At 67.8% G+C, this 225,144-nt stretch carries 218 protein-coding genes and 8 pseudogenes (2 of these 226 running past the window's edge); 105 read left to right on the forward strand and 121 right to left on the reverse strand.

From position 1 onward, the window contains the following. Positions 1–459, reverse strand: the beginning of a protein-coding gene (locus WS92_RS08770; protein WP_059934809.1) for an N-acyl-D-amino-acid deacylase family protein. It extends 1,296 nt beyond the left edge of the window; only the first 459 of its 1,755 coding nucleotides appear in the window; the start codon lies at positions 457–459; its stop codon lies beyond the left edge, outside the window. A gap of 438 nt (positions 460–897) precedes the next feature. Between WS92_RS08770 and WS92_RS08780 the strand changes: the two genes are divergently transcribed. Next, positions 898–1,374 (forward strand): hypothetical protein, encoded by a 477-nt coding sequence (locus WS92_RS08780; protein ID WP_059934808.1) that lies wholly within the window; start codon positions 898–900, stop codon positions 1,372–1,374. A 22-nt stretch (positions 1,375–1,396) separates the two neighbouring features. Here WS92_RS08780 and WS92_RS08785 read toward each other — a convergent pair whose 3' ends face one another. After that, entirely contained in the window at positions 1,397–1,723 is a 327-nt protein-coding gene (locus tag WS92_RS08785; RefSeq protein WP_242425344.1) for a hypothetical protein, read from the reverse strand. 484 nt (positions 1,724–2,207) lie between these two features. Between WS92_RS08785 and WS92_RS08790 the strand changes: the two genes are divergently transcribed. Further along, on the forward strand, positions 2,208–2,720 hold the full coding sequence (locus tag WS92_RS08790; protein ID WP_059934813.1) for a BCAM0308 family protein: 513 nt from the start codon (positions 2,208–2,210) through the stop codon (positions 2,718–2,720). Positions 2,721–2,774: 54 nt separating this feature from the next. Beyond that, positions 2,775–4,757: an ATP-dependent zinc metalloprotease FtsH gene (ftsH, locus tag WS92_RS08795; RefSeq protein WP_059934807.1), complete on the forward strand. Its 1,983-nt coding sequence runs from the start codon at positions 2,775–2,777 to the stop codon at positions 4,755–4,757. Between the two features lie 78 nt (positions 4,758–4,835). On the opposite strand, the gene WS92_RS08800 is transcribed toward ftsH, so the two are convergent. The 3 genes from WS92_RS08800 to WS92_RS34535 form a co-directional block, all read right to left on the reverse strand. Continuing rightward, on the reverse strand, positions 4,836–5,441 hold the full coding sequence (locus WS92_RS08800) for a rhomboid family intramembrane serine protease (RefSeq protein ID WP_006027213.1): 606 nt from the start codon (positions 5,439–5,441) through the stop codon (positions 4,836–4,838). Positions 5,442–5,626: 185 nt separating this feature from the next. Next, positions 5,627–7,117 (reverse strand): arginine-ornithine antiporter, encoded by a 1,491-nt coding sequence (gene arcD, locus WS92_RS08805; RefSeq protein ID WP_059934806.1) that lies wholly within the window; start codon positions 7,115–7,117, stop codon positions 5,627–5,629. A gap of 31 nt (positions 7,118–7,148) precedes the next feature. Further along, positions 7,149–7,493, reverse strand: coding sequence for a hypothetical protein (locus WS92_RS34535; RefSeq protein WP_138110275.1), 345 nt, complete (start codon positions 7,491–7,493; stop codon positions 7,149–7,151). Between the two features lie 410 nt (positions 7,494–7,903). On the opposite strand from WS92_RS34535, the gene WS92_RS08810 reads away from it, so the two are divergent. The 8 genes from WS92_RS08810 to bcmE all read left to right on the forward strand — a co-directional run bounded on the left by WS92_RS08810 (position 7,904) and on the right by bcmE (position 16,541). Then, positions 7,904–9,715 carry an NAD(P)-binding domain-containing protein gene (locus WS92_RS08810; RefSeq protein ID WP_082744160.1) on the forward strand — a complete coding sequence of 604 codons (1,812 nt, stop codon included), beginning with the start codon at positions 7,904–7,906 and terminating at the stop codon, positions 9,713–9,715. A 245-nt stretch (positions 9,716–9,960) separates the two neighbouring features. Next, positions 9,961–10,599, forward strand: coding sequence for a LysE family translocator (locus WS92_RS08815; protein ID WP_015603122.1), 639 nt, complete (start codon positions 9,961–9,963; stop codon positions 10,597–10,599). Positions 10,600–11,339: 740 nt separating this feature from the next. Further along, a complete protein-coding gene (locus WS92_RS08820; RefSeq protein WP_059934804.1) occupies positions 11,340–11,831 on the forward strand; it encodes an NUDIX hydrolase in 492 nt (163 codons plus the stop codon). Next, positions 11,828–12,283 (forward strand): nucleoside 2-deoxyribosyltransferase, encoded by a 456-nt coding sequence (locus WS92_RS08825; protein ID WP_059934803.1) that lies wholly within the window; start codon positions 11,828–11,830, stop codon positions 12,281–12,283. The genes WS92_RS08820 and WS92_RS08825 overlap by 4 nt, the downstream gene beginning before the upstream one ends. Position 12,284: 1 nt before the next feature. Next, positions 12,285–13,274, forward strand: coding sequence for a thymidylate synthase (locus WS92_RS08830; protein ID WP_059934802.1), 990 nt, complete (start codon positions 12,285–12,287; stop codon positions 13,272–13,274). Positions 13,275–13,289: 15 nt separating this feature from the next. Further along, positions 13,290–14,030, forward strand: coding sequence for a class I SAM-dependent methyltransferase (locus WS92_RS08835; protein WP_059934801.1), 741 nt, complete (start codon positions 13,290–13,292; stop codon positions 14,028–14,030). 202 nt (positions 14,031–14,232) lie between these two features. Further along, positions 14,233–15,033, forward strand: a complete 801-nt coding sequence (gene thiD / locus WS92_RS08840; RefSeq protein ID WP_059934800.1) for a bifunctional hydroxymethylpyrimidine kinase/phosphomethylpyrimidine kinase — start codon at positions 14,233–14,235, stop codon at positions 15,031–15,033. Between the two features lie 65 nt (positions 15,034–15,098). Continuing rightward, positions 15,099–16,541, forward strand: coding sequence for a thiamine pyridinylase (bcmE, locus tag WS92_RS08845; RefSeq protein ID WP_059934812.1), 1,443 nt, complete (start codon positions 15,099–15,101; stop codon positions 16,539–16,541). Positions 16,542–16,609: 68 nt separating this feature from the next. On the opposite strand, the gene WS92_RS08850 is transcribed toward bcmE, so the two are convergent. Continuing rightward, positions 16,610–17,455, reverse strand: a complete 846-nt coding sequence (locus WS92_RS08850; protein ID WP_041861909.1) for an SAM-dependent methyltransferase — start codon at positions 17,453–17,455, stop codon at positions 16,610–16,612. A 609-nt stretch (positions 17,456–18,064) separates the two neighbouring features. Here WS92_RS08850 and WS92_RS08855 point away from each other — a divergent pair. The 5 genes and pseudogenes from WS92_RS08855 to WS92_RS08880 all read left to right on the forward strand — a co-directional run bounded on the left by WS92_RS08855 (position 18,065) and on the right by WS92_RS08880 (position 24,906). Next, positions 18,065–18,544, forward strand: a complete 480-nt coding sequence (locus tag WS92_RS08855) for a carboxypeptidase-like regulatory domain-containing protein (protein WP_059934799.1) — start codon at positions 18,065–18,067, stop codon at positions 18,542–18,544. Positions 18,545–18,602: 58 nt separating this feature from the next. After that, the gene (locus WS92_RS08860; RefSeq protein WP_059934798.1) at positions 18,603–21,116 is read left to right on the forward strand and encodes a cation-translocating P-type ATPase; all 2,514 of its coding nucleotides are present in this window, start codon (positions 18,603–18,605) and stop codon (positions 21,114–21,116) included. Positions 21,117–21,957: 841 nt separating this feature from the next. Then, positions 21,958–22,982: pseudogene (locus WS92_RS08870) on the forward strand (IS110 family transposase). A 291-nt stretch (positions 22,983–23,273) separates the two neighbouring features. Then, the gene (locus tag WS92_RS08875) at positions 23,274–23,534 is read left to right on the forward strand and encodes a hypothetical protein (protein WP_075645094.1); all 261 of its coding nucleotides are present in this window, start codon (positions 23,274–23,276) and stop codon (positions 23,532–23,534) included. Between the two features lie 142 nt (positions 23,535–23,676). Then, positions 23,677–24,906, forward strand: coding sequence for a CapA family protein (locus tag WS92_RS08880; protein ID WP_171845199.1), 1,230 nt, complete (start codon positions 23,677–23,679; stop codon positions 24,904–24,906). A gap of 149 nt (positions 24,907–25,055) precedes the next feature. Here the strand turns inward: WS92_RS08880 and WS92_RS08885 are convergent, their stop codons facing one another. The 4 genes from WS92_RS08885 to WS92_RS08900 all read right to left on the reverse strand — a co-directional run bounded on the left by WS92_RS08885 (position 25,056) and on the right by WS92_RS08900 (position 31,410). Next, a complete protein-coding gene (locus tag WS92_RS08885) occupies positions 25,056–27,881 on the reverse strand; it encodes an Hsp70 family protein (RefSeq protein ID WP_059934559.1) in 2,826 nt (941 codons plus the stop codon). A 3-nt stretch (positions 27,882–27,884) separates the two neighbouring features. Beyond that, positions 27,885–29,732 carry an Hsp70 family protein gene (locus WS92_RS08890; RefSeq protein ID WP_059934558.1) on the reverse strand — a complete coding sequence of 616 codons (1,848 nt, stop codon included), beginning with the start codon at positions 29,730–29,732 and terminating at the stop codon, positions 27,885–27,887. Continuing rightward, entirely contained in the window at positions 29,729–30,301 is a 573-nt protein-coding gene (locus tag WS92_RS08895) for a DUF2760 domain-containing protein (RefSeq protein ID WP_059934557.1), read from the reverse strand. The genes WS92_RS08890 and WS92_RS08895 overlap by 4 nt, the downstream gene beginning before the upstream one ends. A gap of 344 nt (positions 30,302–30,645) precedes the next feature. Next, on the reverse strand, positions 30,646–31,410 hold the full coding sequence (locus WS92_RS08900) for a 2-keto-4-pentenoate hydratase (RefSeq protein WP_059934556.1): 765 nt from the start codon (positions 31,408–31,410) through the stop codon (positions 30,646–30,648). Between the two features lie 20 nt (positions 31,411–31,430). Here WS92_RS08900 and WS92_RS08905 point away from each other — a divergent pair, with 20 nt between their 5' ends. The 6 genes from WS92_RS08905 (at position 31,431) to WS92_RS08930 (ending at position 35,042) form a co-directional block, all read left to right on the forward strand. Next, positions 31,431–31,703: a hypothetical protein gene (locus WS92_RS08905; protein ID WP_059934555.1), complete on the forward strand. Its 273-nt coding sequence runs from the start codon at positions 31,431–31,433 to the stop codon at positions 31,701–31,703. A 10-nt stretch (positions 31,704–31,713) separates the two neighbouring features. Beyond that, complete coding sequence (locus WS92_RS08910; protein WP_059934554.1) at positions 31,714–32,229, forward strand: ProQ/FinO family protein; 516 nt, start codon at positions 31,714–31,716, stop codon at positions 32,227–32,229. A 13-nt stretch (positions 32,230–32,242) separates the two neighbouring features. Beyond that, positions 32,243–32,572, forward strand: coding sequence for an H-NS histone family protein (locus tag WS92_RS08915; protein ID WP_015602801.1), 330 nt, complete (start codon positions 32,243–32,245; stop codon positions 32,570–32,572). Between the two features lie 1,128 nt (positions 32,573–33,700). Continuing rightward, positions 33,701–34,237: an IS21 family transposase gene (locus WS92_RS35675; protein ID WP_171845200.1), complete on the forward strand. Its 537-nt coding sequence runs from the start codon at positions 33,701–33,703 to the stop codon at positions 34,235–34,237. Positions 34,238–34,422: 185 nt separating this feature from the next. Further along, a complete protein-coding gene (locus WS92_RS08925) occupies positions 34,423–34,743 on the forward strand; it encodes a hypothetical protein (protein WP_009909378.1) in 321 nt (106 codons plus the stop codon). Beyond that, complete coding sequence (locus WS92_RS08930) at positions 34,740–35,042, forward strand: hypothetical protein (protein ID WP_015602328.1); 303 nt, start codon at positions 34,740–34,742, stop codon at positions 35,040–35,042. The genes WS92_RS08925 and WS92_RS08930 overlap by 4 nt, the downstream gene beginning before the upstream one ends. 72 nt (positions 35,043–35,114) lie before the next feature. On the opposite strand, the gene WS92_RS08935 is transcribed toward WS92_RS08930, so the two are convergent. The 14 genes and pseudogenes from WS92_RS08935 to WS92_RS31585 all read right to left on the reverse strand — a co-directional run. Further along, entirely contained in the window at positions 35,115–36,215 is a 1,101-nt protein-coding gene (locus tag WS92_RS08935) for a phage late control D family protein (RefSeq protein WP_059934553.1), read from the reverse strand. Continuing rightward, a complete protein-coding gene (locus WS92_RS08940; protein WP_059934552.1) occupies positions 36,215–36,640 on the reverse strand; it encodes a phage tail protein in 426 nt (141 codons plus the stop codon). The genes WS92_RS08935 and WS92_RS08940 overlap by 1 nt, the downstream gene beginning before the upstream one ends. Positions 36,641–36,657: 17 nt before the next feature. After that, entirely contained in the window at positions 36,658–39,618 is a 2,961-nt protein-coding gene (locus tag WS92_RS08945; RefSeq protein WP_059934551.1) for a phage tail tape measure protein, read from the reverse strand. Positions 39,619–39,620: 2 nt separating this feature from the next. Next, positions 39,621–39,737 (reverse strand): GpE family phage tail protein, encoded by a 117-nt coding sequence (locus WS92_RS08950; protein ID WP_009914998.1) that lies wholly within the window; start codon positions 39,735–39,737, stop codon positions 39,621–39,623. An 8-nt stretch (positions 39,738–39,745) separates the two neighbouring features. Continuing rightward, positions 39,746–40,090, reverse strand: a complete 345-nt coding sequence (locus WS92_RS08955) for a phage tail assembly protein (RefSeq protein ID WP_059934550.1) — start codon at positions 40,088–40,090, stop codon at positions 39,746–39,748. Between the two features lie 58 nt (positions 40,091–40,148). Beyond that, positions 40,149–40,658 carry a phage major tail tube protein gene (locus WS92_RS08960; RefSeq protein ID WP_014696837.1) on the reverse strand — a complete coding sequence of 170 codons (510 nt, stop codon included), beginning with the start codon at positions 40,656–40,658 and terminating at the stop codon, positions 40,149–40,151. A gap of 15 nt (positions 40,659–40,673) precedes the next feature. Further along, positions 40,674–41,846: a phage tail sheath protein gene (locus WS92_RS08965; RefSeq protein ID WP_059934549.1), complete on the reverse strand. Its 1,173-nt coding sequence runs from the start codon at positions 41,844–41,846 to the stop codon at positions 40,674–40,676. A 56-nt stretch (positions 41,847–41,902) separates the two neighbouring features. Beyond that, positions 41,903–42,574 (reverse strand): tail fiber assembly protein, encoded by a 672-nt coding sequence (locus WS92_RS08970; RefSeq protein ID WP_059934548.1) that lies wholly within the window; start codon positions 42,572–42,574, stop codon positions 41,903–41,905. A 16-nt stretch (positions 42,575–42,590) separates the two neighbouring features. Continuing rightward, positions 42,591–44,954 carry a phage tail protein gene (locus tag WS92_RS08975; protein ID WP_061083850.1) on the reverse strand — a complete coding sequence of 788 codons (2,364 nt, stop codon included), beginning with the start codon at positions 44,952–44,954 and terminating at the stop codon, positions 42,591–42,593. A gap of 10 nt (positions 44,955–44,964) precedes the next feature. Beyond that, positions 44,965–45,519 carry a phage tail protein I gene (locus WS92_RS08980; protein ID WP_061083829.1) on the reverse strand — a complete coding sequence of 185 codons (555 nt, stop codon included), beginning with the start codon at positions 45,517–45,519 and terminating at the stop codon, positions 44,965–44,967. Further along, the gene (locus WS92_RS08985) at positions 45,512–46,417 is read right to left on the reverse strand and encodes a baseplate assembly protein (protein WP_061083830.1); all 906 of its coding nucleotides are present in this window, start codon (positions 46,415–46,417) and stop codon (positions 45,512–45,514) included. Before WS92_RS08985 ends, WS92_RS08980 begins: the two co-directional genes overlap by 8 nt. Next, entirely contained in the window at positions 46,414–46,776 is a 363-nt protein-coding gene (locus WS92_RS08990; RefSeq protein ID WP_059929861.1) for a GPW/gp25 family protein, read from the reverse strand. The genes WS92_RS08985 and WS92_RS08990 overlap by 4 nt, the downstream gene beginning before the upstream one ends. Further along, complete coding sequence (locus WS92_RS08995; protein WP_059929858.1) at positions 46,773–47,453, reverse strand: phage baseplate assembly protein V; 681 nt, start codon at positions 47,451–47,453, stop codon at positions 46,773–46,775. Before WS92_RS08995 ends, WS92_RS08990 begins: the two co-directional genes overlap by 4 nt. After that, a pseudogene (locus tag WS92_RS31585) lies at positions 47,375–47,608 on the reverse strand (hypothetical protein); the annotation flags it as partial. The pseudogene WS92_RS31585 and the gene WS92_RS08995, both read right to left, overlap by 79 nt. 18 nt (positions 47,609–47,626) lie before the next feature. Between WS92_RS31585 and WS92_RS09000 the strand changes: the two are divergent. After that, positions 47,627–48,397: a DNA-methyltransferase gene (locus tag WS92_RS09000; RefSeq protein WP_061083851.1), complete on the forward strand. Its 771-nt coding sequence runs from the start codon at positions 47,627–47,629 to the stop codon at positions 48,395–48,397. Positions 48,398–48,531: 134 nt separating this feature from the next. Here WS92_RS09000 and WS92_RS34545 read toward each other — a convergent pair whose 3' ends face one another. The 14 genes and pseudogenes from WS92_RS34545 to WS92_RS09070 all read right to left on the reverse strand — a co-directional run bounded on the left by WS92_RS34545 (position 48,532) and on the right by WS92_RS09070 (position 55,852). Then, positions 48,532–49,131 carry a fascin domain-containing protein gene (locus WS92_RS34545; protein ID WP_141667999.1) on the reverse strand — a complete coding sequence of 200 codons (600 nt, stop codon included), beginning with the start codon at positions 49,129–49,131 and terminating at the stop codon, positions 48,532–48,534. Positions 49,132–49,404: 273 nt separating this feature from the next. Beyond that, positions 49,405–49,872, reverse strand: a complete 468-nt coding sequence (locus WS92_RS09010) for a phage virion morphogenesis protein (RefSeq protein WP_082743754.1) — start codon at positions 49,870–49,872, stop codon at positions 49,405–49,407. Continuing rightward, positions 49,869–50,285 carry a phage tail protein gene (locus tag WS92_RS09015; protein ID WP_059932453.1) on the reverse strand — a complete coding sequence of 139 codons (417 nt, stop codon included), beginning with the start codon at positions 50,283–50,285 and terminating at the stop codon, positions 49,869–49,871. Before WS92_RS09015 ends, WS92_RS09010 begins: the two co-directional genes overlap by 4 nt. After that, positions 50,278–50,553 (reverse strand): Rz1-like lysis system protein LysC, encoded by a 276-nt coding sequence (lysC, locus tag WS92_RS36470; RefSeq protein ID WP_242425345.1) that lies wholly within the window; start codon positions 50,551–50,553, stop codon positions 50,278–50,280. The genes WS92_RS09015 and lysC overlap by 8 nt, the downstream gene beginning before the upstream one ends. Next, positions 50,474–50,830: pseudogene (lysB, locus tag WS92_RS09025) on the reverse strand (Rz-like lysis system protein LysB); the annotation flags it as partial. The gene lysC and the pseudogene lysB, both read right to left, overlap by 80 nt. Further along, positions 50,827–51,639: an N-acetylmuramidase domain-containing protein gene (locus WS92_RS09030; RefSeq protein ID WP_061083832.1), complete on the reverse strand. Its 813-nt coding sequence runs from the start codon at positions 51,637–51,639 to the stop codon at positions 50,827–50,829. The gene WS92_RS09030 and the pseudogene lysB, both read right to left, overlap by 4 nt. Continuing rightward, complete coding sequence (locus WS92_RS09035; protein WP_004524440.1) at positions 51,636–51,908, reverse strand: phage holin family protein; 273 nt, start codon at positions 51,906–51,908, stop codon at positions 51,636–51,638. Before WS92_RS09035 ends, WS92_RS09030 begins: the two co-directional genes overlap by 4 nt. 1 nt (position 51,909) lies before the next feature. After that, entirely contained in the window at positions 51,910–52,254 is a 345-nt protein-coding gene (locus WS92_RS09040) for a putative holin (protein WP_004553021.1), read from the reverse strand. A gap of 14 nt (positions 52,255–52,268) precedes the next feature. Beyond that, the gene (locus WS92_RS09045; protein ID WP_059929153.1) at positions 52,269–52,475 is read right to left on the reverse strand and encodes a tail protein X; all 207 of its coding nucleotides are present in this window, start codon (positions 52,473–52,475) and stop codon (positions 52,269–52,271) included. Further along, positions 52,472–52,723, reverse strand: a complete 252-nt coding sequence (locus tag WS92_RS09050) for a hypothetical protein (protein WP_038771930.1) — start codon at positions 52,721–52,723, stop codon at positions 52,472–52,474. Before WS92_RS09050 ends, WS92_RS09045 begins: the two co-directional genes overlap by 4 nt. Next, positions 52,723–53,202: a head completion/stabilization protein gene (locus WS92_RS09055; protein ID WP_059929156.1), complete on the reverse strand. Its 480-nt coding sequence runs from the start codon at positions 53,200–53,202 to the stop codon at positions 52,723–52,725. Before WS92_RS09055 ends, WS92_RS09050 begins: the two co-directional genes overlap by 1 nt. Before the next feature lie 99 nt (positions 53,203–53,301). Continuing rightward, the gene (locus tag WS92_RS09060; RefSeq protein ID WP_061083833.1) at positions 53,302–53,991 is read right to left on the reverse strand and encodes a phage terminase small subunit; all 690 of its coding nucleotides are present in this window, start codon (positions 53,989–53,991) and stop codon (positions 53,302–53,304) included. Then, complete coding sequence (locus WS92_RS09065) at positions 53,988–54,998, reverse strand: phage major capsid protein, P2 family (protein ID WP_061083834.1); 1,011 nt, start codon at positions 54,996–54,998, stop codon at positions 53,988–53,990. Before WS92_RS09065 ends, WS92_RS09060 begins: the two co-directional genes overlap by 4 nt. Before the next feature lie 44 nt (positions 54,999–55,042). After that, entirely contained in the window at positions 55,043–55,852 is an 810-nt protein-coding gene (locus tag WS92_RS09070) for a GPO family capsid scaffolding protein (protein ID WP_061083835.1), read from the reverse strand. Positions 55,853–55,995: 143 nt separating this feature from the next. Between WS92_RS09070 and WS92_RS09075 the strand changes: the two genes are divergently transcribed. Both WS92_RS09075 and WS92_RS09080 read left to right on the forward strand, forming a co-directional pair. Further along, positions 55,996–57,765: a terminase ATPase subunit family protein gene (locus tag WS92_RS09075; RefSeq protein ID WP_061083852.1), complete on the forward strand. Its 1,770-nt coding sequence runs from the start codon at positions 55,996–55,998 to the stop codon at positions 57,763–57,765. Beyond that, positions 57,762–58,817 carry a phage portal protein gene (locus WS92_RS09080; protein ID WP_061083836.1) on the forward strand — a complete coding sequence of 352 codons (1,056 nt, stop codon included), beginning with the start codon at positions 57,762–57,764 and terminating at the stop codon, positions 58,815–58,817. The genes WS92_RS09075 and WS92_RS09080 overlap by 4 nt, the downstream gene beginning before the upstream one ends. A 43-nt stretch (positions 58,818–58,860) precedes the next feature. Here WS92_RS09080 and WS92_RS09085 read toward each other — a convergent pair whose 3' ends face one another. From WS92_RS09085 to WS92_RS09195, 18 genes are all read right to left on the reverse strand, one after another. After that, a complete protein-coding gene (locus WS92_RS09085; protein ID WP_004202809.1) occupies positions 58,861–59,217 on the reverse strand; it encodes an addiction module antidote protein in 357 nt (118 codons plus the stop codon). A 2-nt stretch (positions 59,218–59,219) separates the two neighbouring features. Continuing rightward, complete coding sequence (locus tag WS92_RS09090) at positions 59,220–59,516, reverse strand: type II toxin-antitoxin system RelE/ParE family toxin (protein WP_006027262.1); 297 nt, start codon at positions 59,514–59,516, stop codon at positions 59,220–59,222. 644 nt (positions 59,517–60,160) lie between these two features. Next, the gene (locus WS92_RS09095) at positions 60,161–61,276 is read right to left on the reverse strand and encodes a DUF3396 domain-containing protein (RefSeq protein WP_041861678.1); all 1,116 of its coding nucleotides are present in this window, start codon (positions 61,274–61,276) and stop codon (positions 60,161–60,163) included. Between the two features lie 14 nt (positions 61,277–61,290). Then, entirely contained in the window at positions 61,291–62,028 is a 738-nt protein-coding gene (locus tag WS92_RS09100; RefSeq protein ID WP_059929866.1) for a VRR-NUC domain-containing protein, read from the reverse strand. Continuing rightward, positions 62,025–62,558, reverse strand: a complete 534-nt coding sequence (locus tag WS92_RS09105; protein ID WP_006027265.1) for a PAAR domain-containing protein — start codon at positions 62,556–62,558, stop codon at positions 62,025–62,027. The genes WS92_RS09100 and WS92_RS09105 overlap by 4 nt, the downstream gene beginning before the upstream one ends. Positions 62,559–62,661: 103 nt before the next feature. Beyond that, positions 62,662–62,943, reverse strand: coding sequence for a BrnA antitoxin family protein (locus WS92_RS36475; RefSeq protein ID WP_230479229.1), 282 nt, complete (start codon positions 62,941–62,943; stop codon positions 62,662–62,664). A gap of 74 nt (positions 62,944–63,017) precedes the next feature. Further along, complete coding sequence (locus tag WS92_RS09115; protein ID WP_059929868.1) at positions 63,018–63,671, reverse strand: AAA family ATPase; 654 nt, start codon at positions 63,669–63,671, stop codon at positions 63,018–63,020. A gap of 89 nt (positions 63,672–63,760) precedes the next feature. Continuing rightward, positions 63,761–63,967: an Ogr/Delta-like zinc finger protein gene (locus WS92_RS09120; RefSeq protein WP_004532731.1), complete on the reverse strand. Its 207-nt coding sequence runs from the start codon at positions 63,965–63,967 to the stop codon at positions 63,761–63,763. Continuing rightward, positions 63,964–64,230 (reverse strand): Ogr/Delta-like zinc finger protein, encoded by a 267-nt coding sequence (locus WS92_RS09125; protein WP_015600468.1) that lies wholly within the window; start codon positions 64,228–64,230, stop codon positions 63,964–63,966. The genes WS92_RS09120 and WS92_RS09125 overlap by 4 nt, the downstream gene beginning before the upstream one ends. Positions 64,231–64,245: 15 nt before the next feature. After that, complete coding sequence (locus WS92_RS09130; RefSeq protein ID WP_015600741.1) at positions 64,246–66,039, reverse strand: replication endonuclease; 1,794 nt, start codon at positions 66,037–66,039, stop codon at positions 64,246–64,248. A 205-nt stretch (positions 66,040–66,244) separates the two neighbouring features. After that, positions 66,245–68,260 (reverse strand): DUF551 domain-containing protein, encoded by a 2,016-nt coding sequence (locus tag WS92_RS36480; RefSeq protein WP_231755892.1) that lies wholly within the window; start codon positions 68,258–68,260, stop codon positions 66,245–66,247. 10 nt (positions 68,261–68,270) lie between these two features. Continuing rightward, a complete protein-coding gene (locus WS92_RS31590) occupies positions 68,271–69,680 on the reverse strand; it encodes a DNA cytosine methyltransferase (protein WP_171845201.1) in 1,410 nt (469 codons plus the stop codon). Between the two features lie 252 nt (positions 69,681–69,932). Continuing rightward, positions 69,933–70,151, reverse strand: a complete 219-nt coding sequence (locus tag WS92_RS09165) for a hypothetical protein (protein ID WP_006027273.1) — start codon at positions 70,149–70,151, stop codon at positions 69,933–69,935. Between the two features lie 156 nt (positions 70,152–70,307). Further along, entirely contained in the window at positions 70,308–70,445 is a 138-nt protein-coding gene (locus WS92_RS09170) for a hypothetical protein (protein WP_061083837.1), read from the reverse strand. 8 nt (positions 70,446–70,453) lie between these two features. Further along, positions 70,454–70,669, reverse strand: a complete 216-nt coding sequence (locus WS92_RS37140) for a hypothetical protein (protein ID WP_061083838.1) — start codon at positions 70,667–70,669, stop codon at positions 70,454–70,456. Positions 70,670–70,672: 3 nt separating this feature from the next. Next, entirely contained in the window at positions 70,673–70,894 is a 222-nt protein-coding gene (locus WS92_RS09180; RefSeq protein ID WP_009897093.1) for a hypothetical protein, read from the reverse strand. Between the two features lie 212 nt (positions 70,895–71,106). Next, positions 71,107–71,607, reverse strand: a complete 501-nt coding sequence (locus tag WS92_RS09190) for a hypothetical protein (protein ID WP_015601415.1) — start codon at positions 71,605–71,607, stop codon at positions 71,107–71,109. Continuing rightward, positions 71,604–72,473 (reverse strand): dATP/dGTP pyrophosphohydrolase domain-containing protein, encoded by an 870-nt coding sequence (locus WS92_RS09195; RefSeq protein ID WP_059929877.1) that lies wholly within the window; start codon positions 72,471–72,473, stop codon positions 71,604–71,606. The genes WS92_RS09190 and WS92_RS09195 overlap by 4 nt, the downstream gene beginning before the upstream one ends. Positions 72,474–72,852: 379 nt before the next feature. Here WS92_RS09195 and WS92_RS09205 point away from each other — a divergent pair, with 379 nt between their 5' ends. Then, entirely contained in the window at positions 72,853–73,191 is a 339-nt protein-coding gene (locus WS92_RS09205; protein WP_059641215.1) for a helix-turn-helix domain-containing protein, read from the forward strand. A gap of 123 nt (positions 73,192–73,314) precedes the next feature. On the opposite strand, the gene WS92_RS09210 is transcribed toward WS92_RS09205, so the two are convergent. Then, entirely contained in the window at positions 73,315–73,800 is a 486-nt protein-coding gene (locus WS92_RS09210; RefSeq protein ID WP_059929880.1) for an aminoacyl-tRNA deacylase, read from the reverse strand. 99 nt (positions 73,801–73,899) lie between these two features. Next, positions 73,900–74,874, reverse strand: a complete 975-nt coding sequence (locus WS92_RS09215) for a cysteine synthase A (protein ID WP_015602849.1) — start codon at positions 74,872–74,874, stop codon at positions 73,900–73,902. Between the two features lie 212 nt (positions 74,875–75,086). On the opposite strand from WS92_RS09215, the gene WS92_RS09220 reads away from it, so the two are divergent. After that, positions 75,087–75,575, forward strand: a complete 489-nt coding sequence (locus tag WS92_RS09220; protein WP_015603292.1) for an adenosine-specific kinase — start codon at positions 75,087–75,089, stop codon at positions 75,573–75,575. 60 nt (positions 75,576–75,635) lie between these two features. Here WS92_RS09220 and lepB read toward each other — a convergent pair whose 3' ends face one another. Beyond that, positions 75,636–76,322 (reverse strand): signal peptidase I, encoded by a 687-nt coding sequence (gene lepB / locus WS92_RS09225; protein ID WP_006027282.1) that lies wholly within the window; start codon positions 76,320–76,322, stop codon positions 75,636–75,638. A gap of 280 nt (positions 76,323–76,602) precedes the next feature. Between lepB and WS92_RS09230 the strand changes: the two genes are divergently transcribed. From WS92_RS09230 to irlS, 7 genes are all read left to right on the forward strand, one after another. Next, a complete protein-coding gene (locus tag WS92_RS09230) occupies positions 76,603–76,743 on the forward strand; it encodes a hypothetical protein (protein WP_009914975.1) in 141 nt (46 codons plus the stop codon). Positions 76,744–76,953: 210 nt separating this feature from the next. Beyond that, complete coding sequence (locus tag WS92_RS09235) at positions 76,954–77,199, forward strand: hypothetical protein (RefSeq protein WP_059929882.1); 246 nt, start codon at positions 76,954–76,956, stop codon at positions 77,197–77,199. A gap of 80 nt (positions 77,200–77,279) precedes the next feature. Beyond that, the gene (locus WS92_RS09240; protein WP_059929883.1) at positions 77,280–78,662 is read left to right on the forward strand and encodes a TolC family protein; all 1,383 of its coding nucleotides are present in this window, start codon (positions 77,280–77,282) and stop codon (positions 78,660–78,662) included. Between the two features lie 10 nt (positions 78,663–78,672). After that, on the forward strand, positions 78,673–80,142 hold the full coding sequence (locus WS92_RS09245) for an efflux RND transporter periplasmic adaptor subunit (protein WP_059929886.1): 1,470 nt from the start codon (positions 78,673–78,675) through the stop codon (positions 80,140–80,142). Positions 80,143–80,226: 84 nt separating this feature from the next. Next, positions 80,227–83,460: an efflux RND transporter permease subunit gene (locus WS92_RS09250; protein ID WP_059930295.1), complete on the forward strand. Its 3,234-nt coding sequence runs from the start codon at positions 80,227–80,229 to the stop codon at positions 83,458–83,460. Between the two features lie 6 nt (positions 83,461–83,466). Continuing rightward, entirely contained in the window at positions 83,467–84,156 is a 690-nt protein-coding gene (irlR, locus tag WS92_RS09255; RefSeq protein ID WP_006027288.1) for a heavy metal response regulator transcription factor IrlR, read from the forward strand. Beyond that, positions 84,153–85,508: a heavy metal sensor histidine kinase IrlS gene (gene irlS, locus WS92_RS09260; protein ID WP_059929887.1), complete on the forward strand. Its 1,356-nt coding sequence runs from the start codon at positions 84,153–84,155 to the stop codon at positions 85,506–85,508. Before irlR ends, irlS begins: the two co-directional genes overlap by 4 nt. A gap of 37 nt (positions 85,509–85,545) precedes the next feature. On the opposite strand, the gene WS92_RS09265 is transcribed toward irlS, so the two are convergent. Continuing rightward, on the reverse strand, positions 85,546–85,818 hold the full coding sequence (locus WS92_RS09265) for a DUF4148 domain-containing protein (protein ID WP_006027290.1): 273 nt from the start codon (positions 85,816–85,818) through the stop codon (positions 85,546–85,548). 512 nt (positions 85,819–86,330) lie between these two features. Between WS92_RS09265 and WS92_RS09270 the strand changes: the two genes are divergently transcribed. From WS92_RS09270 to WS92_RS09280, 3 genes and pseudogenes are all read left to right on the forward strand, one after another. Next, complete coding sequence (locus WS92_RS09270) at positions 86,331–86,576, forward strand: hypothetical protein (protein ID WP_059929890.1); 246 nt, start codon at positions 86,331–86,333, stop codon at positions 86,574–86,576. A 304-nt stretch (positions 86,577–86,880) separates the two neighbouring features. Continuing rightward, positions 86,881–87,369 (forward strand): annotated as a pseudogene (locus tag WS92_RS09275) (MFS transporter); the annotation flags it as partial. 130 nt (positions 87,370–87,499) lie between these two features. Beyond that, complete coding sequence (locus tag WS92_RS09280; RefSeq protein WP_059929891.1) at positions 87,500–88,759, forward strand: acyl-CoA dehydrogenase family protein; 1,260 nt, start codon at positions 87,500–87,502, stop codon at positions 88,757–88,759. Between the two features lie 93 nt (positions 88,760–88,852). Here the strand turns inward: WS92_RS09280 and WS92_RS31605 are convergent, their stop codons facing one another. The 3 genes from WS92_RS31605 to WS92_RS36980 all read right to left on the reverse strand — a co-directional run bounded on the left by WS92_RS31605 (position 88,853) and on the right by WS92_RS36980 (position 90,278). Beyond that, the gene (locus tag WS92_RS31605) at positions 88,853–89,176 is read right to left on the reverse strand and encodes a hypothetical protein (protein ID WP_015602490.1); all 324 of its coding nucleotides are present in this window, start codon (positions 89,174–89,176) and stop codon (positions 88,853–88,855) included. A 173-nt stretch (positions 89,177–89,349) separates the two neighbouring features. Next, positions 89,350–90,042, reverse strand: coding sequence for a methyltransferase family protein (locus WS92_RS09290; RefSeq protein ID WP_059929893.1), 693 nt, complete (start codon positions 90,040–90,042; stop codon positions 89,350–89,352). 110 nt (positions 90,043–90,152) lie between these two features. Then, entirely contained in the window at positions 90,153–90,278 is a 126-nt protein-coding gene (locus WS92_RS36980; RefSeq protein ID WP_277914749.1) for a hypothetical protein, read from the reverse strand. 411 nt (positions 90,279–90,689) lie between these two features. Between WS92_RS36980 and WS92_RS09295 the strand changes: the two genes are divergently transcribed. The 4 genes from WS92_RS09295 to WS92_RS09310 are packed head-to-tail and all read left to right on the forward strand — an operon-like array spanning position 90,690 to position 95,581. After that, positions 90,690–91,730 (forward strand): sugar ABC transporter substrate-binding protein, encoded by a 1,041-nt coding sequence (locus WS92_RS09295; protein ID WP_059929895.1) that lies wholly within the window; start codon positions 90,690–90,692, stop codon positions 91,728–91,730. After that, the gene (locus tag WS92_RS09300; RefSeq protein ID WP_059929897.1) at positions 91,727–93,511 is read left to right on the forward strand and encodes a sugar ABC transporter ATP-binding protein; all 1,785 of its coding nucleotides are present in this window, start codon (positions 91,727–91,729) and stop codon (positions 93,509–93,511) included. Before WS92_RS09295 ends, WS92_RS09300 begins: the two co-directional genes overlap by 4 nt. Further along, positions 93,508–94,617: an ABC transporter permease gene (locus WS92_RS09305; protein WP_059929899.1), complete on the forward strand. Its 1,110-nt coding sequence runs from the start codon at positions 93,508–93,510 to the stop codon at positions 94,615–94,617. Before WS92_RS09300 ends, WS92_RS09305 begins: the two co-directional genes overlap by 4 nt. After that, complete coding sequence (locus tag WS92_RS09310; RefSeq protein WP_059929901.1) at positions 94,610–95,581, forward strand: ABC transporter permease; 972 nt, start codon at positions 94,610–94,612, stop codon at positions 95,579–95,581. The genes WS92_RS09305 and WS92_RS09310 overlap by 8 nt, the downstream gene beginning before the upstream one ends. Before the next feature lie 63 nt (positions 95,582–95,644). Here the strand turns inward: WS92_RS09310 and WS92_RS09315 are convergent, their stop codons facing one another. The 4 genes from WS92_RS09315 to WS92_RS09330 all read right to left on the reverse strand — a co-directional run bounded on the left by WS92_RS09315 (position 95,645) and on the right by WS92_RS09330 (position 100,778). Next, positions 95,645–96,445, reverse strand: a complete 801-nt coding sequence (locus WS92_RS09315) for a hypothetical protein (RefSeq protein WP_059930297.1) — start codon at positions 96,443–96,445, stop codon at positions 95,645–95,647. 95 nt (positions 96,446–96,540) lie between these two features. Continuing rightward, positions 96,541–99,135 (reverse strand): TonB-dependent siderophore receptor, encoded by a 2,595-nt coding sequence (locus tag WS92_RS09320; protein ID WP_059929903.1) that lies wholly within the window; start codon positions 99,133–99,135, stop codon positions 96,541–96,543. A gap of 132 nt (positions 99,136–99,267) precedes the next feature. Next, entirely contained in the window at positions 99,268–100,272 is a 1,005-nt protein-coding gene (locus WS92_RS09325) for a FecR domain-containing protein (RefSeq protein ID WP_059929905.1), read from the reverse strand. Next, entirely contained in the window at positions 100,269–100,778 is a 510-nt protein-coding gene (locus tag WS92_RS09330) for a sigma-70 family RNA polymerase sigma factor (RefSeq protein ID WP_006027303.1), read from the reverse strand. Before WS92_RS09330 ends, WS92_RS09325 begins: the two co-directional genes overlap by 4 nt. A gap of 218 nt (positions 100,779–100,996) precedes the next feature. Between WS92_RS09330 and WS92_RS36485 the strand changes: the two are divergent. After that, positions 100,997–101,184, forward strand: a pseudogene (locus tag WS92_RS36485) (pyridine nucleotide-disulfide oxidoreductase); the annotation flags it as partial. Positions 101,185–101,337: 153 nt separating this feature from the next. Here WS92_RS36485 and dapF read toward each other — a convergent pair. The 6 genes from dapF to WS92_RS36985 form a co-directional block, all read right to left on the reverse strand. Continuing rightward, positions 101,338–102,171, reverse strand: coding sequence for a diaminopimelate epimerase (dapF, locus tag WS92_RS09340; RefSeq protein WP_197420753.1), 834 nt, complete (start codon positions 102,169–102,171; stop codon positions 101,338–101,340). Positions 102,172–102,519: 348 nt separating this feature from the next. After that, positions 102,520–102,879, reverse strand: a complete 360-nt coding sequence (locus WS92_RS09345; protein WP_082743578.1) for a COG4315 family predicted lipoprotein — start codon at positions 102,877–102,879, stop codon at positions 102,520–102,522. A gap of 52 nt (positions 102,880–102,931) precedes the next feature. After that, on the reverse strand, positions 102,932–103,972 hold the full coding sequence (locus WS92_RS09350) for a YceI family protein (protein ID WP_059929913.1): 1,041 nt from the start codon (positions 103,970–103,972) through the stop codon (positions 102,932–102,934). Positions 103,973–104,015: 43 nt separating this feature from the next. After that, a complete protein-coding gene (locus WS92_RS09355; RefSeq protein WP_059929915.1) occupies positions 104,016–104,816 on the reverse strand; it encodes an anti-sigma factor family protein in 801 nt (266 codons plus the stop codon). After that, a complete protein-coding gene (locus WS92_RS09360; protein WP_006027310.1) occupies positions 104,813–105,334 on the reverse strand; it encodes a sigma-70 family RNA polymerase sigma factor in 522 nt (173 codons plus the stop codon). The genes WS92_RS09355 and WS92_RS09360 overlap by 4 nt, the downstream gene beginning before the upstream one ends. Positions 105,335–105,349: 15 nt before the next feature. Further along, positions 105,350–105,484, reverse strand: coding sequence for a hypothetical protein (locus WS92_RS36985; RefSeq protein WP_041862085.1), 135 nt, complete (start codon positions 105,482–105,484; stop codon positions 105,350–105,352). 428 nt (positions 105,485–105,912) lie between these two features. Between WS92_RS36985 and WS92_RS09370 the strand changes: the two are divergent. Next, positions 105,913–106,779: pseudogene (locus WS92_RS09370) on the forward strand (helix-turn-helix transcriptional regulator); the annotation flags it as partial. Positions 106,780–107,012: 233 nt separating this feature from the next. Continuing rightward, entirely contained in the window at positions 107,013–107,717 is a 705-nt protein-coding gene (locus WS92_RS09375) for a fumarylacetoacetate hydrolase family protein (protein WP_059929917.1), read from the forward strand. 141 nt (positions 107,718–107,858) lie between these two features. Here WS92_RS09375 and WS92_RS36490 read toward each other — a convergent pair whose 3' ends face one another. The 5 genes from WS92_RS36490 to WS92_RS09400 are packed head-to-tail and all read right to left on the reverse strand — an operon-like array spanning position 107,859 to position 110,670. Beyond that, on the reverse strand, positions 107,859–108,083 hold the full coding sequence (locus WS92_RS36490) for a GDCCVxC domain-containing (seleno)protein (RefSeq protein WP_015603709.1): 225 nt from the start codon (positions 108,081–108,083) through the stop codon (positions 107,859–107,861). A gap of 57 nt (positions 108,084–108,140) precedes the next feature. Further along, entirely contained in the window at positions 108,141–108,632 is a 492-nt protein-coding gene (locus tag WS92_RS09385) for a DoxX family protein (protein ID WP_015603178.1), read from the reverse strand. Beyond that, the gene (locus WS92_RS09390) at positions 108,629–109,459 is read right to left on the reverse strand and encodes an HvfC/BufC family peptide modification chaperone (RefSeq protein WP_015602786.1); all 831 of its coding nucleotides are present in this window, start codon (positions 109,457–109,459) and stop codon (positions 108,629–108,631) included. Before WS92_RS09390 ends, WS92_RS09385 begins: the two co-directional genes overlap by 4 nt. Continuing rightward, positions 109,431–110,315 (reverse strand): MNIO family bufferin maturase, encoded by an 885-nt coding sequence (locus tag WS92_RS09395; RefSeq protein ID WP_006027318.1) that lies wholly within the window; start codon positions 110,313–110,315, stop codon positions 109,431–109,433. Before WS92_RS09395 ends, WS92_RS09390 begins: the two co-directional genes overlap by 29 nt. Positions 110,316–110,349: 34 nt before the next feature. Beyond that, on the reverse strand, positions 110,350–110,670 hold the full coding sequence (locus WS92_RS09400) for a BufA1 family periplasmic bufferin-type metallophore (protein WP_041862084.1): 321 nt from the start codon (positions 110,668–110,670) through the stop codon (positions 110,350–110,352). A gap of 135 nt (positions 110,671–110,805) precedes the next feature. Here WS92_RS09400 and WS92_RS09405 point away from each other — a divergent pair, with 135 nt between their 5' ends. The 3 genes from WS92_RS09405 to WS92_RS09415 all read left to right on the forward strand — a co-directional run bounded on the left by WS92_RS09405 (position 110,806) and on the right by WS92_RS09415 (position 113,072). Continuing rightward, a complete protein-coding gene (locus WS92_RS09405) occupies positions 110,806–111,468 on the forward strand; it encodes a sigma-70 family RNA polymerase sigma factor (RefSeq protein ID WP_059929921.1) in 663 nt (220 codons plus the stop codon). Next, positions 111,465–112,115: an NrsF family protein gene (locus WS92_RS09410; RefSeq protein ID WP_006027321.1), complete on the forward strand. Its 651-nt coding sequence runs from the start codon at positions 111,465–111,467 to the stop codon at positions 112,113–112,115. The genes WS92_RS09405 and WS92_RS09410 overlap by 4 nt, the downstream gene beginning before the upstream one ends. Before the next feature lie 84 nt (positions 112,116–112,199). Then, positions 112,200–113,072 (forward strand): CPBP family intramembrane glutamic endopeptidase, encoded by an 873-nt coding sequence (locus tag WS92_RS09415; protein WP_059929923.1) that lies wholly within the window; start codon positions 112,200–112,202, stop codon positions 113,070–113,072. Positions 113,073–113,104: 32 nt separating this feature from the next. On the opposite strand, the gene WS92_RS09420 is transcribed toward WS92_RS09415, so the two are convergent. The 3 genes and pseudogenes from WS92_RS09420 to WS92_RS34580 form a co-directional block, all read right to left on the reverse strand. Continuing rightward, on the reverse strand, positions 113,105–113,776 hold the full coding sequence (locus WS92_RS09420; RefSeq protein WP_059929925.1) for a MarC family protein: 672 nt from the start codon (positions 113,774–113,776) through the stop codon (positions 113,105–113,107). Between the two features lie 119 nt (positions 113,777–113,895). Next, on the reverse strand, positions 113,896–114,291 hold the full coding sequence (locus WS92_RS09425) for an NUDIX domain-containing protein (protein WP_231755894.1): 396 nt from the start codon (positions 114,289–114,291) through the stop codon (positions 113,896–113,898). 275 nt (positions 114,292–114,566) lie between these two features. Next, positions 114,567–114,716 (reverse strand): annotated as a pseudogene (locus WS92_RS34580) (phenylacetate--CoA ligase); the annotation flags it as partial. Between the two features lie 110 nt (positions 114,717–114,826). On the opposite strand from WS92_RS34580, the gene WS92_RS09430 reads away from it, so the two are divergent. Beyond that, positions 114,827–115,912, forward strand: coding sequence for a calcium:cation antiporter (locus tag WS92_RS09430; RefSeq protein ID WP_009914918.1), 1,086 nt, complete (start codon positions 114,827–114,829; stop codon positions 115,910–115,912). An 87-nt stretch (positions 115,913–115,999) separates the two neighbouring features. Here WS92_RS09430 and WS92_RS09435 read toward each other — a convergent pair whose 3' ends face one another. Beyond that, complete coding sequence (locus WS92_RS09435) at positions 116,000–116,968, reverse strand: LysR family transcriptional regulator (RefSeq protein ID WP_059929928.1); 969 nt, start codon at positions 116,966–116,968, stop codon at positions 116,000–116,002. Between the two features lie 20 nt (positions 116,969–116,988). On the opposite strand from WS92_RS09435, the pseudogene WS92_RS37145 reads away from it, so the two are divergent. The 5 genes and pseudogenes from WS92_RS37145 to WS92_RS09460 all read left to right on the forward strand — a co-directional run bounded on the left by WS92_RS37145 (position 116,989) and on the right by WS92_RS09460 (position 122,559). Continuing rightward, positions 116,989–117,252 (forward strand): annotated as a pseudogene (locus WS92_RS37145) (hypothetical protein). Positions 117,253–117,313: 61 nt separating this feature from the next. Next, a complete protein-coding gene (locus WS92_RS09445) occupies positions 117,314–118,492 on the forward strand; it encodes an HPP family protein (protein ID WP_059929930.1) in 1,179 nt (392 codons plus the stop codon). Positions 118,493–118,634: 142 nt separating this feature from the next. Further along, positions 118,635–119,048: a MarR family winged helix-turn-helix transcriptional regulator gene (locus tag WS92_RS09450; protein ID WP_059929933.1), complete on the forward strand. Its 414-nt coding sequence runs from the start codon at positions 118,635–118,637 to the stop codon at positions 119,046–119,048. A gap of 34 nt (positions 119,049–119,082) precedes the next feature. Then, complete coding sequence (locus tag WS92_RS09455; RefSeq protein WP_059929935.1) at positions 119,083–120,954, forward strand: chloride channel protein; 1,872 nt, start codon at positions 119,083–119,085, stop codon at positions 120,952–120,954. A 180-nt stretch (positions 120,955–121,134) separates the two neighbouring features. Further along, positions 121,135–122,559, forward strand: coding sequence for a class I SAM-dependent methyltransferase (locus tag WS92_RS09460; protein ID WP_231755895.1), 1,425 nt, complete (start codon positions 121,135–121,137; stop codon positions 122,557–122,559). 152 nt (positions 122,560–122,711) lie between these two features. Here WS92_RS09460 and WS92_RS09465 read toward each other — a convergent pair whose 3' ends face one another. Further along, positions 122,712–123,443: a LytR/AlgR family response regulator transcription factor gene (locus tag WS92_RS09465; RefSeq protein WP_059929939.1), complete on the reverse strand. Its 732-nt coding sequence runs from the start codon at positions 123,441–123,443 to the stop codon at positions 122,712–122,714. 1 nt (position 123,444) lies between these two features. Continuing rightward, positions 123,445–124,464, reverse strand: a complete 1,020-nt coding sequence (locus WS92_RS09470) for a sensor histidine kinase (protein WP_015602742.1) — start codon at positions 124,462–124,464, stop codon at positions 123,445–123,447. Positions 124,465–125,150: 686 nt separating this feature from the next. Here WS92_RS09470 and WS92_RS09475 point away from each other — a divergent pair. Beyond that, positions 125,151–125,693, forward strand: a complete 543-nt coding sequence (locus WS92_RS09475; RefSeq protein WP_006027336.1) for a DUF6622 family protein — start codon at positions 125,151–125,153, stop codon at positions 125,691–125,693. Between the two features lie 101 nt (positions 125,694–125,794). Here WS92_RS09475 and WS92_RS09480 read toward each other — a convergent pair whose 3' ends face one another. Genes WS92_RS09480 through WS92_RS09490 form a run of 3 tightly spaced genes read right to left on the reverse strand, consistent with a single transcriptional unit; the run spans position 125,795 to position 128,516 of the window. Then, positions 125,795–126,856 (reverse strand): hypothetical protein, encoded by a 1,062-nt coding sequence (locus WS92_RS09480; RefSeq protein WP_059929941.1) that lies wholly within the window; start codon positions 126,854–126,856, stop codon positions 125,795–125,797. Next, positions 126,853–127,233 (reverse strand): ABC transporter permease, encoded by a 381-nt coding sequence (locus tag WS92_RS09485; protein WP_059929943.1) that lies wholly within the window; start codon positions 127,231–127,233, stop codon positions 126,853–126,855. Before WS92_RS09485 ends, WS92_RS09480 begins: the two co-directional genes overlap by 4 nt. 35 nt (positions 127,234–127,268) lie before the next feature. Continuing rightward, the gene (locus WS92_RS09490; protein WP_059929945.1) at positions 127,269–128,516 is read right to left on the reverse strand and encodes an MFS transporter; all 1,248 of its coding nucleotides are present in this window, start codon (positions 128,514–128,516) and stop codon (positions 127,269–127,271) included. Between the two features lie 719 nt (positions 128,517–129,235). Here WS92_RS09490 and WS92_RS09495 point away from each other — a divergent pair. Beyond that, entirely contained in the window at positions 129,236–129,514 is a 279-nt protein-coding gene (locus tag WS92_RS09495; RefSeq protein ID WP_231755900.1) for a hypothetical protein, read from the forward strand. A gap of 81 nt (positions 129,515–129,595) precedes the next feature. Here WS92_RS09495 and WS92_RS09500 read toward each other — a convergent pair whose 3' ends face one another. Continuing rightward, positions 129,596–130,090, reverse strand: a complete 495-nt coding sequence (locus tag WS92_RS09500) for a GFA family protein (protein WP_059929948.1) — start codon at positions 130,088–130,090, stop codon at positions 129,596–129,598. A 213-nt stretch (positions 130,091–130,303) separates the two neighbouring features. On the opposite strand from WS92_RS09500, the gene WS92_RS09505 reads away from it, so the two are divergent. Beyond that, the gene (locus WS92_RS09505; protein ID WP_059929951.1) at positions 130,304–131,605 is read left to right on the forward strand and encodes a UDP-N-acetylglucosamine 1-carboxyvinyltransferase; all 1,302 of its coding nucleotides are present in this window, start codon (positions 130,304–130,306) and stop codon (positions 131,603–131,605) included. Positions 131,606–131,638: 33 nt separating this feature from the next. Here WS92_RS09505 and WS92_RS09510 read toward each other — a convergent pair whose 3' ends face one another. From WS92_RS09510 to WS92_RS31640, 9 genes are all read right to left on the reverse strand, one after another. After that, positions 131,639–132,406, reverse strand: a complete 768-nt coding sequence (locus WS92_RS09510; RefSeq protein ID WP_009914904.1) for an ABC transporter ATP-binding protein — start codon at positions 132,404–132,406, stop codon at positions 131,639–131,641. A gap of 74 nt (positions 132,407–132,480) precedes the next feature. Beyond that, positions 132,481–133,194 (reverse strand): ABC transporter permease, encoded by a 714-nt coding sequence (locus WS92_RS09515; protein ID WP_015603311.1) that lies wholly within the window; start codon positions 133,192–133,194, stop codon positions 132,481–132,483. Further along, entirely contained in the window at positions 133,191–133,880 is a 690-nt protein-coding gene (gene hisQ, locus WS92_RS09520; RefSeq protein ID WP_059929952.1) for an ABC transporter permease, read from the reverse strand. Before hisQ ends, WS92_RS09515 begins: the two co-directional genes overlap by 4 nt. 316 nt (positions 133,881–134,196) lie before the next feature. Next, positions 134,197–135,312: a porin gene (locus WS92_RS09525; RefSeq protein ID WP_059929954.1), complete on the reverse strand. Its 1,116-nt coding sequence runs from the start codon at positions 135,310–135,312 to the stop codon at positions 134,197–134,199. A gap of 52 nt (positions 135,313–135,364) precedes the next feature. Beyond that, positions 135,365–135,778, reverse strand: a complete 414-nt coding sequence (locus tag WS92_RS09530) for a DoxX family protein (protein WP_059929956.1) — start codon at positions 135,776–135,778, stop codon at positions 135,365–135,367. Between the two features lie 176 nt (positions 135,779–135,954). After that, positions 135,955–137,247, reverse strand: a complete 1,293-nt coding sequence (locus WS92_RS09535) for a cytochrome c (protein ID WP_059929957.1) — start codon at positions 137,245–137,247, stop codon at positions 135,955–135,957. Beyond that, a complete protein-coding gene (locus WS92_RS09540; RefSeq protein ID WP_059929959.1) occupies positions 137,247–138,860 on the reverse strand; it encodes a GMC family oxidoreductase in 1,614 nt (537 codons plus the stop codon). The genes WS92_RS09535 and WS92_RS09540 overlap by 1 nt, the downstream gene beginning before the upstream one ends. After that, a complete protein-coding gene (locus WS92_RS09545) occupies positions 138,860–139,375 on the reverse strand; it encodes a sugar dehydrogenase complex small subunit (protein WP_009914898.1) in 516 nt (171 codons plus the stop codon). The genes WS92_RS09540 and WS92_RS09545 overlap by 1 nt, the downstream gene beginning before the upstream one ends. 105 nt (positions 139,376–139,480) lie before the next feature. Beyond that, positions 139,481–139,756 carry a hypothetical protein gene (locus WS92_RS31640; protein WP_141668002.1) on the reverse strand — a complete coding sequence of 92 codons (276 nt, stop codon included), beginning with the start codon at positions 139,754–139,756 and terminating at the stop codon, positions 139,481–139,483. Between WS92_RS31640 and WS92_RS31645 the strand changes: the two genes are divergently transcribed. The 4 genes from WS92_RS31645 to mgtA all read left to right on the forward strand — a co-directional run bounded on the left by WS92_RS31645 (position 139,643) and on the right by mgtA (position 145,400). After that, positions 139,643–140,107 (forward strand): hypothetical protein, encoded by a 465-nt coding sequence (locus tag WS92_RS31645; RefSeq protein ID WP_331457916.1) that lies wholly within the window; start codon positions 139,643–139,645, stop codon positions 140,105–140,107. The two genes, WS92_RS31640 and WS92_RS31645, sit on opposite strands and share 114 nt — an antisense overlap. Before the next feature lie 158 nt (positions 140,108–140,265). Continuing rightward, positions 140,266–141,876 (forward strand): S8 family peptidase, encoded by a 1,611-nt coding sequence (locus WS92_RS09550; RefSeq protein WP_082743580.1) that lies wholly within the window; start codon positions 140,266–140,268, stop codon positions 141,874–141,876. Between the two features lie 525 nt (positions 141,877–142,401). After that, positions 142,402–142,566, forward strand: coding sequence for a hypothetical protein (locus WS92_RS35690; protein ID WP_015604123.1), 165 nt, complete (start codon positions 142,402–142,404; stop codon positions 142,564–142,566). 44 nt (positions 142,567–142,610) lie between these two features. Next, complete coding sequence (mgtA, locus tag WS92_RS09555; protein ID WP_059929963.1) at positions 142,611–145,400, forward strand: magnesium-translocating P-type ATPase; 2,790 nt, start codon at positions 142,611–142,613, stop codon at positions 145,398–145,400. A 414-nt stretch (positions 145,401–145,814) separates the two neighbouring features. Here mgtA and WS92_RS09560 read toward each other — a convergent pair whose 3' ends face one another. Beyond that, entirely contained in the window at positions 145,815–147,233 is a 1,419-nt protein-coding gene (locus WS92_RS09560; RefSeq protein ID WP_015604151.1) for an aminotransferase-like domain-containing protein, read from the reverse strand. Positions 147,234–147,410: 177 nt separating this feature from the next. On the opposite strand from WS92_RS09560, the gene WS92_RS09565 reads away from it, so the two are divergent. The 3 genes from WS92_RS09565 to WS92_RS09575 all read left to right on the forward strand — a co-directional run bounded on the left by WS92_RS09565 (position 147,411) and on the right by WS92_RS09575 (position 150,996). Beyond that, positions 147,411–149,735, forward strand: coding sequence for an FdhF/YdeP family oxidoreductase (locus WS92_RS09565; protein WP_059929964.1), 2,325 nt, complete (start codon positions 147,411–147,413; stop codon positions 149,733–149,735). Positions 149,736–149,747: 12 nt separating this feature from the next. Beyond that, a complete protein-coding gene (locus WS92_RS09570) occupies positions 149,748–150,656 on the forward strand; it encodes a bestrophin family protein (RefSeq protein ID WP_059929966.1) in 909 nt (302 codons plus the stop codon). A gap of 94 nt (positions 150,657–150,750) precedes the next feature. Beyond that, on the forward strand, positions 150,751–150,996 hold the full coding sequence (locus WS92_RS09575; protein ID WP_171845202.1) for a YiaA/YiaB family inner membrane protein: 246 nt from the start codon (positions 150,751–150,753) through the stop codon (positions 150,994–150,996). An 87-nt stretch (positions 150,997–151,083) separates the two neighbouring features. On the opposite strand, the gene WS92_RS09580 is transcribed toward WS92_RS09575, so the two are convergent. Both WS92_RS09580 and WS92_RS09585 read right to left on the reverse strand, forming a co-directional pair. Further along, positions 151,084–152,397: an Nramp family divalent metal transporter gene (locus tag WS92_RS09580; protein WP_059929970.1), complete on the reverse strand. Its 1,314-nt coding sequence runs from the start codon at positions 152,395–152,397 to the stop codon at positions 151,084–151,086. A 120-nt stretch (positions 152,398–152,517) separates the two neighbouring features. Next, complete coding sequence (locus WS92_RS09585) at positions 152,518–153,774, reverse strand: oxalate decarboxylase family bicupin (protein ID WP_059929972.1); 1,257 nt, start codon at positions 153,772–153,774, stop codon at positions 152,518–152,520. Positions 153,775–154,070: 296 nt separating this feature from the next. Here WS92_RS09585 and WS92_RS09590 point away from each other — a divergent pair, with 296 nt between their 5' ends. The 12 genes from WS92_RS09590 to WS92_RS09640 all read left to right on the forward strand — a co-directional run bounded on the left by WS92_RS09590 (position 154,071) and on the right by WS92_RS09640 (position 168,892). Beyond that, positions 154,071–155,672: an ABC transporter substrate-binding protein gene (locus tag WS92_RS09590; RefSeq protein WP_059929974.1), complete on the forward strand. Its 1,602-nt coding sequence runs from the start codon at positions 154,071–154,073 to the stop codon at positions 155,670–155,672. A 1,207-nt stretch (positions 155,673–156,879) separates the two neighbouring features. Beyond that, complete coding sequence (locus WS92_RS09595; RefSeq protein WP_015603455.1) at positions 156,880–157,233, forward strand: hypothetical protein; 354 nt, start codon at positions 156,880–156,882, stop codon at positions 157,231–157,233. 118 nt (positions 157,234–157,351) lie between these two features. Continuing rightward, on the forward strand, positions 157,352–157,942 hold the full coding sequence (locus tag WS92_RS31665) for a hypothetical protein (protein WP_075645090.1): 591 nt from the start codon (positions 157,352–157,354) through the stop codon (positions 157,940–157,942). Between the two features lie 74 nt (positions 157,943–158,016). Then, the gene (locus WS92_RS31670) at positions 158,017–158,280 is read left to right on the forward strand and encodes a hypothetical protein (protein ID WP_015604020.1); all 264 of its coding nucleotides are present in this window, start codon (positions 158,017–158,019) and stop codon (positions 158,278–158,280) included. A 66-nt stretch (positions 158,281–158,346) separates the two neighbouring features. After that, positions 158,347–159,762: a chemotaxis protein CheA gene (locus WS92_RS36100; protein ID WP_197420754.1), complete on the forward strand. Its 1,416-nt coding sequence runs from the start codon at positions 158,347–158,349 to the stop codon at positions 159,760–159,762. 255 nt (positions 159,763–160,017) lie between these two features. Next, positions 160,018–160,497: a hypothetical protein gene (locus WS92_RS34595; protein WP_141668003.1), complete on the forward strand. Its 480-nt coding sequence runs from the start codon at positions 160,018–160,020 to the stop codon at positions 160,495–160,497. 573 nt (positions 160,498–161,070) lie between these two features. Continuing rightward, positions 161,071–162,534 (forward strand): carbohydrate porin, encoded by a 1,464-nt coding sequence (locus tag WS92_RS09615; protein ID WP_141668004.1) that lies wholly within the window; start codon positions 161,071–161,073, stop codon positions 162,532–162,534. Positions 162,535–162,610: 76 nt separating this feature from the next. Next, the gene (locus WS92_RS09620; protein ID WP_059929981.1) at positions 162,611–163,756 is read left to right on the forward strand and encodes an NHL repeat-containing protein; all 1,146 of its coding nucleotides are present in this window, start codon (positions 162,611–162,613) and stop codon (positions 163,754–163,756) included. A 4-nt stretch (positions 163,757–163,760) separates the two neighbouring features. Beyond that, complete coding sequence (gene efeB / locus WS92_RS09625; RefSeq protein WP_043282760.1) at positions 163,761–165,083, forward strand: iron uptake transporter deferrochelatase/peroxidase subunit; 1,323 nt, start codon at positions 163,761–163,763, stop codon at positions 165,081–165,083. A 45-nt stretch (positions 165,084–165,128) separates the two neighbouring features. Next, positions 165,129–166,166, forward strand: coding sequence for an iron ABC transporter substrate-binding protein (locus WS92_RS09630; protein WP_059929982.1), 1,038 nt, complete (start codon positions 165,129–165,131; stop codon positions 166,164–166,166). A 10-nt stretch (positions 166,167–166,176) separates the two neighbouring features. Beyond that, positions 166,177–167,793, forward strand: a complete 1,617-nt coding sequence (locus WS92_RS09635) for an ABC transporter permease (RefSeq protein WP_059929984.1) — start codon at positions 166,177–166,179, stop codon at positions 167,791–167,793. A gap of 22 nt (positions 167,794–167,815) precedes the next feature. Further along, positions 167,816–168,892, forward strand: a complete 1,077-nt coding sequence (locus WS92_RS09640) for an ABC transporter ATP-binding protein (protein WP_015602834.1) — start codon at positions 167,816–167,818, stop codon at positions 168,890–168,892. Between the two features lie 197 nt (positions 168,893–169,089). Here WS92_RS09640 and WS92_RS09645 read toward each other — a convergent pair whose 3' ends face one another. Continuing rightward, a complete protein-coding gene (locus WS92_RS09645; protein WP_015604098.1) occupies positions 169,090–169,683 on the reverse strand; it encodes a hypothetical protein in 594 nt (197 codons plus the stop codon). A 9-nt stretch (positions 169,684–169,692) separates the two neighbouring features. Further along, positions 169,693–173,925 (reverse strand): RHS repeat-associated core domain-containing protein, encoded by a 4,233-nt coding sequence (locus WS92_RS09650; protein ID WP_242425354.1) that lies wholly within the window; start codon positions 173,923–173,925, stop codon positions 169,693–169,695. Between WS92_RS09650 and WS92_RS36495 the strand changes: the two genes are divergently transcribed. Beyond that, a complete protein-coding gene (locus WS92_RS36495; protein ID WP_242425355.1) occupies positions 173,806–174,378 on the forward strand; it encodes a hypothetical protein in 573 nt (190 codons plus the stop codon). The genes WS92_RS09650 and WS92_RS36495 overlap by 120 nt on opposite strands. A gap of 27 nt (positions 174,379–174,405) precedes the next feature. Here the strand turns inward: WS92_RS36495 and WS92_RS09655 are convergent, their stop codons facing one another. Beyond that, entirely contained in the window at positions 174,406–174,846 is a 441-nt protein-coding gene (locus tag WS92_RS09655) for a DUF1795 domain-containing protein (RefSeq protein WP_015602546.1), read from the reverse strand. An 84-nt stretch (positions 174,847–174,930) separates the two neighbouring features. Continuing rightward, positions 174,931–176,916 (reverse strand): type VI secretion system Vgr family protein, encoded by a 1,986-nt coding sequence (gene tssI, locus WS92_RS09660; RefSeq protein ID WP_059929988.1) that lies wholly within the window; start codon positions 176,914–176,916, stop codon positions 174,931–174,933. Between the two features lie 338 nt (positions 176,917–177,254). Here tssI and WS92_RS09665 point away from each other — a divergent pair, with 338 nt between their 5' ends. The 8 genes from WS92_RS09665 to WS92_RS09700 all read left to right on the forward strand — a co-directional run bounded on the left by WS92_RS09665 (position 177,255) and on the right by WS92_RS09700 (position 185,515). Continuing rightward, entirely contained in the window at positions 177,255–178,430 is a 1,176-nt protein-coding gene (locus WS92_RS09665) for a hypothetical protein (protein WP_059929990.1), read from the forward strand. 180 nt (positions 178,431–178,610) lie between these two features. Further along, complete coding sequence (locus tag WS92_RS09670; RefSeq protein WP_015604110.1) at positions 178,611–179,510, forward strand: sap1 transcriptional regulator SapR; 900 nt, start codon at positions 178,611–178,613, stop codon at positions 179,508–179,510. A gap of 20 nt (positions 179,511–179,530) precedes the next feature. After that, the gene (gene ddpX, locus WS92_RS09675; protein WP_082743559.1) at positions 179,531–180,100 is read left to right on the forward strand and encodes a D-alanyl-D-alanine dipeptidase; all 570 of its coding nucleotides are present in this window, start codon (positions 179,531–179,533) and stop codon (positions 180,098–180,100) included. Positions 180,101–180,191: 91 nt separating this feature from the next. Further along, complete coding sequence (locus WS92_RS09680) at positions 180,192–181,793, forward strand: ABC transporter substrate-binding protein (protein WP_059929991.1); 1,602 nt, start codon at positions 180,192–180,194, stop codon at positions 181,791–181,793. Between the two features lie 20 nt (positions 181,794–181,813). Then, entirely contained in the window at positions 181,814–182,884 is a 1,071-nt protein-coding gene (locus WS92_RS09685; RefSeq protein ID WP_009914885.1) for an ABC transporter permease, read from the forward strand. 42 nt (positions 182,885–182,926) lie between these two features. Further along, on the forward strand, positions 182,927–183,868 hold the full coding sequence (gene nikC, locus WS92_RS09690) for a nickel transporter permease (RefSeq protein ID WP_059930303.1): 942 nt from the start codon (positions 182,927–182,929) through the stop codon (positions 183,866–183,868). Then, positions 183,858–184,751: an ABC transporter ATP-binding protein gene (locus tag WS92_RS09695; protein WP_059929993.1), complete on the forward strand. Its 894-nt coding sequence runs from the start codon at positions 183,858–183,860 to the stop codon at positions 184,749–184,751. The genes nikC and WS92_RS09695 overlap by 11 nt, the downstream gene beginning before the upstream one ends. Beyond that, positions 184,748–185,515, forward strand: a complete 768-nt coding sequence (locus WS92_RS09700) for an ABC transporter ATP-binding protein (protein WP_171845203.1) — start codon at positions 184,748–184,750, stop codon at positions 185,513–185,515. The genes WS92_RS09695 and WS92_RS09700 overlap by 4 nt, the downstream gene beginning before the upstream one ends. A gap of 44 nt (positions 185,516–185,559) precedes the next feature. Here the strand turns inward: WS92_RS09700 and WS92_RS09705 are convergent, their stop codons facing one another. The 3 genes from WS92_RS09705 to WS92_RS09715 all read right to left on the reverse strand — a co-directional run bounded on the left by WS92_RS09705 (position 185,560) and on the right by WS92_RS09715 (position 188,935). Further along, positions 185,560–186,432: a LysR substrate-binding domain-containing protein gene (locus WS92_RS09705; protein WP_059929995.1), complete on the reverse strand. Its 873-nt coding sequence runs from the start codon at positions 186,430–186,432 to the stop codon at positions 185,560–185,562. Positions 186,433–186,966: 534 nt separating this feature from the next. Beyond that, positions 186,967–187,851 carry a PEN family class A beta-lactamase, Bpc-type gene (gene blaPEN-bpc, locus WS92_RS09710; RefSeq protein ID WP_015603058.1) on the reverse strand — a complete coding sequence of 295 codons (885 nt, stop codon included), beginning with the start codon at positions 187,849–187,851 and terminating at the stop codon, positions 186,967–186,969. Between the two features lie 169 nt (positions 187,852–188,020). Then, the gene (locus WS92_RS09715) at positions 188,021–188,935 is read right to left on the reverse strand and encodes a peptidoglycan DD-metalloendopeptidase family protein (RefSeq protein ID WP_059930307.1); all 915 of its coding nucleotides are present in this window, start codon (positions 188,933–188,935) and stop codon (positions 188,021–188,023) included. A 162-nt stretch (positions 188,936–189,097) separates the two neighbouring features. On the opposite strand from WS92_RS09715, the gene WS92_RS35695 reads away from it, so the two are divergent. After that, a complete protein-coding gene (locus WS92_RS35695; RefSeq protein ID WP_043282763.1) occupies positions 189,098–189,322 on the forward strand; it encodes a hypothetical protein in 225 nt (74 codons plus the stop codon). Positions 189,323–189,446: 124 nt separating this feature from the next. Continuing rightward, positions 189,447–190,358 (forward strand): LysR substrate-binding domain-containing protein, encoded by a 912-nt coding sequence (locus WS92_RS09725; protein ID WP_006027383.1) that lies wholly within the window; start codon positions 189,447–189,449, stop codon positions 190,356–190,358. A 116-nt stretch (positions 190,359–190,474) separates the two neighbouring features. Here WS92_RS09725 and WS92_RS09730 read toward each other — a convergent pair whose 3' ends face one another. Beyond that, on the reverse strand, positions 190,475–191,629 hold the full coding sequence (locus WS92_RS09730; protein WP_015604066.1) for a porin: 1,155 nt from the start codon (positions 191,627–191,629) through the stop codon (positions 190,475–190,477). A gap of 18 nt (positions 191,630–191,647) precedes the next feature. Here WS92_RS09730 and WS92_RS36500 point away from each other — a divergent pair, with 18 nt between their 5' ends. The 3 genes from WS92_RS36500 to WS92_RS09740 all read left to right on the forward strand — a co-directional run bounded on the left by WS92_RS36500 (position 191,648) and on the right by WS92_RS09740 (position 194,120). Then, positions 191,648–191,881, forward strand: a complete 234-nt coding sequence (locus tag WS92_RS36500; RefSeq protein ID WP_082743563.1) for a hypothetical protein — start codon at positions 191,648–191,650, stop codon at positions 191,879–191,881. Positions 191,882–192,052: 171 nt separating this feature from the next. Then, entirely contained in the window at positions 192,053–193,210 is a 1,158-nt protein-coding gene (locus WS92_RS09735) for an OpgC domain-containing protein (RefSeq protein ID WP_009914871.1), read from the forward strand. 64 nt (positions 193,211–193,274) lie between these two features. Beyond that, on the forward strand, positions 193,275–194,120 hold the full coding sequence (locus tag WS92_RS09740; protein WP_006027386.1) for an alpha/beta hydrolase: 846 nt from the start codon (positions 193,275–193,277) through the stop codon (positions 194,118–194,120). Here the strand turns inward: WS92_RS09740 and WS92_RS09745 are convergent. Both WS92_RS09745 and WS92_RS09750 read right to left on the reverse strand, forming a co-directional pair. Next, entirely contained in the window at positions 194,113–195,078 is a 966-nt protein-coding gene (locus tag WS92_RS09745; RefSeq protein ID WP_059929997.1) for a delta(1)-pyrroline-2-carboxylate reductase family protein, read from the reverse strand. The two genes, WS92_RS09740 and WS92_RS09745, sit on opposite strands and share 8 nt — an antisense overlap. Before the next feature lie 235 nt (positions 195,079–195,313). Next, a complete protein-coding gene (locus WS92_RS09750; protein WP_059929999.1) occupies positions 195,314–195,712 on the reverse strand; it encodes a carboxymuconolactone decarboxylase family protein in 399 nt (132 codons plus the stop codon). Between the two features lie 310 nt (positions 195,713–196,022). Between WS92_RS09750 and WS92_RS09755 the strand changes: the two genes are divergently transcribed. After that, positions 196,023–196,913, forward strand: coding sequence for an alpha/beta fold hydrolase (locus WS92_RS09755; RefSeq protein WP_015603544.1), 891 nt, complete (start codon positions 196,023–196,025; stop codon positions 196,911–196,913). Positions 196,914–196,951: 38 nt separating this feature from the next. Here WS92_RS09755 and WS92_RS09760 read toward each other — a convergent pair whose 3' ends face one another. Next, complete coding sequence (locus tag WS92_RS09760; protein WP_006027391.1) at positions 196,952–198,061, reverse strand: potassium channel family protein; 1,110 nt, start codon at positions 198,059–198,061, stop codon at positions 196,952–196,954. A gap of 110 nt (positions 198,062–198,171) precedes the next feature. Beyond that, complete coding sequence (locus WS92_RS09765; protein WP_059930001.1) at positions 198,172–199,500, reverse strand: NAD(P)/FAD-dependent oxidoreductase; 1,329 nt, start codon at positions 199,498–199,500, stop codon at positions 198,172–198,174. Between the two features lie 232 nt (positions 199,501–199,732). On the opposite strand from WS92_RS09765, the gene WS92_RS09770 reads away from it, so the two are divergent. After that, positions 199,733–200,587: a helix-turn-helix domain-containing protein gene (locus WS92_RS09770; protein WP_006027393.1), complete on the forward strand. Its 855-nt coding sequence runs from the start codon at positions 199,733–199,735 to the stop codon at positions 200,585–200,587. Between the two features lie 134 nt (positions 200,588–200,721). Further along, positions 200,722–202,386, forward strand: coding sequence for an ATP-binding domain-containing protein (locus WS92_RS09775; protein ID WP_059930003.1), 1,665 nt, complete (start codon positions 200,722–200,724; stop codon positions 202,384–202,386). Between the two features lie 85 nt (positions 202,387–202,471). Here WS92_RS09775 and WS92_RS09780 read toward each other — a convergent pair whose 3' ends face one another. Further along, positions 202,472–204,025 carry a methyl-accepting chemotaxis protein gene (locus tag WS92_RS09780; RefSeq protein WP_006027395.1) on the reverse strand — a complete coding sequence of 518 codons (1,554 nt, stop codon included), beginning with the start codon at positions 204,023–204,025 and terminating at the stop codon, positions 202,472–202,474. A 239-nt stretch (positions 204,026–204,264) separates the two neighbouring features. Here WS92_RS09780 and WS92_RS09785 point away from each other — a divergent pair, with 239 nt between their 5' ends. From WS92_RS09785 to WS92_RS09820, 8 genes are all read left to right on the forward strand, one after another. Further along, complete coding sequence (locus WS92_RS09785; protein WP_059930005.1) at positions 204,265–205,779, forward strand: MDR family MFS transporter; 1,515 nt, start codon at positions 204,265–204,267, stop codon at positions 205,777–205,779. 388 nt (positions 205,780–206,167) lie between these two features. Further along, positions 206,168–206,737, forward strand: coding sequence for a GNAT family N-acetyltransferase (locus tag WS92_RS09790; protein ID WP_059930007.1), 570 nt, complete (start codon positions 206,168–206,170; stop codon positions 206,735–206,737). 27 nt (positions 206,738–206,764) lie between these two features. Continuing rightward, positions 206,765–207,622 (forward strand): MerR family transcriptional regulator, encoded by an 858-nt coding sequence (locus WS92_RS09795; protein WP_006027398.1) that lies wholly within the window; start codon positions 206,765–206,767, stop codon positions 207,620–207,622. 123 nt (positions 207,623–207,745) lie between these two features. Continuing rightward, a complete protein-coding gene (locus WS92_RS09800) occupies positions 207,746–208,732 on the forward strand; it encodes a sulfonate ABC transporter substrate-binding protein (RefSeq protein WP_059930008.1) in 987 nt (328 codons plus the stop codon). 151 nt (positions 208,733–208,883) lie between these two features. Next, on the forward strand, positions 208,884–209,540 hold the full coding sequence (locus WS92_RS09805) for a lysoplasmalogenase (RefSeq protein ID WP_059930010.1): 657 nt from the start codon (positions 208,884–208,886) through the stop codon (positions 209,538–209,540). A 237-nt stretch (positions 209,541–209,777) separates the two neighbouring features. After that, positions 209,778–211,367 (forward strand): flavin-containing monooxygenase, encoded by a 1,590-nt coding sequence (locus tag WS92_RS09810; protein ID WP_059930012.1) that lies wholly within the window; start codon positions 209,778–209,780, stop codon positions 211,365–211,367. 27 nt (positions 211,368–211,394) lie between these two features. Continuing rightward, positions 211,395–212,339: an SDR family NAD(P)-dependent oxidoreductase gene (locus WS92_RS09815; RefSeq protein WP_059930014.1), complete on the forward strand. Its 945-nt coding sequence runs from the start codon at positions 211,395–211,397 to the stop codon at positions 212,337–212,339. Then, positions 212,336–213,250 (forward strand): metal-dependent hydrolase, encoded by a 915-nt coding sequence (locus WS92_RS09820; RefSeq protein WP_009914849.1) that lies wholly within the window; start codon positions 212,336–212,338, stop codon positions 213,248–213,250. The genes WS92_RS09815 and WS92_RS09820 overlap by 4 nt, the downstream gene beginning before the upstream one ends. 240 nt (positions 213,251–213,490) lie before the next feature. Here WS92_RS09820 and WS92_RS09825 read toward each other — a convergent pair whose 3' ends face one another. After that, positions 213,491–214,408: a LysR family transcriptional regulator gene (locus WS92_RS09825; protein ID WP_059930016.1), complete on the reverse strand. Its 918-nt coding sequence runs from the start codon at positions 214,406–214,408 to the stop codon at positions 213,491–213,493. Between the two features lie 151 nt (positions 214,409–214,559). Here WS92_RS09825 and WS92_RS09830 point away from each other — a divergent pair, with 151 nt between their 5' ends. Continuing rightward, the gene (locus tag WS92_RS09830; RefSeq protein ID WP_059930309.1) at positions 214,560–216,017 is read left to right on the forward strand and encodes an amidase; all 1,458 of its coding nucleotides are present in this window, start codon (positions 214,560–214,562) and stop codon (positions 216,015–216,017) included. A gap of 116 nt (positions 216,018–216,133) precedes the next feature. Here WS92_RS09830 and WS92_RS09835 read toward each other — a convergent pair whose 3' ends face one another. The 3 genes from WS92_RS09835 to WS92_RS09845 all read right to left on the reverse strand — a co-directional run bounded on the left by WS92_RS09835 (position 216,134) and on the right by WS92_RS09845 (position 218,514). Then, complete coding sequence (locus WS92_RS09835) at positions 216,134–216,691, reverse strand: putative glycolipid-binding domain-containing protein (RefSeq protein WP_059930018.1); 558 nt, start codon at positions 216,689–216,691, stop codon at positions 216,134–216,136. Between the two features lie 137 nt (positions 216,692–216,828). Continuing rightward, a complete protein-coding gene (locus tag WS92_RS09840; protein WP_015603046.1) occupies positions 216,829–217,698 on the reverse strand; it encodes an arylamine N-acetyltransferase family protein in 870 nt (289 codons plus the stop codon). Between the two features lie 114 nt (positions 217,699–217,812). Further along, positions 217,813–218,514 carry a hypothetical protein gene (locus WS92_RS09845; protein ID WP_059930020.1) on the reverse strand — a complete coding sequence of 234 codons (702 nt, stop codon included), beginning with the start codon at positions 218,512–218,514 and terminating at the stop codon, positions 217,813–217,815. 303 nt (positions 218,515–218,817) lie between these two features. Between WS92_RS09845 and WS92_RS09850 the strand changes: the two genes are divergently transcribed. Beyond that, a complete protein-coding gene (locus WS92_RS09850; RefSeq protein ID WP_009914845.1) occupies positions 218,818–219,042 on the forward strand; it encodes a hypothetical protein in 225 nt (74 codons plus the stop codon). 156 nt (positions 219,043–219,198) lie between these two features. On the opposite strand, the gene WS92_RS09855 is transcribed toward WS92_RS09850, so the two are convergent. Further along, the gene (locus WS92_RS09855) at positions 219,199–220,500 is read right to left on the reverse strand and encodes a cystathionine gamma-synthase family protein (protein ID WP_015603766.1); all 1,302 of its coding nucleotides are present in this window, start codon (positions 220,498–220,500) and stop codon (positions 219,199–219,201) included. On the opposite strand from WS92_RS09855, the gene WS92_RS37150 reads away from it, so the two are divergent. Further along, positions 220,480–220,674, forward strand: coding sequence for a hypothetical protein (locus WS92_RS37150; RefSeq protein ID WP_082743564.1), 195 nt, complete (start codon positions 220,480–220,482; stop codon positions 220,672–220,674). The two genes, WS92_RS09855 and WS92_RS37150, sit on opposite strands and share 21 nt — an antisense overlap. A 13-nt stretch (positions 220,675–220,687) precedes the next feature. Then, positions 220,688–221,167: an Lrp/AsnC family transcriptional regulator gene (locus WS92_RS09860; protein ID WP_006027410.1), complete on the forward strand. Its 480-nt coding sequence runs from the start codon at positions 220,688–220,690 to the stop codon at positions 221,165–221,167. Positions 221,168–221,265: 98 nt separating this feature from the next. Here WS92_RS09860 and WS92_RS09865 read toward each other — a convergent pair whose 3' ends face one another. Further along, positions 221,266–222,759 carry an amidase gene (locus WS92_RS09865; RefSeq protein ID WP_082743565.1) on the reverse strand — a complete coding sequence of 498 codons (1,494 nt, stop codon included), beginning with the start codon at positions 222,757–222,759 and terminating at the stop codon, positions 221,266–221,268. Positions 222,760–223,266: 507 nt separating this feature from the next. Between WS92_RS09865 and WS92_RS09870 the strand changes: the two genes are divergently transcribed. Further along, entirely contained in the window at positions 223,267–223,701 is a 435-nt protein-coding gene (locus WS92_RS09870; RefSeq protein ID WP_009914843.1) for a universal stress protein, read from the forward strand. A gap of 187 nt (positions 223,702–223,888) precedes the next feature. Here the strand turns inward: WS92_RS09870 and WS92_RS09875 are convergent, their stop codons facing one another. Both WS92_RS09875 and WS92_RS09880 read right to left on the reverse strand, forming a co-directional pair. Then, positions 223,889–224,719 (reverse strand): OmpA family protein, encoded by an 831-nt coding sequence (locus WS92_RS09875; RefSeq protein ID WP_015604134.1) that lies wholly within the window; start codon positions 224,717–224,719, stop codon positions 223,889–223,891. A 68-nt stretch (positions 224,720–224,787) separates the two neighbouring features. Continuing rightward, positions 224,788–225,144, reverse strand: the 3' end of a protein-coding gene (locus tag WS92_RS09880; protein ID WP_051139229.1) for a YadA family autotransporter adhesin. The gene runs 2,097 nt beyond the window's last position; the window shows 357 of its 2,454 coding nt (coding positions 2,098–2,454); its start codon lies off the right edge, out of view — the gene reads right to left on this strand; it ends in the stop codon at positions 224,788–224,790.

Here is a 225,144-nt window from a genome sequence, read left to right on the forward strand (position 1 = left end):
GAGGAACGCGGCGACGTTCGGGCCGAGCGGCAGCGATTCGAGATGGCGGACGTACGAAGCCGCAGTGTCCCAGGTCTTCACGCGCGACAGCACGGCGAGCATCTGCTCGCGCGGCAGCGCCTCGACGCGGCTGAAGAGGTCGGTGCAGTCGAGCGCGTTCGCGTGGACCGTCGACAGCGAGCACGAGCCGAGGAAGACGCTCGTCACGCCGTGCCGCACCGATTCGGGCAGCCCCGGCGACACGAGAATCTCGGCGTCGTAATGCGTGTGAATGTCGACGAAGCCGGGCATCACCCATTTGCCGGTCGCGTCGATTATGCTCGCGCCGTCCGCGGCGAGCGGCGCGTCCGACACGGTCGCGACGCGGCCGTCGCGTATGCCGAGGTCGCGCGTGCCCGGCTCGGCCAGCGTGCCGTCGAACCATAGGCCGTTGCGGATGATCGTGTCGTAGCGCGCCATCTTGGGGTGTCTCCGTATCGTTCTATGGACGGCCGGGCGGCGGCGAGCCGCAACGCGACGGCCGTCGTGCCCCGCTCAAACGTTACATTGATCGATGTCAAGATGAATTGCAAGCGAGCATTGCTTCGAATCGACGCATCGATTCGGCCCGGCTTCCGGGCGTCGGCGCGCGGCTCACGCCGCTGACGATCGCGCGGAACAGGGGCGCGGCACGATGGAGCCGTTGATCTCGACGCCCGTCGCGCCGCTCGATCCGATGCTCGGCAAGGTGATCTCGCATTTTCGCGATCGGCTCCGTCGATGTGGCGCGGGAAATCGCTCGATTGGCGCGGTCGCGCGCACCTCGTGCACGCATCGTACGCCATTGACGCACGTCAAGCAGCGACGCAACGGGCGCGCTACGTTGTGACGTATCGTGCGTGCGCTGCGGGGGACGGGATGAATGCTTCGACGATACGAGCGGCGGCGCGCGCGGCCGGCGCCGCGCTCGCGTGCGCGATCGCGGCGAGCGCTTCGGCACAGATCCATGTCGGCCACGGCGGCGGGTTTCACGGCAGCCCGCCGGGGCACGGCCATCCCGACTTCCACGGCCGCGACTTCGGCCACTTCGCGCCGCAAGAGAACCTCCGCTGGCGCGGCGGCCACTGGTCGCGCGGCTGGCACGGCAGGCGCTACGCGTGGTGGTGGGTGGTCGGCGGCGTCTGGTACATCTATCCGGCGCCCATCTATCCTTACCCCACCTACGTCCCGCCCGCGGTGGTCGAGCAGGAGCCGCCGCCCGCGCCGAGCGGGCTGCCGCCCGCATCCGCGTGGTACTACTGCGCCGATCCGCAGGGCTATTTCCCGTACGTCGCGTCGTGCAACGTGCCGTGGCAGGCCATCCCGGTGCAGGCCGACGAGCCGGTGCGGCCGTGAGCGGCCGGCCGCGCGCGTGCGCTCAGCACTCGCCTTGCTTGAATGCGTCCAGCGACGATTTCATCTGCGCCTTGCCGGCTGTGCCGTCCGGCAGGGCGTCGACCTTTTGTTCGACGGCGGGCACGATGTTGCATCGCGGTCCGCTCTTGTTGACCAGATTGTCATGGTTGCCGCTCTTTTCGGTGTACGTGTAGAAATCCTTCCCGCAATGAAAATGCGGTCGGGCCGAGCTCGTGACGTAGTCGCTGTTGCTGCAATACGCCTTCTTGAAGTTGGTGGACTTGGCGAATCCGGCGAGCGGAACGACGGCGAGGACGGTGCAGATCAGCATGCGAGTGCGTGGCAGCATCGGGGGGTTCTCCGGGGAAGGAACGTTCGACGGGCGGCCGTTCGCCTGCGGCGACGGGCCGGCGGCGCGGCAACCGGAAGGCGAGGCGGGTTGTGCGCAGCGCGCCTACGGTACGACGAATCGCGGATACCGCGCACCTCCGCAATGCCGGCGGTGCCGACGGATCGAATGGCGCCGGCGATCGTTGCGGCTGGCGAAAGGACGCGCGAGGGCCAGCCGCGCGGGCCGATCGCGCAGGTTCCACTCGATTGACTACGGATTTGCACCAATCGGTGTGCGCGATCCGGCGCGATGTGGCCGACCGTTGATCGGCGTCAATCGCGTGCGCGGGCGATCGCCGATGCTCGGTGATGTACGTCGCGCGCCGCGTGCCGATGTGCGTTGTCGGCATTGCGGCGAATCCACGATTCCGGCGATGCCCGCGCATGCCGCCGGCCGCCCGGCGCCGCCCGCGAAACGTACGACCTATCGACAAGGAAAGACGATGATCCACGGATCGAACGAACTCTATGCGGCGATGCGGCAGCGCCGCGATCGCACGCCGCGCGCGCATCCCGCGGACAGCTACGGCGCGCCGGTGCGCCTGAAGAGCGGCATGGGCTGCACCGAATGCGGCGCGCTGTACGACGACGGCCGCTGGAGCTGGCACGCGACGGCGGGCGCGCTGCTGCAGATCGTGTGCCCCGCGTGCCGCCGGATCCGCGAGCGCGCGAGCGCGGGCGAGCTGGTGCTCGCAGGCGGCTACTTCGCGCGCCGCCGCGACGACATCGTCGCGCTGCTGCGCCGTCACGCGGGCGACGACCTCGGCGCCCGCCCGCTCGAGCGCCTCCTGTCGATCGACGCGCTGCCCGCGCGCATGGTCGTGCGCACGACGGGCTCGCATCTCGTCCACCGGCTGAGCGAGGCGCTCGTGCGCGCGCACTGCGGCGATCTCGAAATCGACTATCGTGAAGGAGAGGACGTGCTGCGCGCGCGCTGGATGCGCGAGACCGCATAGCGTCCGCAGCTTTCGATTCCCCCCGTATCGCACAACGCACGCCGAGGCATCCCGATGAAGAGCGAAACCGGATACTTGGGATTCGTCGTCGTGCTCGTGTTCATGGTGCTGCTCGCGCTGCAACTCGCGACGCTCAGCGCACCGGCGACGCAGATCGCGTACAGCGATTTCCGCAAGCTCGCGACGGCCGCGCAGGTCGACGATCTCGAAGTCAGCCAGACGCGGATCACGGGCGTGCTGCGCAACGCGGCCGCGGCGGCGGCGCTGCCCGCGTCCGACGCGGACGCGATCAAGCGCGCGGGCGCACCGTGGCGCTTCTCGACGAAGCGCGTGACCGACGAGCGCCTGATCGACACGCTCGCTGCAACGGGCACCCGCTATCGCGGCGCCGACGACGACACGTGGATCGGCACGCTCGCGTCGTGGATCGTGCCGGTCGCGGTGTTCGCGCTCGTCTGGAACCTGATGCTGCGACGCCCGCGCGGCGGCCTGCAGGACTGGTCGGGTGTCGGCAAGAGCAAGCCGCGCGTCTACATGGAGGCGAAGACCGGCATCGATTTCGACGACATCGCCGGCATCGACGAGGCGAAGGCCGAGCTCCAGCAGATCGTCGCGTTCCTGCGCGCGCCCGCGCGCTACCAGCGGCTCGGCGGCAAGATCCCGAAGGGCGTGCTGATCGTCGGCGCGCCCGGCACCGGCAAGACGCTGCTCGCGAAGGCGGTCGCGGGCGAGGCGGGCGTGCCGTTCTTCTCGACGAGCGGCTCGTCGTTCGTCGAGATGTTCGTCGGCGTCGGCGCGGCGCGCGTGCGCGATCTGTTCGAGCAGGCGCAACAGAAGGCGCCGTGCATCATCTTCATCGACGAGCTCGACGCGCTCGGCAAGGTGCGCGGCGCGGGCCTCGCATCGGGCAACGACGAGCGCGAGCAGACGCTCAACCAGTTGCTCGTCGAGATGGACGGCTTCCAGGCGAACTCGGGCGTGATCATCATGGCGGCGACCAATCGTCCGGAGATTCTCGACCCCGCGCTGCTGCGCCCGGGCCGCTTCGACCGGCACATCGCGATCGACCGGCCGGATTTGACGGGGCGCCGGCAGATCCTGTCCGTCCATGTGAAGCACGTGAAGCTCGCGCCGGACGTCGATCTCGGCGAGCTCGCGTCGCGCACGCCCGGCTTCGTCGGCGCGGACCTCGCGAACATCGTCAACGAGGCGGCGCTGCACGCGGCCGAGCTCGACAAGCCGGCCATCGACATGTCCGATTTCGACGAGGCGATCGACCGCGCGATGACCGGCATGGAGCGCAAGAGCCGCGTGATGAGCGAGCGCGAGAAGATCACGATCGCGCATCACGAGGCGGGGCACGCGCTGATCGCGCAGACCCGCGCGCACAGCGATCCGGTGAAGAAGGTGTCGATCATCCCGCGCGGCATCGCGGCGCTCGGCTACACGCAGCAGGTGCCGACCGAGGATCGCTACGTGCTGCGCAAGAGCGAGCTGCTCGACCGGCTCGACGTGCTGCTCGGCGGGCGCGTCGCCGAGGAGATCGTGTTCGGCGACGTGTCGACGGGCGCGGAGAACGATCTCGAGCGCGCGACCGAAATGGCGCGGCACATGGTTGCCCGCTACGGGATGAGCGAGCGGATCGGCCTCGCGACGTTCGGCGACGGAGAAGGGCCGGGGCTGCCGCCCGTCGTCTGGCAGCGCGGCGGCGAGCGCTGCAGCGAGAGCACCGCGACGCGGATCGACGACGAGATTCAGCGGCTCCTCGCCGAAGCGCACGATCGCGTGTCGCGAACGCTGAAGGAGCGGCGCGGCGCGCTCGATCGGATTGCGCAGTATCTGCTGAAGCACGAGGTCGTCGATCACGAGAAGCTCGTGAGGCTCGTCAACGACGAGCCGGTGCCGGAGGGCGATGCGGGCGGCGGCGCAGCGAAGCGCAGCGGCGAGAATCCCGAGCCGGCGAAGCCGCTGGCGGACGTCGGAAAAATCGGCGTCACCGACAAGGCCGACAAGGCCCATCAATCCGTGCCGCAGTGACGTCGCGGCGCTCGCGTCGTGCCGACGCGTCCGGCCGCGCGCCGGAAAACCGACGTCGCGCCGGCCGCCGGCGCCCGCTCATTCGAGCGGCCATGCCTTTCGCGGCCGCGCCCAGAACAGCATCAGCGCGATCGCGCCGAACATCCCGCCCAGATGCGCGAAATGCGCGATGCCGCTCGCCGCGCCCGCGACGCCGAGCAGCAGTTCGACGCCCGCGTAGAGCAGCGCGAACACCCACGCGCGCATCGGAATCGGCGGAATCAGCAGCACGATGCGGCGCGACGGGTACAGCAGCGCGTACGCGGCGAGCACGCCGAACACGCCCGCCGACGCGCCGATCGTCGGCGCGGCGCCCGCCGCCGTGTAGCGCGCGACCGCGAGCTGCGTGAGCGCACCGCAGACGACGCTCGCGAGATAAAGCGTGCCGAAGCGCGCGCGGCCGAGCGCGCGCTCGACATCGCGGCCGAACATCACGAGCCCGAGCATGTTGAACAACAGGTGCGACAGCCCCGCGTGCAGCGCGCTGTACGTGACGATCTGCCAGACATGGAACGCGGGCGCGGCGGATGGGGCGCCCGTGCGGGGAAGCGGCGGCCATAGCGCAAACAGCGACAGCACGCGGTCGGGATCGGCGAGCTCGACGAAGAAGCCGATCAGGTTCAGGACGACGATGGCGAGCGTCATGGCGGCCGCGGGCGAGAGAGTGAGGCGTCGACGCTCATTATGCCGGCATCGTGCTATCCGCGCCGACGCCGCGCGGCATCGCGCGCAGGGCCGCGGCGCAACCGTTGGCGCTACCGCCACTGCGGCCGCCGCACGGCGCGCGGCCGCCACGCGGCGGCCGCTCGTGCGGCGACCCGCCGAGTACGCTACAGGCTGATCCGGCCGGCCGCGACAAGCCAGCCCGCGAGCAAGGCAAACGCGACGAGCGCGATCAGGATCGCCGCTTCGAACGCCTTGAAGGGCCGCTCGCCGCGCTCGCGCTTCGCCCACGCGTACAGCAGCGCGCCCGGCGCGTAGAGCAGGGCGCTCAGCAGCAGATACTTCGGGCCTGCCGCATACAGCAGCCAGCAGCAGTAGACGGTCGCGACTCCGCCGATCGCCGCGTCGCGCATGCGCATCGTCTCGCCGGGCGCATAGCCTTCGCCCTTGATCGCGATGAGGAGCGCATACACCGCGGAGAACAGATACGGCACGAGGATCATCGACGTCGCGAGCGAGATCAGCGCCTGATAGGTCGCGTTCGATACGAGCGTGACGAGCAGGAACACCTGCACGAGGCCGTTCGTCGCCCACAGCGCGTTGGCGGGCACGCCGTGCGCGTTCTCGCGCGACAGGAACGCCGGCATCACGCCGTCCTTCGCCGGCGTGAACATCGCCTCGGCGGCGAGCAGCGTCCATGCGAGCAGCGCGCCGCCCACCGACACCAGCAGCCCGACGCCCGCGATCGCGACGCCCGTGCGGCCGATCGCCTTTTCGAGGACGCCCGCCATCGACGGATTCTTCATCGCGGCGAGCTCCGGCTGCGACACGATCCCGAGCGACAGCAGCGACACGGCCATCAGCAACAGCAGCACGACGACGAAGCCGGCGATGGTCGCGCGGCCGACGTCGTCGCGGTTCTTCGCGCGCGCCGAATAGACGCTCGCGCCCTCGATGCCGATGAACACCCAGACCGTGATCAGCATCGTGCTCTTCACCTGGTCGAGCACGCCTGGCAGGTGGACGTTGCCCCAGAAGTCGGTCGTGAAGCGGTGCGGCTGGAACGCGAGCGCGGCGAGCGCGACGAACAGCACGAGCGGCATGATCTTCGCGATCGTCGTCAGCGCGTTGAGGATTGCCGCGCCGCGCACGCCGCGCAGGATCACCGCATGCATGATCCACAGCACGATCGACGCGCCGATCACCGCGGCGCGCGTGTTGCCGTCGCCGAATGCGGGAAACGCGTAGCCGAGCGTGCCGAACACGATCACCAGATAGCCGACGTTGCCGATCCACGCGCTGACCCAGTAGCCCCACGCGGAATTGAAGCCGACGAAGTCGCCGGCGCTCGCGTGCGCATACGCGTAGACGCCGTTGTCGAGCTCGGGCTTGCGGTGCGCGAGCGTCTGGTAGACGAGCGCGAGCATCAGCATGCCGATGCCCGTGATCGCCCAGCCGATCACGATCGCGCCGGCGCCCGCGCCCGACGCCATGTTCTGCGGCAGCGAGAAGATGCCGCTGCCGATCATTGAGCCGATCACGAGCGCCGTCAGCAGCGTGAACGGCAACTGGCGCGGCGCGGCCGCCTGCTGCGGCGCGGGAGCGGCCGCCGGAAGCGGTGTCGACGGGTGGAACGGATGCCTGACGGAATGCTTCATGATGAAACCTCCTCGACGATTATTGAATGTATTAAGGCACCGGCTCCGGCGGACCGGATTGACCTGGATCAGCGGCGCGCGCGGTGCGGGTTTCGGCGTCGATCCGTCGCAAGGGGCGAGACGAAAAAGCAATCGTTTGCGGGTCGAAAGAGTGCGCGCATGACGGAGGAAATCGCTTGTTCGCGGACGGCTGCATCAGGCGGGCACACGGACGGGCGGTTTTCGCTGCGCCGTTCGCGAGATACGAGAGGAAAAAATCTGAGCGTGTACCGAATCGGTCGTTCTTGCGCGGCCCGACTTTGATGTTCGAATCATCTATGGCGTCGCGAAGCCAGCCGTATTCATTTTCGCCGCGCTGGTGGCTGCTCGAATGCACGATTCACGCGCTGAAATGCTGAAATCCGCGGCTGTCAGGGTGATCGAAAGCGCTGCGATGCAAATACTGGTTCCCACCGATGCGCGCTATCATTTAAATTGATATGATGAATGTTCCTGCTTTTCTCGGCAAACCGCTTTCAACTCGAGTTGATCCGAGTGTCGTGGCGGCTCTTGGCGGGTCGGTGAATAGACCGCAGATTCACGCCTTCATGGGGTCCCATTCGTGACGCGGATGACGCGACACTTCCGAAAGCTATCCGTCACAAGCGTATCTGCAGCCAGACCGCTGACATCACTCGAGGTCCGATCCCGAGATATGCGAGTCGCGCGGCGAGGGCATGTAGACGCCGACAGCCGTCGATCTCGTGAATCGAATTCCCGCAACGATGAAAACGAGGAGAGTGCAACATGGAACATCATTCCAATGTCATCATCGGCGGTGGCCCCGCGGGCATCAACATGGCTCTCGAATTCGGGAAGCGAGGAATCGAGTATCTGTTGCTCGAAGCAAATGAGACTGTCGGTGGGCAATGGGACCGATTTCCGGTATGCGGACAGCTTATTTCGTTAAACAAGAGATATGTCCCCGGCGATAGCCACACTTATCGAATGCGATACGACTGGCACACGCTGAGCACCATTAGCGCCGATGATGTGGCAAATGATCCGCTGCTACGATTCACGGAATGGACGTCGGAACATTGGCCGTCTTCAAGAATTTACAAGGAGTATTTGAAATACGTGGCGGAAAGGAAAGGGGTCTCGCCGCACGTTCGAACGCATGCTCGCGTGCAGCGCATCGCGCGCGAAAGCGGGCGCTTCGTCCTCGGCATATCGAATGCGCAAGGCATCAGTGCTGATCGCGTCTTTTGCGCCACCGGCAAGTCGGAGCCGATAGTTCCGGACATCAAGGGGCTCGATTCCGAAACCTGCACATTCTACGGAGATTTCGAGCCCGATACCGCAGCGGAGCGTTACCGGAACAAGGTTGTCATTGTTTTGGGGCGTGGCAATTCAGCGTTCGAAATCGCGCACCATCTCGTCGACATCACGGCGGAGACGCGCGTCGTTACACGATCTCTACCGATGTTCGCCCGGCAGACGCACAACGTACATGACTTGCGGGCACAGGTCTCGGACGTGTTCGATCTGATGCAACTCAAATCCAACAACAATATTGTGAGCGACCGCATCGTCGAAGTCAGGCGAATCACAGGCGGCAGGCACGAAGGCCGCTTGCTGGTCCGCTACGAGACACCTTGCCCTCATTGGTCTCCGCCAAGATGGATGAAGCGAACCGGCATTGTCGACGATGTGATCGTATGCTGCGGCTTCAACTACACGCTGTCCGGAATCTTCGACATGGAAACCGTACGGCCGGCCATTGACGAAAAGGGAAAATATTGTCTGCTGACGTCGACTTGGGAGTCGGCCAGCGTACCAGGTCTCTATTTCCTCGGCGCGCCGATGCGCATCAACGACCCGGACGCCGCTTCCGGGTTCGTTCATGGTTTCCGATGCAATATTCAGGCGCTCGGCTCCATCGTCGCGGAAAAATATCACGGCATGGCGGTTGAACCGGTATTCGAATGCGACGTTCCGATGGCACATCCGTCCGATCAGCTCATTCATCTTTCAGCATTCCTTGTCGATCTCGTCAGCACGAGCATGCCGTTGTTCGAGCTATTCGGCTACTTCGGAAGCACGGTGACGTTCACGCCAGGCGGCGATAAAGGCGTGGTCCGCGCGCGCGTGTGGCCCGCATTTCCACGAGCATATAACCTCGAGCGCTGGGGCAAGGAACCAACGAGGCTCGAAATCGTTTTCGAATATGGATTCAGCCGATATGGCAACGGCGAGTTGCCGACTCACTATTTCACGCTGCCCGCGGATCACTTCGATACTTCCCGGAGCGCGTATGTTCATCCGGTTTTTCACGTCTATCAGGAGGGCGTCGAAGTGGATTCCTTCCATATGCAGGAAAGCCTCATCGGCCGCTGGGATCTCGACGATTACGTCGACGAGGAAACCAATCTCGACCAGTACAAGAACGTCGCGTTCAATGCATGCGCAAGTGCGTTGGGGCTGGATGAGCGCCGCAGCATGTTGCCGGTGCGCGACGAGTTCGTGGACGCATGCTATCCGTTGATGAGTGACGACGAGGTAGTCGAGGCGCTTCGAATCCAGCCAACGCTGGCTTTGCTGACGAACCGTTCTTGATTACGCACTGGATCTGCAACGAGATAAATTCCAATATTTCCCGTCGATCTGCCTTGTCAATCGTCGCTGGATCATGATCGATCGACTGAAATCGGCATGAATCCGTGTTCGTCGCCGATCGATTGGCTCAAACCAGATGTCAGCCTTCGGTTTGAACCAATCGATATTCCAGACGACGAACGGCATCAAAAAGTGACGGTACTGACTGGTCAGCGACGGTTCAAGCTGGAAACGAGGACTGCTCCATGTCTGGAAACATCACTGCGCTCGATGGACTGCTCGGGCTCATATTTACCTCTGCGGTGCTGATCGCCGTTCCCGGGCCGAGCATCATGTTTCTTGTCGGCCAAGCCATGACGACGGGACGGCGCAGTGCGATGCGCGGCGTCATCGGCAACGCGATAGGCACCTACTGCGTCGCGGTGATTGTTGCGCTGGGAATCGGTACCTTGCTGATGCGCGCCGACAACGTCCTGACGGGTATTCGATTACTCGGCGCCGTCGTTCTGCTGGCCATCGGAGTCCAATATCTGTTTTCCAGACCGTTGCCAGCGGCGGAAGTCCGGGCACCCGGCAAACGCAAACAGACATTGATCGCCGGCGTCATAGTCGGCATCACCAATCCGAAAGCCCTGATCATGTTCGGTACGATCGTGCCGAGTTTCCTGCGCCGAGGGGTCGAAAGTCCGGTGGAATCGCTGCTTTTCTTTTCGCTCGTGCCTATCGGCTTGGGTTTATTGATCGACTCGGCGTGGGTCGCGACCGCTCATGCCGTGAGTTCACGCGCATTTTTCAACGAGAAGGGCCTCAAGCTGATCAATATCGCGGGCGGAGGCTTGATGATCGCAATGGCGGTGCTCTTGGCCATGGAGACGCTGCGTTGATGGCGAGCCTGCACATCCATCGCCGTATCGCGTATGGATGCAGATCGCATCGTCCCGGCAATGCGCGCCTCGACCCACGATATGCGCGGCTGAACGGCGTCGGACCATCAAGGCCGATGCCATCAAAGAGCGTCTTCGCCGGGTTGTCAATCAGCCAATCAACGGAGCCGTCCGGCCGCACGGACAATCCGCGTTCGATACGTGTCACGCTTGCGCTCGGTCAGCCGGTAGACGGTTCGAAGTGCCGGCGAGCATCGTCCTGAATCGTTCGACGCCATCAGGACTTCAAATATCGCCGCCGCAAATAATTTCAAATATGGAAATATTTATTCCGTTTGAATGGAAGTGTGCATCTTATTTCGAAAAATTCCAGTCGCGATCAATTCCGCCAAACATCAGCTTTTTTATTTCAAAGTTGACGTTTTATTTGACGATCAACCAGCGCAACAGATGACGAGCGCGAATGAAAAAATCGAGACTGGAGATTTGGTTAAAAAATTGCAATCGGTCGAATCGACACGGTTGTGTTAGGCTAAGCGCTCCGCGAAATTTCCGAAAATGGAATGCTCGCTGAATCGCGAATTGAAAATATTTGTTCGCAAAATCCCGGCGAGTTTCGCATGGATTGTTTCATTCATTAACCACAGAGGCGGCCAATGACCGTCGATTTGCGTGTCGGGGCCAAGTCGGGGCCAAATGAACGGCGCGCGAAAAGAGGGCGCAGATGCGGAGCATCGACGATGATTGATCCGAAAGGCACGGGGGCCGCGCCGCGCGACGCGGCGGCGCTCGCGACACCGCGCGTCGCGGTGATCGCCGTGACGTTTCGCGCCGACGAAGTGATTCTCGTGCAGCGCAGCAAGGAGCCGCAGAAAGGTACGTGGGGCTTTCCTGGCGGCTCGGTCGAGCCCGGCGAGTGCCTGCGCGATGCGGCTGCGCGCGAGCTGTTCGAGGAAACCGGCGTGCGCGCGGAGATCGGCGAGCCGTTCGACGTCGTCGAGGTGATCGGCTTCGACCCGCACGGCCGGCATCACCACTACGTGCTGGTCGCGATGCTGTGCCGCCATGTCGAAGGCACGCTGCGGCCGGGCGACGACGCGGCGGACTGCCGCTGGGTTCGCGTGCCGGATGGCCTGTCCCGATTCCCGGGCGTGCTCGCGGATCACGTCACGCGGGTGGCGCAGCGCGCGCACGCCCTCTGTCATTCCAATCGAAAGGAAAACAGCCGATGAAGCGTATGTTCCTGGGCGGACCGTTCAAATCCCTGGTCGACAAGCACACCGGCGTGATGCCGGAAGACAGCATCGACCTGTTTCGTCGCGTGATCGATCATTTCGAGGCGCGCGGCTGGGACGTGCATTGCGCGCACCGGCGCGAGCATTGGGGGCGCGAATTCATGACGCCCGCCGTCTGCACGAAGACCGACTACGAGCAGATCAGCCTGTGCGACTACTTCGTCGCGTTTCCGGGCGCGCCGGCATCGCCCGGCACGCACATCGAGCTCGGCTGGGCATCCGCGCTCGGCAAGCCGATCGTGCTGCTGCTCGAAACCGACAAGGAGTACGCGTATCTCGTGCGCGGCCTCGACGAGATCACGCGCATCGAGCGCGTCGAATTCGGCGGCGACCGGATCGACCCGGCCGCGATCGAAGCCGCGATCGGCCGTTTCGAAGCGCGAGGCTGACATGCGGCGCTATCCGGGTCTCAGCGAGCTCTACCTCTCGGCGCTCAGGGACGTCTGCGGCGCGTACGAATACCGGAGCGCGCCGCGCGGGCACGCGGAGCGCGAAATCATCGGCTACGGCGCACGGATCGACGATCCGCGCGCGCGCTTCTGCCGGCACGCGGCGCGCAGGCAGAACGTCGTCTTCAACTACGCCGAGGCGCTGTGGTATCTGTCCGGCCGCAACGATCTCGAATTCATCGAGCACTACGCGCCGTCGATGGCGCGCTACAGTCCGGACGGCAAGCATCTGCCCGGCACCGGCTATGGCGCGCGGCTCATGCATTACGGCGAGCGCGCGCTCGATCAGATCGAGCGCGCGCTCGACATCCTGTCGCGCGACGACGCCGAGAGCAAGCGCGTCGTGCTGCAGATCTTCAGCGCCGACGAGGATCTGTACCGGCGCAACATCGACGTCTCGTGCACGCTCGGCCTGCAACTGTTGCTGCGCGAGGGGCGGCTGCACCTGGTCGCGTTCATGCGCGCGAACGACGCATACGTCGGGCTCCTGAACGACGTGTTCTCGTTCACGTTCCTGCAGGAGTATGTCGCGTCGCGGCTCGGCTGCGAGATCGGCACGTATTCGCATCACGTCGGCTCGATCCACGTGTACGACGACAATCTGCCGCGCGTGCGGGCACTCCTCGACGACGGCGATGCGGCGATCGTCACCGCCCACGCGCCGCCGCGAATGCCCGCGGGCACGAACCCCGCGACGATCGGGCGCGTGCTCGAACACGAAGGAAGGATTCGTGCGGGACGGATGTCGCTCGCCGCGCTCCAGGACCTCGATCTCGATCCATATTGGCGCGACGTGCTCGGCCTCTTCTGGATCTACCGCGAGATCAAGGCGGGCAGCCCGCCGCCCGACGATGCGCTCGCGTTCGTCGGCCCGTTCCATCGCGCCTATCTGCTGAACCGGTGGAACATCGCGTCCGCCTCGCTTCAATAACGCACAGGGATTCCGATGAAGACCGACTGGACCGAACACGAGGTTTCGCAGCGCTTTCACGCATACGACGACCGGATCGAGGAGCGCTTCGGCTACCGGCCGCTGATCGCCGAGCTGACGGGCTCGCTCGGCACCGAGATCCGCGTGCTCGACTACGGCTGCGGCGGCGGCAAGGTCGCGCGGCGGCTGCGTGCTGCGGGCGTCGCCCGCGTGACAGGCGTCGACATCGCGCCGACGATGATCGACCAGGCGATCGCGGCGGGCGTCGACGGCGGGCTGGACTACGCGCATATCGACGGGCCGCCGCTGCCGTTCGCCGACGCGAGCTTCGACGCGGCGATCAGTTGCTTCCTGTTCATCAACATCGCCGAGCGCGCGGAGCTCGCGCGCATCGCGGCGGAGGTGCTGCGCGTGCTGAAGCCGGGCGGCGCGTACTACGTGCTGGACACGAACCCGCGCACGACGGGCGTGCAGTTTCCGACGTTCCGCAACGGCGAGCCGGGCATCGTCTACCGCGACGGCGACCCGCGCCCGGTCCATCTGAACGTGCCGGGCGTGGGCGTGTTCGACGTCGTCGACACGCACTGGGACATGCCGACGTATCGCCACGCGTTCGAGGCGGCGGGCTTCGAGCTCGCGGCGGCGATGGAGCTGGGCTTTCGCGCGGCGGAGGCGGGCGGCGCGCCGGGCGCGCACGCGGATGCCGACGGCCGCACGCCGTTCGTGCTGTTCAAGGCGACGAAGCCGCTGCGCTGACGCGCGCCGCGTAAGGCACGATGCTTCGCGGCGCATGCGTCGCGGAACGGCGGGGCGGGCGGATTCGGACGTCCCCGCGCCGCCCGCGCACCGGCCGACGCCGCTCGCCCGGCAAGACGGCGAACGCGAGGGCGTCGCCCTGGCGGCTATCGGCTATGCAACGACGGCGCAACGATAAAACACGGATGAAACACGAGGGAACATGATCGCGAACGTACTGACGATCGCCGGCACCGACCCGACGGGCGGAGCGGGCATTCAGGCCGACCTCAAGGCATTTTCGGCGATGCGCGCATACGGGATGGCCGCGATCACCGCGGTCGTCGCGCAGAACACGACCGGCGTGCGCAGCTTCCGCGCGCTCGATCCGGCGTTCGTCGCCGATCAGATCGACGCGGTGTTCGACGACGTTGGCGTGCACGCGGTCAAGATCGGCATGATCGCGACCGCGGCGATCGCGGAGGCGGTCGCCGCGGCGCTCGTCAGGCACCGCGCGGCGCCCGTCGTGCTCGACCCGGTGATGGTCGCGAAAAGCGGCGACCGGCTGCTCGATCCGGACGCGGTCGACGCGATCCGCGACAAGCTCGTGCCGATCTCCACGCTGATCACGCCGAACCTGCCCGAAGCGGGCGTGCTGCTCGGCCGGGGCGCGCCGCGCACGCTCGCCGAGATGCACGCGGCGGCGGCCGAGCTGCACGCGCTCGGGTCGCGCTGGGTGCTGCTCAAGGGCGGCCATCTGCCGGGCGAGCGCAGCGTCGACGTGCTGCGCGGCCCGGCCGCGGCGACGGTCGAGCTGTCCGCGCCGCGCGTCCCGACGAAGAACGACCACGGCACCGGCTGCACGCTGTCGGCCGCGATCGCCGCGCTGCTGCCGAGCCATTCGGTCGAGGACAGCGTCTGCCGCGCGAAGGCGTATCTGGGCGACGCGCTCGCCGCGTCGGGCAAGCTCGACGTCGGCCACGGGCACGGCCCCGTCCATCACTTCCACTCGCTATGGAACTGACGCTTGCGCCGCGCGCCGGCGCGCACACGCATCGATCCGCACGCCTCTTTCGACAAGAAATCATCATGCGCCGCCTCTTGTGCTGTTTCACGATCGTTCTGGGCTTTCTGTGCGCCGCGCCGTCGCATGCGGGCGACGCGGCCGCCGTCGGGCAACTGACGGTCGCGCTGTATCCGTGGGTGCCGCGCGTCGACCAGTTCAGGAGCGCGATCGAGACCGAATGGAAGAAGGTGCAGCCGGCCGTCGCGCTGCAGTTCGTGTCCGCGGACGCGTGGGACGGCGGCTACCGGAACGATCCGCCAGCGAACGCCGACGTCTACGTGTACGACGCGATCTTCTTCGATTACTTCCGCAGCCAGCGCTGGCTCGAGCCGCTTGCGGCGAGCGAGATCCAGAACCTCGACGATTTCCTGCCGTACGCGATCCAGGGCGTGAAGGCGGGCGACCGGTACTACAGCATCCCGCAGCTCGGCTGCGCGAACGTGCTGTTCTACCGGAAGGACGACGCGGCGCTCGCGGCCGCGACGACGCTCACGCAAGTGCGCAGCACGCTCGGGCAATGCACGTTCACGAGCGAGATTCCGCCGGACAGGCGCGGGCTGATGATCGACATGTCCGGCCGGACAACGAACGCCGCGCTCTATCTGGACGCCGCGCACAGCCGCACGGGCGCGTATCCGCTGCCGCTGCCGTGGAGCGCGAACGACCTGAACGGCGACGCGCTCGGCAGCCTGCGCGCGCTGATGGCGATGTCGAGCTGGCCGAACGCGACGGCCGAGCTGCCCGGCCAGTACGATCGCTCGGCGTGGTTCGGCGACGGCGACGGGCGCGCGGTGATCGGCTACTCGGAATCGATGTCGGCGATGAGCGAAGCGGCGCGGCGCAATCTCGATTTCAAGTTCCTGCCGCTGTCGGACGAGCCGCAGCCGCCGCTCTTCTATGCGGACGTGATCGGCGTGAACACGACGACGAACGCCCGCGGCACGCGCGCGCTCGCGGTACAGCTCGCGAACGTGATCGCCGCGTCGTCGACGATGGTGCAAAGCGTCGGGCCGGACGGCAGCGGCGTGCCGCAGTATCTGTTCTCCGCGCGGCGCAGCGTGCTGCACACGCTGGCGCAGCGCTATCCGCTCTATCGGAAGATGGTCGCGCTGCTCGACGCGCGCGAGCCGGTGATGTTCAAGATCGATGCGCAATCGCGCAACTGGCTCGCGTCGATGAGCGGCCCGATCGCGCAGCGCGCACGCGCCGATTATCCGTGCGGCTGCGACATTGACACCGCGTTGCCGATCGCCGACTATCGCGGCGCGCAGGCCGTGTGTCCGACCGTCTGCAAGGCGCAGGGCGGCTGGAACGGCCAGTGGACCAACCAGTCGCCCGCGGCGCCCGCCGGGCAGTCGGCGTGCGGCTGCAACGCGTGCCCGACTTCAGCCGCCGAGAAGCTGCCGCGCGCATTCGCCACCCCGCTCGTCACCCGTGCCGTGCCCGCGGACCGCGCGAAGCCGTGACGGGGAGCGCCCGGCCGGGCCGACGCGGCACGGCCGGGCACCCGATGCGCGCGACACCCGCGCGCGCGCTAGAGCTGCACCCAAGCGCACATCTGGCCGAAGAACTCGACCTGCGCGCGCGATTCGTATATTTCACATTGCAGATCGCCGCTCAGCCGCGCGAATTCGAGCCGCTTGCCGCTGCCGAGCACCGTCGAGTCGGGATCGCTCGACAGCGCCCGCAACATCTCCGCGAGCCATGAGCTGAGCTGCGTGGCCGTCCCGCCGTCGACCGGCACCTCGTATGACATCTTCGGCAGCGGCAGCCCCGCGGCCGCGAACAGCTTGACCATCCGGTGCGCAACGTCGAACGACGGAAACGACCGCTTGCAGCGCTCGATGATCTCGGCCGCCACCGAATCCCAGAGCGGGATGAGCGGCGTCGACATCGGCTTGCGCACGAAGTCGGGCTCGTGCAGCGCGAGATATCCGCCGGGCTTCACGAAACGCGCCGCGTGGCGGACGAACTCGGCCGCATGCAACTGATGGATCAATACATAGCGGGCGACGACGACGTCGAAGCCGTGCGCGCCTTCGACCTGATCGAGGCCGCTCGCGCGAAAGCGGATGTTGTGCAGACTCGCGCGCTCGGCGTTGGCGCTCGCCGCTTCGATCGCGACGTCGCTCGGATCGATCGCGACGACGGTGCCGGTCGGGCCGGCCATCTCGGCCGCCAGCATGCTGACGCCGCCCGTTCCGCAGCCGATGTCGAGCACGCGCATCGAGGGCCGGAGCCGCGCGGATTCGAGCAGGCGCCGGGTGACGGGCTTCAGCATCTCCGACTGGAAGTCGAGCCGGCGGAGTTCTATCGGCGAATGGCCCAACGTGTATCTGAACATGGTTCGTTCGATCTCCTCTTGTGGTTGTGGATTCATGGGCGGTGCGCAAAGGCGTCGGCCGTGCAACGCGCGTTTCGTTCGCGCGGCGCCGCTTTTCGCCACGCCGCGGCTGCCGCGCGAAGCCTGCGCCTGCTCGCGGCCGTTGCAAGTGGACGGCGCGAGACGGCGAGACGGGATACGAAGCGCGAACGCGACAGGGCGCGTGCGCACGCATCGGTTCCCGGGCAGCAAATCGACGGCATTGCGCGAAACGGCGTGCGCAATGGTTCGACGTCCGGCGACGCAGCATGCCGTCGATGCCGTCGGAACGACTTGCGATCCGATGCGGCGATGCGTTTCCAATACCGTGCGGATTCGCGGCGAATCCCGCCTTGATAGCACGCGCATGCGCAGGCGGAAAGCACGAAGCTTCGGAGGTCGATCGACATCCGGGCGACGAACGGCGATTCGTGCAAGCCGGGCAAACAACGGCAGGCCGTTCGCCAATCGGCCTCTCGCTGCGCTGCAAGTCGCTGCGATCTCGCTTCCGGGCCGCTTGACCTGCGTCAAGCGGGCCGTCACCAATGGCCCGCATTCTCTGAACGAGCGAAACAGTGCGCGCCGGCGTGACGCGCGCGTCTTCGCCGTCCGAACGGGGGAAGCGCCATGCGAAATACTGTTCATCGATGGATGCGCGTCGTCGCGACCGTCGCCGCCGTCGCGGCGCTCGGCTCGACGGCCGCCGCGAACGAGACGCTCGAACCCGCCACGCAAAACGGCATTGCGTACGTGACGGGCGGCGTCGGCCAGGACGAAGTCGACGCACTCCGCGCGGCCGCGTCGAAATACAACCTGCGCATGACGTTCGCGTCGCGCAGCGGCGAATATCTGTCCGACGTCGACGTCACGATTCGTTCGGCCGCGGCGCAGCCGGTGCTGACCGTTCGCACCAACGGCCCGTTCCTGTACGCGCGGCTGCCGGCGGGGCAGTACCGGATCGATGCGCGCTACGGCGGCGCCGAGCAGCGGCGCAGCGTGCGCGTGCCCGCGCGCGGCGGCGTCCACGTCGATTTCCGCTGGGCCGAGCCCGATCGGCGCGGCGCGGCGCAGACCTGCGATCCGCGCCCATGTCCCCGTCAACGTTGACCGTCGCGCCTTCGACCGCGCCGCGCGAGCGGGCGAGCGGGCGCGCCGCAATCGTCGCATGAGCGCTCGCTCGGCCGCGCGGCATCGGCGAGGCGGCACGGCCGACGCCACGGCGCCCGCCGACGACGCGTGGCGCCGCACGCCCGCAAGCGGCCTGTCGAACGCGCAGGCAGCCGGGCTGCGCCGGCGCTTCGGCCCGAACGCGATCGACACGGGCGGCGGGCGCGGCGGGTGGCGCACGTCGCTCGACGTGCTGCGCGAGCCGATGCTGCTCCTGCTGCTCGGCGCGGGCGCCGTCTACCTGGCGCTCGGCGAATTGCCGGATGCGCTGACGCTGCTCGCGTTCGTCGCCGCGATCGCCGCGCTGACGATCGTGCAGAGCCAGCGCACGGCGGGCGTGCTCGCGGCGCTGCGCGCGCTGTCCGCGCCGCGCGCCGACGTGATGCGCGACGGCGAGCGCCGGCTCGTCTCGGCGACCGAACTCGTGCCGGGCGATCTGCTGTGGATCGCCGAGGGCGCCCGCGTGCCGGCCGACGGCTGGCTCGTCGACGCGCACGAGCTGAGCGTCGACGAATCGCTGCTGACGGGAGAGTCGGCGCCGATCGACAAGGCCGCCGAGCGGCCCGACGCGCCGACGCCCGACGAAGCCGCCTGCCGCGTCTATTTCGGCTCGATGGTGGTGCGCGGGCAGGGGCGGATGATCGTCACCGACACCGGGCCGCGCACTGCGCTCGGCCGGATCGGCAAGTCGCTGACCGGCATCGCGGGCGCGCCGTCGCCGCTGCAGCGCGACGCGCGCGCGCTCGCGAACCGGATCGCGCTCGTCGCGCTTGCGCTGTGCGCGGCGCTCGTCGCCGTCTACCGCTGGCGCTCGGGCGAATGGCTGCCGGGCGTGCTCGCGGGGATCACGCTCGCGATGGGCATCTTTCCCGAGGAAATCCCGGTCGTGATGACCGTGTTCATGGCGCTCGGCGCGCGCCGCATCGCCGACGAGGGCATGCTCACGCGCCGCATGAGCGCGATCGAGGCGCTCGGGCAGACGTCGGTGCTGTGCGTCGACAAGACGGGCACGCTGACGCAGAACCGGATGACGGTGCGCGCGCTGTTCGCGAACGGCCGGCGCTGGACGCTCGGCGACAAAGAGGCCGACATCGACGAGTCGTTCCACGAGCTGCTCGAATATCTGGTGCTCGCGAGCGAGATCGAGCCCGTCGATCCGATGGAGCGCGCGTTCCGGCGCGCGGGCCGCCGATGTCTCGCCGGCACCGGGCATCTGCACGACGACTGGTCGCTCGTTCAGGAATACGCGCTGACGCCCGAGCTGCCGGCGATGTCGCACGTGTGGCGCGCGCCGCGGCTCGATCATTGCCCGGTCGCATGCAAGGGCGCGCCCGAGGCGATCTTCTCGCTGTGCCACCTCGGCGATGCGACGGCGCGCGCGCTGCTCGGCGAGGCCGAGCGCATGGCCGCGCGCGGGCTGCGCGTGCTGGGCGTCGCGCGGGCCGCGCATGCGCGGGGCGAATGGCCCGCGCGGCAGCACGACTTCGATTTCCGGTTCGTCGGCCTGGTCGGCCTGATCGACCCGGTGCGCGCCGAGGTGGCCGACGCGATCGCGACCTGCCGCGCGGCCGGCATCCGCGTCGTGATGATCACGGGCGACTATCCGTCGACCGCGCGCGCGGTGGCGGGCGAGGTCGGCATCGCCGCGCACGCGGTCGTCACGGGCGACGAGGTCGCGGCGATGAGCGACGCGGCGCTCGACGAAGCGGCCGGACGCGCCGACGTGTTCGCGCGCGTGCGGCCGGACCAGAAGCTGCGCCTCGTCGCCGCGCTCGAGCGCGGCGGGCGCATCGTCGCGATGACGGGCGACGGCGTCAACGACGCGCCCGCGCTGAAGGCCGCGCACGTCGGCATCGCAATGGGGCTGCACGGCGCCGAGGTCGCGCGCGAGGTCGCCGCGCTCGTGCTGCTGCGCGACGATTTCACGCCGATCGTGTCGGCGATCCGCCAGGGCCGGCGCATCCATGCGAACCTGATGCAGGCGCTCGGCTATACGGTCGCCGTCCATCTGCCGATGATCGCCGCGGTGATGGTGCCCGCGCTCGTCGGCTGGCCCGCGATGCTCGCGCCGCTGCACATCGTGTCGCTGCAGCTCGTGATCGATCCGGCGTGCTCGCTTGTGTTCGAGAACGAGCCCGCGCGCGCCGACGCGATGCGCATGCCGCCGCGGCCGCCGCACGAGCGGCTGTGGGCGTCGCCGCTCGTCGCGCGGGGCGCGGCGGCGGGCGCGCTCGCGGCGGTCGGCGTGATCGGCCTGTACGCGCTGCTGCTCGCGCGCGGCGGCGACCCGGCGTTCGCGCGCACCGCCGCGTTCGTCGCGCTCGTCGCGGTCAACGTCGCGCTGATTTTCGTCGTCCGGGCGCTCGCGGGCGGCGCGCGCACGAAGCAGCCGTTCGCGGACAACCGGTATCTTTGGATCGTGCCCGCGTTCGCCGCATGCGGGCTGCTGGCGCTGCTCGCGATCCCGCCGCTCGCGTCGCTGTTCGGGCTCGTCCCGCTGCTCACGCGCTGAGCGCTGCGCGGAGCCGAAGCCGCGAAACCGCGCAGCCGCCCGAGGACCGATTCCGATGCCGACTCTCGCCGCGTTGTTCGTCACGCTCGGGAGGGACGCGCGGGACGCCGCGCGCCCCATCCATCCGGGCGCCGCCGCCTTCAGCGGCTCGAGCACGATCGCAAAGCGCGGTCGCGAGCGCGACGTCGGCGAGCGACGAGCCGACGAGCCGACGAGCAGCGCTCCCGGCCGCGTCCGCCGCCCGCGCCGGCGGTCGCGGATCACGTAGACGACGGCCTGGCTGTCGAACACGAGCGTGGCGAACGCGAGGCTGCGCAGCGCGTCGACAGGCAGCGCGTAACGAAAATGCGCGACCGCGATCACGGCGATGCCGAAGCGACTCGAAACGAACGCATAATGAACGTATCGGCAACGCATAGACGGCGCATTGCATGAGCCCGTTTCGCGACTGTACGGCTGCAAGGCTGCACGGCGCGGCCAGTCGCTCGTCGACGAACTCGCGGCCTGCGGCATCGCGATCCGCAGCCCACGAGCCGCTTGCCGCCGAAGTCACGCCGCCCGCCCGCAATGCAACATGGGCTGTCCGCGCAGCCGGCGTGCGGCGACCGCCGGGCTCGTGCACCCGGGACCGCGCGGCGCGTGCCGCTCGTCTGTATCGGGGGTGTGCATCGCGTCGACGCGATGTGAAGCCATCGACCTCAACCGGATCGGGAGAATTGAAATGAACGCGTCCCACCCGAAACCGTGAGAGCAGAGGAAGTGGGTGGATCCTCACGGGCCAACGGCATCGAAGTGCCCAAGTGGAAAATGCACGCATTTCCCGGCAACCGGAGGATCCACGATGAACAGTATGGCAGTGGGCGTAGATATCGCCAAGAACGTGTTCCAGGTGCATTACGTCGCTCAGGGCAGCGGAGAGATCGTCAACAAGCCGATCAAGCGGGCGAAGTTTCTGGAGCACTTCGCGAACCGTGCGCGGTGCCTGATTGGGATGGAGGCGTGCGGCGGCGCACACCACTGGGCGCGGGAACTGACGCGGCTGGGTCATGAGGTCAGGCTGATGCCAGCGGAGTTCGTGAAGGCATTCAACATCCGCAACAAGAATGATGCGGCGGACGCGCGGGCGATCTGGCTGGCGGTGCAGCAGCCGGGCAAGCCGGTGGCGATGAAGACGGAAATGCAGCAGGCGATGCTGGCGCTGCACCGGATGCGCGAGCAGTTGGTGAAGTTCCGCACGATGCAGAGCAACGGACTGCGCGGGTTACTGACGGAATACGGCGAGGTGATGAGCCGGGGGCGAGCGAAACTGGACAAGGCCATCCCGGCGGCACTTGACCGGCTCGCGGAGCGCCTGCCGGCGGCGCTGATCGATACGTTGCGGGAGCAGTGGAGCGGGTTGGCGAGGCTGGACGGGCAGATCGCCGAGATCGAACGCCGGATGCGTGAATGGAAGAAGGAGGATGAAGCGGTTGCGGCGATCAGCGAGATTCCCGGCGTGGGGCTGCTGACGGCAACAGCGGCGGTGGCGATGATGGGCGATCCGAAGGCATTCAGTTCGGGGCGCGAGTTTGCGGCGTGGGCCGGCCTGGTACCGAAGCAGACCGGCTCGGGCGGCAAGGTGAACCTGCACGGGATCAGCCGGCGCGGCGACACCTATCTTATCTACGAACACTGCTGATTCACGGCGCGCGAAGCGTGTTGAGTCATGCGAAGGAGCCTGGCCCGTGGGTCGAGCAGATGAAGAAACGGCGGCCAGCGAATGTGGTGATCGTGGCGCTGGCCAACAAGATGGCGCGGACGATCTGGGCGGTGCTCGCTCATGACCGGCCGTACCGGAAGGACTACGTGAGCGTGAAGCCAGCTTGAGTGGCTCACGCAAGAGTAGAAAGATCAACGCTTAACACAGGGTGAACGTCGAAAGGTTGCGCAGCAATCGAGTGTGATGACAAATCAGGTAGGACCGGGACTCGCTAAACCTGAATGGCTTGAAGAGCTCCGAAAGCTCGCCAGGAGAATGAGGTGCGAGTCAGCGTATTTCATAGGGGCCCGCAGCGGCAGGACCGGCTGCAACAAGGCCGGATATAGAGCTGCAGCCCATCCTGTCCGTTAAAACACACGAAAACTGTTGCAAACGGGACGCGTTCATATAGACAAGCCATGTCCATGAAGCTCAATTCCGCATCGCACCCCGCCACCGCGACCGAGATCCGTGACATCGTCGGGCCGATCGAGGACGACGTCATCGCGAAAATCCTCGAAATCGAGCCGACGAGCGCCGAAGTGCTCGACGCCTACACGTGGTTCAGGTCTGACGAACGCCTGCTGTTCCGGCTCGATCGCGAACCGCACGGGCGGGCCGCGCGCGTGTTCGAGATTCTGGAGCGCGAGGAGGAGAGCGGCGACGACTTGCGCCCGTGAATCCGCCTGCGCGCAAGCGCCGAGGGCGGGGCGCGGCAACGCGTGACGTCCGTGCCGCCCGCGCGCACGGCGGGCGGACACGTCCGAAACTGATCGTGATCAACGATTGCCCGATTCGGTGCATCATGCTTGAAACGTGTCGATGCGCGCGCAGGGCGGCGGCCTGCGCTGCCGGACGCCGCGCACAGGACAGCTTCATGGGAGGCGCGCGCGCCTGACGGGCGCGCGCGGCGATGCAATGGACGAAACCGATGATGCGCCGCGCGATACCAGCGTGCGCCTGTTTCTCTGCGGCGACGTGATGACCGGCCGCGGAATCGACCAGATCCTGCCTCATCCAGGCGCCCCCCGGCTGTACGAGCGCTATTGCCGTTCGGCCCGCGACTACGTGCGCCTCGCCGAGCTCGCGAACGGCGAGCTGCCCGAGCGCGTCGACTGCGCGTACCCGTGGGGCGACGCGCTCGCGGAACTCAATCGCGTGCGGCCGCACGTGCGGATCGTCAATCTGGAGACCGCAATCACGACGAGCGACGATCACTGGCCGGACAAGCCTGTCCTGTACCGGATGCATCCGCGCAACATCGGCTGCGTGTCGTGCGCGCGGATCGATTGCTGCGTGCTCGCGAACAACCATTCGCTCGACTGGGGGCGCGCGGGTCTCGCCGATACGCTCGACACGCTGCATCAGGCCGGCATCCGGACCGCCGGCGCGGGCGACAACGACGCGCACGCGGCGCAGCCCGCCACGCTCGGCGTCGCGCGCGGGCATCGCGTTTGCGTGTATGCGTATGCGGCCGAGACGAGCGGCGTGCCGCCGTCATGGGCGGCGACGGCGCAGCGCAGCGGCCTCAACTATCTGGCGAATCTGTCGTCGGAGCGGGCGACGCAGATCGGCGAGCGGATCGCCGCGCAGCGGCGCGAAGGCGATCTCGTCGTCGTTTCGCTCCATTGGGGCGGCAACTGGGGATTCGAGATCAGCGACGACGAGCACACGTTCGCGCATCGGCTCATCGACACCGGTGCGGCCGACATCGTCCACGGCCATTCGTCGCACCACATCAAAGGCATCGAGATCTACCGGGAGCGGCTGATCCTGTACGGCTGCGGCGACTGCCTGAACGACTACGAAGGCATCCACGGCCATCAGCCGTTCCGGCCGGATCTCGCGCTGATGTATTTTCCGGTGCTCGATGCGGACAGCGGCGCGCTCGTCGAGCTTTCGGCGGCGCCGATGCAGATCCGGAACCTGCGGCTGCGCCGCGCGCCCGCCGACGGCAAAGCCTGGCTGCACGCGGTGCTGGAACGCGAAAGCCGGCGCTTCGGCACGCACGTGTCGGCGTGCGATGTCGAAGGGCTGCGGCTGCATTGGTGAGTAACGCGGCCGGGGGCGTCAGCCGCGTCGCGATTCGCGGCCGGACATGCGCGCCGCGTGCCGGCACGGGAATACGCTTTCACATGCTGCCGCCGGCCGAGGCGAGGCGCTCGTCGTCGCTTGGCGGGCGCCGATCCGCGCCGCCGCGGTCAGCCGGCGACCAGCTTCAGCCCGGCCGGCAGCGATTCGCCGAACGCGCGGCCGGTGTCCGCGTCGTCGAGCGCGACGACCTCGCTCACCATCCGGGTCCACGCCTGCGGCGCGTTCGTCGCCGCGAGCCGGCGCACGACCTTCTCGCGCACGTCGGCCGCCACGTCGCTCGACCGGTCGCCCGTCATCCGTGCAATCTGCGCGGCCGCAAACGCGGCCGGCTCGACCTTCTTCCAGTCGACGGCGAGAATCGCATCCAGCCAGCGTCCCGCGACGTCGGGCGGCACGACGCCGTGCGCGCTGCCGTACAGCGGCCGCCGCGCGCCGATGCGCCCGATCGCCCACCAGCCCTGGTGATTCTCCGTCGGCTTGTGCAGCCGCGCGAGCAGCCGTTCCCCGAGCTCGATCTTGCGCTCGGCGGACACGCGCTCGAGCGACGCGGACAGGCGCACCATGTCCATGTCGCCGATCTTCGCGGCGTCGAACGGCAGCTTCGGCCGCTTCGCGCTCGCGGCTTCCTGCAGCCACGTCATCGCGTCGAGCGCCTGCTGCTGCGCGCCGTCGTCGAGCCCGCCCGCCGCCCGCCGCCACAGCGTCCACCATTCGGACCACACCCGCGCGTCGCTCACGTACTGGATGCCGTCGTCGAACAGCGTCCAGAGTTGCGCGACGCGCCAGTCGTCGAGCGGATAGCCGAAGCCGGGCCGCACGCAATAGCCGGCCAGGTTCAGCCAGACGCGCTCGTGATCCGCCGAGCGCCGCCGCCGGCCGGCGCGCTCCCACAACGCGCCGAACAGCTCGCGCAGCAGGGCGATGTCCCATGCGTCACGCGGGCCGAGCAGTTGCTCGAGCTGCGTGCGCAGACGCCGGACCTCCTTCGGGTCGACGTTCGCGAGCCGCGCGCCGAATGAGCGCTCGATCAGCTCGATCGCCTTGTCGAGCGACGGATGGCGCGACGCGCCGGCCGCGTCGCCGTCGCCTTGCGCGTGCTCGCGGCGCAACTGGAATTCGAGCTGCCAGCGCTGCGACGGGTCGTCCGTCGCGATGCAGCGCATATCGAGCGTGCCGACCTCGGTGAGCGACGTCGTCAGCTTGACGAGCCGCTCGCGCGCGCCGCCCGCGTCCTGCTGCCGGACGACCGTCGCGACGGGCGGCAGCCGGACGAAGCCGCCCGCGCCAAGATCCGCGAGCTCGCCCGCGCGCCACACATGGTCGGCGACGGTCGACGCCAGATGGAAGCGCACCGGATGCCCGAGCCGCAGCGCGAACACGCGATCGTCGAGATGCACGTCTAGCCCCTCGGCCGTGCCGCGCGGCAGCACGCAGACGCCGCGCGACGCATGCGCGCCGTCGTCGACGACGAGAAAATAGCTGCGCGGCGAGCCGCCGCCGATCCTCGGCGCCCGTCCGGCGCGCGCGAGCCCATACGCGACCGCGCCGCGCGCGACCGCGACGTCCGGATGATCGTTGCGCAGCACGTGCAGCGGCTGCCCGCGCCAGTCGCCGAGCACGCCCGCGACGCGCTCGGCGAGCGCCTGCGAGCGAAACACGCCGCCGTTGAGCAACAGCGTGTCGGGCACCGGCAACGCCTGATCCGCCGCGAGCGCCGCGCCGAGCGCGTCGCGCGACTGCGCGGCGAGCCGGTGCAGGAACGCCGCGACGTGCCGCGTGACGGCCGGATCGGCGGCGTAGGGCAGGCCGAACTCGACGAGCGCCGAGCGCGAGCGGCGCGGCAGCTCGTCCGGGCCGCCCGCCGGAAAGAAACCGTCGACGACGATTTGCTCGACCTCCGCGCGGCTCAGCTCGGTCTTGCGCGCGCCGCCGACGAGCCGCGCGCCGGAGCCGAGCAGCGTGACGCCCACCGCATCGGGCGGGTTCGCGTCGAGCAAACGCTCCTTCGCGCCGCGGCACCGCTCGACGAGCTGCGACAGGCTCGCCGCCGACAGACGCGCACCGCCTTCCTGCGCGAGCCGCGCCTCGGCGACGCGCGCGAGCGCGAGATCCATGTTGTCGCCGCCGAGCATCAGGTGGTCGCCCACGCCGATGCGCGTCAACTGCGGCTCGCCGTCTCCGACGCTCCCGACGTCCTCGCCGTGCACCTTGATCAGCGTGAGGTCGGTCGTGCCGCCGCCGACGTCGCACACGAGCACGAGCCGCGTGTGCGCCAGCTCTTCGCGCAGCGTGCCGCGATGATGGAACAGCCAGTCGTAGAACGCGGCCTGCGGCTCCTCGAGCAGGCGCAGCGCGGGCAGCTTCGCGAGCCGCGCGGCTTCGAGCGTGAGCGAACGCGCGCCGTCGTCGAACGACGCGGGCACGGTCAGCACGACGTCCTGCTGCTCGAGCGGCGCGTCCGGGAAGCGGCGGTTCCACGCGGCGCGCACGTGCGCGAGATAGCTCGCGCTCGCCGCGACGGGCGACACCTTGCCGCCATCGTCGGCCGCGCCCCACGGCAGGATCGGCGCGAGGCGATCGACCGACGCGTGCGACAGCCAGCTTTTCGCGCTCGTCACGAGCCGGCCCGGCACCTGCGCGCCGAGCGCGCGCGCGAGCGTGCCGATCACCGCCGGCGGCGCGGCGCCGGCGCCCGCCGCTTCGGCTGCTTCGCCCGCTTCGGCGTCGCGCCACGGCAGTTGCAGCTCGCCGGGCGCGAATTCACCCGGCGCCGGGTGATAGCGCGCCGACGGCAGCAGCGGCCGCGCGCCTACTTCGCCCGGCGCGACGAGCTGATCGACGTCGAACACGCGGATCGCGTCGCCGCCCGCCTCGACGTATGCAACGACGGTATTGCTCGTCCCGAGATCGATGCCGACGATGAATCGTTTCATCGGTTACGCATTCGCGCCGCCGCGCACGTCGAACTCCACCTTCCAGCGCTCGTTCGTGCCGCCTTGCACAGCTTCGAGCTCGAGCGTGCCGGCCTCCGTCACGCGCGCATGCAGCTTCACGGGCACGATCTCGCCCGGCGTGCGCCCTTCGGTCGGCAGCGTCGCCTCGATCGCGTCGAGCTCCTGCAGCTCGTCGGGCGACCAGAAGTCGAGCAGCGCGCCGACCTGATCCTGGCGGCGCACCGACGAACCGAAGAAGCGGAAGTGCACCGGCTCGCCGACCACGAGGCCGAATTCCTGCGGCGGCAGCGCGGCGTCGGTGCCTTCCTCCATGCCGAACGGCGCGACGCACAGCGCCTGGATCGGCGGCTCGAGGCCGGGCACGGCCGGCATCGCCGATTCGACCGCGATGTAGTACGCGCGCGCCGTGCCGCCGCGAATGCGCACGCCGCGGCCGCGCTTCACGTAGCCGTAGTAAGCCGCGCCGCGCGCGACCGCGAGATCGAGATCGGCGCCGCCGAGCAGGCGCGCGCTCGCCGCGCCCTCGGCCGCGAGCCAGCCGTTGAGCGTATCGAGAAGGCGCTCGACGAGCAGCGGCGACTTGAACACGCCGCCGTTGAACAGCACCGCGGTCGGATGCAGGAAGCTCGCCGACGCGTCATGCGCGTGCCGCAGCCCCTCGAGCTCCGCGAGCGCCGCGACCTGCCGGCCCAGGAACGCCGCGAGATGGCGCGTGATGCCGGCGTCCTGCGCATACGGCAGGCCGAGCTGCGTCAGGCCCGCGCGCGTGCGGCTCACGGGCCGCGCCGATGCGTCGACCGGCGGGAAGAAGCCTTCGAGGATCGTCTGGGTCAGCTCGGCGCGCGTCAACTCGGTGCGGATCGAGCCGCCGATCAGCTTCGAGCCGCGGCTCGGCACGACGAGCGGCACCGCATCCATCGACGGATCGCCGAGCAGCGCTTCCTTCGCGCCGCGGCACGCGTAGGTGAGCGCGCGCAACTGCCACGGATCGGCCTGCGTGCCTTGCGCGGCGAGCTTGCGCGCGACGATGTGCGCGAGCGCGAGATCCATGTTGTCGCCGCCGAGCAGGATGTGCTCGCCGACCGCGACGCGATGCAGCTCGAGGTTGCCGTCGCGCTCGACGACCGCGATCAGCGACAGATCGGTCGTGCCGCCGCCGACGTCGACGACGAGGATGATGTCGCCGACCTTGACTTCCTTGCGCCACGCGCCGCCGCTTTTCTCGATCCAGCTATAGAGCGCCGCCTGCGGCTCCTCGAGCAGCGTCATGCGCGCGTAGCCGGCCGCCTGCGCGGCTTCGGCCGTCAGCTCGCGCGCGGCCGGATCGAACGACGCCGGAATCGTGACGGTGACGTCCTGCTGATCGAACGGCGCGTCCGGATGCGCATGGTTCCACGCGTCGCGCAGGTGGGTCAGGTAGCGCGCCGAGCTGTCGAGCGGCGACACGCGCGCGACTTCCGGCGGCGCGTCGCCCGGCAGGATGCCGGCGCGGCGATCGACGCCCGGATGGCACAGCCAGCTCTTCGCGCTCGACACGAGGCGAATCGGCGTGCCCGCGCCGCGGCTGCGCGCGAGCTCGCCGACCGCGAAGTCGCGCTCGGCCGCCCACGGCAGCGCGAGGTCGCCGGGCGCAAGCTCGCTCGGATGCGGCAGGTACAGAAAGGACGGCAGCAGATTCGGCGCTTCGATCGCGCCCGGCGCGGTCAATTGCGCGATGGGCAGCACGTCGAGACGGGTCTTCTCGCCGTCGCTCGCCGCGAGATCCACGTACGACAGCGCGCAGTGCGTGGTGCCCAGATCGATGCCGATCGAATAACGCGGCTCGCTCATAGCTCCACCTCGGCCGCCGCGATGATCGACGCGTCGTGGCCCGGGTTCAGCTTCGGCAGCCGGACGGCGTCGACGCGCCAGCCGCGATGGCTGATGTGGCCGCTGAACGGCGGCTTGCCGACGACGTTGCCCGTCAGGCGGATCGCGGCCGCATCGAAGCCCTCGCCGATCGTCACGCGCGCGCCTTCGGCCTCGTCGCGCACCGGGCGGATCGTGAAATGCTCGCGCAGCGTCGCGCGGCAGCCGTCGTGCACGATGCGCGCGGCGGCGCCGATGTCCGCGTCGGAGTAGCCGGCGATGTCCTCTTCGACGAAATCGACGAGGCGCGCGTCGCGCTGAAGGAGGCCGAGCAACTGGAGCGCCGTGTCCGGCGTCGCTTCCTTGATGACCTCGGGCGCGGGCGCCGCGGCGGGTTGGGGCGGCGCGACAGGGGCCGCTTGCGCGGCGGGGGCTGCGCCGTCGCGCAGGCGGCGGGCGCGGCTCGCGAGTTCGCGGTCTCCGAGCACGGAGAAAAACAGGCCGAAGGCGAGCGACAGCCTGCCGGCGAATGAAATGTTCGGTTCGGTCATGGGATCAAGCTCCATTGGGCCCGCCTTCCAGGCGGGCTATCCTGCCGGACGCAGGACGAGCGACGAGCGGGGCATCGGGCGTCCTGTTCCGGCATCTCGTATCTGAGCCCGACGGGCGCAAAACCTGTATTTTGCCTTGATCTGATGTCGAGCCGGCCACGGCGTGCGCGCAGGCTGTCTTTTTTTGCGCGTTTTCGGGGGCGGATGACGGGCCGGAGGCCTCACTGCGTGATGCCTTCGCGCTTCGGGCCACGCCAGGCCCACACGCCAGGCCCACACGCCGACGGACGAACCGCCGGCCTGCGCGCCCACCGAATGCGCGGCTCTCCCGCTTCGCTCGCCGCTCAGGCGATCAGTTCCACCGCGAGGCTGCCGAGCGCGCCGAACCGCACCGTCAACGCCTGGCCGAGCGGCGCATCGATCGCGCCCGCATACGAACCGGTCGTCACGATCTGTCCGACGCGAACCGGTTCGCCGCGCGCCGCGAGGAAATTCACGAGCCAGAGCAACGGCGCGAGCGGATGCCCGTCCGGGTGCCGGCCGTCGAACGTCCGGTTCACGCCGCCGCGAAAGTCGAGCGCGATCGTGTCGAGCGTCGCGCGCAAGCCGTCGCTCACGACCGGGCCGGCACACAGCCCCTGATTGAACTGATTGTCCGCGAGCAGCTCCGGCATGGTGGCGCGCGACGGCGCCGCGTAGCGGCAACCGAGCACCTCCAGTACGAGTCGGACTTCGCGGATTGCGGCGCGCACTTCGTCCTCGTCGTACGGCCGCGCGCGCGGCGGCAAGTCGCGATCGAGCACGAAGGCGATTTCCGGCTCGATCCGCACGGTCCGCGCATCGGCGACGACCGGGAACGGGCCGCCCGCCGCACGGATCGTCGACGCGAGGATCGGCGCGACGACGATCCGTCCCGGCGGCGGGAGCGCGCATTTCCATCCGCCGACCGGCTCGCCGAGCTGTTCGGCGACGCGTTGCTGGATCGCGAGCGCGGTCTCGATGTCGCCGGGCCGGCACGCGCCGGGCAGAAGCGGGCCGGCGACGCCGGCGCGGCGGGCCGCAACCAGGTGCCGCGCGGCGGCGTCGACGCGTTCGGGGGGGCTTGTCATATCGTTTTCGAAATGTAAGAGTGGCCGCGAGCATCGCGCGGGAAGGGAGCAACGGGAGCGATGATAGCCATTTCGTCGCGATTACATCGCCGCACGGCCTCGAGATCGCGACGATCGACGCCTTGGGGGCATCCGGCAACGTCAAGCGTTCCGGTGATTCTGTGATTCGGACGCCGCTGCGCCGCCGGATGCTTTCGTCGAAAACGATCGCCGACACCGGCGCGCGCGCCTTCGATACGATTGCAAAAACGCGCGGCCATCGGCTGCTACAATCTCGGCTTATTTTTCAGTGAGCTGGAAGTTATGGGCTTTGAGCAACTTGCGTCGTTGCGCGATCAACTGGCGAGAGACGCCGCGCAGAAGCGGGCGGCGAAGAAACCGCAGAAGCGGGACGCCAAGCCGGCGGCTTCGCCGAGCTCGACGGATCCTGTGATATTGACGATCGCGAAACTCCAGAAGCGGTTTCCGCAGGCGTTCCCGCGCAATCCCGCGCCGAAGGTGCCGCTCAAGGTCGGCATTCTCGAGGATCTGATCGGGCAGGCGAACGCGCTTCGGCTAACAGAAGCCGAATTGCGGGACGCACTGCGGATCTGGTGCCAGGGGAACCGGTACTGGACGTGCCTCGCCGAAGGCGCCGTGCGAGTCGATCTGGCGGGCGGCGAAGCAGGGCGGGTATCGGCCGCCGACGCGAAGCGCGCGCGAATGCTGAAAGGACGTCGCCCGGCGAAGCCGCGCGCGCAACCGTCCAAGCCCGAGCAGGCTCAGCAACAGCGACAGACATCCGCGTGCCCGCCGGAGAGCGGGCAACGCACCGATTGAAGACATATATCACGTGACAACCAGCAAAATTCATACGCTGCAGAAGCAGCTCGGCCACCTCAATCTGCTCCTTGAGGAGGCGAAGAAAAAGGAAAAGGCCGAGGCGCTGGCCGCCATTCGCGAACAGGTGAAACAGTTCGACATTACGGAAGTCGAATTGCTGAGGGCGGCGGGCTTCGTGAAGGACAAGCCGAAGAAGCTGCCGGCAAAATATTACGATCCGTCGACAGGCAAATCGTGGACGGGCCGCGGCGCGTGCCCGAAATGGCTGATCGGCAAGAACCTCGACGACTACCTGATCCGGCCCGCGCCGGAGCCGTGGTGGCCGGGGGAGACTGCGTAGCGTGGCGGGTGCGGGCGGGGCGGCGGGACGTGATTCCGTTGTCTCAGCTCCGACATGCTTGTGAAAGTCCTCGCATCATCGACCAACCACGGTTTTGTTTGTTGCCGGGGAATGTCGTTGGCTCGCCCGTCCTGCGGCGCGCATACGCGGGCGGCGTTCGCGCGACAGCGTGAACGAGGTGGGGCGAAAGTGAGGGGTGCATAACCGTCACAACGCAGCTTCAGTTCGATCGCCTGCGAAAGTTTCTGTTGAAACAGTCGACTCAGCTCATACCGGGTACGTCAATCAAGTATTACGGAACGGTGGACGTGCGATGAAGCGATATTTGCTACGAATCCTGCTTGCTGTCGTTCTGACGGTGCCTGTGTGCTTGGCGCTGTCGCGTATCGATTCGCTCGCGCGATGGGTAGGAAGTGAGCCCGTTTGGCACGCGCTGCGACCGGTATTCGACTTGTTCGGGTCGTATGGGGTTGAGGGCGACGCCAACGTTATCGTAACTTTGCTACTTGCTGTTAGCTTCCTGATTGCTGGCCTGATTGTATGGGGCGGTGGCGGGCTGCTAGCTTACGTTCGCCACCGAAAAATGTAGGGATTTTGAAAGAGATGCTGCGGTGGGCGGATTTCACATAATTAGCCGTCGACCGCTTAACTCATGGGGGCATTTGCCGATAAATCGGACAAATACCTTATGAGGGCTAGATGGAGCAGATTGAGCTTTTGGAGCGACCGCGGCTTACTGAACGTGAGTTGACGAGCGTCGTGCGGGACATCCGAAATCTTTACTGGATGATCAGAAATACGCGACGCGGAGTCCAGGATGCTCAACGGCGACGGGTCTATCGGCAGATCGAGACCCATAAAAAACGCCTGCTCATGGCAGGCGTGTCGAAGGAAGAAATCTTGCGGTTGCTACGCTGTTGCCGGGCAAGCTTGTGCAGGGAGGAAAGCTGTCTTGATTGTCCGAAGCGTCGCCTCAAAACAGGGCCATATCAATGAGAGAGAGAAAAATTCGATAATTTACCTTATGTCAAATTGGATCGCTAGCTGAACCTGTCGGACCTGTCAGGTTGATTCACGAATTTGTAAACATATTTACAAATCGTTACAGAATCCCACGCAGTCCACATAATGAATCCCACCGCGCCCCGTCATGGGACGGTCTCCGACTTTCTCGCGCTTACAGACGGCCTCTCCATCCGCCAAATTGCCGAAGCGCTTCGTTGCTGTACGCGTAGCGTCCGGAACTACTTGGCCGGCCGCTCGCCGATCCCGTGGCATCGCGTCGAAATACTACGCCTGCGCCAAGTCGAGATAGACGCAGCCCAAGCGGCCGCACAACAACTTATCAGCGAAATTCCCGTGGAGTCGACGATCGAGCCGGACGTATCCGCTCCCGACGTGACGCCCACCGAAATTCTCGCTTGGGTCGGCGTTCATGCTCCGCACTGCCTGTCCAGCCAGAGAAGGTTTCGCCAGTACGTTCGTGGTTGGAACGTTGTAGACAAGATCCGACACTCAAAAGCGAAAGGCGCGTTCGCCGCCGTGCTGGCGAAATGGCGCGTGCTCGTCGTCGATCTGCCGCGCTCGTGGAAGTCATGGCGATCGGGCGGCGTCTTCGCCGACACGGACTCGCCCGCGTACCGCTGGCGCGCCAACGATCCATGACCACCCTCTTTTATTTGCTCGTGCGCCTGAAGTGTGAACGGTGTCGATCTGTCGTCGGATCGCCTCGCGCATTTCGAGCTCGAAGGCGACGCCCGGCAGGCGAATCCGCCAAATACGCTAGAATCCTTCGCCTGCCAATGATACGACCCCGATAGCAACCTACTGGGGACAGGAGAGCATTGCACATGGATGAATACCGAACGCCCATCATTGATACCACCATCTTCACGGACGGCGCGGACGCAATCGGCGTCGGCCTGGATCACTGCCCCGCGTGCCAAACGAAGACCCCCGGGTATCTCTTCCACGAAACGGGAGACGAGTCTTTCGCCTTGGCTCGAGCACAGAACGGAGCACTAAAGATGAACGGGATGGAGGTTCTCGTGCTGGAATGCACGACATGCGGTTACTTATTGATGTTCAACCGCGAGCGGTTCATGGAACGCGTCGCGATTGCTGAGCACAAGCGGCTGCACGTCAATGATGAGCAGGATCAAACGAAATGAGCACCAACGTTCGCCCGTTTCCCAACAGCAAGCCCGGCAGACCTGTTGACTCATCAGGCTCAGGCGGCGATGATGGCGGCATGGAAACGCGCATCCAAGAACTTGAAAAGGCCACCGCAGACATCCGTGAGCGTCTCGCACGCATGGAGTCTGGGCTTGCACACGTCGCCACAAAGGCCGACGTCATGTCGGTAAAGACTGACGTTATGTCGATGGAAGGAACGCTGCTCAAGTGGTTCATCGGCACAGCTATTGCCCTTGCCGGTCTCGCATTCGCAGCCGCCAAATTGATTCATTGACGCAGCCCCGAGACTGCCCCGGAAGCCCCGCCTCATGCGGGGTTTTTCATGCGCCATCCACCGCGCAACAGATTACTTCCCTACCTTCCTGAAGTGCGACCGGTGCCGGTCCGTCGTGGGGTCATCGCGCATTTCGAGCTCGAGCGCGGTCGTGAATCCAACGTCGCCGATCGTGTGCGTTGCCTTCTTCACGAGCCACGCCGTCTCGTCGATTTCCGGCTTAAAGCCTGCCACGGTAACGGGCATCTCCGGGAACAGCTCGGCGCAGCCGCGCGCGAGCGTGTAGCTCATCGTCGCCTGGCTGCGCTGCATCCGCTTGAACTCGGCCTGCGCGGCCGCACGCGCTTCCGCCTCCGTTGCGTAATCTTCCGGCAGCACCTTCACGTTCTTGTTGTTCTCGCCCCCGACGATAACCGACTTCCGCTTCGCGCGGCCGGTCGAATGGTAGTGCGCGCGCACGGCTGCGTAGTTCTCGCGTTCGGACACGTGGTAGCGATGGCTGTCGCCGCTCGCGCGCGTCAGTTCAAGCACGTCGAGCTTCTTCCCGCTTGCCGTCTGGCCGGTGCCGATCGGCATGAACAGCAGGCGTAGGTCTTTCACGTTCATCACCGCGTCATAGCGCTTCGCCAGGCGCGTCAGAAACGACATGTCCGATTCGTGCGTCTGGTCGATGTGCGCGATCAGGATTTTCGCGAGCGCGTCGCCGACGGTCGGCGCCAGCGAGTAGCGCCCGGCGATCGAGCGCACGATCGAGCCGATCGTCTGCCGGTGCCAGCTCTTCTCGCGGCGCTCCTGCATGCCGCTCGTCATCGCGGCCGAGCGCGCGCGAACCGTGATGATGTCCGGCGCGCCGCTGTGCTCGACTTCGTTCACAACGAAGCTACCCTTGTCGACGAGCGGCTCGCCGGCCCATCCGATCGACGCCTTGATCGTCGCGCCGCGCTTCGGAATGTCCAGATCGTTTTTCGAGTCGTCGAGCACGATATCGATCGTATCCGCCTCATCGGAGCGCGACTCCGAAATCGACAGCGACACAAGCCGCGGCGCGAACAGGCGCGACAGATCGCGGCCGCCGACTGAAATGCGGTAATCCGGCTGCGGATGCAGGCGCGCGACGCGCGGCGCGTCGTGCGATTCCGGCCTCGTGGTGCGTTCGTTCGAAGACGTAGCCATCAGCGCTTGTCCTTGCGCGAGTTCTTCTCGCGCGCTGTGCGCAGCACGTCGTCGTCGACGCGCTCGATCGTGAGCTGAAACTCGATGCGCCGCGGCGTGCCGTCCGCCGTGTGGTAGCTCTGCGTCTCGTTCAGCTCGGCGATGACATACGCGCCGTAGACGTTGCCGGCGCCGTCCACGAGCACATACGCTTCTCCGGTGTCCGCCATCGCGGCGAGCTCGCGAATCGACGCGATCGAGCCGAACGTCTCGGGTGCGACGAGGCCATTCAGCGTGATCGTGTCATCGCCGACGCCGGCGAACTGGCGGCCGTCGCGCGCGCCGACGCGCGAGCTCGTCGGATGCTTCCACGTGCGCCGGCGCTGCAACTCGCGAAACGGCGCGCTCGTCAGGTTAAAAACGAATTGGTCGAGGGACATGAGCATGCGTGACTCCGGTTGCGTCAGTCCGACAGGCGAGAGCCGATGCGCGACTGCTTCGCGCGCTCGCGGCGATCGAGCGCGGCTTCGACGGCGCGCGCGATCGCGTGCGGGTCCTGCCCGGCCTGCGGGTAGATGTTGATGACGATCGACGACGCTGGCGCAACTGGCGACGCCGTCGCGGATGACGCGGCGAGCGGCGCGCGGCGATCGATCGGCACGGTCGACTGCACGAGCGGCGGCGTCGGCTTCGCGAGCGCCGGCGTGCCGAATGACGCGACGGCCACGGTTGCAAGACCGAGCGCCGCTTTCGCGACACGCTGCTGCTCACCCTGCATGCCGAGCGCCGCGCCCTCACCGACGAAGCCGCCGAGCTGCGCGAATACGCGGCTCGGGCTATGAATGCCGAGCTTCTCCTTGAACCAGCCCACCGTGCTGTTCGCCATGTTCGAAATCGCGTCTTTCACCTTGCCCAGTCCGCTGCTGATGCCGCCGACGAGCCCGTCGATAAGGTGCCCGCCGAACTCGGAGAACTTCGCGGGCAGTTCGACGCCGAACAGCGACAGCACGCCCGCGAGCGCCCGGTAGAACATGCCGAGCGGCGACCAGTTCAGAATCAGCGTGCCGAGCGCGGCGAGCCCGCCGTTCAGTGCCGCGCGCGCGTCGCCCATCGCTTCGACGAACAGGCCGGCGAGCCCGCCGAGCGCGCGGCCGAGCCACGTGAGCGGCACGAGCGCGACGCGCAACACCGTGCCGAGCACCGCACCGAATCCGCGGCCAGCCGCCGCCGCCGCGGACAGGCCATCGGCGCTCGCGCGCGCCGGCGCGAACAGCTTGCCGAGCCAGCCGGCCACCGTCGAGAGCGCACCGCTCAGCCAGTTCCACATCGGTTTCGCCGCCGCGAGCGCGCGGCCGACCGGCTGCAATGCGCCCCGAAGCGCGGCGCCGAGCGGCGCCAGTGCATCGCCGATCGCCGCGAGCGCGCCCCCGACGAACGCCTTGATTGGCCCCCAATAGCGGTAGATCAGCAGCGCGGCGGCGGCGAACGCCGCGGCGTACAGGCCAATCGGCGTCGTCAGCAACAGGCGGCCGGCGCCCATCGCGGCCGTGCCGAACATCCGCCATGCGGCCGCGCCGATGCCGAGCGCGCGCGACAGGATGCCGCCCTGAATCCCGAACGTCGCCATGCTGAAACGCACGACGGCGAGCGGGCCGAGCACGCCGGCGAGGACGATCGTGAACGTGCCGAGCACCGCGAGCAGCGCGGCGAAGCCGGCCGCGAGCGCGACGACTACCTTCGTTGCTTGCGGGTGTGCCTGAATCGTTGTCAGCAGCCTGTCGGCGAGCTCGCGCGTCTTGTCGAGCGCGGCGTTGTACATCGGCGCGATGCGCTCGCCGATTTCGTTCAGCAGGTCGCGCAGCTTCGCGCGCGCGTCGAGCTCCTTGCCGGGCGTCTGTTTCGACGCGAGGTCGTGCATTTCGTCGATGCCATACGCGCCCTTGTTCAGCTTCTCGTTCTTGTGGATTTGCTGGCTCTGCATGTACATCGTCGAGAACAGATTCGCGGCTGTCCGATTCGTGAAGATCGTCGAAATCATGTCCTTCACTTTGTCGGGGTCCGTGATGCCCTTCTTCGCCATCTGCGGCAGCAGCACCTTTTCGAGCCATTCGAGCGGCGACGCCTTGAACAGATCGCCGCCGAGCAGCGCGCCCGGCTTGATCCGCTTGATCATGCCGATTTTGTTGTACTCGACGTTCTTCTTGTCCAGCAGGCCGAGCTTCATCATCTCCTGCGCGGCCCGCACGGTCGTCTTGCCCTGGTAGACGTTGCTGTATGCGGACATGAGCCCGGTGCCGACCTGGTGCCCGCCCATTTCCTGAATCAGCGGCTCCATCTGGTAATAGAACGCGTCCTGGCGCATCTGCTTTGCTGCGACGCCGCCCGTCTGGATGAAGTTGCGCCACTCGTCGCCGCCGACGCGGCCGCCCGTTGCCGACAGCACCTTCTGCACCATGTTCGCTTCGTTCCTGAACGTCGCTTCGTCCTTCGTGCCGCCGCGCAGCTCGATGACCTTCAGCATGTTCATGAACTTCTCTTCGTTCGCGTGCGCGTCTTCCGCGCCGAACATCGCCTCGTTCGCGAACTTCATTTTCGCCAGCGTCGGCATCACCATCTGCGCGTGATGCTCGTCCGCGAAGATCGACAGTGCGTCGCGCATCAACGTCATGTTGTCCGACGTGCTCACGCCCATCATCTTCATCGAGCGCACGTACTTCTCGGCGTCCTTCGTCGCCTGGTCGCCGAGGCCGAGCGCCGTGATGCGCGCGCGCTCGTTCTGAATTTTCTTCGTCTCGTCGAGTGCTTCACGCAGATCGCCGAGCGCGTGCGTGCCGGTCGAGCGCGCCGCGTAACCGCCGATCGCCATGCCGCCGGCGACGCCCTGTAGCGCCTGCATCTTGCCGCGCGCCGCGCCGAGCTTCTTCTCGCGCTCGGCCATGGCTTCGAGCTGGCGCGTCTGCGTCTGCATTGCCGCCGTCGTCTGCGCGATGTTCGAGCGCAGCGTGCGCTCGTGCTCGGCGAGCTGGCGCGTGTTGATGCCCGCGCTCGTGAGCTGCGCGCGCAACTCACGCACGCGGGCGGACTGCTTCTCGTGCTCGATCGACAGCCGCGCCGCGGACTGCTTCGCCTTCTCGAATTTGTCGATCATGTCGCGCGACGGCGGACCGAACGCACGCAGCGAATCCGCCAGCCGCTTCACGCGCACCTGCGCCCGGTCGAGCTTCTCCGCGGTGCCGGCGAGCCCGGTTCGCATCTCGCGGAACGAGGCGACGGCCTTCTGCTGCTTGCCGAGCTCGGCGAGCTCGCCGCGCGTCTGCTTGAGCGCCTGCGCGAGCCCCTTGTTGCTGTTCAGCACGTTCTTCAGGGGCTTCGTGAAGTTGTCGATCATGTCGAACATCACGCGCAGTTTCAGGGCGTTGTCCATCGTCACTCGTTTCCGCTACGTATCCGGGCGCGCTCGCGCCAGTCCATCAATTCGGCCAGGGAGAAGCCGTCCATCACGGCCGGCGTCCATCCGCCAAACACCGTCGCGATATCGGCCATCGCGTCTTCTACGCGGGCCGGGATTCCATGCTCGCTTTCAGCGCCTTCGGCATCAAAAAACCGGCGAAGATACCCCCCAACGCCACGAGGTCGGCCGGGTCCATGCCGGCCACGTCGAACTCGGTCAGCGTCGGCGTGCTGATGCGCGGCAACACCTTGCGCAGCGCGTCGACATCGAGATTCACCAGTGCGGCGAGCGACGTGCCGCGCAGCGCGCCCGCAGCCGGCTTGCGCAGCGTCACCTGCGTGATGGTTTGTCCTTCGCGCTCGATCGGCGTGTCGAGCGTGTGCGCGTTCTCGTCGAGCGCGGCGTGGCCTGTCGTTTCGATGTGGGCGGTGTCGATGGTCGTCATGGTGTTTCCTTGGTTGGATGTGAAATTGGAATGGCCCGCGTGCGCCGCGGGCGCTCGATTACAGGCCCATCGCGCGCCGAAGGTCCGACGCGAGGTCCATACCGTTGATCTTCTCGACGGCGTTCACGAAGTCGAGCTCGATGAGGTCGCGCCCGTTCACGGTCAGCTTGTAGTAGCTGGCGTTGGTCGTGATCTTGAATTTCGTGTCTTCCTTCGCCTTCGCGGTGCCCATGTCGATTTCCTCATGGCGGCCCTTCACGACGACTTCGATCTGATCGTGCTTCTTGCTGTCCTCGCGCCGATAGCCGCCGGCGAAGCGCAGCAGCACGCCGTCGTGCTGCACGGCGCCGTACTGTTCGAGCACTTCGACCATGAAGCCGCCGCACGTCCATTCGAGCTGAAGCTCTTCGTTGCCGAAATCGATCTTCACGGGGCCAGTCATGCCGCTGCCTTGCCACGCTTCCATCTTGCGCTTGAGCTTCGGAAGATTGAGCTCTTCGACTTCGCCGACGAAGTTCGCGCCGTTGTGAAAGACGTTGAAGCCCTTCAGTTTTCGAGGCATACCCATTGCGTTTGACTCCTGTTAGCCCGCCACGCGCGCCGGGAAATCGGCGAGGAAGCGGTCGGTGATGCGCTGGCGCAGCACCAGATTTTCGAGAGGCGGAACCGGCGTGTAGTCGTAATCGATGTACGCCTTGCCGGATGCGAGGATGTCGGCCGTGTTCGGCTCCGGATCGATCCACGCGCTACCGCCGATCAGGTAGCCGTTCGCGACCTGCTGCCGGAACCAGCCGTTGATGCTTTCCACGATGTCGCGCGCGAGCGACGGATTCAGCGGCCCGTCGACGACGGGCATCTGCGCTTCGGCGATCGAGTCGGCGGCAACCTGCGCCGTGCGCGTGTAGTTCTCGAACGCGAACTTCGGATCGTCCGAGCACGTGCGCGAGCCCCAGAATCGGAAGCCGTTGCGGTTCACGAGCGTCGTCACTTCATGCTCGTTCAGGTAGCCCGCATCGGTCGCCGGGTCCTGCAAATCCCACGACACGTCGGCGCTGATGCCGGACACGCCGTTCACGACGACATTCGAAATCGTCTTGTGCCAGCCGATGTCGTTGTCGATCTTCGCGCGCAAGCCGGCGGCGATCGCCGGCGCCGGAATGACGGCCGTCGAATTCGTCGTGTCGTCCCAGCCGAGCCAGTCCGGCCAGATCACCATGATTTCGCGTTGGCCGAACTGCTTGCGGTACGCGGCGGCTTCTTCCTTCGTCTTGCAGCCGGACGCCGACACATAGGCCATCGCGCGCAGCGACTGCGCAGTCGCCACGAGCGCGGCCGCGACCGGCTGCGTATCGAGGCCGGGCGCCGCAAGAATGCGCGGCTTGACGCCGAGCGCGGCCTGCGCGGCGAGCAGCGCCTTGATGCCCGTGTATTTGCCTTCCGGCGTCACGGTGCCGATGACGTTCGAGGTCGTCTCCGCTTCGTCCTTGCCTTCGGCGACGCGCACGACGACGGTAAGCGGCTTCGTCTGCTGGCCGATCGCGTCGAGCGTGCGACGCAGCGTGCCTTTCTTGCCGGCCTTGCCGAGCGCGGCGACGACGTTCGTCAGCAGCACGGGCGTGTTCAGCGGAAACGCGCTCGCGTCGGCGTCGGCCGCCGTGCAGACGACGCCGAGCACGGCCGTCGACACCGAGCGAATCGGTCGGCCGCCTTCGTTGATTTCGATGACGCGAACGCCGTGGTGGTAATCCTGCGGCATGGTGTGCAGCTCCTGTTACGTAAAAATCGGGAGGATTCCCGGTGATCGGGCCGGCGTCAGGCCGGGGCGTGTTCGGCGTCCGGCCGCGCGGCGTCGCCGGCGGCGGCCGGCTCGGCGGGCGGCATGCCTTCGGGCGCGACGGGCTCGGGCGGCGGCGGCACGTAGGGCGCGGGCATGTCGGGCCACGCGATCGCGTCCGGGAACGTGTCTTTCTGGATCGCGGCAACGAGCGCCATCTGGTAGGCCGACCAGGCTTTGAAGTAGTACGTCTGCTCGTCGTCGAGCTGGCCCGCTGCGTAGGCGTCGGCTTTGCCGAGGTTCTCCCGGCGCGCGATCGCCAACAGCCGCTCGAACTCGGCCATCGCCGCGTCGCGCTTCTCGCGCGCGATCAGCTCGGGCGGCACGGTCCACGCGCCGTCGATCCACGCGTGCCGCTCGGACGGGCGCGGCTCGGTCGTCAGGCCGAGGTCGGCCGGCGTCTTGCCCGCGATCGCGATCTCGACCGGCTCGCCCGTGTCGGTCCGATAGCAGACGCGGCCGCGGTAGTCCGGCAACAGGAACCACGCGCCGTCGCGGTAGAACGGCCACGTGGTCGGCGTGCGCGCCGGCGGCGCATCAAGCGTCGCGGACGCCGGAATCAGCCAGCGGCCGTCGTTGCGCGGGTCGGCGTCCGGCTGGCCGCTGCTCAGGTATTCGCCCGTTGCCGGGCCGTAGTGGTGAATCAGCATGTCGTGTCTCTCGTGGTTAGTAGGCGCGAATCAGCGCGAGCAGCGCGACGTTGCGCGGGCGGGATTCGTCGCCACCGTCGGGTTGAACCGTGATCGCGTGCGCGTGGCGGCCACCGCCGCCGACGCCGACGCCGTGCTGGTGATTTCCGGCGCCTTCGGTGTTGAACTCGTGCCCGTGGTTGCCGGCCGGGCTCGTCATCCCGTACACGTTGTCGTTGTCGCTGCCTTGCGCGCCACGGTTGTTGGGCGAGCCCCACGTTCCCCACGGCGGGTTGTACATCTGCGGGTTCTCGCCCCACGGCGAAATGTGTTGGTGGTCTGGCGCTGCGGCCGTCCAACCGTGGTGGTCGTGCCAGCCCTGTACGTCGGTCCAGGCCGAATGCACGTGGTCCGGCGCTTCGCTCGCCCCTGCCCCGTGCGCGTGCGTGTGGTTCTGGTCGCCCTGGAATGCGCCAATCTGCCGGCTTGCGTCGACGCCGCCGCGCGCATCGGACCAGCATCGAATGAACTCGCCGCGCAGCTCGGGCAGGCGAAACGTCGTCGCGCCGTCGCCGGTCGAGAAGCAGCCCCACCGATCCTTCATCCAGTCCGCATCGGAGACGAGCGCGCCGCTCGCCTGCGCATACGCCCACAGCTCGGGATAGTCGGCACGGTTCACGAGCACGCCGTTCGCCTTGAGGAAGCCCGGCCGCACGGTCGTGCGCGGCTCGAAGACAATCTGGCCGATCGTCGTCGCCGACAGGACCGAGCGCACCCATTCCGTTGTCGCGGCGCGCGTCGATCGATCCGCCGCCGGCGGCGTCGGCACGGTGACAGCTTCTTCGAAGGCCACGAGCGACGGCGAGAACCGCACGACGGGGCGCGCGTTGCACGTCACGCCGAACTCGCCATCGGCCGCGTGATAGAGGCCGGTATCCGGTGCGCCGTCGTTGGCGAACGTGAGCGACGGCGCGGCCGGGCTGCCTTCGGCGAGCACGAGCCGCTTGCCGGGCGCGAACGACACATCGCCGGCCAGCGTGCCGCCCTTGCTCTTGTCGAGCGGGTCGAGGTTGCCTTCGTGCCACACGATCCGCCCGTCGACGCGGAAGGTGCGATTCGCGAACTCGTAATGGAACGAGCCGAGGGTGGGCGACCACCAGCCGACCGCGCTCTTGCTCGCGTAGTGGTAGCCGTCGAGGGGGCCGAGGCTGATATGCGCCTCCCCGGTGCCTTGCCCGACAATCAGGTCGCGACCGATCTTGACGTTGCCGCCGAAGACAGCGCCCGCACCGCTGCCGTCGACGATCACCTGTCCCGTCGTCAGCGACCACGAGAACGGCCGATAGTCGTTGTAGGTGCCGTCCGGCGCGCCCTTCGGCGTCGACAGGAAATAGACGCTCCATCCGTCGTTGCGGATGAGCGCGCCGTAGCCTTCGCAGACCGCGCGGAACTGGCCGCCGGCGCCGCCGGCGTCGATCGCGCGCGCCGTGACGCCTTCCGACGCGTCGACGCCGCCGCGCACCTGCAGCGCGGTCTTGCCATCATCCGCGCGCTCGCCGATCAGCACGCGGCCGCCCGACACGAAGCGCGCGACACGCTTCTGCTTCGCGTCGCTCGCCGCATCGTTGTTCGTGCCGTCGTTCAGGCAAACGTCGACGTACTCGCGCCCCCACGCGCCGGCGTCGAATCCCGCGCGCAGCGTCGCGACCAGGCGCGGGCTCAGATCGGGCAGCGCCGCGTCGCCAAACGTGCCGAACAGGCGCGCCTTGCCAGCCTTGCCGACGCCGGCCGTCTTCGGCGACACGTCGAGCTGCGCGGCGCGCTCGTCGACATCGGCGACGACGCGCACGCGCCCGTCGAACGTCGCGCCCGACAGCGCCGCGTAGCGCCGCCTCGCCGTCTTCGGCGTGATCGCGCGCGTGTCGTCGTCGCCGGCGTCCACTTCCGCCTGCGTGGCGAGCTCGACCACGCCCTTGCGCTCGGTCGTTGCCGGCGGATTCAGGAACGTCGCCGGCCCGAACTCGAGCTTCGCCGCGTCGATCGTCGCGAAAACGACATCGGTCGCGAGCAGCATCATTGCCGCGGGCGATTTTTCGAGAATCGGCGTGTCCTGCACGTACACGGCGAACAGCACGCCGTTGTCGAGATACAGGCCGAACGCGTAAAGCGAATACTGGTCGCCCGTGTCGTCCTGGATCACGACATGCACCGTGTCCGGCGCGACGTTTTCGCCGCCGAACGTGGACACGCGCTTGCGCTCGTTCGGCATCGTTTTCATGCCGCGGTCGAACGCGAACGGCTCGGCGCCGAGCCCGATTTCGACGACGCGGCGCGCGGCCGTGCCGGTGTTGCCGCCGGCGACGAGTGCCGCGCGGCCGGCGTCGGTGATGTTGATGAGCATTCCTGCCATGTCAGATATCCGTGAGGGACAGGCGGCGATACACCGCCGCGCGTGCGCCCGCGCCGATGCGCTGCGTGCCCGTCGCGCTGAAACCCTGCGTGAACGTGTAGTGCGCGGTGCCGCGCTTGGCCCGGTCGACTTCGGCGATGATGTCGGCGACGTATTCGGCGGTCGCCGGGATGCCGTCGCGCGCGCCGACCGTCATCAGGATTTCGAACGTGCCCGGCCGGCCCTTCGGCGTCTTCTCGAACCACTCGCGCATCGCGACGTTCGCGCCGAACGACGCGCACACTTCGCGCACGGCCGCGGCCGTGCCTTTCTTGCGCGCGATCCGGATCGCCGCTTTCACGCGCGCGCGCTTCACCTGTTCGGGCCAGTAGTCCTTCCACGTCTCGACGCCGAGGTGCCACGCGAGCCACGGCAGAAACCGCAGCGGGATCGCGTCCGGGTCCATCAGCGTGCCGATGTCGACCGGGATGTCGCTGATGCGCGCGTTCGTCTCCGCGATCCGGCGTTCGAGCGCGGTCGCGTTCGGGGGCAGCAGCGAGGTTGCCAACTTAGTCATCCGCGACCCCGCCGTCGATCAGCTCGATTCCGGTGCAGTACGGCGCTTGCTCGTGCGTCACGGGAACGCCGCCGGCGGGCGCGTCGAGCAACACCTTTTGCACGCCGGCGACGCGCATCGCCGCGTGCAGGCCGTCGACCGTGATTTCCATGCCGATGCGCCGCATGTCCGCCGCGAACCTGTCGGTGCGCTTGCGGGCTTCCGCGAGCGCCACGCCGCGATCCGGGCCGGAGAAGAAGCGCAGCGTCGCGCGGATCGCATACGGCACGACTTTCGCGCTCTGCACGATCACCTGGTCGGTCTGCGGCCGCACGCCTTCCAGCGCCGCGCGCACGATGCCGATCAGTTCGTCGCTCGCCGTGCCGTCGCCTTCGCGCGACAGAACCGTGACGACCATCACGCACGGCTCGGGGCTGCGCGCGGACGCGGACAGCACGCGGCCGTCCGCCGCGCGTGCATGGAACACGTACGCCTCTTCGGGGCCGGCGACGGAGAAGCCGCGCGGCGCGAGCTGCACGCGCTCGCGCAGATTGTCGTCGTCCTCATAGACCGCATCGATACCGTTCTGCGGATCAGCCGCCGTGATCACGAGCCGCTCGACATCGAACAGCGCGGCGATGTGGTCGAGCGTCGTGCCGCGCGCATAGGCGAGCAGCACGCCGCGCGATTTGTCGTTGATGAGCTGCCGCAGCAGGACTTCGCGATACGCGTTCTCCTGAAGGACGCGCGTCACGGGCTCGGATTCGAGCGCGAGCGTCGCGGCGATTTCCGCCTGGTGCTCGACCGGATACAGCGACACGAGGCGCGCCTTGCGTTCGGCGAACAGCGTCTCGAAGTCGAGCGGGTCGACGATGTCCGGCGCCGGGAGCTGCGAGAGGTCGATGGGCGTGCTTCTCACGATGCGCCCCCGTTCGACAGCGGCACGCGTAGCGACACGAGCTCGTCGCGCTCGTCGGTCCAGCCTTCGATGTCGACGAACTGCCGGCCGGCGAAGGCATCGGCGGCGGCCGCCGAAATCTGGACGCGCGTGACGGTCAAGCGCGGCTCCCACCGCATGAGCGCAGTCGCGATCGCCGCGTAAAGACGAATCCGGGTTGCGCCGTTCGCCGGCGCGTCGATGAGGTCGGGCAGTTCCGAGCCGAACGTGCGGCGCTGGATGCACGAGCCAAGCGGCGTCGAGACGATGCGACCGATGGACTGCGCGAGGTGATCGAGCCCGGACATCGAGCGGCCCGTCTCTGCGTTCATACCCCTCATAGCGGCGGGCTCACTTCGGCCGATTCGCCGCGCGCCTGGTGTGTGTGGAACGGCAAGCTCTTGCCCATCGAGCGCACTTCACCCGTGAAATCGGCCGCGCCGTCGATGCGCATGACGTGGCCGCCGCCAGCGCTGCCCGAGCCCGTCATGCCGGACTCGAACGCGAGCGGTCCTTTCACGAGCAACGCGCCCGTGCAGGTGGTCTGTTCAGAGTCGAGCGTGACCGACGCGGCTTTCACGGTCGCCGATTCCGTCTCGACCGTGACCGACACGGGCGCGATGAGGCGCACCGTCGCGCCGGCGGGCAGTTCGGCCGCGAGCGCATGCGCGTCGTGGTCGTAGCTCACGCGCGCGCCGTCCGCGTAGACGCGGGTGTGGGTGTTCGGCACGTTGTCCGGTGCGGGGAACGCGTCGGAGAACACGCCGCGCAGCGCGACGCCTTGCGCAAGGTCGCCCATCGCGCCGAGCACGACGACTTGCTCGCCCTTCGTCGGCGGCAACCATTCGCGCGTGTTGCCGGCCGAGGGCGTGAGCCACGGAATCCAGTTCGTTTGCAGTCCGTCGTCGTCCGATTCGCCGATCGCCACGCGGCAAAGCGCCGCCTTGTGGTCGACATCGAGAATCGAGCCTTTGCGCACGGCGTTGCGTGCTTGCCGTTGAATTTCGTTCGCATCCATACCGGCAATGGTGCCGGTCGCCCGCGCGGGGCGCGAGCACTCGCCTTTGTCGTGCCGCCGGGTACAGCGCGCTCGTGATCCGCGCGGCGAATCGGGCGTCGACAATGGCCGCTCGACACACGCAACAGTGCGTGCGGCACGTGCTGCGCGCGCATTTCCACTTTCGCAACACGATGACGATTCACGCTACCGACGCCGCGCCCGCGGCCGATCTTTCCCCGCTACTCGACCGACTTCACGCGACGGACGCGCTCACGCTCGCGCGCATGCTGCCCGACGCCTCAATCGACATGGTGTTCACCGATCCGCCGTATTCGTCGGGCGGGCTGCACACGTCGGCGCGCTCGCGGCCGCCGAGCGCGAAGTACATCAACAGCGACACGAAGACCGTCTATACCGACTTCGAGAGCGACAACATGGACCAGCGCGCGTGGGCGTTCTGGTGCCATGCCTGGCTGAGCGAATGCCGCCGCGCGTTGAAGCCGGGCGGGCTGCTCGTGAGCTTCATCGACTGGCGCCAGCTCCCGACGCTGACCGATGTCGTGCAGGCGGCCGGCTTGGTCCTGCGCGGCGTCGCGGTATGGGACAAGACGCCCGGCCGCACGCGGCCGCGGCGCGGCGGCTTCGCGCAACAGGCCGAATTCGTCGTATGGGCGAGCCGCGGCGCAATGCGCGACTGCGATGTGTACCTGCCGGGCGTGTTCCCGTGCCGCTTGCCGGTGCCGAAGCGGCACGTGACCGAGAAGCCGCTCGACATCGCGCGCGAAGTCGTGCGGCTCGTGCCGGCCGGCGGTGTCGTGTGCGACCTGTTCGCCGGATCGGGCACGTTTCTCGTCGCGGCGCGCGAGGCGGGGTTGCACTGGATCGGATGTGAATCGAACGTCTACTACGTCAACATCGCCCGCAGTCGCTTACGCAAAGAGGCGGTACACGTTCCGGGCTGAATTTGGGCCAGATATCGCCGTGCGGCTGAACTGAACTCAAAAAGTGAGGGACACCGGCCAATATCGAACCGCCGGCGAACAGGCGCCCCCCAGTATTACGATCGAATCTACTTGCTTTTCCGGGGCGCACGGTATTAGCGGAACTGTTCCCAAGGACCTACAACTGTAGCGCGGGCACGCAACATTCCGTATTGGTCCCCCGTATAGCCAAGTTCCGCCGAGACGTACAGTCCGTTCGCTTGCGATTGGATCGTTGTGCAACCCATGCCACAGGAGCCGAACGAGAACTTCTCCCACGGCCCCACGACGGAAGCTCGCGCACGCAGCATCCCGTACTGGTCGCCCGTGTAGCCGAGCTCCGCCGAGACATATAACCCATCGGCCTGGGATTGAATTGTCCAGTATCCGTCGCTTGCGAAATTGCAGACCGTGTATTGCTCCCATGGGCCCTTCACGGTTGCACGGGCGCGCAGCATCGCATAGTTACTCCCGGTATATCCCAATTCCGTCGAAACGAGATCATGGTTGGCGATCGACGTAATGGTCACATTCTGCGTGCACGTAGGGCTGACCACGTTTCGCACAGTGGGGGCCGAAATCACGCTCGATAAAGTTGGGGCAGTGAGTGCCGACCCATCGTCTGCGAACACCGAAGTTGAAGGCAGTACAAGCCCGAGCGCTACGTTTGCTGACATGGCCAGATGTAAAAACCGATTCCAAATATTTGATTTCATTTTTACCCCAAATGAATGTTTGATTCGTTGGTGGCCTAAATGCACGTATTTAAATGGATTGGTTTTGCTGACTCAATCAATGGGGCGTCGACAACAATCGTCGACGCCATGCGAAAGATAGATCTTTTTTTGCGCAAATCAAGGCTATTTTATTTGTCAAATATCAACCCAATGATGATCATAATTTTGGTAAATTATGCAGATAATATTGAGGAATTAATTTTGGAAATTTCACTAATCTATAAGAAATTCGAAGCACGTGATCTCTCGTGATCAGTGATTCAAGTGCCGTAACAACCGATCTCGCAAAAGCTCGCGATCCGCATCCGCGAAACCGAGCACGACGCGAACCGGATACTGCGCGAGCGGCCCGCCCGGCTCAACAGGCGCTTTCTGGCCCTCCTGGTGGACACGTGCGATGCACGACAGTCGATCGTTGAAGCCGATCGCGAGGTCCGTGTCGTCGACATCGATGCGCAGATAGCGCGCGGTGCGCAGCTTCCGGAACATCGCCTCGCGCTTGACGCGGCCGGCCTTCTCGCGCAAGCGCTTGCCGCCTGCCTTCACCTTCCGCGGCGCATAAGCGGACCCGTCCGGATTCCGCTGCGCGGCCACGCGCGATTGCTGCGCGCGCCGCAGATCGCGGCCAAGCTCGCGCAGCAGTTGACGGCGGGCCGCCGGCGACAGCTTCGCGAGCAACCCGCCCGCCCATCGTTCGAGCGCCTGAAGATCGTCCGTCATGCAAGCCACTCGTCGGCTGCGTCGTCGATGTGCTCGACCGTCCGGTTGCCGGCTTCATCGGTTCCGACCACGACGCTTTCCGACAGCTTCACTTTGAGCCCGAGGTCGACGGCATTGTTCGACAGGATGTCGGCGACGAACGTCATGCCGTTGCGGCGCGCGTCCCGATTCGTCACGAGGTCCGGCTGATTCGCGCGCGCCCATTCGACGACGGCGATCATCACGTCATCCGGGTTGCCGATGAAGTCGCGAATGATGATCTCGCACTCGTATTCGTAGTCGAACGACGCCGTGCGCGTGCCCGTCGCCTCGATCCGGCCTTCGTTGACGAACACGAGCAACTGGTCCGGCGAGGCGTTGAGCTGCGGCAACGCGGCCACGAGCGCCGCGCGCAGGCTGCTCGGCTTATTCATGGCCGTCCGCCCGCCGCACGCGCGCCTGACACGTCGCGATCATGTCGACTTCGGACGCGCAGCGCGCCCACGCCGCGCGCGCGACGTGCAGCGCGTCGCTCAGCTCACCGTTGGTTCGCGGCGCCATCGCCGGCATCGTGCAGCGCGTGACGCTCGCGCATTCGTTGAGCGAAATCGTCGGCGCCATTGAGGGCGGGGCTTGCGTGCAGGCGCACAACATCGTCAGGCAGAGCGCCAGCAGCCCAGGCGCGCACGGCGGCGTTTTCATCGATCAGTCTCCGCAGTTCGTTTCGATAGGTCGCGAGCGTCGCGTCGACGCCGGCGCGCGCACGGTCGAGTTGCTCGCGCTGCGCGTCTTTCGCCTTGGCATCGGCCAACAGACGCTCGATGACGGCAGCGCTCGCCTGCGCCTCGTGTTTCGCGCGGCGCGCGTCGTCGGTCGCCCGGTCGAGCTGCGCGCGCAGCGCGCGGCCGTGCTGGCAACTCGCGACGAGCGCGGTCAACGCGAGCAGCGCCAGCCACGGCATGAGGCGCGCGAAGCTCATGCGGCCGCCTTGCCCGTGCCGGCGTACTTCGCATACGCGCGGTCGAGCTTCACGTCATACAGGTTGATCGCGAATTCCGGGCCGTTGTAGCCTTCCGCGAACGCTGCCCACTTCCGGGCTCGAAGCGCCGCCAGCAGCTTCTTGTCGGCCGCGACGTACCGCACGAACGCGTCGAGGTGCTCGGCTTCGCCCAGCTCCATACGGGACACGAATTCGTCGACGCTCGCGTAGTTCAGGCGCTTCCAGTGGTACGCCATGATCTGGAACGCGCCCCAGCTCGCGGACTCGTAAGCGGATGCCGCGTCGATCCGCGCCGCGGTGTCGAGCCGCACGTATTCGGCGGCGCCGCCCTGGTAGCCGCCGCGCTTCGGGTTGACGACGCCCGGCCATCGTGCGGCGGCAGCGTCCGCCGCTTCCCTGCCGACATTCGCGACGAGCCGCTGATACATGACATGCCGCTCGAACAGGATTTTCGGCCGGCCGTCGTCCAGAAAGCCGACGCCGCGGGACTCAACTTCGTTGACAGCCCGCACGCACGCGAGCGATACGCCGAGCGTCGCGGCCGCGCGCGCGAGGTCGGCGTCCGTCAGGTGCTTGGGGTCGCGCTGCCCGCTGGCGAGCACCCGGTACGTCTTCGGGCCGGCGATGCCGTCGACGACGAGGCCCGCAGCGGCCTGCAACGCCTGAACGGCCCGCTCGGTCTGTTCGTCGTAAAGGTGCGATACGTCGACCGGATAACCGGCGCGCACGAGGCGCTGCTGCAGCAGTCCGACTTCCGCGCCGTGATCGTTGAATCGAAGGATGTTCACGCTTCGTCACTCCGTAGAAGGCGCGCGACGTTGCCGCGCGCGAGGTACACCAACACGGCGAGCAGAACCGCGAGCGCCGCGTGAAAGAAGCCGGTCGGCTTCGGATGAAACAGCAGTTCGATCGCCGAGCCGCCCGAAATCGCGACGATCACCCAGGCTGCCCACGCGACGTGGAAGCGATGCCGCGCGCCGTTCTTGCGGTAGGTCAGCACGCGCACGATGACGGCGAGGTGCGCGGCGAGCGCGACGAGTGCGGACGAAACATGCACGTCAGTCTCCCTTGCGAAACAGCGCGAACAGGTCCATGCCCTTCACGCGCTCGATCAGCGTGAGCGTGACCGCGATCACGAGCGCGGCCGCGAAGAACGCGGCGACGCCCGTCGAGCGGATCGGCACGGCGTGGATGATTTCAGGCGCGGCGAGGTAGCCCATCACGAGCGAGATGAGCATGTACGCGGCGCGCTTCGCGAGGCCGAGGTCTTTCGACGTGACGACGACGAGCGCCGCGCCCGCGAACGCGCCGATCAGCGCGTCGCCGTCGACGCCCGGCGCGATGCCGGCGAGGCCGACCGCGGCGAACAGCGCCGCAGCCGAGGTGGTGTTCGGTTCAGCCATTCATTCGGCTCCGGTCAGTCAAACAGTTGCAATAGCGGCGTGGTCGTCTCGATCGCGCTGCGCTCCGGCATCTCCACGATGGTTCCCATGAGGAGCACCACGCCGAGCTCGGCGAGGCCGGGGTTCGCTTCGAGCACGGCTTCAACCGTGCCCGCCGTGCTGCCGTAGTGCCGCCAGCACAGCGCGTCGAGCGTCTCGCCTTGCAGCGCCGCGATCTTCATTGCCCGAGCGCCTGCCCGTCGCGATCGAACAGGCCGAGCACGCGCGGCTTGAGCCGGGCTCGCCGGCGCGCGAGCACGGCGGCTCGTATGGCCGCCTCCGCGCCGGTGCGATCCGAGCAATAGGCAATCTCAAGCCAGAACAGGCCAGCGACGCGCTGCTGCACCTGGCACGCGCCGGCGCAGAACAGCTTCCCGCCGCGCACGCGGGACTGCGCAAACTGACGAATGCGGTACAGGGGGCGGGCCATCAGATCAGCTCCACCGTCGAGCGCGCGAGGCCGAGAATGTCGCTGATCGCCCATCGCGCGGCGCGGCGCGAATCGTCGACCGTCGACGCCAGATCAGCCGCGACCTGGCCGCCGCTCTTCGTCGTGTCGTAGCCGCGGTACTTCTCGGTCACGTCCGCGAGCGTCAGGTGGTACACCGCGCGCCGGTAGCGGGCGACGTGCGCCGATTCGCCATCGATGCGCGGCGCCGGCACGTCGGCGAGCGTCGCCGCGCCCGCCGCGCGCTGCCGTGCGCACCACGCGGCGAGCTCGTCGTTCACGGTCAGCATCGCGTCGCGCGCGGCGTGCCGCAGCCGCTCGGCCGTCACGGTGCCGTCCAGGCGCATCGCGTCGCGCAGCGCGGACAGGTCGATGTCCGGGAAGAAGCCGTCGTTCGTCAACGTGCCTTCGATCGGCGTCGCCGCGACGGCGGGCGCGGCGGTGGCAACAAAGCTGTTCATGGTCGGTTCGCAATGAGATGGCGGTGGACCGGCGCACCAGGTCCGTGACCGTCAGGCGTAGGGCTTGTGCGCCGGTGCCGCCATGCCGAGGTGGGCTCTTTACGTGCCGTCGGCGCCGTCGCCCCGACGGCCCGCGGCTTCGACCTGCTTCGTCAGCCGGTCGATGTCCTTTTTCACGCCGACGCGATCGTTCAGCGCGACCGCGCGGCGCAGATAGTCGAGCGCGCGCGCCGGCGCGGCGGCCTGCGTCGCGTAGCCGAGCGCCTTGTACAGCTTCGCGCGCACCTGGTCGTGCATGTCGGCCGCGCGCGTCAGATCGTCGACGAGCTCGAGGCTCGCCGCGTCGAACGTCTCGCCGTCGAGGAACGATGACAGCGCGGCGTCGGCGAACTGCTCGGCGACGAGCGACGCGAGCGAACGCTCGAACTGGTCGGGCAGCGTCAGGCCGTGCGCGAGCGCGTAGGCCGCGATCGCGAGCGCGCCGTCGAAGTCGCTGGCGTCGATGCGCCAGACCATCACCGTCACGAGCACGTCGTCCTGCGCGCCGCGGCCGCCGCTCAACACGCCCGCCACGTAGTCGGCGTAGTCCGGCAGCAGCTTGCGTTTCAGCTCGATCTTCCGCTCGATCGACTGAATGCCCTTGAGCGCGCGGCGGTCGGCCGCGAGCTTCGCGAGCATCAGCTCATAGGCGGTCGCGCCCTTCATCTTCGCGCCGGGCGACACGGCGGCCGCCGCGCGCGCGGCCGAGACGCGATTGAAGTGTGCGCGGGCGGGCGTGTTGATCGTCATGCCGCCGCCAGTTCGATGTTTTCGGCCACGCAGCCGCAACCGAAGTCTTCGACCACGTAGGCGTCGTTCGACGATTCGTAGTTCTCGATGCGGTCGCGCTTCGGGTTGTCGATCAGTGCACGCCGGCGCGCGCCTTCCTGGAAGTAGATCGACAGGTTATCGAGCTTCGTCACCATCAGCGCGCGTCTCGGGAAGTGCGGCACGCGCACGGCCGGCAGATTGCCGATGCGCTTCTGGCTCACGATCAGATCGGCCGCGAGCTGCTCGGTCGGCGCCTGCGTCGCGTTGACGATCGGGAAATACTTGTCGTGCAGCAGCTCGCGGCCGCAGATCACGACGAGCCCCGTGTCTTCCTGGAACCACGGGTCGATCATCGACGAGACGATGTCCATCACGAGCGCGTCGAGGTTCTCGTAGTCCCCCGCCTTGCCGACGAGCACCTTGCCGGCCTGTTTTCCCTCGTGCAGTACACGCTGCGCCGCGCGCTCGCGGTACTGTTGCAGCCAGCCGATGTTCACGTCCTGCAACAGCGGGTTCGCCTGGCGGTCAGTCGTCGCGGCCGCCTTCACGCCGTGCCAGCCGATCATGATGCGATCGACCGCCCCCTGGTTGAGGATCACGTCGCGGATGCGCTGCTGGAAGTCGGGGAACTTCGCCCATGCGTCGAGCTTGCGATACGGAATCGCCGTGTCGTAGTCGGTCTTCTCGCAGCGGTAGCGGTTGCTGTCGAGGCTTGTCGGGTCGACCGGCTGGCGGTCCGCCTTCGTGGTGTCGGTGCGGCTCGCGATCGGGCCGGACACGGACAGGCCGAGCTTTTCGCCTTCGAGCTCGGTCACGGGCAGCACGTTGATGCGCTTGAGAAACTCGCTCGATTCCTGCATCTTCGTTTCGAGCCGCTGTTGCACGGTCGGCTCGACCGCGAACTTCGCCGACACGTCGGCCGTGTCGTTCAGCTTGGCGATTTGCGCGGCGAACTTTTCATACGCTTTGCGCGTTTCCTTCCTCATCGGGAAATTCTCCTGTGTGGTGTGCGGGATGGGTCAGCAGTCGGTCAGCAGTCGGTCACGAGCTCGCCCGTCGAGCCGGTCGACGGCGGGCGCTGCGGCGCGCCGTTGCCGGTGTTCGACAGCTTCTCGGTGAGCGCTTCGACGGCGGCGAACGCTTCGTCAGCGCGCTTCTTCGCGTCGGCGGCCGCGCTCGTGGCGCTCGTGACAGCCGCGCTCAGCGTCGCGACTTCGCGGCCCGTGTGGTGCGCATGGGTGGCGACCTGTTCGACCGCTTCGCGCACGTCGGCGAAGCGCTCGTCGTCGTTCTCGCGATTGCGGGCGAACAGGCCCTTCACCCATTCCTTGAGGCCGGCCGTTTCGGTCGCGCCTTCGAATTCGATCGCCGTCTCGCACGCGGGCGAATAGAGGTTGTTCGAGCGCTTCGCGGCGAATTGCAGCGCTTCGGTGCCGAGGCTCGCCGGGTCGTCGGTCGCCGCGAGCCCGACGAGATACGCCTCACCGATGTCGGCGAAGTCGGGGTTGATTTCGATCGACGTGAAAATCTTCTGGCGCTTCTTCGACAGCGCGACGAGCTCGTCGGTCGGATCGATCTGCGCAAACAGCGCCATCTTCCCTTTCAGCGGGCCGTCCTCGATTTCGGCCGCCTTCAGCGCGATCACGTCGCCGTATGCACCGAACGGGTTGTTCGCCGAGAGCGGCGCCCAGCCCTTCAGGTGTTCGAGGTTGACGCGCGCGCCGTACAGCTTCGGGTCGTAGTGCTTCGCCATCTGCGTGAGCCATTCACGCTTGATCTCGCGACCGTCGACGGTCGCGCCTTCCACTGCGACGCGGAAGAATTTGGTTTTGCTTGCCATAGAGAGGGTCGAACGTGGTTGAGTGAGCGTGCTTCTCATGTTCGGCGTTCACGCGCCACGGCTCAACGAGCGGCGTTTGTGGGTCACGCGGGTACAGCGCGCTGCGCGTGCTCGCGCGCACGCGGCGGCCTACGCTTGGCCGCATGCTCGAAACTACGGACCCTCATCAGCTCGAAAACGACGTGCGCAAGGTCGCGCGCACGCTCTATTGGCAAGGTTGGCGCATTGCGTCGATTGCCCGCCATCTCGACATCAAGCCCGCGACCGTCGCGTCGTGGTGCCGCCGCGAGAAGTGGAAGGACGCAACGCCCGTCGAGCGCATCGAGGCATCGCTCGAAGTGCGCCTGATGGTGTTGATCGCGAAGGAGAAGAAGGACGGCGCGGACTACAAGGAAATCGACCTGCTCGGCCGCCAGGTCGAGCGGCTCGCGCGCGTGCGCAAGTATGACGAGACGGGGAAGGAATCCGACCTGAACCCGAAGATTGCGTCACGCAATGCCGGCCCGAAGCGCCGCGCGCCGCGCAACGAAATCAGCGACGAACAGCACAAGCGCATCGTCGAAGCGTTCCGCGATTCACTGTTCGACTATCAGAAGGTCTGGTATCGGAACGGCGATCAGCGCACGCGCAACATCCTGAAATCGCGGCAGATCGGTGCAACGTGGTACTTCGCGCGGGAGGCGCTCGTCGACGCGCTGGAAACCGACCGCAATCAAATCTTCCTGTCGGCGAGCAAGGCTCAGGCGCACGTCTTCAAGCAGTACATCACGCAGTTCGCGCGCGAGGCGGCCGACATCGAGTTCACGGGCGATCCGATCATCTTGCCGAGCGGCGCGACGCTGTACTTCCTGGGGACGAACGCGCGTACCGCGCAGTCGTACCACGGCAATTTCTATTTCGACGAATACTTTTGGGTGCCGAAGTTCCGCGAGCTGAACAAGGTCGCCTCCGGCATGGCGATGCACAAGCGCTGGCGCAAGACGTACTTCAGCACGCCGTCGAGCGTCACGCACGAGGCTTACGCGTTCTGGAGCGGCGCGCATGCGAACCGCGGCCGCGCCGCGGGCGAGCGCATCCAGATCGACACGAGCCACGAAGCGCTCGTGCGCGGCATGTTGTGCGAGGACGCGCAGTGGCGGCAGATCGTGACCGTGCTCGACGCGATGGCGGGCGGCTGCAACCTGTTCGACATCGACGAGCTGCGCCGCGAATACAGCGCCGAGGAATTCGCGAACCTGCTGATGTGCCACTTCATCGACGATTCGCTGTCGGTGTTCAAGCTGTCGGACCTGCAGCGCTGCATGGTCGACTCGTGGGAGGAATGGGCGGACGACTTCTCGCCGCTGCTGCTGCGGCCGTTCGGCCATCGCGAGGTATGGGTCGGCTACGATCCGGCGCTCACGGGCGACTCGGCGGGGCTCGTCGTCGTGGCGCCGCCGCGCGTCGACGGCGGCGCCTTCCGCGTGCTCGAACGCCACCAGTTCCGCGGCAACGATTTCGAGGAACAGGCCGCGGCGATCGAGGCGATCACGCGGCGCTATAACGTCGGCTACATCGCGATCGACACCACGGGCATGGGGCAAGGCGTCTACCAGCTCGTGTGCAAGTTCTTCCCGGCCGCCGTCGCGCTGAACTACTCGCCCGAGGTGAAAACCCGCCTCGTGCTCAAGGGCCAATCCGTCGTCCGTAACGGCCGCCTGCAATTCGACGCGGGCTGGACCGATCTGGCGGCGGCGTTCATGGCGATCAAACAGACGATGACGGCGAGCGGCCGTCAGGCGACCTACACCGCCGGCCGTACCGACGAGACGGGCCACGCCGACCTGGCGTGGGCCTGCCTGCACGCGATCGACCGCGAGCCGCTCGCCGGCGGCGGCATTCATTCATCTTCATTCACGGAGTTTTACGCATGAGCAAGCGCCGATCGCGCGCGCCACGCACGTTCGCGGCCGCGCCAAATCCGAGCGCCGGCAGCGCCGCGCCGGCGCGCGCCGAGGTCTTCACGTTCGACGATCCCACACCCGTCATGAACCGGGCCGAGATTCTCGATTACGTCGAGTGTTGGTCGAACGGCGAATGGTTCGAGCCGCCGGTCAGCTTCGCCGGCCTGGCGAAATCGTTTCGCGCGAGCACGCACCATAGCTCGGCGCTGTTCTTCAAGGCGAACGTGCTCGCGTCGACGTTCCGCCCGCACCGCTGGCTGTCGCGGCACGCGTTCGAGCGGTGGGCGCTCGATTTCCTGACGTTCGGCAACGGCTACCTGGAGCGCAGACAAAACCGGCTCGGTGGCACGTTGCGCCTCGATCCCGCGCTGGCGAAGTACACGCGGCGCAAGGCGGATTTCAGCGGTTTCGTGTACGTGAACGGCTGGCAGGACCGGCACGAGTTCGAGCCCGACAGCGTGTTCCAGCTCGTGCGGCCGGACATCAATCAGGAGGTCTACGGCCTGCCCGAGTATCTGAGCTCGCTGCACTCGGCCTGGCTGAACGAATCGTCGACGCTGTTCCGGCGCAAGTATTACGAGAACGGCAGCCACGCCGGCTTCATCCTCTACATGACCGACGCCGCGCAGAAACAGGACGACGTGGACAACATGCGTGACGCGTTGAAGAACGCGAAGGGGCCGGGCAACTTCCGCAACGTGTTCATGTACGCGCCGGGCGGGAAGAAGGACGGCATCCAGCTCATTCCCGTGTCCGAGGTTGCCGCGAAAGATGAGTTCTTCAACATCAAGAACGTGACGCGCGATGACCTGCTCGCCGCGCATCGCGTGCCGCCGCAACTGCTCGGCATCGTGCCGAGCAATTCGGGCGGGTTCGGCACCCCGGATACCGCCGCGCGCGTGTTCGGGCGCAACGAAATCAGGCCGCTGCAGGCCCGCTTCGCCGAGCTGAACGACTGGCTCGGCGACGAGGTTGTGACGTTCGACGATTACGAGATTCCGCCGGCACCGGTCGCGGCGTAGCGCGCAGGCCAGTGCAACGCCGCGCATCCGGCCGTCGATGGCGTTACGCGTGCGCAGCCGTGCGAACGCGCGAGCGTGCGCGCGTTGTTGCCGGCGCGGGCACCGGCGCAGGTTCGGCCGGCGCAACGGTCAGGTGCAGCCCCAACGCGCCCACAACTTTCATGATCGTTGCGAATTCCGCGTTCCCACCTTCCGACAGCGCGCGGTAGAGCGCTTCACGCTTCACGCCGGACTCGCGCGCGAGCGCCGTCATGCCGCGCGCCTTCGCAACGTTCCCAAGCGCGGCTTGAATCAGGCGCGGATTTCCATCCTCGAACGCTTGCGCCAGGTAGTGACGAATTGTTTCTTCGTCCTTCAGGTACTTCGAGCCGTCGAACTCGGCCAGTTCACTGATTTTCATACTCAATCCTCCAGTTCGCCGGCGATTTGCTTCGCTAGCTTGATGTCCTTCTTCTGCGTCGACTTGTCCCCGCCGCACAACACCACGACGATAATTTTTCCGCGTCGCACGAAGTAGGCCCGATATCCCGGCCCCACATCAATCTTCATTTCGTTGACGCCGTCGCCGACTGCGCGCCATTGGCCGAGATTGCCAAGCTTTGCCCGCTCGATGCGCAGGTTGATCGCCGCGCTACCGACCGGGTCGCGAAGCCCGTCGAGCCATTTGTCAAACTGGGGGGTCGTCAGAACTTTGAACATGCGAGAATTGTAACCCATAAGGGACAATTCAGCTACGGCTGTGAAGGAGTGGCTCAAGTCGCACAAGCCGGTGTAACGAAGCGCATTCGCCGCGCGAAGGGCCGCGCACCGGGCAACCGGGCGCGGCCCTTTTTGCGTCTGACGAGCGCGAGCTGCGGAGTCGCTCGGCGCGACGGCGCATAGGGCATCCCGTCGCTGTCCCATTCGTGTCCCGACTAGCGTCCCGTTGTCCCGACTAGCGTCCCATTGTCCCGATCGCTGTTGCCGGGAGGCTGCGAAAACGGTAGGGGCGATTTCGACGGCGCGATTAGATGGCCTACAGCGGCTTGGCGCTGGCGGGGTGGCCGCGTTCCGGCCGCGCGCCATGAGCGGCTCCACGAGGCCGTGACGCGGTCGCACGGGGGCATTTGAGGGTCCGGCCCGCCCACGCGCCGGCGATCGCCGCGGCGGCCTTTGCGCGGTCCCCCTCCTCGCCCGCGGTCTTTCTTGATGGGGCACATTTCATGCACTCGCCGCCCACCGAGCGAGCGCCTACTGGCGCGGGCTTCCGGCGATTTCGCATCGTGGCAAATTCGTGCGTTTTCATGCACTTTCATGCGGAATTTGGCACCACTACTGCGCCTTGCGCAACGATGCCAAATGCGTCAGGGGGACGGCGGTAGCTTCGGCGTCTTGTGCAGTGCTTCCCAATAGCCGTAGATGCGATCGGGATCGATATCGAATCGGTGCAGCCAAGCCTCTGTCGAGACTTCGGTGTTTAAAAGCGGCGCGGTGCTACTCGGCGTGCCGCTCTGAAGCGTGCCAACGGCATCGGCAATGAGTGGACGCAGCGCCTGATTCACGAGTACATATGCTGGCGGCGGTTCGGGCGCTTGCCCCTTCTCCCCTGCGATTCCCGTTTGCGGTGCCACTCCTGCTTGAATGAGCAAGCCGTCGTTACCGTAGGACCGCAGCCCGAACCAATCGGGAGGGAGAGCCAGACTCTGCCGGCCGCCGAGCTCGCGTACCATATCGGCATTGATTGCCGTGAGCCAGTCGACCGTTTTGATACGGTTCGTGAGTCGGCGCACGCCTCTTCGAACTGGGTCGCCTACATCGAGCCCCGGACCATAGCGACGGGCCAGAAAATACTCCGACGCCTCGTTTGGATCGCGCCGCAGCAGTGACAGATTCACCGCATACCCGGCGTGCCCGTGTACGGCGTCCAGATCGTCGGCCGCTTGTGCGAAAAGTGGCTGAAAAACATTCGGGCACAACGTCAGGAACGCCGGCGGGACTGAGAACGACAGCACATCGAGCCCGCGATTCAGCGCTGCTTGCCAGTCTTCGAGACAGAACGTCACAAACTCCATCGCCCCCGCGCCTTCTTTCTCTTCCGCATCTGACAACCCGACGACGAGTAGATCATCAGACGGAATGTCCTTCGCGAGCGAGGAAAACGACGGAGCTTTTTCAATCGCCGTCGGTTGCTTCCCCTCCTGATACAGCCAGCGGAGTGGCGTGCCCTTCGATGGTTCGCGTCCTTGCGATTGCTCAAGTGCGCGCTGATATGTGCGAAGCGCAGCGTCGTAGCGTTCGAAGCAGCGAGTTAGCGCCTCGCGCCTCTGCGGCGTGTGCCCGTCTCGGAAGTACAGTACGCCGCGGACGGCCAAAATCGCGCCCACGATCTTGCGTTGATGGTTTGGCTCAAACAGCCCATAAGGGAGTGATCCGGCCCGGCCCGGATCATTCGCCCATGCGGCCAGTTCATCTTGCGTCATTGCCATAGTTCGAATCAGGGAAGCGGTAACGGTACGGGGGGGATCGGCGGCATCAGCGGCATGATACCGCCCGACGACGGCAGCTTGTCGCCGAACATGTCTTCCAGACTGGGTTGCTTTTGAGCGGAGGTCGACGGCTGCGATTGACGATCCGCATCGCCGCACCGGCAATCTTCCGGCCCAATCGCCGCAAGCTTTCGGTCATCGCCGGCGATATCCAGATACGCCTCGCGCTGGCCCTTCGAAAAGTCGTCGGGCGGAAACTTCATCTCGACGACCAGCTTAATGTTGGACTGGATCGGCGGCTGGCTTGGATCGTTCACGATCACGACATCAGGCCGGCGGAAGTACGTCTTCTTCGCTTGCTTGTATGAGTCCATGCCGCCCGGAAAATACTTCTGAATCCATGCGGGCAACCAGCTATGCGGCGTGAGCGGGTCGGCACTACTCATCACGGGCGCGGGGGGAGATTGCCGCATGTCGTAAGTGACTTCCGGAAGGTACTGCGTCGGCGCGCCGGTCAGCCCTTTGGCGACCAAGTTTTTCGCCTTCAGCCGTTGCGATACGCATGCCTGGCGCAAAATCTTGCCGTCCGTCGTCGCGACGCCGACACGGCTGCAACGGCAAATCGCATCACATAACACAGCATGATCCTGCGGCGACAATTGCCCGCGGCTCAACCCAACTCGCGTGGTTTGGCCTTCGCCCGTCGACATGCCGCCGACGGCGTTGCTTGTTCCGTAGTCGCTCATGCGGGGCTCGCGCCCGAGTTGGTGAACGTCAGCGACGAAACTTCGTCACTGTCGAGCCAGCTTGTGAATCCGTTCGCGTCGGTTTGACCGTGGACGGTCCGACCGTCCGCGGACGTGATCGTATATGCGTGATTCGCGAGTGGCTCGCGTGTATGGTCATCGAGCAACTGGAAGCGGCCGCGATACGGTTCATTCGGCGCCGAGCGCGCCTGCGCGATGACGCTCTTTCCGCCGCCAATCGGTGAACCCTGGCCCGCGGTGGGCGCAACCGTTGCGGTGCCTTGCGAAGCGATCAGCGTCGCACCGCATGCCGTCTTGTCGCCATCGGTCGCGACCGGCCGGTCGCCGAACGTCATGTTGAGTCCGCTTTTCACGCTCACGATCGGAAAGATTCCGCCGCAGCGCGGGCACGTCACCATATCACCGAGCAGCGCGATTGCCTTGCCGTAAGCGGTATTGGCCGTGTTACAGCCGACGACGCGGCCGCCGTGCGTCGTCGTGTCGCCTTCGCAGATGAATGCAAATCCCATGTTGACACCCCCCGGAGTATTTCGCGGGGGAATGTAGCATGTACTCCAGAGCGTCAACCCTGTCAGTTCTGTCAGGGCTGCTGCGCTCACGATGCGAGCGTCGTCAATTGCGCATCGTCTCGTCAACGAAGCGCGACGCGCCCAAGGCGAGCACGGCGTTTCGCGATATACCCATTGCATGCGCCGCACGGTCGACGCGCTCGAGCAGTTCGGCATCGATATCCATGCTGATTTTTTTCTTTCTCGGCCGGCGCGGTGTCGTCGGGCTCTGCGGCTCGACTGTTACAACAGGCGGTGCCGCCGGCCGCGCGTCAGGTGCACCCGAAATGAATGCGGCAATCGCCGCCTCGCCTTGAGAAAGCGTCGGTCTTTTCGTAATCGACATGTCAACCCCTATCTATTAACTATCCTCTCGATACCATGTCGATATCCTTTCGATATCGACATGATGTCTTTTCACTAGCTCGCGTGCGCCCCGCTTGCTCGCAGCACGGCATCCTGCACACGCTCGATTTCTGCACACGCTACGGTGTCGCGGCGCGGCATTTCTTCGACGTGCAACCCGGCCGCGCTCGCGTTCGAGAACGCTTTGCGACGATGCAGACGGCACGGCAGCAATTCGATGCCCGCGTAGCCTGCGATGATCGACTCGGCATCGCGATTGTCCGCCCCTTGCACATCCGCGGCGTTCAGAAAAGCGAATGCTCGCAGCTCGCGCACTGCGCGAGCCTCATCGAGCAATTTCGCCATGTCATCAAGCGCCCACACGTCGAAGGATCGCGGGAGAACCGGAATCAGCACCGCGTCGGCGACGGTCAGGGCCGCCCGGAACGCGCCGGAGTCGCGCCCGCCAACGTCGATCACGACCTGATCGAACTGCACGCACTGCTGCAGCACTTGGGCCCGCAACGACGGGCCGTCCGCATAGGCCGACGCCGCGATCAACGGCCGGCCCGTGTGCGCACGAGCCGTGATCGCCGACAGGCTCGTTCGCTGGCTGTCACCGTCGACGAGCCAGACGCGCGCGCCGTCGAGCGCCAGACCAATCGCGAGCTGTACCGCAGTCGTCGACTTTCCGACGCCGCCCTTCGGGTTCCCCACTGCCAGAATCATCAATCACCCCTATCTCTGTTCGATATCGAATCGATATCGACTCGATGCCGTTTCGACACCGTGTCGATACCGCTCCACTTCGCAGCAGCTCAGACAGCGAGCCGCATCTGTTCGCCGACGCGCTCGCGCCGCTGCACGGGCGCCGTCGGCGTCATTTCGAGCCGTGCGCGGTACGTATGGCCGCACACTACGTCGTCGCACTGGTAATCGATCTCCCACGCCAGCGCGGACTTCTGTTCCAGCACGCGGGCGATGCCGCGCGCGCCGCAGTGAGGGCAAGCAATCGTGAATCTCACTTCGCCGCCTCCATCAGCCCGAGCGTCGTACGCGAATCGACGAAGCCGCGCAGTCGATCGGATGGCCGCACTTCGAGCGCGACGTCGGGCCGCGGCCGCGCCGGCGGCGACAGCGAGAACAGGATTTCGAGACCGGCCGGCGTTCGAAAGCCGCAGTCGTCGCACACGAAGTAGAGGCGGCGCAGCGTCGCCGACATCCCCTCCGTGTGGCGTGCCTCGATTTCGCCCCCGCAGCACGGGCATTCGATCGTCATATGCGTCATAGGGTTTTCCTCGCTCTACAGGTTCCGATGACCCCGTTTCGCGCCGTTCCCTGCCCCGCCGGCACCGATCCGTACAGCTTCCGCGGCTATCTCGGCCGCCCCTGGCCGATCGTCCCGCGTACAGTTATTGACACGAGTCCAAGGGCGGGCGGCTCCGCCGCCACGCCGAACGACCCGCCACTCGTGCCGCGTCGACGGGACGAAAATCTTCGTCTCGCGCGAGTACGAGCAGAGCCCATCGACGATGTGCGCAACGCCGAGCGCCTCGACGCCGTGCGGCACTCGCACCGGGCCGATGCCGTACCGCCCTTCGCGCTGCTCGATCGTGTGCCGGACATAGACCATGCGCGCCTCGCCCGCGATGCCGCCCATTGCACGCGAGTACGCCGCCCAATCCGCCGGCCGCTCGTCTGTCTTTTGCGCGGCCGCCCATGCAGCGCGGATTTGCGGAGACTCTTCCTCGCTCGGTAGGTCATCTTCCTTCACGCGGCGCAGCTCGCGCCACACGCCGACCGGCGCCCCGCCGAACTGCTGAAACTGGCGAATGCCCCACAACGCCGCCCACGCCTCAACGCGCTGCGATGGCGTGATTTCGTCGCCGTCCCACATATCCGCCTGAATGACGTAGCCATCGTTCGTCTTGTGCTCGCCGACTGCGTAGCCGTCGATGTTCTTCGAGATGTACTTCGCGACGTAGCCGACAGCCGACCCTTTCGCCTTGTCGATCACTTCAAACCGAACGCGATGGAGCTGCGCGCCCGGCTCGTCGCCGGAATCCCGCAGCCCGTGTTTGCGCATCACCGCGCAAAACCGCTCCACCTTGTCGCTGAACACGAGCCCGTGCCAATGCGGGCAGCCGTCGTGGTGGGGCTCCGCAACGCGCATGCCGAAAAACACGATGCCTTCGCGCTTCAGCTCTGCGCGGATGCGCTGCCACACCTTGCGCAGATAGGCTTGCGCTTCCCGCGGCGACGCATCGGCGTACACCGGGTTCGGTTCGACTACGCCCCCTGTCGTTCGGACGCAATGAAATCGGCTCGGGCAAGTCAGCGTGAACATGACACCGCGCAGCTTCGCGTCGTCGGCGAGTTCTTCCAGGCCGCGCAGACGCGTGAACAGCTCGCCGCGCTTCAGTGCCTTGTTCGAAATGCCCTTGGCCGCCAGTTCGGCAAGCGTGAATTGCTGACCATTCTCGTTCTCGACCGTCACGGATTTGAGCGTCCGGTCGTTGCGGCGATTCTGCGCGACACGGCGCCGCACCGCGTCGTCGCTGGCGTATGGCTCGGCTTTGCGATGAACGTAATGCAACCGGATGTTGCTATGTTCCAGCGCGCGGATGTGCTTCTTGCGCAATTGTCGCCGCCACCACAACTCGCAGCGCACGCGTGCGACGCGTTCGGCCGGATGTTCGAAATTGGGTAGGTCGACGCCATACATCGCGCACGCATTCTCCGCGACAATGTGCGCGTCGAGTATCGACAGCCCGTGCGACCGCAGCGAGACATCGTTTGCGATTCGACGGGCTTTCAGACAGATTTCGAAATCGTTGGCGTCCGGCCGGACAGGGAAACTGTCGGGGGCGTGCTCGTCGAGAAACTCGCGAATTGCACGCGCAGCTTCCGACACGTCGAACATACGATCCGCGACCTGCTGGTCGGGCCGTGCAAACTTCACGGCGCTCGCATGGCCGGCCGCTTCCGCGTGGCTCAGCGCGCGCCGATACCAACGCGCCGGCAGGCGCTTCGCGGCTGCCTTCGCTTCGGGGATTCCGGGCAGGAAATCCGCTACGTCGTACGCGTAGATCCACATTATCGAGCCCTCGCCGCTGCCGTCGCGAGCTGTTCGACGAGCTCGATTCGCTCACCGATCCAACGCGTCACGGACACCGCCATGCTGTTACCGAGCGCCTTGTAGCGCGGGCCGTCTTCCACGTGCGCTGTCCACGAGACGTCCAGATTGGGCGCAAAAAGGTCCGGATATTTTCGGCACCGTTTGGCGCTCGGCCGCGCCCGCATTACACGCGTGCCTCTGCCGGTGCGTCGGCCTGCGCCTTGAGGCGTTCGACTTCCGCGACTGGATCGCCAGCGTCCTCCATGCCGAGGATTGCCAAGATCGCGCAGTAGCCGTGCCATACGTGGTCGCTGACGCTTACGACTCGGCCGGTAGGTGCGTCGGCCTGCGTCCACCGTGCGCCAAAGGTTTGCATACCTTCCTGTGCATCCTGCGCGCAGGCACACGGACTTGCTCCGCTGTCGGCCTCGATCACCCCTTCGCCATCGCAATGCGGGCATTCCGCCGTATGGGCCGGGGCCACCGATGCGGCGAAGGCATCGTGCAAGAGATCAGCCGTCTCATGTTCCCAGTTCTCGGCCAACACGCGCTCGGCGTCGGCGAGGGCCTTGCGCTGCTCTGTTGTCATCGGCTCTGCGGCACCGCTTGCGCGCGGAAGAGGCGCGTCGGCCTGCGCGCGATACAGATCGACTTCGAGCCGGAGCACTTGAGCGGCCCGCATGACACGCTCGATAGCGTTGAGGCTGTCGTCGGCGTCAACGGGATCATCTCCGATGATCGTCGCGTAGACGGTGGCCAGCGTTTCGGCCATGCGCTTTGCGACGTATGCTTCTTCTTCCAGTGCGTCGGCCTGCGCGGGTTGCGGGGCACTCTTCAGCGCCATATACAACGCCTGCATGTGTTCCGGAAGACGCAGGACCTTCGCATCGTCGTCACGCTGGTCGCAAGGATGCACGGTCACGTCGTCCAGTTCCTCTCGCAGCACGGCGCGCGCCGCTTCAATCACCGCCTCCGCAGCGGGCGATGCTGCCGCGCGGGCTTGCCATCCTGCCCATGCGCTGTCCACGTTTGCGTAGTGGTAGCCGCTTTTATCCCTTGCGCACACGTCAATATCGTCGCTATCTTCGAATGCGAATTCTTCGTAGGCCCACGCCTCGAACTCCGCCCGTTCGTTTGCCGTCCCGGACCAAACACCAGTGCCGCCGCACTCAGTACAATCGGGTCCGCTATGCGCTTGGCATTCGATAGTGCTGTGCTCGTCGGCCAGCGATACTGCCGCGCGAGCTGCGTTGATCAGCACTTCGTCCTCGATGGCGCGGGCGAACTGCCTCCAGCCCCAATGCTTCTTGAAACCAACGAGTCCGCCGGGCATCGATTCGGCGATCGCATCGATGTCGGCATCGTCGAGACGTGCCGCCCGCTCGTCGGTCGGCACTTCCGCGCTCACCATTTTTCCCGCTTGGGAAATATGGTCGGCCGGCGATGCTGCCGCCATAGCAGGCTGCGTGGAAGCTCTAGGCGGCGGTGGCAATGGCATCCAGTGGGAAGGCGTCCATGACGCGCCAAACACGGTCCACGTCCCTTCATCGGACAGGCCGCCTACCTTCATTCGCCAGTCGTCTGCGTGATCGAACTGGACGGCCACCAGCACGCCTTCGCCTCGGGCCGGAAGCTTGCGAGACACCGGAATCCAGTTCGCCCCTTCCGCGCCTGTCTCATTGGCAGTGGTGGCGCGGGCGGCTTGTGATTCGACCTTCACCCACTCCGAACAACCCTCACGCACTCGCGGCAGATCGCCGCCGCACACGCAACCGCCAGTGCGTTCGCAATAACCGATCGGCGCTGCTGCGAGCTGCGAAGATGGGGTGCCCGAACACGCTTCGTCGAGACGACCGGTGTAATACCAACGGAATGCGTCCGCTGAATCGGGATGGCAATACTCTCCTCCAAATTCCTCGCGGGATAGGTCAAAACCCGCCGCGTTCGCCTGACGCTCGAAATCTCCGCGCCAATCTGTAGGCTGTCCATCCTGCGCCGTGAGCGATGTGGGCTGTTCGATAGAGGATGCGGCGAGTTCGCGAAGCGTCGAACGCAGTTGTCTGCGAATCTTGTCAAAATTCTCGTATGGCTTCGAAAGTCCCTTGTAATAGGTGGCGGTTGCCCATCGATGTGCAAGATCCATCGCAGAATCGATTCGATCCGTCAGCGCATCAGCGCGGCTCTGTTGTTGGTCGTTCATGGTGGTGTCCTCAGGTAGTCAGTGATTGGACGAGCTCGATTCGCGAACCGATCCAGCGCATAACAGGTACGGCCATGCTGTTGCCGAGCGCCTTGTAGCGCGGGCCGTCTTCCACGTACGCTGTCCACGAGCCGTCCAGATTGGAAGCAAAGAGGTCCGGGTATTTTCGGAACCGTTTGACGCTCGGCCGCGTCCGCATTACACGAATGGGAATCCGCGTGTAGTCGTCCGGGAAGCCTTGCAGGCGCTCGCATTCGCGTGGCGTCAGCCGCCGCACCGTCGACCCGATCATCGCGTGCGCCTTGTCGCTTCCGCCCTGGCTTGCCCGAAGCGCCGGCGTGACGCCCTCCGACAACTCCGGGAGATTGGCGCCGTCACGTCCGCGCAAACTCAACGCGACGGCCGCATGTCCGCCGCCGAACCCCTCTCCGCGCAACGTGCCCGCGATTTCGCCGATACTGAACGACGTGTCGCCGCCGGCCTTGCAATCGAAGGCGATCACCGGCTCACTGGTAGCTGCAAGCGTGAAGCACGGATCGGTCGATTGTGGGTTCGACCGATTACTAGGGTTTGTCACCTGCTGAAGGTCATACGCACGCGCGACGAGCGGTACACCGCGGCCCGTGCCATCTTCGCTCGCGTCATAGCCACTTCCCTTCAACGTATGTGCAACGAGCGTTTCCGTCTCGAAGTCCTGCCGGCTCATCCCGCCCGCATTCAGGCAATACGATACGTCGCCCGTGCTTGCGATCAGTCCGCCGTCGTACTCGAAGTCGGTTCCGGGTCCGCCGCCGCTCTGAGGGCGTGCGCTAAGGCAGGCGGCAACACCTTCCCGCGCTTTGCGGCGCGGCGCCGGATACCCGAGCATGCCTTCGCGCTCAAAAAGAACCGCTGCGGCACGTCGCCAGTCTCCAAGATGTCCGACAACGAAGACACGCCGTCGTCGTTGAGGGACGGCGCGAGGGTGTGATTCCACTCGGACGTACTGAGCGTCAAGAACCCGGTATGCGAACCCATACCCGAGTTCTGCCAAGCCCCCGAGGAAGGTTCCAAAATCCCGTCCGCCGTTGGACGACAGGACACCGGGGACGTTTTCCCAGACCAGCCAGCGGGGAGCGTAGCGGCGAGCAATCGCAAGATAGGTGAGCATGAGGTTGCCACGCGGATCATCCAGCCCCTTGCGGAGTCCGGCGACGCTGAATGACTGGCAGGGAGTTCCGCCGACGAGAAGATCGATAGCTGCATCAGGCCATTCCTTGAAACGCTTCATGTCCCCGAGATTGGGAACCGTTGGGTAGTGGTGGCGCAAGACAGCGCAGGGAAACCGCTCGATTTCGCTGAACCATGCTGGCCGCCAGCCGAGCGAATGCCATGCAACCGTAGCCGCCTCGATGCCTGAACAAACGGAGCCGTAGATCATTCGCAGAGCCCGGATGCAGACGCGCACGGGGCCGGTGGCTCGGCGAAGGCGGTCGAAGCGCTCATGCGTCTGCCACCTCATGCAAATGAATCAAGTAGTCAACGACCGGATTCCCGGTTGGCGTCTCCGTCCCCGCACGCGCCAGATCAATCGCGATATGCGCCGGAATTGACGCTCTACGCCAATACCTATAGAGCCCACTTTTCCTACCCGCCAAAATCTGGCGCATCTTCGGTGCGTCTTCCATCGTCATCACCCGCGAAACCACGTGTAGCGCGCTGCGGCGAATGGCCCGAGCCATTCGGACTCTCCCTCCGGATCGATGCGCAATGTCGATCCAGCCGGCGAGCGATTCGGTGCGTCGAGCGAGCACGCCGCGTCTTCGCTGCGGAACGGGTTGCCCTCATCGAGCGCCGCCCACGTGAACGTCTCCCGGTCGCTGTACGGACTTGTGTTTGAGATTCGGATCATAGTCACCCCCTCACGCGTGGACGCCGCAACGCATCCAGCCTGTGAACTCGAAAAAAACGGGGCGCTTTGGAAGCCGCCCCGCCCAAAACTCGCCGTGCTATCCGAGGCCGAAAGTTTGCACGGCGAGTGACCACACGACAGCCCGGCTGCCGCGTGCTAAGCGCACGAAACCGGGCGAATCTCCTGCTGCACCGGCTCTTCCGGCTCACCATGTACACCGCACCACGCAATGACCGCGACGAGCGAAATCAACCAGATCGCCCAAAGCGGCAGCGTCTTCTCCTTCCTTTTCATCTGCTCTCCTATCGCAGAATCGACCGACGCCGCGCGAGCTTCGCGAGCAGTGGTCGCAATTCCTTCATCGCATTGGCCGCCGCTCGATCGCCGCGCGCCGTACGCGGTGGGGTGTACACAACGAAAGCCGGCACGCAAACGCCCGCGCCTATCCCAAGTTCCGCGAGGTCTTCGAACAGCGCTTCTCGCCGTTCAGCGACCCCGCGCTCGTTCGATTTCTCCATGCCCTACCACCGATGCGAAGCAAGCTGTAACGCTTCATCGCGCGTCATCATGACCGTCGTGTCGCTCGCGTCCGGCTGCTCGCACCAGTGATATTCCCGGCAACCCGACGGCGTTTTCACGATGAAGTAGCCGCCGCGCATATATCGCTCAAAGAAAGGGCCGACTTCGACCACCCCCGGCGCAACGACGCGCGGCTGTGCCTGCGCGATATCGAAATCAGTCACGCGAGCCTCACAATCGAATGCGCCCGCCCGATGCGCTTCAACGTCGCGCGTGGTCGATCGACATCAGCCGCATCGCTCGCACGCCGGCGTGCCATCTGTTCCGCGTTGCTCGCGCGGATCACTCGCCGAATCGCAGTCGCTTCCGCCTCTTGTTGATTAGGAATGCTATAGACAATAGCCATTTCATCATCCCTCGATTGAATTCATTTGCGTCAGGAGCTGGCGTCCGCCGTCGCGCGGCTCGCCTTCAGGTGCGCGATATACTCACGGACTTTCGACAACCATTCAGCGGAAGCAGGCACACCATCGAATCCGCCTTTCGAAATCCACTTCAGGAAATAGGACAGTTCTTCGATCGGATCGCGCCGGTTCGTTCCGCCAAATCGCCTATGAAAAAGCTTGATCGCGCAGGGGCTTGGGACCCGATCACTACCACTATCGACGCGCAGTTCGAGCCACCCATATTCGATGCAGAACTGGTTGAATGTCTCGGCATCGCTCATGCGGACACACCGCACGAATTCCGCAGATGTGCACCGCGTTTCGTGATTGGCGTCAGAAATGAGGCAGGCGCGATTTACCGCCGCATTGGCGCATACACCATTCACGATGCTCGCGACGTTCGAAACTGGTTCCTCGACAACGGCTTTGCCGACGAAATCGGCATGGCGCACATTGCCGTGGAAGACTGCGATCACGTCTTTCGTCGTCATGCCTGACCGCCTTCCGTCGCTTGGTCGATATGCTCGATCGCGCGATTTGGATCTGACGTGCGCCAATCCGGCCACACGCGGCCTTCGTTCTCTGCCAGCTTCGCCGAAATTGCGGCCGTGATCTGCTCGGGCGTCGCATCGGTACGCCATGCACCATCGAGCCCAAGCAGAATCACATCGACCCATTCACGCAGATCGTCCGGCGCAGCCTCGACTTCCGCCAATTCCTTGCGAATGTGATTGCACACGCCGGCTGTGCGGCGCCCCGGCCCGAACGTGTGCTCCGAGAACGCGCGCTGCCGCCGCAGAAGCGCATGCATGTCGAACTCCGACTTGGTCAGCATGCCGCGCGACTGTCCGGCATGACTTTCGACCACACGTCGCAGCGCCGCCACGTCGTCGGGCGACAGTTCGCGAATAGGCTTGATCACGACGACGGTTCGGCCGCCATCGCAATCACCCACATCTAACCCAATCCTCGCAACGGCAAGTGCGTTCGCCGCGCGGGCCAACACCTCACCGCGCACTTCGTCCCACGCCTGGCGCCGCGATACCACGCCCGCGTGGCGAATCGCGACATCCCATAGCTCGCACTGGTGCTCCGACAGCAACGCCTTGGCGTTCTCGATGATCCGATCTGCGCAGGTCAACTCGCGACACAGCGCATCGACGCTGCCACCGTCAATCGCCGCTTGCCGTTCGTTGGCACGCGTGATGCCCTCTCCGATCACGGCGTCACGCTCGTTCATGTTCGCCCATTCCATCTTCTGGTCGAACGTGGCAACTGAAAGTGCGCTGCGGATGATGATGTGCGCGACGCGCAACTCGTCGCGCAGTTCGTTCATGATCGTCTTCATGCCGCCCATCCCCCGCGGAACGCGACCGGCGTTCGCGTCCACTTTTGGACTAATCCGATCATTGCGTCCATGAACGCACGGAAATACGGCTCGATCGTCTGGCGCACCAGCGCCGAAGGTGTAAGCGTTTGTTGCAGCGAAACGTGCATTTGACTTCCCCTTTCTCAACCCCTTGAACGGTTACGGCTTGAAAGTCGACCGGCGGCTGGATAGCTAGTCCAGCACCGGCGGGGTTGGGAACCGGCTGCCGAGTCGACAGGCGGAGAATAGTCTCATTTGATGAAACGTGTCAACGGCTGATACGTCTCATGCACAGTGACAGTTGCATCTGGTGAAGCGTCGCAGTACCTTTGACGCCGGGTTGACTTTGATTCGATAGGGGTTGTCTATGAAAACGACAGTCGATTGGCTCGACGCGGTGAAAGCTCGCCTCGACCTTCCCTCCGATTACGCAGCAGCGAAAGTGCTGGGAGTGACGCGTGGCGCGGTCAGTAAGTACCGCAACCAGCAATCAGTGTTCGACGAGAAAACAGCTATCCGCGTTGCGGAAATTCTGGGCGTCGATCCGTTCGAAGTGATCGCCACCGCGCATGCCGAAAGCTCGCGCGACGATCGCACGAAGGCAATTTGGGTTCATGCATTGGAAGTTTTTTCCAAGGGCCTCCAGGGTTTTCGGTGGCTGGCGCTACCCGCTAACGCTTGCGGGGCCTTGGTCCCGCAGGTGTAACGCCAGCTAAAGTTAGCGATCCCTTTTTACCTTATGTCAAATTAAAGGCGCCGACAGACTCCCCATCCCAGCCCGCCGTTCAGCCCCAACTCCAGCCGCATCCATCCCGGCCGTTCACTTCCGTCAGGAAACCACCCCCTGAATCTTGTGCGAGAAGCTCGCCCGTTCCGCCTTGTCCATCAGCGAAAGAAACTCGTCGCGATCCATGTGGACCAGCTCTTCGTGATCGCCGGCCTCGAAATACACGTCCGGCTGCTGCGCAAGGCTATCGTCGAGGAACGTCTGCATCCCGTAGGCCATGCATACGGGCGGCAGCGCGCCCACGTCGCAATCCTTGAACAGTTCGCGCAGTTCGCCTTCCTTCGCGAGCATGAGATGGCGTCCGGTCTTCGCCCACAGCTCCGATAGCCGCACCGCATGCGTCGTCGGCAGCACGGCCGCCACGTAGCCCTGCGCATCTTCGAGCAGCACGGTCTTCGCGAGACGATCGCCCGGAATATGCGCGGCCGCAGCCGCCTCCATGTTCGAGTGGCTGTACGGATGATGGATGACTTCGTATCGCGAAGCCTTCTGGCGCAGGCAGTCCTGCAAGGTGGCGGACATCGACATGGCACACCTCCGTCTGATAAACGTTGATCTCCGCCGGTTGGCAGGATCTTTCTAGCATAGGTCGCGTTCGCTCGTCCGAACAATCCCGCACCGCCGCATCTATGTCGGTTCCAGCCCTCTTTCCCGCAGCCAGTCGCGGTTGAAGAGCCGCGTGCGGTAGATGTCGCCGCGGTCGCACAGCAACGTCACGATCGTGTGCCCCGGCCCCATCTGCTGCGCCAGCCAGACGGCCGCCGCGACGTTGATGCCGCTCGATCCGCCGACGTACAGGCCCTCTTCGCGCAGCAGCCGGTAAACCATCGCCACGCAAGCGAAATCGTCGATGCGCACCGCATCGTCGATCGGCGTGCCCTCCAGATTGGCCGTCACGCGGCTAGAACCGATGCCTTCCGTGATCGAATTGCCTTCGACCCGGATCTCGCCCGTCTTCACGTAGCTGTAGAGCCCGCTTCCGTGCGGATCCGCCAGCACGATGCGGATCTCCGGATTGCGCTCCTTCAGGTAGCGGCTCACGCCCGCAAGCGTGCCGCCCGTTCCCGTCGCGCAGACGAACGCGTCGACCGTCCCGGCCGTGTCGCGCCAGATCTCCGGGCCGGTCGTCTCGTAGTGCGCCTGGCGATTGACGAGGTTGTCGAACTGGTTGGCCCAGATCGCGTTGTCGAGTTCGGCGGCGAGCCGCCCGGCGATCTTCTGATAGTTGTCCGGATCCTTGTAGGGCGCGGCCGGCACCGCTCGCACGTCCGCGCCGAGCGTGCGCAGCACTTCCATCTTTTCCGGCGATTGCGTTTGCGGAATCACGATCACGCAGCGATAGCCGCGCGCCGCGCACAGATGCGCGAGCCCGATGCCGGTGTTGCCCGCCGTGCCCTCGACGACGGTGCCGCCCGGCTTCAGCACGCCCCGCCGCTCGGCGTCTTCGATGATGTAGCGCGCCGCGCGATCCTTGACCGACCCGCCCGGGTTCATGAATTCGGCCTTGCCGAGTATTTCGCAGCCCGTCTGCGCGCTGAGCTTCGCCAGGCGGATCAGCGGCGTGCGCCCCACGCAGTCGACGAAACCATGCCGCACGTCCATGATCGCTCCTCCTTCCCCGCCCTTGCGCGCTTGGCCCCGCAGGTGGCGCGGCCTACACACAAGGATAGATGACCGCGCCGGCCGCCACCGCGCTTTCGTCGCCCGACGCCGCGTACTAAGCTGGAAAACGAGCCGGAACGCGATTGCGCCGCGGCGCTCGCCCGTCGGCGCGTCCACGCGGGCGCTCGCGTCACTACGAAACGAGGTGCGACATGCTGCAATTGCTCACCGTTGCGATCGACAAGCCCGAGACGACGAACTTCATTCTCGGCCAGACGCATTTCATCAAGTCGGTCGAGGACATCCACGAGGCGCTCGTCGGCGCCGTGCCCGGCATCCGGTTCGGCCTCGCGTTCTGCGAGGCGTCCGGCAAGCGCCTCGTGCGCCATTCCGGCACCGACGGCGCGCTGACCGAGCTCGCTTGCCGGAACGCGACCGCGATCGGCGCCGGCCATTGCTTTCTCGTCTTTCTCGGCGACGGCTTCTATCCGCTCAACGTGCTGAACGCGATCAAGGCGGTGCCCGAGGTCTGCCGGATTTTCTGCGCGACCGCGAATCCGACCGAGGTCATCGTCGCGCAGTCCAATCAGGGACGCGCCATTCTCGGCGTTGTCGACGGCTTTCCGCCGCTCGGCGTCGAAAACGACGAGGACGTGCGCTGGCGGAAGGAACTGCTGCGCAGCATCGGCTACAAGGCGTAGCCGCCGCGCGTCACCGGATGGAGCGCCGGGCGCGCTTGCCGCGCGCCGGCTCGATTCCGATCAGCCGAGCGGGCCGTCGAGGCGTGCGCCGAACCGCCCGATTCGCGGCAGATAGAATCGCGACGGATCGAGCGAGAACGCCACGCGGCGCGTGCGCCCCATGATCTCGTCGCGCGGGAAGAAGCCGTAATAGCGGGAGTCCGCGCTGTCGTCGCGGTTGTCGCCGAGCATCAGGTAAGCGCCGTTGGGCACGACCACCGGCCCGAACGAGCTGCGCGGGCTCGGCGCGTCGGGAGACAGACGGACGACGTGCGTCGCGCCCGCCAGCCGCTCGGCCCGGTATTCGCCCCGGGCAGTCGCGTCGCTCGACAGCAGATTCGCGCCGAGCGGCGCGTAGCGCACCCGCTTGCCGTCGATGTACAGCACGTTGTCGCGCATCTCGACGACGTCGCCGGGCAGCCCGATCACGCGCTTGACGAGCAGTTCGTGCGCGGCCGACGAATCGACGGTCACGATGTCGCCGCGCTGCGGATCGCCCAGATGCGCGACGCGAACGTGCGTGAACGGCACGCGCAGGTCATAGGCGAGCTTGTCGACGAAGATGCGGTCTCCGAGCCTGATCGTCGGCAACATCGAACCGCTCGGCACGACGTTCCAGTCGGCCACCGCGCTGCGAAAGACCACCATGAAGAACAGGAAGGCGATCAGCTTCCTGTACTCCTTCCACCACGCCAAAATCGTCATCATGCTGTCAGGTTGCGCGTGCGCGCCGTAGCCGTGGTGCGGGAACTATATCGCAAGCGCCGGCGCGCGGGCGCGTGAGCGCGCTCTCCGCCCCGCTCCGCGCTTCCCGATTTCCGCCGGGCATGGCGTAGGAAATCACCGACAAACAGCCGCGCCGGATGACTCGAAGTTCGTCGCCCGCTGATTGGAACGGCCCATTGCGTCGACGATACTTGGGTCACAACAAAGAGAATTTCATGTTCTGCGGCGGCGCTCGAGAGGCGCCGCGGTGAAGGAGACCAACATGAGCCTCGCTGCGCAAGATCTCATCGAACTGCTTCGTCTCGCTCAAGGCGGCGCCGGCGCGCTCACGCAGCATCTGCTGCGCGAAGTCGCCGGGAATCTGATCGCGTTCGGCGTGGCCGACTGCCGGGGCGGGTGCTGACCGCGTCGCGATCGAACGAGGCCGGCGCGCTTCCAGGCAGCGATCGGAAACAAACGGAAGCGATTCGGCCCGCCGCCGAAACCCGCACGATCCGCGCGCCGCGCCGCCTTCCTGACGGACTTGTCACCTCGCGGTCATCGCCGCGCTCCGCTCTGTCGTCACACTGAACGGGTCCGCCGTTGCGGCGACACTACCCGAGCGAGATATTCGATGAAACGAGCAACATCCACGGCCTTCGCGGCGCTCTTCGCCTTCGCCGCATCATCCGCGTTCGCGCACGGAATGCCCGAGCGCGTGTTCAAGGAGCGCAAGCCGATTCGCGCGGAGACGCCCCGGCAACAGCCGCATCGCGACGCGCCGTCGAGCGGCTGCGCATCCGGCTGCCCGTCGGCCCGCGCGACGCTGTCGCAGCGAGACCGCGGCGCGCCGGGCGCGAACCCGCCGTCGCGAACGTGACAAAAATGTCATGCTCGCCTCATGTTTGCATTGCGGCACGCCCGTAGCATCGATCGCGTTTCATCGGAACCCGATCACTCATGCCCAAGCGTATCTTCGCCGCACTCGTGTCGGCTGCGATCACGGCGTCGGCGGCGCAAGCGCAGCCCGCGCCGGCCTCATCCGCGCCCGACCGCCAGGCCGCCGCATCGTCCGACGCCCGCGCGTCCTCCGTGCCCGCTGCGCGTTCGGCGTTCCCCGCGCCGCTTGCGTCGACTTCGGCGTCATCCGCCGCTTCGCCCGCGCTGTCGCTTGACGATGCGCTGACTCTCGCCGCGGCGAACAATCCGCTGCTGAAAAGCGCGCAATCCGGCGCCGACGCGTCCGTCGGCGCGCTCGTCCAGGCGGGCGCGCGGCCGAATCCGACCGTGTCGTTCCTGCAGGAAGGCTTCGACCGGCGGGAGCGGACGACGACGGGCCTCGTCAGCCAGACGATCGAGCTCGGCGGCAAGCGGCGCTCGCGCATCGACGCCGCGTCGTATGGCCGCGCATTCGCGCTCGCGTCGCTCGACGGCCGCGCGGCCGCGCTGCGCGCCGACGTGACGGGCGCGTTCTACGGCGTGCTCGCCGCGCAGCGGCAGTTGCAAGTGGCGGAGGAATCCGCCGCGATCGCCGCGCGCTCGGCCGACATGGCCGACAAGCGCGCCCGCGCCGGCAAGGTGTCGCCCGTCGAGGCGACGAAGGCGCGCGTCGCGCAGACGGCCGCGCAGATCGATCTGTCGAATGCGCAAACGCGCGTGTCGGCGGCGCTCGCGCGGCTCGCGAACGCGACGCGCAGCGCGGACGTGCGCGGCCGCGTCGCGTCGGGCGATCTCGACGCGTTGCCGGGCGTCGAGCCGCTGCCGCAATTGCTCGGCCGGCTCGACGACGCGCCGCAAGCGCGCGCGGCGAAGGCCGACATGCTGCGCACGAACGCGCAGATCGCGATCGAGCGCGCGAAGCGCGTGCCGGACATCACCGTCAGCGCGGGCGTCAAGCACGTCGTCACGGGCGGCGCGCCGGACAATCAGGCGGTCGTCGGCGTGTCGATTCCGCTGCCGCTCTTCGATACGAACAGGGGCGCGATTCTCGAAGCCGTCCACCAGGCCGCGAAAGCGAACGCCGATTTCGACGCCGAGCGCGCGCGCCTGCGGCTCGATCTCGCGCAAGCCTACGCGAACTACGAGCGCTCGACGAGCGAAGCGCGGCGGCTGAAGGCCGACGTGCTGCCCGCCGCGCGGCAGTCGCTCGACGCGATGTCGCGCGGCTACCAGCTCGGCAAGTTCAGCTTCCTCGACGTGCTCGACGCGCAGCGCACGCTGTTCGACGCGCAGTCGCGCTACGTGCAGGCGCTCGCCGACGCGCATCAGTCGTTTGCCGATATCGAGCGCGTCATCGGCGCGCCGGCGCGCGACGCCGCCCGCCCCCTCGCCCAACTTCGCTGAATAACTCGCCATGCAACGCACGCAACTGATCGTCGCCGGCGCGGCCGCGGCCGGCGTCCTCGCCATCGCGCTGGCGCTCGCGCGCTCGCCGTCCGCGCCGTCCACGTCGGCGGCCTCCGGGGCCGGCGCCGCCGCTGCCGCATCCGGCGCAACCGGGCCGCACGGCGGCGCGATGCGCGCGCAAGGCGCGCTGTCCGCCGAAATCGCGCTGTCCGAGAAGCCGGACGATGCGCGCCTCGTCGTCTATCCGTTCGTCGACGGCAAGCCCGTCGACAAAGGCGCAACTGTCTCCGGCACGCTGACCCGCCACGACGGCGGCCGCATCGCGTTGCAGTTCACGCAGGCCGGCGCGAAATACACGTCGGCGCAGCCGATCGCGAAGCCGCACGTGTTCGACGCGTCGATCGACGTGAAGGTCGGCGCGCGCCGCGCGTCGTTCCCGTTCTCGCGCGCGGACGGCGCGATCGCGCTGAACGACGGGCAGATCGGCGCGGCGAAGATCGGCGTCGCGCGCGCGGCCCCCGCGCAGATCGTCACGAGCTTCCAGTTGCCCGGCGAGATCAAGTTCAACGAGGACCGCACCGCGCACGTCGTGCCGCGCGTCGCGGGGATCGTCGAGCGGGTCGCCGTGTCGATCGGCGAGCACGTCAGGCAAGGGCAACTGCTCGCCGTGATCGCGAGCGCGGATCTCGCCGACCGGCGCAGCGAGCTGATGACGGCGGAGCGCCGGCTGCAGGCCGCGCGCACGTCGTACGCGCGCGAAAAGACCTTGTGGGAGGAGCGCATCTCCGCGGAGCAGGATTACCTGCAGGCGCAGGTGCAATTGCGCGAGGCGGAAATCGCCGCGGCGAACGCGCGGCAGAAGCTCGCCGCGCTGAACGCGCGCGCCGCGCCCGGCGCGCTCAACCGCTACGAGCTGCGCGCGCCGTTCGCGGGCACGATCGTCGAGAAGCACATCGCGCCCGGCGAGGCGATCGCGGCCGATGCGAACGTATTCGTCGTGTCCGATCTGTCGTCGGTGTGGGCCGAAATGGCCGTGCCCGCGCAGCGCCTGAACGACGTGCGCGTCGGCCGCCACGCGAGCGTCAGCGCGGCCGCGTTCGAATCGAAATCGGGCGGGCCGATCGCGTATGTCGGCGCGCTGCTCGGCGAGCAGACCCGCACCGCGCCCGCGCGCGTCGTGCTGCCGAATCCCGACGGCGCGTGGCGGCCCGGAATGTTCGTCAACGTGACGGTGGACGCCGGCACGCAGAACGTGCCCGTCGCCGTGGCGAGCGACGCGCTGCAGGACGTCGACGGCGCGCCCGCCGTGTTCGTTCGAACGCCGAAGGGTTTCGTCGCGCAGGCGATCGAGACGGGCCGGCGCGACGACAAGACGGTGGAGGTCGTCAAGGGCCTCGCGCCCGGCCAGACCTACGCCGCCGCGAACAGCTTCGTGCTGAAGGCGGAGCTCGGCAAGGGCGTCGCCGACGAGCACTGACGCGCCGCTCGCGCCGCTCGCCGCTGCGCCTTGCGCCTCGCGTCGGCGCGCATCGTTTTCTTCGCATTCCAGAAGACCGCCACCATGTTCGAGCGCCTGATCCGCTTTGCGATCGCGCACCGCTGGCTCGTGATGCTCGCGATCGCCGCGGCTGCGTCGCTCGGTGTCTACAGTTACCAGAAGCTGCCGATCGACGCGGTGCCCGACATCACGAACGTCCAGGTTCAGATCAACACGTCCGCGCCCGGCTACTCGCCGCTCGAGGCCGAGCAGCGCATCACGTATCCGGTCGAGACCGCGATGGCCGGCCTGCCGAACCTCGAGCAAACGCGATCGATCTCGCGCTACGGGCTGTCGCAGGTCACCGTGATCTTCAGGGACGGCACCGACATCTACTTCGCGCGCCAGCTCGTCAACGAGCGCATTCAGGAGGCGAAGGACAAGCTGCCGCCCGGCGTCGCGCCCGCGATGGGGCCGACGTCGACGGGCCTGGGCGAGATCTACCTGTGGACCGTCGAAGCGGAGGCGGCCGCGCGCAAGCCGGACGGCGCGCGCTACACGAGCGCCGACCTGCGCGAGCTGCAGGACTGGGTCGTGCGCCCGCAGTTGCGCAACGTGCCGGGCGTGACCGAGGTGAACTCGATCGGCGGCTACGTGAAGGAATACCGCGTCGCGCCGAACCCGACGAAGCTGATGTCGTACGGGCTCACGCTCGCCGACGTCGTGCGCGCGCTCGAGCGCAACAACGACAACGTCGGCGCGGGCTACATCGAAAAGCGCGGCGAGCAGTACCTCGTGCGCGTGCCGGGCCAGGCGCGCTCGGTCGACGACATCGCGAACATCGTGCTCACGAACGTGGGCGGCGTGCCGGTGCGGGTGAAGGACGTCGGCGCAGTCGACATCGGCCGCGAGCTGCGCACGGGCGCCGCGACGGCCAACGGCGAGGAAGTCGTGCTCGGCACCGTGTTCATGCTGATGGGCGAGAACAGCCGCGCGGTCGCGAAGGCGGTGGCCGCGAAGATGGCCGACGTGAACCGCACGCTGCCCGCCGGCGTGCGCGCGATTCCCGTGTACGACCGCACGGTGCTTGTCGAGAAGGCCGTGCAGACGGTCAAGAAGAACCTGCTCGAAGGCGCGGTGCTCGTGATCGCGATCCTCTTCCTGTTCCTCGGCAACATCCGCGCGGCGGTGATCACCGCGCTCGTCATTCCGCTGTCGATGCTGATGACGTTCATCGGCATGGTCAACGCGAAGGTCAGCGCGAACCTGATGAGCCTCGGCGCGCTCGATTTCGGCATCATCGTCGACGGCGCGGTCGTGATCGTCGAGAACTGCATCCGCCGGCTCACGCACGCGCAGCACGCGGCGGGCCGCCCGCTCACGCGCGACGAGCGCTTCGCCGAGGTGTTCGCCGCGTCGCAGGAAGCGCGCCGCGCGCTGATCTTCGGGCAACTGATCATCATGGTCGTCTATCTGCCGATCTTCGCGTTGACGGGCGTCGAGGGCAAGATGTTCCATCCGATGGCGATCACCGTCGTGATGGCGCTCGCGGCCGCGATGGCGCTCACCGTCACGTTCATTCCGGCCGCAGTCGCGCTCTTCATCGGCCGCCGCGTCGAGGAAAAGGAAAACCGGCTGATGAGCGCCGCCAAGCGCCTGTACGCGCCCGCGCTCGACGCGTTCGTCGCGCGGCCCCGGCAGGTGCTCGCGGGCGCGGCGGCCGTCGTCGCGCTCGCGCTCGTGCTCGCCACGCGGCTCGGCAGCGAGTTCATCCCGAGCCTGAACGAAGGCGACCTCGCGGTGTCCGCGCAGCGCATTCCGGGCACAAGCCTCACGCAGTCGATCGCGATGCAGCAGTCGATCGAGAAGGCGCTGAAGGCGCGCTTCCCCGAGATCGAACGCGTGTTCGCGCGCACCGGCACCGCGGAGATCGCCGCCGATCCGATGCCGCCGAACCTGTCCGACGGCTACATCATGCTCAAGCCCGTCGACCAGTGGCCGAATCCGCGCAAGTCGCGCGACACGCTGCGCCAGGAAATCGAGGCGGTGCTCGCCGAGCTGCCCGGCAACGCGTACGAGTTCTCGCAGCCGATCCAGTTGCGCTTCAACGAGCTGATCTCCGGCGTGCGCAGCGACGTCGCGGTCAAGATCTTCGGCGACGACATGGCGGTGCTCGACGCGACGGGCGAGCGGATCGCCGCCGCGCTGCAGAAGGTGCCGGGCGCGTCCGAGGTGAAGGTCGAGCAGACGACGGGCCTGCCCGTGCTAACCGTCAACCTCGATCGCGACAAGCTCGCGCGCTACGGCGTGACGGTGGGCGACGTGCAGGACGCGGTTGCCGCGGCGGTCGGCGGGCGCAAGGCGGGCCTGCTGTTCCAGGGCGATCGCCGCTTCGACATCGTCGTGCGGCTGCCCGACGAGCTGCGCACCGACGTCGAGGCCATCAAGCGGCTGCCGATCGCGCTGCCCTTCCCCGCGCCGGCGGGCGCGAGCGGCCCGGTCGTCCAGGCGCCTTACGTGCCGCTCGCCGAGGTCGCGACGGTCGACGTCTCGCCCGGGCCGAACCAGATCAGCCGCGAGGACGGCAAGCGCCGCGTCGTCGTGAGCGCGAACGTGCGCGGGCGCGACGTCGGCTCGTTCGTCGCCGACGCGCGCGAGCGGATCGCGGCCGACGTCCAGGTGCCGGCCGGCTACTGGCTGTCGTGGGGCGGCCAGTTCGAGCAGTTGCAAAGCGCGAGCGAGCGCCTGAAGATCGTCGTGCCGCTCGCGCTCGCGATGGTGTTCGTGCTGCTGTTCGTGATGTTCAACAACGCGAAGGACGGCCTGCTCGTGTTCACCGGCATCCCGTTCGCGCTGACGGGCGGCGTCGCGTCGCTGTGGCTGCGCGGGATTCCGCTGTCGATCACGGCCGCGGTCGGCTTCATCGCGCTGTCGGGCGTCGCGGTGCTCAACGGCCTCGTGATGATCTCGTTCATCCGCAACCTGCGCGACGAAGGCGTGCCGCTCGACGCCGCCGTGCGCGACGGCGCGCTCACGCGGCTGCGGCCGGTGCTGATGACGGCGCTCGTCGCGTCGCTCGGCTTCCTGCCGATGGCGCTCGCCACGGGCACGGGCGCGGAGGTGCAGCGCCCGCTCGCCACCGTCGTGATCGGCGGCATCCTGTCGTCGACCGCGCTGACGCTGCTCGTTTTGCCGGTACTCTATCGGGTGGCGCACTCGGCGCCGCTGCGCGCGACGCTTAGCGAACGCCTTATCGACCGGCTCGCGGGACTCGCGCCCGCGGCCGTGCTGCGCCGTCGGCGCGAATCATCGAGGTGAATCCGGATGCGAATACTGATCGTGGAAGACGAGCCGAAGACCGGCATGTACCTGCGCAAGGGGCTGACCGAAGCGGGCTTCGTCGCGGACTGGGTCGAGGACGGCGTGACGGGCCTGCATCAGGCCGAGACCGAGGAATACGACCTGATCATCCTCGACGTGATGCTGCCCGGCCACGACGGCTGGACCGTGCTCGAGCGGCTGCGCCGCGAGCGCTCGACGCCCGTGCTGTTCCTGACCGCGAGCGACGACGTGGGCGACCGCGTGAAGGGGCTCGAGCTCGGCGCGGACGATTACGTCGTCAAGCCGTTCGATTTCGTCGAGCTGGTCGCGCGCGTGCGTTCGATCCTGCGCCGCGGGCAGGCGCGCGAATCGACGGTCCTCAGGATCGCGGACCTGGAACTCGACCTGACGCGGCGCAAGGCCACGCGCCAGGGCGACGTCGTGCTGCTGACCGCGAAGGAGTTCGCGCTGCTGTGGCTGCTGATGCGCCGCGAGGGCGAGATCCTGCCGCGCGCGACGATCGCGTCGCAGGTGTGGGACATGAACTTCAACAGCGATACGAACGTCGTGGACGCGGCGATCCGCCGGCTGCGCGCGAAGATCGACGACGCGTACGAGCCGAAGCTGATCCACACGGTGCGCGGGATGGGCTACGTGCTCGAAGTCAGGGGCGGGAGCGCGCCCGGCCGATGATCAGACGCCTGTTGCCCCGCACGCTGCGCGCGCGCCTGACGGCGCTCATCATCCTGTCGACCGCGGCGACGCTCGCGCTGAGCGGCATCGCGCTCTACAGCGCGCTGCACAACCGGCTCGCGGACATGTCGTCGCACGAAATGTCCGCGACGCTCGCGGCGATGCGCACGCATCTCGCGAACGTCGAGAACGTCGACGACATCCCGCGCAAATCGGATCTATGGGTCGATCAATTGCACGGCCACCAGAATCTGGATCTCGCGATCTACGATACCGGCGGCCGGTTGCTGTTCGCGACACGCGGCTTCGTCGCGCCGCGCGCGGCGCCCGCCGGCACGACGTTCGGCTATCTCGCGGGCGACGCGCCGCTGCGCGGCGCCGGGACGCGCACCGCGCGCGTCGTCGTGCAGTACGACGGCAAGAACGACCGTGCGCTGTTGCGCGCGTATGCTTACACGGTCGTCGTGATCGAGGTGCTCGCCGTCGTGCTGACGGCGGCGCTCGCCTACGGCATCGCGATGCTCGGCCTGAGCCCGTTGCGGCGGCTCGTCGCGCGCGCCGAGCAGATGTCGTCGAGCCGGCTCGCGCAGCCGCTGCCGGAGCTCGACACGTCGGGCGAGCTCAAGGAGATGGAGCACGCGTTCAACGGGATGCTCAAGCGCCTCGACGAATCGTTCGTCCGGCTGAGCCAGTTCTCGTCGAATCTCGCACACGACATGCGCACGCCGCTCACGAACCTGCTCGCCGAGGCGCAGGTCGCGCTGTCGAAGCCGCGCACGGCCGACGAGTACCGCGACGTGATCGAATCGAGCATCGACGAATATCAGCGTCTGTCGCGGATGATCGAGGACATGCTGTTCCTCGCGCGCTCCGACAACGCTCAGCGCCATCTGGCGATCCGCACGCTCGACGCGGCGGCGGAGGCCGGGCGCGTCGCCGGCTATTACGAGCCGATGGCAGAAGACGCGGAGGTGAGCATCGTCGTGCACGGCAAGGCCGGCGTGCGGGCGGACGCGCTGCTCTATCACCGCGCGCTCAGCAACCTGATCAGCAACGCGCTCAATCACGCGCCGCGCGGCTCGACGATCACGATCGACTGCACGCAGACCGCCAGCGCGACGACGGTCCGCGTATCGGACACTGGCCACGGCATTGAGCCGCAACACCGCGAGCGGATCTTCGAGCGGTTCTATCGCGTCGATCCGGCGCGGCACAACTCGGCGTCGGGCACCGGGCTCGGCCTCGCGATCGTGCGCTCGATCATGGAAAACCACGGCGGCACGTGCGGCGTCGACAGCGAGCCGCACGTGCGCACGACGTTCTGGCTGACATTTCCCGCGCACGCGGCTTGACCGGGCGCGCCGCCGCCCTGCGCCGTTCGCCCGCGCGTCAGCGCGCGACGGCCCGATCGTGCTGATCGAGCGCGAGGCTGCTCTTGCCGTCGTGCACCGAGATCGCGTGCAGTTCCTGGTTGCGCTGGACGAGCGCCTCGCTCGGCGGATAGTCGTTCTTGCCGGCGGGCACGATGCCCTCGTGCTGCGCGCGAATCAGTTCCTGCCGAACCTCGTCGCGCGTCTTGCCTTGCGCGAATGCGGCGGGCGAGACGGCCAGCGTCGTCAGCGCCGCGGCGGCGGCCCATGCCATCAGTTTTTTCGTGTTCATCGCGAGTGCTCCATCGAGTAGATCCCTGTCGGGCGACAGTAGCCTCCACTTTGACCGTCGGACGGTACGCAGCCATGAGCGTGCGATGACAAATCCGTCATCTGCGCGCTGCGCGGCATCGATTCGATGACGGAAATGTCACGTTCGCGTCAGCGTGGCGCTGCGACGATCCCGTAGCATCTGCATTCCAAGATCGCCGCTCAGACGAAATTGGACCGAGGTTCTGGGTTCCCCTCGAGCACGCGAGGCGCATTGGCACCAGCAGGTGCTATCGCTCTTTGGCCGGACAGTTCCCCTGTCCGGCTTTTTTTTGATGCGCGCGCCGCATTGCCGAAGCACCCGCATCGAACGCCTCGCCTATCGCACGTCCTGCTTCGGCGACATCCTTGTCATGTTCGGATCACGTTCGCGCAGCAGCGCGCACGCAACATGTCCGCACATCGACATCGACGCGACCGCTCCACCGAGCCGCGTCGAGGCCGAATCGAACGATACGAAACAAGAGGAGCATCATGAAAGCGCCGATCATCGCAATCGCGTTCGGCATTGCGCTGGCAGCCTGCGCCCCGCTTCGCCAGGAGCCCCGCTCCGGCGCGGCGGGGCCGTCCGTCGCCTCGCCGGAGCGGGGCGGCGGCGACAATCCTGCGAGCGAATCGCGACGCCCGGCGAACGCAGTCGTCGACTACGCGGGACGTCCGTGCGTGAATCAGACGCTGTACGTGAAGATGCATCCGTGCATCTTTCCCCGGTTGCGCTGAATCAGCAGGCTTGCGCTGCATGCCGCGCCCACGTCCGATCGTGCCGATTCGCGGCCCGACGGCCAGCGGTTCGCCGTCATCGCTTCACCGCCCTTCCCTCATCCGCCCTTCCCCGTCGATTGCTTATCGCGCCGCGTTTCATAACGAATCGCGAACTGCTTCTTTGTGTTTTACGGGCCCGCTTCGTATAACTGCGACTTGCCATGCGAACCGACCCAACCGAAGAGCTTCCCCCTTGAGCACACTCGATCTCGACGCGCCGATCTCGACACCGATCCGCTCCGCGAGCGACGTCTCGCGCCTCATCAACGCGTCGTTCGCGCTCTCGGGCGGGCGGCTCGCGTACCGGCTGCCGTCGCGGCGCGTCGCGATCGCGGGTTTCGCGCTGCAGGTCGCGGCGCTCGTCGCGCTCGCGCTGCTCGGCCATCCGCAGACCGCGCCCGGGATCGGCGCCGCGGTGCTGATGCTCGGTCTGTGGCTGTTCGCCGAGGGCTTCGGCCCCGGCGCGCAGATGATGATCTATCCGGCGCTGTCGTATCCGACGTCGATTCGCGGCACGGGGCTCGGCTTCGGGCGCGCGCTGACAGGCATCGGCAGCGCGTTCGCGCTGTTCGTGCTGCCGATCCTCAACGCGCGCCTCGGCACCGGCATGTTCTGGATCGTGTCGATCGCCGCGTTCGTGCCGATCGTGTTTCTGGCGGCGATTCGCTTCGAGCCGACCGCGCGCGATGTCGATGTCGACGCCGGCGCGCATCCCGAAGGCGATCGGACGCGCGTGCGAGAAGCGGCGTAGGCGGCATGGCGGCTGCGTTCGGCATTCGCGCAGCGAACGACCGCCGCCGCCCCCCCGCGCCGATGCAACGCGCGCGAATCGCCCGCCTTGCGTCGAATCACTTTCCGTTCACTCACCCGAGGACTCAGCCATGTCTCGCGCCCCTGCCGATCCGGCGATCTCGACCGGCGCCGATTACGCGTCGCTCACAGCCCGCTTCCGGCCGATCTTCGCGCGCATCGCCGAAGGCGCGATCGAGCGCGACCGCACGCGCGCGCTGCCGCACGAGCCGATTCGCTGGCTGAAGGAAGCCGGATTCGGCGCGGTGCGCGTGCCCGTGCACGCGGGCGGCGCCGGCGCGTCGATCCCGCAGCTCTTTGAATTGCTGATCGAGCTCGCGGCCGCCGATTCGAATCTCCCGCAGGCGCTGCGCGGCCATTTCGCGTTCGTCGAGGACTGGCTGAACGCGCCGGCCGGCCCCGCGCGGCAGGCGTGGTTCGACCGCTTCGCAAGCGGCCAGCTCGTCGGCAACGCGTGGACGGAGGTCGGCGACGTCGCGCTCGGCGAAGTGCGCACGAAGGTGGCGAAGCGCGACGGCCGCTGGGTCGTGAACGGCGAGAAGTACTACAGCACAGGGGCGATCTTCGCCGACTGGATCGATGTCTACGCGCAGCGCGCGGACGACGGCAGCCCGGTGATCGCCGCCGTCGCGACGCATCAGGACGGCGTGATCCGCGACGACGACTGGGACGGCTTCGGCCAGGCGACGACGGGCAGCGGCACGACGCGCTTCGTCGATGCGCACGTCGACGAAGCGAACGTCGTCGATTTCGCGCGGCGCTTCAAGTACCAGACCGCGTTCTATCAGTTGTTCCACCTCGCGACGCTCGCCGGCATCGGCCGCGCGGTCGAGCGCGACGCGAGCGCGTTCGTGCGCGGGCGCAAGCGGATCTACAGCCACGGCAACGCGCCGCGCGTGAGCGACGACGCGCAGATCCTGCAGGTCGTCGGCGAAATCTCGGCGTGGGCGTACGCGGCCGAGGCGATCGCGCTGCGCGCCGCGCAGCCGTCGCAACGCGCTTACGAAGCGCACGCCGGCGGCGACGCGGCCGCCGTGCACGATGCGAACGTCGCGGCCGAAATTGAATCGGCGCAAGGGCAACTGGTGGTGTCGGAGCTCGTGCTGCGCGCGGCGACGCATCTGTTCGACGCGCTCGGCGCATCGGCGATCAGCGCGACGAAGGCGCTCGATCGTCACTGGCGCAACGCGCGCACGGTCGCGTCGCACAATCCGCTCGTCTACAAGGCGAGGATCGTCGGAGATCGCGCCGTCAACGGGACCGAGCCGCCGTACGTCTGGCAGATCGGCACGGGACCCGGCACGCGGGAAGATCAGGAAAAGGCGGCATGACGGACGTCGGCGCGCGACGCGTCGCGGAACGCCGCGCATGCCCGCCCGTCGCCCGTGCGTGCGGCGGGCGGGCCGACCGCTAGCGCGCCGGCGTCAGGTGTTGCTGCCGACGACGTTCAGGCCGCCCGCGCCGCTGAACGTCAGCGTGTTGTTGGTGTTCAGCACGTTGTCCCACGTGCTGCCGCGCGTCGTCACGATCTGCGAGCCGTTCGCGAACGCGCCGTTCGCCGCCGCCGTGATGACGAGCCCGTTCAGGTACGGATTCTGGTTGTTGCCGTATTCGACCGTCTGCTTTCCGTTGACGGCCAACGATACGGCGATCGTCGAGCCGGATTGGCTGGGATCGGAACCCTGGCGAGTCACCAGCTCGATGTTGAGCGGCAATCCACTTTGATTGACGAGATTCTTGTAAGCCATGTCGCATCTCCCAGGCGGGCCGGGTTGCGGCGGCTGGCGGCGCCGGCCCGCCGGAACGCGCCCCGCCAGCCCGTGAAGCCAGTTCGAATACTAGGCCATCGTCCGCCTCGCGAACCTAGCATTTCTGGTAGGCGTCCGGTCGGGCCGGCCGATGCAGGGGCGCGGCGGTCTGCTCAGAACAGGCCCGGAATCACCCGGTAGCGGACCGAGCGCCTGTAGGCGCGATACGCGGCGTCCTCGGACAAGAGCCGTTCCTCGCGACGAATCCGGCCGACCTGCAATCCGATCTGCAGCGCGACCGCGATCAGGTTGCGCGCGCTGAAGTTCGTGAGCAGGAAGCCTGCGTCGATGATCAGGTAGCCGAGATACATCGGATGCCGGACGAACCGGTACGCGCCGCGCGAGACGACGCCGCGATTCGCCGGCAGGATGCCGAACGATTTTCTCAGCGACACCTTCGCGAACAGTTGCCAGAACAGGCCGAACAACTGGATCGCCGCGCCCGCCGTTTCCGGAATCAGTTGCCGGCTCGCGGTGAGCTGGAAGACGAGATAGTAGAAGGTGCCGCCGAGCGAGAAGAACAGCGCGAGCGGGCTCCAGTCGCGCTTTTTCGGCGGCTCGGCGAACAGCGACAGGCCGACCGTCAGCGTCGTCGAGACCGCGAGCAGGATCAGCGTGATGCGCGACGGATCGAGCCGCCACTGCGTGTACGCCGCATACGCGAAAACCCCGAGCGCGAGCGCCGCGACGACGCGCGCGAACACTTCGATCAGGATGCCGCAGAAACCGGCGGCCCGGGGCGCGGCGCACGGACGGGCGGCCACCGCCAGCGCGGCCGTGGCGCCGTGCCGCCGCGTCGTGGCCATCGATGGTCGGACCTCGTGCTCCATCGCGCCCCCCTGTTCGTCGCGCACTGCTTTTATGTGGGTCGAGCTTATCACGCTGCCGCCGCGCACCCGCACGCCGAATCTAAAAATTAGGTTAATTGTTCGGAAATCGAGACGACGATTTTCCCGATTCCGTCAAATGCAATCGTTTGCGAATCTCCCGTCAAGACGAACCGCGCGATCTTCGCCGAATCACCCGCGCGCGGGCTGTTCATACGGGTTTTCCAGCACGTCTGGCGCGGGATCCGGTCATTCCGGAAGCACTCACGGAGGGTTTTGCTTTATCGGATTCTTTGCAATCGCCGACATTTTCCGGCTCGCCTGCAATCAAGCCCATTCGATTTAACGGTGCACCGCTCGATTTATTTGGCATTCCGCTGAAGTTTATTTTTCATTGCACCGACAAAATCGAGATGACGATCGAGGGTTCACACCGATCGCCGACATCGACCTCGTCCGCGAAGCCGTCCACCGCGCCGCCGATTCCCGCTGCGCATCTTTGCTTGTGCGGCCCGAGCATTTGCGGCAATCCCATAACCAAAGCACGAATCCATCGTTCCCTTCGCCGGCGCTGTTGCACAGAATCGTTCGTTCGTCTCACTGTCCGCATCCCGCGCCCACGAATCATGTCACGCCCGCTTGCTCCGCTCGCCCGCCTGTTGTCCACGCTGTTCGCCGCCGCGCTCGCGATCGGCATCGCCTCCGCGTCCGCCGCTACCGCCGGTGCGCCGCCCGCCCCGTCCGGCCACGCGCCGCTGCCGCTCGCCGGCAAGCGGATCGGCATCACGGCGGCCGGCACCGATCATTACTGGGACTTGCAGGCATACCAGGGCGCCGTCGACGAAGTGAAGCGCCTCGGCGGCACGCCGATCGCGCTCGACGCCGGCCGCAACGACAGCCGCCAGATCGCGCAGATCCAGACGCTGATCGCGCAGAAGCCCGATGCGATCATCGAGCAGCTCGGCACCGCATCCGTGCTCGAGCCGTGGCTCCGGAAAATCCGGCAGGCGGGCATCCCGCTCTTCACGATCGACACGGCTTCGCCGTCGAGCGTGAACGTCGTCACGTCGGACAACTTCGTGATCGGCTCGCAGCTTGCGCTGAAGCTCGTCAACGACATCCGCGGCGAAGGCAACATCCTCGTGTTCAACGGCTTCTACGGCGTGCCCGTGTGCGCGATCCGCTACGACCAGTTGAAAGCGGTGCTGAAGTGGTATCCGAAGGTGAGGATCATCGAGCCCGAGCTGCGCGACGTGATCCCGAACACCGCGCAGAACGCGTATGCGCAGGTGAGCCAGTTGCTGCAGAAATATCCGAAAGGCTCGATTTCGGCGATCTGGGCCGCGTGGGACATTCCGCAGGTCGGCGCGACGCAGGCGGTCGACGCGGCCGGCCGCGGCGAGATCCGCACGTACGCGGTCGACGGCAGCCCCGAGGCGGTCGCGCTCGTGAAGAATCCGAAATCGAGCGCGGCGGCCGTCGTCGCGCAGCAGCCGGCGCTGATCGGCCGCACCGCGGTGCGCAACGTCGCGCGCTATCTGGCGGGCGACCGGTCGCTGCCCGCGTATACGTTCGTGCCGTCGGTGCTCGTCACGAAGGACGACGCGGGCGGCGCGCCGCGCACGCTCGGGCAGACGTCCGCCGCCGCCGAAGTCGTGCGGCGATGACGGCGGCGCCCCCGATGTCCGCGGCGTCCGCCTCCACGCCCGCGGCCACCCACGGCGCCGCCGACGCGCCGCTCGCGCTCGACGTGCGGCGCGTCGTCAAGCGCTTCGGCGGCGTCGCCGCGCTGCGCTGCGCGTCTCTCGCGGTGCCGCGCGGCACCGTGCACGGGCTGATCGGCCAGAACGGCGCGGGCAAGTCGACGCTCGTCAAGATCCTCGCGGGCCTGCACGCGCCGGACGAAGGCGAGATCGCGGTCGGCGGCGCGCCGCTCGCCGCGGGCGGCGCCGGTTCCGTCTCCGATGGCGGCTTCGCCCGCCGCCGCGCCGCGGGAATCGGCTTCATCCACCAGGAGCGGCTGCTGCCCGCGACGTTTACGGTCGCCGAGGCGCTGTTCTTCCCGCACCCGCCGACGCTCGGCGGCCGCGCGTCGCGGCTCGCCCGCCTGCTGCCGCTCGACGTCGGGCGGATGCGCCGCGACTGTCGCGCGGTGCTGCACGCGCAATTCGGCGTCGATCTGCCGCCCGATCGGCTGATCGGCGAGCTGTCCGTTGCCGAGCAGCAGATCGTGCAGATCACGCGCGCGCTGATCGGGCGCCACGAGATCCTCGTGTTCGACGAGCCGACCGCGGCGCTCGTGTCGAGCGAGGTCGACCGGCTGCTGCAGACGATCGAGCGGCTGCGCGCCGACGGGCACACGATCCTCTACGTGTCGCATTACCTGAACGAGATCGCGCGCGTGTGCGATCGCGTGAGCGTGCTGCGCGACGGCGCCGACGTCGCGCACTTCGACGCGCGCGACGTATCGCGCGACGCGCTCGTCGCCGCGATGATCGGCGCGCCGCATCCCGTCGCCCGCGCCGGCGCGGGCGACGGCATCCAGGCCGACGCCCGGCCCGACGCGCCAACCGGCTCCGCCCCCGCGCAGCCCGGCGGGCGCGCCGCGCCGCGCGCGCCGGGCGCGATCGCGCTCGAAGCCCGCGACCTCGCACTGCCCGGCCGCTTCGGCCCGGTGTCGCTCACGGTGCGGCGCGGCGAAGTCGTCGGGCTGACGGGCGTGCTCGGCTCGGGCGGCAAGGACGTGATCCGCGCGCTGTTCGGCCTCGCGCGCGGCGTGCGCGGCGACATCGCGATCGACGCTCGCCCCGTGCGCGTGCGCCGGCCGCGCGACGCGGTCGCGCACGGCATCGCGCTCGTGCCGGAAAACCGCGCCGCGCACGGCGTCGCGCTCGCGCTGTCGGTGCGCGAGAACGTCGTGCTCGCGAGCCTGCCGAGCGTGTCGCGGTTCGGCTTCGTGCGCGGCCGCCGCGAAGCCGGCGCGGCCCAGGCGCTGATCCGGCAGCTTGACATCCGCCCCGCGCGCGCCGACTGGCCGGTGCGCTTCCTGTCGGGCGGCAACCAGCAGAAGGTCGCGCTCGCGAAGTGGCTCGGGCGCGCGTCGACGGTCTATCTGCTCGACGAGCCGACGGTCGGCGTCGACGTCGGCGCGAAAGCGCAGATCTACGCGCTGATCGATACGCTCGCGCGCTCGGGCGCGGCGGTGCTGCTGTTCTCGAGCGACCTGACCGAGCTGCTCGACGTGACGGACCGCGTGTACGTGATGGCGCGCGGCGAGATCGTCACGCAGTGCGCATCCGCCGAGACGACGACGCAGGACGTGCTCGCGTGGGCGACGCTCGCGCGCGGCGCGCGGCACGGCGGCGCCGGCGCGCACGATGCGGTGGAGCGCGCCGCAGCGCCGGGCAACGCAAACGCGGCGCCGCCCGCGGCGGAGGCGGCGGCATGAGCGGCGGCGCATTCGATCTCGGCCGCGCGAGCGCGGCGACGCAACGCACGCGGGACGCGCCTTCCGCGCCTTCCGCGCCTTCCGCGCCTTCCGCGCCTTCCGCGCAAGACGCGCACGCGCACGCGCGCGAGCGCGCCATCGACCGGCGCCTGCTGCTGCGCGGCGGCGCATGGCTGGCGCTCGCGCTCGTGTTCGCGGGCTTTTCCGCGAGCTCGCCGCTGTTCCTCACGTTCGCGAACCTCGGCAACGTGCTGCAGCAAAGCGCCGTCACCGGCCTGCTCGCGTTCGGCCTGACGATCGTGATGATCGGCGGCGGCGCGGACGCGATCAAGGGCGGGCTCGATCTGTCGATCGCCGCGAATCTCGGCCTGTGCGCGGCCGTGTTCGCGACGCTCACGCGCGGCGGCCAGAGCGATGCGCTCGCGCTCGCCGCGACCTGCGCGGCCGGCGTCGCGGTCGGCGCGCTCAATGCGTGGGCGGTCGCGTGGCTGCGCATCCTGCCGCTCCTCGCGACGCTGACGACGATGAACGTCTGCGCGGGCCTCGAGCTCGTGCTGACCGAGAACACGCCGGTATCGTCGGCGAGCCCGCTCGTCGCCGCGCTCGCCGGCGCGGGGCCGTTCGGTGCGCCGTGGCTCGCGTATGCGCTCGTCGGCGTCGCGGCCGTGCTCGGCGCGCTCGTCCATCGCACCCGTTACGGGCTGCGGCTGCACGCGGTCGGCGCGCATCGCGCGGCGGCGCTCGCCGCGGGCGTCGACGCGCGCCGCTACGTCGCGTCGAGCTATGTCGCGAGTGGCCTGTCCGCCGCGCTCGCCGCACTCGCGTCATCCGCGCTGCTGAGCGGCAGCGCGCCCGGCGCGAGCGATGATCTGCTGCCCGTCGTCGCGGCGGTGCTGCTCGGCGTCGTGTTCTCGCGCCGGCTCGTGCCGACGATTCCCGGCACGCTCGTCGCCGTGCTGTTCGTCGGCATGCTCGCGAACGGGTTTCAGTTGAACAACGTGTCGAGCTACTGGGTCAGCGGCGTCGAGGGCGCGCTGATCCTGTCCGTCGTCGCGGCCGTCGCGCTGCTGCGCCGACGCCAGTCGGAGGGGCCGTTCGATGCCTGACGCAGCCGATCGTCTGTCGCGCTTCGCCGCGCTCGGCGCGCTCGTCGCCGTCCTCGCGTTCTTCGCAGCCGCGGCGCCCGGCTTCGCGACGCTCGCGAACGTCGAGCGCGTGCTCGTCAACAACTTCGCGCTCCTCGCGATCGCCGCGCTCGGGATGACGCTCGCGCTGTCGATCGGGGCGATCGATCTGTCGCTCGGCACCGCGATCGACGTCGCGAGCCTCGCGTTCGTCTCGGCGCTCGCGCATCGCGCGGGCTTCACGGGCGCCGCGCTCGCGGGCCTCGGCGCGGCGCTCGCGGTCGGCGCGGGCAATGCGCTCCTCGTCACGCGGCTTGGCATCGCGCCGTTTCTCGCGACGCTCGGCACGCTCTTCATCGGCCAGACGATCCAGCAGCTCGCGACGGGCGGCGGGCAGCCGATCTATCTGCTGAGCGCCGCCCCGCCGGCCGCGTTCGACGCGCTCGCGCACGGCGCCTGGCTCGGCGTCGCGGCGCCGCTGTGGATCGTCGCCGCGCTCGCGCTCGCGCTGCACGTCGCGCTCGAGCACTCGACGCCCGGCCGGCAGGCGCGCGCGCTCGGCGCGCAGCCGGGCGTCGCGCGCCATTCGGGGCTGCGCGTCGGCGCGCTGGCCGCGGGAGCGTTCGTCGCGAGCGCGCTCGTCTACGGCGTCGCGGGACTCGTGCTGTCGTCGACGGTCAAGTCGTACGCGCCGCAAGCGGGCAACGCGTATCTGCTGAACGCGATCGGCGCGACGTTCATCGGCGCGACGCTGTCCGCGGCTCGCCGGCCGAACGTCGCCGGCACGCTGATCGGCGTGCTGCTCGTGAGCTTCGTCGCGAACGGGCTGCTGCTGATCGGCTGGAACTTCTACTGGCAGCAAGTGGCGAGCGGCGCGCTCGTGTTCGCGGTGCTCGTGCTCGGCTCGGGATTCGGGCGGGGGCGGCTCGCGCGGGAAGCGGGATAGATCGCCTGGACGCAGCGCGTGCGCCGCCCGCGCGACCGACGGCCCGGCCGATGCCGCGCCCGCTCAGCGCAGGCCCGCCGTCCAGTCGAGCGCCGCGTCGAACAGCGCGACGCCTTCCGGCGACAGGTTGCCGAACGTGTCGTTGTTCAGGAAGAACATCACGCGGCGCGCGGGCGCGAGCGCTTCGTAATCCATCGTCGCGCCCTTTTCGTACGCGAAGATCGCCGCCTTGTCCGGCTCGCCGTAGACGGTCGCGACGATGCTCGCGCCAAGCCCGGGCTTGCCCCAGCTCATCGACGCGCGCCGGCCGTAGACGTTCGTCGCGCCCGCCGGCAGCCCCGCCGCGATCGGATGCGGCGCGTTCACGAGCCACAGATGGCGCTCCTTGCCCGTCTCGCCGAAATCGACGTCGTGACGCTTGCCGGTCATCGCGAGATCGTCGAGCAGATCGTTCTCCCACGTCAGCAGCGGCTTCGCGAGCGTGCGCCAGCCGCGCGCGACGCGCTTGCTCGACACCGTCGACGAGATGATCACGAGGTCGGCGTCGGCCGCGGCTTCCACGGGCTGCGCTTCGTCGACGAGCCGCACCGCGTAGCCGCGCGATTCCAGATGCGCCTTCGCCTGCTCGTCGGTCTTCAGGTTGGGCCCGCCGAGCTGGACGAGCATCGCGATGCGCTTGCCCGCGCCCACCTTCGGCGCGTCGCCGGGCGCGGGCGTCGCCTCGGCCGCATGCGCGGAAACGGGCGCGGCCGCCGCGGCAACGGCCGCCGCAACAGCGGCAACGCCGCATGCGAGCGCCGCGCCGCCCAGGCCGCGCAGCACGCGGCGGCGCGCGGGCGCCGGACGATCAGATCGTTGCTTCATCGGTTTCTCCAAGCGCGCTTCGCGCCGTGCGGCGCACGGCCCGAAGCGCGCGTCGTCGATTCAAAAAAATCCGCCTTGAAAAACGGCGCCACGCTTCAGAACTGCAGCGTCGTCAGCAGCGACACCTGCCGCGCGTCGCCGACCGATACGAAGAACCGGTTCACGCTCGACGGGTAATACGTGCGGTTGAACAGGTTCTTCACGTTCAACTGGAACTGCAGATTCTGCTTGCCGATCCGCGTGTCGTAGGTCGCGAACGCGTCGGCGGTCGCGTATGCGGGCAGCGTGAAGCTGTTCGCCGAATCGCCCGGCCGCGCGCCGACGTAGCGCCCCGCCGCGCCGACGCGCAGATCGTCGCCGCCGAACACCGTGCCCACGTCGTAGACGGCCGCGAGCGACGCCGTGTGCCGCGCGACGTTCCACAGCCGGTTGCCCGCGTACAGCGGATCTTCGGTCGTCTTCGCGTCGATGTACGCGTAGCTCGCGATCACGTTCCAGCGCTCGCCGATCCGCCCCGACACGTCGAGTTCGATCCCGCGCGAGCGCGCGCGGCCGGACGTGCGCCAGTCGGTCTGGCTCGTCGCGTCGTTGTACTGCGACACGAGCACGTTCTTCTTGTCGATGTCGAAGAACGCGAGCGTGCCCGCGAGGCCGCCCGGCATGTCGAGCTTCGCGCCGAGCTCCCACGACGCGCCCTCCTCGGGCGCGGTCGAGCCGTCGATCACGTAGCCGCCCGACATCGGCGCGATCTTCGACGTCGGCTTCAGCGACTGCGTGTAGCTGCCGTACAGCGAAAGCGCGTCGTTCCACTTGTAGACGATGCCCGCGCGCGGCAGCCACTTCGTGCCGCTCAGGTTCGTGTTGACCTGGAACGGCCGGCCGCGCCCCGCGAGCTGGCTGTAGCGGACGAAGCGCGCGCCGCCGACGAGAATCCACTTGTCGGTCAGGTGGATGCTGTCCTGGAAGAACACCGAGGCGGTGTGCAGCGTATCGCTCTGGTCGCTGTCGGACGCCGATACGCTCGTCGACGGCGAAATCAGCCCGTAGGTCGGGTTCAGGTAGCTGAACGGCGTCCTGATCGACTGGCGCAGCATGTCCGCGCGGTAGACCTGCCGGTATTCGCTGTCGACGCCGAACTGCACGTCGTGCCGCATCCCGGCGAGCGTCACGCGGCCGTCGAGGTACGCGATTGCGTAGCTGTCGGTGCTGCGCGAGCCATGCGTGGCGTCGTTGCTGCGCGTGAGCGTGCCGTTGGCCGGGTCGACCGCCGTGATGCGAATCTGGTTCGCGTCATACGTCTCCCGGTTGTAGCTGTAGCCGAGGTGCGCCTTCCAGTCGGGCGCGAGCTGGTGGTCGACCGTGAGCTGCGCGAGATTCGATTCGCCGCGCATGTCGTTGAACGGCTCGTCGAGCCGGCGGCGCGCCGGGATCGCGAGCGGCGCGTTGGTGCGCGGATCGAGCACGGTGCCGCGGTCGAACGGCATCAGGAAGCGCCGGTACTCGTAGGACAGCACCACTTGCGTATCGCGCCCATACCACGCGAGCGACGGCGCGACGAGCGTCTCGCGATGCTCGCCGTAGTTGCGCCAGTACTGCTCGTTCGTCTGATCGACGATCAGCCGGTACGCAAGCCGCGAATCGCCGATCGCGCCCGTCGAGTCGAACGTCGCTTCGCCGCCGTTCCTGCCGTGCCCGTACGTCGAGCCGAGCACCGAGACCACGTGGCGGCGCGCGAGCTGCGGCTCTTTCGTGACCACGTTGATCACGCCGCCCGGGTCCATGATCCCGTACAGCAGCGACGCCGGCCCCTTCAGCACTTCGACGCTGTCCGCCGTCGCGTTCAGCGAGCGGCCCTGCACGATCGGCATCCCGTTGCGCATCACCGAGCCGTCGCGGTTGTCGCCGAAGCCGCGCTTCATCACCGTGTCCTGCGTGCTGCCGAGCGTGTTGCCCTGCGTGATGCCGCTCACGTTCGCGAGCGCGTCGTCGAGGTTGCGCGGGCGCTGGTCGCGCAGCACCTGCGGCGGAACCACGTTGACGGCCTGCGGCACCTCGGCGAGCGGCGCGTCGCTGCGCAGCCCCGCCGCCTCGCGCGGCGGGCGATAGCTGTCCGCATGCGGGCCGCTCGCGCGCACCGCGACGGTCGGCAGCGTCGTGTCGGTCGCGAGCGCCGTCCCCGCGCCCGGTGCGGCCGGCGCGGCGGGCAGCCTGACGAGCGTGTAGCCGCCGCTCGGCTGCCGGGCCGCGACGAGGCCCGTGCCCGTCAGCAGCCGGTCGAGCGCCGCGGCCGCCTCCGCGCGGCCGTGCAGGCCGGGGCTGTGCAGGCCCGCGGTCAGCTCGCCCGGGAACGACAGCAGGATGCCTGCCTCGCGGCCGAAGCGGGTCAGCGCGGCGTCGAGCGGCCCGGCTGGAATGTCGTACGTGCGCGTCGCGGCGGCCGGCTCGGCCGCACGCGATGCGCCGGGCGCGGCGAATGCCGAGAACAGCGCGGCGGCGGCCACGCTCGCGACAACGCGGCGCGGCGCGAACTGCGGCGCAGCCGCGTTGCTTCGCCGGCGCCCGCCGCGCTGCGCCGCATGCGCACGGCTGGGCGCGCGCGCGATGCGCGCGGCGGACGCGGCCGGCTCGAGCGAAGCGGCCGGCGCGCCGGCGCACGCGTGGCGAGAATGGCGATTGCGGAATGAATCCATGATCGATGACTCGTTGACGATGGGTGGAATGCAGCCTTCATTTCCCATGTCACGCGAACATCGAAAACAGCTCAGGCCCGGCGGGAATTTTTTTCGGAAGCGTTCAGGATTCCAAAAGCGCTCGGCGCGCGCTCATTCGCGCGCCGCGACGACCGTCACCCAGTAGCGGGTCAGGTACTCGACGTCGACGGGCAGCGTCTCGCGCAGCGTGTCGAGGATGCGGTCGGTGTCGTCGAGCGGGTACGTGCCCGACACGCGCAGGTTCGCGACCGCCGCGCCGCAACGCACGCGGCCTGGGCGGTAGCGCTCGACCTCGGCCAGCAGGTCGGCGAGGCGCAGGTTCGATGCGACGAGAATGCCGTCCGCCCACGCGCCCGCGTCGCCTCCGATCGCGCGCGGCGGCCCGGCGAGCGCGTCGCGCGTGAAGTCCGCGCGCTGCCCCGCAGAGATCAACGACGGTTCGCCCGCCGCGCGCAGCGGCGCGATCCGCACCGCGCCGTCGAACACGTCGACGCGCGTCGCGTCGCCGCGCTCGCGCACCGAGAAGCGCGTGCCGACCGGGCGCACGTCGCCGTGCGCGGTCGCGATCACGAGCGGACGGGCGACCGCGCGCGCCGCGTCGTGGCCGCTCGTCACCATGATCTCGCCGCGCAACAGGCGCACGCCGCGCGTCGTGTCGTCGAAACGGATGTCGATCGCGGTGTCGGTGTCGAGGACGACCGTCGTGCCGTCCGCGAGCGCGATCGTGCGCCGCTCGCCGACGGCCGTGCGCACGTCCGCGCCCCACGCGCGCCACGGCGCGTATGCGCCGCCCGTCCAGGCGGCGCCGCCCGCGAACAGCAGCGCCGCGAGCGCCTTGACCGCCGCGCGCCGTCCGCGCGAGCGCGGCGGCAGCAGCGCGGCGCGGGCGGCCTGCGCGCTCAGCGTATCGGCGACATGGCCGAGCCGCCCGTTGACGGCCTCGATGTGCCGCCACGCGGCGTCGTGCGCCGGATGCTCGGCGCGCCAGCGCGCGAGACGCGCGCGCATCGCGTCGGTCGCGTGGCCCGAGCCGAGCTCGACCCACCATTCGACCGCGCGGCGCGCGACGGGCGCGGGCACCGCGGGCGGGCCGCCGGCCGGCTTCGCGCCGCTCATGCGGCGATCGCGAAGTAGCACTGCGCGCCCGCCTTCACCAGGTAGCGCTTGACGGTCGCGAGCGACACGCGCAGTTCGGCCGCGATCTGCGCGTGCGTCATCCCGTCGAGCTGCGCGAGCAGGTACGCGCGCCTGACCGCGGCGGGCAGCCCGTCGAGCCTCCGGTCGATCTCCACGAGCGTCTCGAACAGGATCGCGCGCGTCTCCGGCGACGGCGCGACCGCCTCCGGCAACTGCGCGAGCGCGTCGAGATACGCGCGCTCGAGCCGCTCGCGCCGCCAGTGGTTGTACAGCACGCGCTGCGCGACGGTCGTCAGGAACGCGCGCGGCTCGGCCGCGCCGATCGGCTCGTCGCGCGCGAGCAGGCGGATGAACGTGTCGTGAACGAGATCGGCCGCGCGCTCGCCGCAGCCGAGCTTCTTCGACAGCCAGCCGTGCAGCCAGCCGCGATGACCGGAGTAGAGCGCAGCGATCTCCCGCTGCAGGTGCAGAGTGTTGGCCGGCATGGACGTGATCCCCCCGGACCATCGCTCCGGGATGCTGTTTTGTAAATGCGAATGATTATTATATACAAACTTGTAACCAGACGGTGAACGAGACGACCCGGTCTGTGGGGCCGTCGCGACGCTTCGGTGTTGCAGCGCCAACTCCAGCCGGAAGCCGACGACGACGCGTCATTCCGGCGCCCGTGCAGCGGCCGCGCGGCGCAGGCGCTGCGCGAGGCGGATGGCCCGGCCGGATCGTGCTGATCGGCGCGGAACCGCATCGCCGTACGAGCGGCCGCCGCTGTCGAAAGCGGTGCTGACGGGCGAGCGCGGCGCTGGACAGTGCGGCTTGCGCCCGCTCGCCGCGTGGCGCGACGACCGCATCGGGCATGTCGTCGCGACGGTCGCGCGGATCGATCCGTCGGCGCCGAGATCCACTTCCATTTCGATGTGAACGAGCGGCTCGTTGCCGCGAGCGGCTTCGGCCCGGCGGCCGGATTCGCGAAGGAGATGAAGCTCGCGCCGATGATCGTCGAGCGCGGCGACGCGTTCGCGCCTGACCGGCTCGCCGATCCGGCCGTCAGGTTGAAGGCGTTGTTGCGACGGGCGCGCCGGACTCGATCGCCGGCAAAAGCCGGCTTGCGACCGTCCCGCAAAAGACCGGCTCGACGGAGCCGGTCAGGACCACGCCGCTGCGCCCGTCCCACTGCACCGTCACCGCGCCCCCGTCGCATTCGACGTCGACGGTGTCGTCCAGCAGGCCGCGCCGAATCCCGCCGACCGCCGCGCCGCACGAGCAGGAGCCCGATCCGAGCGGGATGCCGCCGCCGCGCTCCCAGATGCGCAGGCGAATGCGGCCGCGGTCGATCACCTGGACGAAGTGCACGTTCGTCCTGTTGCGGAACAGCGGATCGGCTTCGATCCTGGGCCCGATGGCCGCCACGTCGACGGCGGCCAGATCGCTGACGAAGAACGTGCAATGCGGATTGCCCATGCTGCACGCGGTCGGACTGCCGGGAAGCGGCAACGCGTTCGTGTCTGCCGGCTCGGCGAGCGGGATGTCGCGCCAGCCGAGCAGCGGCTTGCCCATGTCGACCGACACGCGTTGCGCCGCGTCCCGCGCGCAGGTCAGCAAGCCTCGGCGGGTGCTCAGCACGACCGACGAAGTCCCCGCCTCGCGCATCAGCATGTCCGCCACGCCGCGCGTGGCGCTGCCGCAGGTGTCGAGCGCCGTGCCGTTCGCATTCCAGAACTGCACGCGCGCGGTCGCATCGTCGCAGTCGAGCACGACGGCGAGCTGATTGAAGCCGATGCCGCGATTGCGGTCGCCGAGGCGCCGGGCGATTTCGCTCGTGATCGGATCGATCCCGCCGCGCGCGTCGATCACGACGAAGTCGTCACCGTGCGCGTGCATCTTGGCAAATCGTATTGTCACGCGATGTCCCGTTTTCGATCGATTGGTCTTCCAACGGCGGTCTCGGCGCCGATCGCCCGATCCTCGCCCATCATGCCGATTCCGCAGCCGATTCTACGTGAATCCCCGAATGCGCCTCGTCAGACGAGCGACCGCTCCGTGCGTGCCGCCGCTTGCCGCCGCTTCGCCTCGCGGCCGACGGCACGCCCGTCAGCGCGCCCGAAACCGCGTCGGCGCGCGCGTTGACGAGGCACGGCAGGCCCCGCCCGCACCCGCGCCGAGGAACACACGGCGGGCCATGTCCGGCGATGCGGCGCGGCGGTTCCTCGGGCCCGCCGCCCCGCTCCGTCACGGCCTCGCGACGTGCCGCATGCCGCCGAAGCCGTCGCCGCTGTGCTGGCCGGGCTTCGTATCGCCGGAAAACCGATACAGCGGATGCCCCTTGTACGTCCACTGGCGCTTGCCGCCCGCTGCGGCGATGAAGCCGAGGCCGCCGCCCGGCCTGTCGTACGCGTCGGCGAGCGCGGCCGGCCAATTCGCCGTGCAGCCGCCCGTGCACGCGCTCTGGCCGGGCATCGTGTCCCGGTCGAACGTGTAGAGCGTCATGCCGTCGTCGTCGTCGACCATGCCGTTCGACTCCTTCGGCGGCTCCGCGAGCGCCGCGGCCGGCACCGCGCACGCGCACGCGATCGCGATCGCGATCAGCAGAATCTCGATCATGATGACTGCTCCACCAATGAAGAAAAACACACGTGCGGGCTTACGGACCTGCGCGCGCCCTGACAAACTCGGCGCGAATGCGCAGTTGCACGTCGTCGCCGACGGCGGGCAGCCAGCGCGACAGACCGAACGCGGTCCGGCTGAAGTGACCGTCCGCGACGAACGCGAGCGTGCGCGCCGCGTCCGGCGCGGGTCGCCCGGGCGATTCGCGCGATTCGGGCGATTCCGGCGGTTCGGTGCCGCGCCGGGCCGCGCGCTGCCGAACGGCGTTGCCGCTCGGGACAATGCGGCTCGCATCCGCGTCGCGCGGCATCGCATCGGGCGAATCGGCATCGTCCAGCGCCGCATCGCGCGGGCGCGCGTCATATGGCCCGAATTCGCGCCGGCCCCGCGCCTCGCGCCGCCAGGCCGAGTCGCGCTCGCCGCCGTCGCGCGCGTCGGCGCCCGGCTGCCCGGCGTCGAAGCGCACGGCGAGCGTGATCGGCCGCGTCGTCGCGCGGATCGTCAGATCGCCGGTCAAGCGGGCCGTCGCCGCGCCGGTGCGCTCGAATCGCGTGCCGACGAAGCGGATCTCCGGGTAGCGCGCGACGTCGAGCATCGCCGAACCCTTCACGAGCGCGGCGACGAACGGCACGTTCGCGCCGAGGCTCGCCGCATCGACCGTCACGTCGACGCGGCTCGCGAGCCGATCGTCGTCGCCGCCGGCCAGTTCCGCGTGCATTTGCGTGAAGCGCATCGTCAGATGCGCGTGCCAGAAATTGTCGACGCGGAACGTGACGCCGGAGTGCCGAGGGTCGAGCCGGTAGCGCGGAGCGGGATGCGGCGACGCGGCGAGCGTGCCGGCCGGCTCGGCGCCGGACACGTCTGCCGCGCCGGCCGGAGCCGACGTGCCCGATGCGCGGGACGTGCCTGACGGGCGTGACGCATCCGCCGCGCCCAACACGCCCAACACGCCCAACACGCCCGAGACGCCCGAGACGCCCGACGCGCCCGCCGCGCCCACGCCCGCCGCGAGCCACGCGCCGACCGCGCACGCAAGCGCCGCGACGACTGCTTTCGCGGATGAACCGGCGGCCCCCATGATCGACTCTTCGGTTGCCTCGACGTCGCGGCCCGGCTCGCGCCTATCGCCACCGCTCCGGATGGCCGCCGAGCTCGCCGCAGACGTCGGCCGCGATCGCGCGCAGCCGGTCTTCGGCGATCTGGCCGGAGAGCGCGTACGCGGTGCGTTCGCTGACCCAGTAGAACGTGCGCCGCTCGCCGTCGCGCAGCAGCCGGACCGCCGTCTCGCGCTGCGAGGACGCGCTCACGTAGAGCGCGAGCCGTCCCCCGGCCGCGTTTTCATACATGAACTGCGCGGCGGGGCCGGTCGCGCCCGGCAGCAGCCGTCCGCCGAGCAGCGCGAAACCGTACTCGTCGAGCGAAGGCGCGGCGATCCGGCGGCCGACGCGCGTCGACAGCCAGGCGGCGAGCGCACCGTCGCGGCCGCCGGCGATCTCGACCGGATGCCGCGCGTCGGGCGCGTAGACCGCATACGCGTGATCCGCCTCATGCGCGAACGCGGCCTGCACGGCCGCGGGCGCGCCCCATTGCGGCGCGAGCGCACCGCCCAGCCAGCCGAGTGCGACGCCCGCCGCCAGCGCGCCGCCCGCGAACGCGGCGCGCCGCCACCACGGCGTGCGCACGCGCAGCACGATGCATGGGCCGCTGCGCTGCGCGACGGGATCGGCGAACAACGCCCGCAGCGCCGCGCGCTGCGCGCGATAGTGCGACACGACGCCGGCCGCGCGTGGGTCTGCCGCGAGCCGCTCGGCGATCGCGCGGCGCTCCGCGTCGGGCAGCTCGCCGTCGACGAACGCCGACAGCGCGAAAAGCCCCGGTTCGTCGGATTCCGGTGCGACGGTGGGATCGGGATCGTCGCTCATCGATGATGTCTCGCAGCGGTGAATGACAATGGCGGCCGAAGCGGCGCGTCGGTCAGCAGCGCGCGCATGTGCTCCCGCGCGCGCGACAGCCGCGACATCACCGTGCCGACCGGCACGCCGAGCACCGCCGCCGCCTCCTGATAGCTCAGTTCCTCCACGCAGACGAGCAGCAGCGCTTCGCGCTGCTCGAGCGGCAGCCGGTACAGCATCCGCTGCACGTCGCGCAGCACGAGCGCGTCGACCTGGCCGACGGGCGCCTCGAGCGTGCGCCACGGGCCGTCGTCGTCGTCGACGGCGAATTCGCGGCGCGCGCGCAACTGATCGATGTACAAGTGGCGCAGGATCGTCAGCAGCCACGCGCGCAGGTTGCTGTCGGGCCGAAACGCGCTCATTCGCGACAATGCGCGCTCGGCGGTGTCCTGTACGAGATCGTCGGCCCACGCGGGATCGCCCGTCAGCGCGCGCGCATAGCGGCGCAACTGCGGCAGCCAGCCGACGACGTCCGATTCGAAGCTCACGCGCGGCGCCGTCGCTCAATACCCGCCGCCGCCGGCGCCCCGGCCGTAGCCGCTCGCCGGCGTCGCATGGCCGGCCGGCGACATGTCGTCCGACGACGCGCAGCCCGCCGACAGCATCAGCGCGAGCAGCGCGAATACGGCTGAAAGCATCCGTGTCGATTTCATTTCCGCCTCCGGGCGGCGCATCGGTCGGGTCCGGGCGTCGCGCGCACGCCGCGGCGGGCGGCGCCCCATGTCTGCGAAAACGAACGCCGCGCGTGCTTTATTCCTTTGTTCGCGGTGTCATCACAAAGATAGGCGGGTTCGCGGACTTTTCACGTGCTGGGAAACGCTGTGGCGCGGCATCGGCGTCCCGGCGGGCGTCGAACGTTCTTGCGCGTCAGCCGCAATGCGCGATCGCTCGCGCCCGCCCGACGACGCGGCGGCCGCGCCGCCCGCCCACGCCGCGCCCCACGCCCGCCCGTTTTTAGCGACAATTCGACCATTGCCCGTCGCGCCGCCGCGCGCGGCCGACCGCACCATCCGCATCACGACCACGACAGCCCATGCCATCCCCAGTCAGGCCGCGCACGTACGGCATGCCCGAGCGCAGCGACCGCCTCGATTTCTACATCCGCGACGAGGCCACCCGCCGGGCGATCACCGAGCCGCACCGGCACGCGTACTTCCAGATCCAGTTCAACCTCGGCGGCGACACCGAGCAGCAGATCGGCGGGCTCACGCGAGCGTTCCCGCGCGGCGCGCTCGCGTTCGTGCTGCCGTACCGAGAGCATCTGATTGCGCATCCGCCGGGCGCGCACTTCGTCGTGATCAACTTCTCGCAGACGTTCCTGCGCGCGGATCTCGACGTCGATCCGCTCGATCTCGAGGACGTGTCCGCGCAGCGCGCGCCCGAACTCGCGCCGTTCCGCTTCCAGGAGCACCTCGACTTCATCCTGACGGGCGCGGCGTTCGACGACGCGCGCCGCCTCGCGCAGCGCATGCTCGAAGCGGACCGCGCGCGCACGTTCGGCTCGGTGCCGCTGTTGCGCGGCTACCTGCTGCAATTGATCGGGCTCGTCTGCACGCAGTACGCGGGGCCGCTCACGAAACTCGCGCAAAGCGGCGCGCATCGCACGGGCCGCCGCGACGCGTTCGCGCGCGTGCTGCGCCACGTGCGCGCGAACCTGACGAACGACGCGCTGACGCTCGCGGGCACCGCGCGCGCGGCGTTTCTGTCGCCGAACTACCTCGCGCACCTGATCCGCAAGGAGACGGGCAGCACGTTCACCGATCTCGTCACCGAGCGGCGGATCGCGCTCGCGCAATCGCTGCTCGCGCACACGACGCGGCGCATCGCCGACATCGCGCACGCGGTCGGGTTTCGCGACGAAGGCTATTTCTCGCGGCGCTTTCGCGCGTGCGTCGGCCTGTCGCCGAAGGAGTACCGCGATGCGAACGGCGCACTCGGCGCGGCGCGGGCGGCCGCGAAGCCGCGCGCGTAGTTTTGTCCATGAAAACCACACATCCATCGCATCGGCGCGTGGCCGGCGCCGGTATCGTCGATATGTCGACATGTCGACGACGCCAGCCGCGACGTCCGCCGCGACACGCGGCCGGGCGTCGCGCCGTCGAAGGCCACCGCCCGCGCCTTCGCTTTCCGGCTCCCGCTTTCCAACACCTTTTCAGAGACTCCAAGATGACCGATTACGTATTCGCGCCGCCCGCCGTTCCGTCCGTCGAGATCGCCGGCTCCGCCGCGCGCTTTCCGGTGCGCCGCGTGTTCTGCGTCGGCCGCAACTACGCGGACCACGCGCGCGAGATGGGCGCCGATCCGAACCGCGAGCCGCCGTTCTTCTTCACGAAGCCGGCCGACGCGATCGTGCCCGCGAGCGGCACGGTGCCGTACCCGACGCTCACGTCCGACCTGCATCACGAGATCGAGCTCGTGATCGCGATCGGCCGCGGCGGGCGCGCGATCGCCGCCGACGCGGCGCTCGATCACGTGTGGGGCTATGGCGTCGGCGTCGACCTGACGCGGCGCGACTTGCAGGCCCAGGCGAAGAAGGCCGGCCGGCCGTGGGACTGGGCGAAGGGCTTCGACGCGTCGGGCCCGCTGACAGCGCTCCATCCGGCCGCGTCGATCGGCCATCCGCGACGCGGCCGGATCTGGCTCGCGGTCAACGGCGACGTGCGCCAGCAAGGCGAGCTCGCCGACATGATCTGGCCGATTCCCGACGTGATCGCGTATGCGTCGCGCGCGGTCGAGCTGCGCGCGGGCGACCTGATCTTCACCGGCACGCCGGCGGGCGTCGCCGCGTTGCAGCCGGGCGATCGCGTGACAGGGGGCGTCGACGGCGTCGCGTCGTTCGAGTTCGTCGTCGGGGAGAAGCCGGCGGCGTGAACTCGCGCGGGCCCGCCGCCCGGGCGCGCGGCGAAAGCCGGCAGGCCCGCCCGGCGGCGGGTGTGCGGCGCGTCGGCATATCGATTCATCGGTACATCCACGCATCGGCGCAACGCGACGCCGCGCGCCCGTCGTTCGTCGTCACGAACCGGCCGCGCCGTCCGATTCCGATCGCCTCTGCCTCGACGGGCAACACACCGATCCGTACGAGCAGAACACGCAGCAATCGCCCGGCTTCGGACGCAGCAACGCGCCGCAGGCGCTGCATGCGTAGAAGAAAAGACAGGTGTCCTCCGGCATCGTCTCTCGCCGCGTGAAGCCGCAATGCGGACAAGTCAGCACGGATTCCCGCACGATCGCATTCATTGCTCGTCCTTCGGCGCGCGCATCCGCGAAGCGCGGCCGGCGCGCGAATCGCGCCGCCTAGGTCCCCGCCCGCGCGTCGCCCGCCCGCAGCCAGCGCCGCCGCAGCCAGTGATCGACCGACAGCGCGCCCGCGCCGCGGCACAGCAGCACGAGCAGCATCGCCGCCCATTGGATGTGCGTCGGCCACGCTTGCGGATAGACGAAGATCTCGATGACGGACGTCATGCCGAGCAGCACCAGCGCCACGGGCCGCGTGGCGAGGCCGAGCACGAGCAGCACGGGCGCGCCGAGCTCGATCGACACCGCCAGGTACGCGGCCACGTCCGGCGGCAGCAGCGGCAGCCGGTACTCGTCGCGAAACAACGCGAGCGCCGCGTCCCAGTTCGCGAGCTTCGTCATCGCGGAATTCCAGAAAATCGTCGCCACCGCGAGCCGCAGCGGAATCGCCAGCAGCCAGTCGGGCACGCGCTGGAGCCGCTGCGCCAGTTGCAGCAGCGTCGCCACGCAGCCGGCGCGCCGAGCGCCGCCGGAGCGGATCGGGCACGTCATGATCGCATCCCTCCGTCGATCGGGCCGACGCCGCCGGACTGCGCGGGCGAGTCGGCAAAACATCCGCGCGACAACAGCGCCGCGAAGAGCGCATGGCCGCCCGCCCCAGGCGCGTTCGCGAGCGCCGCGCCGAGCGGCTCGCCCGCGAACAGCGCGGATGCGACCCGCCAATCCGCCTCGTCGAGCCTGAGCACCTCGATGCCGGCTTCGGTGCGCTGCGCGAGCAGATGCACGGGCGCGTCGTCGAGCCGGATTGCCGCCAGCGCGCGATCGTCCCGTTCGAGCGTCGCACGCCAGATCGCGTCGGCCGGATACGCGCAGCCCAGCAGCCGCGCAGCCGGATGCGGCCGCAGCCGAAGCGCGCGCAGCGCCGGCGCGCCGAGCCCCGCGAGGCGCGCGAGATCGAGCGCCGCGGCGTCCGGTGCATGCAGCGCGAGATTCACTTGCCATTCGAGACGCGCGACGTCGGCCAGATACGGCACCGAAGCGGCCTGCGGCATCCGCGCGAGAAATTCGGGAAAGCCCGCGCCGTACTCGTCGAGCCACGCGCTCGCCGGCGGCGACGAACCGGCGAACCGGCGGGCCGCGCCTGCGAAGAACGCCGCGCCGACCACCCGCTCGGTCGCCGGGAACGCGAGCCGCAGCGCGTTCAGCAGCACGCTCGCGGAGGTGTTCCGGTAGACGCGAAGACGCGCGTCCGGCGCGAGGCCGTCCGGCAGCACCCAGTCCGCCGCGCCAACGCCCGCGCCAACGCCAGCGTCAGCGCCCGACAGGCTGCGACGAACGGCTTGCTGCAATTCAGCCAGCGTAGGCGGCCGCGCTCGCATCGCGCACCTCCTCCAGCGCCGACTCGGCGATCGCCGCTTCCCGCATCAACGTGCCGAGGGGCGGCACATCGTTGTCCCATTCGATCAGCGTCGGCACCGCGCCGAAGCGGCGCAGCGCGATGCGATACAGCGCCCAGACCTCGGGCGCGACGCGCGAGCCGTGGTCGTCGATGCGCAGCACGCGGCCGCCGCCGAGCGGCGTCACGCGATGGCCGGCCAGATGTATCTCGCCGACCGAGGCGGGCGGCAGCGCCGCCAGATAAGTCAGCGGGTCCCAGCCGTGGTTGCACGCGCTCACGTGGATGTTGTTGACGTCGCAAAGAATGCCGCAGCCGGTGCGCCGCGCGAGCGCCGCGAGGAATTCCCATTCGGGCATCGTCGAATGCGCGAACCGCAGATAGGTCGAGGGGTTCTCGACGAGAATCCGTCGACCGAGCGCCGTCTGCACCTGATCGACGTGGCGGCTCACGACGTCGAGCGCCTCGTCGGTCATCGGCAGCGGCAGCAGATCGGCGAGATACGCGCCGCCCACCGCGCTCCACGCGAGATGCTCGGACACGAGCGCCGGCTGGAAGCGCGCGACCGCGTCGCGCACGCGCGCCAGGTGCACGGCGTCGATCCCGTCGGCGCTGCCGAGCGACAGGCCGACGCCGTGCAGCGACAGCGGGTAGTCGCGCCGGATCGCGTCCAGCACGCGCGGCGCCGCGCCGCCGCCCATGTAATTCTCGGTGTGCACTTCGAACCACGCGACGGCGGGCCGGCGCCTGAGCACCGTCCGATGATGGCGAAAACGCAAGCCGATGCCCGCCCGCGCCGCAAGCGCGCCGGCCGGGGCGCCGCCGCGCGGCGCGGGCATCGGCGTCGAACCCGTGCTCATGATCGGACGCGCGTCAGCCCGCCTTCAGCGTGCCGCCCGCGATCTTGCTGCAATCGCCCGCGGGAAGCAGCACGAACGATTGGGGATCGCGCGCCCGGCTCGCCTGCCCGGCGCACGAATGCGCGCCCTCAGCGCAGTCGTTCTTCGCGACCGCGTTGACGCCGTAACACTTTTCGAGCTTGTTTTGCGCCATCCTTGCCATGTTGTCCTTGACGATCTGCGGCATGCCGCTCGTGTCCTTCATGCCCTGCGCCGCGGCGGGCGCGGCCTGCATCGCGAGCGCGACGCCGATCGCCGCGGACAGCGACGAAACGCTCAAAGCGGATCTGCTCATGGTGTCTTCTCCTGAAAAGGCGGTTGCGATCGCGGGATGCGACCTTGTCAGAAACTTCGCTCCGGCGCGACAAAAGGTTACGCGGCGCGATGCGGATTTCCTGCGTCGCGCCGCCGCCTCCGAGCGTGGACGACCATGACCGACGACATCCGACATGACGGCGCGCGACTCCGGACGAACGAGCCGGACGCCGCCCCGAGCGCGCCAGACGACGCCTGCGCGCGGCCCGCGATCCGTGCGGACGGCTCGCCCGACTGGTCGACGCTGATGGCGCGCGCGCAGGCGGGCGACCGGGACGCGTACCGGCGCCTGCTCGCGAGCGTCACGCCGTATCTGCGGCGCTTCGCGGCGCGGCACGGCGTCCACGCGGACGCCGTCGAGGACGTCGTGCAGGACATCCTGATCACCGTCCACGAGGTGCGCCGCACATACGACCCCGGCCGGCCGTTCGGCCCGTGGCTCGTGGCGATCGCGGGCCGGCGCGTGGTCGACGCGCTGCGGCGCTCGGGACGCGCCGCGGCCCGGGAGGTCCCGCTCGATCCGGAGCATGAAACCTTGCCCGCCGACGGAGCGAATCTCATGGAAGAAACCGCCGACGCCCGGACGCTGCGCGACATGCTGGGCCGGCTGCCGGCCGGACAGCGCGACGCGATCCGATTGCTGAAGCTCGAGGAAATGTCGTTGAAGGAGGCGGCGCTCGCGACCGGGATGACCGTCGTCGCCTTGAAGGTCGCCGTGCATCGCGGGATCGCGACGCTGCGCAGGCTGCTGCAAGAACGCGAGGAGGAGCGCCGATGAGGTCCACCGACGAACTGATCGAATCGCTCGTCGATGACGCCGCGCCCGTCCGGCGCCTGCGCGCGCCGGCGTGGCGGGCGGCCGGCTGGCTGCTGTTCGCCGCCGCGCTGCTCGCCTGCGTGGCCGTCGCGCACGGCGCGAGGCCCGATCTGCCGCTCAGGCTGCACGAGCCGCTGTTCGCGACGCGCGTGGCCGCCGCGGCGGCGACCGGCGTGCTGGCGGCCGTCGCGGCGTTCGTGGTCGGCGTTCCGGGGCGTTCGCTGCGCTGGCTGCTGTTGCCGATGCCTGCGTTCGTCGCCTGGATGTCGACGATCGGCTACGGGTGCCTCACGGACTGGGTCGAGATCGGTCCGGCCGGCATATCGGCCGGCGAGACGCTGCGCTGCTTCGCGACGTTGACGCTCGTCGGCGCGCCGTTGTCGCTCGCGCTGCTGCTGATGTCGCGCCACGTCGCGCGGCTCGCGCCGGCGCCCGCGGCGGCCGCGGGCGGTCTCGCGGTGTCCGCGCTGTCCGCCGTCGCGCTCTCGCTGCTCCATCCGATCGACGCGACGGCGATGATCCTCGTGTGGAACGTCGGCGTGGCGGCGCTCCTGTCGCTGGCCGGCGCGCGGTATGGGCGCGGCCTGCTCGGATGGGCTTCGCGATGAGGATCGGGCGGCATGGCCCGAGGGGAGCGATCGCGAACGCGTTATGATGGGCGGCTTTTCATCAGATCATTCGTGGTTCTCTTCATGTCCGGCAACACTTTCTGGCTCGCGGCTCCGTGGGCCGCCCTCTTCGCCGCCGCGCTCGCGGCCGTCTGGTTTCCCAAGCTGCGCGCGGCGAGCGTCGGCCTCGGCGCGCTCGGCTATGCGGGCGCGTTCGCGGCCGGCCTGATGGCGCCCGTCGCGCTCGCGCCGATCGCGCTTCTCGCCGCCGCCGCGTATGCGGTCGCGCCGCAGCGCCATGCGGCCGTTCGCGTCGCCGGGCACGTCGTGTTCGTCGCGCTCGCGGTTGCGCTGATGCTCCACTGGCTGCCGGGATTTCACAACCCGCGCGTGATCGGCCCCGTGCGCTACACGCCCGACGCCGCGCCGTTCTCGATGTACCTGAATCTCGACAAGCCGCTCGTCGGCTTCTGGCTGCTGTGGGCGCTGCCGTGGCTGCAGCCGATCGACGATCGCGCGCGCGCCTGGCGCTCGGGCATCGTCGCGGCCGTCGCGACGTCGGCGGTCTGCCTCGTGTTCGCGTTCGGCGTCGGCCTCGTCGGCTGGGCGCCAAAGTGGCCCGAATCGGCCTGGCTGTGGTTCGCGAACAATCTGCTGTTCGTCTGCTTCGCCGAGGAGGCGCTGTTCCGAGGCTATCTGCAAGGCGGGCTGGGCCGGCTGCTCGCGAACCGCGTGCCGGCTTCGGGCGCAGTCGCGCTCGGCGCGGCCGCGCTGCTGTTCGGCGCCGCGCATGTCGCGGGCGGCTGGCAATGGGTCGCGCTCGCCACCGTCGCGGGCGTCGGCTACGGGCTCGCGCATCGCGCAGGCGGGCTGCAGGCGGCGGTGCTCGCGCACGTCGGCCTGAATCTCGCGCATTTCGGGCTGTTCACGTATCCGATGGTCGCGGGGGCGCGCTGAGCGCTCTCCCGCGCGCCGCATCGCCCGGACCGTCACTTCACCTGATCGGCGATCGGCTGCAGGAACTCGGAGAAGCCCGTCAGCATGATCTGCACGCCGACGCACAGCAGCAGGAACGCCGACACGCGCATCGCGACCTTCGTCCCGTCAGTGCCGAGATAGCGCGCGAGGAACGCCGCGCGGCTGTACGTCTGCCAGATCACGAGCGCGGCGAGCGCCGACACCGCGACCGACACGATGCTCGACAGCAGGAATTCCGACAGCTTGTGCGTGCGGTTCGCGTTCAGCGCGATCGCGGTTGCGATCGAGCCGGGGCCCGTGGTCAGCGGAATCGTCAGCGGGAAGAACGCGCGCGCCATCGCGTTGCGCGGCTCGACGGGCGTCGCCCCGGTGTCGCCGCCCGTTGGCACGTCGGGCTCGTTGAGCATCTGCCAGCCGGCCACGGCGACCGCGAGGCCGCCGCCGATCCGCAGCGCCTCGAGCGAGATGCCGAAGAAATGCAGGATCGGCGTGCCGACGAAGAACGCGGCGAGCAGCACGACGAACGCATTGATCGCGACCTTGCGCGCGAGCGCCGCGCGCTGCGCCTCCGTCAGCGACTCGGTGCGCTCGAGGAAGAGGAACGCGATGCCGAACGGATTGATGATGCCCATGAGGCCGGTGAAGCCGAACAGGGTTTCGGAGATCAGGCGGTCGACGATCATCGGGAAGCGGGGGACGAAGAACGGTTATCGGAGGCCGCTCGCGCGGCCGCGCCATTGTAGAGCATGCGCGAGCGCGCGCATCGTCCGCGCGCCATGCGTTGACCGCCCTCGCCGATCCACTATTCGCCGGGTTCGCCGTCGACGCAGAACGCCCAGTAGAACGCGGGCAGATTGCCGGGTTTTGGGGCGCGGGCGTCGATCCATCCGAAACGATCGTGCTCGTCGCTGATCGCGATTGCATGCCCGTCGAACTCGCACCGGAAACAGACGATCAGCACGTGCCCGCCGGGCACGACTTCGCATGATCGGCTGCCCGCGTAGCGCATCGACGTGATGGTCAGCGCGCATTCTTCCAATACTTCCCGGCGCAGCGCCGCTTCGAGGGATTCGCCGGATTCCGGGCGTCCGCCCGGCAGTTCCCATTCGCCGCGCGGATTACGCAGGAACAGCACCGCGTTGCCGCTTCGGATGATCGCCTTGACGCTCGTCGTGACCATTGTGTTCGTTGTCCTCATGTCGATTCGATGGCCGGCAGCTAGACACCGATGATGCCGACCGAACCCGGCGCATCGTCGCTCGGCGAGCCGCCGAGGCCGGCTACACGGTCATCGACCGGCGAACCGTCGCCCGGGTTCCCGCCTCCGCTTCCTCCAACCTCGCGCGACGCGAACGGCCCGGCGATCGAATCGACGCGGCGCAGGGGGACACGTCCGCGGCTTCGCCGCATGCCGCGCCGCCAGGCGGCGCCCTCTCACGCCGCCTTGCCGCGCCTGTCGATCACCCGCTTCGCCTTGCCTGTCGTGCCGCTCGACGCGTGCACGCGCGCCACCTGCTCACGCGGCACCGCGAACAGGCCGAACGGCTAGTTCTCGCGCAAGTCGTCCTTCGTCGAGAGCGGGAATTTCGCGAGGTCGGCGAGCGTCTTCAGGTCGTCCGGATGGCGTGGCCGCCGGCCACTCGCCGAAGCGCCGCACGGCCGGGCGCCGGATTTCGGTGCCGGACCGCCTGTTAGAATCCCTGCTCGCGCCCTGCCACGACCAAGGACACTTCATGCCGATCTCATCGTCCGCTCTCCCGCGCTGGACGCTCGCCGCCCCGCTCGCCGCCTGGCTGGTGCTAGCGCTGTCGCGCGTCGTGCCGGCCGAAGGCTTCGTCATCGCATTCGTCGCCGCCGCGCTCGCGGGCGCCGTGTTCTCCGCCGTTCACCACGCCGAAGTCGTCGCGCATCGCGTCGGCGAGCCGTTCGGCACGCTCGTGCTCGCGATCGCCGTCACCGTAATCGAGGTCGCGCTGATCGTGTCGGTGATGCTGTCGGCCGGCCCCGAGAAAGCGGGGCTCGCGCGCGACACCGTGTTCGCCGCGGTGATGATCGTCTGCAACGGGATCGTCGGGCTGTGCCTGCTCGTCGGCGGCTGGAAGCACGGCGAGCAGGATTTCCAGGGGCGCGGCGCGACGAAGGCGCTCGCGGTGCTCGCGTCGCTGTCGGTGCTCTCGCTCGTGATGCCGAACTATCTGAGCGCCGCGCCCGGCCCGCGGCTGTCGACGTCGCAGCTCGCGTTCGCCGGCGTATCGTCGCTCGTGCTGTACGGCGTGTTCGTGTTCGTGCAGACGGTCCGCCACCGCGACTACTTCCTGATCGACGGCAGCGCCGACGAATCCATCCACGCGGTGCCGCCGAGCGGGCGCACCGCGCTCACGAGCATCGTGTTCCTGTTCGTGAGCCTCGTCGCGGTCGTGCTGCTCGCGAAGCTCCTGTCGCCCGCGGTCGAGCGCACGGTGCTCCGGCTCGGCGCGCCCGAGGCGGCCGTCGGCATCGTGATCGCCGCGCTCGTGCTGCTGCCCGAAGGGCTCGCCGCCGTCGGCGCGGCGCGCGCGAACCGGCTGCAGACGAGCATGAACCTCGCGCTCGGCTCCGCGCTCGCGAGCATCGGCCTGACGATCCCGACCGTCGCCGCGGTGTTCATCTGGACGGGCAACCCGCTCACGCTCGGCATCGGCGCGATGGAGACGGTGTTGCTGTCGCTCACGCTCCTCGTCAGCACGCTGACGCTCAGCATGGGGCGCACGACGGTGCTGCACGGCGTCGTGCATCTGTCGCTGTTCGCCGCGTATCTGTTCCTGTCGGTCACGCACTGACCGCGCACCGGCGCGGCAGGCATGCTCTTCCGGCCCGCCCCGGCCGACGCCGGCGATCGGCGAGTCGCGCGGCGATGCGCAACGCCGCTACGCGACCTCGCGCAACACCTTCCCCGCGCCGCCTTTCAGCCGGTTGAGTTCCTTCAGATCGTTTTCGAGCGCGGGCGCGAGCGTCGTGCGCAGATGATCGAGGAACGTGCGGATCTTCGCGTCGAGATAGCGGCGCGTCGCGTAGACCGCGTACACGCTCAGCGTGTCGAGCCGATAGTTCGGCAGCACGCGCACGAGCCGCCCTTCGCGGATGTCGTCGAGCGCCGTGTACAGCGCGATCGAGCCGATCCCGCGCCCGGCGCGCACCGCCACCGACAGCGCGTCCGGCACGTTCGCCTGGAACGGCGCGGGCGGCAGCGCATACACGGTCTCGTCGCCGTCGTCGCGCTCGAGCCGCCACTCGCCGCCCGGCGACGCCGGCGTGTCGAGCCGCAGGCACACGTGCTTCGCGAGGTCCTCGGGCGTCGTCGGCGTGCCGTGCCGGGCGAGATACTCGCGCGACGCGACGAGCACGCTGCAGCTCGTCCCGCAGGTCTGCGCGACGTAGCCCGAATCGGGCAGATGCGACGCCGACACGATCGACACGTCGTAGCCCTCCTCGACGAGATTCGGCATCCGCTGCGCGAGCGTGAGCTCGACCGACACGTCCGGATTGTCTTCCTGATAGCGGACGATCGACGACACCACGTGGCTCTGCCCGAGCCCCGTCATCGCATGGATGCGCAGCTTGCCGCTCGGCCGCAGCAGCGCGTTGCGCGCCTCGGCGTTCGCATGGTCGATCTCGGCGAGGATCGACTTCGCGCGTTCGAAGTAGCGCTGGCCGCTTTCGGTCAACCCGAGGTGACGGGTCGTGCGGTGCAAGAGGCGCGTTTGCACGTGCGCTTCGAGATTCGAAACGGCGCGCGACACCTGGGCCGTGGTCGCGTCGATTTCCTTCGCGACCGCGGTGAAACTGCCGGCTTCGACGACGCGCACGAACAGGCGCATGTTATCGAGCATGTCCATGAGATGGGCTTCGGGAATGAATGGGAAACGATGGCCGGCGGGATGCGGCGCTCGCCGCGATGCGCGGCCGGGGACGGCTGATCGACCGGATGCGCGGGCCATGAGACAGGCTGGGGGCGGGCATCGCGGGCGGCAAATTATGTGATTCGTCGAGATCAGATCGGGCGAATTGTACGCCGATGCGCGCCGGCGCGCGCGCTCGCGCCGATTTTCCGCATCCCGAAACGCCGACAGCCGACCGCGCAATCGGCGAGGTCAGCAATTTATATCACAATGGCATATAATTTCGGGCCCGTCGCGCGACCGATCGGCGCACCCTTCCATTTACGTTACGGCAGTCCGACCTTGTCTTCGTCCCCCGCGTTTCGTCATCGCCTCGTTCATTGGCTCCTGCGCTTCGTCCCGATCCCGGTCACGCTCGGCCGGCGCGAGCGGCTGCGCTCGTGCGCGGGCGCGCTCGTCGGCATCGGCTGCGTCGGCGTGACGATGCGCGTGCTGCCGGGCATTCCGGGCGACGTGCCGCTTCTCGTCGCGCCGATGGGCGCCTCCGCCGTGCTGCTGTTCGCGGTGCCCGCGAGCCCGCTCGCGCAGCCGTGGTCGCTGATCGGCGGCAACCTCGTCGCGGCGGCGGTCGGCGTCGCGTGCGCGCAGTGGATCGCCGATCCCGTGCTCGCCGCGTCGCTCGCGATCGCCTGCGCGATCGGCGCGATGTTCGCGCTGCGCTGCGTGCATCCGCCGTCGGGCGCGGTCGCGCTGACGGCGGTCGTCGGCGGCCCGGCCGTGCACGCGCTCGGCTTTCGCTTCGTCGTCGAGCCGATCGCGCTGCAATCGGCGGCGCTCCTCGGCGCGGCGCTCGCCTATCACGCGCTCACCGGCCACCGCTATCCGCACGGCGGCGCGCGGCCGCAGCCCGAATCGAACGCGCACGCCGCGGCCACGCCGCCGCACGCGCGCTTCCTGCGCGCCGATCTCGAGGCGGCGCTGAAGAGCCGCAGCGAATGGCTCGACGTCGCGCCGGAAGACCTCGAATCGCTGCTGCGCGAAACCGAGCTGCGCGCGTACGCGCGCACGTTCGACGAGCTGACGTGCGCGGACATCATGTCGCGCCACCCGATCAGCATCACGCCCGACACGCCGCTGCCCGCCGCGATGACGCTGCTCGACCGGCACCGGATCAAGGCGCTGCCCGTCGTCGACGCTCACGCCCGCGTCGTGGGCATCGTCACGCGCGCGGACTTGTCGAAGGCCGCGCCTTACGCGACGCCCGGCTTCCTGCGCAACCTGTCCGCGCGGCTGCCGCGCTCGCTCGTCGGCCCGCCGTTCGTCGCGCGCGCGGTGATGAGCGCGCGCGTGCACACGGCGCGCACGACGACGCCGATCGCCGAGCTCGTGCCGCTCTTCGCCGATCACGGCCACCACCACATTCCGGTGGTCGACGCGGACCACAAGCTCGCCGGCATCGTCACGCAGGCGGACCTGATCGCCGGGCTCTACAGGCAATCGCAGGTGCGGCTCGCCGCGTGACCGGCGGCGAAGCGACGAAGCAACGAACGGACGACCCAGCGAGGAGGGACTCGGCACCATGAATCCGGGCATGCCCAATGCCGCGAAAATACATCACAATGTGATATATTTTTCGCCTTTTTTCTATCACGTTGGAACGTCGATGACGAAACCGGCACGCGAGCTGCGCAAGACAGATTTCGAACAGCTTTCCGAATTCCGCTATCAGATGCGGCGCTTCGAGCGCTTCTCCGAACGGGCCGCGCAAAGCGAGGGCATCACGCCGCTGCAATACCTGCTGCTGCTGCACATCAAGGGCTATCCGGCGCGCGACTGGGCGACGGTGGGCGAGCTCGCCGAGCGGCTGCAGGCGCAGCATCACGGCGTCGTCGCGCTGGTGACGCGCTGCGAGGCGCTCGGCCTCGTGCGGCGCAGGCCGAGCGACACCGACCGCCGGCAAGTCGAAGTGCATCTGGAGGCGGCCGGCGAGCGCGTGCTCGCGCGGCTCGCCGAGCTGCACCGCGCCGAGCTGAAATCGCTGCGAGGCGCGTTCCAGGTGCCGCAGATCGATTACTGAACCGATAAGACCACGAACGTTTCCCCCCGACATCATGAGCATCGCCGCCCCACACAAACGCGATTTCGCGTCGAACGCGCGACTGCCGCGCATCGCGCTCCTCGCGCTCGCGATCGGCGTGCTCAGCACGTTCGCCGCGTTCGCGCTGCTGAGCCTCATCCACCTGTTCACGAACCTGTTCTTCTTCCAGCAGTTCTCGTTCGCCGACCGCTCGCCTGCGCTGAACACGCTCGGGCCGTGGGCGGCCGCGGTGCCCGTCGCGGGCGGCATCGCCGTCGGGCTGATCGCGCGCTTCGGCTCGGAGAAGATCCGCGGCCACGGAATTCCCGAAGCGATCGAGGCGATCCTGTTCGGCAAGAGCCGGATGTCGCCGAAGGTCGCGGTGCTCAAGCCGCTCGCGTCGGGCATCGTGATCGGCAGCGGCGGGCCGTTCGGCGCCGAAGGCCCGATCATCATGACGGGCGGCGCGATCGGCTCGCTGATCGCGCAGTTCGTGAAGGTGACGGCGGCCGAGCGCAAGACGCTGCTCGTCGCGGGCGCGACGGCCGGGATGACCGCCGTGTTCGGCACGCCGGTGGCCGCCGTGCTGCTCGCCGTCGAGCTGCTGCTGTTCGAATGGCGGCCGCGCAGCTTCCTGCCGGTCGCGCTCGCGTGCGCGGTCGCGGGCTTCGCGCGCGCCGCGTTCTTCGGCGTCGGCCCGCTGTTTCCGGTCGAGACGGCGGCGCCGACGGCCGCCGCACTCGGCTCGTGCGCGCTGGCGGGATTCCTGTCGGGCGCGCTCGCGTGCGGGCTGTCGGTCGCGCTCTACAAGACCGAGGACTGGTTCGGCAAGCTGCCCGTCCATTGGATGTGGTGGCCCGCGATCGGCGGCCTCGCGGTCGGGATTGGCGGGCTGATCGAGCCGCGCGCGCTCGGCGTCGGCTACGACGTGATCGGCGATCTGCTGCACGGGCACATCGTGCTGCAGATCGCGCTCGCGATTCTCGTCGTCAAGGCGGTGATCTGGGTGATCGCGCTCGGCTCGGGCACCTCGGGCGGCGTGCTCGCGCCGCTGCTGATGCTGGGCGCGGGGCTCGGCACGCTGCTCGGGCCCGCGCTGCCGGGCGGCGAGCCGGCGCTGTGGCCGCTCGTCTGCATGGCGGCGACGCTCGGCGCGACACTCGGCGCGCCGCTCACCGCGATCGTGTTCGCGTTCGGCCTCACGCACGACACGAACGCGCTGCTGCCGCTCCTCACCGCGACGCTCGTCGCGCACGGCTTCGCGACCGTCGTGATGAAGCGCTCGATCATGACCGAGAAGATCGCGCGGCGCGGCTATCACATCTATCGCGAATACGGCGTCGATCCGCTCGAGCGCCATTACGTCGACGAAGTGATGACGCGCGGCGCCGTGACGATCGACGCGGACCTGAGCGCCGACATCGTGCGCGCGCGGTACTTCGGCGCGACGCAGGCGCACCGCGCGTATCCGGTCGTGCGCGACGGCGTGCTGATCGGCATGCTCGATCGCGCGACGCTCGATCGCGGCGCCGACGCGCGCGAAGGCGGCGCGGACGACAGCGACAGGCAGGCAGGCGATGCGCGAGCGGCGCAGACGCAGGCGGTCAACGCGCAGGCGGCCGACCCGCGGGTAATCGACATGCTGCCGCGCCGCGCCCCGCTCTTTTCGCTCACCGACGAAACGTGCCGCCTCGTCGCGACGCGGCTCGCCGTGCATCAGCTCGAACGCCTGCCGGTCGTCGCCGATCCGGACACGATGCAGCTCGTCGGCATCGTGTCGCGCAGCGATCTCGTGAAGCCGGCGCTGCGCCATTTCGACGACGAGCACAAGCGCGAACGCTTCCGCCGTGCGCATCCCGCCGCGTTCGTCAAGCGCCGCTTCGCGCCGGCGCGCAAGGCGGGTTGAGCGGCGCGCGGCCGGATTCGGGAGCCGCGCAACACGATCGTCCGCCATGACGGCTACGCCCAAGGACCGTATGGTAAGCTTCCACGACAGGCCGAAAGCCGGCCTGCCGGTCGCCGCGCGGCCCGGCGACGCTTCGCGGGCCGCGCAGGAATCGGCAACCGAGTCGTGCCCTTCATTCCCATGCAAGCATCCGATCCCGCCTCCGGCTACCTGAGCGACGTGACGTTCCCGGACCGCTTCCATCGCGAACTGTCCCCCGCGTGGCTCAACTACGCGAGCGTGCTGGGCGGCGCCCGCCCGAAGGAACTCGGCCGGCCGTTCCGCTACCTCGACCTCGGCTGCGGCTTCGCGCATTCGACCGTGATCAATGCAGCGGCGTTTCCGCACGCCGAATTTCACGCCTGCGACTTCAATCCCGCCCATATCGAAGCCGCCGCGCGGCGCGCGAACCGGCTCGGCATCGGCAACGTCGCGTTCCACGAGGCGAGCTTCGACGCGCTGCTCGAGCAGGATCTGCCGCCGTTCGACTTCATCGTGATGCACGGCATCTACAGTTGGGTCGACGCCGACGTCCGCCGCGTGATCCGGCAGTTGCTCTCGCGCCGGCTCGCCGACGGCGGGCTCGTCTATCTCAGCTATAACTGCCAGCCGGGCTGGTCGGCCGAGGCGCCGCTGCGCAAGCTGATGCTCGAGCTCGCGCAGGCGGCCGACGGCGGCATCGAAGCGCGCACGGGCAGCGCGATCGCCGGCATGCAAAAGCTCGGCAGCCCGAGCTTTCGCTACTTCCGCGACAATCCGGCCGCCACCGACGCGCTGGCCGCGCTCGCGAACGATCCGCTCGACTACCTCGCGCACGAATTCCTGAACGGGACGTGGAAGATCCATTACTCGGTGGACGTCGTCGACGAAATGGCCGAAGCGGGCCTCGCTTACGCGGGCAGCGCGACGCTCGCGGACAATCATCCGATGCTGCTGATCGACCGTCAGGCAGCCGACGCGATCGCGGCGCTGCCGAACGCGCGGCTGCGCCATCTGGCCGAGGACTTCGCCGTCAATCGCCGCTTTCGCCGCGACGTGTTCGTGCGCGGCGCGCGCGCGAGCGCGGCGCCCGCCGACGCGCTCCGCCATCTCGACGAGATCGCGATCGGCTGCACGACCGAGGTCGACCGGATCGACGCGCGCGTGACGATTCCGCGCGGCGCGATCAGTTTTCAGCCGGACTTCATCGCCGATCTGCGCGCGCTGATGGGCCAGGGCGCGATGCGCATCGGCGAGATCGTCACCCGTCTCGGGGGGGAGCGCCGCAACCCGCGGGAGATCCGGCAGAACCTGCTGTTCCTCGTCGCGAGCGGCGCGTTGACGCCGTTCGCGCAGCCGGGCGGCCATACGGAAACGGGCGCGCGGCGGGCGGCGAGCCCGGCCGCCGCGGCAGCGCTCGCGAGCAGCGTCGACGACGCGGCGCCCGCCTACGTGCCGTGCGAGCCGCTCGGCAACGGCATCGCGGTGAGCCCCGACGAGGCGGCGCAGGCGCTGCGCTGGATCGCCGGCGACGCGACGCCGCGCCCCGACCGGCTCGCGCGCGTCGGCGTGCTGCGCGGCGCGTGAGGCGCGCGAGCCGGTTCGGGCCGCCGCCTCATCGAATCCGCAAGGCCGGCGCGGCGGCGCCACACGAACTGCGATTCCCGCCGCCGTTCGTCGCGCCGTCCCGGTTGTAATTGGCGACGCTCGCGCGCGGCCGGTTCACCGGCATGTGCGCGTCACATGTGCTTGAACAGCCCCGCATACGCGCGGCTCACGGGCAGCACGTCCCGGTGGCCGCGCAGATGGATGCGCAGGCGCCCGAGCAGATCGCGCTCGATCCGGTCGACCGCCGCATACGCCACGATCACGCCGCGATGCACCTGCGCGAAGCGATCCTGGTCGAGCCGTTGCAGCAGTTCCTTCAGCGGCGTGCGGATCACGTGCCGCTCGCCCGCCGTCACGACCTCCGTGTATTTGTCGAGTGCCTGAAAATACAGCACGTCGTCGATGGGCACGAGCCGCGTCGTGTCTTTCAGCCCCACCGTCAGCCAGCGGATCGGCGTCGGCTCCTTCGGCAGCCTCGCGTCCGACAGCGCTTGCGCGCCCGGCGCCGCGAAGCCGCCGCGCTGCAGCTTCGCGATGCAGCGCAGAAGGCGCTCGTCGGTCACGGGCTTGAGCAGGTAGTCGATGGCCGAGCGGTCGAACGCCTCGACGGCGTACTCGTCGTACGCCGTCACGAACACCACGTGCACGTCGGGCACGAGGCTCGCGAGCTTGAGGCCGTCGATGCCGGGCATCCGGATGTCGAGAAACGCGATGTCGGGGCGCGCGGCATTCAGCGCGGCCAGCGTGTCGACGCCGTTGCGCGGCGTCGCGACGATCTCGAGCTCGGGCCACAGCTCGGCGAGACGCTCGGCGAGCTCGGCGGAAAGGTTCGGTTCGTCATCGGCAACGAGCGCGGTCGGCATGTCAATCGATCGGGATTTGCAAGGTCGCGGTCACGCCCCGCGTGGCGCCGGCCGTCGCGCCGACCGACACGCGGCCGCGCTCGCCGTGGAGGCTCTTGATGCGTGCGACGACGTTGGCCAGCCCGACGCCGCCATGCAGCTTGGTTTCGCCGTTGCCGAGGCCGACGCCCGTGTCGATCACGCTCAGATCGAGCATCCTGCCGTTGCGCCGGCCGCTCACGCGGATCTCGCCGCCGTCGATCGACGGCTCGATCCCGTGCAGCAGCGCATTCTCGACGAGCGGCTGCAACAGCAGCGGCGAAAACGCGAGCTCCCGCAACGACGCCGGCACGTCGATCGCATAGCGCAGCCGCTCGCCCAGCCGGATCGACGCGATCTGCAGCAGCGCCTCGACGAGTTCGAGCTCCTCGCCGAGCGTCGACGTCGCCTTGCGGGTGCGGCCGAGGCTCGCGCGCAGATACCGGTTCAGGCTGTCGAGCATCGTCGACGCGCGCGCCGGATCGCGTTCAATCAGGCTCTGCACGTTTGCGAGCGTGTTGAACAGGAAATGCGGCTCGATCTGCGCCTGCAGCAGCGCGAGGCGCGCGGCCGTCTCCGCCTGGCGCGCCTCGGCCGCCTCGCGGCGCTGCGTCTCGAGCGACGCGCGCATCCGCGCCGCCTGCATGAACAATGAAAGGAACGCGCAGGCGATGCCGGCGACCGCGAACGACGATCCGTACGCGAACCATTCGCGAACGCTTGCGCGCCCGATCAGATGCGGCACGTGCCCGATCGTCGACGCCGTGATCTCGAAGCCGGCGAGCACGCTGACGGGCGCGATGATCAGCACCTTCGGCAGCACCGCGAGCTTGCCGCGCGTCAGCTTGTCGGCGCACCGGCTGAGCAGCAGCGCGGACAGGCCGATGCCGTTCGCGAGCACGAGATAAGGCAGCACCGCGTCGTCGCGGCGGTTCGCCCACGAGCTCAGGCCGACGATGCAGTTGAACAGCACGAGTCCGGCCAGCCCCAGCATCCTGCGCATGGGCCGCGCGGCGCCGGAGTCGGCCGTCCGCGCGGAAAAGAAGGAATGGAGCCGGCTTTGCATGGTGTCGAACGGAGCGTGAGCATGAACGCGAACGGGCGCGATACTGCAACCATAACGTGCAACCATAACGCAGGCGCGCATCGGCGGCGGCGCGTGCGACGAACGGCGCAGGCGCGCGACGAGGCGCCGCGGCATCCGACGCGCCGCAACGCCACGGTGACGATTGTAGTGGAACGCCGCGCCGGTTCGGTGCGTGGAATGCGGCGGGCCGCCCGCGCCGTCGACCGTTCGTCGTTTCCCGTTCTCCGTTCCCTGCGCGGCGTCGAACGGCATCGAACGACATTGCCGATCGGCAGGCGCGGATTATTGCGACGCAGCATGCATCGAAACGCAACGGAACGAAACGCGCGCCGACGCCCGTGCGTGCGCCGATTCCGCCCGCCGATTCGCGGGCAACCTGCCCGCGTCGCCCGGATCGGGCCGCCCATTCGCCCACGATTCGCCAACGATTCACCAACGATTCACCAACGATTCACCAACGATTCACCATCGCTCGTCGCAACATTCATCGCACATCGACGCCGTTCGTCGCCCGGAACGCGCCGTTCGTCGCAAACCGACGCGCACGTGTCCGATCGCGTCTATCGTGACCGACAGACAAGCCCGATGAAGGCCATTCGATCATGTACCCAACGTTCCATCTCCCGAGCTACGTCTACGTGCTGTTTTGCGCGCTCGTCTACATCGGCGTGAAACGCTGCTTTCCGCGCCAGGTGACGCCGACGCGGCCGCTGCTGTCGCCGATCGTGTTCGCGATGCTCGGCATCACGAGCCTCAACGCGCTGTTTCCGCACGCCGGCATCGGCGCCGACGCCGTCGCGCTCGCGAGCCTCGCGGCCGGCGCGGTGCTCGGCTGGCTCCATGCGCGCCGCTGGCGGCTGCAATTCAACGTCGCGCAATCGCGCCTCGTCGTTCGCCTGCCCGGCGACGCGAGCCTGCTCGCGACGCTGATGCTCACGTTCGCCGCCGAGACGTACATGCATTACGCGATCGCGGCCGCGAAGCCGTGGGCCGCGACGAGCACGTTCGTCCTGCTGTCGTTCGCGGTGTGGGGCCTGCTCGTCGGCATGCCGCTCGGCCGCGCGATCAACGTGGCCGCACGCTGCGTCCGGTACGCGAACGGGCCGCGCGACAAGGACGGCGCATACACGTTCGACTCGAACTGATGGTCGAATCGATGCGTGACGCATGACGCGATGGCTGCGCGCCGCGCGCGCTCGCGCGCCCCGCCCCCGCCGCCCGATCCCGCAACCGCCGCCGGCGGAGCTCAGAAGAAGAACGTCACGACGCCCTGCACGATCTCGCTTTGCGCCTGCGCGCCGTACACGCTGCGCGACGCGCCGTGATTGCCCTGCCACTGCACGGCGACGTCGGTGCGCGGCCAGTGGTAACGCGCCTCCAGCCACGTGAAGTAGCTGTGATCGTCGATATCGTAGCGGCCCATCGCCTTCAGATCGAGATGCCGGACGAACGCATCCGGCATCGACGCATAGACGAACAGCGACTGCCGCGTCATCAATTCCTGCGCGACGCTCGCGCTCGCGCGATACCCCCAGTAGCGCGCCGAATCGTTTTGCAGCGCAAGCCACGCGCCGCGGCTCGCGCTCGCGCCGTCGTAATCGTATTCGAGCGTCAGCGACAGCTTGTTCGCGAACGTATGCGTGAGCCCCGTCGCGAGCTTCGACGTCAGCCGCTTCGGCGCCTGCGCGGTGTCGGCGATCGCGTTGCCGCGCCCGATCGCATATTCGACGAAGCCGACCGTCGCGTCGTCGATCAGCGCGGTCGCGTTCACGCCGAGTTGCGGTGAGATCCGCTCGCCGCCGTACAGCAGCCATTGCGGCGCGAATTCGCCGACGAGCCGCTGCGACACGCTCAGCATGTAGCGCGTCCACCGGTTCGTCGCGCCGAAATCGGGATTGAAGGTCGCGGCGCTCGGCCGCGTGTCGATGCGCGGCGAAACGAGCGCCGTCACCGAGCCGCCGTCCCACAGAATCTGCCCGCGCGCCATCACGCTGCCGAGCCGGTTCTCGCGCAGGCTCTCCGGGTCGATCGACACGACCGAGCGCAGCGCGCCCGCCTTGAAGAAATCGGTCGGATTGAACCCGGAGGCGACGCCCTCGCGCAGATTGATGCGCCCGACATCGACGATCGCATTCGGGCTCGCGCGCCAGCTCACGTAGGCCTGCTGCAGCGTATCGACCGCGTTGGTCTGCGCGACGCCCGCGCGCCACCCCGCGTCGAGGCGGTTCGACACGATCACCCGCCACGCGCCGAACGTGCCGTCGTAGGCGAGCGTGCTCGACATGCGCAGGTTGTCGTCGAGCGTCACGGGCCCCGTCTGGCTCGCGGCCGTGTAGTTCGCCGCGGCCGCTTCAAACGTGCCGCGCCAGTTGCTGCGGGCAACGGGCGCGGCGGCCGCAGCATCGGCTCCGTCTGGCCGGGCGGCGTCCAGTGCAGTTGCGCGCGATTGATCAGGAAGCTCGCACCGAACACGAGCAGCGTGCCCAGCGCCGCGCCGCAGACGCCGAGCAGGAAGTCCTCGCAGACGAACATGCGCCGGATGCCCGCACCGCGCACGCCGATCGCGCGCAGCGTGCCGATTTCGTGGGTGCGCTCCATCACCGCCATGTTCATCGTGTTGCCGACCGTAAACATCACGATCGTCGCGATCAGCACCGCGATGAAACCGAAAATGGCGCCGAACATGCCTCGCCCGGCGAGCCGACCGCCGCCGCCATCGCTCAATCGGGCAGCGGTGCGTGCTGCGGCACGGCATACGCCGCATCCGGAATCCGCTCGAGCCTCGACACCGCGGACAGTACGATCACGGCCGCCTGAATCGCGAAGCCCGCGACCGACGCCCAGATGCACGCGTCGATCCCGAACCGGCCCGCGACGACGGCGCCCGCGAGCGCGCCGAGCGGACGCGCGCCATAGGTCGCGGCGCTGTTGATCGCGGACACGCGGCCGAGCATCGTCGACGGCGTGATCGCCTGACGCAGCGTCGTCGACGCGACCGTCCACACGATCGGCCCGACGCCGAGCAGGAAAAAGCCCGACGCCGCGAGCCAGAACGACGGCACGAAAATCGACATGACCATGACGAGCGACGCGGCGAGGCCGCAGACGGGCCCGATCGTGAGGACGACGCCGAACTTGAGGCGCCGCGCGATCGCCGGCGCCATCGACGCGCCGCCCATCATGCCGATGCCGTACGCGGCGAACGTCATGCCGATCCGCGGCGCGCCCAGCATCAGATGATGGACCGCATACGGCACATATACCGCCTGCAACGTGAAAAAGCCGATATTGAAGAAGACTGCGGTGACGATCATCGGCCGCAGATGACGATCGCGATAGACGAACCGCGCGCCGTCACGCAGCTCGGCGGCGAAGCGCTTGCGCGGCGCGGCCGGCGAGCGCGCGTCCGGCAATCGGGCCAGCAGCAGCATCGCATAGGCGGACAGCATCGCCGCCACGCCATAGGCCCATTTCGCGCCGGTCCAGCCGACCAGCGCGCCGCCGATCGCGGGGCCGGCCGAGTACGCGGCGCTGCGCGCGAGCTCGATGACGCCGTTCGCTCGCGCCAGTTCCGCGCGGCCGACGAGCGCGGGAACCAGCGCCGGCGCGGCCACGCCATACGCGACGGTCCCGCACGCGCCGACGAAGCCGAGCATCGCGAGCGACGGCAGCGTCAGCGCATGCGCGGCGAGCAGCGCCAGCGCGACGGCCAGCGCGAGCGCGCGCAGGCCCTCGGCCGCCGCCATGATCCTTTTGCGCGAATGCCGATCCGCCCATACGCCGAGCGGAATCGAAAGGAGCAGAAACGGCAGCGTCTGCGCCGTCTGCAGCAAGGCGGTGCCGCTTGCGCTCGCGCCAAGCGTCAGCACGGCGACGAGCGGCGTCACCGCGAGGCCGATCTGCTCGGCCGACTGCGCAACGCAGTTCGACAGCGCGAGGCGCCGGAATGGAATGGAAAGGCGGGGCATCGTTGCACCTCGTTCGGAGTCGGTCGACAAGAGATGCCCTGCACGTTACGCAAGCTCGCCGCGCCACGCGCTCCATTTATTGCGGACCAATCCGCGGGCCAATCTACGAACCCATCCGGCTCGCGGCGATACGCGCAAGCCGAAGCATGAGCCCCGGGAGTAAAAACTTCGTCGGTTCAATGAGGTCCGCATGTCCCCGCCAAACCGGGACCGCGCGTCAAACAATCCATGACATTCGCGGCCCGCCGATTTGAACGTGCTTAACAGTCATTGCGTGCGGTCTTTGCCATCATGAACTCAACGAATACGAACGCGACGGGGCCACCGTTAGCATGCACCCTGCGCCAGCGGCCGAAGAGCCGCGCGGCGTAGGCTGACGGTTTCGATCGCCTCAGCCGGCGCGGCGGATCGCGCGCCGCCTTCCTGCTTCATTTCTTCGCAGCGCCAATCAAATCATCCGCAAGCACGCACGTCGCCCCGGCAACGCCGGGGCGGCGGTATTCGCACGCGCCACGCACAGCGCACGCCGACGCGATTGGCAAGCGCCTTAACATCTTGTTTCCGAATTGTTGGAACATCGCGGGCGATGCGCACTCAGACTGGATCGTAGTACCTGTTGAAATCCGATTCACGAATCACGACCAGAGGGAGATAACGTGAAATACTTACCGCTCATCGCATTGATCGTGGCAACTTCGGCCAGCGCCGCGGGCGCCGATATCAAGAACGTGGGACAGAGCCAGAAACCCGCGCCGGACGTCTCGGCCTGCATTGCGAAGACCTGGGCCGACAAGTCGCAACAACAGGTCGTCACGCAGAACGTGCTCGCGAACGGTCTCGCCGCTGACGTCTATGTGCCGGGCCAGCAGCCGCCGAACGGCGCGGCCGCGGTCGTGCGCCCCGCATTCTCGGGCAACGCGAAGACCTCGGTCGGCTTCCGCGCGGGCAGCGGCTCGGCGGACGGCGCGGCCGCGGGCGACATCAACAGTTGCCTGTAACGCCCGACGTGCCGGCGCTGCCGGCATGACATGAACCGAAACGCCGGCGCGACACGTCGCACGCAACGGCCGCCGACGCCGCTAACGTTCCCGCTTCGCGCGCAACGCCGCGCGTCGCGCGCGGCTCTCGGCCGACCAGACTTCGTCTGACGAGTAGTACTCGGGAACGGCGCGTGCGTCGGGCGGCAGGATCACCCACGGCTGCTTCGACGACGTGAAGATATGAATGTCGGGCGGCAGGCGGTCCGGCTCGTCGAGCGTGCCGACGCGAACGAAGCTCACCGCGCTGCCGCCGCCCGCATAATGGCTCCATACCGCGATGCGGCAGTGCGGGCAGCGCGCGATCTTCTGGCCCTTGCCGCTGTTCGACGGCGTATCGACGATGTCGACTTCGCCGCGCAGCAGCAGCAAGCGGTCCGATTCGATCAGCGCGTTCAGCGCGAACGCCGTGCCGGTTTCCCGCTGACACCAGCGGCAATGGCAGCAATGCACGATGAGCGGCCGGGATGTCATCCGGTAGCGCACCGCGCCGCATGTGCAACCACCTTCGTAGATCGGGGAATCGTCGGTTTGCATGCGTCGCCTCGCTTGAAAAGGGTACGATCGCCGTTGCTTCGCGCAATGCGATGATCCCCTTTCGCGCGATGCCTGTGAAGTGCCCGCCTCAAGTGCCCGGCCGTTTTCCGCGGCACGCCGGACGCGCCGAGCCGCGCGACGAATCTGCGAAATCCTCGCGATCGGTGGCATGATATCGACCTTGCGCGTCATTACATCCACCTGCATCCGAACATGTCGAACCTGATCGTCCACGGCGGCGCCCCGCTTCGCGGAGAAATCACGCCGTCCGCCAACAAGAACGCCGTCCTCCCCATCCTGTGCGCGACGCTCCTCACCGACCGGCCGCTGCGGCTCGTCGGCGTGCCTGACATCACCGACGTCCGCAAGATTCTCGACATCTTCCGCACGCTCGGCAGCGATGTCGCGATCGACTACGCCACCGGCGTGCTCGACCTGCACCATCGCGCGACCGCGTTCGATCCGGCCGTGCACCGGCTGCCGGAGGAGATGCGCTCGTCGATCATGCTGGTGCCGCCGCTCCTTGCGCGCTTCGGCGTCGCACGGCTCGAGAACGACGTGAAGGGCTGCACGCTCGGCGTGCGCGAGATCGATCCGCACGTGGAAGTGTTCGAGCGCTTCGGCGCGCGGATCGAGCGCACGTCCGATTCGCTGATCGTGCGCGCCGACGGCCCGCTCACGCCGAATCATCACTGGCTCGACTACGCATCCGTCACGACGACCGAGAACTTCGTGCTGTGCGCGGCGTCGGCGAACGGCACGTCGACGCTCGTCAACGCCGCGTCGGAGCCGCACGTGCAGGAGTTCTGCCGGTTCCTCGCGATGCTCGGCGTGCCGATCGAGGGCATCGGCACGTCGCATCTGAGCGTCCAGGGCGGCCGCGCGCTCGTGGGCGGCGAATACCGCTTCAACGAGGACTTCCACGAAATCGCGACGTTCCTCGCGCTCGGCGCGATCACGGGCGGCGACATCGCGGTGCGCAACGGCTCGCCCGAGCAGTTCCCGCTGATCGACCGGACCTTCGCGAAGTTCGGCGTGCAGGTCAAGCACGAGAACGGCTGGTCGCACGCGCTGCGCGACGGTCCGCTGAAGGTCAAGCAGCCGTTTACGCGCAACATCCTGACGAAGGTCGAGGCCGCGCCGTGGCCTTACCTGCCCGTCGATCTGCTGCCGATCTTCATCGCGCTCGGCGTGCAGGCGCAAGGCAGCGTGATGTTCTGGAACAAGGTCTACGACGGCGCGATGGGCTGGACGGGCGAGTTGTCGAAGTTCGGCGCGCACGTGTTCCTCTCCGACCCGCATCGGCTGATCACGTTCGGCGGGCTGCCGCTCAGCCCGGCGCGTGTCGAGAGCCCGTACATCATTCGCGTCGCGATCGCGCTCTTGATGGTCGCGGCGAGCATCGACGGACGCTCGGAGATCCTGAACGCGCAGCCGATCCGGCGCGCGCATCCGCACTTCGTCGAGAATCTGCGCTCGGTCGGCGCGAACGTCGAGTGGACGAGCGGCGAATGAGCCGGCGTGCGCGCGCCGCCGCCGGCCGGCCGCCTACTTGAGCCTGCCCGACAGGAACTGCGACAGCCGCTCGCTCTTCGGATTGACGAGCACGTCCCGCGGATGTCCCTCCTCTTCGATCCGCCCCTGGTGCAGGAAGATCACGTGATTCGACACGTTGCGCGCGAAGCCCATCTCGTGCGTGACGACGATCATCGTTCGCCCTTCTTCCGCAAGCGCCTGCATCACTTTCAGCACTTCGCCGACGAGCTCCGGGTCGAGCGCCGACGTCGGCTCGTCGAACAGCATGACTTCGGGCTCCATCGCGAGCGCCCGCGCGATGGCGACGCGCTGCTGCTGGCCGCCCGACAGGTGCGACGGATACTTCGCCTCGACGCTCGGCGCAAGCCCCACCTTCCGCAGATACTCGCGCGCCCGCGCCTCGGCCTGGGCGCGCGACAGGCCGAGCACGCTGACGGGCGCCTCGGTCACGTTCTCGAGCACCGTCATGTGCGCCCACAGGTTGAAGTGCTGGAACACCATCGCGAGCTTCACGCGCATCCGCTGCAATTGCTTCGGATCGCCGATTTTCGGCGCGCCGCGCCGGTCGCGCGTCACGCGGATCGACTCGTCGCCGAGCGTGATCGTCCCCGAGCACGGCTGCTCGAGAAAATTGATGCAGCGCAGGAACGTGCTCTTTCCCGAGCCGCTCGAGCCGATGATGCTGATCACGTCCCCCGCCTTCGCCTGCAGCGAGATGCCCTTGAGCACTTCGTTGTCGCCGAACTTCTTGTGCAGGTCATCCACCGTCAGCTTGTACATTCGCCGTCGTCCCTGATCGTATTTGATCGTCGTTGTGCTTCGTTGATCGGTACCGCCCGCGCGCGACGCGCGCATCAATGCCCCTGCGGCCTCAGGTACGCGAGCCAGCGCGCTTCCATCCGGCGGAACAGCCAGATCAGCGCGAACACGACGACGGCATACAGCGCGGCCGCGATCCCGTACGCCTGAAACGATGCGTAGGTGGCCGAATTGACGTCGCGCGTGACCTTCAGGATGTCGGGCACCGTCGCCGTGAACGCGAGCGTCGTCGCATGCAGCATCAGGATCACTTCGTTGCTGTAGCTCGGCAGCGCGCGGCGCAGCGCCGACGGCAGGATCACCCGCGTGTACAGCTTGAACCGCGGCATCCCGTATGCGAGCCCCGCCTCGATCTCGCCCGGCGACGTCGATTTGATCGCGCCCGCGAAGATCTCGGTCGCGTATGCGCATTCGTTCAGCGTGAACGCGAGCAGCGTGCAGTTCATCGCGCTGCGGAAGAAGCCGTCGAGCCATGCGTGGTCGTGCACGACGCTCAGGCTGTAGATGCCCGTGTAGCAGAGCAGCAGTTGCACGTAGAGCGGCGTGCCGCGGAACACATACGTATAGAGCCAGACCGGGCCCGACACCGCGCGGCTGCGCGACGCGCGCGCGATCGCGAGCGGCACCGCGAGGCCGAAGCCGAGCCCGATCGACACGACGAGCAGCCATAGCGTGATCGCGAGGCCGCTCAACCGATAGCCGTCGCTGAACAGGTAGTTCTGCCAATATTGACCGATGATCTGAATCACAGCGCCAGCCTCCGCACGCCCGCCGAATAGCGTTTTTCGAGGTACATCAGCACGAGGTTCGACAGCGTCGTGATCGCCAGATAGATCGCGCCGGCCGCGAGCGTGAAGAAAAAGAAGTTCAGCGTGCTCTTGCCGGCGTCCTGCGACGCCTTCACGACATCGGCCAAGCCGATGATCGACACGAGCGCGGTCGCCTTCACGAGCACCTGCCAGTTGTTGCCGATGCCGGGCAGCGCGAAGCGCATCATCTGTGGGAACATGATCCGCGCGAACACGCGCCACGCGCCCATCCCGTACGCGAAGCCCGCTTCGAGCTGGCCGCGCGGCACCGCGAGGAACGCGCCGCGAAACGTCTCGGTGAAGTAAGCGCCGTAGATGAAGCCCAGCGTGACGATGCCGGCGACGAATGGGTCGATGTCGATCTGATCGACGCCGAGCATGTCGGTCGCATCGTTCAGCAGGATCTGGATGCCGTAGAACAGCAGCAGCATCAGCACGAGATCCGGCACCGCGCGAATCAGCGTCGTGTAGAACGTGCCGACGCTCGCCAACGCGCGATTGGACGACAGCTTGGCGGCCGCGCCGGCGAGCCCGAGCGCGAGCGACGCGGCGAGCGACAGCACGGCGAGCTTGACCGTCTCGACCGTACCGACCCACAGCAGCGGGCCGAAGCCTTGAAAGAGCATCTGCGATTTCCTCGATGTGCGCGGGCGCGGCGCGCTGCCGCCGCGAAGCGGGCGCGCAACCTGTCCGTCGGGTTTCCGGGAGTTGACGAACCGTTTCGATGCGGCGATTCCGGCCGCGCCGAAGTTGTATGTACAACTTTGCGTCGGCCGATTTTGCCCGGCAATCCGTGTTTTTCTCTAATGCCCGAACGGCCGCATCATGCTCAAGCGCGACGCGCGGGCGATCCGGTACGTTCGCGCGCACGGTTGCCTGCGAAAAAAAGACCTCCGGGCGATCGGCGGACATCCTCTCTTCCCGCACCGCGCGACGCACGCGTCAGAAGGTATGCATCATCCCGACATACGCGCCCGTCTGCGATTCTCCCGCGAGCGGGCTCGTGTTCGGCGTCGCGTCGCGCGGCGTCGCGAGCAGCGAGAAGTTCGAATTCCCGCCGTTGCGCACATAGGCGAGCGTGCCGTACAGGAACGTGCGCTTCGACAGGTTGTAAGTCGTCCCGAGCGCATACATGATCGCGTGGCCGGACGGATCGTGCGACGCGTCGCCGCCGTCGCCGCCGCGCACGCGCACGTAGTAGCCGCCGCCCGTCACCGCCCATTGCGGATTCGCCTGATACGTCGCGCCGAGCCAGAAGTGATCGGCGCGATCCGCGAGGCCCGCCGGCGTATCGGGCGCGGAGTAATGTGTGTACGCGCCCTGGATCTTGAACTTCTGCACCTTCACGTTCGCGCCGATGAAATATTCGCGCGAGCTCGAGAAGATGTTGCTCATCCGGCCGTTGCTGTCGCGCAGTTCGTCATAGATCCCGCGCACGTCGAGCATCGGCGAGTGATACGAGATCATCACGCCGTCCGAGCGGCCGAAGTCGCCCTGCGCGCCGTAGTTGAAGCCGCGCGACTGATTGCCGAACGCATACTGCGCCTGCACGTCGAAGCCGCCGAACACCGGGCTGTGATACTCGACGTTGTTGCTCGTCTGCTGCCAGTTGCGCCCGCGCACGAGCGACGCCGACGAAAACGCCTGCTGGACGAACGGATCGAATTCCCACACGCCATCGCTGTCGATGAAGAGGTTGCGGCCCGCCTGCAGCGTGCCCCACGTGTCGTTCCTCAAGCCGACGTACGCGCGCCGCGACCACATCCGGCCGCCGCCCGTCGTGCCGTTCATCACCTGGAATGCGGTCTCCAGGTTGAAGATCGCCGACGTGCGTCCGCCCAGATCCTCGGCGCCCTTCAGGCCGAACATGCTCGTGCCCCAGTCGCCGCTCTCGGCGCTCCAGCGCGACGAGCTTCCGCCCGAAGGATTCGCGATGTGATTCAGATATTCGACGCCGCCGTCGACGCGGCCATAAAGCGTGACGCTCGTCTGCGCGCAAGCGAGCGCCGGCCCGGCCGCGACGAGCGCGGCCATCATCTTCCTCGAATGAAAACCCATTGTTCTCCGCCTGTTGTCTTCTCTCAGGTTCACAACACGTCCGGCACGCCGCTCAGCCGCGATCGAGCGAATAGCGTCCGGGGCCAGCCGCGCACAGGGCGAACAAGCCGCCCGTGATCGCGAGGTTCTTGTAGAAGTGGATCATCATGTTCATCTGCTCGGCAGCAGGCATCGACCAGTAGCGATGGCCGATGAACGCGGTGCCGATCGTGTAGAGGCCGAGCAGCAGCGCGAGCGGCCGCGTGCAGAAGCCGATCAGGATCGCGATGCCGACGAAGAACTCCATCACGATGGCGACGACGGCCGCGATCGACGGCAGCGGCGTGCCTTCCGCGGTCATGAACTGGACCGTGCCCGAGAAATTCAGCAGCTTCTCCCAGCCGAAGATCACGAACAGGATGACGAGCAGGATGCGGGACAGCAGCAGCAGAAGGTCTTTTTGAGGCGCAAGGAAAGTTTGTCTCATTGTCGTTTGGAGCCGGAAGCGGGCGCCGTGCACGGTGCGACGACGCGTCGCGCACGTGCCGGTTGCGAACCGAGGCGGCGCGCGATGCGCCGCCTCCCTGTCGACTGCGACCTGCCACCGGACGGCCGCCCGGTGCGATGCCGTCCTCCCCGATCGCCGGATAACCGAGTCGTACGTTACTGCGCGGCGCGCAGCTTCGCAACGTCCTGCTCGCTCACCTTCGCCGCCGGATTGCCGAATTGCGCGGTCAGGTAGTTCGCGAGCGCGGCGATCTGCGCGTCCGACAGCTCGTGCCGGAACGCCGGCATCCCGACGTCCTCGTTGCCCGCCTTGCGCGCGACGCCGTTCAGGATCACCTGCACGAGATTCGTCGGATTCGGCGCGCCGACCGTCGAATTGTGCAGGAGCGACGGATAGTAGCCGTCCGGCGTGCCCTTGCCCTGCATCTGGTGGCAACTCGCGCAGTTGCCGAGATAGAGGCGCGCGGGATCGATGCCCGTCGCGGCGAGCGCGACGCCGCGCAGCCGGATTCCGTCCTCGGCCGGCTTGCCCCATGCGGAGCGCGCCTTCGCGGTGCCGTCGGCGACGGCGGGCACCGTGCGGATGTACGTCGCGATCGCGCCGATATCCGCATCGGTCATCTGCGAGAAGCTGTGCTCGACCGCCTCGGCCATCGGCCCTCCCGCCTGCGCGAGACCCGGCACGCTGCCCGTGCGCAGATACTGGACGAGCTGCTGCTGCGACCAGCCGCCGATCCCCGCGTTCGGGTCCGACGTGATGTTGTAGCCGTCCCAGCCGGACAGCACCGAGCCCGCGAGGAAGCTGCCGCCCGTTTCGTCGAGCGACTTCTCCTGCAGCGTGACGGCGCGCGGCGTGTGGCACGTGCCGCAGTGCGCGAGGCCCTGCACGAGATACGCGCCGCGGTTCCATTCGACGCTGCGCCCCGGCTTCGGCTGGTACGCGCCTTCCTTCAGGAACAGCAGGTTCCAGATCTTGAGCGGCCAGCGCATGCTCAGATACCACGGGATGTCGTTCTTGCGCGGCGGCTGCCTGACCGGCTCGACGCCATGCATGAAGTACGCGTAGAGCGCCTTCACGTCGTCGTCGGTGATCTTCGCATACGACACGTACGGCATCGCCGGATACAGGTTGTTGCCGTTCTTCGCCACGCCGTGACGCACCGCGCGCTCGAAGTCCGCGAACGTCCAGTCGCCGATGCCCGTTGCCTTGTCGGGCGTGATGTTCGTCGTGTAGATCGTGCCGAGGACGGGCGCGCGCATCGGCAAGCCGCCCGCGAACGGCTTGCCGCCCTTCGCCGTGTGGCACGCCATGCAGTCGCCCGCGACGGCCAGATAGCGGCCGCGCTCGACGAGCGCCGCATCGGCGGAAGGCGCGGCGGCCGCCGCGCTCGACAGGCCGGGCAACGCGATGCAGCCGGCCAGCACGAAGGAAAGCGTTCGTTTCAGCATCAGATTTCCTTCTTCAACTGGTCCGAGATCCGCAGCGCGAGCGCCGCGATCGTCAGCGTCACGTTCACCGTGCCGACCGTCGGCATCGTCGCGCTGCTCGACACGAACAGGTTCGGATGGTCGAACGTGCGGCAATCCTTGTCGACGACCGAATCGCGCGGGTCCGCGCCCATGATCGTCGAGCCGGTGATGTGGTTGTTCGGCGCGAACTCGTCGTTGAACACGACGTCGTTGCCGCCCAGCACCTGCGCCGCCGTTGCATACACTTCGCGCGTGTGCACGGCGCCGCGCTTCACGTAGTCGTCGATCCGGTACGTGATCTCCGGGCGCGGAATGCCGAGCGCATCGGTCGCCGTCTTGCTCGGCACGATGCGGTTCTCGGGCTGCGGCAGGATCTCGTGGAAGCAGTCGAACTGCACGTAGCGCGCGGCGCGGTCGCGGATCTGCGCGTCGAGCTCGGCGGGCTTCAGCAGCTTGCCGGCCTTGAAGATCTTCTGCGTCTCCTGGTCGATGCGCGACAGGTTCGACAGATGGATCTTCTTCGCCGCCTCGGTCGCGCGAAACGCTCCGTCGCGAAAGCCGATCAGCGACGTCATCTCCTGCGGGCCGCGGCCCGGCCACAGCTTCTCGCTCGCGTAGAACGACACGCCCGTGCCCGGGTGGTCCATCAGGTTGCGGCCGACCATGTCGGAACTGTTGCCGACGCCGTTCGGGAAATCGCGGCTCGTCGACATCAGCATCAGCTTCGGCGTCTCGATGCCGTTCGCGGCGAGCACGAAATACTTGCCCTCGACGCGGTGCTCGACGCCCTTCGGGTCCTTGTAGAGCGCGGCGACGATCTTCTTCTTCGGGCCCACCTCGAGCTTGTGGACGACCGCGTTCTCGATCAGCTTCGCGCCCGCCTGCTCGGCCTTCTCGACGTGGACGACGCCGTTGTACATCGCGCCGATCGGGCAGATCGGCATGCAGTTGTTGTTCCCGCAGCAGGTCGGCCGGCCGTCGTATGGACGGCTGTTGCGCGCGACGGGCTCGGTCACGACGTGGTACTTCGGGTCGTGTTTGTTGAGCGCGGTCTTGATCGTCCGCTCGTTGTAGGACAGCGGCAGCGGCGGCATCGGGTAAGGCGCCTTGCGCGGCGACAGCAGATCCTCTTCGGCGCCCGGCCCCCAGACGCCCAGCTCTTCCTCGGCGCGCTGATAGTCATGCTCGAGATCGTCGTACTGGATCGGCCAGTCGCGGCCGACGCCGTACACGGTCTTCATCCTGAAGTCGTTCGGAATGAAGCGCCACGCGGACGCGGCCCAATGCCACGTCGTGCCGCCCACCGCGCGGATGTACTGCGAGTTGAACTTGTGCTCGCCCTTGAGCACGAGGTAGTCGTTCGGCGGCTCGTATTCCGGATGCGGCGCCCACGCGCTCGACGGATACGGCGCCATGAAATCCATCTTGTCCGGCTGGTTGCGGAAGCGCTCGACGATTTCCCAGCGCGGCATCCGCGGGCCGGCTTCGAGCAGGATCACCGATTTGCCGGCCATCGCGAGCTGATGCGCAACGATCGCGCCCGCCACGCCCGAGCCCACGACGACGACGTCGGCTTGTTGTGTATCGGCCATCAGGCTTGCCTCTCGATCGGTTTGTCGGCCCAGAAGCCGGGTTTGTTGGGGCAGTACGAGCGGATCACGAGCGTGTCGGACACGACGCCGAACATCAGCGCTTCCTCGTACGTCACCACGACGTTATCGACGATGCCGAGGTACCACGCTTCGAGAATGCGCAGCGCGAGGGCTTCCTGATCGGGCGTGAGCGTGTTCGCGGCGAGCGCGCCGGCGAGCTTCGGCAGCCCGTCGCCGAACTCGAACGAACCTTTCTGCAACGCGCGCAGCAGCCGTTCGCCGACCGCGCGGTTCAGGCCGGTCTTGCCGGTCAGCGCCTCCGACAGCGTCATGAACGCGTCGAGCGGCGCGGCGCTCGGCGCACCGGCGAGCGCGCGCAGCGTCAGCGAGCCGGCGAGGCCCAATGCGCTCAACGCAAGCGAGCGCTGCAGCCATTGGCGTCGGGTGAGCCCCCCACCCGTGGGCTCGTTCGCGTCGATCGAGCGACGCGCGTGGGGATTGGTGTCGTTATTCATCGTTCCTTCTCTCTGGCGCCGGGTTCGGGAAAACGAGTCTTGATATTTCTCAAACCACGGCGCGGACCCGCAATGTACGCGTTCGTCGTGATTTGAACAATCCCTTTATAGTTCATCGAATCGTTTTGCACTCCCTTGCAATGCGGGTTCCGGCGGCTTTTTCAGTTTTTGCAAGAAATTGTTTCGTAATGTGGCGTCGCAGCGCTCGGATTGTCCGCAATACGCAGCAGTGCGACATGAAAGGATCGGGAAGCCGCGCATCGATCGTTGCTCGAACGGGCGCGCATGGGGCGTGCGGTGCGGTCCGCGCTTTTCCGCGTCGGCCAGTGCCCGCCTCCGCTCGATCGTTGCGCTGACGATTCCTCGAATGCCGGCTTCCATGACGCCTGCCCGGTCGATCTTCCGATGCGCACCGGCGAGCTCGCGCGCGACGGTCGCCCCGCGGGCGACACCAGCGCATGCCGCCGCCATCCCGGCCGCGCATTCGATTGTCTGTTTTATACGGCCGTTCTCGGTTTTCCGCGCTTATCTCAAAATTATCCTCAAACCGGCGGGTTCCCTACACCCAAAATGCTCGTACTTTTGTATGACAAGCGACTATATTTTCGGAAAGACTATCAAGAATTGTTAAAAGCAGCCGTTACCCACACCAGTATCTCCGATCGGGCATCGCGCGAGCCCGACGGTTTCAGGACAAGACCTGGCGACGTATCGGGATGCGACGAGGAATGAGGTTCGTGCTCGCGAAGCCTCCACGCCACGGGTCTTGACCGCGTTGACCGCGCATGCGGTATCGAACTCAAGAGTGGAGAGGCTCCATGAACAAGAAACATAGCAATCCTGAACAGATGCGGATGGGCCAGGTCCGCGCCGTCGCCGGCATTCTCTCCATGTCCATCCTCGTTGCGCTCGCCGGCTGCGGCGGCGGAGGCGACGGAGGCGGAAGCGGCACGCCGTCGGCAGCCGCCCAGCCGACGACACCCGCGCCGGCTCCGTCGCCCGCGCCGAGTTCGGGCTCGTCGCAATCCACGACCTCATCGACCTCGACCACGGCCTGCCCTGTCACGCAGGCCGCATCGACTGCCGCAAGCGAATCGCTCGTCACCCGCGCCGTTTCGCACGACGCGAGCGTCGATCATCTGATCGTCAAGCTGCAAACCGCATCGGCGACGACGGCATCCGGCGCGCACATCATGGCCGCGACGAACGACGCGGCGCGACTGGATTCGGTGATTCAGCGCGTGATGTCGCAATGGAACGCGAAGAGCGTCGCCGTTCGCTCGTATGCGCAGAACGTCGCGGCGACGAACGCGGTGCAGGTCGAGCGGACGATGTCGGACGGCGCCGCGCTGCTCGCGCTCGGACAAAAGATGAGCGCGGATAACGCCGGCGCTCTCGCGCAAACGTTCGCGGCCGATCCGGACGTCGCATACGCGGAACCCGACCGGCGCGTATTCGCCCGCACGACGGCAACCGACCCGAGCTACGCGCAGCAGTGGAACTACTTCGATCCGACGGCCGGCATCGACCTGCCGAGCGCATGGGCCGTGACGACCGGCCTGCCGAGCGTCGTCACCGCGGTGCTCGACACCGGCTATCGCCCGCATCCGGACATCATCGCGAACCTGCTGCCCGGCTATGACTTCATCTCCGACATCAACACCGGCAACAACGGCCACGGCCGCGGCCCGGACGCGACCGACCCGGGCGACTGGCTCACGCAGCAGGAGCTGACCGATCCGTCGAGCCCGTTCTACCAATGCGCGAGCGCGCCGTCGAACAGCAGTTGGCACGGCACGCAGGTCGCCGGCATCATCGGCGCCGCCGCGAACAACGGCATCGGCATCGCGGGCGTCAGTTGGTACGGCAAGATCCTGCCCGTGCGCGTGCTCGGCAAGTGCGGCGGCACGACGAGCGACATTGCCGACGCGATGCGCTGGGCGGCGGGCATCCCCGTCACCGGCGCGCCGACGAACCTCACGCCCGCGAAGGTGATCAACCTGAGCCTCGGCGGCACCGGCCCGTGCGGCGACACGTTCCAGCAAGCGATCAACGACGTGATCGCGCGCGGCGCGACCGTCGTCGTCTCGGCCGGCAACGACGGCCAGGCGACGACGATGGACCGCCCGGCGAATTGCAAGGGCGTGATCGCGGTCGGTGCAACCGACAGCACCGGCCAGCGCGCGTGGTACAGCAACTTCGGCTCGGACATCACATTGAGCGCGCCGGGCTCGAACATCCTGTCGACGACCAATGCGGGCACGACGGTGCCGACCGCCGACGCGTACGGCACGCACAGCGGCACGAGCCTCGCCGCGCCGCAGGTGGCGGGCGTCGCCTCGCTGATGCTCGCGGTCAACCCGAACCTGACGCCCGCGCAGATCGCGCAGAAGCTCGCGAGCACCGCGCGGCCGTCGCCGTCGACGACGTCCTGCCTCGCCCGCGCACCGGGTGCGGGCATCGTCGACGCCGGCACGGTGGTTGCGTCCGCAACGAAATAGCCGTGCGACGCGCGACGCGATTCACGCGGCGGCCGCCCGAACGGGTGGGCCGTTCGCGTTCGCCGCCGTGCGACGGCGGCCCGCGCGGCGGGCGAACGCATGCGCGGCCCGCGCAAACCCGCCGTAAAAAACTTGACGCTTCGCGCGCTGACCCTTTACCATCGCCCCGTCTTGATACTTGGAGTGTTCCGTGAACACCGATGCGAGTTGTAGCCGGTCCCGCACCGGCTTGACTGCTGACTGAGGCATTCGCGCAGAGCCCCACGCTTCTGCCGCATCCCGGCCAGCAGGATGCGGCGTCTTTCCGGCCATCCCGGCCCGATCTTCCCGCCACGATTTTCCGAGCGAACGACGCATGCGCCGCAATGCGCGCATCGCACGCGCTCGTTCCCGCGATGTACGGCCCGCGCCGTGCATGCGCGTGCACGCACGCTCGCGCGCGCATCGGTTCCGCATGCGCGCCCGATGCGCGGCACTCCCGCCGCACGCCCTTTCGCGTCCGGCCAACAATCGACAGGAGTCCAGATGGAAGCAGACGACAGTAGCCGATTACCGCTCGCCGGCGTCATGCCGCGCGGCGCATGCGGCGTGCGCGTCACGCCGGCCGCGCCGGCGAGCGAATCCGATTTCCTCTTCATTCAGCCGAACGCGCGCGACGCGAAGCGGCGGGAGACGCTCGTCCGTCGGTGACGTCGGCGCTCCCCGCTCGCCGCGCGCGACACACGGAGCGACCGATGACACAACGCACTCCTTCGAAACACAGGCAACGCGGATTTCTCCATTACGGCGCGCGGGGCGACGGCGACGATCGCCTCCCGATGCGCATCGAGTACGAATCCGCGCAACCGCTCGCCGACACGCTCGCGAACCTCCACACGAGCGAGCGCGGCCTCACGACGTCCGACGCAAAAGAGCGCCTGCTGCGCGACGGCCCGAACGAAATCGCACACGACAAGCCGCCGCACTGGAGCCGGCAGTTGCTCGCATCGTCGAACAATCCGTTCGTCTACGTGCTGCTCGTGCTCGCCGCGATCAGCTTTCTGACCGACGTCTACTTCGCCGCCCCCGACGATCGCGACTACGTGAAGATCACGATCCTGCTTTCGATGGTGACGATCAGCGTGCTGCTGCGCTTCGTGCAGGAATTCCGCTCGCTGCGCGCGGCCGAAAAGCTCAAGGCGATGGTTCGCACGAGCGCGACCGTGCATCGCCGCACCGACGGCGCGAGCGCGCCGATCAGGCACGACGTGCCGATGCGCGACGTCGCCGTCGGCGACATCGTGCATCTCTCGGCGGGCGACATGATTCCCGCGGACGTGCGGCTCATCTCGTCTCGCGATCTCTTCATCAGTCAGGCGGTGCTGACGGGCGAGGCGCTGCCCGTCGAGAAGTACGACACGCTCGGCGCCGTCGCGCAAAAGTTCGCCGATGAGGCGAACCGCCACGGCGGCGGCGATGCCGGGCGCATCGATCGCCCCGGGCAAGGCGGCTCGCTGCTCGATCTCGCGAACGTGTGCTTCATGGGCACCAACGTCGTGAGCGGCACCGCGACCGCGGTCGTCGTCGCGACGGGCGGCGACACGTACTTCGGCGCGCTCGCGAAGAACGTGGTCAGCCACAAGCGGATCGAGACGAACTTCGATCGCGGCGTGTCGAGCGTCAGTTGGCTGCTGATCCGCTTCATGCTCGTGATGGTGCCCGTCGTCTTCATGATCAACGGCCTCACGAAAGGCGACTGGCTGAGCGCACTCACGTTCGCGCTCGCGGTCGCGGTCGGCCTCACGCCCGAGATGCTGCCGATGATCGTCAGCGCGAACCTCGCGCGCGGCGCGGTCGCGATGGCGCGGCGCAAGGTTGTCGTCAAGCGGCTGAACTCGGTCCAGAACCTCGGCGCGATGGACGTGCTCTGCACCGACAAGACGGGCACGCTCACGCAGGACAGGATCATCCTCGAGCATCATCTCGACGCGTCCGGCCGCAACAACGAGGACGTGCTGCGGCTCGGCTGGCTGAACAGCTTCCATCAGAGCGGCCAGAAGAACCTGATCGACATCGCGATCGTCGATCGCGCGAACCAGCTCGGCGACCGGATCAGGCCGCAGGGCTATCGCAAGATCGACGAGCTGCCGTTCGACTTCGTGCGGCGGCGCCTGTCCGTCGTCGTCGAGGACCCGCGCGGCGCGCATCTGCTCGTCTGCAAGGGTGCGGTCGAGGAGATGCTCGCCGTCTCGACGCACGTTCAGGACGACGAAGGCATTCACCCGCTCGATTTCGTCGCGCGCAAGCGGCTGCTCGCGCAGGCGAACGCGTACAACGAAGACGGCTTTCGCGTTCTGATCGTCGCGACGCGCACGATCCCCCGCGGCGACGAACGCGCGCAGTACCGGACGGCCGACGAGCGCGAGCTCGTCGTGCGCGGCTTCCTCACGTTCCTCGATCCGCCGAAGGAATCGGCCGCGCCCGCGCTCGCCGCGCTGCGCGAGAACGGCGTCGCCGTGAAGGTGCTGACGGGCGACAACCCGGCCGTCACGCTGAACGTGTGCCGGCAAGTCGGCCTCGAGCCCGGCAGGCCGCTCGTCGGCGCCGAAGTCGAGGCGCTCGACGACGCGGCGCTCGAGAAGGCGGTCGAGCGCACGACGGTGTTCGCGAAGCTCACGCCGCTGCAGAAGGCGCGGATCGTCAAGGCGCTGCAGGCGAACGGCCACACGGTCGGCTTCCTCGGCGACGGGATCAACGACGCGCCCGCGCTGCGCGACGCCGACGTCGGCATCTCGGTCGACAGCGGCGCGGACATCGCGAAGGAAACCGCCGACATCATCCTGCTCGAGAAGAGCCTGATGGTGCTCGAGGAAGGCGTGATCAAGGGCCGCGAGACGTTCGGCAACATCCTCAAGTACCTGAACATGACCGCGAGCTCGAACTTCGGCAACGTGTTCTCGGTGCTCGTCGCGAGCGCGTTCCTGCCGTGGGAGCCGATGCTCGCCGTGCAGATGCTCGTGCTGAACCTCATCTACGACACCTCGCAGATGCTGCTGCCGTGGGACAAGATGGACCCCGAGTTCCTGAAGAAGCCGCGCAAGTGGGAAGCGAACAACATCGGCCGCTTCATGCTGTGGGTCGGGCCGACGTCGTCGGTGTTCGACATCACGACCTACGTGCTGATGTGGACCGTGTTCGGCGCGGGCGCGCTCTACCACGCGCAAGGCGGCGCGGGCGGCCAGCTCGTGATGAACTCCGGCTGGTTCGTCGAGAGCCTCGTGTCGCAGACGCTCGTCGTCCACCTGCTGCGCACGCAGAAGATTCCGTTCCTGCAGAGCACCGCGTCGCTGCCCGTGCTGCTGTCGACGACGATCGCGATCGCGATCGGCTGCTGGCTGCCGTTCTCGCCGTTCTCCGAAGCGCTCGGCTTCATCCGCCTGCCCGGCAGCTACTGGCTGTGGCTCGTCGCGACGATGGCGGGCTACATCGCGCTCGCGCAGATCGTGAAGACGCTCTACGTGCGCCGCTACAAGCGGTGGTTCTGACGCGACGCGCTCCATTTTGCATCCCGGCCGGCGCACGCGGCGCGCGCCGGCCGTTCGTCTCATCGAAGGTGACGCCATGAAAAGAATGCTTCCGCTCGCCGGCAGCAGCCGTGGCTTGACGGCGGGGCGGCCTTCGGACTTGCGGATCGCGGATCTGCGGATCGATGGCCGCCCCGCTCCTTTTCGCGCCGTCCGTCGCGTCGCGTTTGCGTGCGCCTCTGCGCTGCGCTGCGCGACGCTGTCGCCGTCGCCGCTTCAGGCTTCTTCACGTCGCGCGGCCGCGTCGCCGCCGAACGGCGCATCGCACGCGAGCGGCGCCGGTCGCGCCGCCCGCGCATTCCGCACGTCGTCATCGCAATGTTCGCCGCACGCGCCGCGCCCGTCATGCGTCACTTCCCTCTTCACGCCTCGCCGTCATCGTTTCGCGCACACCGCGGCCAGCCGCCCGAGCGTCTTCACCGCCGTCTCGATCTGCGGCGACCACGGATAGCTGTAGTTCAGCCGGATGCAGTGCCGATACGCGGGCGTCGTCGAGAACATGTGCCCCGGCCCGAGCGTGATCTTCTGCGCGAGCGCGAGCCGGTACAGCTCCATCGCGTCGACGCCGTCCGGCAGCTCGATCCACAGCACGTAGCCGCCGCGCGGCTGCGACAGCCGCGTGCCGTCCGGAAAGAAACGCCGCACGAGCGCCGCCATCATGCTCGCCTGCTGCGCGTAGAGCTTGCGAATTCGCCGCAGATGGTGATCGTAGCCGTCGTGCTTCAGGTACTCGGCGATCGCGAGCTGGTCGATCGCGGGCGTCGCGAGCGTGTTCAGGAACTTGAGCTTCTCGACCTCGTCTCGGTAGCGCCCCGGCATCGCCCAGCCCACCCGGTACGCGGGCGACAGGCTCTTCGAGAACGACGCGCAATGCAGCACGAGCCCGCGCGTATCGAACGCCTTCAGCGTGCTCGGCCGCTTGGCGCCGTAGTACAGCTCGTGATAGACGTCGTTCTCGATCGCCGGCACGTCGTGCCGCGCGAGCAGCTCGACGAGCGCGCGCTTGCGCTCGTCCGGCATCAGGAAGCCGAGCGGATTCTGGAAGTTCGGCATCACCATGCACGCGGCGACGCGCTCGCCCGCGAGGATCCGCGCGAGCGCGTCGATGTCGATGCCCTCGCCCGGATGCGTCGCGACTTCGATCGCGCGCATCCCGAGCCGCTCGATCGCGTGCAGCATCGCATAGAACGTCGGCGATTCGACGGCGATCGTGTCGCCCGGCTTCGCGACCGCCTGCAGGCACAGATTGATCGCCTCGGTCGCGCCGATCGTCACGACGATATCGCCCGGATCGACCGCGACGCCGCCTTCCAGATAGCGGCGCGCGATCTGCCGGACCAGCTCCGGATTGCCGGGCGGCAGATCGTCGATCACGCCCCAGCGCGTGCGCCGCCGCGCGATCGCGTGCGCGTGCCGCGCGATCCGCTGCGCGGGGAACGGCGTCGCATCCGGATATGGCGAGCCGAGCGGCACCGCGTCGTCGCGCGCGATCGAGCGCAGCGTCGACAGCACGAGCCGGCTCACGTCGACAGCCGACGATACCGCGACGGGCGCTGACGCATGCAGCGCGAGCTCCGGCGCGTCCTGCCGCGCGCGCACGAAATAGCCGGACTGCGGCCGGCTCTCGATCGCGCCGCGGCTCTCCAGCACCAGGTACGCGCGCACGATGGTCGTGATGCTGAGCCGGTGCTGAAGGCTCGCCTGCCGCACCGACGGAATCCGCTCGCCCGGCCGGTAGACGCCGCGCCGGATCATCGCGTCGATGTCGTCCGCCAACTGCTCGTAACGCTTCATCGCTCGCTCCGCTCGTTCGTTTGTCGCTATGCAAGAGTACAGTTTCTTGACGCAACGCACCAGATTAAAGAACTGTGCTCTTTTTCTTTCCGGCGAGGTGTGTCCCCGGCCCGTGCCGCGGCGCGCGTACGCTTCGTTGCGTCGCCGTCCCCAACCGGCGCTCTGACTCTACGACACATGAAAACCAAGGAACCCGACGCGCGCATCGCGCCGTACGCCCATCCGGCGGGCGGCTGGGGCGCGCTCAAGTACGTCGCGATCAACCTGTTCAAGGAAAAGGTGCCGGGCGGCAACTACCGGGCGCTGTTGCGCCAGAACCAGCCGGACGGCTTCGACTGCCCCGGCTGCGCATGGCCCGATCGCGAACATGCGTCGACGTTCGAATTCTGCGAGAACGGCGTGAAGGCCGTCGCGGCCGAGGCGACCGCGAAGCGCGTGACGCCCGCGTTCTTCGCCGAGCACACGGTGAGCTCGCTGTTCGATCAGTCCGACTACGCGCTCGAGCAGCATGGCCGCCTGACCGACCCGATGGTCTACGACGCCGCGACCGACCATTACGTGCCGATCGCCTGGGACGCCGCGTTCGAGCTGATCGCGAAGCACCTGCGCGCGCTCGGCGATCCGCACCGCGCGGCGTTCTACACGTCGGGCCGCGCGAGCAACGAGGCCGCGTTCCTGTACCAGTTACTCGTGCGCTACTACGGCACCAACAATTTCCCCGACTGCTCGAACATGTGCCACGAGGCGACGAGCCGCGGGCTGCCGGCCACGGTCGGCGTCGGCAAGGGCACGGTCACGCTCGACGATTTCGAGCTGGCCGACACGCTGCTGATCTTCGGCCAGAATCCGGCGACGAACCATCCGCGGATGATGGGCGAGCTGCGCGCATGCGCGAAGCGCGGCGCGACGATCGTGTCGATCAATCCGCTCCGGGAGCGCGGGCTCGAACGCTTCGCGAGCCCGCAGCATCCGGCCGAGATGCTGACGATGTCGAGCACGCCGATCGCGTCAACGTTCGTGCAGCCGTGCGTCGGCGGCGATCTCGCGCTGCTCAAGGGCGTCGCGAAGCGCGTCGTCGAGCTCGACGACGCGGCGCGCGAACGCGGCGGCGCGCGCGTGCTCGACGTCGACTTCATCGCCGCGCACACGGCCGGCTTCGACGCGTTCGCGGCCGACCTGCGCGCGCAAGACTGGGCCGCGCTCGTCGCGGAAAGCGGCGTGCCGTATGAGCAGATCGACGCGCTCGCGCAGATCTACGTGCGCGGCGAGCGCGTGATCGCGACGTGGGGAATGGGCATCACGCAGCACAAGCACTCGGTCGCGACCGTGCACATGCTGTCGAACCTGATGCTGATGCGCGGCAACATCGGCCGGCCGGGCGCGGGCCTCTGCCCCGTGCGCGGGCATTCGAACGTGCAGGGCAACCGCACGGTCGGCATCGAGGAAAAGCCATCCGACGCGTTCCTCGACCGGCTCGGCCGCGCGTTCGATTTCGCGCCGCCGCGCGGCCACGGCTACGACGTCGTCGAGACGATCGAGGCGATGCTCGACGGCCGCATCGGCGTGTTCATCGGCCTCGGCGGCAACTTCGCGATGGCGACGCCCGATACGCCGCGCACGTGGCAAGGGCTGCGCCGTTGCGATCTCACCGTCCACATCACGACGAAGCTGAACCGCAGCCATCTCGTGCACGGCCGCGAAGCGCTGATCCTGCCGACGCTCGGCCGCACCGAGATCGATCGGCAGAACGGCGTCGCGCAGGGCGTCACCGTCGAGGATTCGATGTGCATGGTTCACGTGTCGTATGGGATGAACCAGCCGGCTTCGCCGAACCTGCTGTCGGAGATCGCGATCGTCGCGCGGCTCGGGCACGCGCTCTTCGGCGGCGACAAGATCGACTGGCTCGGCTACATGAACGACTACGCGAAGATCCGCGACGCGATCGAAGCGAGCATCGAAGGCTTCGACGGCTACAACGCGCGGATCGCGCGGCCGGGCGGCTTCCATCTGCGGGTTGCGTCGCGCGAGCGCGAATGGCTCACGCCGAGCGGCCGCGCGAACTTCATCGCCCACGCGCTGCCCGTCGACACGCCGATCCGGCGCGCCCGCGCGCGCCACGGCAAGCGGCTGATGACGCTGATGACGACGCGCTCGCACGATCAGTACAACACGACGATCTACGCGCTCGACGACCGCTATCGCGGCGTGTTCGGCCAGCGGCGCGTCGTGTTCGCGCACCCCGACGATCTCGCGATGCTCGGCTTCGAAGCGGGCGAGCACGTCGATCTCGAAACGGTATGGGACGACGGGATCGAACGGCGCGTCGAAGGTTTTCTGCTCGTCGCTTACGACATTCCGCGCGGCTGCCTCGGCGCGTACTACCCGGAGACGAATCCGCTCGTGCCGCTCGACAGCGTCGGCGACGTCTGCAACACGCCGACGTCGAAGTCGATTCCGGTGCTGATGCACCGGTCGGCAAGCGGCGCTCAGCGCGCGGCATGACGCGAGGCCACCATGATCGTCAGACCGCGCGAGCACTGGTTCCGGATGCTGTTCGTCTGGAACGGTTCGGTGCTCAAATCGATTCTGCCGCAGCTTGCGCTGATGAGCGCCGTGAGCATCGTCGCGCTGCTGACGAACGGCCGCATTCTCGGCGAGAAGGTGCCGCTCAATCCGACGCCGTTCACGCTCGCGGGCCTCGCGCTCGCGATCTTCGCCGCGTTCCGCAACAATGCGAGCTACGACCGCTACTGGGAGGCGCGCAAGCTGTGGGGCGGCGCGCTGAGCGCGGCGCGCGCGCTGACGTCGCAGGCGCTCGGCTACGACGCGAGCGCCGACGGCGCCTCGTTCGCGCGCGCAACGGCCGGCTTCGTCTACGCGCTCAAGCACCAGTTGCGCGGCACCGACCCCGCTCGCGACCTGCGCCGCCGCCTGCCCGCCGACTGGATCGAGCCGGTGCTCGCCGCGCAGTTCCGCCCGGTCGCGATCCTGCACGCGTTGCGCGGCCGGCTCGCCGACCGGCATCGCGGCGGCGCGCTGACCGACACGCAGTTGTGGATGCTCGACGCGCAGCTCAACGAGCTCGGCGCGAAGCTCGCGGGCTGCGAGCGGATCGCGTCGACGCCGATTCCGTTTCCCTACCACGTGCTGCTGCATCGCACCGTCTACGCGTATTGCGTGATGCTGCCGTTCGGGCTCGTCGATTCGATCGGCATCGCGACGCCGTTCGTGTCGGTATTCGTGTCGTACACGCTGATCGCGCTCGATGCGATTGCGGGCGAGATCGCCGATCCGTTCGGCGACGGACCGAACCATCTCGCGCTCGACGCGCTGACGCGGCAGATCGAGCGCTCGCTGCTCGAACTGGCCGGCCTGCCGCTGCCGGACGAAATGCGCGCCGGGCCGAGCTACCGGCTGTCGTGACGGCGCGACGCGCGCCGACACCGTGCAACGCCGGGCGATTGCGGCGGGATCGCCCGATAATTTCCAAACGCGCATGCCGAAGAAGGATCACACCATGCACGACAACACGAATCATCTCCATCAACAACCGTCGCTCGCCTTCGTCGCCGCGTCGTGGGCCGCGCTGCTCGCGATCGGCCTCTTCAACGCGACGCTGATGCACAGCGAGAAAGGCTTCTACGCGATGTCGTTCGCGCTCGCGCTGTTCGGCTCGGTGGCCGTGCAGAAGAATACGCGGGACATCGAGGCGGCCGGGCGCGGGCGCGCGGAAACGGCAATCGCCGCCGACGCCGCCGAGTGACGGCGGCTGGAACCGGAGACTGGAATCCGCGGCTCCAACCGCCAAGCCGGGCCGGCGCGCGCCGCCCGCCGTCGCTCGCGCGCTCGCTCAGCCGAGCGCCGCCCAGATCAGATACCCGTTCAGCGCGACGATCGCCGCCGCCGCCGCGCCCGCCGCCACCAGCATCGGCATGCGCAGCGCATGCTCGCCGAGCACCGCGCGCCGGCTCGACAGCAACAGCAGCGCGGCCATCGGCAGCGGCAGCACGAGGCTCAGCACGACCTGGCTCAGCACCATCGCGCGCGTGACGTCGCAGCCGAGCGCGACGATCGCGAACGCGGGCGCGATCGTCACGAACCGCCGCGCCCAGATCGGCACCTGACGCCTCAGGAAGCCCTGCATCACGACTTGCCCCGCGAGCGTGCCGACGACCGAGCTCGACACGCCGGACGCGAACAGCGCGACGAGAAAGAGCGCGCCCGCCGCCGGCCCGAGCAGCGGAATCAGCGTGTGATACGCGTCGCCTATGTCGGCCATGCCCGGCATCGTCTCGTGGAACGCGGACGACGCCATCATCACCATCGCGATGTTCACGAAGCCGGCGACGCCGAGCGCGACCGCCACCTCGCGGTTCGAGAAGCGCAGCAGCAGCCTGCGCTCGCGATCGTCGCGCGGCGTCGTGCGCCGCTGCGTGAGGCCCGAGTGCAGATAGAGCGTGTGCGGCATGATCGTCGCGCCGATGATGCCCACCGCGAGCGTGAGCGCCGTGCCGTCCCGCAACTGCGGCACGACGAGATGATAGGCGGCCGCATGCCAGTCCTGCGGCGCGATCAGCAGCTCGCCGAGATAGCTCGCACCGATCACGCCGACCAACGCCGCGATCGCGGCCTCGAGCGGCCGAAAGCCGCGCTTTTCCAGCGTGAGGATCGCGCAGGTCAGCACGGCCGTCGCGCCCATCCCGACGACGAGCGGCAGATGGAACAGCAAGCCGAACGCGAGCGCGCCGCCCAGGAATTCGGCAAGATCGGTCGCCATCGCAGCGATCTCCGACGCCGCCCACATGCCCCAGACGATGGGCTGCGGGAAATGCTCGCGGCACAGCTCGGCGAGGTTGCGGCCCGTCACGATGCCGAGCTTCGCCGACATCGCCTGAAACACCATCGCGATCACGTTCGCGGCGAGCACGACCCACAGCAGCTCGTAGCCGTATGCGGCGCCCGCCTGGATGTTGGTCGCGAAGTTGCCGGGATCCATATAGCCGATCGACGCGATCACGGCCGGCCCGACGAACGGCAGCGCGGCCGCGACGCCCTTGCGGCGCCCTTCGAGCGCGTCGCGCGCCGCGCGGACGGTGCGCGAGCTCGCGTCGCCAGCCGGCGCGAAATCGCCGGCGGACGGGCTCATCGTGGTTGAGGAAAGCATGGTCAGGTATCCGTTCGAGTGCTGAATGATTCGACATGCGCGGCGCGGCAGGCCGTCGGGCCCGCCGGCCGCGCGCGATCGGGCGGCGGCGACCGGCTCGGCCGCTCGCTCGCCGCGCGCTTACGCCGGCACGACGTCCGGCCGGTTGCGCGGAAAGCGCGCGATCACGTCGGGCGCGATGTTCAGATGCGCCTCGACGAGCTTCGGCGGCGTATGCGCGAGCCAGTCGGACAGCGACACCTCCGCGTAGTGACCCGCCTTGAAGATCTCGAGGAACACGAGATCGGTCGTGCCCGTGTTCTGCACATAGTGGCCAAGGCTCTTCTTCACGTAGCCGACGTCGCCCGCGCGGAAATCGGCCGTCTGCGCCTTCGGGCCGGTATCGAACACCGTCATTCGCGCGTCGCCCTGGATGTAGTACTGCCACTCGTCCGCATTCGGGTGCCAGTGCAGCTCGCGCATGCCGCCCGGCTTCACCGTGACGAGCGCGGCCGCGATAGTCTTCGACACGTCGAAGTTCGTGCTGTCGACGATCCGCACTTCGCCGCCGCGCGTCTTCACGTTCGGCTTCATGTCGCCCATCGAGAAGATGAACGGATGCTTCGGCGCGCCGCGCGACGAAGCCGACGCGCGCTGCGCGGCGGCAAGCGGCCCGGGATCGTCGCCCTGGAAGATCCACAGATTGTCGAGCGGAATGTTCTTGAACGCGTCGGCGGGCACGCCGAAGTTCAGCGCGAGCACGTCGGGCGGCGTGTGCGCGATCCAGTCCGTCACGAGCAGCGTGTTGAATTCGGACGCGCGGCCGTTGTCGAACGCGAGCAGGAATTCGGCGCCGTCGACGCCGAGCCCCTGCAGCGAATGCGGCAGCCCCGGCGGGAAGTACCACAGGTCGCCCGCCTTCACGTCCTGCACGGACGGCAGCCCTTGCTCGTCGAGCACGGTGATCCGGCAGCGGCCGTCGAGCATGAACGCCCATTCGGCCTGCTGGTGCCAGTGCATCTCGCGAATGCCGCCGCGCGTGAGCCGCATATTGACGCCGGAAATCGTTTCGGAGATCGCGAAATCGTCCTGCGTGACTTCGCGCGCCCAGCCGCCGTTCTGAATTCGCTTGTGCGCATTATTGAACGACGCCCAGAAAATCGGCATCCCGTTAATGTCCGTGGCCGGCGGATTCTGAAACGACGGAAATTCCCTCATCAGCGCCGGATTTTGCGGGCCGGGATCGGTCAGGCTCTGCGGATTGCGCGCATTCACCGCGCCCTCGGCCGGGCTGTCCGGATTGCCGAACGACGCGGCCTTCGCGGAAACGGCGATGCCGGCGGCGGCAAGCGCGCCGGCCGTATTGGCGAGCATCTTGCGTCGGGACAGATTCGTCATGTTCACCTCTTCGATCGTTTCGATAAAAAAAATGATTCACCCAGGATATCGATTCGATTTTCCTCAAATCAAATCGATATCCCGCCACGCAAGTTAAATACAAACAATCAAAAAGATTAAATGAATTGTCAATATGAATCGATGAATTAATGTGATTCCCTTTAAGTTTGTAATATTCGAATCTTCGCGCGGCGGCTTTGCCGCGGCGCAGCGGCCTCGCGCCGCGGCTTCCGGGGTTTCTGAAACGCGCCCGGCAATGAGAGAATCGGGCTCGATACCTTTCCGACGGAGTCCCGATGAAACACTTGCTGTCCAGGCTCGCGGCGAGCGCCGCGCTCGTCGTGCTGCCCCCCGTGCTGGCCCCCGCGTTTTCCGCGCAGGCGGCCACGCCGCCCGGCATCTTCGTGATTGCGACGCAGCTCGGCGAATTCACGACGCTCGATCCGAGCGAGATCTACGAGCTCGTGCCGTCCGAATACGTCGCGAACACCTACGAGCGGCTCGTGCGCGTCGATCTGCGCAACCCGTCGAAGTTCGAAGGCCGGATCGCGCAGTCGTGGAGCGTCGGCGCGGACGGCCTCGCCTACACGTTCAAGCTGCGCCCCGGCCTCAAGTTCCACTCGGGCAACCCGGTGACGGCCGACGACGTCGCGTGGTCGCTGCAGCGCACGGTGCTGCTCGACAAGGGCCCGGCCGGCGTGCTCGCCGATCTCGGCCTCACGAAGGACAACGTCGCGCAGAAGGTCAGGAAGATCGACGACATGACCGTGTCGATCGAAACCGATCGCAAGTACGCGCCGAGCTTCGTGCTGAACGTGCTGAGCGCCGATCCGGCATCGATCGTCGACAAGAAGCTGCTGCTTTCGCACGAGAAGAACGGCGACTTCGGCAACGCGTGGCTGAAGAACGCGGATGCGGGCTCGGGCCCATACCGGCTCGTCAAGTGGACGCCGAACGAAAGCCTCGTGCTGCAACGCTTCGACGGCTATCGCGCTCCGTATCCGATGAAGCGCATCGTGCTGCGGCACGTGCCGGAAGCATCCGCGCAGCGCCTGCTGCTCGAGAACGGCGACGTCGATGCCGCGCGCAACCTGAGCCCGGACAGCCTCGACGCGCTGTCGAAGGCGGGCAAGATCGAGGTCGCGTCGTGGCCCGTGTCCGCGCTGCTGTACCTGAGCCTGAACACGAAGAATCCGAATCTCGCGAAGCCCGAGGTGCAGGAGGCGATGAAGTGGCTCGTCGACTACGACGGCATCCAGCGCAACATCGTCAGGACGACGTACAAGGTCCATCAGACCTTCCTGCCGGACGGCTTCCTCGGCGCGCTGAACGCGAATCCGTACAAGCAGAACGTCGCGAAGGCGAAGGCGCTGCTCGCGAAGGCCGGGCTGCCGAACGGCTTCGCGGTAACGATGGACATGCCGAACGATTACCCGTACGTCGAGATCGCGCAGGCGTTGCAGGCAAACTTCGCACAGGGCGGAATCAAGGTGAAACTGATCCCGGGCGACGCGAAACAGGCGATCGGCAAGTACCGCGCGCGCCAGCATGACATCTTCATCGGCGAATGGTCGCCGGACTACATGGACCCGAACAGCAATGCGCGCGGTTTCGCATGGAATCCCGACAATTCGGACAACGCAACGCACAAGCTGCTCGCGTGGCGCAACGGCTGGGACGTGCCGCAACTGACCTCGAAGACCGACGCGGCGCTCGCCGAGCCGTCGACCGCGAAGCGCGCGCAGGAATATCAGGCGCTGCAGAAGGCGGTGCTCGCGAATTCGCCGTTCGTGATCCTGTTCGAGAAGGTCGTGCAGGTCGCGACTCGGCCGGGCGTCACGGGTCCGGAGATCGGGCCGATCAACGATCTCGTGTCGTACCGGACGCTGAAGAAGTAGCCGCAACGGCGCCCGTGGGCGCCCTGGCGAACGCGGGCGCGTGCAGCGCGCCGCTCAGCGCGCGCCGCCGTGCGCTCGACGTCGTAGCCTGCCCCCATTGAGCTTGCCCGCATCGCCGGCCTTGATCCACGCATTCAGCGTCTACGTACTGATGCCCGGAATCTTCGCCGTCTCCACTTGGCTCTGGCCGGTACCGCTTCAATCTTGAATTCCAGCGTGTACCGCGCCCTCGGTTTACCCATTGCCAAATCCTCCGTTACTGATGTTTTACACACTCTCAGTAACGGATACGTTTTTCGAGGGCAAGGTCACTTTCATACGCCATGGCTTGTCAGATCACGACGCGTTTCAACAATGAGACGAGGTGTAGACAAGCCGACCCAATGCGCTGGAAGCAGCGTCCCTAAACGTGCTGACCATCGATTGCCATATGACCTGACGGTAGCAGGTGTCGCCCAGTCCTATCGCCATGTTTCATTTCTGAGACCTGGACATCAAGGAATGCACGCCTTCCCTACCTCGCTCGTACCACATCCCCAAGAGGCCGTTCTCGATTCGATATTGGCATGCTCCTTGCTGATTACGGAGCAAGTTGGGAATTCTAGTCGTGATAATGAATATCTCGATTTATTAAAACCAATCCGGGAAGATGTCATGAATCTCAGATCGGCGGGAAGCAAATCTCAACATGATTCATTGGACGAAACGGGTGCGAGTAACTTCGCCCCTGAACTCGTCTCCGTCAAATACGAGTCGGCAATAGTCCTCGCTGTCCGGACAGGGCTCGCTGAATCCAGCGTCCACCATGCCTTCACGTGCCCCGGTGGCGGCCGTCGACCGCCATATATGCCAATTCGCCCGCTCATGACTGGATGGCCGCCCAGCGTGTGCTCAAGGAGCGCATGGATCAACGCGTGCGAGGCGACCGCTCATCCGCGCGCCTTCATGCCCTGCGTCGAGCCTGAGATGTTCGGCGTGGAGCGCCCGGCGATCCGCCCCGGCGAAGCATTCCTGGCGCTCTGACGCATCCCACGACTATCAGGTTCCGGCAAAACGTCGGCTCCGGTTACCAGATTCGCTGATACGCGAACCCGATTGGCCATCGTAACTACGCGCCAATTCAATTTGCATTCCTTATAAATTTTTGAGAGGCCGATGGCGTGCGACCTTTCATCTTTCTCCACATTCACGCCATAGGAGTTATGCCATGAAGAAGCTTCTGATCGCAGCAGCGGTACTCGCCGTGTCGAGCGGGGCATTCGCAAGCGGAACTGGCACGTCCTCGTCGAGCGACGCTACCAGCGGTGGCGCTACGTCGGCAGCGGTGTACGGCCGGGGATCCTTCACCGCAACCGACGAAGGTGAGGCCGTCGGTGCAGCTCGCGCCATCGCCGAGTCGGGCAAGAACGTGACCGGCAGCGGCACGTTCTCCTTCGCCGGCCATACGAACACCTCCTCGGCGAGCGGCAGAGGCGACGGCAACGCACAAGCGCAGGGCCTGAGCGGCGCCGATGCGAACGCGCAAGCGTGGTCGACCCTCGGCATGCACTATCGCTACTAAGGCGCGGCCCAGGAATTCGACATCAGGTAGCAATGCGGAGGCTGAACCTCGTCAGGCCGGCAGGGAGGAGGGGGTTCAGTCTCCACTCTCGCCAATCGTTCTTCAAAAAGGGATCGTCATGAAAGCGAATGTCATTTTTGCAGTTGCGCTCGCAGTGCTCTCGGGCACTGCGATGGCTGTGGGACCGACCACGTCAAGCCAGACGCAATCGGTAACAGGCGGCGCATCCGGATCGGTGCTCATCGGTTCGGGAAGCTACACCAGCAACTCGACGTCCGTTGCCGGATCGGCGGCGAACAGCACGGCTACGCCCACGGGCTCGACTGCAACGGCCTCTGCCATGCACGACTCGACCTCGACCGCCAGTGGTTCCGGAAAGAACGGGGGCGCGTTCGCAGCCGGCGGCGGAATCGGCGTCGCAGGGGCCAGCGGAGCGACCGCGGACACGGGTGCGAATGCTGATGCGTTATCCGGCGGCGTGACCGCAACGATCGTTCTTGGCGCGAAAAGATACACGGCCACGACTGCGAACGACCAGGGCAGTGCAAATGCAGACGCAATCGCCCTGACCGGAAAGCAGGGCTCCGCCACACTCGCCGGCGCGCAGCATACCAATACGTCGGCCGCCAATAGCACCGGCTACGCAGGCTCGCCGTCTGCGTCCGGCGGAAGCCAGGGTGACGCCAACGCCATCTCGAGCAGCCAATGACGCGTCCGTTGGGGACCAGCTTCATACGAACGCTGGTCTTTAGATTGGTTCTGTTGTCATCGTAAGGAGTTGGCATGAAGCAGACATTGATTGCCGTCGCGCTGGCGCTTGCCGCGACATCGGCTTATTGCGTCGACCGGAACTCGGTTGGCGATGCGCAATCGTCCATGCAAACGCCAAACGACCATACTCAGACGGCCATATCGCCGAAACAGGCAACGCCATCGAAAGGCAACCCTGCCGAGGAAGCAGGTGCTCAACAGGGCCCAGGTCACTGGGTCGATTCGTGGAGCGAGTTGGGCAACGGCTGGAAGCAGTTCGGGGAAGCAAAAAAGTAGGCAACGCTGAAACCGGGGAAGTGATCGGTTGTTAGGTCGGGAGGCAAACCTAATCCGGAGTATCGTATGAAAAGCGAAAAGATCAGGGTGGCATGCGCAACAGTGTTCGCATTGGCCGCCATCAGCGGGCACGCACAGACGACGACATCGAACTCGAATTCGAGTGCCCAGTCGGCGTCCGATTCGATGTCGATTGGACAAGGGGGAGGCTCGAGCCTGAATACCATCAACACGACGACAACGTCTCGCGGCGGGAATGCGCGCGGGGGAGACGCCAACAGCACCAGTTCGTCGCAAGTGCGGGGCAGCGGAAACTCGAACGTTCAGGTCAACGTATCGCTTCCGACGAACGGCACCGGTTCGTCGTCCGGCTCGACCCTCGCGGCCCAGAATGCAGGCGCGCCCGGTTCGAGCCCGTACAACACGCAGACTACCGACAACGTGAACTACTCCGGCACGCAGACCATCAAGACGAATCCGACCATCCAGGCGCCCGGTTTGACCACCACGCTGTCGGATACCTGCATGGGCTCCATTAGCGTCGGACTGTCGCTGCCCGGGTTCGGCGCAACCGGTGGAGCGACGCTCGTCGATCAGGCTTGCGTTCGTCGACTGGACGCCCGCGAGTTTCGGGCCATGGGCCTGACCGACGTCGCACTCGCCCTGCTGTGTCAGAGCGACGCCAATCGGCGCGCGGTCGAGGCGACCGGTCACCTTTGTCCGGGCACCACGGCGCCGCTCGCACACTTCAATGGCGCGGTCAATGTTGAAGCCGTTGCGTCGGATGACGAAAAGTACCGTGATCCACTGGTGCGCCATCGTTTAGGCCTGCCGCCACTCGATGCCGCGGGAAACACCGCAGTCACCGCCGGCACGTCGCAGCGCGTTGGCGAGTCCCCGGCAACGGCAGTCGCCTCCGCCGTGCCATCTGCAGCGTCGGCGTCGACGCCGCGTTCGACTCCGTCGATCGCGGCAGCGGCCGTCGATACGAAATCGTCACTAGCGGAGGCAAAACAAGTACCGGAGCTCGGCCATGCAGCCGGCGGAACGGATGCGTCCGGGTCGCAGGCGGTTTCGAATGCTTCGTCGGCAGGACTCGACGATCTCCTGAAACCGCAAGAGATGAGCACTTCAGTGCCGAATAGCGCGCCGTCGTTGACGGTCGAACCTCCCGCGGCTCAAACACCGGTTCCCGCTCCGCTCGTCGTCCCGCCGACGGCAGCCGTCCCGACCGGCAGCGCGCCAGACGCATCGCAAGTCGCCCCGGTCACGCAAGCCGGGCCCGCGACCGATTCGCAACCAACCGGTGCCACCGCCGCGGATAGCGACGCGAGCGTGGCAGGACCTTCATCGGAGCCTCAGGCTTCTCCCGCCGCCGCTCCCGCGCCGGCCACCGGGAATGAACCGGCATCATCGGAGCAGAACGTTGTGCCGTCCCCGGACGGATCCCCGAAGGCCGTGCCGATGAGCACCACGTCCTAAAATTATGAATAGCGGCGCGTCAAATTCTGCGTCTTTCGCTGAACCTGGTTGGCCGGGTGCGCACGTAGGGGGATAGAGCTTCCCATATTCCCCTTACTTCGAGGGTGTCGGCTCCCCCGGGCCGACACCCCTTTTTGCCGAGCAAGTCGTATGGAGGCAACCATGAGGAGCACGTTACTTATATTGGTTTTCTGTAGCATACCGGCAATCGCCCAAGTCGGCTCGTCAAACCCTGCATTGCTTACCGAACAAAGCGTGGCCAATGCCCTCGGCATTCAACAAACGTTCGCGATGCCGCTGCGCGCAGAGAACGTGGGATGTGTGCCGATGGTCATGATGGGCGATCCGCAAATCGCTTACATTGATCCTCGGGAAGGTCACGCCCCCGCGTGGCAACCGGAGCGCTTCCATTACCCGCCAGCGTTCGAAGCACATTCATCGACCGTGCCCGACGCATTGAAGTCGGTACGGCATCGCACCGACGAACTGCGGACCGGGCCTTGGCCCGACGCTGGCGACACGACGAAGCGCATTGCGGCATCTTCGCGCGCATCCGCGTCCGAGACCGTCCGTCAATGGAGCGTGCGCGCGCCCGCGACGATCGAACGCCCGACGCAGCAGGAAGTGACCGTGAACGGGAAAACGTATCGGGAATTCAGCGCAGACGCGTACATACGCAACATGCAACCTCCCGAGCCCCTGACGTTTGGCGTGCGGGTCATCTTTTGTCGGTGATGGCGATGCGACTATGCGTATGCGCGGGACGTGTGGTTCGGCCCGCCGCTGACGGGCCACGCTCGCACGTCGACGTTCGCAGCCCAAGGCAAACCGACTCGAAATGCGTAGTCGCGACGCAAGCGCATGGGCAGCGCTCGCCTGTCCTGCTCTGGCGGTTGAAGCGCCGCAATCGGCAAGTAGTCTGCACTCGAGAGGCAACGTCGGCCCAATCGCCGCATCCGGGTTCGCCTGACTCCATGCATCCGGATGCGTCTGATTTCCGGTTCTTCCAGCTTGAGAATTCAAGCCGATTTCGTCGGAACAACAGGATGCCAAACGCTCCAGGCATCATTTTCTGACGATGGCATTACACCCATCATTGCGTTTCCCCTTCTCTCGCGACGCCGAATCCGGCCGTTCGTAATCCTCTCGATTACGAACGGTAATCTATACGAGAATCGTTCTCATTTGTATTGACAAGCCATTCTGGCGTGCATACGATGCGCCCGCATCGCGCCGTTTGCGCGTTTCGCCAACGATCAACGCGCGCATCCGGACACCGCGATCGCGCGACAAGAGGAAGAGACTTCAATGCAATCCGCGCCGCTCACCGTTCGATCGATTCGCGATCGTCGCCCAGCCTTTCGTCGCACGGCACTCGCCTGCGCATGGCTTTTCAGTTCCGCCGCCTTCGCCGCCGCGTCGCCCGACGCGCAGCCGGAAGCGCCCGAAGCCGACCTCGCGATCCACGCGCAACCGGCAACGCAGTGGACAGGCGTCTGGACGCGCCAGAACCTGCTCGGCGACATCGGCGGCCTGCGGCCGTGGCTCGGCAAGTACGGCGTCACGTTCAGCCTGCAGGAGACGAGCGAGTATCTGGCGAACCTGCGCGGCGGCCTGAAGCGCGGCGGCACCTACGACGGCCTCACGACCGCTGCCGTCACCGTCGACACGCAAAAGGCGTTCGGCCTGCCGGGCGGCACGTTCAACGCGAGCGCGCTGCAGATCCACGGCCGCAACCTGAGCCAGTACAATCTCGGCACGCTGAACACCGCGAGCGGCATCGAAGCGCAGGACACGACGCGGCTCTGGGAGCTGTGGTATCAGCAATCGTTCCTCGATCAGCGCGTCGACGTGAAGATCGGCCAGCAGAGCCTCGACCAGGAATTCATCGTCAGCCAGTATGCCGCGACGTTCGTCAACACGATGTTCGGCTGGCCCGCGCTGCCGTCGTATGATCTGCCGAACGGCGGCCCCGCCTATCCGCTCTCGGCGCTCGGCGTGCGCGTGCGCGGCCGCATCACGCCGTCGCTGACGGCGCTCGCCGGCGTGTTCGACGGCGATCCGCTCGGCAACAACCCGAACAACCTGAGCGGCACCAACTTCAACCTGCACAACGGCACGCTCTTCATCGGCGAGCTGCAGTACGCGCTCAACCAGCCGGCCGACGGCCAGATGGACATGGGGCCGTCGAACGCGCTGCCCGGCACCTACAAGATCGGCGTCTGGTATCACAACGGCCGCTTCGCCGACCAGCAGACCGACAACACGGGCCTGTCGCTCGCGAATCCGGCGTCTAGCGGCGTCGCGCGCGCGCATCACGGCGACTACAGCTTCTACGCGGTCGCCGACCAGATGGTCTGGCGGCCGGACCCGACGGGCGCGAAGAGCCTCGGCGTGTTCGCGCGCGTGATGGCCGCGCCCGGCGACCGCAATCTCGTCAGCGTCGCGGCGAACGCAGGCGTCGTGCTGAAGGCGCCGTTCGAGGGCCGCGACAACGACAGCGTCGGGCTCGCGCTCACCTACGTCAAGATCGGCTCGCATGCGCGCGCGCTCGACGAAGACTTCGCGAGCTTCACGGACGGCCCGTACGGCGTGCGCACGAGCGAGACGACGCTCGAGGCGACGTACCAGTACCAGGTCACGCCCTGGTGGCAACTGCAGGCGGATGCGCAATACACGTTCAACGCCGGCGCGGGCCAGAACCCGAGCGATCCGACGCAGCCGCTGCGCAACACGTTCGTCGTCGGGCTGCGCACCAACATCACGTTCTGAGCACGCTGAAGCATTCCGGTTTCGTTCGTATCCGCGACGGCCACGCCGCCGCCTCATCAGCAAGGAGAATCGCCCCATGCTCACCGCCCCGCTCTCGCCGCGCGCACGCCGCGCCGCGCAGGCATTCGCCGCGGCGCTCGTCGCGCTCGCCGCAGCCGCGGCCGCGCGCGCGGAGCCGCAAGGCTTCCTAGAGACGCTGCATCGCCACACGACGCTCGTCAACACCGTGCCCGACAACGGCGACCAGAACCCCTACGCGATCGCCGTCGCGCCCGTGTCGGCGGGCGCCGTGCAGCAGGGCGACGTGCTCGTCGACAACTTCAACAATGCCGCAAACCTGCAAGGCACGGGCTCGACGATCGTCAACTACCGCCCGTCGACGAAGCAGATGAGCCTGTTCGCGTCGATCCCGCGCAACCTGAACGCATGCCCCGGCGGCGTCGGCCTGTCGACCGCGATGACGATGCTGAAATCCGGCTGGGTGATCGTCGGCAGCACGCCGAGCAACGACGGCACGACCGACACGAAGGGCGCGGGCTGCCTGATCGTGCTCGACAGCAACGGCAAGGTCGCGTCGACGTTCTCGAGCCCCAACGTCAACGATCCGTGGGGCAACATGGCCGTCGTCGACGACGGTGATCGCGCGACGCTCTTCGTCAGCAACGCGGGCTTCGGCGTCGGCGGCGCGAGCGGCAATCCGCCCGTCTTCAAGCAGGCGACCGTCCTGCGGATCGAGCTCGAGATTCCCGCGGGCAAGCCGCCCGTCGTCAAGCGCGAAACCGTCGTCGCGAGCGGCCTCGGCGCGCAGGCCGACAAGGGCGTGTTCCTGATCGGACCGACGGGCCTCGCGCTGTCGGGCGACCGCAGCAAGCTGTACGTGTCGGATGCGATCGGCAACCGGATCGTCGAGATCGACGATCCGATGACGCGCGACACGAGCGCGGGCGTCGGCCGCCAGGTGACGGCGGACGGCTTCCTGCGCCGCCCGCTCGCGCTCGCGACTGCGCCGAACGGCCATCTGCTCGTCACCAACGCGCTGAATGGACAGGTCGTCGAAATCGATCCGGCGACGGGCAAGCAGCTCTACGCGCGCTGGATCGACACCGACAAGGCGCAATCGCCGCCCGGCAACGGCGACCTGTTCGGCATCGCGATGACGCCGGCCGGCGACGGCTTCTATTACGTCGCGGACGACGTGAACACCTTGATGCTCGCGAAATGACGCCATGACAGACGATCTCCATTCCCCTTCGCGCCCCGCTCGCCGCGGCTTTCTGAAAGCGGGCGGCGCGGCGGTGGCGGCGAGCCTCGCGGCGGCCGCGGCACCTGCGGCGCATGCCGCGCACGCGGGCGCGCAGCCCGCCGCGGCGGCCGCGCACGACGCGATCGAACCGTTCCACGGCGATCATCAGGGCGGCATCGTGACGCCGCAGCAAAGCCACGCGTACTTTGCCGCATTCGATCTGACGGCCGGCACGCGCGCCGACCTGATCGCGCTGCTGAAAACATGGACCGACGCGGCCGCGCGTCTTGCGCGCGGCGACACCGCGCAGCCGCTCGCGAACGCCTCGGCCGCTTCGGCCACTGCGGCCGACGACGACAAGCCGCCCGTCGACTCGGGCGACGCGCTCGGCCTCGGCGCGGCGAACCTGACGATCACGTTCGGCTTCGGCCCGGGCGTTTTCATGCAGAACGGCAAGGATCGCTACGGGCTCGCGCATCGGCGGCCCGCCGCGCTCGTCGATCTGCCGCGCTTCAACGGCGATCAGTTGCTGCCGGAAAAAACGGGCGGCGACCTGTTCGTGCAGGCGTGCGCGAACGATCCGCAAGTCGCGTTTCATGCGGTGCGGCAGCTCGCGCGCCTCGGCGCGAACGCGACGCGCATCCGCTGGGGGCAGGCGGGCTTCCTCTCGGGCCGGCCCGGCGAAACGCCGCGCAACCTGATGGGCTTCAAGGACGGCACGATGAATCCGCCGAGATCCGATCCCGCCGCGATGAACCAGTTCGTCTGGGCGGGCGACGAAGGCCCCGCATGGATGAAGGGCGGCACGTACACGGTGGTGCGCCGCATCCGCATCACGCTCGAGCATTGGGACGGGACCGAGCTCGGCTTCCAGGAGCAGGTCGTCGGCCGTCACAAGTACAGCGGCGCGCCGCTCGGCAAACGGAACGAATTCGAGCCGCTCGATCTCGACGCGGCCGACAAGGACGGCAACCCCGTGATTCCGGACAACGCGCATGCGCGCCTCGCGTCGCCGCAGGCGAACAACGGCGCGCAGATCCTGCGCCGCGCGTATTCGTACAACGACAGCACGAACTTCTACATCGAGCGCTGGCCGCCGTGGCGGCAGCAGACCGAATACGACGCGGGGCTGATGTTCGTCGCGCATCAGCGCGATCCGCGCACGGGCTTCATTCCGATCAACGAGAAGCTCGCGAAGCTCGACATCATGAACCAGTTCACGACGCACGTCGGCAGCGCGATTTTCGCGTGCCCGCCCGGCGCGCGGCCCGGCTCGTACATCGGCGCCGCGCTGTTCGAGGCGTGAGCGCGGGCGATCGAGATTCCGAATCACCGCAGGAGACATTCCGACATGAACACACGTCACATCGCCCGCGCGCTGCGCCGCCGGGCCGCAACCGCAGCGATCGCCGCCGCGGCCGTCGCGCTCGCGGCGGCCGCGCCGCTCGCATCGGCCGCCACGCTCACGCTCTACAGCGCGCAGCACGAGCAGGTGGTCAACCAGCTCGTGAAGGACTTCGAAGCGCAAACCGGCATCACCGTCAAGGTGCGCACGGGCGAAGGCCCGGCGCTCGCCGCGCAACTCGTCGCCGAGGGCGACAGGACGCCCGCGGACGTCTATTTCACCGAGAACTCGCCGGAGCTGGTGCTGCTCGCCGAAAAGGGGTTGCTCGCGAAGACCGACGCCGCGACGCTCGCCGCCGTGCCCGCGCGCTTCAGCTCGCCCGACGGCGACTGGGTCGGCGTGCTCGCGCGCGAGAACGTGCTGATCTACAACACCGCGAAGATCCAGCCGCGGCAGTTGCCGGCGTCGCTCGTCGATCTCGCGAAGCCCGAATGGAAAGGCAAGGTCGGCATCGCGCCGAGCGACGCCGACTTCCTGCCGCTCGTGAGCGGCATGCTCGCGCTGAAGGGTGAAGCGCAGACGCTGCAGTGGCTGAAGGGCCTGAAAGCCAACGCGCAGATCTTCGACGACGACGAGGGCGTGACGGCCGCCGTGAACCGCGGCGCGGTCGCAACGGGCATCGTCAACAATTACTACTGGGCGCGCCTGCACGCCGAGCTCGGCGACAAATCGACCCGCAGCGCAATGTTCCACTTCGTGAACGGCGACGTCGGCGGCCTCGTCAACGTATCGGGCGCGGCCGTGATGAAGGCGTCGAAGCATGGCGCCGACGCGCAGAAGTTCGTTGCGTACCTCGTCGGCGAGCGCGCGCAGAGCCTGATGGCGAAAGGACGCATCAGCTTCGAATACCCGCTGCGCCCGGGCGTCGCGCCCGATCCGGTCCTCAAGCCGTTCGATCAGTTGAGCCCGCCCGCGATCACGCTCAAGCAGCTCGGCGACGACAGCCAGGCAGGCAAGCTGCTGCGCGAGGCCGGGCTTCTCTGAGCGACCGGCAATGAGCGACGTCGTCACCGGCGCGCGGTCCGCCGCGCCGCATCCGGCCCGCGGCCGCGCGCGTCGCCGGGCGCCGCGCGCGCTCGTCGCCGCGGCAGCGCTCGGCCCGCTCGCCGTGCTGCTGCCGATCGCGTTCACCGCGTATCGCGCGGCGGGGCTCGGCGCGAACGACATGAGCGAGCTGCTGTTCCGCCCGATCGTCGGCGAGCTGCTCGGCAACACGCTCGCGATCACGCTGGCCGCGACGCTCGCGTGCGCGGTGCTCGGCACGGCCGTCGCATGGCTCGTCGAGCGCACCGACCTGCCCGCGCGCAAAGGATGGGCCGCGCTCGCCGCGGCGCCCCTCGCCGTGCCGCCCTTCGTCACGAGCTACGCGTGGGTGTCGATCAGCCTCGACTTGCAGGATTTTCTCGGCGCGTTGATCGTGCTCGCGTCGTCGTACTTTCCGCTCGTCTATCTGCCGGTGGCCGCGGCGCTGCGCGGCCTCGATCCGGCGCTCGAGGAAAGCGCGCGCACGCTCGGCTGCCGGCCCGCGCAAGTCTTCTTGCGCGTCGTACTGCCGCAACTGCGGCCCGCGCTGCTGGGCGGGATGCTGCTCGTCGCGCTCGGCGTGCTATCCGAGTTCGGCGCATTTGCGCTGCTGCGCTTTCGCACGTTCACGACCGAGATCTACGCCGAGTATCGCGTGGACTTCGACGGCGGCGGCGCGTCGCTGCTCGGCTGCGCGCTGATCGCGCTGTGTCTCGTCTGCGTCGCGCTCGAGTTCCGCGTGCGCGGCCACGCCCGCTACGACGCGACGCACCGCGGCACGCGCCGCGCCGCGCATCGCTACGCGCTCGGCGCGTGGCGCTGGTGCGCCGTCGCGGGGCTCGCGGCGCTCGCCGGCGCGACGCTCGCCGTGCCGCTCGCGACGATCGGCTACTGGCTCACGCAGCAAGGCGCGGCCGCCGTCACGCCCGCCGACGTGTCGCCCGGGCTGCTGTGGCGTGCGACGCTCGCGTCGACCGGCTACGGGCTCCTGGCCGCCGTGCTCACGACGGCGCTCGCGCTGCCGCTCGGGTTCCTGTCGGTGCGTCATCCGGGACGCATCGCGACCGCGCTCGAACGCCTCGCGTTCGTCGCGCAAGGCATGCCCGGCATCGTCGTCGCGCTCGCGATCGTCTCGTTGACCGTGCGGCTGATGCAGCCGCTTTATCAGAGCGCGCCGATGCTGATCGCCGCTTACGCGATCCTGTTTCTGCCGCTTGCGCTCGTCGGCGCGCGCGCGGCGCTCGCGCAGGCGCAGCCCCGTCTCGAGGAAACCGCGCGCGCGCTCGGCCTCACCTGGGCGCAAACCGCGTGGCGCGTGCTGCTGCCGCTCGCCGCGCCCGGCCTCGGCGCAGCGGCGACGATGGTCTTCATCTCCGTCGTCACCGAGCTGAACGCGACGATCCTGCTCTCGCCGATCGGCACGCGCACCCTCGCGACGCAGGTCTGGAGCGATACGTCGACGCTCGCGTTCGCCGCCGCCGCGCCATACGCGGCGCTGCTCGTCGCGTTGTCGCTCGCCGCGGCGGCGCTGCTGTTCGTGCTGCTCGGCCGCTCGGCGGTGCGCGCGCCGCCGGGCGGCGACGCATGACGTTCAAATTTTCTGCGAATCCATGAGCGAACTCCGAATCGACCGCGTGTGCAAATCCTTCGACGGCCACGCCGTACTGCACGACGTGAGTCTCGCCGTCGGGCGCGGCGCGCTGCTCGCGCTGCTCGGCCCGTCCGGCAGCGGCAAGACGACGCTGCTTCGCATCCTGTGCGGTTTCGAGCGTGCGGAACGAGGAACCGTCGACATCGACGGGCAACGCGTCGCCGGCCCCGGCGTGCACGTGCCGCCCGAAGCGCGGCGCATCGGCTACGTGCCGCAGGAAGGCGCGCTGTTTCCGCATCTGTCGGTCGCGGACAACATCGCGTTCGGCCTGCCGCGCGCGCAGCGCCGCGCGCACCATCGCGTCGCCGAGCTGCTCGACATGGTCGGGCTGCCCGCCGCGTTCGCGCAGCGCGCGCCGCAACAGCTATCGGGCGGCCAGCAGCAGCGCGTCGCGCTCGCCCGCGCGCTTGCGCCGAAGCCGTCGCTCGTGATTCTCGACGAACCGTTCTCGTCGCTCGATGCGTCGCTGCGCCTCGAAACGCGCGCGGCGGTCGTCGACGCGCTCGCGGCCGCGCGCGCGACCGCCGTGCTCGTCACGCACGATCAGCCCGAGGCGCTGTCGCTCGGCGACGAGGTCGCGGTGCTCTGGCATGGAAGGCTCGTGCAGACGGCGCGGCCCGAGACGCTGTATCGGCAGCCCGCGACGCGCGAACTCGCGATGTTCATCGGCGATGCGGTGCTGATCGAAGGCGTCGTGGAGCGCGGCTTCGTCGTCTGCGCGCTCGGATATCTGCCGCTTCGCGCGCCGCTGCCCGACGGCCCCGTCGATGCGCTGCTGCGCCCCGAACAGATTCGCGTGCGGCGCATGCACGAGCCGCGAGACGATTGCACGCATTGGCGCGACGCGATCGTGCTCGACGCGACGTTCGGCGGTCAGGATGCCTATCTGGATGCGCAACTCGTCGACTTCCCCGGCGCGTGCGTGCGCGCTCGCGTGCCGGGATATCGGTGCCCGTCGGCGGGCGAGCGCATCGCGCTCGCGGTCGACGACGACGTGATCGCGTATCCTCGTTGTCGTTCAACGAACGACTTGTAATATGCGGATCGCGCTCGATTGAAGCCGCATTTTCGTGCAAGGTCCTTCCGATACCGGACGCGCCTTCGGTTCGACCGCGATCATGCAGGGCAATCGCGCGGACCCAACAATGCGGAAGGCGGAACGGTCCTGGTCCCACGTGCATCAGCAGCGATGATGACGATGGCCGATCTCTTGTTGATGGCGCTCCAGAACTTTCAATCCACAATCACAATGCCCGGAATCTTTTCCAGCAGCCGCCTCAAGTCGTCCTGGTCGATCTTGTATTCTTTGGCAAAAACCTCGGCGTCCCCAAAAATCGCGTTGCACCGGGGAGGATTGTTCGTATAGACGCCCATTCGGATGCCCATGTCGGCCGGCCAGGCCTGCGACATGACATAGTCCCTTGCGAGATACGGATTGACGATCGTGAAACGCGGCCATGCCGGGAAGCCGATTCGCTCGGGATCGCACTCGTAGACCCGCGAGTCATGTACCTTCGCCTGCGAGAAATCGCAATCCAGCGCCTTGCCCGGCAACGATTCGCTGTTGTTTCCGAAATCGCATCCGATGAAAGTTCCCGTGAACTTCACTCCGCTGAAGATTACCCGGTCGAACTGGAAATTCTTGAGCGCCTTTCTTTGGTTGAACACGCCGCCGACCATCTCGGTATTGCTCGCGATCAGCGAGCGAGTCGTGCAGTCCGAATTGATCGTGCAATTCTCGAGCCTGAGGTTGGGCCCGAGCGTATGCACCTCCTTCGCATCCAGCTCTATCACCGAATCGCTGATTACCTGATTCCTCAGCTTCATTCCGCCTTCCTAGAAAGTGATCATTCTGAAAACAACATCGGACATCCGCATCGCGTGCGTGTCCATGTTGCTATTGCTGCCCGACATGATGTCATAACTCAGCCCCGTATTCGGATCGACCGCATCGACCCCGACGCGATTCCAGTCCAGATCCAGTCCCGCGATGTCCGGATCGCTCCTGACCTGAGATTCGATCCAGCGCCCCTTGGCTTGCTGCTGCAGCAGATTCGCGCGCCAGTACTCGCCCGATGCTCTAGCGCTTTCGATCGCATTGCTTTCCGCCGGCGTGAGGTTCGACGTGCTCCAGCGGGCAGCGGCGTTGTCGGTCGCATCCTGGAGCTTCTTGCCGACCGGGTCCGATTCGGGAATGACCTCCGTCGGACTCTTGCCTTTCGGCACGTTCCAGCGTTGGCCGTCGTAATCGACCTGCTTGTTGCCCGCCCGATGATTTTTCACCGTATCGTATCCCTGCAGACCGAACGGATCACCCCATTGCATCGGATCGTGCACATAGGCGTGCGTCCGCAGCCCGCCGGCCAGCCCGACCGGATCGGCGCTGAGATACTGGCCCGTCGACGGATCGTAGTAACGGTGCAAGTTGTAGTGCAGGCCGCTTTCCTCGTCTGCCCACTGCCCCGGGAATCGCAGTTCGCAGTCCGGCGGATCGAATTCATCGCCGTCCCGATGCCCCAGTCGCAATTGCTCGCGCACCGCGCTGCGCAGGGAATCGCGGCCGTCATCGCCCGCCGTGTCGCCCCACAGCGTCCGCCGCGCGCGCCACAATGCCCTGCCGTCGCTGCTGTACAGCGTATGCGGCGCGCCGTTGGGATCGCAAGCGAGCGGAAACCACTCGCTCGTCCGCGGATCAGGCTGATCGTCGAAGCGCAGCCGCTCCTGGGCCAACGCCACGTGGGTACTCGGTCGATAGTGCCAACGCTGGATATCGTGCCGCGATCCGTCGCGCTCGTCATAGGTGCGCCACGCCTCGATCATCCGGCTTCCGCACCATAGATAGGCGATGCGTTTCAGCCGGTTCCGAGGGGCGCCGTGCGTGCACACCTTGCTGATGCGGCGGCCGAACGCATCGTAGCGATACGCCCAGCGCTCGCCGCCGGGCGTCGTCACTTCTCTCAGGCGATCGAAATCATCCCAGCGATACCGCCATGCGCGAGGCCGGAAACCATTGCGCAGTTCGGTGCGCGCGACCATGCGCCCGCGGGCATCGTATTCGTAGACGTTCGGCCCGGCGCTGATCAGTTGATCGCCCCGGTAGTCATGCAAGCGGATTTCGCCGCCGTCGACCTGCTGCTCGGCCACATGGCCGAGCGGGTCATATCGGTAACGTTCGCGGCCGCTTCGACTTTCGGTGCGCTCGTGGTGCGCCTCGACCACCTGGCCGCGCGCGTCGTACCGCCAGCGGTCGGCTTCGATGGGCAGGCCCTTGCGCTCCTCCTGCATGCCGATGCAGCGGTCGGCGACATCCCATTCATAGTGCCGGGTGCGCTGCGGGCCGAAGGCTTCGGGCGGCACCTCGTCGTGCCAAGGCTGCGCCCCCAATGCCTGTCGGGCCAACCGGCTTCGCACGTCATGCGTCTGCCTCTGCGCAAAACCTTCCGGATGCCGGTCCGCCCATTCCGGCTGCCAGCTCCGCCGCTGCTCCGTCGGCAAGTAGCGGCGATCGCTTTCCTGTCCGAGCACGTCGTAGCCGAAGCGGAATTGGTGGCCGTTACTCTCGATCGCGTCGAGCTGGCCGGCGAGATCGTACTGCCACCGCGTCTGCCCGCTCGGCGTGCTGAGCGAGGCAGGCCGTCCCATCACGTCGTGCTCGTAGCGTATGGCCTGTCCGCCCTGGCTTTCTTCGATCAGCCTGAACGCATCGTCGTATTCCAGGCACACGTCGTTGTCCGCCCGCCACTCGTGCGTGGCGTCGCTCCGCTCCCAAACCTGGGCGCGAATCAGTTGCCCCCGCGATCCCCAGGCGAACGTATGCTTCTGCAGCGGACCGGCGAGCGAGATCAGCCGGTCTTGCGCATCGTATTCATGGCGCAGCACGACGCCATCCGGCAGATGCTTTTCCGTGACCTGCCCCAGCCGATTGCGCACGTATCGCGTGCAGCGCCCGCTCCAGTCGGTCTCGGCGACCAGTTGGCCCGCCGCGTCTCGCTCCAGCGTCCAGCGCTGCCCCAAGGCGTTCGTCACGCCGACCAGACGGGCAGCGCCGTCTCGATGATATTGGGTGACCGCCCCCGCGGGATCGGTGACGCTGCCGAGCAAATCGAATGCCCCCCACGTATAGCGGGTGCCGTGCCCCAGCGGATTGACCGCCTCTCGCAGCATGCCTTCCGAATCGTAGTGAAAGCGCGCAATCGCGCCGTCCGGATAGGTCATGCTGCTGAGCATCTCGCGCGGATTGGACGGGCCGGGCTCATAGCGGTAGACAGTCCGATGACCGGCCGCATCGGTGCGGCTCGTCAGCCGGCCGTATCGGTCGCGACCGAGATGCGTGTGCCGGCCGAGCGGATCCGTCCATCGATCGGGGCGTCCCGCTTCGTCATGGCGCCATGCGTGCGTTGCGCCATCCGGATCGGTCCGGCTGATGAGCAGGCCGCGCGGGTCGTAGCGAAAGCGCGTCTCGCCGAGCGGCCCCTCGAACGCAACCAGATTGCCCTCCGCGCTGAAATGCCAGTGCAGCGTGCCGAACGGATCGGTCCGCTCGATCAACTGCCCCGCCGCATTCCATCGATAGCGGCTCTCCCGTCCGTAGACGTCGACGATTTTCACGGGGCGCCCGCGCGCGTCGTATCGGTACTGGCTGATACGGCCGATCGGGTCCGTCCGCGCGGCCAGCCAGCCCCGCTCGTCGAAACTGGAGTGCGTCACCCGGCCCAGCGGGTCCTCCGACCGGATCAGCCGGTTCTCCGCATCGAACCAGCGCTGATGCCGATGTCCGAGCGCGTCGATGTACGTCGTTCGCCGCTGCGCGTCGTCGTATTCGAAGCGATCGTCATACAGCGCGGTATTCGTGCGAGTGGCGATCACCCGTCCGCGCTCGTCGTAGCGCAGCGCAACCTGGGTCGCGCCGCTGTCGCGCCAGTGATTCAGCCAGCCCTCGTCGGTATAGCCGAAATGAAATTCCCCCTGAAAGCGGCTGTGCACGTCGGTCAGGCGCTTGCCGTCGAAGCGATAGCGGACCAGCTCGCCCGCCCCGCCCGGCTGCTCCGACACGCTCTGCAACAGCCCTCGGGAATCGCAGGTGATCCACAGCGTCATCCCGCCGCTGTGCCGCACTTTGCAGAGGCGACCCAGCGCGTTGTATTCGAAATCGATCGTATTGCCGTTGCGGTCCTCGATGCGGGTCAGACGGGCGACGTCGTCCTTCGGGCTCGCCGGCTCGAAAATCAGCGATTGCTGCGAGCGCTCGTCGAAAACGACGGCGCGCGCGCGGTTGCCGTGCAACGCGTAGTGCGGCGCCCAGAAGTTGATCGCATTGAACGGCTCGTGCGGAACCGGATAAACGAGTTGCTGGCCGTCCGCATCGAAGAACGTGACGGTGGCCGGGCCGTCCGACGGCTGCCGATATCGAAGGCGCTGCGACCAGTTGCAGATCCATCTGTCTCCGAGCAGCCCGTCGACCGGCTGCCGCCCCGCGTAGGCGCGGCAAAGCGTGAGCGGCAGCACGTGCGGCCACGTGAAATCCGTCCGGTAGTCGGCGTAATCGCCCGTCGCCATGTCGATCGGCTCGCCGAGCAGTTCCCGGAGCACGCCGTCCAGCAAGCCGCCTTCCTTGGTGGCCGAGCGCATCATGATGATGTCCGTGGCCGTCAGCACCAGTTGCTCGAGAAGCGACACGTTCGCGTCGATCTTGCCGAACGTGCCGGTCGTCTCGTCCGCGCTGATCGTCGCGCAGCCCTCCTGAATGACCGCCGAGCACGTGATCTTGTGGCCGATGCGCGCGAGCGGCAGGCCGTTGACCGATACGGTCAGGCTGCCCTGCGCGATCTGCGGCGGGGGCGTGCCGGGGTCCTTGCTGCACGCCACGGGATCGGTCACGCGGGCGACCCGCCACCCTTCGAACGAGACGTTCGGCGAGCCGTCCGCGATCGCGCCCGTCACCGAGCCGGTATGGCCGATACCCTTCGCCACCGCGGCGCCCACAAAGCCGCCCACCGCGCCCGCGACGAATCCGACGACGAATGGGCCGGCCGCCGCGATTGCGACGGCGGCGGCGCCGCCCGTCGCCACGATCGCGGCGGCCGCGGCGGCAATGGCCACGCCGACGGCGATCCCCGCAATCAGCCCCGTGAGCGCGCCGATGAATGCGTTCTCATGGACGATCTTGTGTCCGACGCGAGCCGGCGCCTTGCCGGGCTTCGCGACCACGGGAAGCCCCAACTTGCCCAGCACCCACGTGACCGGACGATCAGCGCCGACCGCCTCGGCCAGCGCGCCGCCGAGCATCGCCCCGCCGAGCGGCGCGATCACGCGTCCGGCGAAGCACTCGAACGTGCCGGCCGCCCATGCGTTCGTGCCGGCCGCGGCAACCTGCGCCGCGTTGATCGCGAGCCCCGCGTGGGACACGGCCTGGACCGCGTCCGCATTGCTGCCTCGCTGCGCGAGCGCGGCGAGCTTCTGCCGGCTGTCCGACGTCGCGCCACTCTGCACTTCGCCCATGAGATCCAGTTCCTTGCCAAGTGACCGGAAAAACGGCGTCGACCGGCTGCATCACGAAGCCGGAAGTTGCGCGCTCCGATGGAATTTGAAGCTCGCCAACGCCGCGCCGATCTCCTCGCGGACGTGGTTCGGCAATTGGCCGGGGCTCGTGTAGGTCAGCGCCAGAACCAGTGGCGCATCGAGGACGATCACCGCCAACTGGTGAATGAGCAGGTCATCCTTGCTCCAGGTGAAGTCGAGAAACTGGCAGGGCCGCCCATCCAGCACGCCCGGCTCGTCGCGTTGCATTTGCAGCCCGCTCAGTTCCTTCCGATATTTCGCGCGTTGCACATTGACGTAATCGACGAATTCGACGCCGTAAGGCAGTTCGTCGCGCGTCAACACGAGGTTGCTGCCCGTCACTTCCGCCATCGCCGGCAGCAATGCATTGACGCTTCGGTCCAGCCACTGACCGGGCAATTCCAGATGTCCTTCGTTTACCGAATAACGCATGTCATGCCTCGATGTCGCGCGTGCCGACGCACGCAGAAAGAAAGGAAGTCGAGATAATCCGCCGTCCGCCGCCCGGCCGGACGCTCAGCTCTTCGAATTCAGTCCGATATGCGTGGGGCCGCTGATCTCGATCGTGCCGTCCGCCTTCATGTGGATCACGCTCGAGCCCACTTCGATGATGATTTCCGTCGCCGCCTTGAGGTGAATCTTTCCCTGACTGGACTGAATCTCGATATCGCCGACAGTGCCGGCAGCGCCCGGCTGAGGCCCGGTGGTCGTGATCGACGCGTTGCCGCCGATCACCTGGGCATGCGTGCCGGCGACGTTCTGCTTGTGGATGCCCTTGATGGTCTGCGTATGGTTTCCGCCGATCGTCTGCGTTCGCGCCCCCGTAATCGTGTGCGTCTGCGCGCCGCCGATCGTGACGATCTCGTCGGCGCCGATCGTCTTGGTTCTCGTCGCGCCGACGCTGTGCGATTCGTTGTGCTCGACCTCGATGCGCTGATTCTTTTCCGCGTGCAGCCAGATTTCTTCCTCGCCCTGCTTGTCGTCGAAGCGAATCGCATTGGCGTTGTCGGACGTTCCCTTGTGCGAGCGCGTCAGGAACCCGCTTTGCGTCGCCCCCGCCGGCAACGCCCATGGAGGCATGTTCTGCGCGTTGTAGACGCTCGATATGATCAGCGGGCGATCGGGATTGCCATCGAGAAACGCGACGACCACCTCATTGCCGATGCGCGGAATCTGCACCGAGCCGAACCCGCCGCCCGCCCACGGCTGACTGACCCGGACCCAGCAGGAACTGCCCTGATTTCGCTGCCCGATACGGTCCCAGTGAAACTGGATCTTCACTCGCCCCAGCGCATCGGTATGGATTTGCTCGCCCTTCGGCCCCACGACGATCGCGGTCTGCGGCCCCGGGATGATGGGGCGCTCATGCGCGAGCGCCGGCCGAAACGGAATCTTCTTGCGGATGCACTGGAAGCTTGCGTGGTATGCCCCAGATCCTTCGTTGGACTGATAGTTGTTGACGCCATGATGACGGACGTTCGTCAACAGGAACTGGCGGTCCTGCTTCGATCCGTTGTCGTGATCGTAATGCGAGTTCAATTCAAAATAGCGGCCCGACGCAAGCGTCCTGCCGGTGCTCGTACCCGAAAAAGTCTTGCCGCTTGCCGCAAGCGATTCCAGTCTGAATCGCGCCAGTTCCTCGCCTCGATCGGTCGAATCGAAGCCATGCAGGCCGACGTAGTCATAGATCTCGTACCGCTCGACCTCGCCCTGATTGACATTCGACTCGCCCGATACGTAGCGGCGGGCGGCGGGCACCTTATAGTCGTAGGCCTTCATGCTGACGGCGCTGGACATCAGTTGCCGCTGCGCCGCCCATTGCGTGACGACGGCTTCGTCCTCGAGAATCTCGCCGCTCGCATAACGCAGCGACGGCAGCCCGGCGATAGGCTTTGCGCGGGTCGAATCGTCGTCGATGATCAGCTTGTGTCCGTCCTCCGCGTGCTCGAAATAGAAAAAGAGCCCTTCCAGTTCCATCAGGCGCAGCACGAAGTTCAGATCGGTCTCCCGGTACTGCGTGCAATAGCTGTACGGCTTCAGCGTGCGGCCGGCGCGGAATTCGTAGGATGCGAGCGCCGAATATTGCGAAAACACTTCGTCGAGAATGTCGCGTGCGCTTTTGTCCTGGAATATCCGCGAATCGACCCGCCGCGACAGCATCCATAGCCACGGCTGCACCGTCGCGCTGTAGGTGGCGAGCCCGCCGTCGTTGCCCGTATGCGAGAACTGCGTGACGTAACCGTGAAAATGCCGCGCCGAACCGCCGACGATTCCGCTGGAGGGCTGAAGGGACACCGTGACGGCCTGCCCGATCATCTGCTTCAGCTCGATCATCGGATCGCGCGACGCGAGACCGAGTCTCATGTCGAACAGCACCGACAATCCCTCGCTGCACTGGAAATCGCTGAGGACCAGCTCGGATCGCCCGGAAAGCGGTGTTTTGATCGTCAGCAGGCGGCTGTTCTGCAGATTCATAAAACCTGCGATGTCGGACATTTTCATTATTTGCCCCCGGAATAGCTGATTAACGATCGGCGTATTTAAAGACGGCAAAATCATAGCGCACGACAACGCTGCCGAACCAGCATTTAAATAGCGCCGTTTCACACGGCCGCCACGATCGATCAGGCCGGTAAGTTTGACGGAACCCAGCCTCCCGAAAATCGCCGAGGCAGTAAATAGTTCATATCCCGGCATTTCAAAAAACCCCGGTTCGGCGTGCGCGACGCCCCTACTGGCTTTGTCATGCGCGGCGGATTATATTGACGCCGCGCGATGTCCGTAATCGCCGGGATGTGCGACAACGCGGAACGACTCCTCCACTCGAATACGCGAAGACCATGTCGAAGTCACCCGCTTTTTGGGAACCGTATTGCCATCGCCCGGAGGCGGAATTCCATTTGTCGAATTTCGCCGCGAAAGTCCTGGGGCGCAATGCAGGCGTTGTGTTCTTCGACGGCATGAATGCGGCCCGCCTCAAGCAGGCGATTCCCGATGCGCGTGGCGACACGCTGGATCTCGTCGTGGCCGTCGTCAGGTCCGCGGTCCTGCCGCCGGCCCCGTCCGAAACGGTCGACGCCCTGACGCTCGATCAACTCTCGCGTGAATGGAAGCAACGCATCGCCGCAAGCGCGCCGTCGGCCGAACCGTCTTTGCTGCGGCAAAGCATGGCGCGAGCGCAAGGCTTCGTCGAGGGACACAAGACCGCATTCGACGCCGCCGCCGGCGGCGACACATTCGGCCTGCTTGCGGGCGCCGTGTCGATTGCAGCGATCATCGGCGGCGGCATCGCGCTTGCCCCGGTGCTCAGCGCGGCGGCGGGCGCGGCATCCCTGCTCCTGCTCGCCGAAGACGGCTCGATGCTGTGCCATGAACTCAAGGGCGACGAAGTACGCCCAAAAAGGCTCGAAACATCTTGGCATGACAGAATGATCGAAACAGTCGGCCCGCTACTCGTGCTGCCCGATCTGGCGGTGAGCGGCCCGCGAACGCTTGCGTCATTGCCGAAGGCCGCGCGGGAAGCCGGCGAAACTGCCGAAGGGGCGGCTCAAGGGGCGGCTCAAGCGACGAAGCGGCTCGCGACGCAACGCAATGCACTCGACGCATTCAAACGCGCCTCTCTCGATCATCCGGACCGCGCAGCGCCGCAAGCGAGGATTCACCAGTTGCGGACCGACGCAAGCAGCCTCGCGACCCGCGTGCGCCACGCGCATCAAAAGGTGATGGCCGCCCGTCGAGCGCTGTTGCTGCTGCGCACCATCGAAGCGCCCGCATCCCTCGCATCGCTCTACGGCGCCAGCCTCCACGGAATAGAGCCGCCGGCGCCCGTTTCTCGAGGCGGGGGCTGGCTGCGGCATCAGATGGGCGAGCACTCGCCCGGGCATCCCGATCACCCAGCGTATCTGCTGATTCCCGAGCGCCCGGTCGTCGAGGGTTCGAGCGGCGCGCCCGCGCCGGCCATGCAGTTTCACGTTGCTGTGGGCCATCATCCGGAAGGCGCGATGCGTGACGCATGACGACCTCGCGCCCGCGTCGTTCCTGAGCATGCCCGCCTGAACAGTCCCCGGCGCGCCAGCAACCCAAGCCACTATCAACAATCCGTATCGATAGATTTTTTGATGTGGCGCACATTATTTTGTCTTTGTTAGATGGATGTCACTTTCATCGATATCGACAGCCAGCTAACACGCGCGCCCATGCCGCCCGCCTTCGTCCAGACCGTCGAAACCCGCTTTGCCGAGCTGACGCCCACGGCGAAGCGCATCGCGAGCTACATGCTCGCGAACCTCGAGCGGCTCGGCCTCGAAACCGCGGATCAGATCGCGCGTCAGACCGGCACGAGCGGCATTTCGGTCGGGCGCTTCCTGCGCAGCGTCGGCTATCGCAATCTCGACGACCTGAAGCGCGAGCTGCGCGGCGCAACCGAGCGCTCGTGGATGATCACCGACCGCCTCGACGAATACCGCCGCGTGACGGGCGCGGGCGCGCCGGCGCGCGTCGAAGCCGCGCCAAGCGGCACACCCGGCACGCCCAGCCCGCTCGACGACGCGCTCGCGCGCGAACTCGATGCGATCCGCCACGTGTACCAGCTCGCGCGCACGCCGGCGTTCGCGCAAATCGCGGATCGCGTCGCGCAAGCCGACGCGGTGTTCATCCTCGGCATCCAGTCGACGCGCGGAATCAGCAACGCGTTCCACAGCTATCTCGAATACCTGCGTCCGCGCGTGTTCTACTCCGATGGCATGTCCGGCTCATACGTCGATTCGCTGAATGCCGAATCCGCCGACCCGTATTGCATCGTCACCGATACGCGCGCGTACTCGCGGATCGCGCGGCGCTACTGCGAGGCGGCCGTCGCGCGCGGCGTGCGTTTCGCGCTCGTCACCGACGTCTACTGCCCGTGGGCGCGCGAGCTGCCGTGCGACCTGCTGCAAGTGAAGACCGACGTCGGCCAGTTCTGGGATTCGCTCGCGCCGCTCACGTGCCTGTTCAACCTGTTGATCAGCGCGGTCGTCGACCGGCTCGGCGATGCGATCGACGCCCGCGTCGCGCGCAACCGCGAGCTGCAGCGCGAGCTCGATCAATTCGAATCCTGAAGCCGCCGGAGACGCCGCCCTTGAAGACTTCCGCCCATCGCCTCGTCGAGATCATGCCGCACACGCATGGCGTCGACGTCGATCTCGTCTACGCGACCGATCGCAATCTGACCGGCAAGCCGATCTACCGGCGCGCGCATTGCCTGCTCATCGAGCCGGCCGAAGCCGCGCTGCGCCGCGCGGTTGCGGTCGCCGCGCAGATCGGCCTGCGGCTGCGGATCTACGACGCGTACCGGCCGCCGCGGGCGCAGCAAGTGCTGTGGGACTTCCTGCCCGATCCGGACTTCGTCGCCGATCTCGGCCGCGGCTCGAACCACAGCCGCGGCGCCGCGCTCGACCTGACGCTCGTCGACACGAACGGCGACGCGCTCGACATGGGCACGGACTTCGACGAGATGGTGGCCGCGTCGAATCATTGCCACGACGGCCTGCCCGAGCCCGTGCAGCGCAACCGGCTGCTGCTGCTCGGCGTGATGCACGCGGCCGGCTTCACTCACATCGCGAGCGAGTGGTGGCATTACGAGTTGCCCGGCTCGCGCGCGCTGCCGCTGATCGACGACGAAGCGAGCGGACCGTGGCGGCTGATGTGATCCCCGCCCGCAACGCTCGCACTACCCGCGACACGCCCGTCGCGAGCCCAACCGATTGCCCCACTCCGAACCCCTGCCTCATGGAGCGCATATGAAACTCTCGATGCCCAAGCTCGCCGCGGCGCTCGCCGCGCTTTGCACGTTCGCGGCCGTCCCGGCCCTCGATGCGCGCGCGGCGCCGCCGAAAGACATGTTCGTGATGGCCACGCTGCTCGACGAGTTCATCTCGCTCGATCCTGGCGAAATCTATGAGCTGGTGCCCGAGGAATACGTCGCGAACACCTACGACCGGCTCGTGCGAGTCGATCTCGCCGATCCGTCGAAGTTCAACGGCGACGTGGCGCAATCGTGGACGGTGAGCCCCGACGGCCTCACGTTCACGTTCAGGCTGCGCGCGGGCCTCACGTTCCATTCGGGCAACCCGCTCACGGCCAACGACGTCGCGTGGTCGATCCAGCGCGCGGCGCTGCTCGACAAGGGGCCGGCCGCGGTGCTCGCGGGCATCGGCCTCACGAAGGCGAACGCGCTCGCGAACGTGAAGAAGATCGACGACCTGACCGTCTCGGTCACGACCGACCGCAAGTACGCACCGACCTTCGTGCTGAACGTGCTCGGCTCATGGCCGGCGTCGATCGTCGACAGGAGGCTGCTGCTGTCGCACCAGCAGGGCAACGATTTCGGCAACGGCTGGCTGAAGACGCACGAGGCGGGCTCGGGCGCGTACCAGCTCGTCAAGTGGACGGCGGGCGACAGCATCGTGCTGCAGCGCTACGACCGCTACCGGCTGCCGCTCGCGATGAAGCGGATCGTGCTGCGGCACGTGCCGGAGGCGGCGAGCCAGCGGCTGCTGCTCGAAAGCGGCGACGTCGACGCGGCGCGCGACCTGAGCCCCGACGATCTCGCGGCCGTCGCGAAGAGCGGCAAGGCGAAGGTGACGCCGTCGCCGCAGGCGACGCTGCTGTACCTCGGCCTGAACACGAAGAACCCGACGCTCGCAAAGCCGGACGTGCAGGAAGCGCTGAAATGGCTCGTCGACTACAGCGGCATTCAGAGCCACGTCGTGAAGACCACGTACAAAGTCCATCAGACGTTCATGCCGGAAGGCTTCCTCGGCACGCTGAACGCGAATCCGTACAGGCTCGACGTCGCGAAGGCGAAGGCGCTGCTCGCGAAGGCCGGCGTGCCGAACGGCTTCACGGTGACGATGGACGTGCGCAACGACTATCCGTACACCGAGATCGCGCAGGCGGTGCAGGCGAACTTCGCGCAGGCGGGCGTCAAGGTGCAACTGATTCCGGGCGACAACAAGCAGACGCTCGCGAAGTACCGCGCGCGCCAGCACGACATCTACATCGGCGAATGGTCGGCCGATTACATCGATCCGCACAGCAATGCGCAGGGCTTCGCCTGGAACCCGGACAATTCGGATCAGTCCAGCTACAAGATGCTCGCGTGGCGCAACGCGTGGAACATCCCGCAACTGACCGCGCAAACCGACGCGGCGCTCGCGGAGCCGTCCGCCGCGAAGCGCGCGCAGTTGTATCAGGCGATGCAGAAGGACGTGCTCGCGAAATCGCCGTTCGCGATCCTGTTCGAGAAGGTCGCGCAGGTCGCGACGCGGCCCGGCGTGAGCGGCCTCGAAGTCGGCCCGATCAACGATCTCGTGTCGTATCGCAATCTGAAGAAGCAGTGACGCCGTACCGGAACCACGACATGTCGACACCCGCCACTCCTCTCGAAGCGCTCCGCACGCTGCCCGCGCGGCGGCCCGGCGTGCGCTGGGCGCTGCGCGTGCTGCGCTGGGCGCTCACGCTCGCCGTGACGTTCGCCGGGCTCCTCGCGCTCACGTTCGTGATCGGCCGCGAGGTTCCGATCGACCCGGTGCTCGCCGTGCTCGGCGACCGCGCGTCGCCGCAGGCCTACGCGGCCGAGCGCATCGCGCTCGGGCTCGACAAGCCGCTTGCGACGCAGTTCATGATCTACGCGCGCGACGTGCTGCACGGCGACCTCGGCATGTCGCTGCTGACGTCGAACCCGGTGCTCGACGACATCAAGCGCGTGTTCCCCGCGACGCTCGAGCTCGCGACGCTCGCGACGCTGATCGGCATCGCGCTCGGCGTGCCGCTCGGCGTCGCGGCGGCGGTGAAGCACAACCGGCCGATCGATCACGTCGCGCGGTTCGTCGGCCTGATCGGCAACTCGGTGCCGGTGTTCTGGCTGGGGCTGATGGGCCTCCTGCTGTTCTACGCGCGGCTGCATTGGGTTGCGGGACCGGGGCGGCTCGATCCGGTCTACGACGGGATGGTCGACACGCGCACGGGCAGCCTCCTGATCGACGCGGCGCTCGCCGGCGAGTGGGACGTGCTGCGCAACGCGCTGTCGCACATCGCGCTGCCCGCCGCGATCCTCGGCTACTACTCGGTTGCGTACCTGAGCCGGATGACCCGCTCGTTCATGCTCGATCAACTGAACCAGGAATACATCGTCACCGCGCGCGCGAAGGGGCTCGCCGAGCGCCGCGTGATCTGGCGGCACGCGTTCGGCAACATCGCGGTGCCGCTGCTGACCGTGATCGCGCTCACGTACAGCAACCTGCTCGAAGGCTCGGTGCTCACCGAGATCGTGTTCGCGTGGCCCGGCATCGGCTCGTATCTGACGGGCGCGCTGCTGAACGCCGACATGAACGCGGTGCTCGGCTGCACGCTCGTGATCGGCGTCATGTTCATCACGATCAATCTGCTGACCGACGCGCTCTACCGCGTGTTCGATCCGCGCGCCCGCTGATCCGGCGCGCGCCGCGCCCGTCCGTCCGAATTCATCATGCACATGAACGCTCCATCCGATCGCTCTGCTCCGACTCCCGCCGCGGCGACGCTGCGCGCGTGGCTCCTGTCCGACGCGCCCGCGTCGCGCCGGCAGGCGACGCTCGGCCTCGCGTACCGCCGCTGGCGCCGTTTCGCCGGCAATCCGCTGAACCTCTTCGGGCTCGCGATCCTCGCCATGCTCGTCACGGTCGCGCTCATCGCGCCGCTCGTCATGCCGCACGATCCGCTGCGCCAGGTGCTCTCCGACCGGCTGCTGCCGCCCGGCTCGCCGTCGCACTGGCTCGGCACCGACCAGCTCGGCCGCGACATTCTCTCGCGCCTCGTCGCAGGCTCGCGGCTCACGCTCGGCATCGCGATCCTCGTCGTCGCGATCGTCGTGCCGATCGGGCTCGCGATCGGCACGACGGCCGGCTACTGCGGCGGCCTCGTCGACAGCGCGCTGATGCGGATCACCGACGTCGCGCTCGCGTTCCCGAAGATCGTGCTCGCGCTCGCGTTCGCGGCGGCGCTCGGGCCGGGCGTCGTCAACGCGGTCGTCGCGATCTCGATCACTGCGTGGCCCGCGTACGCGCGGCTCGCGCGCGCGGAGACGCTGCGCATCGCGAACGCGGACTTCATCCACGCGGCGCGGCTGCAAGGCGCGTCCGATCTGCGGATCGTGCTGCGCCATGTCGTGCCGCTCTGCCTGTCGTCGGTGATCGTGCGCGCGACGCTCGACATGGCGGGCATCATCCTGACCGTCGCGGGCCTGGGCTTTCTCGGGCTCGGCGCGCAGCCGCCGAGCCCCGAATGGGGCTTCATGGTCGCGTCCGGCCGCAACGTGCTGCTCGACGCGTGGTGGGTCGCGACGCTGCCGGGCGCGGCGATCCTCGTCGTCAGCATCGCGCTCAACCTGCTCGGCGACGGTCTGCGCGACGTCTTCGATCCGCGTCATGGAGCCTGACGTGTCCGCTTGCCCCGCTTCCCCGAACACGCCGCCGCTCTGCGAGATCGACGGGCTGCAGATCGGGTTTCGCACGCACGACGGCACGCTCGTCGAGGCCGTGCGCGATCTGTCGCTCACGCTCGCGCCGGGCGAGCGGCTCGGCATCGTCGGCGAATCCGGCTCCGGCAAGTCGCTGACGGGCCGCGCGCTGCTCGGCCTGCTGCCCGCCGCCGCGCAGTGGCGCGCCAGGACGCTGCGCTTCGAAGGCCGCGACCTGCTCGCGCTCGGCGCGCGCGAGCGGCGCAAGCTGTGCGGCGGCGCGATGGGGATGATCCTGCAGGACCCGAAATATTCGCTGAACCCGGTGATGACGGTCGGCAAGCAGATGGCCGAGGCGTTCCGGCTGCGCGAGCCCCGCCTGCGCGGCCGCGCGCTGCGCGCGCGGATCGTCGATGCGCTCGCGTCGGTCGAGATCCGCGATCCGGCGCGCGTCGCCGACGCGTATCCGCACGAGCTGTCGGGCGGGATGGGCCAGCGCGTGATGATCGCGATGATGGTGTCGACGGGCCCGCGCCTGCTCGTCGCCGACGAGCCGACCTCGGCGCTCGACGTCGCGGTGTCGATGCAGGTGCTCGCGGTGCTCGACAACATGATCGCGCGCCATCGCACGGGCCTCGTGTTCATCAGCCACGACCTGCCGCTCGTGACGTCGTTCTGCGATCGCGTCGCGGTGATGTACGCGGGGCGCATCGTCGAGACGTGCGCGGCGCGCGACCTCGACCGCGCGACGCATCCGTACACCCGCGGCCTGCTCGCCGCGACGCCGCCGCTCGCGAATCCGCCCGACGAGCTGCCGGTGCTCGAGCGCGATCCGGCATGGTTGACGGAGGCGGCACGATGAGCGGCGCACCGATGATCGACATCCACGACGTATCGATCCGCTTTCCGACCCGCACCGGCCACGTCGACGCGGTGCGCGGCGCGAGTCTCGCCGTCGCCGCGGGCGAGGCGTTCGGGCTCGTCGGCGAATCCGGCTCCGGCAAGTCGACGCTGCTGCGCGCGCTGACGGGCCTCGTGCCGCTCGCGGGCGGCACGCTGTCGATCGGCGCGCGGCCGGTCGGCGGCAAGCTCGGCCGCGCGTTCCGGCGCGACGTGCAGATGGTGTTTCAGGACCCCTATGCGTCGCTGCACCCGCGCTTCACAGTCGACGAGACGCTGCGCGAGCCGCTCGCGATCCACCGGATACCGGACGCTGACGAGCGAATCGCGCGCGCGCTCGCCGAAGTCGGCCTCGGCCCCGCATTCCGCTTTCGCTATCCGCATCAACTGTCGGGCGGCCAGCGGCAGCGCGTCGCGATCGCGCGCGCGCTGATCGTCGAGCCGCGCGTGCTGCTGCTCGACGAGCCGACGTCGGCGCTCGACGTGTCGGTGCAGGCGGAGATCCTGAATCTGCTGAAACGGCTGCATCGCGAGCGCGGGCTGACAATGATGCTCGTGAGCCACAACCTCGCCGTCGTCGGGTTCCTGTGCAGCCGCGTCGCGGTGATGCGCGACGGCGCGCTCGTCGAGCAGCTCGGGATCGACGACGTGCGCGCGGCGCACGTCGGCACCGAGTACACGCGCACGCTGCTGCGCGCGACGCAAGGCTATCGGCGCGCCGGCTGACCGATCGCGGCGCGCCCCGTCGCCGCGTCGGACGCGCCGCCCGGTCAGTCGCGATTCGCGTCGAGCCACGCGCTGAAGCGCTGGATCTTCTGCTGTCGCGCGACGCCATCCGGATACACGAAGTAATAACGCGCGCCCGTCTTCTGCACGATGTCGAGCGGCGTCGCGAGCCGCCGCGCGGCGAGATCCTCTTCGCTGAGCGTGAGATCGCCCAGCGCGACGCCGAAGCCCTGCGTCGCGGCGCTCGTCGCGAGATCGAGCGAGTCGAAGCTCGGCCCGCGATCCGGATCGACGTCGGCCACGCCCGCGTATTCGAGCCACCGGCGCCAGTCGCGATGATCGCGTGTCGGATGCAGCAGCGTATGGCGCGCGAGGTCGCCGGCGTGCGCAAGCGGCCTGTCCTTCAGCCAATCCGGCGAGCATACGGGCGTGAGCCGCTCGTCGAACAGCGGCACGGCCGTCACGTCCGGGCCGGGCGACGTCCCGTAGACGATCGCCGCATCGAACGGCTCGCTCTGGAAGTCGACGTCGTGCCGCCAGGTGGTCGTCATCTGCACGTGCAGGTCCGGATGCTCGCGCTGGAAGCGCATGATGCGCGGCAGCACCCAGCGCATCACGCAGGTCGGCACCTTCAGCGCGAGATCGGTGCGCTGCCGCGTGAGCTTCAGCGAAATGTCCTCGATCCGCGCGAAGCTCTCGACGACGACGGGCAGCAGTTGCTCGCCCTCCGCCGTCAGCGTGAGGCCGCGCGCGTGGCGCATGAAGAGCGGAAAGCCGTAATGCGCTTCGAGCGACTGGATCTGGCGGCTGATCGCCCCTTGCGTCACGCATAGCGCGTCGGCGGCTCGCGTGAAGCTGCGATGGCGCGCGACCGTCGCGAAGATCTGCAGGGCGTTCAAGGGCGGGAGGCGGCGCATGGCGGTCGACGACGAAACTCGGGAGACTCGGAGACGCGCAGGCAATTCGGCACGCGATGCCTGCGGGCGAGCCGTCACGATAAGCGAAATGCGGGCGTTGCGCGAGCACCGGCGTCGGACGTCGCGTCGCCACGCCCTCGCCGCACGCGCAGCGAGGCCGGGCCGGCATGGGTCGAATGCATCGAGCAGGCATTGAAACAGGCGTTGCCGCGGGCTTGCGCACGCGATTCGGGCGTTGCCGAACCCGGTTTGGGCGCACCTTCATCGCGCCGCTATCGCAGACGATCGCAGACGATCGCAGGCATCAGCGCCGCGAATCGCGTCACGTGCGACAAACAGGCCGCACTGTCCGCTGGCCACGTCACGCGTTGCGTGTTGTCGGAGCCGATGTCGACGGCGATGTCGCGCCGGATAACCGGCGCGCGGCAGACCACCGCTCGCGGCGCGACGATACGGGCATCCGCTCGCGGCGCACACGAACACGACCGGACTCCTACCGGACGCTCGAATGGCGACGCGCGCGGCCGCGCGCCGTCAGGCGAATGCCCGCGCGGCGATCCGCGCCGCCGCCGCGATCACGTCGTCGCGCACCGGCGCGTTCTGACTGCGCATCGTCGTGTAGACGACGAACACGATCGGCGCGCGATCCGGCGGATACGCGACGCCGATGTCGTTCCCCGTCCCGTAATCGCCCGTGCCCGTCTTGTCGGCGACGCGCCAGCCGGCCGGCACGCCCGCGCGGAGCCGCGCGTCGCCCGTCTTGTTGCCGAGCATCCACGCGTTGAGCTGCGCGCGCTGCGCGGCCCCGAGCGCATCGCCCGCGAGCAGCCGGCGCACGCTCGCGGCCATCGCGGCGGGCGTCGTCGTATCGCGCTCGTCGCCGGGAATCGCCGTGTTCAGCTCGGTCTCGCGGCGATCGAGGCGGAACGTCGCGTCGCCGATCGAGCGCGCATACGCGGTGACGGCCTGCGTGCCGCCGAGCAGATCGATCAGCAGGTTCGCCGCGGTGTTGTCGCTGTACTGGAGCGTCGCCGCGCACAGCTCGGCGACCGTCATGCCGGCGCCCACGTGCCGCTCGGTGATCGGCGAATAGCGGACGAGGTCGCGCTTCGCGTACGGAATCCGTCGCTGCAGCAGCGCGGCGTCGTCGGCGCTGCGCGCGAGCACCGCGGCCGAGAGCATCATCTTGAACGTGCTGCAGAACGGAAAGCGCTCATCGGCGCGATGCGCGATGCGCGCGCCTGTCGCGGTATCGAGCGCGACGAAGCCGAGGCGGCCGTCGAACGTCGATTCGAGTTCGCGCAATTGCCGCTCGGCGGCGACGTTTTTCGAGTTGCCGCGCAGCGGCGCACATGCGCCGGCGAGCGGTGCGGAAACGGCTGCAACGAGCAGCGAGCGGCGTAACGGAGAATGATTCATCAGGTGGATAGCGAGGAGATTGAACGGGCGTGAATCGCGCCGCGATGCCCGTGCACCGACATCGCGACCCGCAAGCGTATCAGCTCTCGTCACACGAATGCGTGCGGATTTGTGAGCGCCCCCGCGCACGATGTCGTGCGACGCACGTCGGCCCGGCGCACGCGTTGCGCTATCCCTGCTGCCGGCCCGCCAGGTACTGCATCGGATTGACGGGCTTGCCGTCGCGCCGCACCTCGAACAGCATCCCGGCGCGCATGCTGTCGCCGGAGCCCATCTCGGCGATCTGTTCGCCCTGCTGAACGACGTCGCCCGTCTTCACGAGCACCTTGCGGTTATGCGCGTAAGCAGTCAGAAAATCCGCGTTGTGCTGGACGATGATCAGCGTGCCGTAGCCGTTCAGGCCCGTGCCCGCATACATCACGCGGCCGGACGCCGCCGCGCGCACCGGGTCGCCCGCGTGCCCGACGATCCGGATGCCGCGATTGCGGCCGGGCTGGAATGTTTCGACGACAGCGCCCTTCGCCGGCCAGGCCAGCGCGATCGACTGCGCATGCCGCTTCGTTTCCTGGACGACGCGATGGTCCGCCGCGCGCTCCGCGGCGCTTTCGGGTGCCGATGCGGGCTGCGATGCGTCGGCCGATGACGCCGCCGCGCCGGCAACGGGCGCGACGCGCGCGCCGCTTGCCGACTGAGAGGCGGCCGCGCGCTCCGCGCCCGGTGGCGCGATCCGCAGCACCTGCCCGACGCCGATCCGGGTCCGCCGGCCCATCCGATTCCAGCTCTGCAGATCGCGCACGGCGCAGCCGTTCGCATCCGCGATGGCCGACAGCGTATCGCCGGGCTTCACGACGTAGCGCGTCGCGACGGGCGCCGGCGCGGCCGCCTGCTCCTGATGCTGCGCCGCGTCGCCCGGCGGCGGCGCGGCCGCGGGCTGCGCGGCGCTTGCCGACGACGCGGCGGCGGCCGCGCCGGCGAGCGTATCGGTCGGCGTGACGGGCGACGTGGTCGCACAGCCCGCGACGACGAGCGCGGCGGCCACGCCGGATAGCCACGCAACACTGCGGTCGATCTCGCTCTTGCTCATGCTCATGCTCGAGACAACTCCGGTCATTGAATTTTTCGAGCATCTCAAAATTCGTCAGGTGCGCGTGTAACCGGATGCAAGAATGATGACAAAATCGCAGCGGGAATTGCGGCAGCAGAAATTGAGTGGATCAAATCTTATGGCGAACGAAATAATTCGCCGATGCGACGCAACGCGCGCGGCCTCGACGCGCGACAAACCGGCGTGCAGCGGATGTGCGCGCGCTCGGAGGGCCGCATGCGTCACGGGTCCGGCGTGGTCAGCGTCGAATATGCGAAAGCGATGCCGCAACAGAGAAAGAAGATATGCAACGCGACCTTGAACGCCAGCAGCCAAGACGAGTTGCTTCGCATGCGCGACTCCATGTCGACGAACGAGCGGACATGATGCGCGGCAATTCGTCGCACGAAAATGCGGAACCCGCGAAGCGGGCCTCAGGCACTGCCTGACCGCGACGGCCCGCAATCCTGTTACCTTATCGGCCATTACAACGACAACGCAAGTCAGCCCCATGCGATTCGATCTGACCGATCTGCGACTCTTCCTGCACGTCTGCGAAGCCGGCAGCATCACGGGAGGCGCCGAGCGCGCGCACATGACGCTGCAATCCGCGAGCGAGCGGATCCGCGGCATGGAAGAAGAGCTTGGCGTGCCGCTCCTGCAGCGCGCAAAGCGCGGCACGCGCGCGACCGAAGCCGGCCACGCGCTCGAGCATCACGCGCGCGTCGTGCTGCAGCAGATCGACCACATGCGCGGCGAATTGCAGCAGTTCGGCGCAGGGTTGCGCGGCCATATTCGCCTGCTCAGCAACACCGCCGCGCTCAGCGAATACCTGCCCGACGCGCTCGCCGAATATCTGCCGCGCCATCCGAAGCTGTCGGTGAGCGTCGAGGAACGGTCGAGCCAGGAGATCGTTCATGCGATTCGCGGCAAGACCGCGGATTTCGGGATCGTCGCCGATTCGGTCGGCCTCGACGGGCTCGAGCAGATGCCGTTTCGCGAGGACTGGCTGATCGCCGTCGCGGCGCTCGACCACCCGCTCGCCGCGCGCGAGCGGGTGGCGTTCGCGGAACTCGTCGATGCCGGCTTCATCGGCATGACGGACGGCAGCGCACTGCAGGTCCATCTCGCCGAGCAGGCGAAGGCGCTCGGCAAGCGAATCGACTACCGCGTCCAGTTGAAGAGCTTCGACGCGATCTGCCGGCTGATCGAGCGCGGCGTCGGGATCGGCATCGTGTCGCGCCACGCGGCGCTGCGCGCGCAGCAGACGATGCAGATCCGGCTGATCGAGCTGACGGACCCGTGGGCGCACCGCCGGCTGACGATCTGCGCGCGCAGCTTCGACGAGTTGCCGAAGTACACGCGCGACTTCATCGCGTTTCTCGCGCCCGATCCGGGCAAAGGCGAGTCGTTCGCGGCCTGATTGCGGCCGCTCGGCGGCAGGCGTTCGTCGGTCGCCGTTCGCTTGCGGCTCGGAAATACGGCGCGAACCGCGAGGCGGCGCGTTCTCACGCGCGCAGTTCGGTGCCGCCGGATGAATCAGAACTTGTGGCGGATCGCCGCGCGGACCGCGAACTGGTTCGCCGACGCCGAAGGGCCATCCGTCCCGACGACGTAGCCGCCGTCCGCGATCGTGCCCGTCTTGTCGCCCGCGACCTTCTGGTATGCGCCCTGCAGATAGACGTCGGTGCGCTTCGACAGGTTGTAGTCCGCCATCAGCCCGACCGTGTGGTACTTCGGCTTCACGGTGCCCGCGGCCGCGTCGAACTTGCCGTCCGTGTACACGTACTGCGCGCCGATGTAGAGCGCCGGCGTCAACTGGTACTTGCCGTTGATTTCGAAGTTCTGGAACTTCGTCGCGGTCAGGCCGAGGCCCGCGAACGTCGCCGTCGGCAGATAGACCGTCGAGACCGGGTTCTTCACGTCGGTCTTCGTATAGACGAAGCCGACCGTCGCCGGGCCGAACGTGTAGTTGACGCCGCCGCCGAAGATGCGCAGGCGGTCGGCCGTGAAGTTCGCGTCGTTGTCGGCGATCGCGCCGCCCGCGGTCTTGCCCGGGTTGTTCGCCTGCAGATACGCGGCCGCGAGTTGCAGGCCGCCCAGCGTGTACGCGGCGCCGATGCTGTATTGACGGTTGTTCGAGAAGCCCGTCGCATTGCTGAAGCTGTACGTGCCGCCGACTTGCAGGCCGTTCCAGTCCGGGCTCGCGTACTTGATCGTGTTGTTCACACGGAACGAGTTATCCGTGTTGTCGTTGTCGAACGGGTGCGAGAACAGCGTGCCGCCCCAGTTGCCGTTCGCGGTCAGCGGCGCGAGGTAGTCGACGACCGAATCGTACTGACGGCCGAGCGTGAGCGAACCGTATTGCGCATGCGACAGGCCGACGAACGCCTGGCGGCCGAACATCCGGCCGCCCTGGCCGAGCCGGCCGTTGTTCACGTCGAAGCCGTTTTCCAGCGTGAAGATGGCCTTCAGGCCGCCGCCCAGGTCTTCCGAGCCGCGCAGGCCCCAGCGGCTGCCTTGCGCAAAGCCGCTCGCGAGCTGGTAGTTGCTCTTGCCGACGCCGTTGACGTTCACGTTGCTCGTGTAGTTGAAGCCCTCGTCGATCACGCCGTACAGCGTGACGCTGCTTTGGGCGAAAACCGGCGCGGCGAAGGCGAGCAATGCGGCAGCGGAAATGACGTGCTTTTTCATTATCGATGTCTCCAGACCTTGATTCGGCGGCCTCGCGAATGCCAGGCCGCCACGATGCGTTCGGCGTTTCTGCGCCCCGTCCTGGGGCATTTTCAGCGCATCCCGTCGCCACGGCCCATATCGCGGGATTACTGCGGTGAGGGAAATACTGTCATGCAAAAAATGCAGCGTCCATGTTGGTGCATCACTTTTTTTACATTCCGTTGCGTATTGCCAACTGATGCGTCGGGGTTTTGTCAGAATCGTTTGTAACTTCGCGTAAACCCGTAACCCTCGCCATCGATGGCACAATGCGCGACCATCGTCGTTTGAATCCAATCATGTAGCGATGCCGCACTTCGTCATGCGCCGTTTGTCCGTCCCCGTTTTTGCCGCCCAGGCCCCGCACCGCGTCCGCCGCGCGTCGCGCACACGCGACGCCGCATGAACGCCGCGCCAGCCCAACGCTACGCCGAGCTCGACTTCTTCCGCGGTCTCGTGCTGCTCGTCATCGTCGTCGATCACATCGGCGGCAGCATGCTGTCGCGCGTCACGCTGCACGCGTACGCGCTGTGCGACGCGGCCGAGGTGTTCGTCTTCCTCGGCGGCTTCGCGACCGCGATCGCGTACAACTCGCTCGCCGCGCGCCACACCGAGGCCGCCGCGCGCCAGCGCTTCATCAAACGCGCGTTTGAAATCTATCGCGCGTTCCTGTTCACGGCCGGCCTGATGCTTTTCATCACGGCGGTGCTGAACGCGTTCGCGATCGACGCGCCGAACATGCCGACCAACGATCTCGACGGGCTGATGCACGCGCCGCTCGCCGCGCTGCGCGACATCCTGCTGCTCAGGCGCCAGCCGTATCTCGCGTCGGTGCTGCCGATGTACGCGTTCTTCGCGCTGCTCGTGCCGCTCGCGCTGCCCGTCGCGCGCGGCCGCTGGTGGTGGCTGCTCGTCGCCGCGAGCGCCGCGACGTGGCTCGCCGCGCGCAAGATCGCCGGCTATCTGCCGACCGTCGACGGCGTGCCGTGGGACTTCAATCCGTTCGCGTGGCAGTTCCTGTTCGTGCTCGGCATCATCGCGCGCTGCCAGCCGATCTACCTGGTGCTCGCGAAACGGCCGGTCGGCTGGTTCGCGACCGCGGCCGCGCTCGTCGTCGTCGCGGCGGGCGCGTACTACCGGCTGCGCGTCGAGCCGTTCCCGACCGATCCGTCGATCAAGCAGAATCTCGGCGCGCTGCGGCTCGCGAACTTCATCGCGATCGCCTGGCTCGCCGCGAAGCTCGTCCATCTCGGCTGGATGCACCGGATCGCGCGGGCGATGCCGTGGATCGGCACGATCGGCCGTCAGGGCCTGCTGTGCTTCGTCGCCGGCACGGGCATTTCGCTGCTCGTCGATTCGCTGCTGTACACGGCGACGGACGGCTATCTGGATGTGCGGCTCGGCCTCGTCGCCGACGCGGCCGCGGTCGGCCTGCTGTATGTCGTCGCGAAGCTGTACGCGCCGCTCGTCGCGCGGGCGTCCGGCTTCGTCCGGCAATCGCGGCGGCGGCGGCCGCTGCGGCTGCCATTGCGACTGCCGCTGCGCCGCCCGAGACGCTGAAAGTCCGCATACGGCCGTCATTCGCCGCTGCTAGCATATCCGCGTCCATACCCATTACGCCGTCATGCGCCGATTCGTCCCGCCTCTCGTCGCGCTGCTCGCCGCCGCGCTCACCGTCGCCGCGCACGCGGCCCCCGCCAGCAGCATCGTCACCCGCACGTTCCGCTCGCCCGCGCTGCATCGCGACTGGTCGTACTCCGTCTATCTGCCGGCCGGCTACAACCCGGAGGGCGCGCGCTATCCCGTGCTGTATCTGCTGCACGGCAACGCCGGCAACGCGAACGACTGGATCACGCAGGGCCGCCTGCAGCTCACCGCCGACGCGCTGATCGAGCGCCGCGACATTCCGCCCGTCGTGATCGTGATGCCGCAAGGCGGCACCGACTGGTACGTCGATCGCAAGGAAAAGATGCAGAGCGCGTTTCTCGACGACCTGATTCCCGACGTCGAAGCGCATTACGCGGTGTCGAACCAGCGCGCGGGACGGGCGATCGGCGGCGTGTCGATGGGGGGCTACGGCGCGCTGCGCTTCGCGTTCCTCGAGCCGGAGCGCTTCTGCGGCGCGATGCTGCTGAGCCCCGCGATCTATGCGAACGAGCCGCCATCGAGCTCCGCCGCGCGCTACGTCGGCGTGTTCGGCGACCGGCAGTTCGATCCGAAGGTCTGGCACGAGCTCAATTATCCGGCGCTGTGGCGCAGCTACTTCGCGCAGCCGCTGCGGCTGCGGATGTTCATCGCCGCGGGCGACGACGACCTGTCGATCCAGGCCGAATCGAGCGCGCTCTACACGAGCCTGCGGCGCGCGCAGAATCCCGCCGCGCTGCGGATCGTCGACGGCGCGCATACATGGGACGTGTGGCGCCGCCTGATCGGCCCCGCGCTCAAGTACACGCTCGAATGCGTCAAGTGAATGCGCGTGCGACGCGGCACGCGGCGAGATCCCACGCCGCGCAGCCGACGCTCTTGAAGAACACGGGGGCGCCTGGCGCCGGCCCGGTCGATGTCGATGTCGATGCCGAAGCGGGCACGGTCGCCGCCGCGCGCGCTTCGTCCTGCGCGCGCAGCGCGTCGGCGAGCGAGCGCACGCGCGCCCAGTCGACGCCCGCGACGATCAGGTCGCCCGCCTCGTGGCGCGCGCCCGCCGGATCGTCGACGTAGAGCGCGCTGCCCGCGATCGTCCGTGCGCCGACCTCGGCCGCGTCGGGCGTGAACGCGCCGACGCCGACGACGAGCCGCCCCGCCCGCGCCGCCTCGTCGTACACGGGCGTCGCGCTCGTCGTCGACGTGATGACTGCGTCGAGCGTGTCGGGCAGCGCGTCGCCGCTAAGCGGCTCGAGCGTCGGCAGCACCGTTCGCAGACGCTCGCAGAACGCCGCCGCCCGTGCAGCCGCGCGCGCCTTTACGCGCACGCGCACGCCGGGAAACAGCGCGGCGAGCGCGTCGACGTGGTGCGCCGCCTGCGTGCCGGCGCCGATCAGCAGCACGTCGCGCGGCGCGGTGGCGAGGAACGTGCGGATCGCGAGCAGCGTGACCGCGGCCGTCCGGCGGCCGGTGACGGTCGGCCCGTCGAGCGCGAAGAGCGGCGCGCCCGTCGTCGGATCGACGACGCTCACCTGCCCCTGGATCGTCGGCAGATCGCCGCCGCGGTTGCGCGGGCATACGGTCACGAGCTTGTGGATCGCGAGATCGGGCGCCGACGCGGGCATCGACAGCATGACCCCGCCTTCGTTGAGCGGCACGACGAGCCGCGCCGGGCTCGCGATGCGGCCCGCGGCCGCATCGAGCGCCGCCGCGCGCAACGCGTCGACCAGCCCGGCGAAAGGCGTGACGCGCGCCGTCTGCGCTGCGTCGAAAACCGCTGTCGTCATCGTGGGTGTCCTCTTGTCCAAGGTGGGAATCCAAGGCGTGTCGGCCCCAGGGTCGGGCCGCGCGGCGGATGCCCTGCGATGCCTTGCCGCCGCGCTTCGGCTGCACATTCGCGTTGCCGGCGGCGCCGGGCGTCGCGACATCAGTATCACCGATGGACGCCGGTTCGCAAGCGTTCAGCCGCCCGCGCAAGCGCGGCCGGCCGACGCCGCGAGACCGTGCGACGCCGCGGCGCCGTCACGCGCCGTCGTCAGGCACATCGAGCCCCAGCGCGTCGATCACTTCGCGCGCGTGGCGAAACGCCTCGACGGCCGCCGGCGCGCCCGCATACAGCGCGCTGTGCAGCAGCACCTCGCGAATCTCGACGAGGGTCGCGCCATTGTTCAGCGCGCCACGCACATGCCCCTTGAGCTCGTGGCCGCGGCCGAGCGCCGCGAGCATCGCGCAGGTGCAGAGGCTGCGCGTCTTCAGGTCGATGCCGCCGCGCTGCCACGTGCTGCCCCACGCGTGCTCGTTCAGCCAGTCCTGCAACGGCCGCGAAAAGCCGTCCAGATTACTCATCGCGCGATCGACGAACGCGTCGCCCATCACCTGTGTCCGGCGCGCCTTGCCTTGCTCGCGGTCTCGTTCGCTCATGCCGCTCTCCTGTCCTGAAATTGAAAAGAGGATCGTAGTGGATTCCGGGCCGGCTCGGATGCTGCACGGCGTCGATCCTCGTGCCGACGCCGCGCGCTCGAGGTTTTCCCCCAATTGCCGCGGGCATCGCCGTGCACGTCGGCGGGAGCGCCGTCGCGCGTGCGGCCCGCAATTTCCGGATCGTCAATGAATCACATCACGAATATCCAATAGGCAAACCGGCAACCGCCCACTAGACTTTTCCGACGCCGCGCGCACTGTGCGCACGCCGGTCACACGATATCGACGTCAAAAATCAGGAGATCCGATCATGGATGATGCGCGCCGCGTGAGTTCGTTCAGTCACGAAGGATTGACTTTCGACGTCGTCGATACGGGCCCGGCCGACGGCGAGATCATCGTGCTGCTGCACGGCTGGCCGCAGACGGCGAAGTGCTGGACGCGCGTCGCGGCCCTGCTGAACGCCGACGGCTATCGAACCATCGCGCCGAACCAGCGCGGCTACTCGCCGCTCGCCCGCCCGCGCCGCGTCGCCGCGTACCGGATGCCGCATCTCGTCGGCGACGTCGTCGCGCTGATCGAGCGGCTCGGCGGCGACCCGGTCCACGTCGTCGGGCACGACTGGGGCGCGGCCGTCGCGTGGGCGCTCGCGGGCCGGCATCCCGCCGCGGTGCGCACGCTGACGACGGTGTCGGTGCCGCACTCGGGCGCGTTCATGCGCTCGATGCTCAGCAGCGACCAGTTGTTCCGCTCGTATTACATGGGCCTCTTCCAGTTGCCGAAGCTGCCGGAGCTGTTCGTCACGCGCTGTCGCGGGCTGTTCGAGAAAATGCTGACGGGCACGGGCATGACGCGCGACGAGGTGGAAGCCGTCTATGCCGACATCGTCGACACGGGCGCGCTGACGACGTCGCTCAACTGGTATCGCGCAATCGCGCTGACGCCGCCCGGCTATCTGACCCGCAAGGTGCCCGTGCCCGTTCTGCACGTCTGGGGCGCGCGGGATGCGGCGCTGTCGCGGCGGGGCGCCGAGCTCGCGCGCGATTTCGTGAGCGGGCCGTACCGGCTCGAAGTGCTGCCGCACGCGACGCACTGGGTCCCCGAGCACGACGCCGAGCGGCTCGCCGCGCTCGTGCGCGAATCGGTCGCGGTGAAGCCGGGCACAGCGCCGGCGCCCCTTGCCGCCGCGGCGGCGAACTGAGCGGCGCGTGGCCGGCGCGTCGGCCCGCCGCGCCGCGCTCAGTCCGCGAGCTCGATGCCCGCGCGCTCCATCGCGCGCGTCGACTGGATCACGACGAGCGTATCGCCCGCCTCGATCCGGCACGGCGGATCTTCGTAAAACGACAGGATCTTGCCGCCGCGATCGAGCCCGACGACAAGCGCGCCCGTCACCGCGTTCGACATGCAGCCGATTTCGTGCGCGGCGGCCGGCCGCTCGACGAGCGTCGCGCGGCCGCGCGTGGACAGCATGTCGTTGACGAACGGCACGATGTAGCGGCTCTCGACCGCGTCGGCGAGCAACAGCGCGCCGATCTTCGTCGACGACACGATCACGTCGGCGCCCGCCTGCCGCAGTTGCCGCTGATACAGGTTCTCCTGGATCCGAACGACGATCTTCGTATCGGGCGCGATGCTGCGCACCGACAGCGTAAGCAGGATCGCGGTCGGATCGTCGGTGACCGAGATGATGACCGCCTTCGCGCTGCGCACCTGCGCCTGCTGCAGCAGATCCTCGTGCGCGGGGTCGCCGCAAAGGCCCGTCACGCCGAGCGCGGCGGCCGCCTCGAGCGCCTGCTCCTGCGAATCGATGACGATCAGCGTCGCCGGATCGACGCCGCTTTCGAGCAGCTCGCGCACGGCGATCGAGCCGCTCAGTCCGTAGCCGCAAATCACGACGTGATCGCGCAGATTCTTTTGCAGGCGCTTCATGCGGTACTCCTCTATGACTCGTTGAATCACGAATTGATAAGCGGTGCCGAGAAAGATGAACCAGATGCCGATGCGGATCGGCACGATGAAGAACGCGTCGATGAGACGCGCGCGCGCGGTGACGGGCACGATGTCGCCGTAGCCGACCGTCGCGACCGTCACCATCGTGAAATAGACGAGATCGGCGATGCTCATCGGCGCGCTCTTCGTCGAATCGCGCAGGCCGTCGCGATCGAGATACAGCACGAGGAACGCGAGCACGCACAGGCCGACGACGAGCGCGAGGCGAAACGTCAGCGTGCGCAGCGGCGACGCGGCGGGCCGCGTGAACAGCGTGCGCGGGCGCGGCGCCTTCCACGGCGTGCGCGCGCGACGCAGGCGAAATCGCAGCGACTTGCGGTATTCGGATGGCGAAGCCAATGCTTTTCTCCAGAACCGGGCGTCGCGATTTTACGCCGCGAGACGGCGCCGCGCGCAGCGAAAGCCGCGGCCGCCGGCGCCGCCGTCATCGCCTTGAGCGGACATCGACGCTACAGCATGCTCGCCGGCCGCCGCATCGTCCCGTTGACGAAGCGCGCCGCGCGAAACGCGGACAGATCGAGCGACGTCGCGCCGGTGTCGACCCACTCGGCGAGCAGGCGGCCGACAATCGGCCCCATCGCGAAGCCGTGCCCGCAGAACCCGGTCGCGATCGCGAGCCCGTCCGGCGCGCGCGGCGCATCGATGACCGGAATGCCGTCGGGCAGCACGTCGATCAGGCCCGCCCACGCCTCGACGATCTGCGCATCGCGCAGCGCCGGGAAAATCGCCTTCAGCTTCGCGAGCGCGCGCGGCGCATGCGCGGGATTCGGCTGCGGATTCGGATCGCGCGGCTCGATCGCCGATACGCCGCCCGCGATGCGCGCCTTCAGATCGCGCCACGCCGCGCCGTTCAGACGAAAGCGGAATTTTTCGCGCTGCGCCCACAGCTCGGGCAGGAACAGGCTCAGCCCGCGCAGATGGCCGAGCGTGACATCGACGTCCACCTGCATGTCGTCCGCGAGATTGATCGCGCCGCTCGCGCGCTGCCGGATGCCGAGGCCGTGCCCCCAGATCGTCGACGCGGACACGGCGGGCAGCGCGTTCGTGCGCATGCAGGTGCCGCGCACCGCGTGCTGGGGCAGCCGGATGCCGACGCCGTCGAGCAGACGAAAGCTCGTCGCGCCGGCCGCGCAGATCACGCGCCGCGCCTTCACGACGCCGCGCTCGGTGACGACGCCCGACACCGCGCCGCCCGACGTGTCGATCGCGGTCACACCGCAGCCTTCGACGAAACGCGCGCCGGCTTCGATCGCGCGCGCGGCGAACGCCGCGGCGACGCGGCGCGGCTCGGCCTGGCCGTCGCTCGCCGTGTAGAGGCCGCCGAGCGCGGGCGCGGCAAGACCGCTCACGTGCGCATCGATCTCGGCGCGCGCGAGCGTGCGCGTATCGAGCCCGTGCGCGCGCGCGACATCCGTCCATTGCTGGAACGACGCCCAATCGTCGTCGTTGTCGGCGATATAGAGACAGCCGCCCTGCCGCCATTCCAGATCGGCGCCGAGCTCGCGCTCGAGCCCCTCCCACAGGCGCATGCCGGCCATCATCAGCGGCACTTCGGCGGCTTCGCGGCCCTGCTGGCGCACGAAGCCCCATGCGCGCGCCGACTGCTGTCCCGCGATGCGGGATTTGTCGAATACAGCCGCCTTTATCCCGCGCAACCCGAGATAATAGGCGGCCGCGCAGCCCATGATGCCCGCGCCGGCGATGACGACGTCGGCCTGGGCGGGAAACGGCTCGTCGGCACGCGCGAGCGTCTTGTAAAGCGGATAGGTCGTGGTCATGTCGGAAGTTTCGATGAAAACGCCATCGGCGAAAACCCGTCACAGTAACTTGAGGAAACACCTTTCACAGAAAAACGCACACTAGTGCGCAGGACGAACTTTGTTTTGCGGTAAAGTTATCTTTCCATGCGTGGCCGGTCGGCTCGCTTCATCCGACGGCATCCGATGATGCCGTACCGTGCGCCATCAGGCGCTCCGTTCTGAATCATTCGATCCGAGCCGTTCCCGCAGCATGACCAACGAAGCAATCACCACGGATTCCCTTGCGGTCGCCGAGCGCGTGCGCGAGCTGATGACCCGCCACGGCATCGGCAAGCGTCAGCAGACGACCGAGCTCTGCCGAATTCTCGACCTGAGCTTTTCGCAAGGGCATCGCAAGCTGCGCGGCAGCAGTCCCTGGACGCTCGCGCAAATCAAGAAAGTCGCCGAAGCGTATGGCGAGCCCGCCGCGCAACTGTTCGGCGCGCAGGCGCTTGATCCCGGCATGGTCGGCGCATGCGCGCGCGACGCGGTGCTGTATGCGGGCATCGCCGAGATTGCGTGCACCGCATGGATCGGCGGGCTCCTCGACGCCGGCGCGCGCCCCGAGTTCGTCGCGTACGAACAGCAGGGCCGCTGGCGCGTGCTGCGCCACACGGGTGTGCTCTACCAGAACGCGTACGACGTTCACAAGATCGAGATCTATCCGCGCCGCGCGGAAAGCGACAGGCTGCTCGTCGCCGTGATCGACGCCGACAGCGTGAGCGCCGACGAAGTCTGCCGCTATCTCGACGAGCAGGGCTTCGTGACGGCGCGCTTTGGCAGCGTCGATGCGTTCGCCGATGCGCTGCAGGGCCAGGCATTCGACGCGGTGGTCACCGAGTGGATGTTCGACGGCCGCAACGCCGCCGACGCGATCCAGGCCGTGCGCGCGTCCGACAATCCGGGCGCGCCGATCTTCGTGCTGACGGGCGACCTGCTGACGGGCCGCGCGAGCGAAGCCGAGATCAGCGAAGTGATCCGCGTCTACGACGTCGTCTGCTACGAGAAACCCGCCCGCATGGCGATCCTGAGCGCCGATCTCGCGAAGCGTCTGTCGCGCGCGTGACGGCGAAAGCGCGCGGCATGCGCGCCGGCCCGCGGATGTCGGGCATGCCGCGCCTTCGCCGCGCGCCCCGTCCCGCACGCGCCTGCGTACAATACGGCGACCCTTGCCCAACGCACGCCCTGCCAGGACCCGACATGGCCCGCATCATTCCCGACGACTGGATGAACCTCGCCGCCACGGGCGCGGCCGAGCGCGAGCGCGAAACGCTCGCGACGCTGGAGCGGACACTGCCCGACGCGTACACCGTCTATCACGGCGTGCACTGGACGCGCGCGGACCAGAACTTCTCGGTATTCGGCGAAGCCGACTTCGTGATCGTGAGCCCGGCCGGGCGCGTGCTCGTGATCGAGCAGAAGGCGGGCTTCCTGCGCGAGACGCCGAAGGGGCTCGTCAAGGTCTATCTGCAGACCGAGCGCAACGTGTCGATCCAGCTCGCGCGCACGCTCGAAAACCTGCATCGCCGGCTCACCGCCGCGCTCGGCGCGGGTGCTTACGGCGTCGAGGAACTGCTGTACTGCCCGGACTACACGATCAGGAATCCCGCGATCGCGGGCGTCGCGCCCGCGCGGATCGTCGACGCGACGCGCAGGCACGAGCTCGCCGCGCGCATCGTCGACGCGCTGCCCGCCGACGAGCCGCCCTTTCCGAGCGCGGCGAAGATCCACCATTTCCTCGCGGACGAGCTGTCGCTCACGCCGGACACGAGCGCGCTCGTCGGCCAGGCGGACACGCTCGTCACGCGGCTCGCGGGCGGCCTCGCCGCGTGGGCGCGCCGGCTCGCGTTCGCGCCGTTCCGGCTGCGCGTGATCGCGACCGCGGGCTCCGGCAAGACGCAGCTCGCGGTGCAGGCGATGCGCGACGCGATCTCGGCCGGCAAGCGCGTGCTGTACGTGTGCTTCAACCGGCCGCTCGCCGACCACGTCGCGCGTATCGCGCCCGCGGGCGCGACGATCGCGAACTACCATCAGCTCTGCGACTGGATCGCGCGCGACGGCGGCCACGCCCCCGACTTCGGCGCGCACGACGCGTTCGCGCAGCTCGAGGCGCGCTTCGCGCAAACGCCGATCGCCGAGCGCTGGCGGTTCGATACGCTGATCGTCGACGAAGGCCAGGACTTCCAGCCGTCGTGGGCGGGCGCGCTCGAGCGGCTCGTCGCGCCTGACGGCGCATGGTGGTGGCTCGAGGACCCGCTGCAGAACCTCTACATGCGCGACAGCGTGCCGCTGCCCGGCTGGGTGACGCTCAAGGAGACGACCAACTACCGCAGCCCGCGCGACATCCTCGACTATGTGCGCGACGTCGTCGGCAGCGTCGAGCCGCTCGCGGCCGAACTCACGTCGGGCAGCCCGTTCGGCGGATCGGAGATCTCGATTTCCGCGTACGACGCGGCGGACGCGGAATCGGCCGCGCAAGCGTGCATCGACGCAACGAAGCGCGCGATCACGCACGCGCTCGCGCTCGGCTTTCGCAAGCAGGACATCGCGGTGCTGTCGTTCAGGGGGCGCGAGGGCTCGGCGCTCGCCGCGCTCGACCAGCTCGGCCCGCACCGCGTGAAGAGCTTCACCGGCAAATACGATCTGTTCGGGAATCCGGAATATCGGGAAGGCGACGTGCTGCTCGACTCGATCTATCGATTCAAGGGGCAGGCGGCGCCGTGCGTGATCCTGACCGAAGTCGACTTCGACGCGTTCGACGAGCGGGCGGCGCGCAAGCTGTTCGTCGGCGCGACGCGCGCGACGATGAAGCTGATCGTCGTCGCGGCGCGGCGCGCGGCGCAGCGGATCGCGCCTTCCGCCTGACGGGAACGGTCGCGGCGGATCGCGGCAAATCGCGTCGGGCGGGCAACACGGACCCGCCGCACGAAGCGATCGGGCAACGCGCCCGTCAGACGACGCGGAACGCGCCGACCGTGTGCCGCAGCCCGTCCGCCTGCTCCTCGAGCGACGCGGCGGCGGCGGCGGCCTGCTCGACGAGCGCCGCGTTTTGCTGCGACACCTGATCCATCTGCGAGACGGCGCGGTTGACCTGCTCGATGCCGTCGCGCTGCTCGTTCGACGCGGCCGAGATCTCGGTCATGATGCCGGTCACGCGCGCGATCGCGCGCTGGATCTCCTGCATCGTGTCGCCCGCCGAGCCGACGAGACGCGAGCCCGTCGCGACCCGCTCGACCGATTCGCCGATCAGCGCCTTGATCTCCTTGGCCGCCGACGCGGAGCGCTGCGCGAGCGTGCGCACCTCGCCCGCGACGACCGCGAAGCCGCGGCCCTGCTCGCCCGCGCGCGCGGCCTCGACGGCCGCGTTCAGCGCGAGGATGTTGGTCTGGAACGCGATCCCTTCGATCGTGCCGATGATGTCGGCCACCTTCTGCGAGCTCTGGTCGATCTCGGCCATCGTGCCGACCACCTCGCCGACGACCGTCGCGCCCTTCGTCGCGATGTCGGTCGCGCTGTCCGCGCAGTTCTGCGCTTCGCGCGCGTTGTCCGCGTTCTGCTTCACCGTCGCGGTCAATTGCTCCATGCTCGCCGCCGTCTGCTGCAGCGCGGCCGCCTGCTCCTCGGTGCGCTGCGACAGATCGGTGTTGCCGGCCGCGATCTGGCGCGTCGCGGTGGCGATCGATTCGGAGCCGTTCGTCACCTTGCGCACGGTGTCCGACAGGCTGCGCTGCATCGTCGTGAGGCCCTTGACGAGCTCGGCCATTTCGTCGTGCGACGTCCAGCGCAGCTCGCCCGTCAGATCGCCGTCCGACAGGCGGCGCAGGTGCCCGAGGATCCGCACGAGCGGCTGCGTGATCGCGAAGTGCAGGCCGATCGCGCAGCCAAGGCACGCGGCGAGGCCGAACGCGATCAGCCCGCCGAGCATGAGCCGCAGCCAGCCGTACATTTGCTCGGCGTCGTCGTATGCGGCCTTGCCGTACGCGGCGCGCGCGTCATCGAGCGCGGCCGTCGCCTTCGTCCACGCAACCGACAGCGGCGGCGCGACCGTCATCATCAGGCGGTCAGCTTCGTCGTGCCGGCCGGCCTTCAGCGCGTCGATCAACGGCTTGAGCGCCTCGTCGACGAGCGCGCGGCGCGCCGCGTTCGCCTGCGCGGCGAGCGTCTTTTCGTCGTCGCTGCGCGGCAGCGCGTCATAGTCGCGCCAGCCGCGGTCCGACGCGGCCAGATACTGCTCCGCCTTCGCGAGCGTGTTCGCGGCGTCGGGCACCTCCGGATGCAGGATCACGCGATCGAGCGTCGTGCGCGTGATCGCGAGATTGAGGCTCGCCGACGCGAGCGCCGTCTTCGCCGCGAGCTGCCGCGTGTACGCGTCGCCGAGCGCGGCGTTCGAGTTCTGCATGCTGAAGAAGCCGATCACGCCCGTGATCGTCAACAGCGCGGCGACGAGACCGAGCGTCGAGAAGATCCGGGTGCGAATCGAGAAGCGGGAGAAAAAGGCATTCATGACCAGGAAGAATCGCAAGTGGTAGCCGCCGGTTTGGGGGACAGTCGCCGGTATTACGGCCCGGCTTTCGAAAACTTGAGACGCCTCAAGCGATGCGACGACATGCCGCGGGGCCGGGCGGCCGGATGCGGCCGTCGCCGGCCGGTAATCAATGGAAACCCTTGTGACGAAGCAGAGATTGACTAGTCAATCAGATGTTTCTACATTCCGTCTGCTTCCATACGACCACACGGCTCCCCATGTCCACCGACTCCTCCGCGCCGCCCGTCCACGCCGATGCCGGCCGACCGGCCGCGTCCGTGCGGCTCACGATCGCCGCGCTGCTGCTCGTGCTGCTGTTGTCCGCGCTCGACCAGACGATCGTGTCGACCGCGCTGCCGACCATCGTCGGCGACCTGGGCGGCCTCGAGAAGCTGTCCTGGGTCGTCACCGCGTACCTGCTGTCGTCGACCGTCGTGCTGCCGCTGTACGGCAAGCTCGGCGACCTGTACGGGCGCAAGACCGTGCTGCAGGCGGCGATCGTGCTGTTCGTCGTCGGCTCGGCGCTGTGCGGGCTCGCGCAGGACATGACGCAACTGATCGTGCTGCGCGCGCTGCAGGGGCTCGGCGGCGGCGGGCTGATGGTCGTCACGATGGCGGCGATCGCCGACCTGATTCCGCCCGAGGAGCGCGGCCGCTATCAAGGGCTGTTCGGCGGCGTGTACGGAATCGCGACGGTGATCGGGCCGCTCCTCGGCGGGTTTCTCGTCCAGCATCTGTCGTGGCGCTGGATCTTCTACATCAACCTGCCGCTCGGCGCGCTCGCGTTCGTGGTGATCGGCGGGGCGTTCAAGCCGCACACCGCACACGTGCGGCGCCGGATCGACTACGCGGGCGCCGCGTTCCTCGCCACGGCGCTCACCTGCGTCGTGCTGTTCACGAGCCAGGGCGGCACGATCCTGCCGTGGTCGTCGCCGCAGTTGTGGTTCACGCTCGCGCTCGGCCTCGTCGCGACCGCCGGCTTCGTCTACGAGGAACGCCTCGCCGCCGAGCCGATCATGCCGCTCGAGCTGTTCCGCCACCGGACCTTCGTGCTGTGCGGCCTGATCGGCTTCGTCGTCGGGCTCGCGCTGTTCGGCTCGGTCACGTTCCTGCCGCTCTATCTGCAGGTCGTCAAGGGCTCGACGCCGTCGGAAGCCGGCATGCAGGTGCTGCCGATGATGGGCGGCTTGCTCGCGACGTCGATCGGCAGCGGCCGCCTCATCACGAAGCTCGGCAAGTACCGCTTCTTTCCGATCGCGGGCACCTTCATCGCCGCCGCGGCGATGCTGCTCCTCGCGACACTGTCGCTCGACACGTCGCTGCGCGCGATGTACCTGTACATGGCGCTCCTCGGCGGCGGGCTCGGCATGGTGATGCCCGTCATCGTGCTCGCGGTGCAGAACACCGTCGAATTCCGGCATCTCGGCGTCGCGACGTCCGGCGCGACCCTCTTTCGCTCGATCGGCGGCTCGCTCGGCGTCGCCGCGTTCGGCGCGCTGTTCTCGAACGGGCTGCATGCGCGGCTCGACGCGGCGCTGCCGCCCGACACGGAGCTGCCGCCGTCGCTCGGGCCCGCGGCCGTGCGCCAGTTGCCGGACGCGGTGCGCGACGCGTATCTGCACGCGTTCGCGAGTTCGCTGCACACGGTGTATCTGTGCGCGGCGGCGGTGATCGCGATCGCATTCGCGCTCGCGTGGTTCGTCAAAGACGCGCCGCTCAGGAAACGCGGCTGATCGGGGCCGCCGCGCGCGCGTGATCCGATCGATCACTTCCGCGCCCCGCTTGGGCATGCGCACGCCGGGGCAGGCTCGGAAGCGGGCGACGCCGCCTTCGACCGCGCCATATCGCTCGCGTCCTGCAATCGAGGTTGCGACGCAAGTGGCTGATCGAGTTGCACCGAATTGTCTGACGCCGCATCCATTGCGATCCGGTCGGTTGCGACGCCGTCGCGCGCCCGCTTCGCGTCGCGCGTCGGCTTTCTTTCGAGATTCGGCCGGCCCGGCATATTGTTTGTCCATCGTGTTTTTGATTGTTCATTTCTCGACGGCAGGCTTCGCGCTTTGCGGACATTTTCGAATGCGCGCATAGTAGCGATTTCACCATTCCCACCCTGTTTTTGCGATGAAAACCACCGACGCCCCCGCCCATTGCTCCGCCATCGTCCGCGACGCCACCGAAGACGATCTCGAAGCGATCCAGGCGATCTATGCGCATCACGTGCTGACGGGCGTCGCGTCGTTCGAGGAGACGCCGCCGTCCGTCGCCGATCTGCGCGCGCGGCGCGAAGCGGTGCTGCGGCACGGCCTGCCGTATCTCATCGCCGAGCTGGACGGCGTCGTCGCGGGCTACGCGTATGCGACGCCGTACCGGCCGCGCAGCGCGTACCGCTATGCGCTTGAGGATTCGATCTACGTGAACGACGCATGCCGAGGGCGCGGCATCGGCCGCGTGCTGCTCGGCGCGCTGATCGCGCGCTGCGAGGCGGGGCCGTGGCGGCAGATGATCGCGGTGATCGCGGACGGCGGGCGCGGCGGCTCGACGTCGTTGCATCGCGCGCTTGGCTTCGAGCCCGTCGGCACGCTGCGCGGCGTGGGCTTCAAGCACGGCCGCTGGATCGACACCGCGCTGATGCAGCGGGGGCTCGGACACGGCGCGCAGAAGCCCCCCTCGGACACCGACGCCTCGCACTGAAGCGCGCGGTCGCGCTAAAATCGTCGCATGCCGAAATCGAACTCAACTACTCCCGCCGACGCCGCCCCGGACGCATCGACGTTGAACGAATATACGGTCGACGAGCTCGCGCGCGTGTCGGACACGACGGTGCGCAACGTACGCGCATACCAGGATCGCGGCCTGCTCGCGCCGCCGCGCAAGCGCGGCCGCGTCGGCATCTACGACGACACGCACGTCGCCCGCCTGAAGGTCATCAACCACCTGCTCGCACGCGGCTACACGCTGTCGAACATTCAGGATCTGATCAAGGCGATCGACGACGGCCACGACCTGCGCTCGATCCTCGGGCTCGAAAACGCGATCGGCGGCCGCTGGTCGAACGAGCGCCCGCAAACCTTCTCGCTCGCGCAGCTCATCCAGATGTTCGGCCCGCAGACGCCCGCGTCGCTCGGGCGCGTCGCGGAGCTCGGCCTGCTCGAGCGGCGCGGCGTGTCGTTCGTCGCGAAAAGCCCGGCGCTCATCGAAGCCGCGGCCGCGATGGTCCGCGAGGGCATTCCGGCGCGCGAGCTGCTCGACGCGATCGGCATCACGCGGCCGTATTTCGATGCGATCGCACGCGTGCTCGTCGAGCTCGTCGTGCGCCGCCTCGATCGCTACGACGAAGGCTCGCTGCCGCCGCCGACCGACGTGCCGGCGCTCGTCGATGCGATCTGGCGGCTGCGCCCGCTGTCGTCCGTATTCGTCGAAGGCGAGATGAACCGGGCGCTCGAAGCGGCGTCGAGCGCGTACCTGGGCGGGCGCGTCGCGACGATCCTCGACAAGAAGCTGAGCTCGCAGGCCGCGCGCGACGACGAACCCGAGCTCGAACGAACCGCGGCGAAGGACGCGCCGAAGAAACGTTAGGCGCACGCGCGTCATATTGATATCGGCAATGCGTGGTTTGCGGGGGCGCCTGCCCGTGCGACGATTTCCCGACTCGGGCGGCATGCGCGCCGCCCGCTTCGCTCAACGTCGTGGAGATTGCCGATGATTCGCCTTGCCCGTTGGATTCCCCGAACCGTAGCCGCCGCGCTCGCGTCGTCGCTCGTCGCCGCCGCCGCGTTCGCGCAGGATGACGCGGGCGGCAAGGTGCTGCGCGTCGGCTATCAGAAGGCGGGGCTGCTCGCCGTCGTCAAGGCGCAGGGCGCGCTCGAGGCGCGCGTGAAGCCGCTCGGCTACACCGTCAAATGGTTCGAGTTCCCGGCCGGCCCGCAACTGCTCGAAGCGCTGAACGCGAACAGCATCGACGTCGGCTACACGGGCGCGCCGCCCGCGGTGTTCGCGCAGGCGAGCGGCGTGCGCTTCGTCTACGTCGGCGCGGAGCCGCCATCACCGCACAACGAGGCGATCATCGTGAAAGCCGATTCGCCGCTCAAGACCGTCGCCGATCTGCGGGGCAAGAAAGTCGCGCTGCAGAAAGGCTCGAGCGCGAACTATCTGCTGCTCGAGGCGCTGCGCAAGGCCGGCGTGCGCTACGACGAGATCCGCCCGATCTACCTGCCGCCCGCCGACGCGCGCGCCGCGTTCGAGAGCGGCACCGTGGACGCGTGGGCGGTCTGGGACCCGTACTACGCGGCCGCGCAGCAGGCGCTGAAGGCGCGCACGCTCGCCGACTATGCCGGCCTGCCCGCCGCACACAACTTCTATGAAGCGACGCGCGATTTCGCGACCCGCCATCCGGACGTCGTCGGCGCGGTGTTGCAGCAGTTGCGCGAGACCGGCCTGTGGGTCAACGCGCATCCCACCGAAACCGCCGCGCTGATCGCGCCGAAGGTCGGTCTCGACCGCGCGCTCGTCGAGACCTGGGTCAGGCGCGTGCCGTACGGCACGACGCCGCTCGACGAGAAGATCGTCGCGTCGCAACAGGGCGTCGCCGACGCGTTTCACGCGGCGAAGCTGATCCCGCAGAAGCTGAGCGTCGCCGACAACGTCTGGGCCGACCGGAACGCCGCCGCCGCGCTCGCGGCAAAGTAGGCGCGGCGCATCGCCCGCGGCCCGATTAGAGGGATTTGTCTGTCCCCGATAACGCCTTCTTGCCGATAATGACCGGCCGCGCGGATGCCGTGCGTCGCCCGCGACGCCGCCCGCGCCCGATCACGCGCCGCGTGCGAGGAGACGCCCGCCCATGTTGTCCCATCTGCCCCCGCGCGTGCGCGGTCTCTGGCTCGCGGCCGCGCTCGCCGCGCTGCTGTACGGACTGTCGCTCGGCCACGCGCCCTATCCCGGCCAGCCGGCCGCCAAGGCGGCGCTCGGCGTCCTGCTGTTCGTCGCGGCGCTGCGGCATCCGGCCGCGCGCGAGCGCGCGTGGCTCGGCGCGGCGCTCGCCGCGTCGGTGCTCGGCGACGTGCTCCTCGCGCTTGCCTCCTGGCCGCCGTCGTTCGTCGCCGGCCTCGGCGCGTTCCTGCTCGCCCATCTCGCCTATTGCGCGCTGTTCGCGCCGTGGCGCGCCGCGCCGCGCGGGCCGCGCGCGGTCGCGCTCGTCGCGCTGTGGATCGCCGCCCCCGCGCTCTACGCCGCGTTCTTTCCCCATCTCGCCGCGCTCGCCGCGCCCGTCGCCGTCTATGTCGCCGTGCTCGGCGCGATGGCGAGCTTCGCACTCTGCGCGCGCACGCCGGGGCCACAGGTCGCGGCCGGCGCGCTCGTGTTCGTCGCGTCCGACGCGCTGATCGGCATCGATCGTTTTCTCGGCGCATTCGCCGGCGTCGATTATTTCATCTGGTTCTTTTATGCGATCGCGCAATTGACCATTGCGTTCGGCGTGCTGCGGCGCAAATCGAAATGATCGAATTCACGCCGCCACCTCAATCCGTTGAGGATGGCAGCGAATTTTGCGACGCAGCATCCCGATTCCGACTTCCACCGCGTTTTGCTCCCTGCCGCCCCGTCCCGCGGGCTCGACATCCGTTGAATCCCGCGCTTAGAGGGCTATGTCTACCCGGCTTGCGGTTTTGGTTTTCACGAACTATTGTTACATCAATCAATGTAACAGTAAAAAATGAGCCAAAATGGAGACGCCTGGATGAACGCGCGCAATATGTCCTTCGGTCCGCTCGACAGCACAAACCACGAAGAAACCCTCGATATCGCCATCATCGGCACCGGCTTTTCCGGGCTCGGCATGGCGATTCGCCTCCGGCAAACCGGCAACCAGGACTTTGCGGTGTTCGAAAAGGCCAGCTCGGTCGGCGGCACCTGGCGCGACAACCACTACCCCGGTTGCGCGTGCGATGTCCAGTCGCACGTCTATTCGTTCTCGTTCGCGCCGAATCCGCGCTGGACGCGCATGTTCGCGCCGCAGCCGGAAATCCGCGCTTACATGGAAGACTGCGTGCAGCGCTTCAACGTCGGCTCGCACCTGCGCTTCGGTCACGAACTCGTCAACGCGACCTACGACGAGACCGCGCACCGCTGGCGCCTGACCTTCGCGAACGGCAAGCGCGTGTGCGCACGCGTGCTCGTGTCGGGCATGGGCGGCCTGTCGCGCGCCGCGTACCCGAACATTCCCGGCATCGAGACGTTCAAGGGCGAAGCGTTCCACTCGCAGCACTGGAAGCACGACTATCCGCTCGAAGGCAAGCGCGTCGCCGTGATCGGCACGGGCGCGAGCGCGATCCAGTTCGTCCCGCAGATCGCGCCGCGCGTCGCGAATCTCGCGCTCTTCCAGCGCACACCGCCGTGGATCATGGCGAAGCCGGACCGCCCCGTGAACGGCGTCGAGCAGTGGCTGTTCCGCAACCTGCCGTTCACGCAGAAGCTGCTGCGCACGGGCCTCTACTGGATGCTCGAATCGCGCGTGCTCGGCTTCGCCGTGCATCCGTCGACGATGAAGCTCGTGCAGAAGCTCGCGCTGCGCCACATCGACAGGCAGATCTCCGAGCCCGAGCTGCGCGCCGCGGTGACGCCCGACTACACGATCGGCTGCAAGCGGATCCTGATGTCGAACGACTACTACCCGGCGCTCACGCGCAAGAACGTCGACGTGATCACGACGGGCATCGAGCGGATCGAGGAAGACGCCGTCGTCACGACGGACGGCAAGCGCCATGAAGTCGACTGCCTGATCTACGGCACGGGCTTTCAGATCAACAACCCGTTCCCGCGCGGCACGATCGTCGGCCGGGGCGGCGTCGACATCGTCGACGCCTGGCGCGACGGCGCGCACGCGTACCTCGGCACGACGGTGCCCGGCTATCCGAACTGGTTCACCCTGATGGGCCCGAACACGGGCCTCGGCCACAACTCGATGGTGTACATGATCGAATCGCAGATCGAATACGTGCTCGGCGCGCTGAAGGCGATGCGCACCGAGCGCGCCGAGGCGATCGAAGTGCGCCCGCTCGTCGAGCTCGAATACAACAACCGCATCCAGAACAAGCTGAAGGGCACGGTCTGGTCGACGGGCGGCTGCAGCAGTTGGTATCTCGATCCGCGCACCGGCAAGAACACGACGCTGTGGCCGACCTTCACGTGGCGCTTCCGGCAGGAAACCGCGTTCTTCTCGATGGCCGACTATCACGCGTACTACGCGAACCCGCGCCAGAACGCGCAGCCGGTGCCGGCGCTGCCCGGCGCCGCCGCCGCGACGACGGCCGCCGAGACGACCGCCTGAGCCCCGAACCCACACGAGCCTACGACAATGAAATCCTTTTCCAACAAAGTCGCCGCGATCACGGGCGCCGGCTCGGGCATGGGCCGCTCGCTCGCGGTGCAGCTCGCGCAACAGCATTGCCACGTCGCGCTCGCGGACAAGAACGCCGTCGGCCTCGCCGAGACCGAGCGGATCGTCCGCGCGCTCGCGCCGTCGGTGCGCGTGACGACCTGCGTGCTCGACGTCGGCGATCGCGCCGCGATGCACGCATGGGCCGACGAGACGGCCGCCGCGCACGGCCGCGTGAACCTCGTGTTCAACAACGCGGGCGTCGCGCTGTCGAGCACGATCGACGGCATGGAATACAGCGATCTGGAATGGATCGTGAACATCAACTTCTGGGGCGTCGTGCACGGGACGAAGGCGTTCCTGCCGTACCTGAAGGCGTCGGGCGACGGGCACATCGTCAACACGTCGAGCATCTTCGGGATCTTCGCGCAGCCTGGCATGAGCGGCTACAACGCGACGAAGTACGCGGTGCGCGGCTTCACCGAGTCGCTGCGCCAGGAGCTCGACATGATGAAGTGCGGCGTCTCGGCGACCTGCGTGCATCCGGGCGGCATCCGCACGAACATCGCGCAATCGGCTCGGCTCGCGCAGAACATGGTCGGCTTCATGGTCGAGAGCGAGCAGCAGGGCAAGGCGGATTTCGAGAAGTTCTTCATCACGACGGCCGACGAAGCGGCGCGCGTGATCCTGCACGGCGTGCGCAAGAACAAGCGCCGCGTGCTGATCGGCCGCGACGCGCGCGGCGCCGACTGGCTCGCGCGCACGTTGCCCGCCGCATACCAGCGGCTCGTCGTGCTCGCGACGAAGCTGCAGCGCGCCCGCGGGCGCCGTCACGCGGGCCACGCGGCACCCGCACCCGCGCCGGCGACGCCCGCGCACGCGACGTACCACAACGCCGGCAACCAGGGAGGAGAGCAATCATGACGACACCGCATATGATGCCCGTGCGGCGCGACATCCGCTTCGCGCTGCCGCCCGATCGCGTGTACGACTGGCACGTCCAGGGCGCGCCCGTCACGCACTTCATGAACGCGCTGTCGCTGCTGTTCCCGGCGGGCGAGCGCTTCTTCATGGATTCCGTGCGCAACTACCGCGACGAGATCCACGATCCCGAGCTGAAGAAGCAGGTCGCGGGCTTCATCGGCCAGGAAGCGATGCACACGCGCGAGCACATCGAGTACAACGACCTGCTGCAATCGGCGGGCCTGCCCGCGCACAAGCTCGACAAGCGCCTGTGGGCGCTGCTCGGCTGGGGCAAGAAGGTGCTGCCGAATTCGATGCAGCTCGCGATCACGATCGCGCTCGAGCATTACACGGCGATCCTCGCGAACCAGTTGCTGTCGGGCCACGAGCACCGGATCGACGGCTCGGTCGAAGGCTACAGGCAGATGTGGCTGTGGCATGCGATGGAAGAGACCGAGCACAAGGCGGTCTCGTTCGACGTGTGGAACACCGTGATGAGGCCGGGCGTGAAGACGTATCTGCTGCGCACCGGCACGATGCTCGCGACGACGCTGATCTTCTGGACCGTCGTGTTCGATTTCCACGTGCGCCTGATGTTCGCGCACCGGATGCGCCACGGCAAGCTGAAGGGAATGTGGCGGCTCGTCAAGTATCTGTATAGCCCGAGGAACGGCGTGTTCCCGAGCATCGCGCGCGAATGGCTCGACTATTTCCGGCCGGGCTTCCATCCGTGGGACCACGACAATCGCGTGTATCTGCAGGGCCTCGACGCGCTGCTCGCGAACATCGACGCCGCGAACGAGCGCTACGCCGACCAGGCCGCGCCGCGCCGCGTGCCGCTGCATTCGTCGCCCGCGCATCAGCACGCGTAAGCGAACGAGCGATGGCGACCGTCCGCGACACGCTGACGGTCCGCTCGGGCGACGTGCGCGGCGCGGGCGCATCGGACGCGCCGACGCTGCGCGCCGACTACAAGCTGCCCATGCTCGCGCGGGATCTGCTCGCCGTCGCCGTCGTGACGTGCGGCGGCCGGCACGGTCGCCCCCGACGTTTTCGCAACGATACGGACCCGGCTCGACGCACGCGCGCATCAGCGCCCTTCTCGCTTGCCCCTATTCGGGCGATTGCGCACCGTGCAACACCAGCCGATCGCGCAGATAGTCGACGAACGCCCGAACCTTCGGTAACGCCACCCGCCCGCGCGGAAACAGCGCATTGAAGTCTTGCGCCGGTCCGCTCCAGTCGCGCAATACCCGCCGCAGCCGGCCGCCCTCGACGTCGCTCGCCATGCTGTGATGCATCGCGAGCGACAGCCCTTCGCCCGCGCACAGCGCATCGTGAATCAACGCCGGATCGCTCGCGACGATCACCGGGTCCAGCGCGAAATACCGCGCACGTCCGCCCGGCTTGCGCAGCGGCCATGCATAGCCGGCCGCGCGGCGCGCCTGATGCAACGTCAGCGCGCGGTGCGCCCTGAGCTCGCCGGGATGCTCGGGGGCGCCATGTCGCTTCAGGTACGACGGACTCGCATAGACGCCGGTTGCGAAGCTGCCCAGCCGCCGCGCGACCAGATCCGAGTCGGGAAGCACGCCCAGGCGCAGCGCGATGTCGATTTCGTCCGCGACCAGATCGAGCGGCACGTGCGACGCGAGGATTTCCAGCCGCACGTCCGGATACGCGCGGCGAAAACCGGCCAGCAGCGGCGCGATCCACGTGGCGCCGAACGAATAAGGCAGTGTCACCCGCAGCCAGCCGCGCGGGCCGCTCTGCAACTGGCTCACCGCGGCGTGCGCTTCGTCCAGTTGCGCGGCCATGTTCCGGCAGTGCGCGTAGTACAGGCCGCCCGCCTCGGTCAGCCCGAGGCGGCGAGTCGTCCGGTGAAGAAGCTGCACGCCCAGTTGCGCCTCGAGCGTCATCACGCGCCGGCTCACCGTCGTCTTCGGCATGCGCAACAGCCGCGCCGCCGCGGTGAAGCTGCCGGTCTGCACGACGCGCACGAAGATCAGGGTGTCGTTCAGGTCAGCCGCCATATCGGGCTCCGCGTGGATGGACTGACGCCATTGTCCCATTGATGGGCCAATCAAGCCCATCTTCGCCGGCTAATCGGCTCCGGCTCCCGCCCGTAACATGGCCTCGTGCTTTCACGAGCGACATCCGGACATGGACACTGAGGAACCCATCATGAAACTGAGCGAATACGTCGATTACGATGCCGTCGGACTGGCCCGGCTGCTCGCGCGCGGCGACGTCGGCGCGGCCGAGCTGGCTCGCACGGCCGGCGAAGCGATCGAAGCGGTCAATCCCGCCGTCAATGCGGTGGTCGAGCACTGGCCCGCCGACACCGCGGGGCCCACGGCCGCCCCCGGCAGCGGTCCGCTCGCGGGCGTGCCGTTCCTGATCAAGGATCTGGCGCTGCCGATGGCGGGCAAGCGGATGGAGCTCGGTTCGCGGTTGGCGGCAGGACTCGTGTCGCCGTCGGATTCGATGCTGATGCAACGCCTGCGGGCGGCCGGCCTCGTGACGCTCGGCCGCACCGCCACGCCGGAGATGGCGTTCAGCACCGCGACCGAATCGGTGCAACAAGGCGCCACGCGCAATCCGTGGAACCCCGCCTTCAGCGCGGGCGGCTCCAGCGGCGGAGCGGCAGCCGCCGTCGCCGCCGGCATCGTGCCGCTCGCCCACGCGACCGACGCGGCCGGATCGATCCGGGTGCCGGCGGCCTTCACCGGCCTCTTCGGGCTGAAACCGACGCGCGGCCGGGTTTCCAACGGGCCGGGGCTCGACGAAGTCTTCGCCGGGCTTGGCGTGCAAGGCGGCTTGAGCCGCACGGTGCGCGACAGCGCCGCGCTGCTCGACGCGATGCACGGCACGGCGGCAGGCGAGCCGTATCACACGAGCGCGCCGGCCCGCGCGTTCCTGTCCGAGGTAGGCCGCGATCCGGGACGGCTGCGCATCGGTCTGATGCTGCAACCGTTCAACGGCGCGCGCGCCGCGCCGGCGATGACGCAGGCGGCGTCGGATACGGCCGGTCATCTGGAAAAGCTGGGCCACGCTATCGAACCGATGACGCCCGAACTCGGCGTGTCATGGGAAGCGTTCGTGCACGCCAACGCGCGGATATGGTGCGCCACGATCGTGGGCTGGATCGACGGCGTCGCCGCCGCGACCGGCAGGCCGGTTGACGGCAGCACGCTGGAGCCCGCTACGCTCGCCGCATACCGCTACGGCAAGCAGGTCACCGGGCCGGACTTCGCAGACGCGCTGACGGTGCGCAATGCGATGACGCGCAGCACGGCCGACTGGTTCCGGCGCGTCGACGTGCTGCTGTCGCCGACGATGCCGGCTCCGCCGGAAGCGCTCGGCAGCTATTACGCCGGCGCGGAACGGATGGACGGCCTGCAATGGACCGAACGCCTGTTCCGCCACTCGCCGTATACGCCGGCCTTCAACGTGGCGGGGCTGCCGGCCATGTCGGTGCCGCTCTTCCACGACGAGGCGGCTGGCCTGCCGATCGGCGTGCAGTTCGGCGCCGGCTTCGCGCAGGAAGCGACGCTGCTGCGTCTCGCCGGGCAGCTCGAGCAAACCCTGCCGTGGCGGCACCGCCGGCCGGCGGTGTGGGCCGGCTCCCGCACGGCCTGAGCCGATACGGCCGGCTCGCCTGCGTCGTTCGTCGGCCGCGCCCGTCGACGCCGTAGATCAGCGAGCGATGCGCGCCCGCTGCCGCCGGCACGGTCGCCGCCTCCGGCGCGATGCAATCAGCGCCCGTCGCCCGACAAACGCCGGAAAAGCGCTTCGTAATCGATCACGAGCCCGTCGCGATCGACTTCCAGTTGCGCGGTGAAGCCGCTCGCCACGCTTTCGTAGCGATGGACGCGATCCGGCTCGATGCATCGGTACGCCTGCTGCATGCGGCTGACGGTCAGATCGGGGATCGATAGATAGACGACGTCGATCAGCCGCCGCTCGTCGCGCGCAAGCCCCAGGCGGCGGATCGGCAGCGTGTTCGTGTATGGCGTCGCCGCGATGTCGACGTCGATGCATCCGTCGAGCGCCGCGAGCGGCTCGTCCTCCGCGTTGCGCCAGCGGCCCTCGCCATCGCCGCGCAACTCGAGCGTGCCGCCGCCCATCATCTTGACGACCATGTGCTTCGCCCGCCAGCGCTCGTCGCAAACGACGCGATAGGCAAGACCATACGCGAGCCCCTCGTTCCGCCCGACGACCACGCTCTCGGCGACGCTGCCGCGCGCGTGTCGCTCGAACGCGAGATGCTCGATTCCGTCGTGTTCGAGCGACACCCAGCGCACCTGTCGCATCGTTCTTCTCATCGGTCGCCTCCGTTCGATTTCGGGCGTTGTGCAAGCACGCATGATCGAGCATGCACGCGGCCGTCATCACGTGAATCTCGCGCCGCGCGGCTCCCGCCTTCGACAACGCGCGCACCGATGCCACTTCACGTCGTCGCGCCGCCGTCGTGCCGCTCGGCGGCGGCCGTTTCGTCGGCGCGCGCCACTGCCCGCGCGTAAAGCGCCGCGGCGTCGAATCCGCTCAAGTCGAGGCCGAAACGCTCGCGCACGCAGGCCGTCCAGGCGCCGGCATCCGTCAGCCGGATCGTTTGCGCCGCGCCGTCCGTCGTTCGCAGCGTCAGCGCATCGTTGAAAAGCAGCGCGCGCGCATCCGGCAGGATTCGGCACACGACGAAATCATGCGTGAAGAACGAATCGGGATGCCGCGACGTATACCAGTTCGCGACCTCGTAATCGATCCACTCGACGGGCTTCAGCGAAAAACGATACAGCGGATGCCAGCCGTTCGGCGTCTCGCACTCGATCTCGAGCTCGCCCGCAACAGGTGCGTCGACGACGCGAAACGTGCCGTGCGGCGTCGGCTGCGCGACGTTCGGGACACAGCGCAGCGGCGCAGTCGGCGTCGTCGAGCCGAAGCCGACGTCGGCAAACCATGTGTCGCCATCCAGATCGATCCGCAGCAGCATGTGCGTCTGCGGCGTCGACTGTTCCGGCGGACGCTGCCAGCGCACGCGTGCGATCAGCGGCGTCACGCGAAAGCCGAGCTGCACGAGCACCGCGTAAAAGAGCTTGTTCTGCTCGAAGCAGTAACCGCCGCGACGCTGCTCGACCAGCTTGTCGACGATCGATTCGAGATCGAGCGCGACGCGCGCGCCGGTGAACGGATTGAGATTCTCGAATGGAATCGACTGCGGATGCAGCCGTTGCAGTTGGCGAAGGACATCGAGCGTCGGCTCCGCGGGACCGCGATAGCCGATGCGGGCGAAATAACGGGAAAGATCGACTGCGTCGCGCATAGGGGCAAACTGATGGTGACGGAACGCCACCATAGCATTGCGCGGATAACCTCATTCGACGCAAGGAAAAGCGCGCGCCGGCGAACGCGGCGGCGCGCGCACCGGCCAAGCGCGTTACGGCAGCAGCTTGAGCGCCGAGGATGCGACGGACGGCACCGAAATCCCGTGGCTCATCGCGTACTGCACGGCAGCGCCGAGCGTGCCGCCGATCGACTGGAGCTGGCTCGGCGCGTTCTGCGCGATGTACGACGCGGCCCTCAGATTGTTCGGGTCAAGCCCCGATTGCAACAGCGAAGCCGGATTCGACGCGCCCAGATTCCCGAGCCCCGACTGCAATTGAGAATACTGCGTGACGCCTTCGCCGAGCGACGCGAGGCCCCGCGTGAAGGCCGCCTTGTCGACGCCCGCGCCCGATGCGGCGCCGCTCGCGCCGCCCGACGCGAACGCCTGCGTCAGCGCCTGCGCGACCGATTGTTGCGCGCCGCCGACCTGCGACAGCGCGCCGGGCGTCAGCGCGCTCGCGCCGCCGCCGGTCAACAGGCCCGCGGCGTGCTGCGCCTGCCCGGCCGCGCCCGTGAGCCCCATCGCCGATGCGAGGCTCGCCTGCCCCGCGAGCACCTGCTGGTTCGCGCCGACGTACGACTGCAGCACCTGTGCCATGCCGGATGCGCTCGCCTGCTGCGCCGCGCCGCCGCCGAGCAGCGATGCGCCGAGGCTTTGCAGATCGACTTGCGCGAATGCGGCGCCGCTCGCCAATACGCTGCCTGCGCAACAGACGAGCGCGGCTCGCCTGGCGAAGCGATTGATCGTTTTCATCGACACTCCCTGTGAATTCTGCCGTGCGAAATTGTCGAGGCGAGCACACGGCGAATGCAATCACGGATACATATCGAAACGTATTGACAGGCTTCGTTGCGGATACGCGCATGAGAGCGACGATGGGGCGGAAAGCTTCGGCCGAAGCGACGATCGCCCCTTTCCTTCGAAGACCTTATCGAAGCCAATACGACGGTTTTCCGTCATTCGTTCAATCGGGCATCGCAAAAACTTCAATCGACGAATTGACCAATCGCATCAAATTACCTAGGTTAACCACGTCGACACGCTAAAAATTTTATTATGGATACCTCAACAAAAGATGCCGAAGCGATCGCCGCGAAACTCGTCAACGATATCTCGCCTCATCCGCCTCAGTGGGTCATCGATCTGTACGCGGCAACGCTCGTGCAAAGGCATGGCTTCGCGCGGACAGGCGATGAAATCAGGCAGGCGCAAAAGGCGTTTTTCGAATCCAGGCAGGCGATCATCTCGGCACTATCGACGTACCGATCCCGTTCCGGCTGACCCGAACGGAAACCGGAGCCGGGCGACTGCGATCGATCGGCTTCCGACTAACGCCGCCCGTTCGCATTCGGGAATGCGGGCGAACCCGGCGCGGCGCCCGCTCGGCCGCGCCGACGGCGCCGGGCCGATCGCCCCGCGCATGCCGCCGTTGCTTCGTCAGCCGGCCGCCGCGATGCCGGACCGGCGAAACGCGCTGTCGAGATCGGCGATCAGATCCTCCTCGTGCTCGAGCCCGATCGACACGCGAATCAATCCTTCCGACACGCCCGCCGCCTTGCGCGCCGCCTCCGGCACGCCGGAGTGCGTCGTCGACGCCGGATGGCAGATCAACGATTCGGTGCCGCCAAGGCTCACCGCGGACTTGAACAGATGCAATGCGTTGATGAACCGGAACGCTTCGGCGCGGCCGCCGTTCAGCACGAACGCGAACGTCGAGCCGGCGCCAGTGCATTGCCGCTCGTACACGGCCCGATAAGCATCGTCGGCGATCAGCTCCGGGTGATACACGTCGACCTTCTGATACGAATTCGTCGCGAGCCACTTCGCGACCGCCGACGCGGTGCGCGCCGCCTGCTTCATCCGCAGCACGACCGTTTCCATCGAACGGATCAGCATCCACGACGAATGCGGATCGAGCTGCGAGCCGAACGCGCTGCGCACCGCGCGGACCTTCGCGACGAGATCCCGCCGCCCCGTCACGCCGCCCCCGACGAGATCGCTGTGGCCGCCGACGTACTTGGTCAGCGAGTACACCGACATGTCGACGCCGTGCTCGCTCGGCTTCTGGAAGATCGGCCCGAGCAGCGTGTTGTCGCACACCGAAATCGGACGATAGCCGTGGCGCGCTTCGAACGCATCGAGCTCGCGGCGCATGCCGTCGAGATCGATCAGCGCGTTCGTCGGATTCGCCGGCGTCTCGACGTAGCAGAGCCGCACGGGCCCCTGCTGCGCGGCGGCCTCGAGCGCCGCGCCGATCGCTTGCGGCGACAGACCGTTGTCGATCGGATGCGCGCCGACGCCCCATTCGCGGAAGTATTTCGCGATCAGCGTTTCCGTGCCGCCGTACAGCGGCACCGATTGCACCAGTTGATCGCCCGGCCGCAGGAACGCGAGAAAGATCGCGCTGATCGCCGACATCCCGCTCGACGTGACGACGGCCGCGTCGGAGCCGTCGAGCAGCGCGAGGCGATCCTCGACGATCTCGAGATTCGGATGATTGAAGCGGCTGTAGACGAGGCCCGCCGCTTCGCCTTGCGGCAGCGGCTTGCGGCCCGACACGACGTCGAAGAAATCGGCGCCGTCCTCGGCCGAGCGGAATGCGAACGTCGACGTGAGGAACACCGGGGGCTTCACTGCGCCTTCGGACAAAAACGGATCGAATCCGTACGACATCATCTGCGTTTCCGGATGCAGCGGGCGGCCGTCGATGTCCTTCCTGTGATAGCTCGAATATGTCATGCGGTGGCTCCTTTGTACGATGGATGCGATTCCGTCCGCCGGCATGCGGCAAGCCGCGCGGCGCCGATCGCCAATCGACTCAGTGTAAAAAAGCTAGCAGGAAATATGCTTTCCATTTCATTTCCGCACGCCCCTATAATCAAAAGAATCTTTCCTCTTTCATTCCTTCCATAAAAAGGCGATCGGCATGAAGCTCGACGAAACAGATCTGAAGATTCTGAAGATCCTGCAGGACAATGGGCGCCTCAGCAACGCGGAGCTGGCCGATCGCGTCGCGCTGTCGGCGGCGCCGTGCTGGAAGCGCCTGCGCCGGCTCGAAGCCGACGGCTTCATCTCGGGCTATCAGGCGATCCTCGATCGGCGCGCGCTCGGCTACGAGATCGTCGCGTTCGTCAACATTTCGCTCGACAGCCATACCGAGAAAACCTGCCGCGCGTTCGAGGCGGGCGTGATGGCGATGGCAGAAGTGGTCGCGTGCCACAACACGACCGGCCAGCACGACTATCTCGTGCAAATCGTCGCGAAGAATTTCGATACGTTCTCGAGCTTCGTGCTGAATCGGCTCCGGTCGCTGCCGGGCGTGAAGGAGCTGCTCAGCACGATCTCGATGCGCGAATTGAAATCGACAAGCCGGCTGCCCGCTGGCGAATTGAGAACAGCGAAGTAAGTTACGTCGATCTGACGCATCGGCCGGCGTCAATTATTTTGCACCGCAAAACAATTGCCCGACTCGATCCAGCCTTGGTACGCACGCAACCGGCGCGCCTATTCGATACGTGCGCCGGATAGCGCGGGCGGGCGCGCATTCACCCAGTCCCGCTCCTTTTCGTATGCATGCGCAAGCTGCAGCACCGCGAGGTCGTCGCGCGGCCGGCCGATCAGTTGCATGCCCATCGGCAACCCCGCCGCACCGAACCCGACCGACACGCTGATCGCGGGGCAGCCGGCGAGCGTCCACGGCACGACTGTTTCCATCCAGCGATGATATGTGTCCATCGCGCGCCCGGCGATCGCCTGCGGCCAGCGAAGGTGGACGTCGAACGGGAAGACCTGCGCGGTCGGCGCGGCAATGTAGTCGTAGCGCTCGAAGAACGTCGTCAGCGCCCGATACCATGCGCTGCGCGCCGCGCTCGCATCGTAGATGTCGGCCGCACCGAGCGCGAACAGGCCCTCCGCTTCGTAGATCGCTTCCGGCTTCAGTTGCGTGCGCCGCAACGGCTCGCGGTAAAGCGTCAGCAGATTCCCACCCGAAAGCAGATGACGGTGCGCGAGCCACGTCTGCCAGATCCGTTCCGGAGAGAACGCCGGCAGCGCCGCATCGACGTCGCAGCCGATCGCGCGCAACGCATCGAAGCTCGCCTCGCACAGCTCGAGCACGCCCGGTTCCATCGCGAGATAGCCGTTCCAGTCGCCAACCCACGCGATTCGCTTGCCCCGCAAGTCGGCCTCGAGCGACTGCGCGAAGCGCAGCGGATCCTCGGCGAGCGACAGCGGATCGCGCCGGTCATAGCCCGCCTGGATCGCAAGCAGTTGCGCGACGTCGACGACCGTGCGCCCCATCGGCCCTTCGGTGCCAAGCTGCTGGACGAACACGTCGACGCTCGGCCAGCGCGGCACGCGTCCTTGCGACGGCCGAAAGCCGTAGACATTGCAGAACGCGGCCGGATTGCGCAGCGAGCCGCCGAAGTCGCTGCCGTCGGCAACCGGCAGCATCCTCGCCGCGAGCGCGGCCGCCGCGCCGCCGCTGCTGCCGCCCGCGCTCTTCGATAGATCGTACGGATTGCGCGTCACGCCATAGACTTCGTTGAACGTGTGCGAGCCCAGCCCGAACTCCGGCGTGTTCGTCTTGCCGATGAACACCGCGCCCGCCGCGCGCATCCGCTCGACGACGATCGCATCTGCCGTCGGCGTCATCGTGCGAAAGATCGGCGAGCCGAGCGTCGTCACGATGCCCTTCGTCATCGCAAGATCCTTCGGCGCCTGCGGCATGCCGTGCAGCCAGCCCGCATACTCGCCGCGCGCGAGCGCCGCGTCCTTCTGCGCGGCCTCGGCAAGCAGCGCATCCGGCTCGCGCAACGCGACGATCGCATTGACATCGCCGTTCACTCGCCCGATGTGCGTGAGATATGCGCGCATCGTCTCGACGCACGATACGTCCTTGCGCCGGATCGCCGCGGCGAGCGCGTGCGCGGGCATGTCGACGAGCGGATCGAGCGGCATGGACGGTGAGCGGGGCGATGGAGAAATGCGTTCGGACATGCAGGGCTCCGTGCGAACAGGTGGGCCGGCCGGCGGCAAAGCGCCCCACCGCACGCCGGCGCGCCGGCGCGCCGCCTGTGGCGGGGATGTCGACGATTATATAAACGCAACGGATCGCGCTGCGACACTACCGCGATTTCGCGCCGCGCATGCCGCACCGCAACAAATCAACGAAGCAATCCGGCTACCGATTCAATCGGCGTACCGCGCTCGCGGCGTCGGCGCCGCAATGAACGAAGCCGCGCGTGACGACGCGCCGCGTCGCCGCCCCCGTGACATGCGCCGGACATCGAAGCCGGCGTCGCTACGCGAGCCATCCGAAGGCCCGGATTCGTCACCAATCGACCCGTCCCTTTATGCGCATAAATTTATATTTCTTATATTTTTTATAAGGTGAGGCCGGGAAGAACGTTTACGACATTTTTATGCCGCCCCCGAATTTCTTTAGACCGCACCGACACTGGCGAGACTAGCCTACTGTCATCGCGTTACCGAACAGGTTTTCCCATGCTCAAACTCCTGGTTCCCGTCGGCCATTCGCAGCGTTCACTGCAGGCCGTGCGGCACGCCGTCTTTCTGTATCACGAGCGATGTGCATCCGAAGTCGTGCTTGTCAACGTGCAGCCCCCACTCGAATCCACCCGCCTCGAAGCCTTCCACTCGCTCGCGAAGCTCCGCCAGATCGAGCATGATTTTTCGGAAAGCGAACTCACCCAAGCCATCGGCATCCTCAAGGACGCCAACGTCAAATATTCGGTCGCGATGAAAGTCGGTCCGATCGCCGACACGATCGCCGCGTGCGCGACCGAGAACGGCTGCGACGAGATCGTCGTCGTCGCGCCGCGCCGCGATCCCGTCCACGCGCTCGCCCATTTCTTCCATCGCAGCATCCTCGATCGCCTCGTGCGCATCGCAAGCGTGCCCGTCACCGCCGTGCGCTGAAATCGCACGCCGATGCTCGCCGCAACTCGCGAACGGGCCGGCCCGCGCATCGAACGGCCGTCCGTCGTACTCAGCGCCCGCGCAAAACGCGCAGGTGCCGCGATGGGCGCTGAGGCAGGCGTCAATGCGGCCGACATAGCCGACACAGCCGGCGTCGCAGCCGGCTTGAGCCGCGCCCGCCGCGAGACTAGCGCCGCTCGCCGGCGACGTCGATCCTGACGCGCCGGTCCGGCGCGAGACACGCGATCGCCTCGGCCGACCGTCCGGCGGGGCAGCCACTGCTGACCGGATCGGCCTTGCCTAGCCCTTGCGCGACGATCAGATCGCCGGGCAGGCCGCGCGTCGTCAGGTACGCGCGGATCGTTTCGGCCCGCGCGAGCGACAGTTGCCGGTTGTATGTGTCGGTGCCGAGCCGGTCGGTATAGCCTGTGACCCGCACCGAGCGGATGTGCTGGTATTGCTGCTGCAGCGCGGCCGCGATCCGGTCCAGCTCCGCGCGACCGGCCGGCAGCAGGTCGCGCAGCGCCGATTTGTCGAACGGAAACAGCAGTGGGTAATCGAGCGTGAACTGCTTCACGTCGCCGCCCGGCGGCGCCTGCACGGCGGGCACCGGCTTCGGGCCGTCAGCAAGCGCCTTGCACGCCGGCTCCTTCCAGTACGTCGACTTCACGCGATAGTGGTCGTCATACTGGATCTGGTACTGGCACGTCACGACGTCGCTCGCCCCCGGGCCCGTGCGGAAATTGAACACGTAGTTCCACACATGCACGCCGACAATGCCCTCGCTGAAATGCGGCTCACCGATCAGCGCATAGACCTGGTTCTTGTCGAGACCGGGCCCGATCTGGCGCAGGTTCTCGGCATTCACGAACGTGCCTTCCTTCAGCCAAGCGCTGTCGCGCGCCGGAAACCCGACCGAGCCGTCCGGCGCGGTCGTCGGCGCCATCCCGCATCCCGCCAGCAGCGCCCCGCAGATCCCGGCGGCCGCCACATATTTCGATATCCTGTTCATTTTCATATTGGATTCCTTATCGTCTCAGCGGCCGGACGTACGCCGGCCGTTGCACGCGACTCGCGTCACCACTGTCACCACTGATAGCCGGCCCCGAGCACCGCGCCCGTCCCGCCGCGCGTGCTGGTCGTGAGCGCCCCCTTGTACAGCCACTTGCCGTTCTCGGCAATCGTCGATACGCCGAGCGCGAAGCCTTGTTGCCCCTGCCACGTCGAGCCCGCGAGCGCGACCATGCTCTTGCCCGGCGCGGTCGGCTGCGGCAAGCCGGCCACCGCCATCGCCGCCGCCACGCCGCCGTTCATCTCGCGCCGCAGATGGTCGACCTTCTGATCCGTGTACTGATTCGCCTGGCTGAGCGCATTGCCGATGCCGCTGTTCAACTGGTTCACGTTCACCGCATCGGTGCCGTTCACACCCGGCGCGACATTCGA

Origin of the sequence: Burkholderia sp. MSMB1588, assembly GCF_001546925.1 — a bacterium.
Taxonomy (GTDB): domain Bacteria; phylum Pseudomonadota; class Gammaproteobacteria; order Burkholderiales; family Burkholderiaceae; genus Burkholderia; species Burkholderia humptydooensis.

Excerpts from the sequence above, each read along its gene's own strand:
- WS92_RS09100 (WP_059929866.1), bottom strand. The coding sequence starts at position 62,028 with ATGAGCGACTACGGAACAAGCAACGCCGTCGGCGGCATGTCGACGGGC.
- irlS (WP_059929887.1), top strand. The coding sequence starts at position 84,153 with ATGATCAGACGCCTGTTGCCCCGCACGCTGCGCGCGCGCCTGACGGCG.
- WS92_RS09195 (WP_059929877.1), bottom strand. The coding sequence starts at position 72,473 with ATGGGCGGCATGAAGACGATCATGAACGAACTGCGCGACGAGTTGCGC.
- WS92_RS08955 (WP_059934550.1), bottom strand. The coding sequence starts at position 40,090 with ATGACGACCATCGACACCGCCCACATCGAAACGACAGGCCACGCCGCG.
- WS92_RS09205 (WP_059641215.1), top strand. The coding sequence starts at position 72,853 with ATGAAAACGACAGTCGATTGGCTCGACGCGGTGAAAGCTCGCCTCGAC.
- thiD (WP_059934800.1), top strand. The coding sequence starts at position 14,233 with ATGATCGCGAACGTACTGACGATCGCCGGCACCGACCCGACGGGCGGA.
- WS92_RS09105 (WP_006027265.1), bottom strand. The coding sequence starts at position 62,558 with ATGGGATTTGCATTCATCTGCGAAGGCGACACGACGACGCACGGCGGC.
- blaPEN-bpc (WP_015603058.1), bottom strand. The coding sequence starts at position 187,851 with ATGAATCATTCTCCGTTACGCCGCTCGCTGCTCGTTGCAGCCGTTTCC.
- WS92_RS09415 (WP_059929923.1), top strand. The coding sequence starts at position 112,200 with ATGTCCGGCAACACTTTCTGGCTCGCGGCTCCGTGGGCCGCCCTCTTC.
- WS92_RS09125 (WP_015600468.1), bottom strand. The coding sequence starts at position 64,230 with ATGACGCATATGACGATCGAATGCCCGTGCTGCGGGGGCGAAATCGAG.
- WS92_RS09615 (WP_141668004.1), top strand. The coding sequence starts at position 161,071 with ATGCAATCCGCGCCGCTCACCGTTCGATCGATTCGCGATCGTCGCCCA.
- WS92_RS08895 (WP_059934557.1), bottom strand. The coding sequence starts at position 30,301 with ATGACCGAACCGAACATTTCATTCGCCGGCAGGCTGTCGCTCGCCTTC.
- WS92_RS09640 (WP_015602834.1), top strand. The coding sequence starts at position 167,816 with ATGAGCGAACTCCGAATCGACCGCGTGTGCAAATCCTTCGACGGCCAC.
- WS92_RS09080 (WP_061083836.1), top strand. The coding sequence starts at position 57,762 with ATGAGCAAGCGCCGATCGCGCGCGCCACGCACGTTCGCGGCCGCGCCA.
- WS92_RS31665 (WP_075645090.1), top strand. The coding sequence starts at position 157,352 with ATGAAAGCGAATGTCATTTTTGCAGTTGCGCTCGCAGTGCTCTCGGGC.
- efeB (WP_043282760.1), top strand. The coding sequence starts at position 163,761 with ATGACAGACGATCTCCATTCCCCTTCGCGCCCCGCTCGCCGCGGCTTT.
- WS92_RS09830 (WP_059930309.1), top strand. The coding sequence starts at position 214,560 with ATGAAACTGAGCGAATACGTCGATTACGATGCCGTCGGACTGGCCCGG.
- WS92_RS09815 (WP_059930014.1), top strand. The coding sequence starts at position 211,395 with ATGAAATCCTTTTCCAACAAAGTCGCCGCGATCACGGGCGCCGGCTCG.
- WS92_RS09750 (WP_059929999.1), bottom strand. The coding sequence starts at position 195,712 with ATGAGCGAACGAGACCGCGAGCAAGGCAAGGCGCGCCGGACACAGGTG.
- WS92_RS36475 (WP_230479229.1), bottom strand. The coding sequence starts at position 62,943 with ATGTCGATTACGAAAAGACCGACGCTTTCTCAAGGCGAGGCGGCGATT.
- WS92_RS09130 (WP_015600741.1), bottom strand. The coding sequence starts at position 66,039 with ATGTGGATCTACGCGTACGACGTAGCGGATTTCCTGCCCGGAATCCCC.
- arcD (WP_059934806.1), bottom strand. The coding sequence starts at position 7,117 with ATGAAGCATTCCGTCAGGCATCCGTTCCACCCGTCGACACCGCTTCCG.
- WS92_RS09475 (WP_006027336.1), top strand. The coding sequence starts at position 125,151 with ATGTACCCAACGTTCCATCTCCCGAGCTACGTCTACGTGCTGTTTTGC.
- WS92_RS09090 (WP_006027262.1), bottom strand. The coding sequence starts at position 59,516 with ATGTTCAAAGTTCTGACGACCCCCCAGTTTGACAAATGGCTCGACGGG.
- tssI (WP_059929988.1), bottom strand. The coding sequence starts at position 176,916 with ATGAAAATGTCCGACATCGCAGGTTTTATGAATCTGCAGAACAGCCGC.
- WS92_RS35690 (WP_015604123.1), top strand. The coding sequence starts at position 142,402 with ATGGAAGCAGACGACAGTAGCCGATTACCGCTCGCCGGCGTCATGCCG.
- WS92_RS09485 (WP_059929943.1), bottom strand. The coding sequence starts at position 127,233 with ATGTTCGGCGCCATTTTCGGTTTCATCGCGGTGCTGATCGCGACGATC.
- WS92_RS37140 (WP_061083838.1), bottom strand. The coding sequence starts at position 70,669 with ATGGAGAAATCGAACGAGCGCGGGGTCGCTGAACGGCGAGAAGCGCTG.
- WS92_RS08890 (WP_059934558.1), bottom strand. The coding sequence starts at position 29,732 with ATGAGCGAGCCGCGTTATTCGATCGGCATCGATCTGGGCACCACGCAC.
- WS92_RS09410 (WP_006027321.1), top strand. The coding sequence starts at position 111,465 with ATGAGGTCCACCGACGAACTGATCGAATCGCTCGTCGATGACGCCGCG.
- WS92_RS09095 (WP_041861678.1), bottom strand. The coding sequence starts at position 61,276 with ATGACGCAAGATGAACTGGCCGCATGGGCGAATGATCCGGGCCGGGCC.
- WS92_RS09620 (WP_059929981.1), top strand. The coding sequence starts at position 162,611 with ATGCTCACCGCCCCGCTCTCGCCGCGCGCACGCCGCGCCGCGCAGGCA.
- WS92_RS08785 (WP_242425344.1), bottom strand. The coding sequence starts at position 1,723 with ATGCTGCCACGCACTCGCATGCTGATCTGCACCGTCCTCGCCGTCGTT.
- WS92_RS09060 (WP_061083833.1), bottom strand. The coding sequence starts at position 53,991 with ATGACGATCAACACGCCCGCCCGCGCACACTTCAATCGCGTCTCGGCC.
- WS92_RS08960 (WP_014696837.1), bottom strand. The coding sequence starts at position 40,658 with ATGGGTATGCCTCGAAAACTGAAGGGCTTCAACGTCTTTCACAACGGC.
- WS92_RS08820 (WP_059934804.1), top strand. The coding sequence starts at position 11,340 with ATGATTGATCCGAAAGGCACGGGGGCCGCGCCGCGCGACGCGGCGGCG.
- WS92_RS09580 (WP_059929970.1), bottom strand. The coding sequence starts at position 152,397 with ATGCTTTCCTCAACCACGATGAGCCCGTCCGCCGGCGATTTCGCGCCG.
- WS92_RS09220 (WP_015603292.1), top strand. The coding sequence starts at position 75,087 with ATGCTGCAATTGCTCACCGTTGCGATCGACAAGCCCGAGACGACGAAC.
- WS92_RS35675 (WP_171845200.1), top strand. The coding sequence starts at position 33,701 with ATGAATCCCACCGCGCCCCGTCATGGGACGGTCTCCGACTTTCTCGCG.
- WS92_RS09400 (WP_041862084.1), bottom strand. The coding sequence starts at position 110,670 with ATGAGCAGATCCGCTTTGAGCGTTTCGTCGCTGTCCGCGGCGATCGGC.
- WS92_RS08850 (WP_041861909.1), bottom strand. The coding sequence starts at position 17,455 with ATGAATCCACAACCACAAGAGGAGATCGAACGAACCATGTTCAGATAC.
- WS92_RS34545 (WP_141667999.1), bottom strand. The coding sequence starts at position 49,131 with ATGAAATCAAATATTTGGAATCGGTTTTTACATCTGGCCATGTCAGCA.
- WS92_RS09170 (WP_061083837.1), bottom strand. The coding sequence starts at position 70,445 with ATGAAAAGGAAGGAGAAGACGCTGCCGCTTTGGGCGATCTGGTTGATT.
- WS92_RS08970 (WP_059934548.1), bottom strand. The coding sequence starts at position 42,574 with ATGCTGATTCACCACTACGGCCCGGCAACGGGCGAATACCTGAGCAGC.
- WS92_RS08965 (WP_059934549.1), bottom strand. The coding sequence starts at position 41,846 with ATGCCGCAGGATTACCACCACGGCGTTCGCGTCATCGAAATCAACGAA.
- WS92_RS09055 (WP_059929156.1), bottom strand. The coding sequence starts at position 53,202 with ATGAACAGCTTTGTTGCCACCGCCGCGCCCGCCGTCGCGGCGACGCCG.
- WS92_RS09290 (WP_059929893.1), bottom strand. The coding sequence starts at position 90,042 with ATGGCCACGACGCGGCGGCACGGCGCCACGGCCGCGCTGGCGGTGGCC.
- WS92_RS08945 (WP_059934551.1), bottom strand. The coding sequence starts at position 39,618 with ATGGACAACGCCCTGAAACTGCGCGTGATGTTCGACATGATCGACAAC.
- WS92_RS09420 (WP_059929925.1), bottom strand. The coding sequence starts at position 113,776 with ATGATCGTCGACCGCCTGATCTCCGAAACCCTGTTCGGCTTCACCGGC.
- WS92_RS09385 (WP_015603178.1), bottom strand. The coding sequence starts at position 108,632 with ATGACGTGCCCGATCCGCTCCGGCGGCGCTCGGCGCGCCGGCTGCGTG.
- WS92_RS09755 (WP_015603544.1), top strand. The coding sequence starts at position 196,023 with ATGGATGATGCGCGCCGCGTGAGTTCGTTCAGTCACGAAGGATTGACT.
- WS92_RS09740 (WP_006027386.1), top strand. The coding sequence starts at position 193,275 with ATGCGCCGATTCGTCCCGCCTCTCGTCGCGCTGCTCGCCGCCGCGCTC.
- WS92_RS09790 (WP_059930007.1), top strand. The coding sequence starts at position 206,168 with ATGAAAACCACCGACGCCCCCGCCCATTGCTCCGCCATCGTCCGCGAC.
- WS92_RS08835 (WP_059934801.1), top strand. The coding sequence starts at position 13,290 with ATGAAGACCGACTGGACCGAACACGAGGTTTCGCAGCGCTTTCACGCA.
- WS92_RS08975 (WP_061083850.1), bottom strand. The coding sequence starts at position 44,954 with ATGCTCATCAACATCACCGACGCCGGCCGCGCGGCACTCGTCGCCGGC.
- WS92_RS09850 (WP_009914845.1), top strand. The coding sequence starts at position 218,818 with ATGGATACCTCAACAAAAGATGCCGAAGCGATCGCCGCGAAACTCGTC.
- WS92_RS09585 (WP_059929972.1), bottom strand. The coding sequence starts at position 153,774 with ATGACGAATCTGTCCCGACGCAAGATGCTCGCCAATACGGCCGGCGCG.
- bcmE (WP_059934812.1), top strand. The coding sequence starts at position 15,099 with ATGCGCCGCCTCTTGTGCTGTTTCACGATCGTTCTGGGCTTTCTGTGC.
- WS92_RS09470 (WP_015602742.1), bottom strand. The coding sequence starts at position 124,464 with ATGCGCAGGATGCTGGGGCTGGCCGGACTCGTGCTGTTCAACTGCATC.
- WS92_RS09630 (WP_059929982.1), top strand. The coding sequence starts at position 165,129 with ATGAACACACGTCACATCGCCCGCGCGCTGCGCCGCCGGGCCGCAACC.
- WS92_RS09550 (WP_082743580.1), top strand. The coding sequence starts at position 140,266 with ATGTCCATCCTCGTTGCGCTCGCCGGCTGCGGCGGCGGAGGCGACGGA.
- WS92_RS09645 (WP_015604098.1), bottom strand. The coding sequence starts at position 169,683 with ATGAAGCTGAGGAATCAGGTAATCAGCGATTCGGTGATAGAGCTGGAT.
- WS92_RS08810 (WP_082744160.1), top strand. The coding sequence starts at position 7,904 with ATGGAACATCATTCCAATGTCATCATCGGCGGTGGCCCCGCGGGCATC.
- WS92_RS08935 (WP_059934553.1), bottom strand. The coding sequence starts at position 36,215 with ATGGCTACGTCTTCGAACGAACGCACCACGAGGCCGGAATCGCACGAC.
- WS92_RS09845 (WP_059930020.1), bottom strand. The coding sequence starts at position 218,514 with ATGAAAACGATCAATCGCTTCGCCAGGCGAGCCGCGCTCGTCTGTTGC.
- WS92_RS09705 (WP_059929995.1), bottom strand. The coding sequence starts at position 186,432 with ATGCGCCGCCTCCCGCCCTTGAACGCCCTGCAGATCTTCGCGACGGTC.
- dapF (WP_197420753.1), bottom strand. The coding sequence starts at position 102,171 with ATGCACGCGCACGGTGACGACTTCGTCGTGATCGACGCGCGCGGCGGG.
- WS92_RS09375 (WP_059929917.1), top strand. The coding sequence starts at position 107,013 with ATGACCGATTACGTATTCGCGCCGCCCGCCGTTCCGTCCGTCGAGATC.
- WS92_RS08910 (WP_059934554.1), top strand. The coding sequence starts at position 31,714 with ATGGGCTTTGAGCAACTTGCGTCGTTGCGCGATCAACTGGCGAGAGAC.
- WS92_RS09280 (WP_059929891.1), top strand. The coding sequence starts at position 87,500 with ATGTCTCGCGCCCCTGCCGATCCGGCGATCTCGACCGGCGCCGATTAC.
- WS92_RS09540 (WP_059929959.1), bottom strand. The coding sequence starts at position 138,860 with ATGGCCGATACACAACAAGCCGACGTCGTCGTCGTGGGCTCGGGCGTG.
- WS92_RS09165 (WP_006027273.1), bottom strand. The coding sequence starts at position 70,151 with ATGATCCGAATCTCAAACACAAGTCCGTACAGCGACCGGGAGACGTTC.
- WS92_RS09215 (WP_015602849.1), bottom strand. The coding sequence starts at position 74,874 with ATGGACGTGCGGCATGGTTTCGTCGACTGCGTGGGGCGCACGCCGCTG.
- WS92_RS09715 (WP_059930307.1), bottom strand. The coding sequence starts at position 188,935 with ATGAGCAAGAGCGAGATCGACCGCAGTGTTGCGTGGCTATCCGGCGTG.
- WS92_RS08790 (WP_059934813.1), top strand. The coding sequence starts at position 2,208 with ATGATCCACGGATCGAACGAACTCTATGCGGCGATGCGGCAGCGCCGC.
- WS92_RS36985 (WP_041862085.1), bottom strand. The coding sequence starts at position 105,484 with ATGCTTTCAGCCGTATTCGCGCTGCTCGCGCTGATGCTGTCGGCGGGC.
- WS92_RS09530 (WP_059929956.1), bottom strand. The coding sequence starts at position 135,778 with ATGAGACAAACTTTCCTTGCGCCTCAAAAAGACCTTCTGCTGCTGCTG.
- WS92_RS09860 (WP_006027410.1), top strand. The coding sequence starts at position 220,688 with ATGAAGCTCGACGAAACAGATCTGAAGATTCTGAAGATCCTGCAGGAC.
- WS92_RS08885 (WP_059934559.1), bottom strand. The coding sequence starts at position 27,881 with ATGAAACGATTCATCGTCGGCATCGATCTCGGGACGAGCAATACCGTC.
- WS92_RS08990 (WP_059929861.1), bottom strand. The coding sequence starts at position 46,776 with ATGAGGGGTATGAACGCAGAGACGGGCCGCTCGATGTCCGGGCTCGAT.
- WS92_RS09295 (WP_059929895.1), top strand. The coding sequence starts at position 90,690 with ATGTCACGCCCGCTTGCTCCGCTCGCCCGCCTGTTGTCCACGCTGTTC.
- WS92_RS09725 (WP_006027383.1), top strand. The coding sequence starts at position 189,447 with ATGCGATTCGATCTGACCGATCTGCGACTCTTCCTGCACGTCTGCGAA.
- WS92_RS09510 (WP_009914904.1), bottom strand. The coding sequence starts at position 132,406 with ATGTACAAGCTGACGGTGGATGACCTGCACAAGAAGTTCGGCGACAAC.
- WS92_RS08950 (WP_009914998.1), bottom strand. The coding sequence starts at position 39,737 with ATGGCCGATATCGCGACGGTGTTTGGCGGATGGACGCCGGCCGTGATG.
- WS92_RS09635 (WP_059929984.1), top strand. The coding sequence starts at position 166,177 with ATGAGCGACGTCGTCACCGGCGCGCGGTCCGCCGCGCCGCATCCGGCC.
- WS92_RS09565 (WP_059929964.1), top strand. The coding sequence starts at position 147,411 with ATGAAAACCAAGGAACCCGACGCGCGCATCGCGCCGTACGCCCATCCG.
- WS92_RS09590 (WP_059929974.1), top strand. The coding sequence starts at position 154,071 with ATGAAACACTTGCTGTCCAGGCTCGCGGCGAGCGCCGCGCTCGTCGTG.
- lepB (WP_006027282.1), bottom strand. The coding sequence starts at position 76,322 with ATGATGACGATTTTGGCGTGGTGGAAGGAGTACAGGAAGCTGATCGCC.
- WS92_RS09270 (WP_059929890.1), top strand. The coding sequence starts at position 86,331 with ATGAAAGCGCCGATCATCGCAATCGCGTTCGGCATTGCGCTGGCAGCC.
- WS92_RS09050 (WP_038771930.1), bottom strand. The coding sequence starts at position 52,723 with ATGGCCCGCCCCCTGTACCGCATTCGTCAGTTTGCGCAGTCCCGCGTG.
- WS92_RS09820 (WP_009914849.1), top strand. The coding sequence starts at position 212,336 with ATGACGACACCGCATATGATGCCCGTGCGGCGCGACATCCGCTTCGCG.
- WS92_RS09070 (WP_061083835.1), bottom strand. The coding sequence starts at position 55,852 with ATGGCAAGCAAAACCAAATTCTTCCGCGTCGCAGTGGAAGGCGCGACC.
- WS92_RS09305 (WP_059929899.1), top strand. The coding sequence starts at position 93,508 with ATGAGCGGCGGCGCATTCGATCTCGGCCGCGCGAGCGCGGCGACGCAA.
- WS92_RS08995 (WP_059929858.1), bottom strand. The coding sequence starts at position 47,453 with ATGGATGCGAACGAAATTCAACGGCAAGCACGCAACGCCGTGCGCAAA.
- WS92_RS09665 (WP_059929990.1), top strand. The coding sequence starts at position 177,255 with ATGTCGAAGTCACCCGCTTTTTGGGAACCGTATTGCCATCGCCCGGAG.
- WS92_RS09840 (WP_015603046.1), bottom strand. The coding sequence starts at position 217,698 with ATGCGCGACGCAGTCGATCTTTCCCGTTATTTCGCCCGCATCGGCTAT.
- WS92_RS09800 (WP_059930008.1), top strand. The coding sequence starts at position 207,746 with ATGATTCGCCTTGCCCGTTGGATTCCCCGAACCGTAGCCGCCGCGCTC.
- WS92_RS09570 (WP_059929966.1), top strand. The coding sequence starts at position 149,748 with ATGATCGTCAGACCGCGCGAGCACTGGTTCCGGATGCTGTTCGTCTGG.
- WS92_RS09235 (WP_059929882.1), top strand. The coding sequence starts at position 76,954 with ATGAAACGAGCAACATCCACGGCCTTCGCGGCGCTCTTCGCCTTCGCC.
- WS92_RS09805 (WP_059930010.1), top strand. The coding sequence starts at position 208,884 with ATGTTGTCCCATCTGCCCCCGCGCGTGCGCGGTCTCTGGCTCGCGGCC.
- WS92_RS09500 (WP_059929948.1), bottom strand. The coding sequence starts at position 130,090 with ATGCAAACCGACGATTCCCCGATCTACGAAGGTGGTTGCACATGCGGC.
- WS92_RS09770 (WP_006027393.1), top strand. The coding sequence starts at position 199,733 with ATGACCAACGAAGCAATCACCACGGATTCCCTTGCGGTCGCCGAGCGC.
- WS92_RS09855 (WP_015603766.1), bottom strand. The coding sequence starts at position 220,500 with ATGACATATTCGAGCTATCACAGGAAGGACATCGACGGCCGCCCGCTG.
- WS92_RS09015 (WP_059932453.1), bottom strand. The coding sequence starts at position 50,285 with ATGAATAAGCCGAGCAGCCTGCGCGCGGCGCTCGTGGCCGCGTTGCCG.
- WS92_RS09865 (WP_082743565.1), bottom strand. The coding sequence starts at position 222,759 with ATGTCCGAACGCATTTCTCCATCGCCCCGCTCACCGTCCATGCCGCTC.
- WS92_RS09655 (WP_015602546.1), bottom strand. The coding sequence starts at position 174,846 with ATGCGTTATTCGGTAAACGAAGGACATCTGGAATTGCCCGGTCAGTGG.
- WS92_RS09490 (WP_059929945.1), bottom strand. The coding sequence starts at position 128,516 with ATGCCCCGCCTTTCCATTCCATTCCGGCGCCTCGCGCTGTCGAACTGC.
- WS92_RS09040 (WP_004553021.1), bottom strand. The coding sequence starts at position 52,254 with ATGGCTGAACCGAACACCACCTCGGCTGCGGCGCTGTTCGCCGCGGTC.
- hisQ (WP_059929952.1), bottom strand. The coding sequence starts at position 133,880 with ATGCTCTTTCAAGGCTTCGGCCCGCTGCTGTGGGTCGGTACGGTCGAG.
- WS92_RS09300 (WP_059929897.1), top strand. The coding sequence starts at position 91,727 with ATGACGGCGGCGCCCCCGATGTCCGCGGCGTCCGCCTCCACGCCCGCG.
- ftsH (WP_059934807.1), top strand. The coding sequence starts at position 2,775 with ATGAAGAGCGAAACCGGATACTTGGGATTCGTCGTCGTGCTCGTGTTC.
- WS92_RS08880 (WP_171845199.1), top strand. The coding sequence starts at position 23,677 with ATGCGCGCGCAGGGCGGCGGCCTGCGCTGCCGGACGCCGCGCACAGGA.
- WS92_RS09325 (WP_059929905.1), bottom strand. The coding sequence starts at position 100,272 with ATGAGCGGCGCGAAGCCGGCCGGCGGCCCGCCCGCGGTGCCCGCGCCC.
- WS92_RS36480 (WP_231755892.1), bottom strand. The coding sequence starts at position 68,260 with ATGAACGACCAACAACAGAGCCGCGCTGATGCGCTGACGGATCGAATC.
- WS92_RS31670 (WP_015604020.1), top strand. The coding sequence starts at position 158,017 with ATGAAGCAGACATTGATTGCCGTCGCGCTGGCGCTTGCCGCGACATCG.
- WS92_RS08900 (WP_059934556.1), bottom strand. The coding sequence starts at position 31,410 with ATGACAAGCCCCCCCGAACGCGTCGACGCCGCCGCGCGGCACCTGGTT.
- WS92_RS08930 (WP_015602328.1), top strand. The coding sequence starts at position 34,740 with ATGAGCACCAACGTTCGCCCGTTTCCCAACAGCAAGCCCGGCAGACCT.
- WS92_RS09210 (WP_059929880.1), bottom strand. The coding sequence starts at position 73,800 with ATGTCGATGTCCGCCACCTTGCAGGACTGCCTGCGCCAGAAGGCTTCG.
- WS92_RS09700 (WP_171845203.1), top strand. The coding sequence starts at position 184,748 with ATGAGCGGCGCACCGATGATCGACATCCACGACGTATCGATCCGCTTT.
- WS92_RS09670 (WP_015604110.1), top strand. The coding sequence starts at position 178,611 with ATGCCGCCCGCCTTCGTCCAGACCGTCGAAACCCGCTTTGCCGAGCTG.
- WS92_RS08780 (WP_059934808.1), top strand. The coding sequence starts at position 898 with ATGAATGCTTCGACGATACGAGCGGCGGCGCGCGCGGCCGGCGCCGCG.
- WS92_RS09825 (WP_059930016.1), bottom strand. The coding sequence starts at position 214,408 with ATGGCGGCTGACCTGAACGACACCCTGATCTTCGTGCGCGTCGTGCAG.
- WS92_RS09455 (WP_059929935.1), top strand. The coding sequence starts at position 119,083 with ATGAGCATCGCCGCCCCACACAAACGCGATTTCGCGTCGAACGCGCGA.
- WS92_RS09545 (WP_009914898.1), bottom strand. The coding sequence starts at position 139,375 with ATGAATAACGACACCAATCCCCACGCGCGTCGCTCGATCGACGCGAAC.
- WS92_RS09730 (WP_015604066.1), bottom strand. The coding sequence starts at position 191,629 with ATGAAAAAGCACGTCATTTCCGCTGCCGCATTGCTCGCCTTCGCCGCG.
- WS92_RS09430 (WP_009914918.1), top strand. The coding sequence starts at position 114,827 with ATGCCGATCTCATCGTCCGCTCTCCCGCGCTGGACGCTCGCCGCCCCG.
- WS92_RS09835 (WP_059930018.1), bottom strand. The coding sequence starts at position 216,691 with ATGCGACAGGTGCGCTGGGTGTCGCTCGAACACGACGGAATCGAGCAT.
- WS92_RS09535 (WP_059929957.1), bottom strand. The coding sequence starts at position 137,247 with ATGCTGAAACGAACGCTTTCCTTCGTGCTGGCCGGCTGCATCGCGTTG.
- WS92_RS09875 (WP_015604134.1), bottom strand. The coding sequence starts at position 224,719 with ATGAAAATGAACAGGATATCGAAATATGTGGCGGCCGCCGGGATCTGC.
- WS92_RS09315 (WP_059930297.1), bottom strand. The coding sequence starts at position 96,445 with ATGAAGCAACGATCTGATCGTCCGGCGCCCGCGCGCCGCCGCGTGCTG.
- WS92_RS09250 (WP_059930295.1), top strand. The coding sequence starts at position 80,227 with ATGTTCGAGCGCCTGATCCGCTTTGCGATCGCGCACCGCTGGCTCGTG.
- WS92_RS09780 (WP_006027395.1), bottom strand. The coding sequence starts at position 204,025 with ATGAATGCCTTTTTCTCCCGCTTCTCGATTCGCACCCGGATCTTCTCG.
- WS92_RS08860 (WP_059934798.1), top strand. The coding sequence starts at position 18,603 with ATGAGCGCTCGCTCGGCCGCGCGGCATCGGCGAGGCGGCACGGCCGAC.
- WS92_RS09735 (WP_009914871.1), top strand. The coding sequence starts at position 192,053 with ATGAACGCCGCGCCAGCCCAACGCTACGCCGAGCTCGACTTCTTCCGC.
- nikC (WP_059930303.1), top strand. The coding sequence starts at position 182,927 with ATGAACGCTCCATCCGATCGCTCTGCTCCGACTCCCGCCGCGGCGACG.
- WS92_RS09785 (WP_059930005.1), top strand. The coding sequence starts at position 204,265 with ATGTCCACCGACTCCTCCGCGCCGCCCGTCCACGCCGATGCCGGCCGA.
- WS92_RS08800 (WP_006027213.1), bottom strand. The coding sequence starts at position 5,441 with ATGACGCTCGCCATCGTCGTCCTGAACCTGATCGGCTTCTTCGTCGAG.
- WS92_RS08980 (WP_061083829.1), bottom strand. The coding sequence starts at position 45,519 with ATGACTAAGTTGGCAACCTCGCTGCTGCCCCCGAACGCGACCGCGCTC.
- WS92_RS08830 (WP_059934802.1), top strand. The coding sequence starts at position 12,285 with ATGCGGCGCTATCCGGGTCTCAGCGAGCTCTACCTCTCGGCGCTCAGG.
- WS92_RS08875 (WP_075645094.1), top strand. The coding sequence starts at position 23,274 with ATGTCCATGAAGCTCAATTCCGCATCGCACCCCGCCACCGCGACCGAG.
- WS92_RS36495 (WP_242425355.1), top strand. The coding sequence starts at position 173,806 with ATGGCCGATACCCTTCGCCACCGCGGCGCCCACAAAGCCGCCCACCGC.
- WS92_RS09685 (WP_009914885.1), top strand. The coding sequence starts at position 181,814 with ATGTCGACACCCGCCACTCCTCTCGAAGCGCTCCGCACGCTGCCCGCG.
- WS92_RS09000 (WP_061083851.1), top strand. The coding sequence starts at position 47,627 with ATGACGATTCACGCTACCGACGCCGCGCCCGCGGCCGATCTTTCCCCG.
- WS92_RS09765 (WP_059930001.1), bottom strand. The coding sequence starts at position 199,500 with ATGACCACGACCTATCCGCTTTACAAGACGCTCGCGCGTGCCGACGAG.
- WS92_RS08855 (WP_059934799.1), top strand. The coding sequence starts at position 18,065 with ATGCGAAATACTGTTCATCGATGGATGCGCGTCGTCGCGACCGTCGCC.
- WS92_RS09575 (WP_171845202.1), top strand. The coding sequence starts at position 150,751 with ATGCACGACAACACGAATCATCTCCATCAACAACCGTCGCTCGCCTTC.
- WS92_RS09330 (WP_006027303.1), bottom strand. The coding sequence starts at position 100,778 with ATGCCGGCCAACACTCTGCACCTGCAGCGGGAGATCGCTGCGCTCTAC.
- WS92_RS09465 (WP_059929939.1), bottom strand. The coding sequence starts at position 123,443 with ATGCCGACCGCGCTCGTTGCCGATGACGAACCGAACCTTTCCGCCGAG.
- WS92_RS09010 (WP_082743754.1), bottom strand. The coding sequence starts at position 49,872 with ATGACGGACGATCTTCAGGCGCTCGAACGATGGGCGGGCGGGTTGCTC.
- WS92_RS09075 (WP_061083852.1), top strand. The coding sequence starts at position 55,996 with ATGCTCGAAACTACGGACCCTCATCAGCTCGAAAACGACGTGCGCAAG.
- WS92_RS09045 (WP_059929153.1), bottom strand. The coding sequence starts at position 52,475 with ATGAAGATCGCGGCGCTGCAAGGCGAGACGCTCGACGCGCTGTGCTGG.
- WS92_RS09595 (WP_015603455.1), top strand. The coding sequence starts at position 156,880 with ATGAAGAAGCTTCTGATCGCAGCAGCGGTACTCGCCGTGTCGAGCGGG.
- WS92_RS09560 (WP_015604151.1), bottom strand. The coding sequence starts at position 147,233 with ATGAAGCGTTACGAGCAGTTGGCGGACGACATCGACGCGATGATCCGG.
- WS92_RS09460 (WP_231755895.1), top strand. The coding sequence starts at position 121,135 with ATGCAAGCATCCGATCCCGCCTCCGGCTACCTGAGCGACGTGACGTTC.
- WS92_RS09265 (WP_006027290.1), bottom strand. The coding sequence starts at position 85,818 with ATGAACACGAAAAAACTGATGGCATGGGCCGCCGCCGCGGCGCTGACG.
- WS92_RS09810 (WP_059930012.1), top strand. The coding sequence starts at position 209,778 with ATGAACGCGCGCAATATGTCCTTCGGTCCGCTCGACAGCACAAACCAC.
- WS92_RS09115 (WP_059929868.1), bottom strand. The coding sequence starts at position 63,671 with ATGATTCTGGCAGTGGGGAACCCGAAGGGCGGCGTCGGAAAGTCGACG.
- mgtA (WP_059929963.1), top strand. The coding sequence starts at position 142,611 with ATGACACAACGCACTCCTTCGAAACACAGGCAACGCGGATTTCTCCAT.
- WS92_RS08925 (WP_009909378.1), top strand. The coding sequence starts at position 34,423 with ATGGATGAATACCGAACGCCCATCATTGATACCACCATCTTCACGGAC.
- WS92_RS09745 (WP_059929997.1), bottom strand. The coding sequence starts at position 195,078 with ATGACGACAGCGGTTTTCGACGCAGCGCAGACGGCGCGCGTCACGCCT.
- WS92_RS09395 (WP_006027318.1), bottom strand. The coding sequence starts at position 110,315 with ATGCCCGCGCCGCGCGGCGGCGCCCCGGCCGGCGCGCTTGCGGCGCGG.
- WS92_RS09190 (WP_015601415.1), bottom strand. The coding sequence starts at position 71,607 with ATGACGACGAAAGACGTGATCGCAGTCTTCCACGGCAATGTGCGCCAT.
- WS92_RS35695 (WP_043282763.1), top strand. The coding sequence starts at position 189,098 with ATGCGACGCAACGCGCGCGGCCTCGACGCGCGACAAACCGGCGTGCAG.
- WS92_RS09695 (WP_059929993.1), top strand. The coding sequence starts at position 183,858 with ATGGAGCCTGACGTGTCCGCTTGCCCCGCTTCCCCGAACACGCCGCCG.
- WS92_RS09310 (WP_059929901.1), top strand. The coding sequence starts at position 94,610 with ATGCCTGACGCAGCCGATCGTCTGTCGCGCTTCGCCGCGCTCGGCGCG.
- WS92_RS09425 (WP_231755894.1), bottom strand. The coding sequence starts at position 114,291 with ATGAGGACAACGAACACAATGGTCACGACGAGCGTCAAGGCGATCATC.
- WS92_RS08825 (WP_059934803.1), top strand. The coding sequence starts at position 11,828 with ATGAAGCGTATGTTCCTGGGCGGACCGTTCAAATCCCTGGTCGACAAG.
- WS92_RS09245 (WP_059929886.1), top strand. The coding sequence starts at position 78,673 with ATGCAACGCACGCAACTGATCGTCGCCGGCGCGGCCGCGGCCGGCGTC.
- WS92_RS09240 (WP_059929883.1), top strand. The coding sequence starts at position 77,280 with ATGCCCAAGCGTATCTTCGCCGCACTCGTGTCGGCTGCGATCACGGCG.
- WS92_RS09680 (WP_059929991.1), top strand. The coding sequence starts at position 180,192 with ATGAAACTCTCGATGCCCAAGCTCGCCGCGGCGCTCGCCGCGCTTTGC.
- WS92_RS09390 (WP_015602786.1), bottom strand. The coding sequence starts at position 109,459 with ATGCGAGCGCGGCCGCCTACGCTGGCTGAATTGCAGCAAGCCGTTCGT.
- WS92_RS09505 (WP_059929951.1), top strand. The coding sequence starts at position 130,304 with ATGTCGAACCTGATCGTCCACGGCGGCGCCCCGCTTCGCGGAGAAATC.
- WS92_RS09870 (WP_009914843.1), top strand. The coding sequence starts at position 223,267 with ATGCTCAAACTCCTGGTTCCCGTCGGCCATTCGCAGCGTTCACTGCAG.
- WS92_RS09775 (WP_059930003.1), top strand. The coding sequence starts at position 200,722 with ATGGCCCGCATCATTCCCGACGACTGGATGAACCTCGCCGCCACGGGC.
- WS92_RS08940 (WP_059934552.1), bottom strand. The coding sequence starts at position 36,640 with ATGCTCATGTCCCTCGACCAATTCGTTTTTAACCTGACGAGCGCGCCG.
- WS92_RS09405 (WP_059929921.1), top strand. The coding sequence starts at position 110,806 with ATGACCGACGACATCCGACATGACGGCGCGCGACTCCGGACGAACGAG.
- WS92_RS08815 (WP_015603122.1), top strand. The coding sequence starts at position 9,961 with ATGTCTGGAAACATCACTGCGCTCGATGGACTGCTCGGGCTCATATTT.
- WS92_RS31605 (WP_015602490.1), bottom strand. The coding sequence starts at position 89,176 with ATGGCTTACAAGAATCTCGTCAATCAAAGTGGATTGCCGCTCAACATC.
- WS92_RS09450 (WP_059929933.1), top strand. The coding sequence starts at position 118,635 with ATGACGAAACCGGCACGCGAGCTGCGCAAGACAGATTTCGAACAGCTT.
- WS92_RS36100 (WP_197420754.1), top strand. The coding sequence starts at position 158,347 with ATGAAAAGCGAAAAGATCAGGGTGGCATGCGCAACAGTGTTCGCATTG.
- WS92_RS31590 (WP_171845201.1), bottom strand. The coding sequence starts at position 69,680 with ATGATCTACGGCTCCGTTTGTTCAGGCATCGAGGCGGCTACGGTTGCA.
- WS92_RS31640 (WP_141668002.1), bottom strand. The coding sequence starts at position 139,756 with ATGGAAGCCGGCATTCGAGGAATCGTCAGCGCAACGATCGAGCGGAGG.
- WS92_RS09065 (WP_061083834.1), bottom strand. The coding sequence starts at position 54,998 with ATGAGGAAGGAAACGCGCAAAGCGTATGAAAAGTTCGCCGCGCAAATC.
- WS92_RS36980 (WP_277914749.1), bottom strand. The coding sequence starts at position 90,278 with ATGAACAGCCCGCGCGCGGGTGATTCGGCGAAGATCGCGCGGTTCGTC.
- WS92_RS09435 (WP_059929928.1), bottom strand. The coding sequence starts at position 116,968 with ATGGACATGCTCGATAACATGCGCCTGTTCGTGCGCGTCGTCGAAGCC.
- WS92_RS36490 (WP_015603709.1), bottom strand. The coding sequence starts at position 108,083 with ATGAATGCGATCGTGCGGGAATCCGTGCTGACTTGTCCGCATTGCGGC.
- irlR (WP_006027288.1), top strand. The coding sequence starts at position 83,467 with ATGCGAATACTGATCGTGGAAGACGAGCCGAAGACCGGCATGTACCTG.
- WS92_RS09350 (WP_059929913.1), bottom strand. The coding sequence starts at position 103,972 with ATGGGGGCCGCCGGTTCATCCGCGAAAGCAGTCGTCGCGGCGCTTGCG.
- WS92_RS09230 (WP_009914975.1), top strand. The coding sequence starts at position 76,603 with ATGAGCCTCGCTGCGCAAGATCTCATCGAACTGCTTCGTCTCGCTCAA.
- WS92_RS09085 (WP_004202809.1), bottom strand. The coding sequence starts at position 59,217 with ATGAAAATCAGTGAACTGGCCGAGTTCGACGGCTCGAAGTACCTGAAG.
- WS92_RS09355 (WP_059929915.1), bottom strand. The coding sequence starts at position 104,816 with ATGAGCGACGATCCCGATCCCACCGTCGCACCGGAATCCGACGAACCG.
- lysC (WP_242425345.1), bottom strand. The coding sequence starts at position 50,553 with ATGAAAACGCCGCCGTGCGCGCCTGGGCTGCTGGCGCTCTGCCTGACG.
- WS92_RS09525 (WP_059929954.1), bottom strand. The coding sequence starts at position 135,312 with ATGGGTTTTCATTCGAGGAAGATGATGGCCGCGCTCGTCGCGGCCGGG.
- WS92_RS09795 (WP_006027398.1), top strand. The coding sequence starts at position 206,765 with ATGCCGAAATCGAACTCAACTACTCCCGCCGACGCCGCCCCGGACGCA.
- WS92_RS09320 (WP_059929903.1), bottom strand. The coding sequence starts at position 99,135 with ATGGATTCATTCCGCAATCGCCATTCTCGCCACGCGTGCGCCGGCGCG.